Here is a 230,686-nt window from a genome sequence, read left to right as displayed (position 1 = left end):
TATTATTACACGGCAGGGGCGGCAGCGCCGAAGATATTATCGGTATAACCGGCTTGTTAAACGTGGAAGGCTATTCAATCTGGGCGCCGCAGGCCACCAATCATACCTGGTATCCTTTTTCCTTCATGGCCGCGCCTGCTGAAAATGAACCCTGGCTATCGAGCGCAGTTGACTTGGTACACGGCATGATCGGTGATGCCCAACAATTAGGCATCCCGATAAATAATATATTCTTGCTAGGATTTTCGCAAGGTGCTTGCCTGGCCTTGGAATGCGCCGCTAGGAAAGCAAGGCCCTACGGGGGAGTGGTTGCGTTTACTGGCGGATTGATCGGGGATAAATTGTACCTGGACAATTATTCGGGAACCTTCGAGCAAACGCCGGTTTTCCTGGGGTCCGGTGATCCTGATATGCATGTTCCCGTTGAACGGGTTAATGAATCGGAAGCACAATTATCAGCTATGGGCGCCGCGGTAACAAAAAAGATTTATCCGCGCTTGGGGCATACTATTAATCAAGATGAAATAGATACGGTGAATTCCATTATTTTTAAGCCCTAGAATAAATCGAACGACAATGCAATCAAAATTATTTCCTGCCAACGAAAGGGGCACCAAAGATACGGGTTGGCTAAAAAGCAATTTCTTTTTCAGCTTTAGCGATTTCTATAACCCCGATAAAAGTGCTTTCGGTACGCTCGTTGCTTTCAATGATGATATCTTGCAAGCCGGGAAAGGCTTCGGTACGCATCCCCATATCAATATGGAAATTATTTCTATTATGCTTCAAGGGAAGATGAACCATAAAGATTCCATGGGATATAGTACCACGGTAGAAGAAGGCGGTGTACAAATCATGAGCGCCGGAAGTGGGTTGAGACATGAAGAATATAACATCGGTGAAGAAGAAGTGAAGTTTTTGCAGATATGGATCCAACCGAAACAGCAAAATATTATCCCGCGCTATCAACAAAGGAGCTTCCCGAAAGCTTCCAGGAAGAACAAGCTACAAACGATCGTTTCATCCGAAGAAGGATTAGGGCATTGTTGGATCAATCAAAATGCTACGCTCAGCCTCGGCTATTTCGATGAAGGATATTCTATCGATTACCAGTTGAACCCGGTAAATAAATGCGTGTTCATTTTCGTGATTGAAGGAAGCATTGTTGTCAACGGAATGACTGTTGATACACGCGATGGACTTGGGTTGTGGGACTTGTCAGGAATCAGCATACAAATGTTGCAAACCACGCAATTCCTGATTATTGAAACACCGGTAAATCAGAAATAGGACAGGAGACTGTTATGACGAATACGCTTGATTCGAATCTTCCTGCCTGGAAGCCCGGATCCGGCGTATTGGTTTCATCGGATACCAGGATGGCTGTTCTTGAAATCCAATGAATGGTTACGGCACGTAATCTCGAAACCGTGCAGTTCCAAGGCAAAGGGCTTTTAATAAAGAGGCGTAAATTTGAACTGTAACGCTTTTTTATGCTCCATCTCCTTATGACGCCTAAATACAGATTTCGTAACAAAATGCCCCAAGGATAAACCTATCAACACATCCGAACTCCAATGGCGGTTATGGTATATCCTAGATAATCCCGTTAAACCTGCTAAGCCGTAAGCAACCCAGGGTACCCATTTATGATCCTTACCATACAATTCCGCCATGGCGGTGGCAAAAGTCATCACGGTTAAACTATGCCCGGAAGGGAATGAAGTAAACCTTTCGTCCTTACTGAAAGGTCTAACAAAGTTGTAAGGACGCTCAAAATAATAAGGTCGACCACGCCTGATGATGCTTTTAATTCCTGCATAGATAGCTGTTGATAATACCAGGGATTTGGCAGCCATCAACCCGCCGTGTTCCAACTTCCTGTTATGGGTTAATACCCCCGTAAGGTACATCCCGCCAATAAGGTAGGGGGAATAAGCATTCCCGAAAGGTTCAACCGCATGCGCGAAACTATTAACAGCTTTATATTGATGTTTTTGGAAAAATTCTTTTATAGGGTAATCTGATACTGCCAAAACGGAAGCTGTTCCCATAACGGCGCCAAATGTAATCCAGTCTTTCTTCTCCCAATGTATTGGTCTCGATACTGTATACTTGGCGTCTTCCCATATGCTCTTAAAGTAAGTGCCGTTAATGCGGTATAAAATTAAGGTATCTGATGCCTTAATTTGGGTCGAAAGCCCGGGTAACGGGGCCGTAGTATCTGTTGGACGGTTATTCAATGATGTACTATCCAAGGTTTGCGCCGTCGAACAAAGAGACCCCAGTACGAAAATGCAAGCTATAAAACAAGTTGACCAATTATACATGTTCCTAAACGCTATACCTCCTAGCAATAAAAATGGCGAAATTAAGGATTTATTGTTATCCGCTCTTCCGTAATTGTTAATTTGTTTATAGTCAATAATTTAATCAATATATTTGAATCATCAAGCAATAAATATTGATATACTTTTTTACAGGACCTGCTACTTGTAACGTTTTGAGTAATTTTGTTTTGATATGTTAACTACACCCACCATCACTTTATCGGCATTGGCCGCTAAAATCAAAGGACTGATTTCCGATCAATTCGGGGGGCAATCCTATTGGGTCGTAGCAGATATTACGAATCATTCCTTTTATCAACAAAAGCAACATCATTATTTTGACCTGGTTGAAAAGGCTACCGGCAATAACGCCATTCTCGCGAAGATCCCCACCGTAGCTTGGGGAGACGGGGCTGCTAATATCAGGCATTTTGAAAGGATCACGGGACAGGCATTTAAGAATGATATACAGGTGCTGGTGCGTGTTTCCATAAGCTACCATGCCGTGTATGGTTTGCAGTTGACGTTGTTGGAGATCGATAATAATTTCACGATCGGGCAACTAGCACAGCAAAAACAAGCCGTGCTAAACCAATTGTTACATTCCCTGCCAGATCATGTATGGATGGAAGATGGCGATTATATTTCGGCCAATCATCTACTGCCTATCAAACCCGTTATACAGAAAATTGCTGTTATTACTTCAAATAACGCCGCCGGGTACCAAGATTTTAAACATACCTTGGAACAGAATCCTTTTGGTTACCGCTTTTATACAGATTATTACTTTACCGTGGTGCAAGGCGAAGCCAAGGCTGATATGATCGTGCAAAAGTTTATCGATATATTTCAATCCGGTATAGAATATGACGCTGTAGTAATCGTACGGGGCGGTGGGGCTCAAACCGATTTTTTAATTTTCGATACCTTCGCGATGGGTAGGGTAGTGGCCCGTTTCCCGGTTCCCGTAATTACAGGGATCGGGCATCATAAGGATAAATCCATTACCGACATGCTGGCACATACTGATACGAAGACGCCGACGAAAGCAGCCGAATGGATTATTGCGCACAACCGTTCGTTCGAATTGGAACTACAGGAGAGCTACCAGGCCACCTTGTTGCAAACCCAACAATGGATGCATGACTTGAACCGCGATTTGAGTGAAGATCAAACTTATATTGCTTATGAAGTGAGGCGCCTTATGGATATCCATGCATCGAGTTTACAAGAAACACAACAGGACATTTTTCAATCATCCTTATCTTTAATACAGCATCATAAAGAAAGTTTATTCCAAAAGATGCACCGTGTAAATGCGGCTTGTACTACCAGGCTATCAGGAGAGCTAAACGGCCTGAAGGAAATATTGATAAATATCCGCCATGACAGCAAATCGTTTTTACAAGATCAAAAGAACCTCGTGCAGCATATACAAACTGTTTGTAATTTACTCAGCCCGGAAAATGTATTAAAAAGAGGCTATGCCCTGGTATATCATGATGGAAAAATTATAACGGAAGTCTCCGGCTTGAAGCCCGGTATGCAGGTAAGTATACAGCTTCAAGATGGTACCTCCGTTGCACGGGTTACAGATCAAAATTAATCTACGATGGAAGCAATATTGACATACGAAGCTGCCTATAATGAATTGAAAGAGATTGAAGCAGCCATCACGAATGAAACTATATCTGTTGACGAGCTGGCCAGCAAAGTGAAAAGGGCCGCATTCCTGGTGAAATTCTGCCAAGATAAGTTAAGGGCTACTGAACAGGAAGTGAATGCCATCATCCGGCGCGATCTAAATTCCCCGTCAACAGGCGATGAAGGCGAGGATATCTAAATTGTGCAATTGGATTTCTTTTATATTTTTATCATTGTTGTCCGGCTAAAATTGCTTTAAATTATTTGAATTCCTTACCTGCTCAAGGATATAGGCGAAGGATGATCTATTCCAAATCCGGCCCCCTGCCAAGAGACCGTGGAACTTCGCACTGTTGATAGCAAACCGCAGCTTGGCTATACAGTAGTACAAAAGCTGGATCGAGCGATCAAATTGGCGGCCGTGATAGCCAATTTGTGCCCTTTTTTGGTATTTTTTTGGGCAAGCAAAAAAGTACAAGGAATGAGCAGGTGGACATTGAATTGAACTTTTGAGGGTGCTTTTATTTTTTTTATCGAAAATTTAGTCGGACAATAATGTATTTTTATAATAATTTAATAAACCTATACCGACTATATGAAAAAGTACATCTGTGTTGTAGCCGCAGCATTCCTATTGATGTTGCCCATCCGCATGTTTGCCGGGGATTATGATAAAGCCTGGCAGGCTCTTCTGAAAAATGAAAAGAAAGAAGCGATAGCATTATTTCACAAAGCCTTCAAGTCAAAAGATCATGCCGATAATGCATTGGCCATGCTGGTATGCCTGGAATCTTACGAGGGCATAGATTACCTTGAAAAATACGGGAAAAGCCCGATCCGGGAAATGCAAAACCCAGCTCCCTATACTTACGGCTTATGGTTTTATGAAGCATTCTTCGGTCAACATGGCAAAAAGAAGGGCATTCAATTGGAGGCCTTACAAAGTTTACAAAACGATGATCGTTTTAATGGTTCGATGAAAGCTGCCGGTAATTACTTCCTCGGATTCCATTACGCGGTGAGCTATCAAATTGAGCAGAATAAGAAGTCCTTCAAGAATATGGGGGCTGTTGAAGATTGGGAGTTCGTAGGGCCTTTCGATAATGTAAGTGGTAGCGGATTTTATAAGGAATATCCCCCCATTTCAACCCCGGTATCGAAAGAAGGATTTATATCAAGTAATAATAACTTGGTGAATTGGTTCGTGCCTACGATAAATACGGGACAAGGTTGGGTAATGGTTGCTCCATTTGTGACTCCAACTACTGCTGTTGGATACGCACAAACGTTTATCCAGTCGGAAATGGAACAGGATGTATTGATTAACCTAGGAGGCAACTGTGCCTTCAAATTATGGTTGAATGATAAGTTGCTGTTCGCTGATCCTGAAGCTAGGGTTACGGAATTGGACGCTTACATGATGAAAGCGCATCTAAAGAAAGGATATAACAGGGTTTTAGTCCAATTTGGTTTTACTAGCACGGTAAGTTCACCCAATTTTATAGTACGGCTTACGGATACCGATTTCAAGGCTATACCCGGGCTAGAAGTTACGCCGGCTTACCATGAATACCAGGTGGATAAAAGTACGGCAAAGGTTGAATTACTACCCGGTTTCGCAGAAAAGTACTTCTTGGAAAAAATAAAAAATGATCCGGATGATCCCGCGAATGCATTACTCTTGAGTAAGGTATATTTAAGGAATCATTTTTACGATAAAGCAAAGGAAGTTGTAGCTCCCATCTATACGGAATATCCAAAGTCTGCTTTTATCGTTAACGAATATGCCAAATGTTTGAATGCCGAATATGAAAGCACTCAAATTAACGAGTTGGTAGAACAGGTGAAGTTATTAGATCCGGAAAATTTTTATGTACTCTCGAATGAATTAGATCGCTTGCAAAAAGAACAACGGTACGATGAAGCCATGGCTATCGTCAATAAACTTGAAGCTATCACCGGGCCTACCATGATTACCGAGTTAAGAAAGGCCGGGATTATGGCTTATCAAGGAAAAATCGATAGTGTTATCACGATAGCCAAAGAGGTGTATAAAAAGGAGAAGGACAGGTTCGAAATTGTTAACATGATGGCAATATTATACCAAAAGTTGCTATCCGATCCCGTAAATTACAGGAAAGTGATGGAGGAGTTTTTACAGGATAATTTTAATTTGACAATAGTTGATGCGCTGGCCAAAGATTATTTTGATAAGAATGAAGAAGACAAGGGTATTGCTACCTTGAATAAATATATTACCGTCGCCCCCTACGCTCCGGCTTCTTATAACGATCTGATCCGCCATTTCTTTAATACGCAGCAATACGATTCAGCGATCCATTACCTGCAAATTACGCAAGGAATCAGCCCGTATAGCAGTGTCATATCATCTGATATTGCTAATTGTTATGTACAGAAAAACGACAAGAAAAAGGCATTGGATTATTTCAAAAAAGCCTTGACCTATAACCCGATCGATTACGAATGCCGTTCCCGGATACGCGAACTGGAAAATAAACCGAACATCCTGAATTATTTCCCTACCGCGGATCCATACAAAAAGATAGAAGAGGATAACAAAAAAGTGTTCGACTCTTCATACGCCTCTTATTTTATTTATAAAGGGAAAGATGTTGTCTTATACAATGAAGGCGGCTGCGAGGAGGTGATCCAGGTAATCGTTAGGATCAATAATAAGAACGGTGTGGATAATTGGAAAGAACTTTCTATTCCCTATAATACGTATTACCAGGATGTTCAAATATTGAAATCGGAAGTGGTGAAACCCAGCGGATCGAGGGTGCCGGCAGAAAGTTCGGGGAATGAAATCGTGTTTACGAAAATAGAACCGGGGGATGCCATATATTATACTTATAAAATTAAACATTACGGCTCCGGCAGGATCGGTAAGGAGTTTTGGGATAAATACTATTTCAACTCGTTCATCCCTGTTAAAGAAGTACATTATAATATGTTGGTAGCGAACGGTAAGAAGCTACAATTTAACTTCTTCAATGAACCTAATTTGAAACCGAAGCGTAAAAAAATTGAAGATTTTGAATACTATAGTTGGGATATGTATAACCTGGAGCCTGTGAAGGATGAATATTACATGCCCGATTTAGCGGATGTAGGAAAAGTATTACATGTTTCTACCGTAGGTAGTTGGGGAGATATAGCCGAATGGTATAGCGATATTACCAAGATGCAAAGCCGCGATGATTATGAATTGAGCGCTGCATACGATAAGATTTTCCCCAAGGGTGTCAAGGGCTTAAAAGAGCTGGATATCGCGCGTAAAATATACAATTATATTGAAGAAAACATCGCGTACAGCTCCGTTTCTTTCAGGCAAAGCGCTTATGTGCCCCAGCGCGCTAGTACTACCTTGCAAACAAAATTGGGCGATTGTAAGGATGTTTCCACCTTGTTCCTGGCTTTAGCTCGCAAGGCGGGTTTAGATGCCAACCTGGTTTTAATCAATACAAGGGATAATGGTCTCAACACGATCCAGTTGCCCAGCATGGACTTTAACCATTGTATTATCCGTTATAAAGCTGGTGGTACGGAACATTACCTTGAGTTGACAGATAATTACCTGCCATTTAATGCTAAGAACAGTTCTATGTCGCAGGCGCAAATTCTCAATATACCTTATACTTACAAACCGGGGGGAACGATCGAACACTTGGATACAGAAAAGAAGGAAAAGTTGGCGCTGGTTCGTATGATTGATATTAAAGTGGAGGACAATGATATAATCGTGAATACCGAATCCAAAGCGAATGGCACTTTCGCTTCCGGTAGGAGGGCGAGGTATTACCATCATACCGATGACGAGGTCAAGAATGAATTACAAAGCTTGCTCTCCGGTGCATTTAAGAATCAATACAGTATACAAGATTATTCATTCAAGAACCTGGATAACCTTGCCGATACGGTATCAATGAAATTGCAGTTTAAGGTGAAGAATGAAATCATTAACGTGGGCGATTTCAGCATGATCAAGCCGAATTTTATCGATGTCCCGGTTTCCATCAATATTTTTAAAGATGAAGAAAGGCAGTATCCATTTGAGTATTGCTGGTACGAAAGTTCCGATATCTATAAAACAGTGGTAAATATTGAATTACCCGAAGGGAAAACATTTCAGCAGGTACCCAGCGGTTTTAGCGGTCAATTTAAAAACATGACTTACAAGTTGGTATACCAAAAGCTGTCTGATAATAAGTTAAGAATTGAACGGGAGTTTTATACCGATTGTTCGCAACAATTACCTGCCTCCTCGGTTAAAGAGATGGAAGATTTCTTTAACCAAATTATTACCGCGGAGAAGAAGTATATTTCATTCCAATAGTCGAAATGGACGCATTACCCCGGGTTCACTGCTTTCAAATGATGTACAGGTAGATATCTATAGAATAGCTAAGAATGGGACGAAGGGAAATTATAACACTTTTGATTTGCTGGCTGGTAGGTGAGCTAAAAAAAGGTTCAGCACCTGGGGGCTTATCCCGGTGCTGAACCTTTATATTGGAGAATGTATTAGGTGTTATTCATTGCCGCCCGTATGAAATGCAATTTTGTCGATTACGACATCCAAACCTTTCAATGCAGAATGATCGCTGCTCACTTTCTGACCACCGGAAACTTTATTATACAATTTTGTATCCCCGCTATTGTTTGCTTTTAATAATATTTTGATGCCTTTATGATCGAGGTTACCACCTTCCCAGCTATACACGATACCGCCGTCTTGCCAATCGAAGCCGTTGAACTTGAAATCGCGGCCATTCATTTTCACCAGCTTTGAAAGCGGATCGCCTACGCGGATACTGAAAGGCGTTTTCCACTTGGAACGTACTTGTGAGAAGATCACCGTTTTACTGGAATCATTGTCGAACAACATTTCAAGTTCATTGTTCGTATCCGGGAAAACGACATAAGCTTGGCCAATGAAGTTGCCGGATAAATCGTAAGCATCCCTTAATACGATGTTTTCTTTCCCGTATTTCGCAACGAGATCCCTGGCAGAATTTAATTTAAAAACATTGCCGAGGTTCCAATCCGTTTTATCGTCCAAGTCATAAGTTTCTGCTTGCATTACCGGCTTGGTGTCGATGCTATCCTTATTTTTAGCTACGGGTGTCGTGGTGGCAGGTACATCTACCGGAACGGCTGCTGTACGCGGCGCTTCCGGTTCTTTGGCGGCATTGGTATTGGTTAGCACTCCCGATTTAAGCAATTCTTCCTTTTCATCGAGCAATGCCTTGGAATCATCCTTGTATTTCTTTTCCACGTAGGTGGCCAGGGTGTAAACACTGTTGTTTGGCAATTGCATGGCGCGTAAATTGGCGATCAAAGTTTGGCGGTTACAGTCGCTATACTGGTAAAGGTATTTGAGGGCTGCATCCATAGCGGTGGCATCACTTTTCAAATCCGTCATGGTTTTATCCATATCTAACCCGCCGGCGCCGCTCCGCGCCATCTGTTCGTTGATGAATATCATGATAGCATCATTCTTAACCGGGTAATAGTAAGCAATCCGTTCGGAAAATGCGTCGGCAACCTTGGTATCAAGTTTTTGGGCTAAGGAATAGAGCGGTAACAAGGCGAAAATGATAAATAAAATCCTTTTCATGTATGAAAATATTTATATTAATTTTAATTCATTATTGTAGGGCTGATCTGCACGGTACAGGGCCTCCTGGAATGTGGTAACAAAGAAAGTGCCATGATAGTTTCAGTTGCTTGAATATACATTGTGAGATGTATTTCGTAACTTAGTTAAACGATTCAATCAATTGTAATGTTGTATAAGATTGAAAATTAACCGAAACCGTTAATAGATATACTGAACAAATGGCCTCTCCAAAGAGCTATCAAGAGTTTTTGAGCATGGTACAGCATCATGAGACTAGTAACTTAACCCAGTTTTTAGATGCCCCGACCGTTCCCCTCTTGAAGTCCTTGAGAATGCCCAAGCATCATTTTCCCGGCACATACATCCTGGATTATACGAAAAGCAAATATATCGCGGCCAGCCAGGGCATGGAATCGGTAAGCGGTTACCGCTCCCAAAGCTTCCTGGAAGGCGGGCTTGATTTTACAACCCAGATTTGGCACAATGAAGATGCTAAAATTTTCAGCGATAAAGTGCATTCTACTAATCTGAAATTCCTGCAAGAAATCCCCACCCAGCAGCATGGAAATTACCTTTTTACTTGTAATTACCGCATCAGGACCAGGTTCGGTGGTTTCAGGAATATTTTGCAGCAATCGGTTTTTTTGCAGTCTGCGGAAACAGGGGAACCTTTAGCAACCATGGGATGTATCACCGATATCAGCTCCCTGCGGATGGATGGCAGGGTAACGCATACCGTTGAGCCCATTACGGAAAATGGCCTGGGGGAGCCGGTAATTTCCAATGTCTATTATGCCCGTCCCGAAGATGGGCTGCTCTCTACCCGGGAAGTGGAAATTGTGAAATGTATCTGCGAAGGACTGAGTAGCGCGGAGATTGCCAAAAAATTGTTTATCAGTGTTTATACGGTCAATAACCATCGCCAACATATCATGCAAAAAACAAATAGTAGGAATGTAGCCGATGTAATAAAATACGCTATCCGCCAAGGATGGCTATAAAAGGTTAATGAACCGCTTAGCTTCTCAAACTGGCCTGTCAAAATATTCTTGAACCAGGCAACAATACCCCTGGATACTTGGTGTAACATCTATAAAATAGTGACTTTTAGCTATTCAATGAGCTATTGAATATGGCTATTTTTACGGTAATCACAACAGGATCATGACAGTATTTGATGCCTTACAATTTATCTACCCATCTGAAGAGGGCTGGTAGTTGATTAAACCTATATAAATGAAGTATTTTACGAAAACTTTCTTTGGCATGGGGTATATTATTGTTTCGTTGGCCTGTAATCAAACATCAACTCGTTCTCCTGTTCGTACTGTTGACACGACGCTTGGGTTAAAGGCGCAGCTCCCTGCCTATTTTAATGTTGAAGTGTTTAAGAATGAAAATGGTACTTATGGATATGACATTATGGAACATAATAAAATCTTGATTCACCAGGTTAGCATGCCGGGAAAATCGGATTCTACCGGCTTCGCCACCTCGGAAGAAGCCCGTTCCGTAGCCAGTGTAATCGTCATGAAACTCCGGCAAGATAAACAAGCCGGAAGTAATAAGAAGGATAGTACAATGTTGAATTATTGAGCCCTATTTGATATATTCCTAAAAGATTGGTCCCGCCATAAACGGGACCATCTTCTTTTTAAAACCATATAAGGGTACCTAGAAATTGAAACTTACACTACCCAAAATTTGTCGTAGCATTTGTGGATTTGCCGTAGAATAACCTGTCCAATATTTACGGCTGCCCAAATTGTTTCCCTTCAAAGTAAACCTGGCTTTTCTGAATTGGTAATATATGCCCGCATCGATCAATGTATACTCCGGTAGGATGAAAGTGCCGCCATTTACGCAATGCAGAAAAATTAACGGTGTCAATGTGCATCGCAACTTGTTTACAAATTGAGTGCCCACGTACAACTATTCCCTGCTTATATCTGTTTTCTATCAACGGATAATTTGTACCGGGTTAATAAACCATTAAAATTTCGGACTGTTCTAGCTTATTAATCGTAAAAAAGGATAGGTTTCGTAACTTAATTTAGATTCTTGATTCATATATTAACATTATTGTCCGACTAAAAATACTTTAAAGGTACTTGAATTCCTTACCTTGTCAAGGATACAAGCGAAGGATGATACATTCAAAATCCGGGGTACCTCCCGCTAAGAGAACCATGGAACTTCGCACCGTTGATAGAGAAGGGAAGCTTGGCCATACAGTAGTAGAAAGGCCAGATCGAGCGATCAAATTGGTGGCCGTAATGGCCAATTTGTGCCCTTTTTTGGTACCTTTTTTGGGCAAGCAAAAAAGTACAAGAAACGAGCAGATGAACATTGAATCGAACTATTGAGGGATCAAATTGCTCTCCGGTTAAAATTTAGTCGGACAATAATGATATATTAATAAATAAATTAATAAAATATGCTGAAGACAAAAGGATATGCCGTGCACAAATCCACCGATCCCTTAGCGCCTTGGAATTTTGAAAGAAGGGAAGTGGGACCGCATGATGTTTTGATCGAGATTCAATATTGCGGGGTTTGTCACTCCGATATTCACCAGGTCAGGGGAGAGTGGGGGAACTCCAAATACCCGATGGTGCCCGGTCATGAAATCGTTGGACGGATCGCTAAAGTTGGGGATCTTGTTACCAAGTTCAAGGTGGGCGAACTGGCCGGCATCGGTTGTATGGTTGATTCATGCCGCGAGTGCGACCAATGTCAAAGTGGTCATGAACAGTTCTGTGAGAAAGGTCAGACCGTTTTAACTTATAATGATTATGAAAAGGATGGTAAAACCTTGACTTTCGGCGGTTACTCCAACCAGATCGTTTGCGATGAAGCTTTCGTAGTAAGGGTGCCTACCAATTTACCTTTGGAAGGAGTAGCCCCGTTGTTATGCGCGGGTATTACCACTTATTCCCCGATTAAGAAATGGGGTATCAAGGAAGGGGATCGCGTGGCGGTATTAGGTTTGGGAGGATTGGGACATATGGCGGTGAAATTTGCCGTAAGCCTTGGCGCCGAAGTAACCATGCTGAGTACTTCCCCTTCAAAGGAAGCGGATGCCAAACGCTTGGGGGCTCATCATTTTGTGGTTACCAAGGACAAGGAACAGGTCAAAGCGCAAAAGAGAAAGTTCGACTTTATCATCGATACGGTTTCTGCGCCGCATGATTATAATATGTATTTGGCTATGTTAGATACGAACGGGGTAATGATTTGTGTCGGTATTCCGCCGGAACCGGTTCAGTTTAACGGGTTCGCATTGTTAGGACAAAATCGTACTATCACTGGCTCTTCGATCGGTGGCATCCCCGAAACGCAGGAGATGCTGGATTATTGCGGGGAACATAACATCATCTCGGATGTAGAGGTAATTAATATTAATTATGTAAACGAGGCTTATGACCGGGTGATGAAAAGTGATGTGAAGTACCGGTTCGTAATTGATATGGGATCCCTCTAGGTTTAAAGATTTTTTGGGATCCAGGGATTTCAAGGATGGTGTTTGATATTTTTTTGCTTGGATGGTAGGCTGGCATGCTGGATGAAATACACAATTTATTTAACTTACCGACCTACCAGCCTAGTGCCAGCATGCCTATGCCGCAGATGGTGATGCTGGCGCCGCCTAATATGTGTATATATTTTTCGAACTTACTTTTCTCTAATAAATGGAAGCCGTAGTAACCCAATATGACCATCGCTAGCATGACGAGTATCGTGAAGAATAAAAATACCGTTACCAAGATGAATATGCTGGATGTGGAATGTTGGGCTGCGGGAAACATTAATAATGGAATTAATGGCTCGCAGGGGCCTAAGACGAATATGATAAAGAGTATCCACGGGGTTACTTTTACTTTGTCTTTGGCTAATACGGCAGTGTTATTTTCATGCTTGTGCCGGTATACATAAATGTCGCCGTCTTCATATACATCGAAGTGTTTGTGTGGCCGGTTGCGGATGGCTTGCACGATCCCGTAAACTAAGTATAAACATCCGAATATAAATAATGCCCAGGCGGCTAAGCCTCCCCTTACTTCTTCAATACCCGTGAGTTTTGTGAGCTGCCACCCCAAGTATATCCCGGCGAAACCCAATACCACTGAACTTCCTACGTGGCCGATGCCGCAAATAATTGTCCAGCCGATCGTTTTGCTTAAGCTCCAGTTGCGTGCTTTTGATATAGCAATAAATGGTACATAATGATCCGGTCCCGTGAGCGTATGTAAGCAACTGATCGTAATGGCTGTTATCAATAATGCCCCTAGTTCTGCATTCATATGGCCGTGGTTTTAAGCTTGGTAATGGATGATAGTTCTTGTAAAACTCGGAATAAACTTTCTGCCGAATGACCCAGTATCCGCGCAACCATACCGTTTTTTGAACTTTCAGATATGCCGAACTCAAGTTTGCCCTGTTGCAAATACTTATAGCAAGCTTCAATGGGTAGCTGCGGTGAAGCGGATGTGTCAAAATACAGGAATGTTCCCTGGTGTGTATAATTTTCGTATTGACCCGTAGCAGACATCGGGATTTTTCCCGGGATCAATATTTGATTGTCTTTAAAAATTAATTGCTGATGTAAATATACTTGTGTACAATTTTGTAAACGTTCAAACTGGAACGTTTCACCATTTAACTGTCGACCGGGTGTGATAACTTCCCCGAAGATGAAACGGTTACCGGCGCTGAGGAAAATGTTATTATAACCTTTGAAGTTTGCAGCATGGTGCGGCACCAATGGATGTGGTAAATATTCAAATTGAGCATTACTGGACAGGTTGATTTCCATGTGCTGGAAAGTTCCGTCCGGCGCGGGGAACAAGCGTTGGTAAGATTGCGTAGACAAGCGGCAGTCCGTGTGGCTTCCCGCGTTAATCTGAATATTCCAGCGGTCTTTGTTTAACATGCCGGGTGAGGCGCTCATCAACATCAGTTCAAGTCGGCTGCTACCGGGTAAATGCGGTAATGCAATGATTTTAAAGGGCGGTGTGAAATACCGGTCCTCCAGGATGCTCTTGCCACCCTTCTGCGCGATCGTTATTTTTAATTCACTCCTCATCTCTTCAACTCCGGTTCGGCCACTTCTTCCAACAATGCATATTTCCGGATCCAGCCGATCACCTTATCCAAGCCTTCCAAGGAGAATAAGTTCGTGAAGACGAATGGTTGACCTTTTCGCATCATGCTGGCATCATCTTGCATGACTTTAAGATCAGCTCTCACGTACGGCGCCAAATCAATCTTATTAATCACTAGTAAATCCGAGCGGGTTATTCCCGGGCCGCCTTTGCGTGGAATCTTATCTCCTTCAGCCACATCGATTACGAAGATGGTAACATCTGCCAAATCCGGGCTGAAGGTCGCAGAAAGATTATCGCCGCCGCTTTCGATAAAAATAATTTCAACATCGGGAAAGCGCCCTACCATCTCTTCCACGGCCTCCAGGTTCATACTGGCATCTTCCCGGATAGCCGTATGCGGGCAGCCACCGGTTTCAACCCCTATAATTCTTTCTTGGGGAAGCAGGCTGTTCTTGGTTAAGAATGCGGCATCTTCCTTGGTATAAATATCATTTGTAATAACCGCGATACTATATTTATCAGCCATCGTGCGGGTTAATCTTTCAATTAAGGCAGTTTTGCCACTTCCAACCGGTCCCGCAACCCCGATTTTTATATATTTTCTTTCTTCTGACATATACATATTTGTATTTAAGGCGATCAAGACATATACAGCCTGGAATATAATCGTTCATGCTGCATGCAGCGAACATCGAAACTAACGTTACAAAGTCCTACCATGGCTCGATCGAGCAGCATCGTTTCTTGTACTTTCTCCCCGATTACCGGTAACATCTTATGCAAGATTTCTTGACCATCCTGCTGCCCCAGCGGTACCAACTTCACACAATTAGTGATCGTTGTAACCGTAACATTATAATAAAAGGCATGCAAAGCTGCCGCAACCGGTATATCAAGACAAGCAGCCAATGCTCCGTATGTAATAGGGTAATGTCCCGTAGCCCATTTTTCCTTGATCGCAAATTCATAAGCATCTATCAAGGGGAATTGATATAATGGTTTAAAGATTTTAATCAGTCTTGCAGCCAATTTGTTACTAGCCAAACGGATTTCTTTGGGCGCTTTAAGTGCTTCGCATTCTTCATCAAGTAAAAGTAACAGGCTTTCATCCTTTGCTTTAGCAGCTTGGTAAGATAGGTAAACAAATGCAGCATCATTATATAACAAATTCCAACAGATATAATCATTAACAAATTGTTCTGCACTTGTGGCATCTTTTACGATTCCGCGCTGCACATATGTTTCAAGTCCATTCGAATGTGAGAATCCGCCGATGGGTAGCATCGGATCCGCCAGGTGCAACAATTTACCTATATAATTATTTTCCTGCTGCAAGTTGTAAGATTTTAGTGAATAATGAATGATCCCCATGCCCATGCGGGGAAACAGTCGTATTCAATGGATGTAATAATTTATGTTGTACTTGTGTAGGTTGATAACCACTTGCTTGCAACCATCTGAAAATGGGCGCTTCGTAAGGAATATACAGTTGCTCATCTTCCATGAATAAGGGTAAATGCTTATTACCGATCTCGTAACAAACAGCTGCCATCTCCTGGATATTTCCCGGTTTTACCAAGATCGCTTCGCAAGGAATAATATCGATACTGATGATTAATTGCTCATCTTTCCAAATGATGTCATCTTGCGACAGCCGTACTTTTTCTTGCAACAGTTTCAAGGCAATTTCCCGGCCGCTTTTGCTACGTTTCCGTTGGATGCGTTTGGCAGTTTCGTACCATTCCAAGGCTAGTATATCCCGTTCTTCCTTATCAACGGAAATATCTTTCAAATTACCTACAATCTCTTTAACCAACATGAACCGACCTATTTAAAATAAAAAATACCGCTGCGCCATCGGCAGCACGGCTAATGGCTCGCAAGTGATCTTTTCCCCGTCTACGCGAACTTCGTAAGTTTCAGGGTTAACCGTGATGTCGGGCGTTTTATCATTATGAACCAGGTCCTTTTTCCTCACGGTCCTGCAATTTTTAACAGGTAATAATGTTTTTTGCAAACCGTATTTTTCAGCAATATTATTTTGAATACCTGCTTGCGAAACGAATGTAAAACAATTGCGTAGCAAAGATTTTCCATGGGCGCCAAACATATGGCGGTAAATAACAGGTTGGGGTGTCGGTATCGAGGCGTTCGGGTCACCCATCCTGGATGCCGTAATGACGCCCGCCTTGATGATCATCTCTGGTTTAACGCCGAAGAAAGCAGGCTTCCACAGTACGATATCGGCAATTTTCCCAACTTCCAATGATCCTACGTACTCCGAAATGCCTTGTGCCAATGCTGCATTGATCGTATATTTTGCAATGTATCTCTTGACCCGGAAATTATCATTTTCGTGCCCTTCATCTTCCTTTAAAGCCCCCCTTTGCACTTTCATTTTATGCGCGGTTTGCCAAGTACGGGTAATCACTTCTCCCACGCGCCCCATCGCCTGCGAATCCGAACTCATGATGCTGAACACGCCCATATCGTGCAGGATATCTTCTGCCGCGATCGTTTCCGGGCGTATTCTTGAATCGGCAAAAGCAACATCTTCGGGAACTTTATTATCGAGATGATGGCATACCATCAACATATCCAGGTGTTCATCGATCGTATTTACGGTGAATGGCCGGGTAGGGTTGGTACTCGAAGGAAGTACATTGGGATACGAAGCGATGCGGATAATATCCGGTGCATGGCCACCGCCTGCTCCTTCCGTATGAAAAGTATGGATGACCCTTCCGTTGATGGCTTGAATCGTATCTTCTACGAAACCCGCTTCATTCAGTGTATCCGTATGTATCGCGATTTGAATATCCATCTGGTCGGCAACGCTGAGCGCCGCATCGATAGTTGCAGGAGTGGAACCCCAGTCTTCATGCAATTTTAATCCTAATGCGCCGGCTTCGACTTGCTCTATTAAAGGGGCCGTGCTGGCACAGTTCCCTTTACCGAAAAAGCCTAGGTTCACGGGATACGCTTCCGCGGCTTGCAGCATCCTTTCAATATTCCAAGCGCCCGGTGTTACCGTCGTGGCATTGGTGCCATCGGCGGGTCCCGTACCACCACCGATCATCGTGGTAATGCCACTAAACAAGGCATGGTCGATTTGTTGCGGGCAGATGAAGTGAATATGTGTATCGATGCCGCCTGCCGTAGCAATGAGGTGGCTGCCGTTATGCACCTCCGTAGCTGCGCCGATTACCAATTGCGGGTGTACGCCATCCATCGTGTCAGGGTTCCCGGCTTGCCCGATCGCTACGATCTTCCCATCTTTTACACCGATATCAGCTTTTACGATTCCCCAGTGATCGATAATCATTACGTTGGTGATCACCAGGTCGGGCACACCTTCAGAACGTAATGCCGAAGCGGATTGAGCCATCCCGTCGCGAACGGATTTTCCCCCGCCGAATTTGCTTTCATCGCCATGGACATTTAAATCCTGTTCGATTTCAATAATCAGCTCCGTATCGGCCAAGCGCACTTTATCACCAACGGTTGGCCCGTACATGCTAACATATTTTTCTTTCGATATGGAAAGACTCATGATGATTTAAATTTAAAGTTGAGTTGATGTGCTTTCGCGATACTTTTTTCCCTGGTGGCATTATCCTTGGTGGATCCATTCACAAGATTGTTAAATCCTCGAACGACCTGCTTGCCGCCGAATGGAACGAGCTCTATGCTTTTCTCTTCACCGGGCTCAAAACGAACGGCATTCCCTGCCGGGATATTGAGCCGCATACCGAACGCTTTATCGCGTTCGAAAGCCATCATCTTGTTGACCTCGAAGAAATGAAAATGAGCGCCCACCTGGATGGGGCGATCGCCGGTATTCAGAACGGTTATGCGGATAGGCTCGCGACCTTTATTCGCGGTGATCTCTCCTGGCTTAATAAAGTATTCGCCTGGTATCATAAATAATTATTTTATTGAATCGGGTGATGTACGGTAACGAGTTTGGTCCCGTCAGGGAATGTGGCCTCGATCTGGATTTCATGGATCATTTGTGCAACGCCTTCCATTACATCCCCGGCCCTGAGGATAGTAGTGCCGTATTGCATTAATTCCGCGACCGATTTCCCGTCGCGGGCAGCTTCCTGTAGGTGGCTGCTGATGTAGGCCACAGCCTCCGGGTAATTTAATTTTAAACCGCGGGCTTTGCGTTTTGCCGCCAGTTCTCCCGCCAAGTACAACAGCAATTTTTCCGATTCTCTTGCAGTGAGATGCATAGTTGAGATTTTGATGATAAATGGCTTGGCGTATGATGTAGGATAGCCGTAATTTAAGAAAATCTGCCTTGATTCCGTTCAACTATTCCGAAATTTACCTGCCGATGCTTTCTTTTTGCAGAAAACGGCAATCATCGTATATTCAAATAACGATGATTATTGATGGGTGTTTAAAATTAATGAAGCGATGAAATATAAGAACCTGGGATCAACCGATGTAAGTGTTAGCGAAATCGCATTTGGCTGCATGAGTTTAGGCGCGATAGATTCCGAAAATGAAAAACTTATCCATGCTGCTATTGAAGCGGGGATCAATTTTTTTGATACGGCTGATTTATATGCCAAGGGTTACAATGAAATTACCCTGGGAAGGGCTTTGCGCGGGCAGCGCAACCAAGTAGTGCTGGCTACGAAAGTAGGAAACCGGTGGAAACCTGATGGTTCCGGTTGGTATTGGGATGCCAGCAAGGAACATATATTGAAAGCCGTTAATGAGAGTTTGAAACGCTTACATACCGATTATATAGATCTGTACCAATTGCACGGTGGAACGATGGAAGATAATATAGATGAAGTCATTGAAGCCTTCGAATTGTTACAACAACAAGGTAAAATTCTCCATTACGGGATTTCATCCATCCGTCCGAAAGTAATTAAGACTTATGTAGAAAAGTCGAATATTGCCAGCGTGATGATGCAATACGGATTGCTTGATCGCAGGCCTGAAGAAAGCTGCTTGCCTTTATTGCTCGAAAAAGGGATCGGTGTATTAGCGAGGGGGAGTTTGGCCAAGGGGTTGTTAGTCAATAAAGAACCTGCAACCTTTTTATCGCATAGCCTGGAAACTGTGAAGCAGGTTGCAGATGTTGTAAGGTCGATGTCGACCAAGGAAGATCACCGTTCCGCCGCGCAAACGGCGATACAGTTCGTAACGCAGAACCCTGCTACAACCAGTGCCGTTGTGGGTATCCGTACCATGGAACAGTTGAAAGATGTTGTGAATGCTTGTAGTGTTGCCCCTCTTACGATGGCTGAATACGATGAGTTGAAGAAGGTCGCACCCCTGATCCGGTACCAGGATTAATTTGGATTTGCGGATTTATGCGGATCTGGATTACCTGGAATCATTATTCAATTCCTTTCTCCAGGCGAAATATCCATACGAGGATAGTATTAAGAATAGGGCATATTCAAGCATTACGAGGAGTATGCCTTGTTGTGCGTAGAGGTAAATACAAAATACATCTATTATTATCCATAAAATCCAGTTCTCAATTATCCTTTTTGCTAACAAGGTATTGGCCACGATACTGGCAATGGCTATAAAGGCGTCAACATACGGATATGCGACAGCTTGAAGGTATGCTGGATGGTTTGTTGTTATCCAGCGGGTTGCCCATCCCAGGCATGCCGTTAGTATAGGGATTGATACAAGTAAGTAAATGCATTGTTTCTTTGTAAGTTTTCGAACCGGTACGCCTTCCCTTTGTTGGTGGTTCCAAGTAAACCAGCCATAAATACTTAGGAAGAAAAAATACACTTGCAGCAGCATGTTGGAATAAAGCTGCACCTGGTAAAATATCGCGAAGAAGCAAATAACATTAACAATAGTAGCTACCCAGGTGAGTTTATTTTCCTTGGCTGCCAGCCATACCGAAAAAATACCGGCAACAGTACCCGCCAATTCAACAAAGCTGAGTTGGTAACCGAATGGTTCCCATGCGATATCGTGTATGTCGAAAAAGTTCATGGTAAAAGGCCTGCATATTTGAGCTTTCAAATAGCAGGCCTTACAAAAATAGAGGATTCAACAATCAATCTTTCTTCTGATTTGGGACTATTTATAATAAGTATACTTTTTATTCTCAACTAAAATTAGTTTGCCTGGCTCTATGGTAACTTTTTTAACAGGATTTTTATGTTGATCATATTCTATAGTTAACTCCTGTAGTATTGTTCCTTCGGCATCTTTTAACACGATATGACTTTCTAGCCCCGCCGTATTGTAACTTGCAGATACCGACCGGAGGAATTTCCAGTTTCCATCAAATATGGAATCGGTAACCAGGCTGTCTTTGCTATTATAATAAAAAGCCTCCACTACCTTTAACTTTTTTTCATTGTCATAATACGCGTGGGTGCTTTCCTTTCCTGTTTTAGTGTAGTTAAAAGTTTCGATTGCATCCAGGGTATTGTAAGTATAAAAACTTTTTTGAGTTACTTGATTCTTATCATTATAAACATAATGTGTCGTTTTATTATCGGCATCGGTTTCTTGAATGATTTGACCCTTACTATCGTATTTTTTACTGAGAATTCTTTCCTTTCCAGGGTATGTGTATTGTACGGTTGTTAGGTTCCCTTTGGCATCGTAAACATATTCTTTCGTTTCCGTAAGCTTGCCATCTTTATAGTAATTTTCTTTAGAGATTTCTTTATTGTCTAAATACTCGACGATCATCGTTGTATTGGATTGGGGCAGGGTGACAATTATTTTCTTGTTAATCGGATCATAATTGTATTCCATGATGTCCTTACTATTGAATTGATTGTTTTTATACTCATAGCTAACTGATCCTGTAAAGTACCCGTTAACATTAAAACGGATATCCATTTTAAAAATGTCTTTGAGTTTATTGAGATCCGTTTCTTCAAGATCATCTGTATAATATTTGAATATTTCAAGAGATGATACCTTGCCTTTCAGCTTTGCAATTTCGATGTCACTTTCTTTCTTCTGCGCGGCCAGCTTGAATGGGGAAACGATGTAGATAGCCAAGATGCATATTGCCTTAGTATAGGTTATTCTCATATTGTAGGTGATTGTAAAGAACAAAGATTCTCATTTTAGTGTTGTTTAACAATACTGATATTTTGGTATTTTTTATGCAGTAGAAATGAATATCAACACTAATTCAATATATTTATATATCTGCTTCAAGAATAATGTTAAAATAGAATGCCATGAAAGCTGTTGCCGTAAAAGCCTTTAAGTCCACCCCGGAATTGATGGAACTCCCCAAGCCCCAAGTTTCCCCCGGTCATATCCTCGTTAAGATGGCCGCAGCCGGTATGAATCCTTACGATTGGAAACTGACGGATGGTATTATGGAGGGACATATGCCGCATGTTTTCCCTCTAATTATGGGGGTTGATGGCGCCGGGATCGTGGAGGAAGTAGGCGAGGGAGTCACGCGTTTCCAAGCGGGTGATAAAGTTTACGGCCAGTTTATTCATAAGCCCATCGGGGAAGGCTCTTATGCGGAATATATCAGCGTTCCCGAGAAGGTGGGTATTACCATCGCCCCCAAATCTATTCCCCTGACAACGGCAGCCGCAATCCCTACCGCGGGTATGACGGCCATGCAATTGCTGGAAAAGCTGGGGTTAAAACCTGGCCAAAAACTATTGATTGTTGGAGCAACGGGGGGCGTAGGTTCCTTTACCACCGAAATTGCGGCAGCCCTTGGTCTTTATACGGTTGTTACTGCCAGCCCGGCTAATTATCAAAGAATGCTGGATCTCGGCGCCAAGGAAATCATAGATCATACGAAGGCCCCTGTAATTCCCCAAGCGCAGGTAAAACATCCGGAAGGGGTAGACGGATTAATTGACCTCGTGAGCAATGCGGAGGAGTTTGATAAAATGTGCGGTTTAGTAAAACCCGGTGGCACCGCCCTCACAACTTTATTCGTGGCTAATGCCGAAGCCATCCGGTCTAAAGGGCTCAAAGGCGGTAATTTTGAAACCAAGGGTAGTCCCGAAGCCTTGGACGAATTATCTAATATGATAGATCAACAGAAAATCATCGTGCCCGTGGGAAATATCATTTCCCTAAAAGAAGCTCCCGAAGCAGTGGCCCTCAGTAAAAACGGGAAGGCCCGTGGTAAAACGGTCATTGAAATAGGATTGTAAAGATTATTGTCAACCCTTGCTAAATGCTTCTTTTTTATTAAATGACAAGTGCCTGGTTTTTATTTTTTACCGGGTAGAAATCTTGTATAAGTGCCATGGTGGCTGTTTTTACGTGGCGGTAATACTAGGGCCAAGCGTTCCTTAAAATCAAGACTTTAGGCTAAAACCTTGACCTTCCACTAAAAAGCCTAATTTTGTCGGATCATAGTCTAGCGATTAAACTTTATGGCAAACAGCTTATACGATTTTGGAATGATTGGGTTAGGCGTAATGGGCCGTAACCTTTTACTCAATGTCGCGGATCACGGTTTCTCGGTAATCGGGTTCGATAAAGACAGTGAAAAAACTCAAGCCACCGAGCAAGCCGCCACCCCCGGTACAACCGTGAAGGGTGTGAACGAGCTTTCAGAAATGGTGAAAAGCTTGAAAAGCCCCAGGAAACTGATGATGTTGGTGCCTGCCGGTAAGCCGGTGGATGATGTCATCGAATCTCTCATCCCTTTATTAGAACCGGGTGATGTAATCATGGATGGTGGGAACACCCATTATACCGATACGCTCCGCAGGGCTAATGCATTAAAGGAACAGGGCATTCATTTTATAGGTGTTGGTATCTCCGGTGGAGAGCATGGCGCCCGCACGGGTCCGAGCATTATGCCCGGTGGCGATAAGGAAGCCTATGCACATTTAAAGCCCATCTTGGAATCTATCGCGGCAAAAGTTGGCGATAGCCCATGCGTAGCCTACCTTGGAAAAGGTGGCGCCGGTCATTTCGTTAAGATGGTGCATAACGGCATCGAGTACGGAATCATGGAGCTGATCAGCGAAGCCTATGCGTTGATGAAATATGGGGCCAAACTGGATAACGATCAACTACACGATATTTTTGCCCGTTGGAACAAGGAACAACCTTCTTTCCTGCTGGAAATCACCAAGGATATTTTCTTACAACCTGACGATAAAACTGGTAATCGCCTGCTCGATATGATCGATGATAGGGCCGGGGCCAAAGGAACAGGTAAATGGACCTCGCAAGATGCTTTAGATTTACCGGTCCCCGTTACCGTTATCGATGCTGCCGTAGCTGCCAGGAACATTTCTTCCTTGCAGGAAGAGCGCCTGGATGCCTCGAAAATCTACCCGGTGGTGCCTACCAATATTCCGGGAGATATAGACACTTTCGTTTCCGAAGTTTGGGATGCGCTGCAATTCGCTACTATCATGAGTTATGCTCAAGGTTTGGCAATGTTGCAAACCGCTTCCAAAGAGCTGGCAATGGATATCGATATGCCGGAAGTAGTCCGCGTATGGCGTGGTGGATGTATTATCCGCTCCACCTTGTTGGAAGACTTCTTCAAGGCATTTACCGCCAACCCTGCTTTAGTAAATATCTTATTGGATGAAGGGATGGCAAGTATCGTTAAAACCAAGGTAGATGGCACCCGCTCCGTGATTGCTTATGCCGCATTAAACGGTATCGCTTCACCGGGATTCTTGGCTGCCTTATCTTATTTTGATGCTTTCAGAAGCGCCCGGATGAGTACTAACATGGTACAAGCTCAAAGGGATTATTTCGGTGCGCATACTTATAAAAGGATCGACATGCCGGGTACTTTCCATACCGAATGGCAATCACACTAAATCATTTTTATCTTACATATTAACTGATCATGTTACACCATAAACGTCCACCGGCCTCCATCGTATTTATTTTCGGAGGAAGTGGCGACCTGAACTTGAGGAAATTGACTCCTGCCTTGTACAACTTGTTCCTGGATGAATGGATGCCTGAACAATTCGAAATTGTAGGAATCGGTAGAACTGACTATAGCCATGAAGATTACCGCGCGCGTTTAGTAGACGGTATCGGTAAATTTTCTCGTAAAAATGCAAAAGGCGGCAATCACCTTACCGAGTTTTTCCAACATGTTAGCTATTTACAACTAGATGCGGAAAAAGACGGGAGTTATGAAAGCATCTCCCAAATAGTGAAAGAGAAAGAAGCCGCATGGGGAACACATCCTAACGTGATCTTCTATTTGGCAGTAGCGCCCCAATTAGTGCCGGAGATCGTTCCGAAACTTGGTGCGCTCAACCTCTGCGCAGACAAAAAATGCACCCGCATCGTGGTGGAAAAGCCTTTCGGGCACGATCTAGAATCTGCTAAGGAACTGAATACATTGCTGGGCAGTATATTCGCAGAAGACCAGATTTACCGGATCGATCATTATCTCGGTAAAGAAACCGTGCAGAATATCCTGGCATTACGTTTTGCAAATGCTTTGTTTGAGCCGGTTTGGAACAGGAGCTTTATTGAACATGTACAGATAACGGCAGCGGAAAGCGTGGGTTTAGAAGGCCGTGGCGGCTATTATGAGCATTCCGGGGCCCTCAGGGATATGGTGCAAAACCACATCCTGCAATTGCTGTGCATGATCGGCATGGAAGCGCCCGTCTCATTCGATGCCAACGAAATCCGTAATAAGAAAGTAGATGTATTGAATGCTATCCGCCGCATAGAGAAGGATGAAGTACACGATTATTCAGTACGCGGACAGTATGGCGGTGGATGGATGAAAGGCAGGCAAGTAGTAGGTTACCGTGAAGAAAAAGGAGTAGATCCGAAGTCTGAAGTAGAAACATATGCCGCTGTTAAATTTTATATCGATAACTGGCGCTGGCAAGGCGTTCCATTCTATATCCGTACCGGTAAGTATATGAATGAGAAAGCAACACACATCACCTTGCAGTTCCGCCAGGCGCCGCATTACGCCTTCCCGGCAGAATCTGCTGAAACTTGGCGCCCTAACCGCTTAACGATCAGCATTCAACCGGAGATGGATATCCGTATCCGCTTCCAGGCAAAACGCCCGGGCCAAAATATGACCCTGGACCCGGTGAATATGATCTTTAATTACGATGAAGCATATTCCGAACATACGCCTGAAGCATACGAAACCTTATTGCTTGACGTGATGGAAGGGGATGCCACCCTATTCATGAGAGCAGACCAGGTAGAGGCGGCATGGAAAGTAATTATGCCGATCTTGGAAACATGGCAAGCACGTGCCCCGCAAGATTTTCCAAATTATGCCCCGGGCTCCTGGGGGCCGGAAGATGCAGACGCATTGATTGCCAAGGATGGTCATGCCTGGATTAATATTGCCAATCCAAAGGCTTAATAAAATTGATTTTTACCTGTAAATACATTTCATGGAATTACATGTAGCGAAAGATGCACAACAACTTTCTGAAAATCTCGCGGCTTGGTTATGCAATTACATCCAATCTGTATTGCAAACCAAGGAACGTTTTACATTCGTGCTTTCCGGTGGCAATACGCCGAAAGCTTTATATACGTTGTTGGCTAAAGCGCCTTACCGCGATATGATCGAATGGCAGAAGTTGCATTTTTTCTGGGGTGATGAAAGGGCTGTTCCATTTGAGGATGCCCGCAATAATGCGAAAATGGCTTTCGATGTATTGCTGAATCATGTTCCCGTTTTAGCTGGGAATATCCATCCCATGCTAACCGATCGTGATCCGAAAGTAGCAGCCAAGGAATATGAAGCAACCTTGCATCAATATTTCAAGGGAGAAGAAACAACCTTCGATCTTGTTCTACTGGGCATGGGGGATGATGGTCATACCTTATCGTTATTCCCGGGTACGCCTATCATCCATGAAAAGAAGAAATGGGCCGATGCATTTTTCCTGGAAGCGCAAGATATGTACCGCATCACCTTGACTGCACCTGTAGTGAATCAATCTGCCTGCATCGTATTCTTAGCCACGGGAGATAACAAGGCCATGACTTTGCATGAAGTTATTGAAGGTGCGTATAATGTCGATAAATTTCCTTCGCAAATAATTAAACCGGTAAACGGGGAATTGCATTGGTTTGTTGATGAAGCAGCCGCGGCAGCCTTGGATCGGTAAGTTTGTTGGATTTTAATATTGAAGCCTTGAAAGTTTTTGATTTTCAAGGCTTCAAATATTATAGGGATACTGTTGAACAGTTTTTGAATCATTATTGTCCGACTAAATTTTAACCGGGGAGCAATTTGATCCCTCAATAGTTCGATTCAATGTTCATCTGCTCGTTTCTTGTTCTTTTTTGCTTGCCCAAAAAAGCTATCAAAAAAGGGCACAAATTGGCCATTACGGCCACCAATTTGATCGCTCGATCCAGCTTTTGTACTACCGTATGGCCCAGCTACCGTTCGATATTAAAAATGCGAAGTTTAACGGTTTTCTCGGCGGGGCTTACCCGGGATTTTGAATAGGTCATCCTTCGCTTATATCCTTGACCAGGTAAGGAATTCAAGTACCTTTAAAGCATTTTTAGTCGGACAACAATGTTTTTGTATTATAAGTAAAGCTGCCCCGGGGGAAATTGATATGCTGAGTATATCTACTAGGACTCCCTCGATATAAGAATATTTGTTACAACCTGGTAAATAAATAGCAATATAAACGGCAACCAGAATGCAAAAATATCTATACTATTAAATTGCGCTGTTGCAATGATGCCGTATACGGCGGCCATGGCAGTTAAAGCCGTGATACCTTTTAATATATTTTTACCTTTTTTACTTTCCGGAACATTCATAGAACCCATCGGGATCATCATCATCGCGGCGTATACGCAAGCGGTGAGTAAGAAATCCTGGTCGGTAAATGCATAAGTAATCCCGCAAACAACCGAAGTGGCTAATAATAATCCAACGTATGCCGCTGTATTTAAGTCGTTTTTCGTGAGTAGGAATTTGCCGTAGGGATTCATACGCAAGAACAAATTGCTTATCGGCGTAATTAACCAAGTCGAGGCGATGATCACGAATAAAATGACTTGCAACCAAATGGATAATTCGCCTAACAATCTCGATGCAAGGTAAACACCGCCAATAATGAACCATTGTCTTCGCCCACCCTGCCGGCTCATGAAGAAGGAGTATTTTAAGTATAACCGGTATAACCAATATTTGGCTTTCATCGCCTGCGCCATACCCATCTTTGCCCATTGCGAATTAGGGTCCTTCCTCAAGGCTTCCCTAAAATGCTCTAAGGCCTTGTTATGATTCCCTGCTTCGAGCGTTTTCCATCCGATGTTGGCATGGGTGTAAGCATTCTCGGGATTATGCTCCAAGGCTTCGTATAAACCTTCGAAGGCAGCTTCTTTTTGATCGAGGTTAAACAGTGCGTGTGAACGCAAATTAAGACAGGTTTCATCCTCCGGGTTAAAAGAGAGTCCTTCTTCAGCTTTTGTTAGCGCCTCTTGGAATTTTTTTTGAAATAAGAGTAATTGGCTCCACGTAGCATAGTAAGTAGGAACAGTAGGATCGATGGCAATCGCATCGCTGATATGTAGTTCAGCATCCTTATATTTTTTTTGATCCATCATGTAGCGAGCTTTCAGGTAATGCAACCTGGAATCTCCCGGATCTATTGCTAATGCTGCTTCTATGATATTATGGGCATCTTGGTAGCGTTCGCTTTCTAAATAACAAACTGCCAACATGTAAAGCGCTTCCACATCATTGCTATATTCACCTAAATAGTCATGCAACGTATTGATGGCTTCTTGGAACCGGTTCTGTTCTAGTAATATCCACGCCCTTTTTAGTAACTCGGCCATGCTTATTTTTTAATATTTAGATATTTCAATACTTCGTTGTATATGCCGGATTCGTTGGAATACATGGCATAATTACGGGCTGTATTGAACCATTCCCGGGTAGTTGCCTTATGGTTTTTGCTAGCCTTTAACAAGTCTTTCTGGGTAATGGGTTGCGGCTTACCGGTTTGCAAGGCTTCTAATAATTTATCTTCCGTTGCAATATCGATGATCGCCTTAAGGTCGGCTCCTGAATACCCATTCGTATTTTTCGCGATAGATGTATAATCAATATCATCGACAGGTTTGCCCTTGAGGTGGATTTTCAGTATTTCTTCCCGGCCTTGTTGTGCCGGTGGTTCAACGAAGATGATCCTGTCAAATCTACCCGGCCTGCGGAAAGCGGGATCTAAATGCCAAGGGGCATTGGTTGCACCGATGATCAGGATATCATCGTTATTGGCGGTAATGCCGTCCATCTCCGATAAGAATTGATTGATTAGATGGCTACCGTTATTTTTCATGGTATTCCTGTTTGCGCCGAGTGCATCTACCTCGTCAAAAAATAAAACGCAGGGTTTGTTTTGCCGGGCTAGTTCAAACAATGCATGTAGATTTTTTTCGCTGTTACCTACCCACATATCGAGGATATCGTGTATCCCGACACTGATAAATTCAGCATTGATTTGTCCTGCCGTAGCTTTAGCCAAGTACGTTTTACCACAGCCCGGGGGGCCGTATAACAAGATACCCCCGCCGGCTTTTTTGCCATAAGCTTTATATAGATCCGGGAACTGGAGCGGTTTAATAATTTTCAGTTCAATTTCTTGTTTTTCCCTTTCCATACCGCCAACATCGGAGAAATTCATGTTGGGTTTCTCAATCATAAAGGCGCTTTGAGAATCTTCCATATCTTCCTCATCGTCACCTGTAAAACTTGGTTGTTGCGCGGTGAGCCTGAACTTACTATCTAGTTCTTCATCGCGGAACTGTGGGTTGAGATCGAGTAGTAGTTGATAAATATCTTTTGCTTCCCTTAATGCATTTTCTTTTACCAAGATGCGGCAATGCAGGAGCAATGCATCGAAATGCTGGGGATTCTGTTGTTCTAACTGTTCCAGTACAACGATGGCCACTGTATATTTTTGCTGTTGAAAGAATGTTCTCGCTAAGCCTAATTGTGCGGCTTCATGTTGCGGATCTAATTCTAAAGCCTTGCGGAATTGTTCTTCCGCTTGTGTATAATCGAATGACTGTAATAATACTTGAGCTAAATGTACACGCAATGGAACATTATTGGGCGAGAATGCTACCGCCTCTTGCAACTGTTTAATCACTTCTGTAGACATGCCTGTTAGATTTTACCTTCCATTTTCGCTGTAATAATAAGGAATTAGAGGCTAAAATCTTTGTAAATAATGTTAAAGTAACAGGACAGAAATATACATTTCATCCCCTGGTCTATTTGACTGGGATAAGTTCCACTGTTCTTAAAAAAGGAAGCGGTTGAGCCCTAAGGACTCAACCGCTTATATAAGGTACCCTGAAATAGCAATATCTGCTGGTATTCAACCTGTTATTTTTCATCTTCATCATCTTCATCCAGGTTGAAGTGATCTTCCGGTGGAGGATTCTTTCTTCCCATTTCTTCAAGTTCTGCAAGTTTTGTTTTACCATATGCAAGTCTTGTTATTAACACGTATAATACAGGTACGGTAAAGATGGCTAGTACCGTGGCGGCTAACATACCACCTACTACCGTGAAACCAATATTTACCCTGGAAGCTGCACCTGCTCCATGTGCAAACATTAACGGCATTACACCGAGAATAAAGGCGAAGGAGGTCATCAGGATCGGGCGGAAACGAAGTTTCACTGCCTGTATCGTTGCTTCTACCAAAGGTATCCCTTCATCTACCCGCACTTTCGCAAATTCTACGATCAAGATCGCGTTCTTAGCGGCCAAACCGATCAACGTGATCAACCCGATTTGCGAATACACACTATTGGCCTGCTTACTTAAATATAAGAATAAAATCGCACCAAATAAAGCGATCGGTACTGCTAATAATACAGAAAATGGTACTGACCAACTTTCGTACAATGCCGTCAACAATAAGAATACGAATAAAATTGAAAGCATGAAGATGATGGTACTCGTATTCCCGGCTTCGATTTCTTGCTTTGAAATATTTGCCCAGTCATAACCGAAGTTAGAGGGCAACACTTGCGCGGCTACTTCTTCCAAGGCGCGGATCGCATCACCACTACTATAACCTTGTTGGTTAGTTCCATCGATCTCGATAGAACGGTAAAGGTTAAAGTGATTTAATACCGGTGCACCGCTGCCGGTTTTGTAAGTAACCAAAGCGCTCAACGGTACCATCTCGCCCTTGACATTCTTCACGTAGTACGTTTTCAACTTGTCTATATTGCTCCTGAAGCTTGTGTCGGCCTGCAATACTACCCGGAAACTCCTGCTGAAACGTGTAAAGTCATTTACATATAACCCTCCCAAGTAAGTTTGTAAAGTGCTGAATACGCTACTTACTGGTACTCCCATCTGCTTACACTTGTCGCGGTCTACGGTTACATTGATCTCCGGAGTTGTCGCGGAGAAGAAAGAGTATGCTTGCGCTATTTCCGGCCTTTGGTTGGCTTTCATCAAAAATTCATTCAACACGCGGTTAAATTCAGCGATATCGTCACCCGATTTTTGTTCGAGTATGAATGAAAATCCCGAAGATGTACCCAAACCGCGTAAGGTCGGGGCCGGGATCACGATGATGGTCGCTTCCGGAAACATCATGTATAATTGTCCCTGTATGCGCTGCACTACTTTACCGATATCATCTCCATATTCATACCTGGTATCCCAGGGCTTCAGCTGCGTAAAGTAGGTCGCGGAGTTGGGCTTGATCGCGTTGGCGATAAAGTTGATCCCCGTTACTCCCATAAAGTGCTGGATTGAAGTGTCCCGCGACAATACCTGGTTGACCCTGCTAGTCAATTCCCTGGTACGCATGGATGATGCGGCATCGGGCAATTCTATCGCGATGAACATCGAGCCCATATCTTCTTGGGGAATAAAAGTAGTTGGCGTGGTTTTAAAGAGATAAAAAGTTACGGTGAAGATGACAGCCAACATGATTAATACTACCCAAGAATGCTTGATAGCGCGGTTTACTTGGCTGCCGTAACGGTTCGTTACTTTCGCGAACCATTTATTGAACTTATAAAAGAATTTATTTAAACCCCTTGATTTCTTAGACAGGTGCGCCGGCCTCAACATCATGGCGCAAAGCGCCGGAGTGAGGGTCAATGCCAAGAAGGCAGATAATAATACCGAGAAGGCAATCGTAAGGGCGAACTGTTGGTATAGCTGCCCGCTAACACCGGGAATGAAAGCTACCGGCACGAATACAGAAGCCAGGATTAATGCGATCGCGATTACGGGCGCTTGTACTTCGCTCATCGCTTTGTAGGTCGCATCTAATGGCGACATCTTATCAAAATCGATATGGTGCTGTACGGCTTCCACCACAACGATGGCATCATCCACCACGATACCGATCGCCAACACGAAACCGAATAAAGTCAGGGTATTGATCGAGAATCCTAGTAGTTGGAAGAATATAAACGTACCGATGATTGAAACCGGGATGACCAGGATCGGCACCAGGGTCGTTCTCCAGTTCTGTAGGAAGATGAACACCACCAATACCACCAGTATCAAGGCTTCAATAAAGGTTTGGATAACTTCTTCGATAGATATTTTTACGAATGAAGTTGTTTCGAAGGGAATCATCCACTCCATATCCGGCGGGAATGATTTCGCTAACTCCTCCATTTTGGCCATCACGGCATCATTTACATCGAGGGCGTTTGCTCCCGGTTCCAGGTAAATGGCCATACCACTACCATTTTGGCCATCGGCCTTGATTTCTATCGCGTAGGAGAAAGTACCTAATTCTGTCCTGGCAACATCCTTCAATCGAACCAGTGAACCGGTTTTCGCATTTGTAGCTACGATAATGTTTTCGAACTCTTCAGCAGTAACCAGGCGGCCCTTAACTTTCACGTTATATTCGAATGCTTGATCCTGTTTGGCAGGGGGAGCCCCTATAATACCGGCGGGTACCTGTACGTTTTGTTCGGATATAGCGGCAGCCACATCGGCGGTAGTAATGCCAAGGGCGGCCATTTTATCGGGATTTAACCAGATCCTCATACTGTAATCCTGAGAGAAAGCATTCACATCACCTACACCTGCAACACGCGCTAATTCGGGCTTTATGAAGATGTTTACATAGTTATCCAGGAAAGCCCTTTCATGGGAACCGTTCGGGGATTTCACCGCGATTACCATCAACATATCATTGGAGCGTTTCTTGGTAGTTACGCCTGTTCTACGCACGTCATCCGGTACACTTGGTAGTGCGAAGTTCACGCGGTTTTGTACATCGAGGGTGGCAATATCAGCATCTGTACCGAGGTTAAAAGTTACCGTGATGCTCATTGATCCATCGTTGGCACTTACAGACTGTATATACATGGCCCCGGGGGTGCCATTGATCTGGTTCTCGATAGGTGTAGTAACCGTTTCTTCCACGGTGTTGGAGTTGGCGCCGATATAATTCGAGCGGACCTCAACTACTGGTGGAGCAATATCCGGTAATTGCGCAATCGGCAAATTCAGCATACAGATGCCCCCGACAATCACCAAGAGGATTGCAATTACGATAGTTGTATTTTTTCTTTCTATAAATGTTTTCGAGATCATGACGTACTAAGTTGCTGTTGATGTCTTCAAATTATCGTAGTTGCACCTGCACGGTATCACCGGGGCGTATTTTCTGAATACCTTCGGTGATGACTTTATCCCCGGCCTTCAGGCCAGAATTTACAATTTGCATGGTATCTATTATTGCTCCCATGCTAACGGGGTTTATTTTAACCACGTTATTTTCATCTACTGTAAACACATCTATTTCTCCCAGGGTCTGCTTGATGGCCTTACTCGGGATGGCAATCTGCGAGTCCTGTGTTTGATAAGTCATTTGAAGTACGGCTGTCATACCGGATTTCAACATATTTTTATTATTAGTGAAGGAAATCCTTACGCGGATGGTACCCGTGGTGGCATCTACCGCGTTATTCACCAACAGCAGTTTCCCTTTTTCCGGGTAAATGCTGCCATCACTAAACTTGAGCGTATATTGGTATTTGTTAGAACCGAGTGCATCCGCGAAATCCTTGTAACGTTGTTGCGGGATATCGATATCGGCATAGATCGGCTCTTCGTTCACGATGGTGTTAATCACGGTTTGCCCGGCATTGACGATATCGCCTACACGGATGAGCGCGATCCCTATTTTACCGTTCATCGGTGAACGGATGTTGGAATGGCTCAGGTCGGTATTTGTTTTATCGAGTACGGCTTGGGCGGCAGCTACGTTAGCTTTGGCCGTTTTAAGGGCGGTTTCCGCTTGATCAACCGTTTGGCGGGATGTTGCATCTTTTTCGAGCAAGGCTTTATACCTATCGTAATCCAATTGCGTTTGCGCCAGTTGTGCCTGGGCTTGTGCGAGGCTTGCTTTGGATTGATCTACCCCTGCGGCGTAGCGGCTTTGATCTATTTCATATAATAATTGTCCTTTAGAAACATTACTACCATCAGCTACCCTGATAGCCTTTAGATACCCGGTAACATCAGAGGTTAGGTTGATGACGTGGTTAGCTATTAGGCTGGCGGGAAATTCTTCCGTTACGGTATAGGTAGCAGGCTTTACAACCGTTGCAACGACGGTAGGCTTCGGCATAGCTCTACCACCGGCACCGGCAGGTTTCTTGCTGCCACAACTACTAGCAAATAAGGCGAAAATCCCGGCTCCGATCCAGAGCGGTAAGGATTGGGCACCATGTATTTTCCTGTTAGTGAATAGTTGCATATCTTCTGTTTGTATAATCCTTGATTAATTTTTTTATGATTGATGTTAAGGGTTCGAGGTGATTTTACCCATGGCTTTGTCCAACTGCACTTTGCTTAATAATGCGTTGAGTAAAGCATTCAGGTAATCACCTTGCGACACCTTCAATTCACTTTCCGCGGAAATCACATCCAGGCTGGTGGCTACCCCCTGTTCAAATTTCAATTCCACCCTTTCATAGATGCCCTGGTTCAACTCCATGTTCCGTTTTTGCATCATGTAAGATTGCATATTGTTCCGGTAGTCGGTAAACGATTGCCTAACTTCCAATTGAATCTGCTGGGTCAATTGCGCGAGATCGTTTTGAGATTGTGCCACCGTAAGTCTGGCCTGGTTAATCGTGTGAATCCTTTCCGTTCCGGTAAAAATGGGAAAAGTTAAATTCACACCGATGGCTGATGCCCCGAATCCTTCCTTGTATAATTCATTGAAATGGGAACCGAAATAATTATACCCGTAATTCACATAGGCATTTAAAGAAGGTAGGAATCCTAATTTTTTGCTTTTAAGATCCAGTTGGTTCAGGGCAATTTGAGTTTCCTGGATGCTGTATTCAACCCGGTCGGTATAATGGTAACTCACGGTATCCACTATCTCGAGTGTATTCGCGAAATCATCTACCTTCTCCGTGAGCTCCAGGGAATCCGTTTCCGGCATGCTCATCTGGAATTTTAACACGTAGTAGCTGTAATCCAGTAGCCTTTGTGCATTCATCACCTGTGTTTCGATCGTGTTATAGGAAACCTGTATCCTGTCAACATCTATTCTTTCTGCAACCCCCACATCATACCTAGCCTTGGTATCATTTAATGTTTTTTCGAGTTGCAACTTATTGGTTGTGAGTATGTTAATGGTCTCTTCAGCCACGAGAACGTTATAATATGCCTGCGTAACGGCTATCTTGGTATCGATCTCGTTCCTGCGCAGATCCTTCGTGGATAATTCCTGGTATACTTTCGATGCTTTTAAGCCCAGGAAATAATCGCTGTTGAACAAGGTTTGATTCAACTGCCCGAACACGGAGGAGGTGAACTTGTTGCCGAATTGCACGGGGATCTTATTATTGGGATCGCCCGTTAAATCCGGGATCAGGGATGTCGCCAGTTTCAAATTGTCTACGAAGCTTCCCGTAATATCAACATGTGGCAAGAGTTTACCCCTTTGTTCGCCAACAACTTCCCTGGATTTTTGTTGCTCCATCCTTGCATTTAATAGCGCGTATTGATGTTCCTGTGCGTAGGAAATACAGTCTTGCAAGCTAAATGAATGGATTGCCGGGGGGAGAGTCGTGTTTTGAGCATGGGTCGGAATGGCATAAAAAAGCAAAACCAGTCCTAGTATACGTTTATGTATCATTTGGTTCCAATTCGTCATAAATGATGGTTACTTATAGAACTTATGCTGTAAAGGTTTTCAAATCACCAGCCAGGATAACTTTTTTAACAGTTTCGGGCTATAAAAGGTTGAAATGAGGAATATGAAATAGAACTTAAAGATAAGAAAATGAAAATTGTTTGTGGAAAATATGTGTTAAATCATCTTAATAACAAATCTTACTAATATGGAACCTAACAAAATGCTACAGGCAGATTTCCTAGATCTGCTATTTGCCGGGCGCAACCAAGATTATGGTGCCTATGCACTCCGCCGGCAATACAACTCCCGCATGAGGAATGCTATTTTCGGAACAGCCACCCTGGCTTTGCTCTTGGTTGGTGGCTATTGGGCCGGCACCAACTCGAAGGCTGCCACGCCACCGGCCGACAAGCCCCTAGCTAAAACTACCGTGTTAGCTGATCTGGATATTCCGCCGGCAGCAACACCTCCACCACCACCACCTCCGCCTGCAAAGAGCACGCCGCCACCCGTCGCTCAAACCGTGAAATACGTGGACCCGATCGTGGTGGATGATGCATTGGCCAAGGATGAGGAGATGCCGCCGATAGAAAAGATCAAGGAATCTGTAGTAGGGCTAGAGAATTTGGATGGCGAACAAGAGATGGGCAATGCTTTAGCCAGTATGCTGGATGGCGATAATTCTTCCGGTGTGGTAGAAGCGCCGCCACCACCGAAGGATAATAAAACCTATACTTTCGTTGAAATAATGCCGAGCTTCCCCGGAGGCAATGAGAGCTTGATGAAATTTCTTAAAAAGAACATGCGTTATCCTGTTATGGCGGCGGAGAATGGTATCGAAGGAACGGTATTCGTTTCATTCGTGGTAGATACAGACGGTAGTATTACCGGTGTGGAAACTACCGGGGTGAAAAAGGGTGGAGGACTGGAAGAAGAAGCGATCCGTGTTGTAAATAAGATGCCTAAATGGAAGCCCGGGATGCAAAATCAGCAAAAAGTGAAAGTAAGGTTCTCTATGCCAATCAGGTTTAGCTTAGCGCGATAATTGAAGATTATCGTATCTTATTAAACCATGTAACAGGATAAATGTTACGTGGTTTTTTTATTGAAATAGGAATAAAATTTTGACAATGGATTTTCTTCTTCCTTATTATGGAAGTATTCTTTTCAATATTTTCTTTACATCGTGTAGTAGTTTTTATTTTGGCTAACATTATGTGAATGAGTTCATTATAATATTTCCAGTTAAAAATATAAATATATAAAGTCTATAGATTTTGTAGACTAATAATTTTTCACTTACTTTGGATTCTCGAATTGATGCTACTCGGAAGCGTTAATAGTTACCGGGCCGTGGGATTTTTTGAATAGAGAGTATTGAATTGGAACGGCTTTCCTCAAGAAGTTTTGATGGTACCCGGTAGGGGGATATATGCTTGATCATAATTAGCTATTATATTTTTTTTAATTATTAATATATAAATCCTATAGAAATAGTATAATAAAATGAAACATCATCATCTCTACAAATATTTTCGAATATCCACCGTTTTAATCTTTCTAATATCCGGGTTGCTGATTCGGTCTACAGCGCAGGATAATACGCTTGCCTGGAAAAATACGGATGGCGCCATCACGGCAGGGAAAACGGCACCGCTCAAGGGTCAAGTTGTAAAAATTACAGGTGTTCGTTTTGCTTACCCTTTAGTACAGCATTGGATTGATGTGTACAATCAAACGTATCCTGCCGAACAGGTGATTATTGAATCGAGGTCTTCGAATGATCCGGCAAGCTATGATATATTGATTGAAGCTTACGAGCTTTCGCAGGTAATTCAGCAGGACCGTGAATTTTTATACTTAGGTCGTTACGCGGTTCTACCTATCGCGAATCAACGATCAGCTTTCGCTGGAAAATATGGAGTAGAAGGCTTAAATGCCGGGCAAATCAAGCAAATATTCTTCCATGATAATTTCGTGGATCGAAGGGACGAAAATAAAATCAAAGTTACTTATTCTGTTTATACCCGTTTACAGAAGGCCGGGGTACCGATTACCTTTGCCACTTATTTCGGGTACCAGCAAAAAGATATTCAAGGAAAAACTATTGCGGGTTCCGATGAACATTTAGTTAAAGCCTTGCTGAGAGATTCTAACGGTATTTCATATGCACCGCTACCACTGGCGTTTCGCCCGGAAACAGGAACCGTGGAAAAAGGGATAATCATTATTCCCGTTGACCTGGATGGAAATGGAAAGTTAAACAGGTCGGAATATTTCTATACCAACTTATCCTCCGTATTGCAGCGGCTTGAATCCTTGTCGGCAGCACAAATTCATAATATTCCGTTGGCTTATTTACATTTTTCAATCAACAAAGCTACTGCCTCTAAAAGTGCCGTCCGGTTTCTTAAATGGGTCAGTGAATACGGTGAAACCGATTTACATCGATACGGGTTCTTAAAAATTGAACCCGGCAAAAAACTGAACGAAGAATTTGAAAAATTTCTTGAATCATCTTTATAAATCATCTCTAAATACTACCATTTCATCAACCAAAATCTTTCTAAACTATCGATCATGAAACCGCTTTATCGTTTTAGAATTCCTATTACCCAACTACTATTTATATTACTTGGCCTAATGCTGAGCGCCGCCGAGTCCGGTGCGCAGCAAGTTGTCCGGGGACTGGTAAATGACGGGAACGGGAATCCGCTTCCCGGCGCTACCGTTATTATTAAAGGCAGTCAGAATGCTGTACAAACCAATGCTACAGGGCATTTTGAAATTCAAGCGCCTGCAACGGTGCCTTTTTCTTTGATCATCAGCTTAATCGGCTATCAAAACCAGGAAGTCGTATTCTATGAATTAAGCGACGAGATATTCGAAATTACCTTGTTGGATGATAGCCTGCTCGGTGAAATCATCGTGACCGCGCGCAGGAGGAAGGAAACGGCGCAAGATGTCCCGATTCCTATTGCTGTTGTTGGCGGGGCTAGGGCTGCCGAGGCAGGAGCCTTTAATGTGAATCGATTGAAGGAATTAGTTCCTTCGGTACAACTATATTCTTCTAATCCCAGGAACACGGCATTGAACATTCGCGGTCTCGGTACTACTTTCGGCTTAACGAATGATGGTATTGATCCCGGTGTAGGATTTTATGTAGACGGTGTATATTATGCCCGGCCCGCGGCTACTACCCTCGATTTTATAGATGTGGAAAGGATCGAAGTTTTGCGTGGACCGCAGGGTACCTTATTCGGAAAGAATACTACCGCCGGTGCTTTCAATATCACTACTAAGAAGGCTAGTTTTACATCGGGTGGTGTATTCGAATTGAGTTATGGAAATTATGGTTATATACAAGCCAAAACGTCTGTGACAGGACCTTTGAGCAAGAAATTAGCAGGGCGACTGTCTTTTGTAGGAACGCAAAGAGACGGAACAATTTATAACAAGAAGCGGGATGAATATATAAATGATCTGAATAACATTGGCGTAAAGGGACAATTGTTGTACGCCCCAAGCGATAAAACTGAAATTACCCTTTCCGGTGATTTATCGCGGCAGCGACCTAATGGTTATGCGCAAATAGTTGCAGGGGTTGTAAATACTCAACGACCGGAGTACCGCCAATTTGATCAGATTATCTCGGATTTAAATTATCATTTACCTACAACGGATCCATTTGATCGGGTTATAGATCATGATACCCCTTGGCGCTCCGACCAGGATTTTGGCGGCGCTTCGTTAACTATCAATACGGATATCGGTAATGGGACTTTGACATCAACATCAGCTTTCCGTTATTGGAATTGGAATCCTTCTAATGACCGTGACTTTACCGGTTTGCAAGCATTAGCTCTTTCACAAGCGCCGTCCAAACACAGTCAATGGTCGCAGGAGGTCCGTTACGCGGGAGCTTTCTCATCCAAGTTAAGTGGCGTAATAGGCGTTTTCGCAATCGCGCAAAACCTGCAAACCGATCCATATCACACGGAAGAATCTGGTAAAGATCAATGGCGCTTTTCCCAATCGACCGGTAGCGAGTTATGGGCAACCCCCGGGTTGCTGGATGGTTACGGTATCAAGACTATTTCGGAATTGAACACTTTTAGTGGCGCGGTGTTCGGGCAGTTAGATTGGTCCATTACGGGTAGGCTCCACTTGTTACCGGGTATAAGGTTTAATTATGATAAGAAGAAAGTAGATTTCAACCGTGAGACTTACGGAGGTGCGCAAACCGATGACCCGGAATTGATCGCGTTAAAAAAAGCCGTTTACAGTGATCAACAATTTAACGCTAATACCGATAATACCAATGTGTCCGGTCAGATTACTTTATCCTATAAAACACCGGCGGGCTTGAATGCTTATGCAACCTTTGCTACCAATTATAAGCCCGTTGGTCTGAACCTGGGCGGCTTGCCTACATCAAACGGTCAACCGATGCTGGAACTAGCCAAAATAGCACCTGAATATGTGCAACATTACGAACTAGGTGTTAAAACAACACCGAAACCGGGCGCAATATTAAATTTTACAATCTACAGGACAGATTTGAAAGATTATCAAACCCTGGTATTAAATTCCCAGTTAGGTGTGAATCGCGGTTACTTGGCAAATGCCGAAAAAGTGCGCGTAACAGGAGTTGAGCTGGATGGAAGCATAAAGGCAGGGCAGTACCTGTCTTTCCGTGGCGCGGTTACCTATACAGATGGGAAATATGTACGCTTCAAGGAAGCGCCCGTTCCTTTAGAAGAAACAGGTGGTGCGGCGTTCAAGGATGCTTCGGGAACGAAATTACCCGGTATTTCGAAATGGGCAGGCTCATTAAGTTCCGAAATTACTTCTAATGCGAGAAATATCTTTAAGAATGAAGGCAGGTTTTTCTTTACCGTAGATGCCTATTACAGGTCTTCCTTCTCCTCGAGCCCCGTGGAATCCCGGTATTTAAATGTTGATGGCTATTCAATATTGAATGCGAGAGCAGGATTTAGAGCGCAAAAGGGCTTGTCATTATTTATTTGGTCGAGAAATTTATTGGATCAGGATTATTTCGAACAATTACTGCCGGCGAGCGGTTCGGCAGGGCATTATGCCGGGGTTTTAGGCGATCCCGGGACTTTCGGTATCACTTTGAAATATTCATACTAAACAGTCGAAGGTAAATCCGGATAAAACTTGCGACTTACCGATACAATGACATGAATTGATTTGTAAAATGCCTGGTAGGCATTTCCATAAAAAGAAAATTTTCGATTCTTTAGGTAAGTCGCATTTTATTTTCTGGCAATACTCGTTTACCGTTAATCCTAATCCAGGATAAAAAATACCAGCCACTATTTTACGATTAGGATCCTTTAATTTTTCCTATGGAATTAAGTTCCGTTCTCCCAAATATACAGCCTTCTTAAATCACATCCGGAACTTGCGCATTTTGCTCCCCGGGATTGCGCAATTTGTACCCTCATTAACGTCTGAAATACGCTTATATACCGGGTTTCCTTCATCAAATTACGTTGCATTTTTTTAAAGATGTTGACTATATTTATGCCTATTCCTTTTCAAAACTAAGCTTATGAATCACAAAAAATGGATCGGCAGTGTTTTTATAGCAATGCTCACCCTCACGGTTACTGTATTGAACGTATTGGCAAATGGGAAACCGGTGAAAAAAGTTGTTATCGGTTACGTGGGTGGCTATAATGGTATTTTTGATGTATCAATGATTGATGCTAATAAATTAACGCATATTAATTATGCTTTTGTGGATATAAAAAATGGCGAAGCATGGTTGCATAATGAAGCTACGGATACTGTCAATTTTAGAATGCTCAATTCCTTGAAAAAAATAAATCCCAGCTTGAAGATTTTAATTTCTATCGGCGGTTGGGCTTGGAGCGAAAATTTCTCGGACGCCGTACTTACAGAAGCGGCACGGAAAAAGTTTGCAGCTAGCGCCGTGGATATCATGGAAAAATATAACCTCGATGGTGTGGATATCGATTGGGAATACCCCGCGATACCCGGTGAGGAAGGGAATGTTTACCGCCCCGAAGATACCCGGAACTTTACATTGATGTTTAAAGCGCTAAGGGAAGCTTTAGATGAAGCCGGCAAAAAAGACGGGCAACATTACCTGTTAACCGCCGCGGTGGGAGCCAGCACCCGGAACGTGGAAACAACCGAGATGGATCAAGTTGCCACATACATGGATTATATCAACCTGATGACTTATGATTATAAAACCGGGGGCTCTAAAATAGCAGGTCACCATGCCAACTTGTATGGTTCTACAGATAATCCAGATGAATCATCTGCCGACCGTTCCGTTAAGGCTTACATTGCAGCAGGGGTACCGCCTTCCAAGATAGTATTGGGCTTAGCTTTTTACGGTAGGGCTTGGAAGATGCCTTCCGGTAAAAACCTGGGTTTGAATGAAACTCCCGAAAGCGCTGCCTGGGGAGGTGGTTATACCAAGATTAAAGACACGTTGATGAAAACTGGCGGCTATAAATATTATTGGGATAAGAAAGCTCAAGCGCCGTATCTGTTTAATGAAAACGACAAGATTTTTATTACGATGGATGATGAGAAATCGGTGAAGATCAAATGTAAATATGTTAAAAAGAATGGCTTGGCAGGCGTTATGTTCTGGGAATATAGCAGCGATCCAAAGGGGTATTTATTGACGACTGTTCATAACAATTTATAAACTATTTTTACGAATCCAGCAGCTACAAATCACATTTATGATGGATCGCTACCGTTATGGAACAGCTCAGAAAACTAAATTAACTATGATGCGAAAACTTTTGATCGCCCTGCTACTCTGCGGAACAAGTCCTGCCATGGCCCAACATGCCCCGTTTGATGCGGGGAATTTGAAAGTTACCTGGGGGATTGTAACCAATGGTTATCAAAACCGGAATGCTACCTTATCAAATTTTACGATTGTTAACAAGGGTAAGACGCCCTTCCCGGCTAATGGTTGGGAACTTTATTACAACTTTGTAAGGATGGTGCATCCGGATACTTTACATGGATTGGCATTGCAACATGTTAACGGCGACTTGTTTAAAATTACACCAACAAGTGATTTTAAAGCCATAGCGCCGGGAGATTCCTTGGTTGTTAGCCTCGTTTCAGATGCCTGGACCATCCATAATACCGATGCACCGGCAGGCTTGTTCCTTGTTTGGAATAATGAAGAAAAAGGCTATACAATTAATAATTATACTGTATTACCCGCAACGCAAGCCCGGCAGCTGTTGCGTTTTGCAAATGATAAAGCGCCGACAATTACACCGGAGATCGTGTTTAATCAAAATGTGGGTATGAAGTTGTTGGATCAACAGCAGCTCACAAATGTTTTCCCGACCCCGGTAAGTTACACAAGGGGCGAAGATGTCTTCAATTTCTTGCCGACCAGCACCATTTCCGCCGATCCGCAATTCCAAAAGGAAGCCGCATTATTCGCAGCGCAGATGTCGGAAGTATTTGGTAGACCTATCAATGTTGCAAAGCAAGGGGGAACGATCCAGTTGGAAAAAGCGTCCATAGATGGTGATGGTTATGAATTGCAGGTTGGTATTCAAGGTGTCAAGATACGTGCAAATAATGGCAATGGGGTATTTTATGGATTGCAATCGCTTAAAACGATGATGCCGGGTCTTGCATGGAAAGGTAAACAAAAAAGTGTGCCGGTACAAGGTGCAACAGTAAAGGATGCCCCGAGGTTCGGTTACCGTTCTTTCATGGTCGATATTTCCAGGAATTTCCATCCTGTCGACGATCTTAAGAAAATCATCGACGTGATGGCCTTATATAAACTAAACGTATTGCATTTCCATTTCAGTGATGATGAAGGCTGGCGACTGGAAATGCCTTCCCTCCCGGAATTAACGGCGGTGGGCGCTAAACGTGGATTCGGCGCTAAAAACGCTTCGTTGATACCGGCCTACGGCTCCGGTCCCGATTTGCAAAGCGAAACAGGCTCCGGTTTTTATTCCCGTGCACAATTCATTGATCTGCTTAAATATGCTGCGGACAGGCATATAAAAGTGATCCCCGAAGTAGAATCGCCAGGGCATGCGAGGGCCGCTGTAAAATCTATGGATGCCAGGTATGATTATTTTATGCAACAAGGAAACGAAGCAAAGGCTAAAGAATACTTGTTGAAAAATCCGGCGGATGCTTCGCAATACAGGTCTGTCCAAATGTTTAATGATAACGTGATGGACGCAGGGTTGCCATCAACCTATAAGTTCGTTGGAAGGGTTGTAGATGATTTAATCGCCATGTACCGCGAAGCGGGCGTTCCGTTGGATATCATCCATATGGGCGGTGACGAATTGCCGCATGGTGCCTGGTCGAACTCCCCATCTGTAAAGGATTTGATGCAACGTGAAGGATTGGAATCCGTGGATGAAGTTTGGTATTATTACTATGATGAAGTGTACAAGATCTTGCAGAAAAGAGGTATTCAATTATACGGTTGGGAAGAAGTTGGCATGAGAAAAACCAAACTGGATGGCAGGTCACATAATATTCCGAATCCCGACTTTGCAAATAAGAACGTGCAGGTAGACGTTTGGAATAATGTTTTGGGCGGGGGTGCAGAAGATCTGGCTTACCGCTTGGCAAATGCTGGTTATAAAGTGGTGTTATCTCCCGTAAGTAATAATTATTTCGATATGGCTTACCAGAAGAGTTGGGATGAACCCGGCTTTTATTGGGGGGGATATATTGATGTGGATAAACCTTTCTACTTTATCCCGTTAGATTATTATAAAAATTCCAAGGTGGATGCATCGGGTGCGCCGCTGGACAAGCGCATCTTCATTGGTAAAGACCGCTTAACGGACTTCGGTAAATCCAATATCGTGGGCTTACAAGGTGTTTTGTTCAGCGAAACGACGAAATCCCGCGAAGATATAGAGTACAAGATCTTACCCCGCTTGTTAGGTTTAGCCGAAAGGGCTTGGGCGCCGGATCCGGCATGGGCAATTGAAAAAGATAGCGATAAAGCGGAAAAAATGTACCAAGCTGCTTGGAATGAATTTGCAAATGTTCTCGGCCAAAGGGAATTACCACGTTTGAATTTTTATAGCGGTGGTTACCTGTACCGCATTCCTACAGCCGGGGGAACGGTTAAAGACGGCATGGTTTACGCCAATGTTCAACTGCCGGGATTCACTATCCGTTATACTACAGATGGCAAAGAACCAAGTTTGAAAAGTCCCGCTTATATGCAACCATTTGAAGCGAAGGGAACCGTGAAGCTCAGGGTATTCGATGCATCGGGCCGCGCAAGCAGGAGTGTAACGGTATTTGAACAGCCGGGAGGAGCACAACTGAAGAAGATGAAGAAACAATAATAGGTAAGATTTCATATTCCATAACAGGCAGCAGCAAGGATTCGGCGTAGGATGTAGCCAAACGGATCTTTGCTGCTGTTTTTGTATCAACCAAATTGACTTATGCTAAGTATTAAAGCGCAAAGAGTACGATCAATCGATGTTCTCAGGGGATTAACCATATTCACGATGGTTTTTGTAAATGAGTTAGCCGGGGTGGCAGATATCCCCCGTTGGGCGAAACACTTGCCGGCTTCCGCGGATGGTATGACCTTCGTTGATGCGGTATTCCCGGCATTCCTATTTATTGTCGGGATGTCCATTCCTTTTGCTATCCAGAGAAGGCTAGAAAAGGGGGATTCCTGGTGGCAATTGGAACAGCATATCCTTTTCAGGACATTGGGCTTATTGGTGCTGGGCGTTTTCATGGTGAATGCAGAAGGCGGGTATAACCAGTCACTGATGCTTATACCGATTTCGGTTTGGTCATTATTGTTTTACCTGGCGGCAATTTTAATTTGGAAGGTTTATAATACGGAAAATAAAGCATGGATCTATACCTGTAAGTCCCTCGGGTTTATTATCCTGTTGATTTTATTCTTCTTATACAGGGGTGGTGAAGATGGAAAAAAAGGTATGGAAGTGCATTGGTGGGGGATTTTAGGGCTAATAGGTTGGGCATATTTTACTGCCACCTGTATATATCAGCTCGTGAAAGGTAGCCTGGTAGGACTTTGTATAGGAGTAGTGGGCTGCGTGGCTTATTACGTGATCCTGCACTTGCCGGCCGTAGCATCTTCGGGCATTGCCGGTTATTTACCAGGCACGGGGCATGCTACCCATGCAAGCCTCGTTCTTAGCGGTATTATTTTGTCAACTATATATTTCGGTGGTACAAAAGGCCACACATTGGCACAGAAAACCGGTTACGCCATCTTGTTTGCTGTTGTTTTGGCTATAGCTGCCACTATTTTACGGCGTTGGTACCCAATCTCTAAAATAGGCGCTACGCCGCCATGGGCTTTATATTGTAGTGCAATAGTTACCAGCCTGTATATCATTTTGTACTACCTTGTTGATATCAAGGGCAAAGTGGCTTGGACCAATTTTCTGCAACCTGCTGCCAGTAACCCATTATTAACTTATATAATACCTTCAATATTAGGTTGGTTTTTTAGTTGGGTAGGAATAAACATTGTACCTGCATTTATGCAAAGCGGTTGGCCGGGTGCAATTTGGAGCTTGGTATTTTCGTTAATAATCCTGGGGATCGCTTACCTGTTAACGAAAATGAAGTTACGGTTGCAATTATAATATCTTTTTCACCCGGATTGCTACTTAGTAATTTGAATTTCGTTAACTTATGGGAGGAAATAATGCCTTTTTAATATGGTATGATTTTCCCCTACTAAATGTAAGCCGGGAGAAAAATTGAGCCGTAATTTTAAAATATCCTACATCATACTGTTAGGCTGCTGTTTATCACTTGTACTTGTGTTATGCCAGGTATCGGTTGCCGATGCACAGCAATCTAGCCGGGATTCCGTGCCCCCCATCATCGGTAAGATCGATACGATTCCATTATTACCTTTGCACCGCCCCAAGGATTCAATCTTGACAAAGAAAGGCGGTTGGTTCCGGCGTTTCAATACTTACGTGGATTCCATGATGAGCAGCAAGTTCCGTGATTCCGTGCTAAAGCGCATTTCTAAAGCCGATAAGCCCAGCCCCAAGGAAGATAGCAGCTTCTATAAAAGCGAATTAACCTTCAAGGAACACCGCGGGAAAGTGATCAGGAAAATTATTTACAGGCAGTTAAAAGTTTTTGGACCGGGTAGCATCAATGATACTACGTTTACTACTAATAATAAATTGATCAAGTTCGCCAACGGTCTTCATTATAACTCTAAAATCTGGCTGATCAGGCAAAATCTATTCTTCAGGGAAACCGATACCGTGAATGCTTATGAAATGGCAGAGAACGAAAGGTATTTGCGTAGCCGTCCCTTTATACAGGATGCGCGTATTTATGTTGTAAACTCAAATGAAACCAACGATACCGCGGATATCCTGGTTATTACCAAGGATGTATTCGAATACGGGGGGGATCTTTCCCGCGTGAAACCCGATGCTTTCGGTGCAAGGGTATTTAACAATAATCTCTTCGGCGCTGGGCAAGCGGTTACCTTGGGCTTCCTATGGGAAAATGATTACAGCCCTAAATGGAATACGGAAGTACGGTATACGAAGTATAACATCGGCGGGGCATTTATTGATGCCAATATTGGTTATAGCACGTTAAACAATACGGTAGCACTGGATTCGGGTGTTTACGAAGGTTCGTATTATATAAATTTTAACCGGCCGTTATTCCGCACCACGGCCCGCTGGGCAGGTGGCTTGATGATGTCGCAAAATTTTTCTATCAATATCAGGGATCGACCAGATTCTTTATACCGCGATTATAGGTATAATTATTTCGACCTTTGGGCTGGGTACAATATTTCCCGCCGGAGATCGGATGATGGTATCATGCAGAGCAAACCTAACATGGCCATTTTATTCCGGTATAACAATATTCATTTTGATCGTAGGCCCGAACAGGAACAATTTCATGCTGACCCGATTTATAATAACAGGCATTATTACTTGGGACAGTTTTACATCTTCAAGCAAGACTTCTTCAAGGCGCACCATTTTTTCGGTTTCGGTAGAACCGAGGATATTCCCTTTGGGTTTAATACCAGTATTACTACCGGTTGGGAACAGTGGGTAGGCAGGGAACGATTTTATACGGGAATAGAAGTTCATAAAGATTGGTTGACCCATTTGGAGGGGATCATTTCTTTGCAGGCCGGCGTTGGTACCTTTTGGCAGGGAGGAACTTCGGAAGATGCGGTGATACACACGCAATTGAATTATTACAGTAAATTGATGAGGCTTGGACAGAAAGGATATTTCAGGCAATTCGGTTATTTTGATTACCTCTGCAATCCCAATAATTATTTCTACCGCCCCTTGAATATCAACCGTAATAATGGGCTTATGGGCTACCGGAAAACGATGTTAAACGGCTATCAACGTTTGAATCTCGGTTCTGAAAGCGTGTATTACAGTCCCTTGAAATTTTACGGGTTCAAGTTTAGTTTTTTTGCTTCGTTACAGGGTAGCTTATTAAGTTACCAGAGTAACAACATCTTTAAAAATCCATTTTATACAGGATTGGGTGGCGGATTTAGGGTAAGGAATGAAAACTTATCTTTTAATACCGTCCAGGTGGGTGCCTATGTTTACCCGGATGCGCCGCCTGGTATGAAAGGGGTGTGGTTCCAGGTTACCACCTTATCGGATATCCGGTTTGATATTTTCGCTTTAAAGATACCTTCATTTATTTCTTTTAAATAACCGGGGCTTAGCATGGTATTTTAATAGTCATGCTTGGAAGCGACAAGTAGTTTACTATTGCTTGTTTCAATTGTTTACTGTGGAAGTGCCCGCTAAAGCACTTCATTATTTTACCGGCTGAAGCTTTCGAACACACCCGGCTTCCGAGCTCAACCTGTATTTAATAGGGAACAAGATCAATAAAATATTTATAACATGGTTAATAGCTTGTTGCGAACCAGTAGGCAGGCGCCAATCATGCCGGCTTTTTCTCCCAGTTTAGACAATTTTAGCTGCGTGTCGTTATTTACCAGGCTTAGGGAATATTTGTTGATGGCGCTTTTTATCGGTAACCTGATATAATCGCCGGTAGTGGAAAGGCTGCCACCTAATATTACGAGTTCAGGATTATACAAGTTGATCAGCATAGCGATGCCCCTACCAAGTTGTTCCCCGATTTCGGCCATTAGTTCAATAGCGAGTACGTCATCGTGATTGGTGGCATATATAATATCATCCAATTGAACATCTTCAGCGTTTGGACGGTTGGAAGTGATAACGGTGGAAGAACCTTCCGCCAGTTTTGCACGGAATTTTCTAAGTAAAGCTTGGCCTGAAGCTTCGGTTTCCAGGCAACCCTTTTTACCGCAATGGCAAAGTATTTCATTATTGAAAAATGGGACATGGCCGAATTCACCTGCAAAACCTGATTTCCCATAATACAATTGACCATTGATGAGTATACCAAGGCCGATTCCATGATCCAAGTTGATAAATAAAACGTTTTTCTCGTCTTTGACAACGCCGCTGCTAAATTCACCGTAAGCCATGGCGCGGCTATCGTTTTCCAAGTAAGTACGTATTCCTATCTGTTGCTCCATCACCCTGCTAAGCGGTTCTTCATGAAAATGAAATAAACCGTAACTATGGCCGGTAACATAGTTGATCCTACCCGCGAGGTTGATACCGCAACCCAGGATTTTATCCTTGACTACCGGGAGATTATCTATGAATGATAAAATAATATTGCATAGCTCTTCCAGGGAAGCCGGCGTGTTTTGCAAATTGTAAGGAACCCTTTCCTTTACTTCCACCATGTTTTTCTTGAAATCAAGTAAGCCCATGTTAACATGGGTTCTTTTTACCTCGATGCCAACGAAAAAGCCGGCATCAGGCGCCAGTCCATAAAGGTTAGGTCTCCTGCCACCGGTAGAATCTATTTTACCGTAATCCTGCACCATGCCGTCTTCTATCAGGTCGTTTAATAAGTGCGTGACTTTCGGGGCGCTGGAGTTCAATTCACGGCTTAGGTCGGCAATAGTGGCATTCCCTGTATTGGCGAAATAGGCGATGATCTTTTTCTTTAAGTTCAGATTCTTGTAGGCGACCCCACCCATATTATCGAGGTCGAGTTCTTCGAAAAAAGTGTTTTTGGCACTCATAGAGTAGCTTTAATAGAAAATATTTATCACAAAGAAAATATAAAATCGCAAACTTTTTAATGAATTTGATTAGATGGAATGAGTTTTTGATAAAAAGTTGTCATTTCATGATAAAAATCATCAAAATGCCTGCCCTATAGCCGGAATTTTAAATTTTAAAGTGTATTTAGTACATTAAATAAATGAAGAATAGTATTGCTTTTGTCCCGTATGTTTGAAAAATCGATATAGCTGAAATTTACACGAAGTATTTAAAAAATATTCAAAACTTGGTGGCAGCTTATCCAGTTTTGAAGTAATTGGCAATGATCATTATTTAAATCTTTAGAATGTGTAAAAAGTACATGAAGTCTTTTATTTCCTGGTTAAATACTATTAGTTTAGTAGCAGATTATATTTTCACGTTATCAAAACTGTTCTTTAAATGATGAAATCCTTCTTCGTTTGCCTGTTCGCCTGCCTGTTTTTTATACCTGCATTTGCGCAGCAGCCCGCAAGGTTTTCTTATGCTATCAAGGGGAATGATACTTTATGGATGGATCATTATGCGCCCAGTGCAACACCTAACCGCGTGTCTGTTCTATTCATCCACGGCGGTGCATTTACTAACGGGAGTCCCGATCAACAGAAACCGATGGCCGAAGGACTAGCTAACATGGGGTATAATGTTTTCGTGATTTCTTACCGCCTTTATATGAAAGGCCGGGGATTCGGTTGCGAAATTCCGACGCAGGAAAAGTTAAAGGCAATCCGTTTGGCAGTGGAAGATGCTGCGGACGCGACAAAATATTTGTTGAACAATGCTACTAAATTGAATGTTGATCCGCGGAAGTTGATTTTATCCGGTAGCAGCGCCGGGGCGGAAACTGCTTTGCAGTTAATGTATAACCCTTTTGAAACGGGTAACCCGGCTGAATACGAGTTCATGAACAAATTTCAATTTGCCGGCGCGATGATATTTGCCGGGGCAGTGGTGGATATTAACCTCGTCACGAAAAAAACTTGGATCCCAACATTATTCATGCACGGAACTGAAGATCCGCTTGTTCCTTACGCGACGGCAGCACATCATTATTGCCAGGCGGATAAACCCGGGTGGTTGATTTTATTTGGTCCTAAAACCTTGTACGATTGGGCCGTTGCACACGATGCACCTTGCGTTTTCTATTCGTATGAAGGTGAAAAACATAATGTGAGCGGGTACATGTTTAAAGAGTTTGATAAAATGGATGCTTTTATGAAAGCCGCTGTTAATGGTACTTTCGAAGGTCAACAATTGGTAGATATTCCTAAACAACAATAAATGATGAAACAAACTTTTCCACGTTGTGCACTGCTATTATTATTAGTGTTCCTTACTTTCGGTGCCAGTTTTACAATGGCAAATGTTAGGCTCCCCGCTGTTCTCGGGAGTCATATGGTGTTGCAGAGAAACGCTGATGTAAAATTATGGGGCTGGGCTTTGCCCAATGAAAAAATAAAAATCACCACTTCCTGGAATAACAGGGTCGATTCTGTAGTTGCGGATGGCAATGCATCCTGGTCCATAAAAATTCCAACCCCGGGAGCTGGCGGACCGTATAAAATTACGATCCACGGATATAATACCCTGGTACTGGATGATATAATGATCGGTGAAGTATGGCTTTGCTCAGGTCAATCTAACATGGAAAGAAACGGCAACCAGTTATGGGATAGTATTGTGAAAGCTAGTAACGGCCAACCGTTGAGGAATGAACAGGTGCGTATGTTCCAAATCCCGCGTACTACAGCTAATGACCCGCAAGAAAATTGTACCGGGGAATGGACTGTTTGCGACACGGCTAGCATTAAGAATTTTAGCGCCGTAGGATATTTCTACGGTTTAGAACTACAAAAAAACCTGGGTGTGCCTATTGGCTTAATTAATGCCAGCTGGGGCGGTACTCCCGCCGAAGTATGGACACCTAAAAATGTTATAGATGACGATCCTCTCCTGGCCGGGGAAGCTAAGGTGAATAAAGTGAGCAAATGGTGGCCACATGAACCTGCGAAAGCATTTAATGGTATGATCGCGCCCTTGAAAAATTTCAATATCGCGGGGGCGATTTGGTACCAAGGGGAAAGCAATACGGGGCATCCCAAGACTTACGATCGTTTATTCACCAAGATGATCCAGGCCTGGAGGAACTGGTGGCAGGTAGAGTTTCCTTTTTACTTTGTTCAAATTGCGCCGTATGTGTACGATAAAAGCCAGAATGCAGCTTTCTTAAGGGAGGCGCAAGATAAAAGCCAATCGCTGGAGGCAACGGGTATGATAGTCATCAGTGATTTGGTTGATACGGTTGCGGATATTCACCCGAGGAATAAACAGGACGTGGGCATCCGCCTGGCAAAAATGTCATTGGTGGAAACTTACGGGAAAGTGATGCCGGCATACAGGTCCCCGTCTTTCAAAAGCATGGAGATAGCAAAAAATAAAGTCATCATTAACTTCAATTATCTACCGACCGGACTAAAAATCCATGGTAAATCAATTGCCAATGCTTACATAGCCGGTGAAGATCAAATTTATTATCCGGCGGATGCTAAACTGAAAGGGTCGCAGTTGATTCTTAGCAGCAAGAAGGTGCCCGAACCGGTTGCAGCCAGGTATGGTTTTGCCAATGCAGCTATTGGCAACTTATTTAGCACGGAAGGTTTCCCTGTAGCTCCTTTTAGGACGGATAATTGGGATAATGTTTTTAGCCCTGCACAAAATATTAATTAGCAATATTTTCAAGTAGGGATGATTCTTGTCAGTCCCTACTTGTACACTTAATATTGTCGCGAATCTTCAGTAATTTAGTGCCAAGAATCGACAAATTGATCGCTCAAGGGAATGAGGCCAAAAGATTACCAAACCACCACCCCGGCGACAATCAAATTTAGGGTGCTATTAAATGGATGAATTAAAGCTTAGTTCAGATACTTATTTATGGGAACAAGTGACGCTTGGTAATGAAGCCGCTTTTGCCATGCTGTTCGAACGTTATTGGGAGGTTTCCCTCAGGGAGGCTTTGCTTAAAACGGGAAGTGAACAGGATGCGATGGATTGTGTACAGGAATTGTTTATCAAGTTGTGGAATAACAGGGCTCAAATAAGTATTCAATCATCCTTTAAAGGTTACCTGCTCACGGCATTGAAACACCGTGTTATCAGCTATTACCGTTCGAAGGATGCGAGGGAGCATCTAGCTTCTTCAGTTGCAAATTTGCCGGGTGGAGAGGATTCGGTGAATCACAGCCACCACGTGTTACAGGCAAAAGAAGTAGCCGTATTAATTGAATCCGAAGTATCTAGGATGCCTTCCAAGATGCAGCAAGTTTACCGCTTTAGCCGCGAAGGGGGATTATCATCTGCACAGATCGCCCAACAAATGGGAATCTCTGAACAAACTGTAAAAAATCAACTGACGACTGCTCTCAAGCGTTTGAAAATCAAGGTAGTGCAATACCAGGGGAGTATATTACCAGTGCTTTACTTGTCGCCGGTGTTGTATTTTCAAATGATTCAGCACGCCATATAGTACCAGGGCTTCTCCTGGAGCGTCTTATATTATGAAAACCGAAGAATGTGGTAAAACCTAACAACAGCATTTTACAAAAATACCTCGAAAATACCTGCTCTGAATCAGAAAGGCAACTAGTGGATGCATGGTACGCACAACTTTCTCATAATGACAGTACCCGCCATTTCGATTCTGATAAGGAATACAGGCAAGCCTTGCATACCTTGCTGTGGCAGGAGGTTCAGCAAGCCAGTTTGGAAACACCTGCAAGGAAAATTTTCTTGAATAATAAATATTGGGCCGCGGCTGCCATTTTAGTGTTTGTAACGGTTGGATATTTTGTTTTTTATAGGCAAGCCCCCAAGGTGTCTCCCGGGCTCGCCCAATCCTTGGATACTATAAATGCACCCCTCGCGCAAGTAACCAGCGTACAATTACCGGATGGTTCGATAGCCTGGCTTAAACCCGGCTCAAGGTTGGTAATACCCACCCGTTTTACCGCGTCAACAAGAAAAATCGAGTTACTCCATGGTGAAATATTCCTGGAAGTATCCGCCGATCCCTCTAAGCCCTTCCTGTTAACTGCCGGGAAAAATAAAGTCGAAGTACTTGGAACCAGTTTTAATACTAAGTACGGGTATGCAGGGCAGGAAGATGCGGTTGCCGTTGTTTCCGGCAAGGTCCGGGTACGGTTCGGGCAACGCTCGCCTGTTGACCTGGGAACAGGGAAAACAGCAGTCCTAAGTAAGTCTGGAAATATTGAATTAAAAAATATACAAGATTTTCCCGCTGTTGCAGCCTGGCATTCAGGAGAAATGGTTTATCAGCAAGAAACTTTTGCAAATATTGTTACTAACTTGCAGGCGTTTTACGGTGTGAAAATTCATTTTCGTCGGCCTGCAACCAGTCAAAATCGCGTAACAGGAAAGTTCCGGTACGAACAATCAGTAGACGATATTCTTCATGAAATCTGTTTGGTTCATGGAAATACCTATACCAAAGATTCCGAAGGGCAGTATTGGATAGAATGATCTGATGATTGGAAGTAGGCATAGGCTTGGATTTGAAAAACAAGAATAACTTATGCCCAACTGCCTGGTCATTAGTAGGATAGGATTGATTTATATACTGACCTTCTTGATAGGTTTTCCAATAACTGTTTCGTCGCAAACGAAGCCCGGCCTGCTATTGGATATTAGTTTCAATGGCGAATCATTGGATATGGCCATCCGGAAGATCGAAAAATTGTACCCGGTTGTTCTCGTTTACGATGCACAACAACTTTCAGCATACCATGCTCCCACCGGCTCTTGGCACCAGAAATCCCCGCAATTTATTATCAAGCAATTATTGAAAAATACCCCGTTCAAGCTGATGGACAGCGGTGGGAGGATCATTATATTCAAGAAGAAATTATCCGGGTTAACCGTGTTTAATGGTTGGGTGTCCGGTAAGGACGGCATGCCCTTACCGGGTATAACCGTTCAAATATTAGGCACAAACCTGGGAACTGTTACAGATAAGAATGGCCGTTTCTCACTCCATGTTAAAAATGGGGTTTATAATGTGACCTTCACTTCTATCGCTTATGATCCATTGACGATCCCCGGTATTCCATTAAATAACGATACTGTTGTTGACCATCATTTCGTAATGCAGGAGCGGGAAGAATCTTTACAACAATTCGTAGTCACGGCTCTCGGTATCTCAAGACCCAGGTCAACATTAGGTTATGCACTTACGGAAATAAAATCGCCGGGTTTAAATAATGTTGAGGCTCCTAATATTTTACAAGCTCTTTCGGGAAAGATACCGGGTTTACAAGTTAGGGGACTGAGCCCGGATCCCGGGGCCTCGGTATACGTAGTGTTACGGGGGGAGTCTTCGTTTAATGGAAACTCGCAACCTTTGTTCGTCGTGGACGGGATACCCATTACCGCGAATTCCAGCGTAGCGGGTAAGGTTGACTATGGGAACCGCTTATCAGATTTAAGTATTGAAGATATTGCCAGTATTAGCGTGCTAAGGGGCGCTGGGGCCGCAGCACTCTATGGTTCCCGCGCCGGCAACGGTGTAGTGGTTATTACTACTAAGACCGGGAATCCGGGTGGTAGCTCCTGGAAAGTTACGGCAAGCAGCAGCCTGATGATTGACAAGGCTTGGCAGTTTCCGCATTTTCAAAATTTATACGGCGCAGGCACCGATGTTTTGGCAGAGGATACTTGGGGCGAAGCTTCTTGGGGTCCCGGGTTAAATGATGGATCTTACAAGGTGCAATGGAATAGCCCCAAGGATGATGAAGGCAATTTTATTCCATTGCCTTGGACGGCATACCCCGGCAGGGTTCGTGATTATTTCCAATTAGGACAAACTTTTCAGCAGCATATTGCTGTCAACAAATCATTTGAAAAAGGCGCCGCTCGATTTTCCGTTCTCGATACCAGGAACCGCGGGATTATTCCCAATACGGGCTATAACAAGGATGTTCTAATGTTTTCTTTGCAGTATAAGTTCGATCCTAAAATTCAGTTTAACACTAACTTATCTTATACTTATAGCAGTAGCGATAACCGCTTTAGCGGCGACAGGGGGAGCGTAATCAACCAGTTATACACGATGCCTGCGAATGTGAATACCAATGAATTGAGAAACTATTGGAAACCTGGCAAGGAAGGTGTCGAACAGCAAAGCTATTTACATGATATGTATTCCGGGCAAGCGCAAGTCGATAATCCTTTTTTGATAGCTTATGAACAAACGAATGCTTATTTCCGGCACCGGTTAAATGGCCTGGTACAAATAAAATGGACGATTAATGATTATTTGAACCTTGCCTTGAGAAGCGGCATAGACCAGTTCTACGAGTACCGGGAACGTAAGAAGCCTTTTAGTAGCGTGAATTTTATAAATGGTTTTTATGAAGAAGCTAAGTTGTTTTCCAGGGAAATTAATTCCGATCTACTGCTACAATTCCATAAACAATTTTATACTGTTTGGAATATCAGTGCAGACTTCGGAATGAACCGGATGGATCAAAAGAATTACGATTATACAATAGCTGCGCAGCAACTGAAAGTGCCATCTATCTATTCGCTTTCAAACGGTGTAGATGGAAGTTTTACTTACCAGTCGGACTTTGCCCGCAAGCGGGTGAATAGTACTTACGCCACTATGCAAGCATCATATAAAGATATTTTATTTGTCAATGCTTCCGGTAGAATGGATTGGTCAAGTACTTTGCCGAGGTATCATAATGCCTATTTTTACCCGGCCATTGCGAGTTCCTTATTGTTGACAAGGTTATTGAACCTAGGTGAAAATAATTGGGTAAACCGGGCGAAGTTCCGGGCAAACTGGGCTAAAGTTGGTAAAGATACCGATCCATATAATTTGTATAACACATTTCAATACATAGCAAATTGGGATGGCATTTCAAGAGCAGATATTGCCACCATGTTGAAGAATAAGTTATTGAAACCTGAAATTACGACGGCCACGGAGGTGGGATTGGAATTGGGAATGTTTAAAGAGCGGTTAGGGCTGGATATTACGGTTTACCAATCCACCAATAAAAATCAAATCATAGCTGTTCCGCTGGCAATTTCTTCCGGTTATAGTGAAAGGTTGATGAACGCTGGAAACATCCGCAACCGCGGTATCGAGTTACAACTTTCTTGGCATGGTAATAAAAAACCGCTTCATGTTCAATATGAAGGGTATATCAACTTTTCCAAGAATTGGGATAAGATCGTTGCATTAGATCCTGGAATTCCTAATGGTGAAATTTACTTAAGCGGTGGTGAAGGAGCCAGCGTGTTAGCAAAGGTTGGCGGCCGGATGGGGGATATGTACGGGGGAACTTATAAGAAAGTACCGGGCGGCCCGTATAAAGGGGCGCCCTGGTTAACGGCTAGCGGGCAATACCAGCTTGAAGGCGGTGCTTATGAAAAATTTGGTAATTATAATCCCGATTTCATGTTGAGCTGGAATCATGGTGTTAAATATAAAAATTGGTTCGCGGGAGCCTTGTTAGATTGGCGGCAAGGCGGTACGTTTTATTCATATACGGCTAAGAATTTGCAGAGCGATGGCAGGGTGGATGTGACTTTACCGGGTAGGGATGCATCGCAAGGGGGACTTCCGTGGGTAGATGGAAATGGTAAAGAGCGGCATGATGGCATGATATTGTATGGCTATAACCTGCAAGATGACGGGACTTTTGCTCCCAATGATGTCATTTTATCGCCCGAGGCTTATTATGGTAATTACTATTGGGATTTCCCTGCTAGGAATGCTTATAACGCAACATATATCAAGTTGCGTGAACTTTCGCTCGGGTATAATTTTTTACACCCGGCCAAGTGGATACAAAACGTTCGCCTGGTTTTCATGGCAAGGAACTTATTTGCCTGGAATGCCGCGGGAACAGGCTTTGATCCGGAAACTTCTAACAAGATTGAAAATAGCCGGTACCAGCTCGGGATTAATACTTGGACGCTCCCGGGTATTAAAACTTTCGGATTTAAAATAGATTGCAGTTTTTAGTTTGGAATGATGTTTAAGTTGAATAAATATGCCATTTACTTGATCATCCTGCTTTTTATGGCAGGGTGCAGGGAGGGATTTAATCAAATAAATACAGATCCAAGGCAACCGGTAGATATCAAGCCGGGGGAGTTATTATCAACCGTGATCACTAAAACTGCATATGAATGGCAAAATTTTGCTTTCATGGATCATGGAGGTGTGGCCGGACGTTATATTACCATGGTTCGGAACGAGTCGATGGATAAATTTAACTGGGGCCCCATGGGCTGGAATGAATGGTACCGCAGGTTATCGATCAACAGGCAATTGATTTTGAAGGCAGGGGAGCACAGGGAACCGCAATACCGTGTACTGGGCAAAATTTTGGCTGTTATTAATTATGCTTACTTGACGGATTTGTGGGGGGATATTCCTTATTCCGAGGCACTCCTTGCAGATGAAGGGTATCCTAATCCCAAGTATGATTTGCAGGAGTTTATTTATAAGGACCTCATCAAAACATTAGATAGTTGTAACAATTGGTTGTCAACTCCATTACCGGCTATAGATGCACAGTACGATGTATTGTTTCACGGGGATGTAATTGCCTGGCGACGTTTGGCCAATTCATTACGGCTGAGATTGCTCCTACGGTGCAGCCAAGCTTACCCGGAAGCCGCCGGGATCATGAAAGAAATGGTATCGGATGAAGATCGGTACCCGCTAATATTAGACCGTGCTGCTGATGCTACGGTGGATTACCTGGGCTTAACGGCTGAGAATAGTTGGCCGGGCAGCGATATCGCCAATTCTAATGATGAATTTGATAAAAGGAAACCCTCCAAGGATTTAGTTGATAGTTTACGGGATTGGGAAGATCCGAGGTTGCCTATTTTGATTTCGCCGGTGAATAAAACTAAGAACGCTACCATAGATACAAATTTGTACGTAGGTGTTCCGAATGCCATCCAGGATCCCTTTCAATATAATGGCGGTAATGATCATATCTCGCATTTTGCAGCAGCTTTTAACCAAGCTAAGAGCGATTTATGCAAAGCCGTTATATTCACCAATAGTGAGACCTGGTTCATATTAGCGGAGATTTCCCTACGTGGTTGGGTTGATTTCAGGGGAATGACTACCGAAGCTTTATATAAAAAAGCGGTTACGGCTTCCATGGAGTATTGGGGCACCGCACCCGGGGAGAAATACTTCAAAAAGAAACCCGTTAAATTTGATGGAACAATCCGCCAATTGATAACCCAGAAATGGGTATCCTTGCTTTTTAACGGTGATGAAGGTTGGATGGAACATCGCAGGACCGGTTATCCTGCATTTAAACTAGGTCCACTGGCTATGCAGCCAAGCATCCCGTTAAGATTTATGTATCCCGAAGACGAAATATTATTTAATTCTGCCGCTTATAATCAGGCCAAAATCAATATGGGGGGCGATGGGCCTAATACGAAAATGTGGTTAATCCGCTAATCTTAAAAAAAATCTCAAGGAATATAGTACTAAGTTTAACTGCAAGCGTCTATATTATATGTGTACAGCTAATTGTACGCTAGTAATGTTTTTTAAGATATATGTGCTATTGAAAACCCTTTTTTGGGCACATTTCACACTATTTAGAAGTGTGCGCATTCATTTGGTATTGTTAACCCTGTAAGTGTCTCGAAGATTAATAGCGGCGGAATTTCTTTCCGCCGTTCTTGTTCACGGAACCCGCTGATTTCAAGGGGGGGTAGTTGAACGTTATTCGTTTTTTTGTAACTGTAATTGTCTTTTTAAGTATTTGAAGAAAGCCCCTTTTCAAGTGATTGGATAGGGGCTTTTAATGTTTTAAAATCTTTGTTGCCCGGCTAAATTTTAACCGGGGAGCAATTTGATCCCTCGATAGTTCGATTCAATGTTCATCTGCTCGTTTCTTGTACTTTTTTGCTTGCCCAAAAAAGGTTCCAAAAAGGGCACAAATTGGCCATCACGGCCGCCAATTTGATCGCTCGATCCAACTTTTGTACTACTGTATGGCCAAGCTTCCCTTGGCCATCAACGGTGCGAAGTTCCACGGTTCTCTTGGCAGGGGGTGAATGTATCATCCTTCGCTTATGTCTTTGACCAGGTAAGGAATCTAAGTAAATTTAATGCAATTTTAGTCGGACAATAATGTTTTAATATAATAATTTTCTTAGCTTTTCCGGTTCCACGATGCGGATGCGGGTACCTTTCATCTCTATCAATTTTTCATGTTTGAAGTCGCTTAGGGTACGTATCAGGGATTCAGTGGCGGTTCCCACGTAGCGGGCAATATCATCCCTAGATAGTTCTATGAGAGCATCGGAACCTTGTTCTTTATGTAACTTGTCATGGATATCGAGTAGGCCGCTGGCGACCCTTTTCCGCAGGGAGTCATAAGCTAATTGTAACAGCCGGTCTTCCTTTTCCTTTACCTCGGTGGCGATGCGTTTTATAAAAGTCCGGGCAACGGTTACATCGTTCAATAGTTGTTCTAAGAACACGTCTTTGGGAATCAGTGTTAATTCTGTATTCTCCAATGCTTCGGCATTTTCCTCGTAGGGTTTATTTTCTATCAGAGAAACATACCCGAAATAATCTCCTTCGCCATATAAATTCGTGATATATTCCTTGCCGTCATCGTTTAATTTATAAGCTTTTACTTTGCCGGATTTGACATAATATAAATATTGCGGGTGTTTACCTTCCCGGTAAACGGGTTGCTTTTTGCCAAGTACGGTACTGCTGTAATTATCAGGGTCGAGGTTTAATAAACCGGAAGATTGCCAGTCTTGTAACAGGTTATTGACAGTTTGTTGCTGCGATTGGGCTAGTTTTTGTTCCAGCATCGACTGTTTTTTGAGCCTTGTTTCTACGGCTGCCAGTAATTCAACATCTTCAAATGGTTTGGTAATAAAGTCATCAGCTCCCATTTCCATCCCTTTGCGAAGGTCCCCGCGCTCGGTTTTTGCGGTTAGGAATATAAAAGGAATGTGTTCCGTTTCAGGGATTTTCCGCAATAGGTGCAAAACGCCGTAACCATCTAGTTCCGGCATCATGATATCACAAACGATAAGATCCGGCTTGCTGCCCCTTGCCAGTTCTACAGCTTTTTTACCGTTTTCTGCTTCGATGGTATCATAACCGGCCAAGGACAATATTTCAGCAATATTTTCCCTGATATCTGTATGATCGTCTACTACTAATATGGTGGCCATGCTTTACAAAGTATGATTTGGAAATGAAATGATTATACTGGTGCCTTTGCCGAGTTCGCTTTCAACTTGTATATTCCCCGACAACATATCCACGTAACGTTTAACGATATGTAAACCTAAGCCTGTACCCTGGATATTGGTTACATTTTTTGCACGGAAAAAGCTACTGAATAGGTAATGCTGATCTTCCTTGGGTATTCCCATACCTTGATCTGCGACCTCCATACGAATGTTTTCCCCCGTTTTGTTTGCTACCCAAGAAATGGGGCTGTTTTCAGGAGAAAACTTGATCGCATTGGTTAACAAGTTTACGAAAATATGTTTAAGTAATCGTTTGTCGGTTAAGATTACTAAGGCCGCGTCCACGGAAATATCTATATGTTGACCTTTTTTAAGCAGTCCTTGTACTTCTTCCCTCGTTTCCTGCATTAAGCTCGCCAGCGGGATATCTTCGGGGTGTATATTGACTTTCCCTTCTTCTATCCTGCCCAGGGAGAGGAAATCTTCCAGCAATTCATTTAGATGTTTTACGGCGTCCCGTATTTTCTGCACATGTTTTTCTCTTTTTTGCTGATCTTCGGTTTGTTCATATTTTTTGATCAAGGCAGCGGAAGATAAAATGGCGCTCAAAGGGGTACGGAACTCATGTGAGGCCATCGATACGAACCTGGATTTGATCTCGTTGAGTTCTTTTTCTTTATGAAGTGCTTCTTCGAGCTCCTGTTGCGAAATTTCGAGTTGTTGCAAGGCATCTTGCAGGTTACGGGTTCGTTCATCAACTTTTTGCTCCAGGTCCTGGTTAAGACGCTGCATGGAGCGGGTTAGTTCTTCTAATTGTTGCTTTTGCGCCAGTAGCCGATCTTCAGATTCCTTTCGCATGGTAATATCTACAACGAAGGCCAACACAAACTTGTCGTAGCCTTGTTTAAAATGGCTAAGGCTAACTTCTACAGGGAACTCCGTTCCATCTTTCCGTAAAGCAAATAAGGCCATACCGCTCCCCATTTTCCTATCTGCCGGTTGTTTATTGAAATTTTTCCTATGACCGACATGTTTCTCCCTGAACCGACTAGGAATAAGCGTTTCAATCGGTTTTCTCAACATTTCTTCCGATGTATATCCAAATAGGTTCTCCGCTTCGGGATTGGCCAATATGATTAGCCCGTCTTCGTTTGTTAAGATAATTCCTTCAGTGGCATGTTGTATGAGTGCGGTTAGCTGGTTTTCTTCCGCTTCCAGCGTGCGGTATAAGCGTTTTACGAAGATCACCAGCAAGGTCGTTCCGATTACCAGTATCAGCGAGAAAAAGTGCTCGATGAATACCTCGGCGGGATTAGGGTTCTTGTGCGGCAGGAAGGCAACTGTCACCACCACTACCGTGCAAATTACGCCCATCCAGCTAGTGATGGTTTCATCTTTTATAAATAAAGTCAACAAGATAACGGTGATCAAGCCGCCATCAAAGAAATTATAATCCGGCCGCCAAATCAACAAAAATACCGTGACTAATAAGATAATAAAGGAGGCAAATAATATTTGCCGGTGACCAAAACGGAACATGGAACTGATTTAAAACGCTGGTATGTTATACAATCGTAAAATTATTCATGCGGCCATAGCCTTATCTATCCTGCAATTTACGGAATGTTGACCAGAGCGTACTGATTTCAATCAGTTTTTCAACTGAGTAGAATCAAGCTTAAAGGGAAGTGACCTCATGATTTTGGGGGAAGGCTACCGCTAGATTTGTGCCATCATCACAAAACAACCAATTATGAACTCCCAACAAGATAACGGGGAAAAATTCGTCCCAAAAGGGGCCATCGCCTTTTTCGTATTGTTGATTGCCCTATGCCTGGGCATCTGGTACGGCATCTATTTAATCATGTTACAACGCGCTTAAACTATTGATCATGTTAGACAAATTTGAAGGTAAAGCAATCGGCATGACGGCTATCGTGATCATGCTATTCCTTTTTTCACTCTTATATGTTACAGGGAAACAGAAGACGGATGTCGTGGAATGTGTGCCTTATGATAAAGCCTATACCACGCCCCGCATCAACCAAATAGACGATAAAACTTACCAAGTTTTCGCCGTGGCCAAGATGTGGAATTTTGAACCGAGCCAAATTTATATCCCGGTTGGAAGCGAGGTTGACTTTTACCTCACCTCGACCGATGTAGTGCATGGTTTCAACATCGCGGAAAAAAATGTAAACATGATGGCTGTTTATGGAGGTATCAACAAAACGACTGTCAAGTTTACGGAGCCGGGTGTGTATAAAATTACCTGCCATGAATATTGCGGAATCGGTCACCAGAATATGCAGGCCGAAGTTATCGTCAATTATCCCGACCAACAATAAACTCTAATCGTATGAAAGTAAGTCGTTCCCTTAAAAATGTTATACTGATCGAACTTTTTGTTCCCATTACCTTATTAATACTAGGGATTTACCATGGTTTAATGCAAACTGTTTACAGGGCCGGGGTTATCCACCAATCATCCGCTGTGAAGCTGGATTATTACCAAGGTCTTACCTTGCACGGCGTTATCAATGCCATCGTGCTGACCACCTTTTTTGCCGTGGCTTTCGGTCATGCAACAATAGCCTATTACTTAAAAAAAGAACCCAATAAAAGGGCTTCGTGGATCAGCTTGATCCTGATGGTGACAGGAACCCTATTGGCAGCATATGCGATGTTAGCAGGTAAAGCATCCGTTTTATATACTTTCTATCCCCCTTTAAAAGCGCACCCATTATTTTACATCGGTACAGCCATGCTGATCGTGGGATCTTGGGTGCCTTTATTTGATTGGATGGTGGTATACCTGGGATGGAAGAAAGAACACCGGGGTGAAAAAATACCTTTGGCAGTGCTGGGAACATTGGTGAATTTTATTATATGGTTCGTTTGTACCCTAGCGGTAGCTTACGAAGTGTTGGTACTGTTATTGCCCTGGGCCATGGGCTATAAAGCAACTGTAGATGTTACCTTGGCGAGAACCCTCTTTTGGTTTTTCGGGCATGCCTTGGTGTACTTCTGGTTATTGCCCGCGTACATCATGTTTTACACGATGCTGCCAAAATGGGCAGGTGGAAAATTGTATTCCGATAATGCCGGGAGAATTGCTTTCTTCTTATTCTTACTCTTATCTGTTCCGGTGGGAGTGCATCACCAATTCAGCGATCCCAATATCAGCCAAAGTTCTAAATGGGTATCAACCCTTTTAACTTTCGGTGTGGCGGTTCCAAGTTTCATCACGGCTTTCACGTTAGCCGCATCGTTAGAATATGCCGGTTGGAAACGGGGCGCCAAGGGATTGTTGGGTTGGGTTAACAAGTTGCCCTACCTCGATCAGAATAATTATATGTTCGGTTACCTTATCGCCGGGTTGATCTTGTTCATCTTCGGTGGTTTAACGGGTATCGTAAATGCATCTTATGCATTGAACAACGTGGTACATAATACAGCCTGGCTGCCCGGGCACTTTCATATGACCGTTGCGGGGCCGGTGTTCTTAGCCATGATCGGCATGAGTTTATTTATGCTGAACGGCTTAACAGGTAAGAAAATATTTTTACCCAAGTTAAATGTGATCGTTCCCTATTTGTGGCTCATCGGCGTACTGATTTTTTCAAGCGGTTTGATGTACGGCGGCCTGATGGGAGAACCGCGCAGGACTAACCTGGGCATGACCTACTTGAATCCCGGGCACGAATTGTACCACCCGCAATGGGTTCCTTCAACGATGTTGGCATTAGCCGGTGGAATTATCATGTTCGCGGCCGGCATGTGTTACTTCATCGTCTTCTTCGGGACTTGTTTCAGTAAGAAAGCTACCGAATCAAGTTTAGTATTTCCTGATACGAGCTCTTACCACGACGAAAAATACATTCCATTGTTTAACAGCTTCAAACCATGGTTGGTGATGATGGTCATCATTATCATGATCGCTTACATCCCTACATTATTGGATGTATTGAGATTTGGAGGACCGGGAGCGCCGCCACATTTGCCAAGCAGCCCCACACCAGGTATTTGATGAAGGATATGTAAAAATTTCAGAACGAGGTTAAAATGATTTTCAGATGAAGAAACTATTGCTACAGCAAAAAACAATATGGGTATTAATCATAGTATTAGTACCTGTATTGGCCTGGTTGGCTGTTACAGCATACGAAAATCGCTACGTAGCATTGCCGGTATACAGCACTTTTCCCGCTTGGGAAATACAAGGAGATACTGCCCTGTTACACAACTATGTGCTTTATGACCAGGATGAACACGCTACCAGCTTAAATGATAGCAGGGATAAAATTGTCATCGTTAATTATTTCTTTACACGTTGCCCGGTCGTTTGTCCCAAGATGATGAAGCAGGTTAAACGTGTAAGAGATGCTTTCGTGGACGATGACCTGGTACAATTCCGTTCTTTCTCCGTTGATCCAAATTATGATACTGCAATAGTATTGCGCAGGTTTGCTGAAAGGTACGGGGTAGATGGACGGCAATGGAAATTGGTGACGGGTGATAAGCCGCGCTTATACCGGTTGGCAAGAAACGGTTTCAAAATTACGGCTACCGATGGTGATGGTGGCCCCTCGGATTTTATTCATAGTGAGCAGCTAATTGTCTTGGATCCGCGGGGACAAATCCGGGGATACTATACCGGGACAGATCCTCAAGCGGTTAATCAACTCATTCACGATATTAAAAAATTGGAACATGAACTATAAAAAGCTATTCCTGCTGATTTTCGTATGCAGTTTAGCATTACGGTCATTCGCAGCAGATCCCGTTGAAGAAGGACGGCAAATTTTTAATGCACGTTGCGCATCTTGTCATAATGTAAATAAGAAACTGGTTGGGCCGGCATTGGCCGGGGTTACCGACCGGCGTACCGTAGAATGGATTGAAAATTTCATCCATGGATCTCAAAAAATGATCCAGGCCGGCGACAAGGACGCATTGAAACTGTATAATGAATTTAACCAGGTGGCAATGCCCGACCATCCTGATATTACGAAGGAGCAGGTTGCCGCCATACTCGATTTTGTTAAGAAGGAAACAGAAGTGATAGTAGCGAAAGCGCCATTCGCGAGACCTGGGCAACTAACGCCTGCTTACGTACCCGTGGAGGCTTCTAACTGGGAATTTTTCCTGGGTTACGGGGGTGTTGTTTTATTACTGATCCTCGTGTTGTTACTGGCAGTGCAAGTAAAATCTACCGAGCGGGAAAACGGCGGAAAATTCTTCTAAGAAGATAAAAGCGTTTTACACAATTGCATCAATACTTCCATTGTACCCCATCTGTGACCATTTATTTTAACGCGGGTTTTTACTCGCGTTTTTTTATTCTGTCTTCTTCGTGATATGAATCTTAAATGTAGACGGTTCTCCTTTAGGACGGCTGTCTTCCGGCATGGCAGCAGTGTTACCATCCCTAAGGGCGGTATAATGTGGCGACATGATTTCTACGCCTGCTTCATTAAAGGTATCTTGGATGGATTGATGCAATAACGAGTAAGTCAAAGCCATTTTCGAAGCGTCATCCGTATAGGCATTTAATTGGTAAGAAGGATAATAATCTTCCAAGGACGTTTGTAATACGAACGGTTTCGGATCCGGTATGATGCCCTGGGTTTTCAACGCGGCATTTATCAACAAATCGTGAACTTGCCGCCAAGGTACATCATACCCGATAGTGACCGTGGTATGTAAAATTAAGCCCTTGCTTTCATGGCATGCCACTGTATAGTTGATGGTTTGCCCGCTTAGGATAATCGCATTTGGAATGGTGATTTCTTCGTTCTTGATCGTTCTCAAACGGGTAACTAATAATGTTTTTTCGATAACATCACCCATTACTTCACCGACCTTGATACGGTCACCTATTCTGAAAGGCCGCATATATGTTATAACAACCCCGGCAATCATGTTACTTATTGCAGAGGAAGAGCCCAGGGAGATCAGGATACCGAGAAATACGGAAACCCCTTGAAATACCTTGCTTTGTGAACCGGGTAAATAAGGAAATATTGCTACAAACATCAAGGTGTAAAGCAATACTTTTACAATCTTGAAAGTAGGTTGCGCCCAATCTGCATAAAAACCGTTAATTTTTAAGATGCCGCGCTCTACTTCCGTTGCCAGGAACTTTACAGCCCTTACAACGTACCTTGTAAACAAGTATATAACGAAGATCGTAAGTAAGTTAGGAATGTAATTTACGATGGCATGTAATATTTTCTTTATCGGCGCCACGACGTAATTGATTAGCTTTTCGGCTAATGGCTGCGTCCAGGGAAAAATGTTAAATAGTATCGGTAACGCAAAATAGATTGCGATCAATATAATCACCAGGCGCAGTAATTTTAAGGCCTGGCGGACTAATGCCCCTACCTTCCCAGGAGAAAGGATCGTGTAATTTCCGAGGGAAAAAGCCGGGTATTTCTGTTTTAATAAAAAGCGGTATAAAAACTTTCTAAAAAATCTGTTGATTAACCATATTAATAAGACGAGCCCGAGGATTACCGCCATGGCTTCTGCTATGAAAAGCAAGACGTTGCGGATATCCTTGAATTGTGCGTATTGATCCAGCTTACCTTTAATAGCATTGAAATAATTCTTTGCTAAAGATTCCCGGTCAAGATCATTTATCTGTGCATCTTCATCCGTAATTGTCATGATGGTGAGATCCTTATACCGGATACTGCTAAAGGCGCTGTCTTGTTGTAAATTGAGGTCATTTGCTTTGAAATTATTGATACCGTAAACCTTCTCTATACGGTTGCTGATTAGTTCCGCTCTTTCAGTAACGCTGATGTTGTTCGGGGCATAATTGATATAAAACAGCGTGTCATTCTCGAATAATACCGGGGCCCTTGATATTTGTTTCAAGCTGTCCTGCCCGAACCCGGCGATGCCGGTAAAAAGCAGCAGGAGGGATAAAATGTATCGACGTGTAATCATTTTCATAACTTCCTAATACTTACGGGGTATCAACAGGATACCTACCTGTTTAAGTAAATATAACAAGTTCTGCTATGCTAAGTTCATATACGGAGGTACCCATTGCGTAGATTTCCTGTTCGGGGCTATGAAATATTTGTAAACCAACGGTTAATGTGCTGGTGGTTCCCTTAGTAGCGGGGGTGTTTACCGGGTAGAACTTGTTAATCGATTGTAAATACAAAGCGGGATAAAAAACATTATCCCGCTAAAAAATATTGCTGACCCTGGATTAACGTTCAAATTCAGAGATAATTTTATAATGTTTTAATGATTGGGTCGGGAATGTAACGATCCTTGCATAAGGAACTTTTTTAGCCATGATCTCGTTATCCTCATCTATCACGTAAAAATTTTCCGGCAAGTAAAGGGAGCATTCATTTCCTTTTAGTGAATAAATATCTCCTTTTTGCAGTTGGCCATTTGCCCAGTTAAAGTCTAGCTGGAAGGCGCCGCGAGCCCTGAGGCCTTTAACACTTCCTGCCTGCCAGCTTGCCTGTGTTGGTAAAGCCGGTAATATACGTATAGTTTGATTTTTACCCTGGCTTTGAAGGAGCATTTCCGTGATGCCGGCCGTGCCTCCCAAGTTGCCATCAATTTGGAATGGGGGGTGGGCGCAGAATAGGTTGGCATAAGTGCCACCGCCAGAATATTGAATATGGTTGCCCGGAATAGCCACCGGATGCAAAAGTTGATGTAATAATTTCAAGGCATGATCTCCATCTCCTAACCTTGCCCAAAAGTTAATTTTCCACGCTTTCGACCAACCGGTACCACCATCGCCCCTTTGGCGTAATGTTTCTTTTACAGCCTTAGCTAGTTCCGGGGTATCCCAGGTAGTGATCTCATCATAGGGATGTAAACCGTAAAGATGTGATACATGCCTATGTTGGGGTTCCCCATCGGCCCAATCATCTAACCATTCATTTAAATCACCTGCTGCACCGATTTGATTGGGCGCTAATCGCGGGATGATATTTTTTAAACGCTCCGAAAATTTGCTGTCCACATTCAATATTGCCGCTGCTTGGATGGTATTGTTAAACAATTCCCGGCATATCTGCATGTCCATGGTAGGGCCCATGCAAGTTTGGCCTTTGAAGCCATTGGGCATAACATAAGTGTTTTCCGGCGAATTTGAAGGTGCGGTAACGAGCCAATGGTGTTTCGGTTCTTCGATGAGTATTGAAGAGAAAAACAGGGCTGCTTCTTTCAATACCGGGTAATATTTTTTTAAGAAATCAGTATCCCTTGTAAAATTATAATGTTCCCAGATATGCTCGGTCAACCAAGCGCCCCCGGTTAGGGTAGAGCCCCAACCGGCGCCTTCACCTGGAGCAGTGAAACCCCATGGATTGGCAATAACGTGCGCTACCCATCCCGGGGCATCGTAATAAGCTTTGGCAGTTTTCTTGCCCGGTTCCACGAGGGAGCGGGTAAATTCATGGAGTGGCAAAGTCAAATCGCCTAACCCGTTCGCTTCTGCTAGCCAATAATTCATCTGGATATTAATATTCAAATGGTAATCACCATTCCAAGGGGTTTGATATTCTTCGGCCCAAATTCCTTGCAAATTGGCTGGCAATGATCCGGGTAAAGAGCTTGAAATGAGCAGGTACCTGCCGAAGTTGTAATATAAAACGGGTAATTGCGGATCGTCGTTATTGTCGGCATACCTCACCAGTCTTTCAGGGGTAGATAATGCCCCGGTTCCGGGTTCGGAAGCATTCAATTTAAAGGAAGCTTTATCATAATAATATTTAAAACGGGAAAGGTGTTCAACAAATAGCTTGTCGAATGTTTCTTTGGATGCCTTTTTCACATCCCGCATCACTTGTGGCAGCGGCTTGGGCCCAGGTTTCGCCACGTTTTTAATATTGTAATCGGTTGCTGCCCCTATAATTAATAATACTTCATCTGCATTGGAAATCTCCAGCTTATCAGACACAACTTTAATTTGTCCGGACTTCAAGCTCGCTTTCAATACGCTGGCAAACTTCATCCCGGCTTTATCCCCGTTGGGAAGCTGGCCATCCAAGGTAACCTGGTTGCCGCTTGCACTAACCTTGGCATGTTCTTTCCTGTGCAGGCCCACCGTAAAATTGAGCGCCCCCTTTTCCGAGGCCTTTAATTTGATTGCAATCACTTTGGCAGGGATAGACGAAAAAATATCTTGTTGAAATTTAATGCCATCGCGTTCCCATGAAGTAATGACAATAGAGCTGTCGAGGTATAAATATCTTTTATAGTTAGTATATGCGTTAGTAGTGTCTTTCCAATCGATAAAACAATCGGCTAAAACTTGGTAACAGCCGTAAGGAACATTTGCCCCGTTACCAAATCCTGAACCTTGTCCCTTGGCAACGAAGTTTTTTTGCAATAAATCCTGTGCAGATTTGTTATCTCCTGCAATTAAATATTCCTGAATTTTGGCTAACGATTGATATGCATTTTCCCTATCAGGATCTTGAACCCCGCCCGACCATAATGTTTTTTCATTTAATACGATCCTATCATGGTTCGGGCCTCCAAATACCAAAGCTCCCAAGGATCCATTTCCTAATGGTAGCGCCTCGTAAAAATGTTGAGCCGGCTCTTTAAAAAATAATGTATTTGAAGGATCGATTTTTTGTTGTCCCCAAACAACGGGCGTACCAAAAACCGAGGTCGACAGGATCCAACAACTTAAAACTCTAATAGCATTTTTTATTTTCATAATAGGAAATTACCGATTGTAAATCAACCTGTTCTAAGATTTCAATATCTCCTACATACTATGAAAAATAATTTGAGATTCAAAATTTATGCCTGCCGGTTGTGTGTTGTGGGTTGTGGGATTTGGGATTTGGGATGTAGGATTTGGGATGTTGGATGTGGGTCGCGACCCACATCCGGCAGGGGGGAATTGAGGGTAAGGATTTAAACCAAAGCAATAGCTCAAAAAAAATCCGTGAAATCCCTAAATCCCCAAAAATCCGTGAACCTAGTTGATAATCTTTCCCTTCATCATATCCTGGATCACCACCTTGCTAAAATCTGATGCTAACCGAGAAGCGGAACCCGGATCAAAGGATTTTGTCTGTGCGGAATACAGTAATTTCTTATCAGACAAGTCATAAAAATTGGCTTCCAATACATAGTTGGTTGTCGTGGTATAATAGTAAGGATCATATACCCTGGAATACATCATATTATAAGACCACCAAAAGTTATTATAATAGCCCCAAAATGGCGAGTAATAATAATATCCGGGGGAATAATGCTTCTCCTTCGATTTATCGAGTAAAGGTATTACGAATGCACCATCGAAGCCATCTTCCCGCAATCGGGCAACGGCTTTTTCTTCATCCACTTTACGATCTTCAATCCTGGGGCCATATTGTTGGAAGGCCGTTACGGCATTGAATCCTTGCGCTTTTAATGCTTTTGCCATGGCAGTTTCCACGCTCACCCTGATATCTCGATCTTTATTCCCGGTTAGTGCCACGACTAATATTTTATCGTAATGTTTCAAGGTAACATCTTGGGCTTTCCAAGAAGAGGTAATCTCCGTGGTATTACAAGCAGAGATAGATAAGATGCATAATATGAAATATGCATAGATATACTTTTTCATAAAAAGATGATTGTAGGTTTTATGTTTATAACAATTGCAAGTTCGAATAGTTGCAAGGACGCTCTTGTTAAAATTGTATGGAGGGGAATCAGAAAATATTGATTTGCAAGTTATTACTATATTAATGGTTGTATGCTTTATATCAGTATCGATACGGGAACAATATTGCCGGGTATTCAAATCTTGCTGCCGGCATACGGAATATCAATTATTTTACTTAAATTAAGTAGTTGGTAGGTAGTAAGAAAATTTATGCGATCAAAATTCATGGGTTACTGTTGACTGCTGATCTATTGCAGTAGCATGTTGTAACTTTCAAAAATATCGACAATATGTCTAACATGGAATAACCCTAAAAATTTGGAATGATATCAAACTATTGTTTTTGGATGACCTTTTTACACCGAATATCAATGAATACGGGGTATGCCAGCTATTGATGAATTTGAAATTATTGGGACGACGCTACATTTTTAGTTGTATTAATTAATTACTTATACTGGCAGCTTTTATCTTAACTATGAAGCCATGCGTAACAATTAATACATCTATTATAGCAATGGGATGCATTGTCAATAATAATAAAATAATTTCGGAGTTGTAAACCTTAAAAACACAGTACTATGTTGCTTTTTAAAGGTGATTACTTGTTTGCTTTACAGGTTCGCACAGCTATTGTTCGGGCGGGTAATAAGCAGGGACTGCCGGCCATCATGCCATTGTTTGTAAGTTTACCACCCCCCGCTAAGCTTGTTTGAGTTATTGCCATGCCGCTGTTAATACACATTTGTTTTTTGTTATCCTAACCATTTTAAGGTGTGACCAACAGATTTTGCTTGTAATAATTCCAGTATCCGGTTATAATTTACCACCGGGTATAGCATCAGTAATTATCATTGTATCATCTATTCATTTAAGCCCCTTTTCTAATGCCAAAACGTTATTTTGAACGACTTCAAACCATTGACTACCTTATCCGTATTAAGGGTACCGGTAAACCAGGACAGCTAGCCAAACGACTAAGAATATCGGAGCGTACCTTGTACGAATTTCTGAAGATGATGAAGGACCTGGGAGCGCCGATCGAATATGATCGGTATAAGGAAAGTTATTTCTATGCTGAAAAAGGTGGATTCAATATGCGATTTACCAAGAGCCTCGTTGCTATGTTACTATTATTGGTACTCGCAATTTGATAAGGCCGGTTTTTTTTACATTGTTTTTGACCGTTATCGTTATACCGGGGCTATGGACCCAGGTACGCTACTGCTTACTTGTATAAGATATTAAGTGGGCGGCAATCATAACATACAAGACATAACTAGAAACTTTACAACTTATCATGGGCCCATCTAACTAGATATAGCAGGTAACCGGGATATTCCCGGGTATTTGCTTTTATCTTTTTTTACTGGGCTCTTATTTTCAATAAATTTCTCCTAGGATCAGGCAAAATCATACCAATTTATAATTCCCCGCTAATGTATTTTGCATATTCTTTTCATCACCATTATAAATGATCCACATGAAAACAAAACTTTGGCTACTTCTTGTATGTGTTTGTTTGAGCAGTTTTACCCGGTTGAATGCTCAGAAAAAGTTATTTAATGAAAGTGCGGCACAGAAAAAGGAACGGCTGGCCTGGTGGACATACGATCGTTTCGGGATGTTCATCCATTGGGGATTGTATGCCCTACCTGCCCGCCACGAATGGGTGAAAAACCGGGAACGGTTAACTAGCGACCAATACCAGAAATATTTCGAAATATTCAATCCAGATTTATATAATCCTACGGAATGGGCTAGAATGGCCAAAGCAGCGGGGATGAAATATGCAGTTTTAACAACCAAACACCACGAAGGGTTTTGCTTGTTCGATTCAAAATATACGGATTATACGGCGATGAATACACCTATTCATAAAGATCTTGTAAAAGAGTTCGTGGATGCCTTCAAAGCCGAGGGACTAAAAGTCGGATTTTATTATTCCCTGATCGATTGGCATCATCCCGATTTTACCGTAGATAGAAATCACCCGCAACGCACCAACAGCGATGAAGAGTATGAGAAGATGAACAAAGGCAAGGATATGGCTAAATACCGTGAATACCTGAAGAATCAAGTACGGGAGTTGTTGACGAATTACGGCAAGATCGACATTCTCTGGTTAGATTTCTCTTACCCCGGTAAGCATGGTAAGGGTAAAGATGATTGGGGTTCTATAGAATTAGTGAAGATGGTGCGCAAGTTGCAGCCTGGTATCATTATCAATGACAGGTTGGATCTCAAGGAATACGATGACGCATGGGATTTTATCACGCCTGAACAATACAAAGTTCCGGCATGGCCAACCGATGCAAACGGTAATAAGCTGTATTGGGAAACTTGCCAAACTTTTTCCGGCTCATGGGGGTATTACCGCGATGAGAATACTTGGAAGGATACGAAGCAATTGTTGGGATTGTTAATAGAATCGGTTAGTAAAGGTGGTAACTTATTGTTGAACGTGGGGCCGACAGCGAGGGGCATGTTCGATGAAAGGGCGCAATCTGCTTTAGCCGCGATGGGCGATTGGATGAAGTTTAATTCCCCTTCAATTTACGGTTGTACGCAGGCGCCGGATAAATTCAACAAGGTTGATAATGCTTTATTGACATATAATCCCAAGACGAACCGCCTATATGTACACTTGCTGGATTACCCGTTAAACCTGTTGAACCTGCCCGGATATAAAGGGAAAGTGAAATATGCACAGTTTTTACACGATAATTCGGAGATCAAAATGACGGAAGGTTCCGGGCATTGGGATAAGAATAGCAGTTACCAAGAAGGGGATGTAAAATTATTATTACCTGTCCAAAAGCCGAACCAGGTGATACCCGTTATAGAGTTGATCTTGGAAGACGGGAAATAGGTACCCGGTATAAAGATTTATTACTTGTTGATATAAGCCACTTCTGTTTGCAGGGGTGGCTTTTTAACGCCTTTGGCTAAACGAAGAAAAAAATTGGCCAATGTATTAAACAAATATTTGTCCTTCCCTGTTAATGTATCGTACTGAAGCCATAATTGAATAAGAACACCCCCGGGATGCAAGCCATCATTTCGGGATAAAATAACTGTAGACGTGGAATATGAAATGGCCGGGCTCTTCGTGGGCCGGCCTTTTCATGTACTCCCGGATTTTGAAGCCGGGAGTTTTATTTTAACTCCTTTAATAATCTTTGTGCTTTGAAATAATTGCCTGCATTTTCAGGAATCTTGGCCAACCACTCTTTACATTTTTCACGATCTTTCTGTTTGAGGTAACTTAAAGCAATGTAGAATGCCCCTTCATATTTGAAGATGGACTCACCGTTATAGATAATCAACAAGTCCGCCCTGGCAGTCTCATACTGCTTATTTTCCAGGAAAGAAACACCCCTGTGGTAGCGTGCGAAAGCATCTTCCGGATCTTTAGCTAAGAGATTCGATAAAAAGGGGATGGCCTTGGCATATTGCCCGTCATTATAAAAATTTTCAGCAGCTTCGAGATCATTATTGCTTTCGATGCCCCTTTCCGTGGCGCTGATCATATGCGTAGGTGGAAATTCCTTGGTAATATCTTTTTGCCATGGCGACCAGAAAAGTAAACCCGCGATAACGGCAGCAGTAGCAAAAGCCGATATTACGTAGCCTTTGGCGGTTTTAATAGAAGCTTTCTTATGGGAGAAATATAAATCCCTTCGTGCTGCAAGGTGTTTTTGCAGCTGCTCCCGGTTTTCATCCGGTTTCAAGAACTGGCGTAACTCTGCCTGTGCGGCTTGCCACTCTTCCAAGGCCGCTTTTAATTCGGGTTCAGCCGCTATTCTTTCCAGGAACTCCTCTTTTTCTTGCGAGGGCATCGTACCTGAAAGGTATTGATCTATTAATTCAAAATCCTGTTCATTCATGATAATCCCCATTTAGCGTAATTTTCTTTCACGGCAGCGATGAGCTCTGCCATGCAAGTAGATTTCTTTTTCCGCAGGTAACCGTAAGTTACCCCGAGGTCGGAAGCAATTTCTTCCTGGGTTTTCGGGCCCATCGAGAGCGTCAATATTTCCTTGCAACGGGCGCCCAATTTTTGAAACATCGCTTTGAATAGTAAATTTTTTTGGGCATCCAGCCAAGTTTGCTCCGCTTGTTGAAAAGCATCCTCACCGATATTATATTGCTCATCAATATCGATTGTTACCCCTTTTCTACCCTTTTTTTTCAATTCATTCATCCATTTTCTTTTACAGATAAGCAAAATATATGGTTCAAATGGGCAGGTGAGTTGTAAATGTTTATATTTACCCTGGTTGTAAATATCGATCAGGGCTTCTTGAAATATATCGGCAGCATCATCGATAGTGCCATTATTCTGAAGTATATAGCTCTTTACCTTTTGAGAAAATTCATTATAAATTTCCTGTATGATCTCTGTATCGTTCTGCAATAGCCCCTCCACGTATCTCTGGTCAGCATGAATCACTTTTTCCGCCATGATCTATTGTAATTTATTGAGGTTGTTTTACTTAAGCAGGTACCCCCGGTTGGTACCGGGTGACTAACTGCACTTAAAGATAGGGTATTATTTAAAAATTGAGTCCCCCCGGAAAGTTTCAACAGCCCCTTAAACGAATCGTAAACTTTTCTATCTAAGTTCCAATTCTTCCAACTATAGAGGTAACAAATGGAAGTCCCTGTTGATATAAGTATGTACGGTACCCGGTTGTTCATACTGTAAAACTATTTTTTATGCACCTAGTAGGATTCACACTCGTATGTTGTTTGCTGTTTATAGTAACAGTAAACTTTATCAGGATGAAACAAAGTATGAAACCTGGCGATGATGCCGGTGAAAACCTCACAAATGCCTTGCCAAGCCCGCAAAATGGACGGCAAGATGACAAAATTAAAACGATTCAGCGCAAGGAATCAACTATTCCAACGGAAGAATTGGTATGTTGAAGGTTTATATCGGTATAAATATCAAAATGTTATAGCATATTGGGAATTGAAAAAGAATAATGTATCTTTCTTTTATGGTTGGTTCCGGCAAGCACCAACCATTTATTCCCAAAACGATCTAACATTCCTTTCAACCAAAATTCATGATGAAATGATCCGGTTTATTTCATTGATATCCTTATTTCTAGCTTATGTGCTGCCTAGCGGCGCCCAGGGGCTTGGTGTGCCGGCTCATGATACGCTCCCGGCGCAAATTATTTTGCAACAAGAAGGTAACCGCGTGCAATTGAAGCCCGGACTAAGGCCTTTAAGACAAGTTGCCGGTGCGCCGGAAGCTTTTTATACTTATTTCTGGGAATTAGGCGATGGTTCGTTTAGCTTTGATAAAGAGCCTTTACATCAATATAAAGATACCGGTGAATTTGATATCAGGTTGTATGCTACCAATAATTATGATGATGGTAAGCCCCCGAAAAGTAAACCCCGCCGTATCAAAGTTAAAAAAAGGACTTTTCTCGCGGATGCGTCTACAGGTTCCCATTTCTTTAAGTCTGGTGGCTCCATTGAAATGAAGATCAACCGTATGCCCAGGCCCGGGGAAGACTTGGTGGCTATTATCGGTTACAGGAATAAGGCGGAAAATGATTTATCCAACCTGGAAGGAAGCCTGTTGCTGTTTTATAACGAGAAACAATTCAAGCAGAAAAATTTTGAACTCGCCGATGCAAGGGCTTATCACGGCGAGAAAAGCACGTCGGTAGATTCTATTCTCACCGCGATGGAAAATACATCCGCACAGAATTTTTATGCTGTTAACGGCCCTAGCGAGTCGCGGCTGATCGATCCCGGGTATAAAGAGCAATTCATCCAACTTTTAGCTTCGAAACAGGCCATGTACAGCGCCCAGCAAGCCTGGAACATCAAAAATATCGCGGCAGGGGAGGAAAAATTCATGTTCCTCACTTTGAATACTTTACCCGGAATGATCAAGGACACGAATGCGGTTGTTACCGTTAGCGCTGTTTTTGTACCAACAGATCTCAGTTTGCCCCTGGAACAGTTTGACCTTGAAATGCAGATCGTGGCCTCCCACGATCCCAACAAGATGCAATTGAAGCACCGTTGGATGAACTACCGCTTCGTAAGGAAAAACAAGGAATTAACTTATAAAGTAAGATTTCAGAATACGGGCGCCGGCCCAGCCAAGTTGGTGAAAGTAGGGGTAAAGGTGCCCGGAATGTTAAGCGCTGCTTCCTTGGAATTAGTGGATTATTCTCCCCGTTGTGTTCCTTGCGACTCCGCATATCAAAATCAAAGCTGTATAGATACCTTGATCAGGAAAGACAGCGTGTACTTCGTATTCAAAAATATTTACTTACCCGGCATGCAACAAGATGGGGTATCCGATAAAGATTCCACGCAGGGCTTCGTGAAATATAAAGTAAAGTTTAACAAGGAACTAAAAAAGCTGCCTTTCTACAGCCAAGCAGCTATCATTTTTGATAAAAATGAACCCGTGATTACCAACCGCTCGTACGGCAGATTTAAACCCGGCTTGTCTTTAGCGGCCATCGCCGGTTTTGGAAATTTGCGTATGAAGGACAGCGGGCAGGTTAATTCGAATCGACAAATTACCTTGGGCGCCGCTTTATCGCCTTTTGCTCCTTACCGCCTGTATTGGCAAGTAGAAGCGTATTTGAATGTGCACCAAAAACAAACGGATTTTAAGGGTTTTGTTGATGGTGGCAGAGACACGACGATTGGTACGGGTAAATACGTAATTATCAGCCGGGAGATTTACGAAGAACAGAAAATACTTTCGGCGGATATCGTTCCTATACACTTACGGTACAATGTTAATAAATTCCTCGGCCTCGGCGCCGGGGCGATGATGTCATTGACCTTATCCGATAAATTAACCCCGAAAAATGATATACTGGTGGCGGAACCAAACAACCCTGTCAACAGTTTTACCGTCACGAGCCGTGGAACTAGTGTCAATAAAGGCTTGGATTACTGGGGAACCGCTATCTTCGGTGATGTTAACCTGGGGCTCGTCCGGCAAGGTCCCGCATTAGGAATCCGGTACATCCAATACCTCGATGAACGGCAAGGCAGGTGGTTCTTTTATGGAACCTTCCGATTTTAATTATCTTTATCGGAAGATACAATCCCTTAACCAGGGAAGATTCCAATAAAGAGAATTATTTATGCATAAAATTTTATCATCCTACACCTTATTGGTTTTTTTGATTTTAGGATCGATTAACGTTTATGCATATACGAATGAATCCGATTCCATACCGTCATTACTACAAAAAGACCTGGATCATCTTCGCTCTGAAGATGATCTTGAACAGTGGCTGTACATGCGGATGGACTATGCGGCCAATAAGCCGTCTGAACGGATCAAGTATTTAATGGAAACAGCGGAAGCAGCCTGGCGGCAGCCTAAAAATGAATATGAAAGACAAGCTTGGTTAGATTTATTGATGTATCAAGGGTATTACCAACTTCAATTGGGGCGAATCATTCCTTCTATCAAAGCTTACGAAGCTGCTTACAGTTATTATTTTGATGACCCCATTCCCGGGAATGATATCGTTGAGTTTTTGCTTAAACCTTTAGGGAATAATTATACGCGTTTGGGCGACTACCGCCGGGCAGAATTTATTACGAGGAAAAGTCTTACCATGGCTATTGAATCGGGAGAAGATGATAAGATAGCAGCTTCCTGCTGTAACCTGGCCATTGTGGCTTTAACGCAAGAACAGTTAGATACTGCCAAGGTATATGCTAAGATGGGCGTAGCATATGCTGAAAATTATCCCCCTTTAAACGGGTTGTTACATTCCTTGATGGCGAATATTTACGAACATGCCGGGGAGCTGGAAGAAGCGGGAAATTATGCAAGGCTCGCGGTACAAATTATGGAACATGCTAGCGCCGAAGGGGATCATGACCATGCTTACCGTTTAAGCGCCGCCTATGAAGCCCAGGGGAATATCGCGATGGCCAGGCAACAATGGAAGTTGGCAAGAATACTTTATGGAAAAGCTTACCAGGTATTGATCAATGCTTATCCCGAACAAAGGAAAAGGGAACAAGCACGCTTATTAGTAAGTAAAGCGCAGGTGGCTTTGGCATCGGGAGATGTGCAGATGTCATTATCTGATTTTAATAAGGCCCTGCAAGTTTTATTGCCGAGGATGCAGCTTGCCGGGAAGCCCCGTAGTTCGGACTTGTACGGGGATTTTACATTAGTGGATGCGCTGGTAGGTAAGGCAAAGTGTTTGTACGAAATACACGATAAAAGAAATGCGTTAAACTATTATTTGCTGAGCTACAGCGTAGAGCAAAAACTTCACCGCGCCTATGCGAGTCGTGATATGCGTTTACTGCACCAACAGGAAAGTTTGGATTTAGCCGCAGCGGCCATGAAAACGGCGTATGAATTATGGCAAGAAACTGCTGATACGAAGTTTTTATCTAATATGTTGCAGGTCAGCGAATGGACAAAGGCGCAGTCCTTGCGGGAGGAAATAGATGCCGCTATCCGGCAAAGCCAACTAGATCAAAGAGATAGCCTGGTAGCATCCCAACAACAACTATTAAGGGCCATCGCCTACCATGAAAAAGAACTGGCTACCTCCGGGAATGACCTGGATCAACTCCAGCAAACGGTTGAAGGTTTGAATTTTCAACTAGCCCTGGTACAGGCTGAACTGGAGAAAAAGTATCCACATTTCGCGCAGCAGAAATACTTGGACAAAACTTTTTCCGCCGCTGAATTATGTAGTAAGATTCCAAAGCGCGTTACGGCTATAACTTATTTCGCGGATGCCAACTATTTGTACACGATCATGTTGAACCGGCAGGGCATTCAGCAGGTTATACGGCAAGATAGCAGCCAGGGAAAGTTGCAGTATGCCAAGGATTTTATGCAGCGGTATTTCAGATCCGGCATTTCCGCTATGATTTCATATCCCAAGCGGTATTACCAAGACGCCTACCATTTGTATCGATGGTTAATAGAACCCTTACATATCCGGCCCGGGCAAGCGCTCTTGATCGTTCCGGCAGGAAGTATCGGTTATTTGCCATTCGATGCGCTCATTACCAGGGAAGGCTTAGCTGATAATATCACGGAATGGCCCTACCTGCTAAAAGAACATTCTTATTCTATCGCTTATTCATTACAAACATGGGTACAGCAACAAGAACTGCCTTTAGCAGGAGAAAACGAGGTGACGGGCTTTTTTGTTAACGAAGGCCGCGAAGCCAGGGAATTACCGGCCGTAGTAAAAGAAAGGAACTTGTTGGAAGAAGTGGCCGTGGGAACTTACCTGGGGGATACCGCCGCCAACATCAAGCAGTTTAAAAAATTATTGACAAAAGCACAAATCCTGCACATCAGTACGCATGCTTACTTGGAAGGAGAGCCGCCGATGCCGGTATTACAGATGTCCGATGATAAATTTTATTGGTTCGAATTATTCCAGTATAAATTTCAACCGGGCTTGGTGGTACTCAGCGCCTGTAAAACAGGTGATGGTATGTTGGCAGAAGGGGAAGGGATCATTAGTTTGGCAAGGGAATTTGCGGCCGCGGGGGCTGCCGGGGTTGTAGCGGGGTTATGGAATGTAAATGATGAAGCGGGCGCCGCTATGGTCGCGTCATTTTACAAAAACTTATCGCGGGAATCGAAGCCTTACCTGGCCTTGCACCGGGCAAAATTGAGCTGGTTGCAAGAACACCGGGAAGATCCGGGTTTGCAGATGCCCTATTTTTGGTCGGTATTAACCTATGCCGGGCATTACCATGATGTTCCGTTGATGAAACATCTTCCTTGGTACCAACGGTATTGGCATGTTGGTGTAGCATTGATCATCCTGCTTGCAGTGTTAACCTGGTATTTTTACCGCTACCGCCGAAAACATTTATAAGATCTCCTTGTTATGAAAATAGAAGCAGCAATCTATTTCATACTTAAAAAACATTGTTGTCGGACTAAAAATGCTTTAAATGTACTTTAATTCCTTACCTGTTCAAGGATATAAGCGAAGGATGATACATTCACCCCCGCCAAGAAAACCGTGGAACTTCGCACCGTTGATAGCGAAGGGTAGTTTGGGCATACAGTAGTAGAAAGGCCAGATCGAGCGATCAAATTGGTGGCCGTAATGGCCAATTTGTGCCCTTTTTGGGTACTCGTATGTTTGAAAAGTACAAGAAACGAGCAGATGAACATTGAATCGAACTATTGAGGGATCAAATTGCTCCCCGGTTAAAATTTAGTAGGACAACAATGCTTAAAAATTGTGAATCATGACCTGGGAATCACGAACAACGCCCATCAAGGAACTGATGCAGAAGTTAGATGCATTATCCGGGAAGTTGGATCAAATCATCGATAATTTAGACAAACCTTATGCAGCCGCCATTATGCACACATCTGTCGATCATGATGCATGGGTAGATTGCTGGAAAAAATATTTTAATAACCAAGAAAACCTATCGCCTTCTAATATCTTACGCGAGTAGTTTCTTTGAAGTAAATAGGGTGGGATATTTCATAACGTGATACCAGGTACCTTACTGGCTGTCTTGATCCGTGGTATCGGTATTAAAGCAAGCCGGGTGTATTTCTTTCACCAATTTCGTGAGGATTTCCCTCAATCTTTCAGCATCTGTTTTACCGATAATTTGGGCATAATAATTTTCAATTTCACGAACACATTTGCTGGCCGCGATCAGTAACTCTTTTCCCTTACCGGTTAAGAAAATGACGGTAGCGCGGTTATCCGTTTCATGTTTCTGGGTATAAATATAGCCGCCGGCTTCCAAGTTCTTAGCCACTTTACTCATAGCCTGCTTGGTAATCTTGGCTTTCTTTGCCAATTCGTTATTGATAATGCCTTCCAGCTTCATATTGGCTAATAATGCCATGTCCCCGATCTTAAAATCGGTATAACCCAATTCCTGCAAACGCTCGTTTAAACGGTTGTCCAGGTCCTTTTTAGTAATACTTAACAGTTTGACTAATAGTCTGCTACGACCTATTGTTAACTGCCTTATTTGCTCATCTAGTGTCTCTTGCATGAGTGGAACCTCCTTTGTTTTAATAAATCAATCGAACATTGGGGCTGTAAACCAAATAAAATCCCAACATTTTTACAAAATTAAAATATTATTAAAAAATAGTCAACTTATTTGTCTTTATAGTAAACCTAGTTTACCTTTGCCCTCGAAATTAAACATAAACATGGAAACGACACATCAAAATCCTCGCAAGGGGAAACTGGTAGTACGGATCATCTTCGTATTAATTGTAATTGGTGGAGCTGCATTTGGAATCAAGGAATGGATGTATGCTCGTCATCATGAAACCACCGATAATGCCCAGGTTGAAGGGCATGCCGCCCCGGTAATTTCCAGGGTGTCCGGTTATGTGAAAGCATTGAATGTTCAAGATTATGGTACGGTGAAGGCTGGTGATACCCTGTTAGTAATTGACGATACGGAATATAAAATCGCATTACAACAAGCGGAAGCCGATCTTCAGCAAGCCCATGCTGACTTGCTTTCTGCCAAAGCGAACCAGGCCAACACGGTCGCTAACCTCAAAGTAGCGCAAACCAATGCGCAGGTAGCTTTAGTAAAGAAAAACAAATCAACCGCCGATCTGAAACGCGACCAGAGCTTGTTTGATGATCAGGCCATTACCAACCGTCAACTAGACGATACCAAGGCTATGAGCTTGACGAATGATAAGCAATACCAAGCCTCTTTGGATCAAGTTGACCTGGCCCGCTCCGGTATCGAAGTGGCTGCTACCAAGGTGAAACAAGCCGAGGCTATCGTGGCCAGCAAGGAAGCTGCCGTGGAGCAAGCGAAACTGAAACTGACTTACACGCATATCACTGGTAATATCAGCGGTAAAATCGGTAGAAAAATGTTGGAAACCGGGCAATATGTCCAGGCGGGACAAAGCCTCTTTACCATCGTAGATAATAACGGTTTCTATATCGTGGCAAACTTCAAAGAAACCCAGTTGGATAATATCTCCATCGGTCAAGAAGCCGAAATAGAGATCGATAGCTATCCCGGTCTGAAACTTACCGGTCATGTAACGGATATTTCCCGCGCAACCGGCGCTAAGTTTTCCCTCCTCCCTCCCGATAATGCTACGGGTAATTTTGTGAAAATCGTGCAACGTGTCCCTGTAAAGATCGCTATCGACAATGTTGATCAATACCTGGATAAATTACGCTCCGGTTTGAGTGTTTTCGTTGCCTTAAAATATTAATTGTATGCAAACTTTGGCCGCTCCAAAGCCGAAAGGATTAAAAAAATGGATCATCGTTATCACGGTTATCTCGGCTACCATGTTGGAGCTGATCGATACCACCATCGTGAACGTGGCCCTTTCTAATATCAGCGGTAACCTCGGGGCCACCATTGAAGATGCTTCCTGGATCGTAACGGCTTACGCGATCGCCAACGTGATCGTAATACCGATGACGGGCTTCCTGGCTTCGTATTTCGGGCGTAAGAATTATTACCTTACTTCTATCATCATCTTTACCTTCGCTTCCTTCATGTGCGGGAACTCCAACACATTGTGGGAACTAGTTATCTGGAGATTTATCCAGGGTGTTGGTGGTGGTGCTTTGCTATCTACTTCCCAATCGATCCTCTTCGATACTTTCGAAATATACGAACGCCCTACCGCGGCAGCTATCTTCGGTATGGGTGTCATTATCGGCCCTACCGTGGGTCCTACCCTGGGTGGTTATATCGTAGAATCCTTCCACTGGTCATTGATCTTCGATATTAACGTACCGGTAGGTGTCATCGCGGCTTTCCTGGTCTATAATTTTATCGATAAGCAGGCGCACGAGTACAACATAGATCGTAAGAAGATTAAAATTGATTATATAGGGATATTCTTGCTGATCCTCTGGGTCGGCTGTTTACAGTATATCCTGGAAAAAGGTCAATCCGAAGATTGGTTTGCAGCAAAGCATATCACGGTATTAGCTATTACCTCGGTCGTTTCTTTCGTGCTCTTTATTTGGTGGGAACTTAAAACTGATAAACCCGCCGTGAACTTGCGGGTACTCAATAACCGGACCCTGGCCATCACCACGGTACTGACATTTATCATGGGGCTCGGTATTTATTGTTCGATGTACGTGTACCCGGTATGGATGCAGCAGATCATGGGATATACTTCCATATTAACGGGAGAATCATTATTACCAGGCGCCTTGGTGGCAGCCGTAATGATGCCGTTAGTAGGTAAGGCCATGAGTAAAGGGGTGCCACCCAAGTATTTGATTACGGCAGGCTTCATGATCTTTTCATTTTTCTGTTTCTGGATGTCAACCGCCAGCCCTGAAGCGGGTGTTGCCTTTTTCTTTGTGCCGCTGTTGCTAAGGGGGGTAGGTGCCGCCATGCTGAGCGTACCATTGACCAACCAGGCCGTTTCCGGGCTTACGCCGATGGAAATGCCGCAAGGTATCGCTATCAATAACATGATGCGTCAATTAGGTGGTGCATTCGGTATCGCGATGATGAATACGTATGTATCCCGTCAATATTCTGCACACCGCGTGCAGATGTTGCAATATGCTAATAGCGACAATCCAATTGCCACTGAAAAGTTATCGCAACTCGCCGGTGGTATGATTTCTAAAGGGGTTGATCCGGGTAAAGCACACGAAACGGCCTTGCACCTGTTAGACGGAATCGTAACCAAGCAGGCTTACGTATTGACTTACCTGGATGCATTCAGGATCGTGGGAATATTTTTCCTATGCGTCTTACCGTTGATGTTCTTCGTGAAAAAACGCAGTATGAGTACCGAAGCCATGAAAGAGGCGGCAGAACATGCGCACTAAGGCTTCCATAACAAAAGAGATTTAATTATATGAAAAAGATATTTTTTATAGGGTTAGCATTAGGCTTGGCTTATTTACAGCCATCTTATGCACAGGATGTACCGGGCTCTTTGCAAGACCTGGTGCAGAAAAGTTTTGAGCATTATGCCCAGATCAAATCCCTGAAAGCACAGCAGATGATCGCGGGCGACAGGACCGCCATCAGCAAGGCAAACAGGCTCCCGGAAATTAACGGTAACGCCACTTATACACACCTTTACCCCGTTCCGAAAATCGATTTGGGTGATGCGGTTTTCCAACCCTTCCCCGCCGAAAATATGAACGTGGGCATTTCCGGTAGGCAGCTATTGCTCGATTTCGGTAAAAGTAAAAGCGACATCCAGCAATCGCAAGCGCAAAAAGATTTATTAACCATGCAAACCGAGGAAGCGAAAGAGATCTTAGCTTACCAGGTTGCCAACGTGTATTTGAATATCGCTTTCTTGAATAAAGAAATCGACGTGCAGGATGCTAATATCAAGTTGTTAGAAGAAACGGAAACCATGGTTTCTAACAAGTTGAAACATGGGGATGCGATCGACTTAGATTTGTTGAACACCAAGGTGAAATTGGAAAATTACAGGAACAGGAAAATCGAGTACGAGAATCAATTACAGAAACAACAGGCTTTATTGACTTATTTGACCGGTGTAACTTACGGGGGAGAAAGCATCTCCAATGATTTCAACTGGCCGGCTAACACCGATCCAAACACCGCGTTAGACGCTTTCGGTGAAAATGCTTCGCTCAAAACTGCATTGGAAAAAGAAAAAGTTGCAGACCTTCAACTGAAGGCGGCTAAAACTCAATTTAGTCCTTCTTTATTCCTCGATGCGGGTACCGGGTTTAAAAACGGTTACCTGCCGGATGTAAGTACGCCCAAGTTTAATTACAGCGCCGGGGTTACCTTAAACATCCCGATCTATAACGGGAAGAAGTTGAAATTGCAGGAAAGTATCGCATCTCACCAATTAGAAATTGCTAAGTATAATACGCAAGATGTAAATGATAAATTAAGGCAGGATGTAAGTCAACAAAATGCGGATATCATCGCGAATCAAAAGAAACTGACTACTTCCGAAACCTTGGTGCAACAAGCTGAGAGGGCATTACAACTAGCCAAAACCCGTTACAAATTAGGGGTAGTTACTTACCTCGATTTGCAGAATGCACAAACTTCGCTTCTGGAAGCGCAATTGTCAAGAATTCAATACCAATACCAGTTATCAATATCTAGTTTGGAGCTGTTACATTTGGCCGGCGATAAGTTTTGGAAAGAATAGGATCATGCTAAGATGAATTTGTATTGTGTTTTAATTTCCCCGGTGCACTGGATGCGCCGGGGAAATTTTTTTCCGGCAGCATTATTTGAGAAATGCTTTTATCGTTTTTTTGAATATTTGCCAGAATGTCCAAAAATCTTGCTGGTTCGAGCTTCCAAGCCAGGGGTGCCCGAAACTTTCATTCAAGTCCAACAAATGGCCGTTTATGCTGCAAGAAGTGCATTCCTCATCGGTTTCGACAAAATTATAAATGTCCTCAATGGTGCGTTGATCCTAGCTCGGAAGCTCGAACCAGCAAGGAGATAAAATTCAATGGTCCAAACACGAAAAACCAGGTTTCAAATGCCTGCATGAACACATTTATTTTTACCAGGTTTCATTACCCTTCCATCATATTGCGAACAATTCCCAATTCCAACCCCCGCAGTTCTGCCAGTCCCCTCAACCTACCGATCGCGCTATATCCGGGGTTTGTATTTTTTTGTAGATCGTCTAGCATCTGGTGACCGTGGTCTGGCCGCATCGGCAAACTGGTGTTACGCGATTGCATAGTTTGGAGCAATGCTTTGATGACCGCGTACATATCCACATCTCCATCAAGATGATCGGCTTCGTAGAAGTTGCCTTGCGCATCTCTTTTCGTACTTCTCAGGTGGATAAAATGGATATGGGATCCCAACCTTTCTATCATTCCCACCAGGTCATTGTCGGCCCTAACGCCGTATGAACCTGTGCAAAAGCAAAGCCCGTTGGATGCTGAAGGCGCCGTTGCCAGCAACTCTTTGGCATCTTGTTCGGTACTTACGATCCTGGGCAGTCCGAAGATCGGGAAAGGCGGATCATCCGGGTGAATGGCTAACTTTACGCCTACTTCTTCCGCTACCGGAACGATCTGCTGCAAGAAATAGAAAAGGTGCAACTTTAGTTTCACGGCATCTATATCTTGGTATTTATCTAAAGCAGATTGGAATAGCTCCAGCGTAAACGTTTCTTCCGAACCCGGCAAGCCTGCAATAATATTGCGCTGCAACAATTTTTTGTCTTCATCGCTCATACTGTCGAAGCGTTCTTTAGCAATCCATATCTCTTCTTCCGTATAATCTTTCTCTGCCCCGGGTCTTTGCAACATGAACACATCAAAGGCCACTAACGCGGCTTTATCAAAACGCAATGCCTTCGAACCATCGGCTAAGGTATAAGCGAGGTCCGTTCTCGTCCAATCCAGCACCGGCATAAAATTGTACGTAACTATCTTGATACCGCAACTAGCGAGGTTACGGATCGACTGTTGGTAATGCTGGATATATGTTTTGAAGTTTCCTTTTTGCGTCTTGATGTCTTCATGTACCGGGATGCTTTCCACTACAGACCATTGCAAACCTGCCGCTTCGATAATGTTCTTACGTTTTTGTATTTCATCCACAGGCCATACCTGGCCATTAGGAATATGATGTAAAGCCGTAACGATACCCTTGGCACCCGCTTGCTTTATATCTCGTAAACTTACCGGATCATTGGGGCCAAACCAGCGCCAAGTTTGTTCCATTTGTATCATAGTCGTGTATTGTGCTGCTCAAAATTAGAATCTATGTGGAGAATTTCAAGTACTTGACCCAGAATTATCTATGAATTTTGAAAGTATGGCAAACAACGGAGAATTGTATATCAACTTTGATCAGTTTGCTACCAGTATGATGACGATATCCATCAGGTTATTACCTGTCGGACCTGTAAAGATTAATTGGCCTGTTTGTTCCAAGATAGGATAAGCATTGTTGTCACTTAAGTAAGCGCCGGGCTTGAGCTGTAATGAAAGGTAGCGGCTTGCACTTTCTTGATCTACGATCGCCCCCGCTGCTTCGGTTGGCCCATCTTTCCCATCGGTACCGGCTGCCAGCAACGTGATCGGGCGATTATTGTCGAGATACATACTGGCCGATAAAGCTAATTCTTGGTTGCGCCCACCTTTCCCGTTTCCGCGGACTTCTACGGTACTTTCACCGCCCGTTACCAAGCAGGCCGGCCTTTTTCCTTGGTAATGGTTGGCAAAATCAGCCAATTTTTTGCCGAAATCTTTGGCAATGCCCCCGATCGGGAAAGGTAATTCACCAATATTCCAACCTCGTTGGGCTGCTGATTTCTGGATGGCGGCTATTACATCTTTATTGGTAGCAATTATTTTATAATAACTATTTTCAAAAATTGCATCCGCCGCCGCCGGCAATGCCGGGATTTGACGGCTGAGCCCGGCTCTTAGATAAGCAATAACGGATGTAGGCAACCCCGTCAATAATTTATACCGTTCCAATACCTGCCAGGCATCTTCGAAAGTACTGTCGGCAGGAAAACTAGGACCTGAACCGATAATAGCCGGATCATCGCCGGGCACATCGCTTATGGCCAGCGTTATACATTGTCGCGGCGATAATAATTTCGTTAACTGCCCGCCCTTCAACTTGGAAAGGTGTTTCCTAACAATATTTATCTCGTTGATCGAAGCGCCGCTATGCAATAATGCTTCGAATGTGGTCGATAATTCTTCCAAAGTAATGCCATCCGGTACATCTGCCATCAAAGAAGATGCGCCGCCGGATAATAAAAATATTACAACGGCACCAGTTGGTACCGTGGAAATGTATGATATCAAGTCCTTGCTGGCAGCTAAACTTTGTACACCCGGCTTAGGATGATCACCTAAAAGCACCCGTACTTTTTTAGGGGTGCGACTAGACTGAAACTGCGTAATAACGCATCCCCCTGCGATCTTGTTTCCCAAGATGTCTTCTACGGCCAAGGCCATGATAGCAGCAGCTTTTCCCGCGCCTATAATATAAAAAGATTGCTGTTCCGGGAATTGATTACCCGCAATATTCCATTGCCCATCCTGCTTGTAGATAGTTTGGGGCATAATTTCTCCCGGCTGTACTGCTTTCAGGCCATCTTCAAACAATTCAAGTATCAGTTTCCGGTAATCGTCCATATAGCAAATCTGGAAGTGTTGATTTGGGCGCGCCCCTGCGGGTCGGGCTATCCGTTGCAAGTCCTCGTCACTCCCTACGGTCGTTCCTGTGGGCTTTCCACTACTATCCCTCGCGCTAAATCAGGTTATTGGATCATTTCCTTCGCTCTAAAAAATATGTAATAACTTGTTAAATAAGTAATCTGATTCCAAATTCCTAGCTGGTTCGCGTTCCTAGCCGGTTCGAGCTTCCAAGTTCCAAGCCGGTTCGAGCTTCCAAGTTCCTAGCTGGTTCGAGCTTCCAAGCTCGGACCACCGTACAATCGAGGAAATATACAATTGTCCCTGAAACGAGAACTTACCCCTTGCAGCATGCACGTCCCATTGTTGGATACCAAATGCCGCTGATCAAGATATTCTATCAATCGAATGTTTTTCCAAGTTCCAAGCCGGTTCGAGCTTCCAAGCTCGGACCACCGTACAATTGAGGAAATATACAATTGTCCCTGAAACGATTACTTACCCCTTGCAGCATGCACATCCCATTGTTGGATACCAAATGCCGCTGATCAAGATATTCTATCAATCGAATGTTTTTCCAGGCTGGAGTCCGAGCTTCAAGTTCCAAGCTGGTTCGAGCTTCCAAGCTCGGACCTCCGTACAATCGAGGAAAAATACAATTGTCCCTGAAACGATTACTTACCCCTTGCAGCATGCACGTCCCATTGTTGGATACCAAATGCCGCTGATCAAGATATTCTATCAATCGAATGTTTTTCCAAGTTCCAAGCTGGTTCGAGCTTCCAAGCTCGGACCTCCGTACAATTGAGGAAAAATACAATTGTCCCTGAAACGAGAACTTACCCCTTGCAGCATGCACATCCCATTGTTGGATACCAAATGCCGCCGAACAAGATATTCTATCAATTGAATGTTTTTCGAGGCTGGAGTCCGAGCTTCCAAGCTCGAACCAGCTGTGGCCAAGAAATTTCAAGATAAAATGGCAGATCCGGAACAGGATTTAAATGCCCTAGCTTCGAAGTCTTAAGACCGTTCCGCCTTTCCCCGTCGCTCCTGCTTTTTATCCATCTTCGATTCGAGCGATTCCTTCTTTTTCAAATCCCAATCATTCCATTTTTTATATTGTTCAGGTGTGAGGACTGCTTTAAACCGTTGGCTCCTTTCTTCATCGAGCGCTTTGAGTTGTTGCATCTGTTCGCGTTTAGAAAGCTGGGAGTTTTTCTTTACAGCATCGGATTTTTTGAAAATATCTTCATTAATATTATTGATGAGTTTACTTTGCTCTTTACTGAGATGTAATTCGCGCACCAGTTTATCACCCATCTTATCGGCCTTACCTTCGGCAGTCCAGCGCGACTTTTTCCCCGCATTCTTCTTTTGGGCCTGGGCATTTTGGGTTTGTATTATTAACAGGCTGGTTACCAAAGCCAATGCGAAAGTGAATAGTTGTTTCATAAGTTCAGTTAAATATCCTGTTTAAATGCCATTCGTAAAAATTATCAGAAATAACTCGAAATAGCATCAATGATTTGCTAAATTTAACAATTAATATCATTTATCACGATCGACGTGAAAAATATAGCCAAAATCTAAGTCGTGTAAAGAGCGCCTATCTTTATGCGATCATCATTTATGTTCAACAAAAAATAAACCGCAATGACAACAGGAATTTCCGCTTTGGAAAAATCCCGCTACAACCCGCTGCGTAAGCGCTCCGCGAGATTTTTATTCAAGCTTGGGTTCATGGGATTATTGATGGCAACATTTTCAGCGAAAGCGCAGGTCACCTATCCAGGAAACGGTGTGGCTGACCCTAGTCAAGCATGTTACGCCTTCACCCATGCCACCATCGTAAAAGATGCAGACTCCAAGCTCAATGATGCCACTTTGATTATCCGCGAGGGCAAAATTGTTGCCGTGGGCAGCAGTGTAAACATCCCCAAGGATGCTGTCGTGATCGATTGTAAAGGGAAATTTATTTATCCTTCGTTTATTGATATCTATAGCGATTATGGTACGCCGGATGCCAGCCGCGGCGCCAGCGGCTACCATGGCAACCCGCAATTCATTTCAAATACGCCGGGAGCTTATGGTTGGAATCAGGCTATCCGCAGCCAAGTGAACGCGGTAAACGAGTTCACAGTGGATGCTAAAAAGGCGGGCAGCCTACGTGCGCAAGGTTTTGGATCTGTTCTTACCCATATTGAAGATGGTATTGCCCGCGGCACCGGTACATTCGTAACCTTAGCTGATGAGCGAGAGAATAAAGTGATCTTGAAAGAAAAAGCCTCCGCGCATTATTCGTTCGATAAAGGTTCATCAACACAAAATTATCCGAGTTCCCTGATGGGAGCCATCGCCCTATTGCGCCAATCTTACCTGGATGCGCAATGGTATAAAACGAAGCCTGCCAAGGAAGGCGTAAATTTAAGCCTCCAAGCTTGGAATGATATCCAGCAATACCCGCAAATTTTTGATGCCGGTGATAAATGGAATGTCCTGAGAGCCGTTAAAATCGGTAACGAATTCGGGGTTCAATACATCATAAAAGCCGGGGGAAACGAATATCAGCGTATCCCCGAAATGCGGGCAACCAAGGCCACATTTATCCTGCCCTTGGATTACCCTGCCGCGATGGACATCGAAGACCCCAACGATGCACGCTTCGTAGCTCTAAGCGATATGAAACATTGGGAACTGGCGCCCACGGAAGCAGGTGCATTCGAAAAGGCCAAGATTCCTTTCTGCTTAACGGCGGCTGATTTAAAAGATGTAAAATCTTTCATGGGCAACCTCAGGAAAGCCATGAAATATGGATTATCAGAAAAAGCTGCGCTGGAAGCATTAACCAAAACGCCTGCGAATGTTCTGAAAGTATACGATCAGGTAGGTAGTCTGGATGCCGGCAAAGTGGCCAACTTCCTGTTGACCTCGGGGCCTATCTTCGATGAAAGTACCGTGATCTTCCAAAACTGGGTACAGGGAAATAAATACGAACTGCATGACCTCGGCTGGAAAGACTTGCGCGGAACCTATACTTTAACAGTTGGCAGCAAAACATACCGCGTAGAGCTAAAAGGTGCTGCTAGTAAGCCTTCATTGGCAGTATTATCTGCCGATACCTTGAGCGGGAAAATTGATCTCAACGGGCAATTGGCCCAATTGGTCGTTCCGGTAACTAAAGACAAGAAGGAACAATTGCGCTTAAGCGGCGTGATCGGTAAAAATAACTGGAGCGGAAACGGTGTCGATGAAGCGGGTAACCCTGTTCTTTGGACGATGACTTTTAGCCAGGCATACACGCCCAAAGAAAAGAAAGAAAAAGAAGAGACTGCCCCTAGCTTGAGTAAGATCAATTATCCTTTTACCGGTTACGGTTGGGAAACGATGCCTACAGAACAGGATATATTGATAAAAAATGCTACCGTATGGACGAGCGAAGCTGATGGCGTATTGGAGAATACCGATGTGCTGGTGAAGAATGGAAAAATCTCCCGGATCGGTAAAAATTTACCCGCCGGAAATGCCCGCGTCATCGATGGTACGGGCAAACATTTAACGGCAGGTATTATCGATGAACACTCCCATATCGCTGTAACCCGCGGTGTAAATGAAGGCACGCAATCCGTTACTTCCGAAGTACGCATCGCGGATGTATTGAATCCTGATGATATTAACATTTACAGGCAATTGAGTGGAGGGGTTACTACATCTCATATTTTACATGGTTCTGCTAACGTGATCGGCGGTCAAACGCAACTGATCAAATTACGCTGGGGCAAAAATGCCGAAGAACTAAAATTTGCAAATTGGGATCCATTTATAAAATTCGCTTTGGGTGAAAACGTGAAGCAGTCCAACTGGGGCGAAAGGAATACTACCCGTTTCCCGCAAACACGTATGGGGGTTGAACAAGTGTTGGTAGATGCCTTTACCCGCGCGCAAGATTACGAGAAATCAGGCGCCAATAAACGCCGCGATCTCGAACTGGAAGCCTTGGTTGAAATATTGAATAAGAAACGGTTTATCACTTGTCACTCGTACGTGCAAAGTGAAATTAATATGCTGATGAAAGTGGCTGACCGCTTCCATTTTACCGTGAATACTTTTACACATATCCTGGAAGGCTACAAGGTCGCTGATAAGATGAAGGCTCATCATGCCGGAGCTTCTACATTTGCCGACTGGTGGGCTTACAAGATGGAAGTGACCGATGCAATTCCTTACAACGCCAATATCATGCAACGTGTAGGTCTCACGGTAGCGATCAACTCCGATGATGCCGAAATGGCTCGCCGCCTCAACCAGGAAGCAGCGAAAAGCGTGAAATACGGCGGTATGGAAGAAATTGCTGCCCTGGAAATGGTGACGATCAACCCGGCTAAATTGTTGCACATCGATGATCGTACCGGTAGTATCAAGGTTGGTAAAGATGCTGACCTAGTATTGTGGAGTGATCATCCATTAAGTATTTATGCGAAAGCTGAGAAAACAATCGTGGATGGTACCGTGTATTTCGACCGTGATTACGATCAACAATTACAAGCGAGAATCGCGAAGGAAAGAAATGCATTAATGCAGAAAATTTTGGCCGAGAAAAAAGGCGGCGGGCCGATGAAGAAAGCGTCTCCCACAATCGATCAGCTTTGGCATTGTGAAGATGACGGAGGTGGGCACCAACGTCAATTGTTCGACCTCGAAGAACAACATGCGCAATCGGTAACGCAATCATCATACTAAATCTAGCTTTAACTATGAAGAAAATATTCAGTGTAATTGCGGGATGTTGTTTTGCAACCGCCATACACGCTCAAGCAACAGTTTACCCGGCCCCGGCACAATCCGGCCCTATCACGATCGTGAATGCTACCGTGCACGTCGGCAACGGCCAGGTACTCAACAATGCTTCCATCTCCTTTGATGGCGGCAAAATTACGGCTGTCGGCAGCAATGTAACGGCTACAGGGAAAATTGTGGACGCCAAGGGGCAACATGTTTACCCGGGTATCATCGTACCCGACAGTGATTTAGGTTTGACGGAATTTGAAGCAGTTCGCGCTACGAACGACTTCAGGGAAGTAGGGGAGTTGAATCCCAGCGTCAGGAGCCTTGTTTCTTATAACGCCGATTCTAAAGTAATCGGGACATTGCGATCCAACGGTATCCTGTTGGCCAACGTGGTACCGGAAGGCGGCCTCATCAGCGGTACATCATCCGTAGTACAATTAGATGCATGGAACTGGGAAGATGCGGCTTACAAAGCTGATAACGGTATTCATTTCAGGATGCCCCGCTTGATGGTTCGGTCAAATCCATTCAGAAGAGCTGGCGGTTCTTCAGATGATGCACTCAAAAGAGCGATGGATCAAATAGCGTCGGTAAAGTCTTTCTTCCGTGATGCGAAGGCTTACCTGGATGCACCCAAACCAGCCGAAACCAACCTGAAATATGAAGCAGTAAAGGGTTTGTTTGATAGGTCACAGAAATTATTTATCCATTGCGAATTGGTGAAAGAGATGCTGATAGCTGTAGATTTTGCAAAGGAATTTAATTTTGACGTGGTAATCGTAGGTGGAACGGACAGCCATTTGATCGCGAAAATTTTAGCGGAGAATAATATCCCCGTTATCCTGGCACAACCGCATAGCTTGCCGGTTATGCAAGATGATGCAGTAGATCAGCCTTACAAAACGGCTTATGAACTGCAACAGGCAGGCGTATTATTCTGTATCAGTAATGAAGGTTTTTGGCAACAACGTAACCTGATGTTTAACGCGGGAACTGCCAGCGCTTACGGTCTTTCCAAGGAACAAGCGCTGAGCGCCATCACACTCAATGCCGCTAAGGTTCTCGGCATCGACAAGACTACCGGTTCGCTGGAAGTTGGTAAAGATGCGAATATTGTGATCAGCACCGGGGATATCTTGGATATGAAATCCAGTATCATTACCGATGCCTTTATTCAAGGCCGTAATGTAAGCCTGGATAATAAGCAAAAACAATTGTACGAAAGGTACAAGTATAAATACGGCTTAAAATAAATACCGTTGTTTTGTCAATATAGAAAAGGATGCTAGTGCTAACTGGCATCCTTTTTTTAATATTTTGATATTATATTGATATGTTAATATTTGTGGTAGTGTATTATAAATTATGGACGTTCGAAACCTAGTTCGTTTTTTGAATGCTTTACCGAAATGTTCAAAATCTTTGCAGGTTCGAGCTTCCAAGCTCGGACCCACCTGCCATTGGGAGTATTTACAGTGTTATCGGAAAGGAAAAAGTTCTCGCACCTCTTACCATAATCGGCCAATTGTTAGATTTCTAATGCTGCCGAACACGATATTCTACCAGTAGGACGTTGTTCCACGGGGGAGTCCGAGCTTGGAAGCTCGAACTAGCGGTGGCAGATTATTGTTAGATATAATTTGAATGCCTGAAGAAGAATCTTTAGCGAAATATCCGAAACCTTAGCTTGTTCGAGATATAATTTGAATACCAGAACTTTACCGGAATATCCAAAATTTTAGCTGGTTCGAGCTTCCAAGCTCGGACCCACCTGCCATTGCGAGTATTTACAGTATAATCGGAAACGAAAAGTGCACACACCTCTTACCATAATCGGCCAATTGTTAGATTTCTAATGCAGCCGAACACGATATTCTACCTGTAGAATCTTGTTCCGCGGGGGAGTCCGAGCTTGGAAGCTCGAACAAGCGAATATTTCCAGGATTTCAACAATTTCATGAGTCCTGCCGGATAAAAAAATAGAAAGGGATGCCTGAACGGAGTTCTAGCATCCCTTTCTTAAGGGCCGTCATCCAAATTAATACCGGGATGACAAATAGTATTATTATTCAGCGTTTACCAACACGTAGCTTTTCTTTCCTTTTTGGAAAAGAATATACTTGCCCGTAAACAATAAATCTTTATTCACAACATATTCAATCCCTTGCACTTTCTCGCAGTTGATGCTCACACCGCCGTTTTGCACGGCTTTCCTTGCCTCGCCTTTGCTGCTGAAAATTTTTGCATTTGCCAAGAAGCTCACGATATCCACGTTCGACTCCAATTCTGCCATCGGTATCGCCGCTTTCGGTACACCGGACATTACTTTCAATAACGCTTCTTCCGAAAAAGCTTTCAACACATCCATGGATGCTTTACCAAACAAGATTTGAGTTGCCGCTAAAGCTAAATCGTATTCTGCTTTACCGTGGATGAAGACGGTAACCTCTTCTGCCAAACGTTTTTGCAATACTTTCTTACCGCGATCTTCATCATGCTCAGCGATAATACCGTTGATGGTAGCTTCATCCAAGAAGGTGAAGGTCTTGATCCACTGTGCCGCATCCTCATCGCTGGCATTTACCCAGAACTGGTAAAATTCGTAGGGGGAGGTTTTGGTTGCGTCTAACCAGATATTGCCTTTTTCGGATTTGCCGAACTTGGTGCCGTCTGCTTTTTTAACCAATGGACAAGTAAAGGCAAATGCTTCACCACCGGATTTACGGCGGATCAGCTCCGTACCTGTTACGATATTGCCCCATTGATCGGAACCGCCCATCTGCAATTTCACATTATTGTTACTGTACAAATGGAAGAAGTCGTAACCCTGGATTAATTGGTATGTAAATTCGGTAAACGACATCCCGTTGTCGCCCTCGATCCTCTTTTTAACAGAGTCCTTGGCCATCATATAATTCACGGTAATATGTTTCCCGGTGTCCCGGATAAAATCCAGGAATGAAATATTTTTAAACCAGTCGTAGTTATTCACCATCTCGGCAGCATTGGGTAATGCAGGATCAAAGTCCAGGAACTTTTCCAATTGCGCCTTGATGCAGTTTTGGTTATGTTGCAGCGTATCGAGATCGAGCATTTTCCTTTCTTCAGCTTTGAAGGAAGGGTCGCCTACCATCCCCGTTGCGCCGCCAACCAATGCATAAGGTTTATGACCTGCCCTTTGCAAATGCTTTAACAGCATGATCGGAACCAGGTTGCCGATATGTAGAGAATCCGCCGTGGGATCAAATCCTACGTAGCCGGATGTCATTTCTTTCAGTAATTGTTCTTCCGTGCCTGGCATCATATCTTGCACCATTCCACGCCAGCGCAATTCTTCAATGAGATTCATCGTTGTTTAAAAATTTTTGCAAATCTACTAAATAAGCCCGTATTTCTATAAAAGACCCGGATTAGCCTTGTACCCTGGGTTTCCAAGGAATTTCAGCAACCTGTAATTGATGTGCCGTATACCTCGCCAACACGAATAAGTAATCACTCAAACGGTTTAAGTATTGCAGCACCTTCGGCTCTACGAACATTTCCTCTTCGTGCATCTGTACGCATAGGCGTTCTGCCCTCCGGCAAACACAACGCGCAATGTGGCAGGTCGATACTGCTACGTGGCCACCGGGTAATATAAAAAATTTCATCGCCGGCAACACGTCGTTCATCCTGTCGATCTCCTGTTCCAATAGGCTGATATCAGAATCATGCAAATCGGGAATACTCATCTTCGTTTCCTTTTCCGGATCGCATGCTAGGGCAGCTCCCACGGTAAATAAGCGATCTTGTATTTCGCGCAGCATGGCTTGACCTGGTGGATCAGCGATATAATCATTGACCAAGCCTATATATGAGTTTAATTCGTCAACTGTTCCGTAAGATTCGATGCGGATATGACTTTTCGGGACTTTCGTTCCGCCGATCAAGGAAGTTTTACCTTTATCTCCCGTCTTGGTATAGATTTTCATTGCCATAAAAAAAGTGATATTGGTGAGGTAAATCAGGAAATACCTTACAAATATCACTTATCTATGATAAAGCGGCAAAATTAAGAATGTACTATATGATGCGCATTGAGCTTGTCTGATTCGATAATGCCATCTCTCAAACGCACAACGCGGCGGGCGTGTTCCGCGATGTCTTCCTCGTGGGTTACTAATACCACCGTGTTGCCGGAATTGTGGATGCTGCCGAAAATTTCCATGATTTCCACGGAAGTTTTGGAATCGAGGTTACCGGTAGGTTCATCTGCTAATATCAAGGAGGGGTCATTTACAAGGGCGCGCGCGATGGCTACCCTTTGACATTGTCCCCCGGAAAGTTCATTGGGCTTGTGTTTATAACGGGAGCCCAAGCCTACTCTTTCAAGCATGAACTTGGCTTTTTCTTCGCGTTCTTTCCTGTTGATGCCCGCGTAAATCAGCGGTACGGCCACGTTTTCAAGCGCCGTCAAGCGGGGCATCAGGTTAAACTGTTGGAATACGAAACCGATTTCTTTATTACGGACGAGTGCCAAAGCATCATCGGGCATCTTGCTCACGTCATGGCCACTAAGGATATATTTGCCGCTGGTGGGCGTGTCGAGGCAACCGAGGATGTTCATCAGGGTGGATTTACCGGATCCTGATGGACCCATCAATGCGACGTATTCATTTTTCAGAATATCGAGGGTGATTCCTTTTAATACAGGCAATTCATTTTTGCCGATAAAGTAACTTTTGCGGATTTCTTCAAGGTGGATAACTGCCTGTTGTGCCATAATTATTTCTTAATGACTTTTGGTACTTGGAAATATTCATTATTGGCCGAAGGCGCGTTGCTGAGAGCCTGTTCACGGCTGATGTTCGGTACTACGACATCCTCGCGCAGCATATTCACTTCTTCGGTTAAATGGAGTAAAGGTTTCACGTTGGAAGTGTCAAGTTCCCCTAATTTTTCTACCATGGTGATCATCTCTTCCAAATCTTTGCGGATGTTGGCCTTTTCCTGCGGGTCAAACTCCAAGCGGGCCAAGTTCGCTAATTGGTCGATAAGCGCATCATTCACTTCCATAAAATCAAGTTAAACGAAATATATAATATTTTTTAAATAATACGGTACTATTTCTCAAAAATAGTGATAAACGGCGACTTACAGGATAGCAATTTCAGAAAATGCTGTTAAGATTTTAGACCGCGGAGAAGCCAACTTTTATTAAATTGCGCCTCATTATGGCAACAGAAAAGGAAATAGTAGTGAGCGGTATCCGCTCTACCGGTTTTTTACACCTGGGGAATTATTTTGGTGCGATCCACAACTATATCAGGATGCAAGAAGAATATAATTGTTATTTCTTCGTAGCAGATTGGCATTCATTGACTACGCATCCCGATCCGAAGGATTTGCGGGGAAATGTTTACCGGGTTTTAGCTGAAAATATCGGCTCCGGGTTAGATCCTGAAAAAGTTACCTTGTACGCGCAAAGTGATATCCCGGAAATAGCCGAATTATACCTCCTTTTGAACATGTTGGCATACAAAGGTGAACTGGAGAAAGTACCTACCTTTAAAGATAAAGTAAGGCAAAACCCGGAAAATGTTAACGCGGGATTGTTAACTTATCCAGTGCTGATGTCGGCGGATATTTTAATCCACAAGGCCGTGAAAGTTCCGGTCGGGAAAGACCAGGAGCAGCACCTGGAGATGAGCCGTAATTTCGCGCAGCGTTTCAATAACCGTTACGGTGAACTGTTTCCCGAACCGCAAGCCTTTACTTACGGGAGTCAACTGGTGAAAATCCCGAGCCTCGACGGCACCGGCAAGATGAGTAAGAGCGAAAACCAGATGGCTACTTTGTACCTGGCAGATGATGATGACCTGATCCGCAAAAAAATCCTGAAAGCAAAATCTGATGCCGGACCAACGGAAATGAACAGCCAGAAACCTGAAATTATCGAAAACCTGTTTGCATTGATGAAACTGGTTTCTGCCCCGGATGTCGTAACAGGGTATGAGAAGGCGTATAACGAATGCACGATCCGTTACGGGGATATGAAAAAGCAACTCGGTGAAGATATGGTAAAATTTATCGCGCCTATCCGCGAGAAAGCGAAAAGTATCCAGGAAGATACCGCTTACCTGCAAAAGATTTTGAAGCAAGGTGCGGAGAAAGCAAGGGAAAGCGCTGCCAAAACTTTGGGCGAGGCTAGGAAGCTAATCGGTATACATTATTATTAGCAGTTTTGTTACCAACAAAAATTTATTAATTTCATACGGCTGGCTTTATGTAAGATGTTTTATAACATCAACATAAAGCTGCCTTTTTTATATATAACGAAACAACCTTCCCCACGGGCATGGCAAAGAATAAGATCAAGCATATCGCGGTAGCCGGGAATATCGGCGCAGGAAAAACCACACTTACTGAAATGTTGGCTAAACACTACAAATGGACAGCCCATTTTGAAGATGTTGAACACAACCCTTACCTCAATGACTTCTACGAGGATATGCCACGCTGGTCTTTTAATTTGCAGATATATTTTTTACACAGCCGTATCAAGCAATTGGTAGAAATTGCCAATGGGAAAGAAACCATTATCCAGGATCGTACCGTGTATGAGGATGCCCATATCTTCGCGCCTAACTTATACGAGATGGGCTTGATGACAAAAAGGGATTTCGATAATTATTTTAACTTCTTTACAACCCTAAAGTCATTGGTAAAACCACCGGATTTGTTGATTTATTTACAAGCATCCGTTCCGACCTTGGTTGCCCAAATCCAAAAACGCGGTAGGGAATACGAAGAAAATATCCGTCTCGATTATCTAAAACGCCTGAACGAGTATTACAACAACTGGATCGAAAAATATACGGAAGGTCCTTTGTTAATTATCGATGTAGATCAAAATAAATTCCCCGACAACGAAGCTGACTTGGGCGAAATCATTTCTAAAGTAGATGCGGAACTGTACGGTCTGTTCTGATGAAGTATATATAAAAGCCCCTTCTTAATTTTTATATCAATTATTCAGAGTGCAGTTATTTTTATTAAAATAATATTATGTAGTTTGAAAAAAGCATCAGACTTTAGCTGCGTATTATTTTATTTATGATGCTCTTCTTTTTCGAAGCTGAACTTCACGGCTGTTGTTAATCTCTTAACCGCGATTGATAACTGGTTTTCCACCGTCTTGATAGAAAGGTTCAAGATGTTAGCTACTTCTTGGTATTTAAGGCCGTATTGCTTTATGAGCAGGTAAATCATTTTGCATTTGGGCGGGAGCTGCTCGATGCTCAGCTCCAATCTACGCACCATTTCGGCTGATATCATCATTTCTTCCGGGTTGCTTTCCAACGCGATCTCAACATGTATATCCTCCAATAAATCTACATGGTGAAAATTCGCTTGTTTCCTCCTGAAATCGATAGCTTTATTCCTGGCAACAACGAACAGGTACACTTCCGGGTTACGGATATGTTGCAGGGAGGCGCGCTTTTGCCAGCAGTGTAAAAACACGTCATTCGTAATCTCTTCGGCCACTTCCCGCGACCTGGTAAGGCTATATGAAAACCTAAGAACGCGTACAAAACAATGATCATACAGGAGCCTAAAAGACTCTTCGTCATTGTTTGTTGCCATATCAACAAATAACTCGTTAATTTTTCGTTGAATCATTCCTAGATATATTCCTTGTCACGAAAGATAATGGTTGCAATTTAAATAACGTAGATTAAGCTAAAGTTAACAAAATAATTGATCTAACATTCTTCAAAATATTTTTTCAAAGTTTTGGGGGTATTTTGAATTTTCTACGACTTACTATTATAACGGAAGTTATTTTTCAATGATTGATCGAAATAAGGTTTACATTCTTATGTCCCGGAAAATTTCCGGGGAAGCTACAGTTGCTGAACTGGAAGAACTGGCCCGTATGCTGGAGGAAGATCCCGAACTCGGCTATGCCTTTAATATTTTGGAAGATGTTGAAAGTGTGCATGATAATGGGAATTTTAGTTTTGATGAGGCGGAAGCGTTGAAACTCCGCGGGATGGGGCAGTTGTCTCAATGGTTAAAAGAACAGCCGCCGCAACCCGGGGTAGCCACGAACAGGTACAGGTGGATATACGCCGCGGCTGCTTGTTTGGCTGTAATAGCAACGGTTGCTGCCTTTGTATTTTGGCCGAATAAGGCCGTGCGTAGTTACGCAAACGAAGTCGTAACGAAGAATGGTTCTAAAACTTCATTGACATTGCCGGATGGTAGCACCGTTATCTTGAATGCTTGTAGCAGATTGTTATATGATGCCGATAAGTTTTTAAAAGGCGATAGGGTAGTAAGCTTGACCGGGGAAGCTTTTTTTGATGTTAAGCATGATCCGGAACACCCCTTTATTGTGCGTTCTGGCCAATTAAATATCAAGGTATTAGGTACTACCTTCAATGTGAAGGCTTACGATGAAGATGCCCGGGTAGAGGCCACTTTGATCAGTGGCAAAATAGCGGTCGACTTTACCGATGCTAAAACCAATAAAAAGCAGGAAGTTATTTTACAACCATTACAAAAATTAGTTATTAACAAGGCTGATATCATCCACGAAAAACGGGCAGAACAAACTGCATTGTCAGCTAACTTCTCCATTGTGCCCTCATCTTACTCCCCTGCATCCGGAGCAGGTGATAGCTTGCCGATAAAAACCGACTGGATGGATGATCGGTTTGAATTCGATCAAATTACACTATCTGAATTAGCACATGATATTGAAAGGTGGTATAATGTTACTATCATATTTAAAAATACCCGGTACTCGGAAGAAACCGTAACCGGCGTGTTCAAAAAACAAAACATACGGGAAATCCTGGATGCATTACAACTTACGGTTGGGTTTCAATATAAATTAGACGAATCGAACAAAACAATTACCATATGGTAAAACAGCTCAGGTTTATTCACATTTAAATCCCCGTAAATCTATGAAGGATAAAAAATCTTAATACAAATTAAACTGGAAAAGAATTAAAAAGGGAAATGCGGCAACATTTCCCTTGGAATGGCTAATTAAACTAAACCGATCCGGTCAGATCAGGTAATGGCCTATTATTTAACCAAACTCAAACAAAATTATGAAAAAATGCTATTGGTGGCCCTCAAATATTCCGAAAAGGAAGGTGAGGAAACTCATGATGCGTATGAAACTAACAGCTATTCTACTTTGTGCCGGATTTTTACAATTGAGCGCACATGGGTATTCGCAAGAAAGAATGAGCGTGGATTACAATAATATCCACATCAGTAAATTGCTGAATGCAATTGGCAAAAAAAGCGATTATACGATCTTATATAAAAATGATGCTATTCCCGATAAAAGGATTAGCATCAAGATGGACAATGCTGCCATCCCGGATATACTGACTACCGCTTTTGATGGTACCAAGCTCACCTACCGGATCATGCCGAATAACCTGATCGTTATTCTCAGGGCTGGGGAACAAGTGAAAACCGTCCAGGTCAGGGGTGTTGTTAAAGATGCTGAGGGGACCCCCCTCATCGGTGTTACCGTGAAAGTTATGGGCACTTCTAAAGGTGTAACCACCAACGAACGCGGTGAATACGAGATGGAAGTCCCTGAAAATGCCGTGCTCGTTTTCAGTTATATCGGTTACGAAACGAAAGAACTTTCGTTGAAAGGCACCCGCAATTTCAACGTGGTGCTGACGGCTAATTCCAGTGGCTTGAATGAAGTGGTCGTGGTCGGTTACGGAACGCAAAAGCGTGCAAACCTCAGTGGGGCGGTTGACAATATTTCGGGTAAGGCATTGGAGAATAGGCCAATTACGAACGTCGGTATGGGTTTACAGGGCTTAATCCCCAACTTGAATATCGGCATCGATAACGGTCGTCCTTCTTCTGCTCCTTCTTTCAACTTGAGGGGCTACACTTCGTTGTCCGGTGGGGAACCTTTTATCCTTGTCGATAACGTACCGTTTTCTACGCAGGAAGTATCCAGGTTAAACCCTGCCGATATCGAGAACGTTACCGTGTTAAAAGATGCGGCTTCTGCTGCTATTTACGGTGCCAGGGCTGCTTTCGGTGTGGTGTTGATAACAACGAAAACGGCCAAGGACGGACATATGTCTGTTTCCGTAAATGCTAATTATGCCGTTCGTACACTGGGTAAAGTTCCCGATGTGGTGACTGATCCCTTGGTGACCATGCAAATGAAACACGATGCTGCCACGCCGTTGTACAATTTATACCCGGATGCCGTTAGGGCTTATGCAGAACAACGTTCAAATGATCCTTCATTACCTGCCGTTATCGTTGATCCAACCAATCCGAATGCTTGGGCGTATTACGGTTCCACAGACTGGCTGCACGAAGTATATAATAATTCTGCGCCTGCCTTTAATGGTAATTTCAGCATTGCCAGGGGCGATGATAAATTGAATTATTACATCTCCGGCGAATATTACCGCCAGGACGGGATGCTGCGTTATAATCCCGATATCCTGAACAGGTACAACTTGAGAACAAAAGCCACCTATACTTTTAATGATCGTTTGAAAGTAGGTACGAATATTACTTACACGAACTTCGAATACGAAGCGCCTTCTACCGCGATGGATTACCTGTTTTTCCATAATTCCAACCGTACGCCTTCTTTGTCAGTTCCTAGAAACCCGGATGGTACCTGGACAAAAGACGGCGCTGCATTATTGGGAACATTACAATCGGGCGGCAGAAATAATACGGCTTCCAATACTTTCCTGGGAAGTTTCAACGGGGAACTGGGCTTGGTTAAAAATGTCTGGAATTTGAAAGCGGACGCTACTTTCCGCAGGGAAAACAGCACCGGCAAATCGTATATATTACCCGTATCATACCGTACCGGACCGGATCAACCTTTACAGTATACGAGCGGCAACCAGGCTAATGCTTATTTTAATTCCGCAGCTTTAAAGTATAATGTTTATAACATTTACACGGATTTCCACAAGCAGTTCGGTAAACATGATTTGAGCGCGGTATTAGGGTTTAACCAGGAAGAATATATCTACGACCAACTTTCCGGCAACCGTACGAACTTGATTAGCCCCAATTACCCTACCGTGCAGTTGGCAACAGGTACTTCAACCGTGGGCGAAGGCTTTACCGATTGGGCTGTAAGAGGTGTTTTCTTCCGGGCATCTTATGCTTATGATGACAAGTATTTATTAGAAGTTAACGGTCGCCGCGATGGATCTTCAAGATTTCCGGAATATAATCGTTGGGGAACTTTCCCTTCTGCCTCCGCAGCCTGGGTATTGTCCCGCGAAAACTTCTTTGAGCCTATTGCAAAAGCGCTGAAGATGGACTTGTTGAAAGTTCGCGGCTCATACGGAGCCTTGGGCGATCAAACATTCAGTCCTTACGGCTATTTTGAAACGATGAACGCTTCGCAAATCGGCGTTATTTTGGATGGAAACAGACCTGTCGGTGTTTATACGCCGGCTCCTGTTACGGCTGATTATACCTGGCAAAAAGTTCGCACGATCAACGGTGGTATTGACTTATCATTCCTGGAAGAAAGACTGGGAATCAGCTTCGACCGTTATACCCGCTTTACGGAAGGGATGTTCGTGAAAGGAAAAACATTACCTGCCGTATACGGCGCAGCTTCACCAAAAACCAACGCCGCCGATTTGAAAACCCGCGGTATGGAGTTAAGCATCATTTGGCGCGATCAATTTAACCTCGGGAAAGATCCGTTTAGTTACAGTGTAAAAGTTGCCTTGGCCGACAGCCGGACTTTTATAACGAAGTACGATAATCCTACGGGAAATTTGAACGATTACTATAAAGACCAGGAACTAGGTGAAATATGGGGATTGGTAACGGAAGGATTCTTTCAAAATGAAGATGAATTGAAAGATCATCCCGATCAAACTAAAGTTGGGTCTGATGATCAGGGGTATAAATGGTACGTGGGGGATTTGAAGTTCAAGGACCTGGATAATGATGATGAAATCAGCTACGGAAAAAATACTTTGGATGATCACGGGGATAGGAAAATTATCGGTAATAATTCCATCCGCTATCCATATAGCATCGACCTGAATGCCAGCTTTAAAAATTTTGACTTGAGGTTATACGGGCAAGGAATCGGTAAAAGGGATTGGTATCCGAATGCGAGCAATCACTATTTCTGGGGAATTTACGCTCAACCTTGGGCCAACGTGCAAGTGCAGAACTTAGATCACTGGACACCGGAAACACCGAACGCTTACTTCCCGAGGGTAAAATCTTATATCGCGGAAGATGCTACGGAACTGGGTGCTCCACAAACACGCTATTTGCAAAATGCGTCCTATTTCAGGCTGAAGAACTTAACAGTTGGATATACCTTACCTAAAACAACAACGGATAAAATGAAACTTGCCAGGTTAAGGGTGTATTTCAGCGCTGAAAACGTGTTTACAGTTGATCACTTGAAAGCGGATCTGGATCCCGAAGGCTTGGGCGGAAGCGTTTATCCTTTCCAAAAAACATATTCCGCGGGCTTGAACTTGAACTTCTAAACCGAACATCATGAAAAAAACTATTTACTATATATTCTTATTGACCGGTGTTGTTTTTCTCGGTTCCTGTGAGAAGGATTTCTTACAGAGAAACCCGGAAACTGAAATTTCTCCCGAAGTATTTTTTAAAACAACCAAGGATTTAGAAACGTATTCTAATACATTTTACGGCGCAGATTACAATTACGAAGATCTGAATAGCGACAATATCTCGTCATACAGCGGAGCTGGTGAATTAGACCTGTTGATGGAGGGAGGCTTAGATGCCAATACGGTCGGTAGCAGCGGTTGGAATGATTGGAGTAATCTCCGGAAGTATAATTTCTTACTCGATAATGTGTACAAAGCAAGCGGCGATCCTGCCGAGATAAACCATTACATCGGCATCGCGCGATATTTCAGGGCCCGGTTCTACTTTAGCAAACTGGCGCGTTACTCCGATGTTCCTTGGTATTCGAACGTATTGAAAAATACGGATACCGCATTGTACGCTCCAAGAAGCCCCAGGGCTATCGTGGCAGATTCCATTTTAGCAGATTTGAATTTCGCCGTGGAAAATATTAAACCGGCGCAAGGCAACAAAACGAGGGTGACCAAATGGACAGCCCTGGCACTGCTGAGCCGCTTTTCCTTATATGAAGGGACCTTCAGGAAATACCATCCCGAGCTAGGTCTGACGGCTTCCGCGAATCAATTCTTGGAGGCCTGCGTCACTGCTTCCGAGACATTGATGGCAAATACCGATTTCCAAATTTATAATACCGGGAATGGCGCTAAAGATTATAGGGATTTGTTTATAAGCACCGCGCTAGCCAATAATCCGGAAATTATTCAATGGTATGACTGTCAAAGGGATCTAGGCATCGGCAATAACTCGCATACGGTGCTCGGATGGACCTGGTCATTAAGTAACAGCCTGGTGGAAACTTACCTGATGAAAGATGGTACTCCTTTTACTTCGCAGCCGGGATATCACCAGGAAAATTTCATACAGGTTTTTGAAAACCGTGATCCTAGGTTAGCCGAAACCGTTGCTTATCCCGGTTATTCCCCTACAAACGATGATAAATATTACATTTCAAAACCAAATTTAGGAGGATACGACCAATTGAAATTCTACCCGCGTGATCCGGAGTTGCGCCAAGGTTGGAATGCCAATTATAACAGTTTACCCATTTATCGATTGGCAGAAGTGTTGTTGAACTTCGCGGAAGCAAAAGCCGAACTAGGTTCATTGAGTCAATCGGATATTGATTTGTCCATTAAAAAACTCCGTGATCGCGTGCAAATGCCGAACCTCGATTTGGCCGCAGCCAATGCAAACCCGGATTCGTATTTAGCAACCAGGTATTCAACGGTCAGCGGATCTAATAAGGGAGTATTGTTGGAAATTAGGAGGGAGCGCCGCGTGGAGCTGGCTTGCGAGGGACTTCGTTTGTTGGATATCAATCGTTGGGCTGCTGAATCTTGCTTGGTAGCAGCGCAACAAGGTATGTATGTTCCCGGTTTAGGCGCAATGGATATGACGGGAGATGGTGTAGAAGATATAGCCATTTTAGCGAATCCAAATGACACGGCCGTGTTGAACGGTTTGCCGGCAGATTTGAAACAAAACCTGGCGCGGTATTATTTGAAAGATGCCAGCGGTAAGGATAATAACTTTTACTTGGATGGCAATACCTCCGGACATATTTCTTTTACCCGTTACCGCGATAACCCTAGGAACTTCGAAGCGCCGAAATATTATTACAGGCCGGTTCCGCTTTCTGAAACAGTTTTAAATCCACAGCTAGAGCAGATCTTTGGTTGGTAATTATTCTATAAATTTTTAAACTGGGGAGTGGTTGACAAAACTACTCCCCTTTCAATTTAATCATGAAGACAATTAGCTTATCAATATTATGCTGCCTATTAATTCTAAATAGTTGGGGACAAGCTTTGACAGGAAGCGTATATGATGCTTCTAGTAATACCGGGATTAAAAATTTCCGGGTTTCGGATGGTAAAAATATTGTGTTAACAGATGCTAAAGGCTTTTTCAGCTTACCGGGACATCCTAAACAACGGTTCGTATTTATAACTCCTGCCGATGGATATCATTGCACGGATAGTTTCTATATCAGGATCGATAGTAATCGTACATCATATAATTTTGCATTACGAAAAGATAAACAGGGAAGGAATCATCGTAAAGGTGCTAAATTCTTACGTTTAACCGATACAGAGACCTATCTATATGGTAATTGGATCAATGAAACCCGTGATTTTGCCAAACTTGCATCGGTTGATTTTATCGTCCATACCGGGGATATATGCTATGAGAAAGGGATGCAATTCCATGCCCGGCAGGTGAATACAAGGACAATGGGTGTACCTGTTTATTATTGTGTCGGCAATCATGACCTGGTAAAAGGTGCGTACGGGGAAGCTTTATATGAATCATTATTCGGGCCTGTTTATTATTCTTTCGAATATGGAAACACCCATTTTATAGTGACGCCGATGCGTTACGGCGACTATAAGCCATCTTACACGGTAGATGATATATATGATTGGTTACAAAATGATCTTAAGTACGTGACAGATGGAAAACACGTTGTTATATTTAATCATGATTTATGGAGTTTTGATTCCTTGTTTACCGTTAAAAATTCTAATGGTGATGTTCTGAACCTTAATGAACACCGGTTGAAAGCCTGGATATATGGTCATTGGCATTATAATTACAGCCACGAACATGGAAAGAATGGAATAGTAAGCGTTTGTTCTGCCCCGGCTGCCGATGGTGGAATTGACAATTCTATTTCAAATTTTGATGTTTTTGATATCGATGAACAAGGAAACCTGGATGTTAAAAGAAGATATAGTTATGTGGATAATAAAATTACAGTAGTCAGTCCCGCTAAGAAGTCCTACAGTAGCCCAAATGGCAATCTCCAAATAAATGCAAATATTTATGAAACCGACGACCTGGTAGATAGAGCTACATTCCGACTGTACGATATGCGGGAGCGGCTGATCGCTGTCATCCCGTTGAAACAATCGGGCGATTGGTCTTGGGTAGGAGAGATCCCTCGGAAGCAATTACAGAATGGGACAGGGACATATCAAGGAACAGTAGAAGCGAATATGTTAAGCGGTAAATGGATCTTCAGCCGGGATACTTTCGAACTAATGCCGCGACCCAAACTGAACATCCAAAATAACTGGGAAACAGCTTTAGAGAACAATAGCCGCCTCCCGGCCATTAAGGACCCAAGGTTTACAGCGTTTAAATTATTGTGGACGCAGAATACTGGCGCTAATATCTGGAAATCATCACCGTTGATTATTAACGGCAAATTGTACCTGTCTACTATCGATGATGAAAACAGGCGTACTTGCAAGATGGTATGTTTAAACGCTTTGGATGGTAGTGTAATATGGGAATTTAAAACTGGAAATTCTATCAAGAATTCCTTGGCATATGCAGGGGGCAAAATTTTAGGCACTGACGTAGACGGGATTAGCTATGCTTTAGATGCTAAATCAGGAAAATTAGTATGGAAGCATGATGGCGGTATGAAAAGTTTACCACCTTATAATGGCGCCGGCTTAGTTTATAATGATGAATATATTACCGGTTCCGGTAACTATTTGCAAGCCTTGAATATTAAAAATGGAGCTCCTGTATGGACTAACAAAGTATGGAATGGCGGTGAAGCCACACCCAGCGCGATGACCTTATTTAAAGATATGGTCATAACATCATCCAACTGGAACCGGTTGTATGCCCATTCCTTAAAAAACGGGAAGCTGCAATGGAGCCGGAAAGATGGCGGGATCCGGTTCAGGAGCGGAACTCCTACAACTTACAAAGATCGTTTATTCGTGCAAGGAATCAACATGTTACATGTGCTGGATCTTGATGGTAAAACGATTGACAGCATACCGGTAAAAGGAGACTTGAAAACGATGACGGCAACGGCAATATCGGGCGACCAGCTATGGATCCCGACCGCTGCCGATGGGTTGATGATGTATCAATTATCTACAAAGGAGAAGAGGTACACTTTTATGCCCGGGGAAGCTATCAGCTATTCGGCGCCGTATTCAAGGCCACCCGCTCCAACGATTGAAAGTACACCGCTAGTTGCAGGGAAGTATTTATTTGTTGCGGCCTGTGACGGTAAATTATACGCACTGGATAAAGACAGTGGAAAAGTTATAGATACCTTGGATCTCGGGGCACCCATATATGCCGATATGACTATTGTAGACGGTATATTATTTGTCGCTGATTTTTCAGGGAATATTTCCGCGATAGGATTGAATGAAAATTTATAATTATTTACCGGGGGATCGAAAAAAAATAAGATGCCCCCGGTTTAAAAATCCCCGGAAATTACTATCTTGAATATCCATTGTTTGAAATAACCAACCAGATGAAAACCATTGTATTAACCCTCGCATTATTACATGCGAACGTATACCTGCAAGGGCAGGTTTATGTTTGGAAAGAATTTTCCAACATACATAATTTCGGCTCGTTCAGCCAGCATTTTCAACAAGCCAGTTCCTTCCAAGACAACCCGGCATGTTTGTCCCGGCAAATGAAGTTGACCTTCGGCGCCTGGTACCATTATGCTTACATGTTAAATGAATTATCGGCATTCAGCAGCTACCTGCTTATCCCGGGAAAAAAATCCGGGTTTGGAATAGCTGCGAGTTTACAAGGTAAAGTGCCCTGGCAGCAATCGAACTACAGCATATCCTACGGCAGATTGTTAAGCGGGGAATTTGAACTGGGCATTCAATTTCATTATTTCCAGTTGAAAACTGCGGGCTACGGTAAGGATCGCTTCGTGATGCCGGAATTAGCTATACTGATGCACCCTACATCATTACTGAGTATAGGCATCAGCGGACAGGTGCCGGTTAAGGATAAGCCGTTAAAATATAGCGGTATGCGTACGCCATTTGTATATACTTTGGGTATCGGGTACGAATTGGAGAAAGTGGCACTGCTGGAATTGATGCTAACAAAGGTTGGCCAGGAGATGGTAAGTTGCCGGTTCCGGTGCAGTTACCAAGCAGCGTTACAAAAAATCCTGTTCACCGGAATTAACACTAGGCCATTCAATTTCTTCTTGGGTTCCAGCATCAGGATATCATCTGTATCCCTTGGTTTGATGGTATACTATCACCCCAATTTAGGACTTTATCCAAACAGTAGCATCGCATGGCAAAAGTTATAATTTTACTGCTCTTACTAGCTACTTGGAATCAACTAATGGCACAGGAAGAAAGGGAAACCGATTTATACGGGGCATGGGAAGACCGTTACCAGGAACAAAGCGAGTTACTGGAGCAAGAAGAAGATGTACAGGACCGCTTATATTGGCTACAGCGAAAGCTTGCTTTGAACCGCTGTTCGGAAGGGGATTTAGCAGCGCTCGAAATATTGGATCCGCTCCAGTTAGAGCAATTCTTTTTATACAAGGAACAGTTGGGAGATCTTACAAGCATTTACGAGCTGCAAGCAATTCCTCACTTTGATTTATTTACGATACAACGGTTGTTGCCATATGTAAAAGTTGGGGATGATTTCGAGGCGTATTATAGTTGGAAGGAATTATTTACAAAGGGAAACGCGAACATCACATTACGCTTGGGTAGGACGTTTCCTAAAGCCAGGGGATTTATCGCGGAAGATAGTATCTCACCGCATTACAGGGGGGATCCATTTAAGAGCATGCTTAGATTTCGTTATCAATTGGGCGGCTATGCGAGTTTGAACCTGCTAGTTGAAAAAGATGCAGGAGAACAATTCATCCGTTCCGGGAAACCGGATTTTAGCAGTTTTCATTTGATGATCGGAAAAAAGGGTGTACTGAAGCAACTAATTATCGGGGATTACCTCGTATGCTTGGGACAAGGCTTGATGCAATGGCAGGGGATGCCAGCCGGTAAAGGTAATGATCTGCTTTCCATAAAAAAATCATCGGCAGTTCTGAAACCGTACACCTCTCCCGGTGAATTCTACTTTTACCGTGGAGCCGCCATGACTTTAGGAAAACGGGGCTATAGCTTAACTACTTTCTTTTCGCGCAGGAAACTTGATGCGATCATGGAGCAGGATAGTAGTGCAGGGTGGCGTTCTAGCATACAAAAAACGGGCTACCATAGAACAATCTTAGAACTCGAACGTGAAAAAAAATTGCGCCAAATAACGGCAGGTGCATCTTTGAGTTATCATAAGAGAAGCTTGTTCGTGCAAGCCAATTATTTATTGGAGCGATCAGCGACACCATTTAAAGCAGGGAACGCTTTATATCAATATTTTAAGGATACATCGGCACGATCGCAGCATTTAGGTATATCCTATCAATGGAACTTTCGGAATTTATTTGCATACGGGGAATATGTATATATGCGGCCAGGTGCATCTGCTTTTATCAATACATGTATGTTGAGTTTCCATGCGAAATTACAAGCGGCGATACTGTTTAGAAGTTATACGCCATCGTACACGGCACCGCATGCGCGGGCATTTGGAGCACAATCTACCGTGAGTAATGAAACGGGCTTTTACATGGGTCTTCAATATCAATTTAATAAACGCGTGAAGATATCAGCATATATGGACCTATATAAATTTCCATGGCTTAAGTACCGGTTGAGCATACCGGGCGCCGTGGGCACGGATCACATGATTGTATTTCTATATCAACCTTCAAAGGCCTTTATGTTGAGGTGTCGGTACAAGGAAAGAAGTTTTATGCAAGATGTAACATCGGCAGCGCATTTGAAAGAAATTTCTAGGTTTAAGCAAGGGCAAGTAAGGATAGAATCTTCATGGGCATGGAGCCCGGCATTTATAATGAAGCAGCGGATGGAGGTAGTTAATTTAATTGCAGCGAATGGAACGAAGCAGGAATCTTGGCTGGGATATGGAGAACTCAGGTATAAGCAGGGTAAACTGCAAGTACAATACCGGTTTACTTGTTATGAAACGACAGAAGGAGGGTCAAACCTTTACTTGACGCAGGGTAGCAGTATTTTTAATAACAGTTTGCAGCAGTTCAACGGGCGGGGTGTGCAGCATTACTTGTCCGGCTCATACAAGATAAATAAGAAAGTGCAAGTATGGTGTGCATTGCAGCAGGGTAAGATGACAGATGGGGAAGGCAGCGGTAGTGGGTGGGACCTTGTTCCGGGGCGGAATCGATGGACAGTTCAATGGCAACTAAAGTGGGTGTTGTAACAATTGTTTACTGTTTGACGGTGTATAGTTGTAGTAGCAAGTATTTGTTGATATTTAAACTTATTATATTGGTATATCAATTATTTTATGATTATAAGAAAAGATGTTTACCTTTATATAGTATATTATGATTTCGAGATTGGCGCCACGTTGTTAAAAGAGCCTCGCATACCATACAAGATTGAAAAGCTGGTCTAATTATATTGCATTTATTGGATGAGTATCATTATACTATAGAATGATGGGGTAATAAATGATTTTATTTATGCCTATGTATTGTATTGATGGAATTCTTGTTTTTGACAGAAAATCCTTATTATCCAATAGCAACTTCCGATAGTTCATATATTAAAATAATGTTTATATAAAATATATTATTAAATTTGTTAATGTATTTATTTTAGATTTTTTTATAAAGAATTAATAGTCAATTTATTATAATTAATTTGGTGATTTAGATTTTGATTGACACTCAACAATCATCAAGGTAAACCGGCATTTGTTGCCGGTTTTTTTATGTTATTTTTTTTAAATTTTAGCCTTCCTATAAGTATTTGATTTATAATATCTTATCAAGATAACTTGAGATAGTAAATATGCTTATCGTGTGATATTTTTAACACGTTTTTAACTTTAATTTTTACGTGACAATAATTTTTCATTAACTTGTGCCTGTCAACCAAAATCTAAATCACAACATGAAAAAGGCATTACTCTTTTTCACCATGCTCATGGTGAGTATTAGCCTGGCCTATGCTCAAGAACGCCAGGTTTCGGGTAAAATCGTAGGTTCAGATGGTATACCCGTATCATTTGGAACCGTGCAAATCAAAGGTACAACCCGTGGTACCACAGCTGATCAACTAGGTGTTTACAACTTAAGAGCGAAAGTAGGAGACATCCTGATCATACGGGCTGTAGGTTATCTGCAAAAAGAAGTCTCCGTCCCTGCTACGGGAGAACTGGACATTACATTAGAATCTTCTACTAAAACACTGGATGAAGTAGTAATCGGAGCTGGAGGTGTTGCCGCCAGGAAGCGGGAAATTGGCTATAACTCCACGATCGTGGGTAGTGAACAGCTAATCCAGGCTAGACCGGTAAACGTTGCATCCAGCTTGGCCGGTAAAGTAGCCGGTCTACAGGTAACAGCTATTAGCGGTGGTGTTAATCCAACTGTTAAGTTGACGCTCCGTGGTAACCGTTCCTTGTTAGGGAACAATAATGCCTTGGTGGTTTTAGACAATGTAATTGTTCCTAGTGATATCTTGGGTAATTTGAACCCCGATGATATCGAGGATATCAACGTATTAAACGGTTCGAATGCGGCCGCGATTTACGGTTCGGATGCGTCCAATGGTGCGGTGATCATCACGACTAAAAAAGGGAAAAATGGACAGAACATCATCAAGTTTGCCCAGACTTTAACTGCTGAAAAGGTTAGTTTCTATCCTAAACTGCAAAACGAGTTCGGTTCAGGTTCTACCGGGAATAACCAAGTATATACACCATATGAAAACCAACAATACGGTCCGCGCTTTGATGGCTCGATGGTGCAAATAGGTCGCCCATTAAGGGATGGCACGATCCAAACTGTAAAATATTCACCTACGGATGATAAGAAAACATTCTGGGAAACAGGCTTAAATAGCCAATCCGATTTGTCTTTATCTTCCGGCGATGAAAAGGGAAGTACATATTTTGCTGTACAATATGTTAAAGTAAATGGTACTACACCGAAAGATGAATACAATAGGTTCGGTTTAAGGGCAAATGGTACAAGGAATGTATTGGAAAATGTAAAAGTTGGCTACAGTGTCTATTATACTCAAAATAGGTATGACATCACTTCAGCCACTTCTTCCATTTACGATCAATTGTTGAATACGCCCGCTCAAATTCCTTTAACTAAATACCAGGATTGGAGAAACGATCCTTTTGCTAACCCGCAAGGTTACTATAATGATTATTACGCAAACCCGTATTTTACAATAGATAATAACCGCTCTAAAACCAGGAACGATTATCTCGTAGGGAATGCTGAATTGAAATGGAATCCATTAAAATGGATGACTGCTGTTTATAGGGTTGGTCTTGCCACTAGGAACTATAGCAGTAAAAGTTATACCGGTAGGTTCATCTTTGAAGATGATTACTATTTGACAGGTTCTAAAGCAAGTATCCCCGGTTCCGTATCTGATGGTACCGGATATACAACGCAGCTCACTTCTGATTTTCAATTACAGTTTAACCATACTGTAAAGGACTTCGATTTTAACCTGATCTTAGGCCACTTCGCTAGAAATAATACTGCCAAGAATGTTGGCGTAGGTTCTAGTGGTAACATTATTAAAGACTTGTATCATATTAGCGCCCGCCTTGGTGAAGTTAGTGGTTCTGAAGGTGATTATACAGAGCGTCAAATTGGTCTTTGGGGTAACTTGAAAGTAGGATATAAAAACTTCCTATTCTTGGAAATGACTGGTCGTAATGACTGGCGTAGCGTATTGCCAACAAATAACTGGTCATTCTTCTATCCTTCTATTAACGCTTCCTTCATTGCAACAGAAGCTATTGATGCTTTAAAAGATAACAAGTTCTTGAACATGCTCAAGATACGAGGAGGATGGTCACAAATCGGTCAAGCTTCTATTGATCCATATGCATTGGCTTCAACCTACAGTCCTTCAAGAGGTTTTCCCTATCCTAGTGGTCCAGGTTATACTACTGATAACAGGATTGTTGATAGGAACCTCAAGCCGGAAATGACCTATGGTTGGGAGGTAGGATTTGATGCAAGCATGTGGGATAACCGAATTGATCTGAGCGCTACGTATTATTCTACGAGAACTAAAGATCAAACGGTTCCAACCGGGGTATCAACAGCAACCGGGTTCTCATCTTTCTTGAGAAATACTGGTGAGGTATCCAATGCAGGGGTTGAAGTTGCCTTGAGTGTTACGGCGATCCGAACAAAAGATGTTACGTTAACAATAGGTGGTAACTATACACATAATGAAAACGAGGTCATCAGTATTTCAAGCGATGTGCCGAGATTGCAAATGACAACTGGTGGTACTGCCCAAGTATATGCTATACCCGGTATGTACTTCCCGGTAATTATGGGTACCGATTATGTAAGGGATGATCAAGGCCGCATTATTGTAGATAGGAATACTGGTTATCCAAGCCGCGCAGATGGCGTAGTACTATTAGGTAATACAAACCCCAAAAACAGGGCTGGTGTTAATTTGGAATTCCGTTATAAAAACTGGAGACTTTGGACACTATTTGAACACAGGGGCGGATACGTTATTTACAATAATGGCGCCTCTACATACGACTTCTCCGGGTCTTCTATCAGGACTACCCAATATGATCGTGAACGTTTCGTAATTCCTAATTCTTCTTATTGGGATGAAGATTCTAAAACTTACGTAGAGAATACGGATGTTATGGTGCGTGATGGCGGTACAGGTTTCTGGGCTGATGGCGATGGTCCATATAATATGGCGATTGCTAGTAACTACGTATATAGCGGGGATTTCTGGAAAATGAGAGAATTAACGATCACATATAACTTGCCTGCAAAATTCTTAGGTAAAACTAGGGTTATTAAAAATGCTAGTATTAGCGCTCAAGGTCGTAACCTGTTCTTGTGGGTTCCTGATTCAAATATCTATACTGATCCTGAGTATAGCTTTACTGATGGCAATGCGGTTGGTATTACTACTTTAGGACAAACACCTCCGTCTCGTTACTTCGGAGCAAACATTACGATAACCTTCTAATTAGCAGCGACATGAAAAAACAAATATTAAGTTTAATAGTTTTGGGTGCTGTTGCAATGTCTTCCTGCAAAAAGTACCTAGATGTAAATAACAACCCGAACCAAGCAACCGAGAGCTCCCCGGAACTCTTGTTGCCGCAAGCTTTAACTTATTCAGCTGCCAATATTCCTTCATTAAGTGACTACGGCGATTGGCAAGTTGGATATATCGCTAATGCCGGTGGTTTTGGTGGCTGGGGTTCAACCCTTACTTACAACTATTCATCCGATAGTTATACTTCCGTTTGGACGAATCAATACGATGTATTGAACGATTATCAAACAATTATCAAGTATGCTGAAAGTGATCCTAAATATGTTTACTACAATGCTGTAGCAAGGATCATGAAAGTTTTCCACTTCCAGGTTTTGGTCGATAATTATAATGATATTCCCTACTCTCAAGCTTTGAAAGGTTTGGATGATATCGCTCCTTCTTATGATAATGCTGAAGCAGTTTACAAAGATTTATACTTGCAACTGGATTCTGCCATTAGCATGATTAAGAATGCTGAAGAACCGATAGTTTCTTTAGAAAATAGTATCGGGTCTGCCGATGTGATGTTCCATACCGGGACTAACATGACAAACTGGTTAAAATTTGCCAATTCCCTGAAGTTGAAGTTGTTGATTCGTGCTTCCAATACTAGCGCTTTAGATGGTGTGAGTATGGATTTTTCCGATGGTTTCTTAACTGAAGATGCCGGTGTAAATCCAGGCTATTCCAAGAATGACGGGAAACAGAATCCAACTTGGCAAACTTACCATAGTACTTATTCCGGTTCTAGGCAAACAACTGGTTTCTCAAGGGTGCCTACGCCTTTCATCCTCTCCTTTTATAATGGTGTGAAAATAAGTGACCAGCGTGGTTACGCTATGTACTATAGTTTCCCAAACACCGGTACAAACCAATTAGGTTATACTGGCGATGATGCTACAGCGGGTCCCGGCGGTACTTCATGGTATACTGGTTCTAGCCGTTCTTATAATGCAGATGAAGCCGATGCCGTTGGTGTATTGAAAAATCGTGCAATGGATCAGCCTGTAATGTTGTTAGCTGAATCAAAATTCTTGGAAGCTGAAGCTTATATGAAAGGTATTCTTCCTGGGGATGCTAAGAAGGCATTTTATGATGGGATGCTGGCTTCCTATACTTACTTGTTCAGTACTTACGATGGACGGTTTGTTGAAGGTGATCCTGCTGTTATCATGGCTGAAGATACTGCTGAGAATAATGCTAATGCTTTAGTTAATTGGGATTTAGCTACTACGAATGATCAGAAATTAGAAGCTATCATCACCCAGAAGTATATCGCGTTAAACTTTATACATGGTCATGAATCTTGGGCTGAATACCGCAGGACTGGTTATCCTAGAAATGCAGTTTCTAATAATCCGGATCCCATTACCTCGTTCATTTCATTAAACTCGTCAGTAACAACTCCTGATAGATTGCCAGGTAGAATCCTGTACCCATCTTCCGAATTCCAAGTAAATTCTGAAAATGTACCTACAGGCCTCACTGTGAATGATTATGTTTTCTGGGATAGGAGAAAATAATTGGTTCCAATAATCAAAATCTGATTAACATGAAGAAAAGTATTTTAAATATAATCCTTACATTATCGGTGGTGATGGGGTTATCCTCATGCTTGAAGGATGATCCAAATTTTGATGCGAGTAAATCACCGAAAGTAGTAGGCTTCAAGAATGTCAATGGCATTGCATCGCCTACTTCGTCGTCCATTCCTTTATTCGAAGTAGCATTCGATATCTTACCGGAAGTGGAATTTGATGTGCCTATCGCTTATTCTGGTACGGGAAACGCTCCCAATGATATTACCATGGATGTTCAAGTTTCCGAAGCTGCGGTAACAGCTTATAATGAAGAACATGAAGAAGCGTTTACCGTTATGCCTAGTTCTGTTTACACTATTGAAAGTAATACCGTTGTAATTAAGAAAGGTGAACGGGTTGGCTACCTGAAAGTTAAATTCAATACAGAACAATTTGACTTAAATGAAGAGTTGGCTCTTGGCCTTACTATCGTTTCTAGTAGCAGCGCAAGTATCAGTCAAAATTATAAATCTGCTATTTACAGGGTGAGCCCCAAAAACACTTGGGATGGCGTTTATGAAGTCACAGGCTCTTATACAGATTTGGCGAATGCTGCATTCTCCGGGATCTACCCATACACTAAAATGTATTTGATTACAACCAGCGCTAACCAAGTATATGCCTATAATGCTGAATACGGATTAAATGGCTTCGTCTTCTATACCGGTACAGGTTTAAGTTATTATGGTAACTGGACCCCCGAGTTTAAAATTGAAGGAGAGAATGTCGTAGATGTAACCAATGCATTTGGCCAAGGAGCTGGGAATAGGGCCGGCCGACTTGAAGCCAGCGGTGTAAATACTTTTAAAGAAGTGGATGGCACACTCGTAATGGAAGTTAAATACGTAATGGTTCAAAGTGGCAGCGATCGTTGTGTCTTTACAGAAACTTGGAAAAAAGTAGGTGTAAGACCATAAGTACGGTTGACAAATTATATGATGAGAAGGTCATTCGCTATGTGAATGACCTTCTCTTTTTTAACAAATATTTTGCATGGTTTGACATCCTGTTCATTCCTTTTTTCTTATTTTAATGAACTATAATTTCTTATTCCCTAGATCCATTGAACCAATGAGAAGAAATTCATTGTATGTAATAACCTTGATTGCTCTGGTGGGGTTATTAATCCCAGGTTGTATGACCGTAAACAAATACGATTATAAAAAATCTCAAAATAGGAATACCCAAGAACTTGATTACGGCTACTTCCTTCCCACCAGCAAGAAAAAGCTTAAAAGGAAAATACAACCCCCGTACCGCTTGCTCAACCAGATGAAAGCATTTAGGGTTGAACTCGATAATTTCCCTTACACTTGGGAACAATTTCTCGTAAGATCCTCCGATAACCGCCAAACTGCCCAACAAATGAACGAACTCGGTTTCCATGATCTATATGTTTCTTACTCGCAGCGGGATTCCATGGTGGTCGATTTCCAATTTGAGCTAAAACGGGGCGATAAGGAAAGCAATCAATTAAGTAAATTCTACCCGGGAAGGATCATCTTTACCTATTCCGACAGCATGTTTTATTCCCATACTCAATTTTGGAGACCATTTCAGAAAAAGGGTAGCTAGCCCTGTCTGCCGTTTTTTAAATTCATTTAATATCATCACTGTCCGGCTAAACTTGTTTTGAATTTACCTGTATTCCTTGCCGATTATGGAATACTAGCTAAGGATGGTATGTTTTAAATGCAGGGTAGCTTCCCCTAAGAAAATAAGAACGCTTCGTACTGTGGATAGCGAAGTGAAGCCTGGTTATACCGTAGTAGAAATGCTCCATCGGGCGGGCCGTCATGGCCAATTTGTGCCCTTTTTTGGGCAAGCAATAAGGTACAAGAAACGGGCAGATGGGCATTGAGTCGAACTTTTAACGGTGATCATTGCTATTCCACGTTGAAAATTTAGTAGGACAATAACCATTTAATAATTTACCCTATCCCCAAAAATATTCCCAAATTCCAGGCTTACTTACAAAAAAAACACCAAATCCGCCTAGTCTTTTCTATTTTTGTGCTTTCTTAATGATTATTTTATATTATGGAAAATCAGAACGAAGAGCAGAACCAGTTAAATATAGAGCTAAGCGAAGAGGTTGCTGATGGTACGTATGCCAATCTTGCCGTTATTACTCACTCCCCTTCGGAATTTGTAGTTGATTTTATCAACGTGATGCCCGGAATGCCTAAGGCTAGGGTAAAATCCCGCGTTATTCTGACTCCTCAACATGCCAAACGCCTGATGAAAGCCTTGTCGGATAATATCAAGAAGTATGAAGCTACCCATGGTGTTATCCAGGATCAAGAGCCCGTTTCGCTGCCCATGAACTTTGGTGGCCCTACTGCTCAAGCTTAAGGATTGATTAGTGTTTAGTTTAATTGTGCGATGGAACAGAATTTCTCTTACGAACAACTGGTACATTTTACCCGGAAAGTATTTTCCCTGATGGGTTGCCCGGACGACCATGCCATTTTAGCTAGTAATGTATTGCTTGCGGCCGATGCCAGGGGGATTGACTCCCACGGGGTGGCCAGGTTGAGCGGATATGTAAGGTTATGGGAGGCTGGACGTATTAACCCGGTTCCAGATATTAAGATCATTCATCAAACCCCTAGTACCGCTACCGTGGATGGGGATAAAGGTCTTGGCCTCGTCGTGGCGCCTTTCGCGATGAAAGTCGCGATCGAAAAAGCCGCGCTGGTCGGCTCCGGCTGGGTGAGTGTAAAAAACTCTAACCATTTCGGTATTGCTGGGCAGCATGCCATGATGGCATTGGAACAGGATATGATCGGGATGGCTATGACAAATGCCAGTCCTTTAGTAGCGCCCACTTTTGCTACCGAGCGAATGTTAGGCACTAACCCGATCGCTGTTGCTATTCCGGCAGATCGCCAGCCGCCTTTCGTGGCCGATTTTGCTACCACTACAGCTGCCAACGGAAAACTCGAGATATTACAAAGAAAAGAACATGAGGCGCCAATTGGTTGGGTGCAGGATAAAGATGGCCATTGTTCTACGGATCCAAATATTTTAAAACAAGGGGGAGCCTTGCTGCCGCTGGGTGGCGATCGCGACCACGGTAGCCATAAGGGGTATTGCCTGGGTGCTATCGTCGATATATTCTCCGCGGTATTATCGGGCGCTAATTATGGCCCTTGGGCGCCGCCTTTCGTAAGCTTTTTACCTTTACCGCCGAACCCGGTTGGTGAAGGCTTGGGACATTTCTTCGGGGCCATGAGGGTAGACGGTTTCCGACCGGCCAATGAATTTAAATCACATATGGATCAATGGATCGAAAGGTTCAGGAATACGGAAGCTGTGGATGGTAAGAAGGTATTGATTCCCGGCGATCCGGAACGCGAGATGGAAGCTATCAGGATGAAAGAGGGGATCCCCCTGTTAGCACCGGTGGTAAAAGATCTAAAAGAATTGGCATCTAAATTTAAAATTGATTTCTAAGTATATATCAACACAAAATGAAAGTCTTAAAATTTGGTGGTACCTCAGTAGGTAAACCGGAACGAATGCATTCGGTGGCTCAATTAATTACAGCCGACCAAGATACTAAAATCGTAGTACTTTCCGCTCTCTCCGGTACTACAAACGCATTAGTGGAGATCGGGCAATCTTTGTCTGATGGTAAGAAGGTACAAGCCAAACAACAGATCGATAAGTTGGAAAGCCATTACCGCGGCTTCGTGGATCAATTGGTGAGTACTCCCGAAGGTAAGCAGCATGCCAATGCCATCGTGGACGAACATTTTGAGTTCCTGAACATCATCCTGAAAATTTCTTTCAACGAAGCTTTGAATAAAGATATTCTTGCACAGGGTGAGTTGTTGTCTACAAAATTGTTCAATGCATATTTGGTGGAAAAAGGCGTAAAAGCTGTCTTGTTACCTGCCCTGGAGTTCATGAGCATCGATGAAAATGATGAACCTGAAATTCCTAAGATCAAAGCTAAATTGGCTGCTTTTGTAGATAAAAATAAAGGGATCAATTTATTCATTACCCAGGGTTATATCTGCCGCAACGCGCGCGGTGAAGTGGATAACCTCAAACGTGGCGGTAGCGATTATTCTGCTTCCCTGATCGGTGCGGCGATCCAGGCTTCCGAAGTGCAGATTTGGACAGACATCGACGGTATGCACAACAACGATCCGCGTATCGTGGATAAAACATTCCCGATCGATCAATTGTCTTTCGACGAAGCGGCGGAGTTGGCTTATTTCGGTGCTAAAATTTTACACCCTGCCTCTATCTGGCCTGCACAGCATTTCAATATCCCGGTTAAGTTGCTGAACACGATGCAACCGGATGCTAAAGGAACGATCATTACGGAAATGCCAAATGGTAACGGCGCCAAGGCGATCGCGGCAAAAGACGGCATTATCGCTATTAAGATCAAATCCAGCCGCATGCTTTTGGCTTATGGTTTCTTGAGGAAAATATTCGAGGTGTTCGAAAAGTATCGCACCCCGATCGATATGATCACCACTTCTGAAGTGGCGGTTTCTTTAACGATCGATCAATCCCAATTCCTCGATCAAATCGTGAAGGAGTTACAACCTTTCGGGACCGTGGAACTCGACCATCACCAGGCGATCGTTTCAATCGTTGGTAACGAAGTAGCCGCCACCCCGGAAATTTTGAGCAGGCTGTTTGATTCATTGAAGGAAATTCCTTTAAGGATGATCTCTTACGGTGGTAGTAGGCATAATATTTCTATATTGGTAGCTGCCCAATATAAAAATCAAACATTGCAATTATTGAATAAAGGGTTGTTTAATTTATAAGCAACTGCTACTTTATAATATGAAAGCAGGAATCCGATTAGGGGTTCCTGCTTTTTTGTAGATATAGGGTAATTGTGAAAGTTAATTCTAGAATCGCATGCCGTACGGAACCGGTATGATAAATCTTTCGAAAAGGCTGGTTCATTACTATCCCAGGATGAGCTTTTTCAGCCGGATCAACTATATGCGCTGGTAGAAGTTAGGAACCGTATCTTCAAAGTAACCCACCTTGTGCATATATTCTACATTCACGCTGAGGACATCAAATTCTTCCATAACGATGCCTGTCATGCTGTAAAAACCGGCTTTTTGTAAAGGATACTTATGCAAACTTTTCGGGAAATGCACGGTATCGAGGAAATTATGTTCCCTGTCCAGGAAGGTGCCGAAGCACATCAGTTCCCCTTTGCTGGTCCGTGAATACTTCGTGCAAACGAGGTAGCCCAATACTTTCACTTGTTGCCCTGTTTTTCCTACTAGCCCGGATACGGGTGTATATGCTTCCTGTTGATGTTTCAAGGCAGCAAAGGGGGATGCTAATGAGAAGCCTATTAAATCTATTTCATCGAATGCATCTTCATGCTCACGCTGTGCCAGCGTAGGTAATTGCCAGTCGGTGGGCGGCGGTTTGAACAGGGGAATATGAATATCATTTCCCTTGTAATGCCTTTGCAGGATAGAACTTTTCCATAATAAAGATTTCTTGTCTTGCCCGGTAAACGAGAAGGCGTTGATGCGTATCAATATTTCCAATTGTTGCGGCGCGGGATCTGTTCGTTCGATGAAATCTTCAAGATGTGCGAATGGCCCGAATTGCCGGCGATTGCGCAATACCTGCTCTATCCATTGTTGTTCTAGCCTTTCTACATGGATAAAACCCATGTACACTTTTTTTCCCTGTATATTAGTAAGGTAATCGCTGCGGTTGATGCAGGGGGGATATACCTCGGCGCCTGTTTTTTGTAATTCACGGAAGTATAATTCACGGTTATAAAATCCCCCGAAATTATTAATCACCGCCACCATAAATTCCATCGGGTAATAAGTCTTGAGATACAAGCTCTGGTAACTTTCTATTGCAAAGCTGGCGGAATGCGCCTTGGAAAATGAATAATTCGCAAAGCTGGCAATCTGCCGCCATATTTCTTCGCTTACATCAGCCGGGCGACCTAATTGCCGGCAGTTCTCGAAAAACATATCCCGTATTTTTACGAACTGATCATTCCCCCGGTATTTTCCGGCCATTGCCCTGCGTAAAATATCTGCATCGGCCAGGTCTAATTGCGCGTAATGATGGGCTACCTTGATCACATCTTCCTGGTACACCATGACCCCGTAAGTTTCGGACAGCAATTCTTTCATGATAGGATGTAAATATTGCGCCTGCCCGGGATGGTGGAAGTTTGTAATATACTGCCGCATCATTCCGGATTGCGCCACGCCGGGCCTGATGATAGAACTGGCTGCTACCAACGTGAGGTAGTCATTACATCTCAACTTTAACAACAATTGTCGCATCGCGGGCGATTCAATATAAAAACAACCGATCGTATTTACTTCCTGTAATTGCTTGTTGATTTCCGGGTCCCGGATAAATTCCTGTACCCGGTGAATATCGATATCAATTCCTTTATTCACTTTCACGAGATCGATGGCATCGCGGATATGCCCCAATCCCCGTTGACTTAAAATATCAAACTTGTATAAACCGATCGCTTCGGCTAGGTGCATGTCGAACTGCGTGGTAATAAATCCTTTCGGTGGCAAATGTGTACTGCAATATTGATGTATCGGCTCTTCGCTGATTAATATACCGCCTGCATGTATACTGAGATGATTCGGAAATTTTTCCAACAGGGAACCGTAAAACCATATTTTACTTTGAATCGAATCATTCCCATCGAGGCTTACCTGCTGTGGTGTGCCTAGTATTTTATCAATTTCCTTCTTCGGTAAGCCGTAAACTTTTCCCAGCTCCCTGATAATGGCATTTACCTGGAAGGTAGTGATCGTGCCGATAAGCGCAGTATGCCTTTCCCCGTATTTCTCAAATATATAACGGGTGATTTCATCCCTATCTTTCCAGGAAAAATCCATATCAAAATCGGGTGGCGAGCTTCTGTAAGGATTGAGGAACCTTTCAAAATATAAATCTAACGCGATAGGATCTACGTTGGTAATGCGCAGGCAATAGGCAACGATGGAATTGGCGCCGCTCCCGCGGCCAACGTAAAAAAATCCCCGTTCATTGGCAAAGCGGATAATATCCCAGGTAATTAAAAAGTAGGCGGTAAAATTCAAATCCGAAACAACCTTGAGTTCTTTTTCTATACGGTACAATGCCTCGCTATTGCCATCCCCGTAGCGTTCTTTCATTCCTTTCATTGTCAGATCCCGTAATAACTTGGCATCTTCGGCGGCGCTAGCGGTAAAATATTTCTTATTGCGCGCTTGTTTAAAATCAAATTGAATATTACAGGCATCCAGCAGCCGTAAAGTATTTTGCACGATGGCCGGGTGATCTTGAAAAGCTTTTACGAGCTGCGCGGGCGGTATAAAAGTTTCCCCTTCTTTTGCTAAGCTTTCGGGCGGGAGCTGCGTGATGAGTAAATTTTGATCTACTGCCCGGAGCAGTTGATGCAACTCCCGGTGAACTTTATCTTGGTACGTTACGGGTTGCAACACGACCAATTTTTCACCGTACGCCGCGGGTTGTAAGCGGAACAGCTTATTGATCTCCGCCACTCGCACACCGATATATTCATGCGCCGCCAGGTCATGTAATGACCTTTGTCCCCATGCATATATAACAAACACGTCTTTAAAATGGGGAGCTTGGGCGGGAAAATCTTTTTCCTGCTGAAGATGTTCACTGAGGAAATTGTTGATTTGCAGCCAACCATCCATATTGCGGGCCAGCAAAATATACTGAAAAGAATTCCCGTTGCGGCATTCGATACCTAATACCGGTTTGATTTTATATTCGCGGCAACACTGTACAAACATCCAGGCATCGGTAGTACAATTGATATTGGTCAGCGCGAGGCTGCTCACACCCAATTGCCAGGCGGTACTGACCAATTTCTTGGTATCTATAGTACCGTATTTCAAACTGAACCAACTCTTACAATTAATATACATCTCGCCACCTCCTCTTTTTCGTTTAACGTCCCGGGTAACGTTTTTTGAATGTACCCACTCCCTTGGGCAGGTAAGGATTTACCGCCTCCGGCCTGTGTTCGTGGTTGACATGCGCAGCCCTCACCAGGTATTGGCTGCCGAATTGATCCTTGATGCTGTCGATTGCCTGGTACAGTGCAATCATCTCCTGCGTATCGTCAAAAAGGTTGATCTGGTAATTGCCTTGCACGAGCTGGCTGAACCGGATGCCGATCAGGCGTATCAGCAATCGCCTGTCGTACAGTTTATGGAACAGTGATTTTACTTTTTCCAGCAGGACATGATCGCAAGCGGTATAAGCGATTGTCATTTGCTTGGTCACCGTTTCGAAATCCGAATAACGGATCTTGACCGTAATACAGCCGGTTAATTTGTTCTGCTGCCGTAATTCGAACCCGATCTTCTCCGTCATCCTGACCAGTTCCCGGTGGATGAATTGCAGGTCGATGGTGTCGGTAGGAAAAGTATGTTCCGTAGAGATCGATTTTTGTTCATGGTACGGTACCACCGGGGATTCATCGATGCCATTGGCCCTATTCCAGAGGGCGATCCCGTTTTTCCCCATCCAGGCTTCTAATAAGCCGATGGGAATTTCGCTGAGCGTTTGCACCGTTTCCACGCCGCGGCGGCGGAGTTGGGCAGAGGTTTCCCTGCCTACCATCGGCAGTTTTTCCACGGGCATCGGGGCGAGGAATATTTTTTCGTTGCCGAAAGCAATTTCCATTTGCCCGTTGGGTTTGGCTTCATTCGTAGCCACTTTCGAAACCATCTTGTTGGACGCTAAACCGAAGGATATCGGTAACCGGGTTTTGCGCATGATTTTTTGCCGTAACTCGGTAGTCCATTTCAGGGAGCCGAAAAATTTATCCATCCCGGTAAGGTCGAGGTAAAACTCATCGATCGAAGCTTTTTCATAAAGTGGCGCCGATTCGGAAATCGCTTCGGTTACCTCCCGGGAGAAGTAGCTGTATTGCTCCATATCCCCACTTCTGACAATGGCATGGGGGCACAAGCGTAAGGCCGTTTTCATCGGCATGGCGGAGTGGATACCAAATTTCCTGGCCTCGTAGCTACAGGCCGAAACAACCCCGCGGTCACTTTGTCCGCCGATTAATAAGGGTTTGCCTTTCAAACTTTTATCATGCAAACATTCCACCGACACAAAGAAACAGTCGAGATCAAAATGAGCAATCGTACGGTGTTGTAACGTGATCATGACGGGTTAAAATTAGAATTCAAAAATACTAAAAATATTAGCAAAACTAAATTAATTAGTATTTTATTTTTTTTGTTAATAGCAGCTTAAAAAAGGAGGGCATTCAAACAAAAATGGCACAAATACTGTAAATAATAGTATAGCAGTGGCCAGTGAGAATTAACGATGAATTGTTTCACTTAAAACTACGTGACATGAATAGACCCAATTATTTTAAGGAAGTCGGTATCATTGCTCTCGTATTTTTGCCGATGATTTATTTGGGGATCGTTTGGACCAGTATTCCTAATATATTCCCTTCTAACTACAACATCTTCACGGGCACACCGGAAAGGATCGGTGAAAGAACGGACTTCCTATTTTTGATGATGTGCTTATTCATCATCAACTTCGGATTATACGCCCTGTTCCGCTACATTCCCCGTAGCCCCGGAACTTTGCAGCAAAGCGACGAGATTACCCGGCATAAGTATTATAATATTAGGTTCAGGATACATTTTTACCTGGGTTTAATGGATGCCATCGTAATTTGGATGGCCCAACGTGGCAATGTCTTGTTCCTCGAAAAATGGGTATTTATCGGCATCGGTATCCTGTTGGCAACCATCGGGTTCTACCTGCGGAATGTACCGCCGAACAATTATATCGGCGTGAGAACGCCCTGGACTTTAAAAAGCACGGTAAATTGGACTTTAACCCACCATATGACTTCGCGTTTGTGGATATTTTCCGGCGTAGGGATTATCATAGGTGGATTGTTCGTGCCGATGTTTACGGGAATGTTTATAGTATGTATTATAATGGGAGCGATAGCTTATTGGCCTTTTACGTACTCTTACCGCTTATATTACAAAGAACAGGGATAAAGTTAACACCGTAAACCTGTTTGTACTCCCCGGCGTATGCATCTGGGATGAATATTAAGGGGATCGTATGCTTTATTAAGTAGAAGCATGCGGAAGATGGTGTTAAAAGGCACAAAAAAATCGCCGGTACTTCAAACTACCGGCGATTTGTATTTTATAAGAAAAAATATCATCCATTAATTAGGAAACCAGCCCCTGCTCAATGCTTCGCGGAAGGGCCAAGGAATCAACAGCAATAAAACAATGAAGGATAAACCGAAGAACACCAAGGCTAATTTATGTTTTTTAGCATCGGTAGTAGCTTTCTTGATTTTAGAACGACCGATATGTAATAAGGCCAAGGAAATCAAGGCCATTACCGTATGTTCTACCGTGAAAAAACGTAAGGTTGGGTTCTTCATAGCAGCACCCATATCCGCAGTTGCAGATTGAATTAATGGGCTGATGAAGAATAGTATCAAACCTACCACCACCTGTAAGTCGAAAAAGATCATGTAAAATAAGCTCGCTTTATTGTCTGCATTAGAATAGGGAGCTTGGCTATTCACGCCTTTAAATGCGCGGATAATTGCCCAAAGCCCGGCTAACAATATCAAATACCGCAAGATAGCATGCACGAATAAGAGTGTTGTCATAGTATCAGATTTTTTACCAGGAACAAAAATAAGCCTTGCGGACAAGAATATTTGGTATTTTAGAAAAATATTTGCTAAATTTGTTAGTATTATTTACTAAATAAATTAGATAGGATGTCTATCGTTTGCCGAAATCTGAAGCACCTGCGTAAACAAAAGGGCTGGACCCAGCAGGAATTTGCCGATAAGTTAAATATTAAGCGTTCGCTTTTGGGTGCTTATGAGGAAGAGCGTGCAGAGCCCCGTACAGAGGTATTAGAGCAAGTGAGCGATATGTTCAGGGTTTCTATCGATGATTTGTTGAGAAGGGATCTCAGCTCTTCGAAGGAAAGTTTCCTGGAAAGGCGCCGCCAACAAAAATTGTATGACAACAACCGCCAAAGCATTGTATTCGTTCCGGTGAAAGCTGCTGCCGGTTACCTGGCAGGTTATAATGATGATGAGTTTATTGAAGAATTGAATACATTCACTTTGCCAATGCTTGGCGCAGGTGATTTCCGCGCGTTCGAGATCGCGGGAGACTCCATGCTACCCACACCTTCCGGAAGTGTGATTGTTTGCCATAAGGTGGATAAATGGGATGACATCCGCAACAATGAAGCCCATATCGTGGTAACCAGCCGCGAAGGAATTGTTTACAAAAGGGTGCTGAAAAGCAACCGCGCCAAAAATAAAGTGACCCTCGTATCTGATAACCCGCAATATGAACCTTACCCGGTTACAATGGAAGATGTGCTGGAAATATGGCAAGCCGATGCCGTCATCCAGAAGTTTGGCAACCAATCCCGCTTAAGTGTCAACCATTTAGCCGATATGGTAAACTCCCTGCAAGAACAAGTCAGTATGTTGAAGAAAAAAATCAAGAACTGATCATTCCTAGGACTTCATCAAATAAACAGGAACTCGCGGTATGGGTGGAGAATTTCAATTCACATGTATTCGAAACCTAATCATTCGTGTCTACCTAGTTTGTAACTTTAGCAACTCCATCTAGAATATTAAGAAAGTCGCTCTATTTCGAACTTCCAAGACAATGTTGTTCGAAACCAGGGGGCGGCTTTTGAATGCTCTGTCGCAATGCCCCAAGACATTTGCTGGTTCGAGCTTCCAAGCTCGGACCCAGGTACAATTGAGGAAATTCACAATTGTACCCGAAAGAAAATGATACTTACTTCTTGCACCAGCTAACCAATAGCGGGATTCCTAATGCGGCCGTACACGATGTTCTGTCAGCAGAATATTGTTCCACATGGAAGTTCGAAGTCCGAGCTTGGAAGCCATAGTTATTCAAAAACCTTCATTCATGTTAAATAAAGGAGTACCGGTATTTCCCGCTAAATTATTCAACGGGTTACGTAAGAAATAGAAAACTGATGCCCGGTAACACGGTAGTACAGAAGCCGGGTCGGGCGGGGCCGTAATGGCCAATTTGGCCCCAAGTCTTTGTAACTTTCTTTGGAAAGCAAAGAAAGTTACAGTGTTAGCGAACTGGTAATAAGTAAACGAGCCAATTAAGGTGCGTAATTAATTTAGCAGAAAAATGGAACATCCATTATGAAAGTTTCCAGGCAATTAAATTGAATACCGGGTTATGAACACCTGTAGCTTGTAAGCTAGAACCAGGAAGGGTTTTGGGGATACAAAACTTCATAGCAATAAAATGTCCAATCAAGCAAATTTCAATGCCGGTAAACAAATAGCACCCGGAAATCCGGCGAATCGAAATTTCGATTTCGCATGCACAGCAGCGAATAGCTTTAGCTAAGAAATTCAAATCAGCAAGAGAAAAACAAAACAACGTAACAACCAGGTTGGTAAGGAATATAATTAGTTAGGATCGGTAACTTATCAATGCCTAAGCATATAACCGCGCATCAATTTAAAAGCCTAAAATAAGGGTGTTTCCAGGCTTTTTATTAAATTGTGCTTTCTTCCCGCGCATAGTGGGAGCATCTAACCGGTATTATTGCCTCCTAATAACAAACCTAACCACATGTACAGTACCCTGCATTTATTACATATGGCTATTGCAGAACGGAAACCTGTAGAGTTTGACTACAGCGTTCCCGGCGCAGCACCCGGTAAAAGAATAGGGCATCCCCATGCCGTGTTTTCTACCAGTCAAGGCCATATTCATGTAGATATTTACAAAATCAGCGGTGCATGTACCGACCCTTCAGATGCTCTGCCCATTTGGAAAGAATACCGGATCGAGTTTATTTCAAATATGGTTTTACTCGAACATGAACCTTTTGAAATTGCGCCCAGCTTCAATATGGAAGCAAATAAATACGAGAAAATCATCGATGCGGTAGGCCTAAAAAAATAGGTCGTTCCCCGGGAGGAACGACCTGAGATTGATCGATTTTATTACTACAAAACAAAAGTAATTTTTAGCAAAAAGCTATGAAATAGAAATATTCAACGCTGTTAACTCTGCTGAATTGTAATGGAAGATCAATCCTGAATTCATTTAAATTAACTATTTTTTACGTAGTATCCACTATTTCCTTTACATATTCATATTTGCTATATCTAATTGGTGTTTTTTACCCCCGCGGCGCAGCGTTAATTTAATCGGCACACGCTTCCAAGTCAATTGATATTTCTTAATCATATCATACGCTTCAAAGATATTCGCTTTTTCACCGTTGATTTTTTCCACGGTATCTCCTACAAGTAAACCGGACTTTTCGGCCGGGGAGCCGGGTTGTAGCTGTTTGACTTTTAATTTTCCATCCTCGAAGCCATACATAATTTGCGCGATCCAAAAATCGGAAGGGTAACCGAATTGTTGATTCGGCACAAAATAAAATTCCTTGGAGCCTGCATTTAAATACACGTTGAATTGCTTGATGATATTGATACCCAAACTGCCATCTCCATGCGACCATTTTTCATCGCCATCGGTATAATGCTGCAAGGTACCCGTTGGGTAATATAATTGCTTGTTGCCGATCATAACAGTATCAATACGGCCGATAGAGGTTTTTGTCGTATGACCGAAACTGATATTCGTACTATAGCTCTCCACCCTGAAACGATCCAACAAATGATGCTCTTTTACAAATGGTCCGAAAAGGATGATGTCGTAACCGGCGCCGGTATCGAATGTTAAATTAGCCATGCTTTGTTGCCCGCGGATGTTTACGGCTGTTTCAATACTTGCTGTGCCCGTGAAATGCATCGGGACAATACTTCCGCCAGCGGGATAGTCAAATTTTCCGAAAGTATAAAGCCGCAACAATTTCGCATCGAAATCTATACAAACAATGTAATCCCGCATAACGTTTCCGCCGAATAATCCATCTAACGTACCATCATATTGAGGAAAAATAGCAATGTTTTGCCGATCGAGACTTACCTTATCATTTAATTGCAAAGTATTATTACTGCTGATGCTTACTTGTGTTGTACCGCCTACAACGCTCGTATTCTGCTGGCGGCTGACTTTTAAACCGATTTCATCAGCTACTGCTTTTTTCAAACCGATACCATCTGCTCCCGTATCAAATAGCATATTCAATACTTTAGGATGATTGTTGATGTGAACTTGCACAACGATTTTTTTGTCGACGAGTTCAAATGGGATATTGCCTATTGGCTTAGATGCTTTGTTTAGATGCAAACCGTATAATTGGTCGAATAATTCGATCCGGTCAATTTTACCTTTTTGATCTAACTGGATGATTGATATGGAAGGATCTTGATCCTTATATTGATATTTCACTTCCAATTGATGCAAATCTTTGTTTTCGCTAACGAGACTTAATGATTCCAATTCATGGTACTTGTTAATAACCTGCTGATACATCCCATCGGCTGATGGACGACTATACGCCCCGACGCTAAAGTGTTCTCCCAGGTAAGGTTTGATGCTGTCAAATTGCTTGGATTGAATGCTTGCTTCCAGTTGATCAACTATTTGCGATGCCGGAATTTGTTGTGCTTTACTAGTTAAATAAGAGCCAAAAAGAAGGCATAAAAATACGGCAAGGTTTTTCCATAAGCAGGAAAAATGCCTGTTACTTGGTTGGTTCATGTTTTTTTAATGGTTGTGACAGCAAAAATAGGATTAATGGTTGAATGACTGTATACCATTTATAAAATTCTCATCCTGCAGCATGGGCTCGCGAGCCCATGCTGCAGGGGGAAGGAACAAAATCATTGCATCCTGATGATTTTATTTTCTGCCACAACAAATACCGGTTCCGATTTTTGTGCCTTGATCGTGTACATACCTGTGAATCGGCTAAAGGCAGGCAAAACCCCGTAATCATCACCAAAATAAAAACATGGTAAGCGCATGGATTGCTTGGCTGCCCCGGAAATGCTTACCCCGGGATGCAAATGGCCGGATAACACGTACTGTTTTTCCTTGGCCCGGTGCATTTCAGGATCATGGGCAAAATGAATGTTTTGAATATCCAGGAAATCATAACAGGAAATATTCAATTGATCATAAATATCGAGGGCTAAAATATCATGATTTCCATTTACAAGTTCGAATTGTAACGATTGGAATTGTTGCCGCCATATTTTAAAATATGCAATATCATTGTTATAATCACTATGAAACATATCTCCAACAACGATAAGGCGATCCGGGCAATAAAAGGTAATCAGTTGTTGCAACCTACGTAGATCTACCTCGACAAGATTCGATGGTACAGCGATCCCGGCTTTCCTAAAATGGGCTGACTTCCCGCAGTGAAGGTCCGCGATGATTAATGCCCTTTCATCTTTCCAATAAATAGCCTTGCCGGCAGATAATTTCCACTGTTGACCTTTATGCTCGAAAGCCGTCTCTTCCATGTAGCAAAACTAGTAGTTTTTCCGGCGCTGAATATATTTTTTATTATGCTATTTAATCCAGTGTCATTTTCTTAATCCTATCTGTTAATTGTTCACTGGTAAGGGTTTCGCGCAGGCTGTCAACTTTTATTGGGAAGCAGAAGGGCGTAAGTTTTTGAGGTTCGGTGATGATGACCTGGCTGGTCTGAATCCGTTCCAGTGTATGTCTTAAACGCACCTCTTCCATCTGCTCGAAAAAAGCTTCATTAAAAGCTTCTTTTAATAATAAGTTTTGTGGATCGTAGTCTTTAAAAACATTAAAAATCAAAGAAGATGATGATTGTAAATGCTTGCCTGCCTTATGCTTACCGGGAAAACCTTGAAATACTAATCCCGAGATTACCGAAATGTCACGGAACTTCCTGCGGGCCATCTCGGTGGCATTTACACTCGATTGTATATCAATGTTTAAATGCTCCGTGCTGAACAATTGTTTCACATTTTCTGCATCTAAAGGAATGGGCTGATCGGATAATAATTCGAAACCGTAATCGTTCATCGCGATGGAAAAGGAGATCGGTTGCAATTTACTCAAGCGGAAAGCTAATAGGGCAGCCATTACTTCGTGGACTAATCTCCCTTCGAATGGATATACAAATAAATGGTAACCATCTTTGGTATATATTTTTTCTATCAATAATTCATTTTCCCCCGGAATAAAGCTCAACTCTTTTTGTAATTGGAATAAAGGTGTTAATGCCCGCATTTCTATGTCCTTGGAACGCTTGGATTGATTAGCTTCGTTGAATTTCTGCCGCAGCATCCGCCCAAGGTTGGCCGACAACGGCATTCTTCCGCCCATCCAGCTCGGCACGATACTTTTGCCTGTCCCGGCTTTACGAACTAATACCGTCATGTCCTTGATCATCACGAATTCCAATCTTTTACCGCCTAATGTAAAAAAGTCACCGGGATTCAACCTTGATATAAACCATTCTTCGATAACGCCGATATACCCGCCGGCGAGGAATTTTACTTTTAACATCGGGCTGCTTACGATCGTTCCTATATGCATCCGGTGCCGCGAGGCAATCGTACGGTTTGTGCACACATACAAACCATCTTCATCGATATGCAATTTTTTATATTCATCGTATTGATATAATGCTTCCCCACCGCTTGTGAGGAAGTTCAACAACCAGCTCCATTCATCACTTGATATCGATTGAAAACAATAAGTATTTTGAATTTCAATAAAGGTTTGATCGGGATCAAAGCCGCCTGAAACACCCAGCGTAACAAGGTACTGCAACAGCACATCCCAAGCAAGCATCGTGGGTTGACGATCTTCTACATACTCCATCTTCATAGCGGTTTTCAGTGCAGCCGCTTCTACCAGCTCCATGGCATGTGTCGGTACGAACCAGATTTTGCTGATCTCGTAAGGACTATGCCCGCTCCGCCCTGCTCTTTGCAGGAATCTCGCCACACCTTTCGGGCTTCCTACTTGTATCACGGTATCTACCGGCCTGAAATCTACGCCGAGGTCTAAGCTGGAGGTACAAACCACCAGTTTTAAAATACCGTTATGTAGCGCTTCTTCCACCCAAGCTCTCAACTCGGCATCGATGGAACCATGATGTAAGGCAATGGTTCCGGCAAATTCTGGGTACTGCCGCAAAATTTCCTGGTACCATATTTCAGATTGACCGCGGGTATTGGTAAACAGGAGTGTCGTTTTACTGTTTTCTATGATGGGAATCACCTGGTGCAACATCTTTAAACCGAGATGTCCCGCCCAGGGGTATGTTTCTATTTCGGGGGGAATAATGCTGTGTAATTCGATATTTTTATTCAAAGATGCCTTGATGATAATGCCGTCTGCTGTACCCGGACCCAAAAGTACTTCCATGGCTTCTTCTAGGTTGCCGATGGTGGCAGATATTCCCCAGGTTCTCAGTTTTGGACATAACATCTTTAGCCTCGACAAAGCCAACTCCACCATAACGCCCCGTTTATTACCAAGCAATTCATGCCATTCGTCACAAACGATGGTTCGTAGTTTTTTGAATAAAGCGGTATGGTTCTTTTGTGATAATAAAATATGTAAACTTTCGGGTGTGATAATCAATATTTCCGGCATCTGGGACAGTTGCTGCCTGCGAACCTGCGTACTGGTATCACCGCTCCTGATACCTACTTGCCAGGCAATACCCAGTTCGGTTAAAGCCGTTTCCATGGCCCTGCCAATATCTTTTGCCAAAGCTCTTAAGGGAGTAATCCAGATCAATTGCAAGCCATTGCCTGTTTTAGTGGCAAATGAATCGGCGTGTTGATCGATCCATTCAATAACATGGCCCAGGAATAATGAAAAGGTTTTACCGAACCCGGTAGGGGCATTCACTAACCCGGATCGACCATGCAATAAATGTTCCCAAGCTTCTTCTTGGAATGCGAATGGTTGCTGCCCTTTTGCCGCGAACCATTCTTCGATCAACTTCCATCCTTTCGAGTACGGCATCCCATAAAATTACATCAAATGCTGCATTTTGATGACAGCATATTACTTTTGCAACATGTCAATAAGTTCGTATTTCAAGTTAAAAGAACATCAAACCACGGTTAAAACCGAATTGCTTGCCGGGTTGACTACATTTTCCACCATGGCTTATATCCTGGTGGTCAACCCGATGATCCTTTCTAAAACCGGGATGGATTTCAATGCTTTAATTACCGCGACTGCATTGGCTGCGGCTATAGGTACTTTCGTAATGGCCATCGCTGCCAAGTTGCCGATTGCCGTAGCGCCGGGCATGGGTTTAAATGCTTTTTTTGCTTATACGGTCGTACTATCCATGGGATATACCTGGCAGTTTGCATTGACGGCTGTCTTCCTGGAAGGTGTCATTTTCATCTTGTTATCCTTGTTTAATATCCGGGAAGCCATTATTAATAGTATACCGGCCAATTTAAAGCATGCGATCTCGGTAGGTATCGGGTTATTGATCGCCTTGATTGGCTTAGCCAATGCCGGTATTATTGAGACGGGAATGAAATATGTTGGCGATGGTAAGTTGGACGGCGTTATATTGAAAATGGGGGATGTTACGGAGGCTGGACCAATGATTGCCCTCATCGGGGTTATAGTGAGCGCCGTGCTAATGTACAGAAAAGTAAATGCGGCCTTATTGATCGGTATCATCGTTGCCACGGTAGTGGGAATCCCGCTGGGTTTAACGCATTTACCCGTTGGAGGTAAATTTCTTAGCCTGCCTCCTTCATTGTCACCGATCGCATTCAAGTTACAGTTCGATCAAATATTCTCCATGAAGATGGTGCTGATATTATTCACCTTGTTATTAATCAACTTATTTGATACTGTAGGTACCTTAATAGGTTTGTGTCATAAGGCGGGTTTGCTCGATGCGCGGGGCAGGATTCCCAGGGCAAAACAAGCTTTGCTTGCGGATGCGGTAGGCACCACGGCAGGCGCTTTATTGGGAACGAGCGTGGTAACGGCCTATGTTGAAAGTGCCAGCGGCATTGCGGCTGGTGGTAGAACAGGGTTGACGTCCTTGACTGTGGCGGGAATGTTCCTAATATCCTTATTTTTCGCTCCCTTATTCGCAATGATTCCAGGCGCGGCAACGGCCCCGGCATTGATCATCGTTGGTATGTTAATGATGTCGGCGGTGACGGAGATCCGGTTCGATGATATCACGGAAGCATTGCCCGCTTTTCTCACGATCGTAATGATGCCGTATTCATACAGCATTGCCGAAGGGATCGTATTTGGAATGCTTTCTTATGTTTTATTGAAGGTCTTAACAGGAAAAGGGAAAGATATCAGTCCTGTCATGTACGTACTTTTTGTATTATTTATACTCAGTTTCCTCGTGAAGTAAACTTACTTGGTAAATAGCAACCGGATGCCGACAATAAATAGAGCCCCTGCCAAGGCAATGATAATGCCTTTGGGTTTTACCCGGTGCGACAAGCCCGCGCCCAATTGCGCGCCAACCACTACGCCAATCCCGATAAACACTGCCGTTTGCCAACCTTCCCAAAAGCTTCCGTCGATCATATGTACAATAGTGCCGGAAAGTGCCATGATGGCCAATATAAAGTGGGATGTTGCAGTGGCTATATGGATAGGGAAGTCTAATAAACTCACCAGGGCAGGAACGTGGATAATACCGCCGCCGATACCCAGCAAGCTGGAAAGAAAACCTACAAAAAAGCTGATGATAATGCCTACCCAGATATTAAAACTAAACTTATGTACTTCACCTGAACTATCTGTTAGGGTTCTATGGACTAATTTGCCGCGGTTAAATTTATTGGCGTAAGCCCCCTGGCTTGGCTTTAGAAAAAGGAAAACGCTGATAACGATTAATAAAACACCGAGGATCATATTAAATAAATGCCTGGAAATCACGGAAGTTAACATCGCACCCAAGATGGAACCGGGTAATGTAGCCAGTGCAAAATAGAAAGCAGATTTATAATCGATCCTCTTCATCCTGCCATATGCAATGGAACCGGAACTGGCATTTAAAAATACGACGGCCAAGGAAATACTTGTCAGTACATCCGGCGGCATATCCGGGAAAACGAGAATTAGTATCGGTACTAATATAAACCCGCCCCCGGCACCGATTAACGTTCCGAAGGTGCCTATTAAAAAACCTAATGCTACTAGTAAAATGCCGTGTTGCATAATGATGTGACCGAAAAACTTTTACCGTTATTGTTGGTGTATAGATTATGAATAATTTCTTGATCCGATGCCTTGGATCCGGGTTGTTGCAATACCAGTTACGACCAAACTAATGAATACGAAAAACATTTATTTAACACTTGTCAAACAAATATATTAACGGTTGGTTTGTATCAATGGTTTCGAAACGAATCTTCCTTGTTTACATATCTGTTGTAATACAATTAGCAAGGATTGGGTGTAAAGGTAGGGTATTTTTAACTTCGGTGTATACAAACTCCCTACTGTACTGGGTTGTAGCTATTTGTCCCCAGGGGGTGTTTTGTAATAAGATTATCGCTAATATTTTTAAATGCCAAAATTAGGTTGCGATGTAATGCGTGTTTTAGGCCAAATATTACACCAAATAGATAGGGATTTTATACTAGTAAAGCGGATAAAAACGAGGGTAGATTTTCTTATTTTTTATAGAAATTTTAATTTCACCTACGGAAAATCCCTGGTTGAATCTCTTAAATTCAATATTATACTATGAAAATTATCATTTGCCTACTTTTTTGTACCGCCTTTTACTTTTCTGCCCATTCGCAGATATTGACCAAGTTTGATACGATCCGGTTGAAAGAAAAAATAGATTATAAATTGGCTGAACCCGCTGTTCTGGAAGCCTCGGAAATGATCCTTTCAAACCCCGCGTACCCTTCTTTACAAACTTGGCAGGCTACTGTTGCATTTATTTTTAGATGGATAAACGGTACGCCGGACTACAAATTGGAACTCAATGAATTTATGGGAAGTATCCTTAAGGATAAAGTTGCACTGCCCATTTATCTTACCAGCTTCGCAAAATCAGCAATTAACTCTAATGGCAGTGCCTCCACCCGGGAGATCGAAGATGCCGCATTGAAACTGATGGTGGATTACTTGAAAGACGATCAGCATAAAGTTAAGCTGGGTAAGAAAATGAAACAGTTTATAAAAGATTACGAGGAAAATCAAGCCAATGGGAAATAGTAATTGGCTCCTGTTAAATAGAAACGTCCCTGCCATTGACAGGGACGTTTTTTATAAAGAGTTTTTCGAAATGTATTTCGAGCGGAATGATAACTACTGCATTTTGAAATCTGCGCTGTCTCCTTTTTGAATGATGTAGATCTGTTGATTCTCAAAATAAGAAGGTTGCGACAAGGAATCCTGCTGCTGCAAGTATATCGGTTGGAAATTAAAATTAGTAAATACCTTGTAAGGAGAATCATTGATATCCTTATTAAAATAAATACCATCCTTACCCATTAACTTGATGAAGTAATAAGTAAACTCAAATCCTTTCAATGCATTATCGCTAGGATTAATCCTGTAGTTTTTCCTGAAATAATCACCCACGTATTTATTAAAAGGCGAATTTTTGTCAACAAAATAAGGGGATGAATAATAAATACTCATGCCATCAAATTCCGGTTCTTTGAATTTCATCACATCCCAGGTCGGCATCCCGAATATTTGAACGGGGTATTTTGACATCTGCGTACTTAATTTGCGGACGATCGTTTTACTGCCTGGCTCATCCAATGCCGTAATAATACAGATGTTTGGGCGATCCGTCAATAAATATTGCGCTATTTCATCATCGGGAGTGTTTTCATTCCAAACTACTTCGCGTATCCTTGATTTAGTAGGCAAGGTGGAGTTGGTATATGACTCCTTGATATCGGAAGCGATCATATTTTCCAGGGTTGAAGCCCTTTTGAAAACGAGAATATTCTTATTGGCAAAAGCTTTTTGAACGTAATTCTGGATAGCGTTACAATGCGTTTTCAAGGTGCTGTTCGCGATCAGGTAGAAGGGGTTTCCCGTGATACCCGCATCGTTGGGATAAGTAGCTGATACGAAGTTGATTTGCTTTTGTTTCGCGAAATCGCTTAGGATTTGTATTTCCGGTGGCGTAACGGAGCCGATAATCAGGTCCATCGCTTCTAATTGCTTGGTCCGTACCAGGGTAGAAGGATCATTGCCACGGGCTTTGCTATCGTAAACGAATACATTTAATTTATATCCTTGCTTTTGCAACGTGTCTAAGGCCAATTGGGCGCCTTCGTAAAACTCCAGTCCGGGCACTACGAAACGGGGCATTTGCCTGCCGGGTAGCTCATCGCCCGTAATGAATAATGAGTCCAGGTAAAGGGGAACGAAAATAGCCACGTTATAACGGTCTCTTTTCACCTCTTGGGCGAAGGCAGGAACGTTGAAAGGCGGTTTTACCTCCGGTTTCGGTGCTTCTTCTTTCTTTTCTTCGACCGGTTTTTCTTTTACGGTGGTAACCGGGGGAGCCGTGGTCGTTTTCTTGGTGGTTTTACACGCGGATAAGATAATACAGATTGCTGTACAATAAAGCCAGGTGCGATGTATAGTTATTCGATTCATAGCGTTGCAACAATTACAAAAATCGTTCCCAAAAAGCCTAGGAACCTGATTTCATGATAGGGGCCAACCCTTTGATGGTCGGCCCCTTTATGTAAATGCTTTGATATAAAATTATTCCCATTCGATCGTAGCCGGTGGCTTCGAGCTAATATCGTATACCACGCGGTTAATACCTTTCACCTTGTTGATGATATCGTTGGAAACCTTTGCTAAAAATTCATATGGCAAATGCGCCCAATCGGCTGTCATACCATCTGTTGAAGTTACGGCACGTAAGGCTACGGTAAATTCGTAGGTTCTTTCATCGCCCATTACACCAACACTTTGCACGGGCAACAGGATCGTCCCTGCTTGCCATACTTGGTTATATAAACCGCTTTCTTTCAAGCCGTCGATATAAATAGCATCTGCTTCTTGCAGCAAGGCTACTTTTTCAGGAGTAATTTCCCCGAGGATACGGATCGCTAAGCCAGGGCCCGGGAAGGGGTGGCGTGCTAAGAAGATATCGCTGATGCCGATTTCTTTACCTACGCGGCGAACCTCGTCTTTAAACAGGAAACGCAAAGGCTCAACCAGCTTCATATTCATCTTTTCAGGTAAGCCGCCCACGTTATGGTGCGATTTGATCGTAGCGGAAGGACCGTTTACGGAAACGGATTCAATGACATCCGGGTAAATCGTTCCCTGTCCTAAGAAGGAGATGTCCTTCAATTCGTTCGCTTCCTGCTGGAAAACCTCGATAAATAATCGGCCGATGATTTTCCGCTTGGTTTCCGGATCGGTGACGCCATTTAATTCGCCGTAGAACATATCCTTGGCGTTAATGCCTTTCACGTTCAGTCCCATATGTTTATAGGAATCCAACACGCTTTCAAACTCGTCTTTCCTCAATAAGCCGTTATCTACGAAAATGCAGTACAAATTGCTGCCGATCGCTTTATGGATCAACTCTGCTGCAACGGTTGAGTCAACACCACCGCTGAGCGCCATCACCACTTTCTTGTCGCCAACTTCCTGTTGGATCCTGGCAATGGTTTCTTGCACGAAAGCTGCCGGGGTCCAATCTTGGGACATTTTACATATATGTACTAAGAAATTTCTAAGAATTTGTTTCCCTTCTAATGAATGTGTTACTTCCGGGTGGAATTGCAATCCGAAGATGGGATATTGGGTTAAGGTTTTGCATTTGAATGCGGCCACGGGGATGCTCCCTGTATGCGCGATGATTTCGAAGGCTTCGGGCAGGCGGGTGATGGTGTCTGCATGGCTCATCCAAACCTGGCTTTTTTCCGAGATGTCGTAAAATAAAGCCTCTTCTTTATCTTGGTGCTCCATGATAGCACGGCCATATTCGCGGTGGTTACTTTTGGCAACTTCCCCACCAAAGTATTGCGCCATATGTTGCGCGCCGTAACAAATGCCGAGTACCGGTACCTGGGAAGCCAATTCCTTGATATCTACTTTGGGCGCCTGCGGATCATTTACGGAGAAAGGGCTGCCCGATAAAATTATTCCCTTGATGCTACTATCCAATACTACTGGACTAAGACAAGGCTGAATCTCACAATATACATTAAGTTCCCGGATGCACCTGGCGATCAGTTGCGTGTATTGGGAACCGAAATCTAGGATCAAAATCTTTTCTGTCATGGTGGTGCAAAGATAATAGAGTTTGTGCATTCCCCATCTACTTGTCAATAATTTCAATAATGGTAATTAGCTTATTTTTGCTTATAGCTTGAAAACTTCTTTTGGCGGGGCATTAAAAAAAATCTTACCGTGCTTGCAACTTTTGTTGTTACCGCGCTTCTTTAATTTGTTAACACCTTCCAATTAGCGGAAGAAATGATTATATTCAACTAAAATAAAAAAAATAAAACCCTGGTTATGAAACAGTTTTTAAGACTCCCCATATTTATAATGTTAATTTGCTTCGTGGCTAGCTGCGATGTTACCGGGCAAAGAATTACCGGCAGCGGGAATGTTGTCAAGGAAAATAGGGATAATGTTCCTTCTTTCAATGAAATCAGCGTTTCCGGTTCCATGGACGTTTATGTGTCCAAAGGGGCGACGCAATCCATCACGATCGAGGGCGATGATAATATTATACCCTATGTAGAACTCGAAGTAAAGGGTAGCGACCTCAATATCGGTATGCGCAGGAATTACAACTATAATTTCCGTAAAAGCCTGAAAATTTATATCACGGTACCCGAAGTGGTGGGCGTTTCCCTGACAGGTAGCGGCGATTTGAAGATGGAAGATGAATTTTCCGTTACCAGGGATGTGAAGGTTTCCTTAACCGGATCGGGTAACTTATATGCCAGGTTTAAAGCGCCTAACGTTGGCGCCCGCTTAACGGGTTCCGGTGACTTGTACATCGCCGGCGAAACCAGGGATTTTAACATTGTCATCACGGGTAGCGGTGATGTAGATGGTGATAATTTGATGTCTGAAGCAACGAAAGTATCAATTTCGGGCAGCGGTGATGCCAGCGTACATGCCAGCGTGGACCTGGATGTAAAAATTTCGGGCAGCGGCGATGTTACGTACAAAGGCAGCCCGAATGTTAACTCCAAGATCAGCGGCTCGGGGAGCGTACGTAAAAATTAATATATTAATTCATTGTAGCGAACTGTAGCTGGGCGATACAGTAGTACAAAAGCTGGATCGAGCAATCAAATTGGTGGCCGTGATGGCCAATTGGTGCCCTTTTTTGGTGCTTTTTGGGGCAAGCAAAAAAGTACAAGAAACGAGTAGATGAACATTGATTCGAACCATTGAAGGATCAAATTGCTCCCCGGTTAAAATTTAGTCGGACAATAATGATATTAATTAATTGTATTTAATTAAATGAATAATAGGAGGATAGTCATTTGGGCTATCCTTCATCATTTTATCATGTAGGCCGTATCATCTATTAAAAATTTCACTAACACTCGGGGAGATTTTGTAAGTTTACGGCTTCAATCGTGAACAGGAGATTCCTATATGAACCACCAACTGAAGATACTGGTTGTCTATTATTCTCAAAGTGGCCAACTGAGAGAAATCATTGATACTATCGTTGCTCCGATCAAGGACGCGCAAGTAGTATTTAAGCAATTGGAGCCGGTGGAACCCTTCCCATTTCCTTGGCGGAAACAGCAGTTTTTTGATGCGATGCCGGAATGTGTTTTGGGGCGTCCGCGGGCAAATAAACCGTTGGATACGGTTGATGAAGCATACGACCTGGTAATTTTAGGTTACCAGCCATGGTTTTTATCACCTTCACAACCGGTAGAAGCCTTTTTACAATCCGCTGATGCAAAAAAAATATTGGCCGGGAAACCCGTTATCACGGTTTCGGGTTGCCGCAATATGTGGCTAAATGCGCAAGAACGTATAAAGGGGTATTTATCAGGCATAGGAGCCCGGTTAGTGGGAAATATTGCATTGGTGGATACCCATCATAATTTGATATCGCTGTTCACTATACAACGTTGGGCGTTCAAAGGTAAGAAAGACGGGCACCCGATTTTACCACCGGCGGGAGTTCAACAACAAGACATCGAAGCCAGCCACCGCTTCGCTGCACCGGTAGCCCAGGCGTTACATGAGGGGAAATGGGATGATTTACAGGATCAACTGGTAGCCCTCGGTTCCGTGAACGTACTACCGAGCTTGGTCGTTTTAGAAAATAGGGGAACGAAACCCTTCCGGTTTTTTGCCAACTTTATCAGTAAAAAAGGCGGCCCGGGCGAGGAAAGTCGCCAAGGGCGCGTTTGGATCTACAGGAACCTTTTACCTATTGCTGTAATTATCTTATCACCCATTTCTGCCGTTTCTGCATATATTACCCTGGTTACGAAAAGAAAACAATTAAACGAAGACGTTGCTTATTATAAAGGCGTAAAACTGAAACAACAGTAATGGCTACCCCAAAAAATGGGCAACATTTAACTTAGAATTGCCAAGATTCAGTTGAGTAGTCTATATTTACAGCCGCTTTAACTCTTAAAACCTGTCATGAAAGAAGTTTATATCACGAGGCTCGCCAAATGTTTACCGAATGAGCCTGTTGGGAATGATGAAATGGAGCTTATTTTAGGCAAGATCGATGGTAGGCCATCCCGTGCCCGTGCCATTGTATTGAATAGCAACAAGATACAAACCCGTTATTATGCCATGGATAAAGATGGAAATGCTACGCATACCAATGCATCCATGACTGCTGAAGCCGTTCAGAATTTATTTGATGATAAATTTCCCATCGGGAAAATGGAACTGCTCGCTTGCGGCACCACTTCCCCGGATCAAATGTTGCCTAACCATGCTGTAATGGTACACGGTTTGTTGAAATGTCAACCCGTGGAAGTAATTGCTGCTACCGGGGCTTGTGCCGCCGGGATGCAAGCTTTCAAATACGCATATATGAGCGTGAAATCCGGCAATACCAGTAATGCCGTAAGCACCGGCTCAGAAAGGTTATCGCCCTGGATGATGGCCGAAAAATTCGAACCTGAAACTGCTATCGTGAGCGAGATACAGGGCAACCCGATCATCGCCTTCGAAAAAGATTTCTTACGCTGGATGCTCTCCGATGGCGCTTGTGCAGCGCTTTTCCAAGATAAACCTAATGAAGAGGGCTTGAGCCTGCGCATCGATTGGGTTGAAATTGCTTCTTTCGCCAACGAATATGAAACCTGCATGTATGCCGGCGGCGTGAAAACCCCGGATGGCGGCGTGAAAGGTTGGGTGGATATGAAGCCTACCGAATGGGCCCAAGACAGCGTTTTCTCCCTGAAACAAGATACCAAGATACTAGGAAAAAATATCGTGCCGATCGGTACCAAGTGGTGGAAGGAACTCATTGATAAACATCAGGTTAAGCTCGATGAGATCGATTATTTCTTACCCCATTTATCGTCTGAGTTTTTCCGCATGAAGATCGATGAAGAAATGTTACGCCTCGGCGTGCATGTTCCGCAGGAAAAATGGTTTACCAACCTTACCAAGGTCGGAAACGTGGGAACCGCTTCCCCGTATTTAATGTTGGAAGAGTTATTAAATACTGGTAAATTGAAGAAAGGGCAAAAGATCGTGATGATGATCCCGGAAAGCGCCCGTTTTTCTTATTCCTTTGCCCAAATTACGGTAGTCTGAGGCTACGGATACCAGGCTAAGGTTGCATTTTGTTGGTAAAATGATGAAAATCAACATTATCGTTCGGTATAACTTAATTTTGAATAACAAAACCATTTGGTATGAAAAAAGACGAGGTACCCCAAGATAATAACCAGTTACATCAACAGTCGTTTAAACAGTTGATGTACGCGGTCGATAATTCGGGGGATTACGTGAAAGTACCAAGCGTAGGTTGGGAACCGGAAAATGTCGCAATGGCGCAAGCTTGGGAACATGTGAATGAGAAAATCGCGTTGACAAAGGCCCGCGTTATTTCCGGAGAATTAAGTCCCGTTGCATATTACATGGAAAAATGCCTGATGGATCTGCCCACTTTGGCTGCGCATATCGGCAAATTTCAATGGCAGGTAAAACGACATTTCAAACCGGCTGTTTTCCAGAAATTAAATGAGAAGCTATTGCAACGTTACGCGGATGTTTTCCAAATATCCAGGGAACAGTTGCTTCATGTAAACGAAATAAAATGATTGAACCGATGACCGCCCCCCTCAAGGGAGAAATTGATCCTGGAGCATTTACCCATACACAGTTTGCCCATTGCGAAAGTGGTGTGGCATCCAACCTGTTGCGCCATTACGGCTTGCAAATCAGCGAACCCATGGCTTTCGGTATCGGCTCAGGACTGTTTTTCGGTCATCTGCCATTTGTAAAAGTGAACGGCATCCCCGGTACTACATACCGTATTTGGCCGGGTGGAATCTTCAATAAATTATGCAAACGCCTCGGCGTGAAGATGGTTTCCCAAAAGTTCAAGCAGCCGGCCAAAGCGATGGCGGCGCTCGATGAACTATTGAAGGAAGGTATCCCCGTAGGTATGCAAACCAGCGTTTATTACCTACCTTATTTGCCACCGGCTTACAGGTTTCACTTCAATGCCCATAACCTCGTCGTGTTCGGAAAGGATGGTGAAGATTACCTGGTGAGCGACCCGGTGATGGAAGAAGTTGCCAAGATAGATTACGACAGTTTGGCGAAAGCCAGGTTTGCAAAAGGCTACCCGGAACCGAGCGGTAAATTGTATTACCCCGTAGAAGTGCCTAAACAGGTGGATCTTTCGAAAGCGATCAAGCAGGGGATCGATCAAACTTGCAACTTCATGTTGCGTGTTCCGGTGCCGATGCTGGGTGTAAAAGGAATTAAATTCCTGGGTAAAAGAGTCAAGAAATACCCGCAACTCGGTGATCGTAGGGCCACTTTATTCCTCGGCAATATCATCCGTATGCAGGAAGAAATCGGTACTGGCGGCGCCGGTTTCCGTTTTATGTATGCCGCGTTCTTACAGGAAGCCGCTAATTACCTGGAACGGGATGAACTGAAACCGATGGCGCAAGAGCTAACGGCTATCGGTGATCAATGGCGGCAATTCGCTTTCGATGCCGGGAGAATCTGCAAGAGCAGGGAATCCCATGCAAATGGTTATGACTTATTATCGGACCGGTTGATGGCGATCGCTTCACAGGAGACCGATTTTTATAAAAAATTGTGGAAAGTAAAATTGTAAGCCGTGGAAAGTATCGTGGTTAAAGACTTGCATAAAACTTACAATGGCGCGGTAGAACCATCCGTGGCGGGACTGGATTTCAGCTTCCCGGAAGGACGGATCGCTGGCTTACTCGGCCCCAACGGCGCAGGAAAAACTACCACGATTTCTATCATCTGCGGTATCGTGAAAGCTAGCGCGGGAACAGTGACGGTTTGCCAGCTCCCCCAAGATGCTATGCACCGGGAAAAAATCAAGCAAATGATCGGTATTGTGCCGCAGCAAATTGCTTTATTCCCCGGGTTGACGGCCTTTGAGAACTTGATTTATTTCGGTAATCTCTACGGCTTAAAAGGGGCATCGCTAAGAAGAAAAGTAAATCATTATTTAGAAATATTCGGACTGGAACATGCCGCCAATAAGGAAGTTTCGAAGTTTTCCGGTGGCATGAAAAGGCGTACGAATATTATCGCCGCTATCTTGCATGATCCCAAATTGCTGATCCTCGATGAACCTACCGCCGGGGTGGACGTGCAATCCCGGAACATGATCCTACAGTTTTTGAAGGAATATAATGCATCGGGAAACAGTATCCTGTATACTTCGCATCTGCTGGAAGAAGCGCAGGCTTTATGTGATGAAGTAGTAATCATGGATCAAGGTAAATTGATCGCCCAAGGCGATCCCCATGAATTGGTGGAGATCCATGGAGAATGCAGGAACCTGGAAGATGTGTTTTTGCATTATACCGGGCATGCAGTGCGGGATTAATAAACCTACAAAAATTAAATTATAGCAAGTTCACCAGGTAAACCGGTGCGCTTTTTTTATACATGCTAAGATTAATATCAACACTCAGGAAAGAATGGTTTCTTTTGCTCAGGGATAAAGCAGGACTGGCATTGCTCTTTATCATGCCCGTTGTGCTCATCTGCGTAATGGCAATTATCCAGGATGCCCCTTTCAAAGATTACCAGGAGCTGAAGTTCGACATATTGAGTGTGGATAATGATCATGGTCGCTTGGCCAGGTATATCAAGGAAGGATTGGAAAGTACCGGGCAATTTAATATCGTGGATTCATTAGACGGTAAAGTCGTGGATCAAGAATTGGCCATGCAATTGGTACAGGAAGGGGAATATTCAATCGCGATCATAATTCCCCGGGGCGCCACGGGAAATATCGTCAGTAATGCCAACACGATTGTCAATAACTTGATGGACCGGATGGGGATGAGCGCCACGCTCCCCGTGAAAGCGCATCCGGATTCCTTGAACGTGGAAATATATTTCGATCCGGCGGCAAAGAAATCATTCAAAAGTGCGATTCATCAATCTTTGGATAATTTCTTAACCCAGGTAGAAACGAACATGCTGTTAGAAAGGATACAGTTGCAGTTGAAGCGCAAGAATGGCGGGGTGGAAGAGGCTTTTCCCGAGATTCACCTGAAAGCGGTGGGATTGGAAGAAAAGAGCCTCGGTGAACACGCGGAATTAGATGTGATTTCTAACTCGGTACAACATAATGTACCTGCCTGGAGCATTTTCGCGATGTTCTTTATCGTGATCCCAATCGCGGGAAATATGATCCGTGAAAGGGAAGATGGCAGCTTGCTCAGGATGAAATTGATACCGGGCTCTTACCTCGCTATATTGGCAGGTAAGATGTTGTTTTTCGTCGGGATTTGCGTGTTACAATTTTACCTGATGATCTTGGTAGGTAAGTTCTTGTTGCCGGAATTCGGCTTACCGAGTTTAGTAATGGGGAAAGATCACCTGGCCGCTTTTTTAACGGCTGTATGCATCGGTTTGGCAGCTACGGCTTACGGCATCTTGGTTGGAACCGTTTTCAAAACGCCGAACCAGGCTTTGAATTTCGGCGCTATCTCTATCGTGATCTTATCCGCAATCGGCGGCATATGGATACCATTGGAAATTATGCCGCAAAATGTACAGGCGTTCGGGCGACTGTCCCCGATGAGCTGGGGCTTACAGGCGATTAATGATATTTACCTTCGGAATGAGCATTGGACGGAAGTGTTACCGCAATTAGGTTTGCTGCTGGGTTTCGGCCTGCTATTGCTGGGAATTGCGGCCTGGGTTGAAAAAAGAAGGATGAATTGATTTTTAAATGAAAGTATAAAAACGTTACTTTGAATATTAATCATACCCGGGAACCGGGCTTGGTTAACCTACAACAATCATATGGAAGCATTAAAACAAAAACTGAAAGAACAAATCATTGAGGCTTTGAATCTACAAGATACTAAGCCGGAAGATATCGATGATAATGCACCTTTATTCGGTGAAGGATTAGGTTTGGATAGTATCGATTCCTTGGAATTGATGGTATTATTGGAAAGAAATTATCATATCAAGGTAGAAGATCCGCGTGAAGGCCGTAAAATCCTTCAAAGCGTGCAAACCATGGCCGAATTTATCGCTTCAAAGCAACCTGCATAAAGGGATCATTGATGGAAGAAAGTGTGTATATAACGGGAATCGGGATGATGACCGCTATTGGAGATTCAGTGGCGGAAAATTTTGATAGCCTTTGCCAATTAAAATCCGGCCTGGGTTTTACGAATTACGTGGAAACTATTCACCGGGATGTATTGCCCGTTGCCGAGGTTAAACATGGTACCGGGGCCTTAGCCAATATGCTGGGAATCGAACATCACACGGGTTTGACACGCACCAGCTTACTAGGGATGATCGCATTGAAGGATGCGCTGTCGAGCGCCGGTATTGATGATACGGCTGGGCTCGGTTTGATCAATGCCTCCACCGTTGGCGGCATGTGCGATACGGAAAAAGTGTATTTCGATATCATTAACCCGGCAAAAACAGGCGATTTCCTCGATTATATCGATACCCTGGATTGCGCTGATTGCACCCAGCAATTAGCAGATTTCTTCCATTTAGACGGTACATTGGCAACGATCAGTACCGCTTGTTCTTCCTCTGCCAACGCTTTAATATTCGGAGCCCGCCTGGTTAAAAGCGGCCAAGTAGATAAAATCATTTGCGGGGGAACAGAAGCCTTAACCCGTTTTACGATCAACGGGTTTAATTCGTTAAAAAATATTGATAAGCAGCCATGCAAGCCTTTCGATCAGCAAAGGAACGGACTGAACCTTGGTGAAGGTGCCGCCTACCTGGTCTTGGAAAGCGCCGCATCCATGGAAAAGCGGGGTGCGAAAGCATTGGCGGTGCTCAGCGGCTATTGCAATACCAATGAAGCCTTTCACCCCACTTCCCCTTCACCGGAAGGGGATGGCGCTTTTACGGCCATGCAGGAAGCCTTGCTCATGGCAGGTAAGAAGTTGGATGAAGTTGGTTATATCAATGTACACGGAACCGCTACTTTGAACAATGATATCTCCGAAGGTCGCGCCTTGGAACGTTTGTTCGGATCGGATGTACCTGCTTTTAGCTCTACAAAACCATTCACCGGGCACACTTTGGCTGCTGCCGGGGCTATCGAAGCCATCTTTTCTATTTTAGCGATCCGCCACCAGGTCTTTTTCCCGAATATGAATTTCTCCGAAAGGATGGAAGAACTAAGCATCAGCCCGGGAACCGAATTACTCCATAATTTTCCCGTGAATAACGTGATTTCCAATTCATTCGGTTTCGGTGGAAATAATGCATCCCTGGTAATTTCAAAAGCTCCTTAATAAAGCATTCCATATTTTTAATAGATCAAAGTATCTTCGCCAGGAAATAGTATCAAAAAACAGGAATAGCAACCGTGAAGGATTCTCTTAACAACAAGTGTTTTATTCAAGCCGGCAGCGCGATCTCTCCCCAGGCTACTTTCGACTCGGATGATTGGTCGCGGCAATTGATCGCTAGCGATACCAACCGGATGGAATGTATAGAACCTGCGTATGCTGCTTTCATTGCACCGAACAGCTTGCGACGTATGAGCCGCTTGTTGAAGATGGGTTTAACAACAGCTATGAAATGTCTGCAAGAAGCCGGTATTACCGTGCCCGGCGCTATTATTACCGGAACAGGGAAAGGCAGCTTGCAGGATACGGAGCGTTTCTTGAAGAATATTGAAGAGTATTCCGAAAGGGCATTAAATCCCACGCCGTTTATTCAGTCTACTTATAACGCGATCAACGGGTTGATCGCTTTACAACAACAATGTACACGTTACAATAATACTTTCGTAAACCGCGGGTTTTCATTCGAAAATGCGATGTTGGACAGCCTCCTATACTTGCGGGAGCACCCGGCTGAAACGGTACTCCTCGGTGCATTTGAGGAGATGACCGCGGAGCATTTTTTTATCAAGGAACGTGCAGGTTATTGGAAACCCGGTGTAAATAATTTGAATTTTCTACAGCAAGGAAATACACCCGGCAGTATCGCGGGAGAAGGTACGGCATATTTTTGCTTGTCAAATCAACAAGATTCGAGCAGCTTGGCACGCTTGCGGGATGTTGAAATGTTATACAAACCGGGAGCGGAAAAGTTACGATCCTCTTTGCAACAATTTCTATCATCTAATGAATTGAAGGTAGAAGATATCTCCTTGTTGCTTTCCGGTGAAAATGGCGATGCGAGATTCCAACAATATTATGATGCGGTGGAAGCTGCGCTGGGGGAAGTTCCCAAGCTGCCTTACAAAGTATTTTGCGGTGAATATGATACTTCCACGGCGTTCGCAACCTGGATGGCCTCAAAATTAATGGGGTCGGGGGAAACACCCCTTACCGTCAGCAACTTATTAACCAAGCCATATACTTCATTACAAAATATATTGATATACAATAATTATATGGGCGATCAGCATAGCTTTATCTTAATACAAAAGGCGTAAAAATGCTTGATATACATAAAGCCAAAATCCCGGTTGGAGAAAGCAACCGGGATTTCGGTTTTATAGGTCCCGTTTTGTTGTTTGTATATCATTATTGTCCGACTAAATTTTACCGGGGAGCAATTTGATCCCTCAATAGTGCGATTCAATGTTCATCTGCTCCGTTTCTTGTACTTTTTTGTTTACCCAAAAAAGGTACAAATTGGTCATCACGGCCACCAATTTGATCGCTCGATCTGGCCTTTTTACTACTGTATGGCCAAGCTACCCTTCGCTATCAACGGAGCGAAGCTCCACGGTTCTCTTGGCGGGGGGTGAATGTATCATCCTTCGCTTATATCCTTGACCAGGTAAGGAATTCAAGTACCTTTAAAGCATTTTTAGCCGGACAACAATGTTTGTATATCCTTAATAAACCATGTAAACAGGGTATCTCATGAAGCCGGGTTCATAGTAAGGAGAATTGCGGAAAACGTAATTCAATTGCGCGTTCCCGTTTTTAGCAAATTCAGGATCAGCCTGTCTTTTAGCCGCCAGGGAATCTTGTAATTCCGGGTGTTGCGACAAATATTCATAGCCGGTATCTTCAAATACATAACTGCTATATCCTTCTTTTTGACCGAGGATACTATCAAAGAAATTCCATGCAAAAAAGGAGTCTCCGGCGGCAGGTTCCAGGGTTTCTAATATAAATCGATTGGCTACTTGATTCATCGGGATATAATAATCTCCTTTCAAGAAACGGATACTGGTTTTGATAGGTTTCACCATGGTGTTGTAGTGAATATAATGCCCTTCATACGGTCGCGTAGGGGTTTTATAATCTTCGATTTTGTAAGCTGTTACCTCGATCGTGGTATCGTGTTGAAATTGCTGCACCTGCACGCGGCTGTTTTTCAACAAGTCGATTACTTTCCACCAACCTTGCGGAATGATATACGCGGTAGGCTTGCGTACAAAATTGCCAGCTGTAAAGTGATTATAGAACTTGATGTTTCTCTCGTAAGGTTTTTCGCGATCATAATATAACCTAGGTAAACCTGAAATCCGGCTGGGCTTATAACCCGCTTGGTAACCTTTAAACAAACGTTCGGAATACCTGCTGGAATCCACTTGCCAGGAAAGGGGGAATTCTTGTTGTGTTTTCACCGACAATTTTGTCTGATCCCTTAATTGCTTGATCTCGGCAGCATTTTTCGATGTAAACGCTATAAAACATTCCATCAGCGCATAAGTGGCAGCTACCCGTTGTGGATAAGGTTTGAGCATATGTGTTTCCGGAACAAAACCGAAAGTATGGAATAAAGTGGTGTAGCCGCTGGAGTACCTCGGGCCATCCATGTATTCAATCCAGCCGCTATCAGGTGTGGAGCCGAAATGGTTTACGTACGGCACCAGGTCATAACCCTTGCTTTTCATTAACTGGTAAAGCCCCGGTTCAAACTGCTCATACATATATCGGCCCATCACGCCGCCTAATTTATCGTGCTGGGTACATAGTAATGTTATGATATGTTGATAATCAGCCCCGTTACTAACATGGTTATCCACGAAAACATCCGGATCCGTCATTTGATAAATTTGCTGGAAGGCGCGGGCATTTTTCGAATCGGCCTTGATGAAGTCACGGTTTAGATCGAGGTTCTGCGCATTTCCGCGGGAGCCGAATTCCGCCGGGCCATTTTGATCTACGCGGTAATAAGGACTCCTGTTTAAACTGCCCCCGATATTATATAAAGGTATAATAGCCAGTACTATATTATCCGGTAAATGTTTTTTACCGCTGGCCAGGTCGCGCACCAGCATCATACTGGCATCGATACCATCCGGTTCTCCCGGGTGTATGCCGTTGTTAACCAATATAATACGTTTATTTTGTTGATGAAATTTAGCATAATCTGCCCCGCCCTGGTTAGAGAAAGTGATAAGGTGCAAAGGATAACCGGCATCCGTTTCCCCCAGGGTTTGTATGTGGATCTTGGGGTAATGTTTCGCTAATTGCTGGTAATATTTGATACACTCGAAATATGTAACGGTTTCTTGGCCCTTGGTACGTTCAAATTTGGTAATAAAATCTTGGGCTGCCAGGGTATTACAACAAAGCAGGCATACGAGTGCAGGTAATAAATATTTCATACCGGGAAAATACGACAGCTAAAATAAAAATTTCGCTATATTTTATGAATACTGAAATCGAGATTTGTCGTTTTTTAACCTTTTCGGGTTATTTACGTAATAGTATTTTGCTGGAAATAGCTTCGATGACCCACTTCTGAAGCCCTATGGGGTACTTGCGAAGTGGGTAGGGGTACTTCTGAAGTGGGGGGATGGACTTCAAAACAGCAATTTCGGGATTATTTTAAGGTATTGACCCACCCGGTAAGTGGTAGGGGGTACTTCGGAAGTGGGGTGCCGTTTTCTGTAAACTTAAAAACAGGCTATTTAGAGCGATATTTTGTGCTTTTTATGGCAAAACTGGCAAAGGAAACCGGTTATATCCACTTATTTTATCCAAAATTGGAGTAAAAAGGACATCGATTGGAGTTCCGAGGTGGTAGGGGGTACTTGTGAAGTGGGTATGGGTACTTCTGAAGTGGGTGGGGGTACTTCTGAGTGAACCTTTGACGATTTTAAAGTGTTTTTAGAACACTAATTTTTTAAATTGTAATAGAAGTGTCAAAAAAAATATGGTGGTCTAAGAGTCCGTAAGAAGAAACTAAAAAAGCCCTTCCTGCTTGCAGGAAGAGCTCCAATATGTTCGAAATCAGAAAAATTAAGCTAAGGTATTTACCTTTTTAGTCAACTTGCTTTTTAAGTTGGCAGCTTTATTTTTGTGAATCACATTACGTTTCGCTAATTTGTCGATCAAGGACAATACACCCGGTAATTCCTTTTCTGCAGTTGCTTTTTCAGAGATCGCTTTTAAATCCCTGATGGCATTACGGGTAGTTTTACCGTAGTAACGGTTACGCTCATTACGCTTTCTGCTCTGACGTACGTCTTTTTTCGTTGCTTTATGGTTTGCCATTGTTAAATTTTCAAGTTTCGGAGGGCAAAGGTATGATTTTACATTTTATGAACAAAATAAAATTTTAGATCAAAGTGTAAAAATCGACCGCCCAAATGATATTCAAATGAATAATGGAATGCAAATATAATACAAAGTTAAAAACATGTAATGAACTAATTTTTTACTAAGGTTTTGTCAAAAAACGAGCGATATTTGCACTCCGTATCATATATAAAAATATGCTGCGCCAGCAACAACAGTATTTGAATCAAAGACTAAGCAAAATTAACGTTGTAAATGAAGGACTTTTCATTCGTCACCAACTCCCATCCCGCGTATATTGAATCATTATACCAGGATTATCGCAAAGATCCTACATCCGTTGACCCAGATTGGGCCAAATTTTTTGTAGGATTCGATTATGCAGTGAGCAATACAAACGGTACTACAGCTACTGCGGGTGACGTAAAGGCCGGGGGAACGAAAGTATTACCAGTCTCTAATGAACAGCTAGTCAAGGAATTAGGAGTCTTCCGCCTGATCCAGGCGTACCGTAAGAAGGCTCACTTGATCGCCAAAACAAACCCGATACGCGAACGTAAAAATCGACATGCCAACCTCGATATTAGCTTTTTCGGGTTTTCCGATGCCGATTTAAATACTGAATTTTATGCGGGCGAAGTGATCGGCCTTGGTAAAACTACGCTTGCCAAGATCGTTGAATACCTCAGGAAAATTTACGCGGGTCCGGTGGGCCTGGAGTTTACCTATATTAATGATCGCAAGAAAATGGAATGGCTGCAAAATGAGATGGAAACTACCATGCAGCAACCGCTTAGCTTAGATCAGAAAAAACGCATCCTCCAAAAGCTGAACCAAGGGGTGATGTTCGAGAAATTTTTACACAAAAAATATATCGGTCAAAAACGCTTCTCGCTCGAAGGTGGTGAAACAACGATCCCTTGCTTGGATAACATCATCAATACAGCGGTAGATCACGGTGTACAAGAGGTCGTAATCGGCATGGCGCACCGCGGTCGCTTGAACGTATTGGCCAATACCCTGGGCAAAACTTACGAACAGATTTTTTCCGAATTTGAAGGAAACAGCACGCCGGATACCACTATGGGCAGCGGCGATGTGAAATACCACCTCGGTTTTCGTTCTACCCTGAAAACTGCGAACGATAAGGATGTGAATGTTCAACTAACGCCGAACCCTTCCCACTTGGAAGTGGTTGACCCGGTCGTTTTAGGGTTTTCCCGTAGCAAGGCGGATGTGATTTACGATAGCGATTACGATAAGATATTACCGATCTTGATCCACGGGGATGCTGCCGTTGCAGGGCAAGGCGTCGTGTACGAAATCGCCCAGATGAGCAAATTGAGAGGATATTACACGGGAGGTACTATCCACTTCGTGATTAATAACCAGATCGGGTTTACAACCGATTTCGATGATGCCCGTTCTTCCGATTATTCTACCAGCGTGGCTGCCATTATCCAAGCCCCTGTATTCCATGTGAACGGGGATGATGTGGAAGCTGCCGTGAAAGTATGTGATATCGCTACCCGCTACCGCCAGGAATTTAATGAAGATATTTATATCGATTTATTATGTTACCGCCGTCATGGTCACAACGAGGGAGATGATCCTAAGTTTACTCAACCTCACCTGTATTCCTTGATCGAGAAACATGAAGATCCCCGCGAGATTTACTCCAAAGTATTGGTCGCACACGGGGAAGTGGATGCCAAGTTGGCCCAGGAGATGGAGGAATCTTTCTGGAAAGATTTGCAAGATCGCCTGGATGAAGTTAAAGAGCATCCATTACCATACGTTTATCAAAAGCCGGAAATCTGGTGGCAGTCTTTACGCAAATCAACCCCGGAAGATTTTATAAAATCGCCGGAAACGGCCATCAGCCCGGAACAACTGGATAGCATCTTCAAAGCTATCATGACTATCCCCGGAGGTTTTAAACCGCTTCGTAAGGTAGAGAAATTGTTGACGGATAAAAAAGAATTGTACGATGGCCAAGGTTTGTTAGATTGGTCATCCGGTGAATTGTTGGCCTACGCCAGCTTGCTCAGCGAAGGAAGTGACGTGCGTATCAGCGGTCAAGATGTTAAGAGGGGAACTTTCTCCCACCGCCACGCGATCATCCGCAATGAAGAAACCAACGAGGAATATAGCCGTTTGAGCAATGTTCCTGGAAAAGGTGGTAAATTGCGTATCTATAATTCGCTGTTGAGTGAATTTGCAGTATTGGGATTTGAATACGGTTATTCTATCGCGAATCCAAATGCACTAACTATATGGGAAGCTCAATTCGGTGATTTCAGTAACGGCGCGCAAACCGTTATTGACCAGTTCGTGACTTCCGCGGAAACGAAATGGCAGAAACAAAGCGGCCTGGTAATGTTGTTGCCGCATGGTTATGAAGGGCAAGGTCCGGAGCACTCCAGCGCCCGTTTGGAGCGGTTCTTGCAGATGTGTGCCGAATACAACATCTTCGTCACAAACTGTACTACTGCCGCAAACTTCTTCCATGCATTGCGCCGTCAATTAGCATTGCCGTTCCGCAAGCCGATGATTAACTTCTCACCGAAAGCGAACTTACGCCACGTGAGAAGCCAAAGCCCGATCAAGGATTTCACCCATGGCGGCTTCCAAGAAGTGCTGGATGATCCGTTTATCGAGGATCCGGCGCGCGTGAAGAAAGTGTTGTTATGCTCCGGCAAGATGTACTTCGATTTGAGTGAAAAGCAAATGAAGGAAGATCGTAAAGATGTGGCGATCATCAGGATGGAACAATTATATCCATTACCGGTGACACAGCTGGAAGCGATTAACCAGAAATATAAAGGCGCTACCTGGTTCTGGGTTCAAGAAGAACCGCTGAATATGGGCGCTGCCAGCTTCTTGCAAATGAATTTGAAACAATTCAACTACGGTGTGATCAGTAGGAACCCGAGCGCGGCCACCGCGACCGGCTACGCGAAGATCCACGCGCAAGAACAAGCTGAAATCATTGAAACCGCTTTCAGTATCTAATTTAAGGAAGTCAAAATTTGAAAATATCAATGGCGGCACCGTTCGTCATCAACCATCAACATCTTTTTTATGGTTATCGAAATTAAAGTTCCTACGGTAGGAGAATCAATTAGCGAGGTTACAATTGCAAAATGGTTAAAGAAAGATGGAGATTTCGTTCAGCAAGATGAAGTGTTGTGCGAGATGGAATCTGAAAAAGCTACGTTTGAACTCAATGCAGAAAAAGCAGGTATCTTATCTATCAAAGCTAAAGAAGGAGACACCCTGGAAATTGGCGCTGTTGCTTGCACCATCGATACAGATGCTGCTGCGCCTGCCGCGGAAGCGGCTCCCGCTGCTGCCGCAACACCGGAACAACAAGCTCCGCCTGTAGAAGCACCCGCCGCTCCCGCATCCAACAAGGGTACCGTGGAGATTAAAGTTCCAACGGTAGGCGAATCCATCAATGAAGTAACCCTGGTAAAATGGTTGAAGAAAACGGGTGATTACGTGGAGCGCGATGAAATGCTTTGCGAACTCGAATCTGAAAAAGCTACGTTTGAACTGAACGCGGAAGAAGCCGGCCTGTTAACTACTGTTGCGAAAGAAGGGGATACCCTGGCCATCGGCGCGGTAGCTTGCACGATCGATACATCTGCTGCCCGTCCTGCCGGTAGTGCAGCCCCGGCAGCGAAGCCTGCTGAACCGGCAACGGCCAATGAAGCTAAAGCAGCACCGGCCACAACTGCTGCCCCGGCTCATCACGATGTGAAAGCATCCCCTGTTGCTGCGGCAGTTATCGCTGATAAAAAAGTGGATCCTAACTCCATCAAGGGCTCCGGTTCCCATGGTAGGATCATGAAAAATGATGTTTTTGCCGCGCTGGAAAATCCGGGCGTTGCAATCGGGCATGAAATGTTTACCCGCAACGATCGCCGCGAGAAAATGTCGAACTTACGTAAGACCGTTTCCCGCAGGTTGGTAGAAGCTAAAAATACCACCGCGATGTTAACCACCTTCAACGAGGTGGATATGACCAACATCATGGCGATCCGCGCTAAATATAAAGAAGTATTCAAGAAATCTCACGGTGTGAACCTCGGGTTTATGAGCTTCTTCACCAAGGCATGTTGCTTCGCCTTGCAAGAGTTCCCGGCCGTTAATGCTTACATCGATGGAGAAGAGTTGGTATACCACGAGTATTGCGATATTTCCATCGCGGTATCTGCTCCGAAAGGTTTGGTAGTACCGGTAATTCGCAATGCGGAAAGCCTGGATATGGCCGGAATTGAAGGAAAAGTAGTTGAGCTGGCCACCAAGGCACGCGATAATAAACTGACGATGGACGAAATGACCGGGGGAACGTTTACCATTACTAATGGTGGGGTGTTCGGTTCCTTGATGAGTACGCCGATCATTAACATCCCTCAATCTGCTATCCTGGGTATGCACAAAATACAGGAACGACCCATGGCGATTGATGGACAGGTAGTGATCCGCCCGATGATGTACGTGGCATTGAGCTACGATCACCGTATTATTGACGGTCGTGAATCGGTTAGCTTCCTGGTAAGGGTGAAAGAGATGTTGGAAAATCCTGAGCAATTATTGTTCGGTAAAGACCCGGTGAAAACATTGCTGAAATTATAATTCAACTTGTTAAGATACGAGCGGCGTTTGGTTCTAAGAATCAAACGCCGTTTTTTTATTAAAGTACCTAGTGATTGATAGATTGATTACCGGTTAGGGTTGCGTAACTGGTTGTTGTACCGTTGTAGTAGCGGGAGCTGCTTGCGATGATTTATTTTCTTCGGCTTGCTTAAATTTTAAATAGTATAAGATCGCGAAGAACAAGAATATCTTTGACAAGACCACGAGCGTGATGAAGGCAATCCTCCACCATTTATGAACGGTGATATTGTCTTGGCTGTTAGGATTTAGATTAATGAAAGTATAATTACTATTATCATTATTGCGGGTATTATTATTCCCTTCGTGCCAGTCGATTCTTTGCACGATTTCATTGCGGGTCTGCGCGGGCGGCATTACTGCTTCCGCGAAGGCTAAGGATTCCACCTTCTTTTCAACCGACTGAATCTCGGTGTTGAGTTCCGGGAAGAGCCTACGCATTTGATCCAACTCCTTTTCTTCATCGGGAGTTGCTAAACCCAGTACGTAACTTTCAATGATACCGCTTGATATGTAATCTTTCAGGTCCACTGTTTAATGTAAAAATTTTCTAAAAGCCACCATAGCTTGCTTAAGTAATAAATTAATCTCTTCCTCATCTTTGGCTAATAGCCTGCCGATGGCCGCCCGGGATAATCCGTTGAAAAAGCTCAAACGAAATACCAGCTGTTCATCAGCCGCTAACGTATCTGCAAATACTTGGAATGAACTATTACTCCTTTTAACAAGCGAGGTGTCATTATGATTACTAGTTATGGGCAGTGATGATTCCACTGCATACTCTCTTGCCTTTTTAAACAGCCACGTAAATAGGTTATGATAACCCGATGTTGAATATGCCGATGCATTTTGGAAGCAATAGGAGAACAATTTTATTATTAGATCATTGGCTTTCACCGGATCTCCTACTATTTGTAACATGATCCCGTACAATGGAGCTGCGTACCTTTCATACAACAGCTTTTTAGCAAGCGGGTTACCAGCTATCAACAATTGCAAAAGCTCGTGCTCGCTAATATGTGCATTTTCCTGGTGCAATGCTATATAAAACCGGATTCATATTAAAAATAGTGAATACTAATCATATAAAAAAATTCATACAGAAAAATGGATGTTTCGTTGTAGGCAAAACATCCTGTACTTTTGCAGCCATGACGAGATGGGAAAATTACCAGGGCTCTGCTGTCAAGATCATCACCCGTTACCAGGGAGATTTGCCCTTGCATCATTACCTTAAGCAATTCTTTAAACAGCATCCGCAGATGGGTAGCCGTGATCGTAAATGGATATCGCGGTTGGTCTATGATTATTTCAGGCTGGGACATTGGGCCTTGGATGCAGCTTTAGAAGAGCGCATTCAAAAAGCTGTATGTATTTGCGAACCGGGGGCAAATGATTTCTTGGCTGCCATCAACCCAGAATTGAATGAGCTTGCAGCATTACCATTGGAACGGAAGCTAGAATCTTTGACGATCAATAATTCAGCATACAGCGCGGAGCAGTTATTCCCTTTTGCACAACAGCTTTCCGCGGAGATTGATATAAAGACCTGGGCGAGCTCCCTTCTAAAGCAGCCACTATTGTTTATCCGTGTTCGACCCGGCAAAAGAACCAAGGTAATCGATATATTGGAGAATCAAGGTGTTGATTTTCAATATCTTGATAATGAAGCAATCGCCTTACCGCAAGGAACTAACCTGGAACAATTGATCCTCGATAAAGATTGGTACGAGATACAGGATCTTTCTTCCCAAACCACGATGCAGTTGTTGACGCCAAAACCGGGAGAATATTGGTGGGATTGTTGCGCAGCCAGCGGTGGAAAGTCGATCTTGTTGAAAGATAAAGAGCCGGGGATCAAATTATTTGCCAGCGATATCCGTCCTTCTATTATACAAAACTTACAAAAACGTTTAACGGCGGCCAAGGTATCAGGCTTTCAAACCGGGGTTATAGATCTGAACCAGGGGGATTTAGCCAGTTTATTACCCCGCAAGCAGTTTGATGGCATCCTTTTGGATGCACCTTGCAGCGGCTCCGGAACTTGGGGGCGAACACCCGAAAACCTCGTCTATTTTGAAGCGGAAAAGATTGATTATTATGCTGATTTACAATGGAAAATTGCGACAAATGTACTTCCTTATATAAAACCCGGCGGTAGTTTTGTTTATATCACCTGTTCCGTATTTGCCAAAGAAAATGAACAGATGGTGACCCGCTTGTTAGATACCGGTTTGCTGGAAAAAGAAAGTGGCGGATTGATCGATGGTAGCGCCAAGAGGGCAGATTCTATGTTTGCAGTACGCTTCAGGAAGAAATAGGAAAAATATATATGGGGATCCGCAGGTTCGAGCTGCGAAGTAACGGATGTGTGTTCGAAACACGAGTTCGTTTTTTGAAAGTTTCCCCCAGTAACCAAAAACATGCAAACATGCTGGTTCGAGCTTCCAAGCTCGGACCCACGCACAATTGAGGACATGCACTATTATACCGGCAACGAAAAATCACGTACTCCATGCACCACGAACTGCTCAATGTTGGATTCCAAGTGCTGCTGGACAAGGTGCAATAATGACCTCGGTCCCAGTATCTGGATAAAAAAAAGCTACCATGAAATGGCAGCTTTAATCTTTTTCATATTTAAACCCGGTTCAAACGGGGGAATACTTTATCCGAAAATATCCGCCTCACTTTTCCTGCGGATAATACCACCTCCGATCAGATCATTGCCATCATAAAAAACAGCAGATTGACCCGGTGCGATACCTTTTACATTTTCGTAAAAACGAACCTTCACTAAGCCGTCTTCTGTGTAAAGGTTGCTTAAAGCGCCTTTATCCTTATAACGGATCTTGGTAATGGCTTCCATACCGTTCGTAATTTCCGGGTATTTCACCATATTAATACCGCCAACGGTCATCTCGTTCTTCTCAAGGTCGGATTCATCTCCTAAAACCACGGTATTAGTTTCCGGGATAATTTCAGTCACATAAATCGGTCGTCCGAGAGCAATCAGGCCTTTTCTTTGTCCAACGGTATAGAAAGGATAACCTTTATGTTGCCCAACTACGGTTCCATCGGTCAATACGAAATTGCCGCCATCCACCTGTTCTTCAAGTCCGTCCACCTTACGTTTCAGGAAGCCGCGGTAATCGTTATCCGGCACGAAGCAGATTTCATAGCTTTCGGCTTTTTTAGCTAGTTCGGGGTAACCGTAATCGAAAGCCATTTGACGGATTTCTGTTTTACGGTAGGTGCCTAAGGGCAATAAGGTCCTTTTAATTACGGCTTGATCCAGGCCCCACAAAACGTAGCTTTGATCCTTGGTTTCGTCAACGCCTTTGCTGATAACACCGCGTCCGTCTTCTTCGCGGATGCTAGCATAGTGACCCGTGGCAATGAATTCGCAATCCAGCGCATCGGCCCTTTTCATGAGCGCGCGCCATTTTATATGGGTATTGCAGAGAACACAAGGGTTAGGCGTACGGCCTGCCAGGTATTCATCCACGAAATTATTGATCACGAAATCTCCAAACTCATCCCTGATGTCCAGGATGAAATGGGAAAAGCCATGATGCACGGCCGCGGCGCGGGCATCGTTGAAAGAATCAAGATTACAGCAGCCGGTTTCTTTTTTACTGGTGCCGGCAGAGGCGTAATCCCATGTTTTCATGGTAATTCCCACTACTTCGTAGCCTTGGTCATGCAGCATCAGGGCGGTCACGGTACTGTCTATACCGCCGCTCATCGCTACTAGCACTTTTCCATGTCTACTCATTATATCTAAAAGTTTAAGGATGCAAAGGTACAGAAAAGCCGTCAATGGCGGACTTCTAAAGTATAGATAGCTTCGATAAGCTGATAGGATTTAACTATTCCCTGGCTTTTATGTAATAACAATAGGAAAATGCAATTCTCCACGTTATATTTACTACCCAAATCGTCAAAATATAATTCATGTTTCCTGTATTATCCAAATCATACGTTTTATCGAAGCCGGAAATGGGTATTGAACCTGCCCTTTTCGAGCTACCCGAGAAGATCTTACAGTTCGGTACGGGGGTGCTTTTGAGGGGATTGGTTGATTACTTGGTTGACAAGGCCAACAAGGAAGGGATTTTCAATGGCCGGATCGTAGTGGTAAAATCTACTAGCGGTGATACACAAGAGTTTGATAATCAAGATTGTTTGTATACAACAAACATTAAGGGTGTCGCGCATAATCAATTAATTAACCGCTCCCTGGTCAACCTTTCTATTGCACGAGTTTTGCAATCGGTTGCAAAATGGAAAGAGATACTGGGAGCCGTGGAACAGCCTGGTTTAGAGATCATTATTTCGAATACTACGGAAGTGGGTATCCAGTATTCCCCGGAGTCGGTATTAGAAGGGGTGCCTTCCAGCTATCCCGGGAAATTGCTCGCGATCCTTTGGCACCGCTACCAATTTTTTAAGGAAGATGCAGCCGAAAGGGGCTTCGTCATCATTCCGACCGAATTAGTGGTTGATAATGGAAAATTATTACGGGAAGCTGTCTTAAAACTGGCTGATTATAACAAGCTGCCGGAAGCATTTACTGATTGGATCAAGAATGCTAATCAATTTTGTAGCTCGTTGGTAGACAGGATTGTTCCGGGGAAACCGAAAGAGCTTCAAGAGCGTTGGACGGAAGCCGGTTATGAAGATCATTTATGGATCAATACAGAGCCCTACTTGTTATGGGCGATCGAAGGTGATGAAAAGGTGCGCCAAAAATTGTCTTTCCACCGTGCGGATGACCGCATGCATATATTACCGGATATTACACCTTTCCGGGAACAGAAGTTGAGAATCCTTAACGGGAGCCATACGGCAGCCGCCCCGACGGGCTTCCTGGTTGGCTTGCAAACTGTTTACGAATGCATGCAGCACGACGTAATGCAATCTTTCTTTAAAACGGTTACACGGAAGGAGATCGCACCCACCTTGGAAGGGATCGTTCCCGATGCGGAAGCATTTGCCAACGAGGTTTTGGAGCGCTTTGCCAACCCTTATATCGTTCATCCACTGATCAACATCACATTACAACAATCAACTAAGTTGGAAGCCAGGAATGCGCTGACAATTTTAAGGTATAATAAGAAGTTCAACCGCCTGCCCCCGATGCTTTGCCTGGGTTTTGCAAGCAGTTTGTATTTCTTAAAACCGGTTGTCCGGGAAGACAAGCGCTTTTTCGGACAGTTCAACGAGCAATTGTATGAAATCAAGGATGACCAAGCAATTACCTTTAATAATGCCTGGGCAGATGTGAACGACCTGAAAGACCTGGGACAGCTTAAGCACTTTGTAGAGCACGTCGGTAAGATGTTATTCAGCGAAGCTTTATTTGCCATTGAAGGATTTAGTGAATTAATAGCCATTCATTTATTAGGTATGTTCGAAATGGGGCCTAATCAATATTTGACACAATATATAAACGAGCAACAGTTAGCATGAGTGAATTTATTAGAGCGGAGTTCTTGTTAGACAATAAAACGGCTGAGAAATTATATTTCGATTATGCAGCAGATATGCCGATCATCGATTATCATAATCACTTACCCCCGGTAGAGATTGCGGCAGACCAGGCTTTTGATAATATTACGGCCATGTGGCTGAAAGGGGATCATTACAAGTGGAGAGCCATGAGGGCCAATGGTATTGGAGAAAGATTTATTACCGGGGATGCTGGCGATTATGAAAAGTTTGAGGCCTGGGCTAAGACGGTGCCTTATACATTAAGGAACCCCTTGTTCCATTGGACCCAGATGGAATTGGCAAATCCTTTCGGTATCAAGGAGTTGTTGAACCCGGCATCAGCCAAAGAAATATACGAAAGCTGTAATAGTCAACTATCCCGTTGGACACCGCGCAATTTACTATCACATTATAAAGTTACGACCCTCTGCACAACGGATGATCCTTGCGATAGCCTGGCATACCATCGCCAGCTTGCTGCGGAAGGTTTTCAAATACAAGTGCTTCCAACCTTCAGGGCCGATAAATTGTTGTCACTACAAGATTTACAGGCATATAATGATTACCTGGCAAAACTATCCGCCAGCAGCGGTATATCGATCGGTAGTTTTGACCAGTTAATGGAGGCATTGTACCAAAGGCATCAATACTTTCATGACAATGGTTGCCGTTTGTCGGATAACGGGATGGATACTTTTTATGCTGCGGATTTTGACAAGGAAAGCTGCGCTTCGATTTTCTCGAAAATCCGTAAGGAAGAGAAATTGTCAGCCGTTGAGATCGATCGTTTCCGGGCGGCCATCATGTACCATATTTGTACTTGGAACCATGAAAAGGCTTGGACGCAGCAATTCCATGTGGGGCCGATCCGTAACAACAACAGCCGCTTACTTCGCTTGGTAGGCGCCGATGCCGGAACGGATTCTATCGGTGATTGGCTGGTAGCGGCACAGATGTCGAAATTTTTTGATCAACTCGATAATACTGATCAATTAGCCCGCACGGTTGTTTATAATTTAAACCCGGCGCACAATGAAGTATATGCCGGGATGGTCGGCAATTTCCAGGATGGTAAAATCCCGGGAAAGATGCAATACGGCGCTGCCTGGTGGTTTTTAGACCAGGAAGATGGAATTGAAAAACAGTTAAATGTTTTAAGTAATTTCGGGTTGTTGAGTAGGTTCGTGGGAATGTTAACCGATTCCCGGAGCTTCTTATCATTCTCCCGTCATGATTATTTCAGGAGAATCCTGTGTAACCTTATCGGCCGCGATGTAGAAAGCGGTCGTTTACCAGCAGATTTACCCTGGATGGGCAGTATGATACAAGACATTTGTTACCATAATGCTAAATCATATTTCAATTTCCCATGCAAACAGTAGACATCATCACCATCGGGGAAATCTTGTTCCGCATTTCTCCCAACTTGCAATCGCACGAAGCGGGTATGTATATCGGTGGCGCAGAAGCTAATGTTGCTGCTGCCTTAGCACGCTGGAACAACCGCGTGGCTTATATATCGAAGATGCCAGATAACGGTCTTTCGAAAGAAGTTGCAGCTTATCTTTCCGGTACCGGTATTACAACGGATCGCATGCTTTGGGGTGGGGATAGGATCGGTACTTATTATTTAGCCCAGGGAGCAGATTTGAAACATTCGGAGGTGGTGTACGATCGAAAGTACTCTTCTTTTAGCATGATAGAACCGGGTACGGTAGATTGGGTTTCTGCACTCGGTAATGCCAAGTGGTTGCATTGGACGGCAATTACGCCAGCATTAAGCGAGCAGGCAGCCATCGTTTGTGAAGAAGTGTTGCAAGCGGCAAAGGCCAAAGGGATGATAATTTCGACAGATTTAAATTACCGCGCTAAGCTTTGGCAATATGGTAAAAAACCGGTAGCAGTTATGCCCCAATTGGTGAATTACTGCGATGTAGTGATGGGGAATATTTGGGCGGCAAACATGATGCTAGGGACGGTTCTCGATGAATCCCTTGTTTCAAAAAATACAACATCGGCCTACCTAGATGCTGCAAGTCAGACTTCGAAGGAAATCATGGAACGCTGCGATCATTGTAAACACGTGGCGCTTACTTTCCGGTTCTCAAGCGGGCCAAGGCATAACTTGTATTATGCAACATATTTCACCGGTGGACAAATATACAAGAGTAAAGAATTTGAATCCGGTGAGATCGTTGATAGGGTTGGGAGCGGGGATAGTTTTATGGCAGGGTTGATACATGCAATTTTCCATAAACATGCGCCGTCGGAAATTGTGAATTTAGCTGCCGCCGCCGCATTCAGCAAGTTCTTTTTAAAAGGGGATTTCAATACCAACGACTTGGAAACAATCCAGGGATATATTCAATAAAAGTCTTTATAAATTCTATTAAATCAGTACTATGGCAACATCCCCTCAACTTGCGATGGCAAGTTTTGATCAATGTGGAATGGTTCCCGTTTTTTACCATGATGACGTGAATGTTTGCAAGACCGTTTTGAAAACATGTTATGAAGCCGGTGTAAGGGTATTTGAATTTACCAACCGGGGTGTCAACGCAACCAAAAATTTCGAAGTATTACAAACCTATAAGAAAGAGCATTTCCCCGGCCTGTTATTGGGTATCGGCACGATCAAACAAGCTAGTGAAGCGAAGACTTATATAGACCTGGATACCGACTTTATCGTTAGCCCGATTGTGGATGGCAACACCGCGGCCACTTGCAAGGAACACGATGTACTTTGGGTGCCGGGTTGTATGACACCTACGGAAGTAGCTCAAGCAGAGCAATTAGGAGCAGGATTCGTGAAACTTTTTCCGGGTAATATCCTCGGCCCAGGTTTCTTGAAATCTATTAAGCCCTTATTTCCCGGTTTGAAATTTATGCCGACTGGCGGGGTGAATGTCAGCCAAGAGAGCTTATCCGCCTGGTTCCTGGCAGGGGTTACCTGCGTGGGAATGGGATCTAATTTGCTCACGAAGGAAGTGATCGAACAAGGAGATCTCGACATGTTAAAATCAAAAATTACGCAAACGTTTGCATATATTGAAAATGTACATTAATTTAAAAGTACAGTTAGATTCATAACCAATTAGAGCCAAAATAATGATGAGTTCCACAACTATCGGTAAATACCGCTGGCGTATTGTTGCGTTGCTGTTTTTTGCCACCACGATTAACTACATAGACAGGCAGGTATTATCCTTCACCATTATTAATGAACAGTTCCAGCTAGATATCCTCGGCCTACCGTTGGGGCATAAAATCACGGCAGCGGACGATGCGCACCTGAAGGCCTTGTTAGGTTATGTTGATGCTGCATTTAAGATCGCTTACGCGATGGGCTTCTTGTTTGTCGGTTGGTTTATCGACAGGGTAGGTACCCGCAAGGGCTTTTCATTTTCGATGTTGTTATGGAGTATTGCCGGGGTTTTGCATGGTTTGGTTTCAAGGGCTGCCGGGTTAATAGGTGCGAGGTTCTTGCTTGGCATAGGTGAATCGGGGAATTTCCCCGCGGCAGTGAAAACGATTGCTGAATGGTTCCCTAGAAAGGAACGATCGTTCGCTACAGGTATCATGAATGCCGGCGCCAATGTCGGGGTGATAGCAACCGCCTTGGCCGTACCGTATATTATTCATCATTTCGGTTGGCGGGCATCGTTCGTAATTACCGGTGGGCTGGGATTGATCTTATTATTATGTTGGAGAACCTGGTATAACCAACCTAGGAAAGTTCAACAATTATCCGCGGAAGAGCTCGCTTATATAGAAAGTGATAAAGACGAAATTCATACGGATGATGGGCAGAAGATTGGTTGGATCAAGCTCTTCGGTTACCGTCAAACCTGGGCTTTCGCTTTGCCAAAGTTTTTCACGGACTGTGTTTGGTATTTCTTCCTAACGTGGTTGCCCATGTTCTTTGCTAAGAGCAATACTTTTGATGAAAATTTGGATTTAAGTACCGTAGGTATTCCTTTTTTAGTAATTTACATTGTATCGGATTTAGGGAGTGTGTTTTTCGGCTGGCTTACATCCACGTTTATGAAAAAAGGTTGGAGCGCGAACAAGGCTCGGAAAACGACATTATTCTTGTGTGGATTGTGCGCTTTACCAATCGTGTTTGCAGCGAAAACCCATAGCCTGCATTTAGCCATAGCATTGATCGCCTTAGGTACTGCCGCCCACCAAGGGTTCTCATCCAATATTTTAGCAATGGTATCTGACATCTTTCCGAAGAAAGCAGCTGCTTCCGTTACGGGAATAGGCGGTATGATGGGAGGTGTTAGCGGTGCATTAGTTTCGTTGTATGTTGGCCAGATCGAAGGATATCTGCCTGTATTTATTTACGCAAGTTCGGCTTATTTTATTGCATTGTTGGCAATACATCTTTGTGTGCCAAGAATGCAAAAGGCCTTGATATAAAGAGATTTAGTTTTGAATAATAAAGAAAGCATAGCGGCCGGGTTACTCATAACCTGGCCCCTTTTTTTTATGACTTTATTTGAATCAAACATCTCCATGCCGGTTCAAATATCGAAGCTAGAAGTGTTCCAAACCCCGGTTCGGTTTTGAATGCTTTTCAAAATGCTCAAAATGCTTGCCGGTTCGTGCTTCCAAGCTCGGACCCAGGCACAATTAAGACCACTTACTCCTTGCACCATACACGGGTAATTGTTGAATGGCTAATGTTGCGGAATACAATGTTCCACCAGTTGAACATTCTACCAACGGGGAGCCCCAAGTTTGGAAACTTGAACCAGGGAGAGTTCCAGGTAAATTCAAGATAAAATTCAAAGGGTGGTATACGAAAAACCGGCTTTCGAACAAAAGGGCCAATCTATACGATCGGCCCTGCATTAATTATATGGTACTGTTCCCGGTTGAAAACAGTTCATGGGGTGTCTAATTACAAACTTACGCCACGCTTCCAAGGTATGAAATCATCTTGGTGCAACAACTCCGCTTTCGTATATTTTTTTCCACTGGCAATGTCAATAACTTCATCCAATATTTCTTCTCCCATTTCCTCGATCGTTTTGCTGCCCTCTATGATACTCCCGGTGTTGATGTCAATAATATCCGACATTTTGAAAGCCAGGACGCTATTGGTGGCCAATTTAATAACCGGTGCGATGGGGTTTCCGGTGGGGGTGCCCAGCCCGGTGGTAAACAGCACGATATTAGCGCCGCTGCCAACTTCTGCCGAAGTAGATTCCACGTCATTGCCTGGTGTACAAAGTAAGTTCAATCCCGGTTTTCTCACGTATTCAGTATAATCTAATACATCAACTACGGGTGAGGTGCCGCCCTTTTTCGCTGCCCCTGCCGATTTGATCGCATCCGTTATCAAGCCGTCTTTTATATTTCCGGGTGAAGGATTCATATAAAAGCCGGAACCTACCGCCATGGCTTGTTTTTCGTAGGCCCGCATGATTTGGATGAATTTATCTGATACTGCCGAATTTTCGCAGCGGTTGATTAACTCTTGCTCTACGCCACAGAGTTCGGGGAACTCCGATAAGATCGTTGTTCCACCCAACGCGACTATTAAATCGGAAGTATGGCCGATAGCCGGGTTGGCCGAAATTCCAGAGAACCCATCGGAACCGCCGCATTCAAGACCAAGAACTATCTTGGATAAAGGCGCCGGTTGGCGTTCCTGTTTATTGGCATCTATTAATGCTAAGAACGTTTCCCTGATCGCTTTAGACAACATGTCGAACTCGGATGGAGCATGTTGTTGCTCGTAGATCAATAGCGGCTTATCGTTCGCCGGGTTTAACTTGTTCAACGCTTGTTGCAATAATGAAACCTGTGCATGTTGGCACCCGAGGCTCAGCACGGTAGCCCCGGCTACGTTAGGATGATGGATGTAGCCTGCCAGCAGGTTGCATAGCGCTTGTGCATCTTGCCTCGTGCCGCCGCAGCCACCTTCGTGTACTAAAAACTTGATTCCATCGATGTTGGGAAATACACTGCTTTTGTGCTGATTGTTTTGAACCGCTTGCGGCCGGTAGGTTTTAATCCCTTCTATATTGCCACCTTTATACAGGTCAACTAGCTCCAGCACCTGGTTGTTATACACTTCTTCAGGGGCAAAGCCCAGGCCTTTTTCAAAGGCAGTTTTAATGACGTTGACGTTCCTGTTTTCACAGAATACCATCGGGATCACCAGCCAATAGTTACGGGTGCCTACCTGGCCGTCCTTCCGGTGGTAGCCCATGAAGTGTTTACCCGACCAACGGGTAATATCGGGAGCTTGCCATTGGAAGGCCGCATCCTGGTCATGGAAGGCATTGGCATCGTGGACTAGGTTCCGGGTGGTAATGATACCACCTTTAGGTATTTCGGCAGTTGCTTTGCCGACTAATACACCATACATGGTGATGCTGCCGCCTTCGGCAATATCCGTGATGGTAAATTTATGTTTTGCAGGTACATTGTTTAATAAGTTGAAACTATCTCCATTGAAATCGATCGTTTGTCCAGCCGGTAAATCTTTTAACGCCACCAGCACATTATCCTTGGGATGAATTTGTATATAAATATTCATATGGCTAAAATAGTGATTAGTTAAGCCTGTGTTAATACTAAAATGATTATCACTAATAAGATTTTGCCTAAAGTTGAAACGCTTTGGTACACTGCATTTCGTAGGACTAAACCATTATTTTGATGGACTTTTTTATGATTCGTAATTCAAAAGTACAACGGCTTTTCGATATGTTTTGAGAATTCTATGCAAACGTTTGCATATTTGACCGGGATGCTGTAATTTCCAGGTATAAACAGTTATAGCTGTCATTTGTTACTCTTTAGAAAAGGATAAAAAATAATATCATGAATACGCATGTAGAAGTAAGGTACGCTTTCAGTCCTGCGGAAGCTAAAGCCTGGGATACGGAAAAGGCCCGCCAAGCGATGCATATACCGCAATTGTTCGCAGCTAATAAAATTTACTTGGTATATTCTCACTTTGACCGTTTTATTGCTGGTGGAATTATGCCGGTTGAGGAAAGCCTTCAATTGGAGCCCGTAGACGCCTTGAAGGCCGAGTATTTCTTGGAAAGGCGGGAGCTAGGTATTATAAATATCGGTGGACCGGGAACGATCCAGGTAGATGGCGAGATATTCCATGTAGATTTTAAGGAAGCCATGTATATTGGTAAAGGTAAGGAGGAGTTGATCTTCAGTAGCAAAGACCCGAAGATGCCCGCCAAGTTTTACGTAAATTCTACCCCGGCCCATACCAGTCACCCCACGAGGCACATCACTAAAAAAGATGCTGAAATTGTGACACTGGGTTCGCAAGAAAGCGCCAATTTGCGGACGATCAATAAATTACTAGTAGCATCCGTAATTCAAACTTGCCAATTACAAATGGGTATGACGGAATTACACCCGGGTAATATCTGGAACACGATGCCTGCGCATACACATGATCGCAGGATGGAAGTATACTGTTATTTCGAAGTGCCGCAAGGGCAAGCTGTAGCGCACTTCTGGGGGCAACCGCAACAAACTCGCCACATCTGGATGCAAAACGAGCAAGCGGTTATTTCTCCTCCTTGGAGCATACACAGCGGCGCCGGAACGAGCAATTATACCTTTATCTGGGGTATGGCGGGTGAAAACCTGGATTACGGCGATATGGATATGGCTGCTATCACGGATTTAAGATAAACACATATCGGTCGCTATAAAAATAGCCTCCTAAAATCTTTAACGATCATCAACATGAAATGTAAATTACTTACTTTGATTTGCCTTTCAATAGGTTTAGTAAATACAAGTTTATTTGCTAAATCAAATATTGATACAACTTTAAATCCTGCCGCTAATTTATCGATTATGAAAAGGGTGGCAGATTGGCAAATCGGCAACTTGGAATATAAAGGTTGGAAACATGGTAAAACCGATTGGACTTACGGCGCTTTATATGCCGGTATGTTTAAATTTTCACGATGGGCCAACGATGCCAAGTATCAAAACTGGTTGGTCCAAATAGGGAAGGATAATGATTGGAACACCGGTCCCCGACGTTTTTTTGCGGATGACTACTGCGTGGGACAGACGTATTCACAATTAAGCCGGGTTTATAAAGATACCAATATGATCAGCCTGTGGAAACGACAGGCCGACAGTATCATCGCCGCGCCACATGATGTTTCACTGGATTGGGTAAACCACGTTCATATGAAGGAATGGGCTTGGTGCGATGCGTTATTTATGGGCCCTCCCGCATTAGCTTACCTGGCTACTGCAACGGGGGAGCGCAAATACCTCGATATCGCTGATAAACTGTGGTGGAAAACTACGGCCTATTTATATGATACCGATGAACATTTATACTTCAGGGATCAGCGGTATTTCGGGAAAAAAGAAGCGAATGGTAAGAAAGTATTCTGGAGCCGCGGCAATGGCTGGGTAATGGGCGGTTTAGTACGTGTACTGGATAATATGCCCACTGATTATCCAGCAAGATCCAAATACATCCGGCTATATAAAGAAATGGCGGTCAAGGTTGCTTCTTTGCAGGCGGAAGATGGTACTTGGAGGGCGGCATTATTAGACCCGGATAATTATCCTTCGAAAGAAACCAGCGGAACCGGGTTCTTTTGTTATGCCTTGGCCTGGGGGATCAACCACGGAATTTTATCAAAGGATGAGTTTTTGCCAGTTGTCACGAAAGCTTGGAACGCCTTGAGAGGCTGTGTGCAAAAGAATGGTAAGCTGGGATTCGTACAGGTTATCGCTGCTGCTCCCGGCCATGCGACGGCTGATGATACCGAGGTTTATGGTATCGGGGCTTTCCTGTTGGCAGGAAGTGAAATGATCCGTTTGGCTGAAAATGAGCTGAAACTGCATGCTTTGCTGCTGGAAAATAACCTGGGTGTTGAACGCAATGACCTTGTGGAGATTGATTATCCCGCTTTCGCTAAAGCCATGGGAACTTCGGGAAATAAACCTTTTAAATTATTGAATGTCTTGACGGGCGAGGAAATACCTTACCAAGTAAGTTATGAAGGAGCAAAAAAAGCGCAACAAATATTACTGTTGGCGCCCTTAGTTCCCGCGGGAAAAATGTTAATCGTAAAAGAAGATGCCGCGGCTACCAAAATTGAACCGAAGGTTTACGGTCGGTATGTGCCTGAAAGGAAGGATGATTTTGCTTGGGAGAATGAAAGGGTTGCGTTCCGCATGTATGGAAAGGCATTGGAAGCTACCAATGAAAATGCTTTCGGTATCGATGTATGGAGTAAACGTACAACGAACCTGGTAATTAACAGGTGGTATAAAACGAATGATTACCATCATGATAACGGTGAAGGTATGGATTATTACAGCGTGGGTTTCAGCTTGGGAGCAGGTGATATGGCCCCGGTTATTGGTGATTCTATTATTTATTCCAAAAATTACCGTAAGTATCAAGTCTTAGACCAGGGTCCTTTGCGTTTCACCTTCCGTTTGGAATACGATGCTTGGACAGTAGGAGACAATTCCGTTAAGGTTTCGAAAACTATTAGCCTGGATGCCGGATCACAATTGAATAAATGCCAAGTTGTATATAGCTATAAAGGAAAACAATCATTACCGGTGGTAATCGGTATCGTGAAGAGGAAAGATCCCGGCACGTTTTTATTGAACGAACGGCAAGGTTCTATGGCTTACTGGGAACCTGCACACGGAAATGATGGTATTACCGGTGTAGCCAGTATTTTACCTTCCGGGAATAAGGGTTTATCTGTTGATCACCAGCATTTGAAAATTGCAACAACTGCTAATAGCGGCGAAACAATCACCTATTTTACGGGCGCAGCTTGGAGCAAGGGTGGATTGTATACAAATAGTAAGGAATGGTTTAAATATGTTGACCAGTTTGCCGCGAAGTTACAGTTCCCAGTTACCGTTGTTTTACCTTCAAAATAAATATATATGAACGTAATAAAATCATTCGATTTACATAATAAAATTGCCCTAGTGACCGGGTGTAAAAGGGGGATCGGAAAAGCGATGGCCTTGTCTTTAGCAGAAGCAGGAGCCGATATCATCGGGGTTTCTGCGAGCCTTGAACTATCGGGTAGTGAAGTTGAGAAAGAAGTAAAGGCATTAGGAAGAAATTTCTATGCTTACCAATGTGATTTTTCTGATAGAAAAGCTTTATATGCTTTTATCAAGGAAGTGAAAGATGAGCATCCTAGGATTGATATCCTGGTAAATAATGCCGGAACGATTAAAAGGGCTCCCGCGGTGGAACATCCCGATGAGTATTGGGATGAAGTGATTGCTATCAATCAAACGGCTCAATTTATCATGGGTCGTGAATTTGGTAAGGAAATGGTGGCGAGGGGAAGCGGGAAGATTATTTTCACGGCATCATTACTATCATTTCAAGGTGGTATCAATGTACCTTCTTATGCAGCTAGCAAAGGTGCGGTGGCTCAAATCACGAAGGCTTTTGCTAACGAATGGGCCGGGAAGGGTGTCAATGTAAATGCCATCACGCCGGGTTATATTGCCACAGATAATACGGCTGCATTGAGAGCGGATAATGATCGGAGCAAATCTATACTCGATAGGATACCTGCCGGAAGGTGGGGAGAACCTGACGATTTCAAGGGGCCGACAGTTTTCCTGGCTTCAGATGCATCCAACTATGTTCACGGTACCATTTTAGTTGTTGATGGCGGATGGATGGGACGATAATTAAGGAATTTCCTTCAAATTGATTAGTTTGCCACCAAGTTCAAAATGCGTATTATATGCGAAACCGCGCCGAAAAAACAATTGTTGATATTGCCGAAGCATTGTCATTGTCTGTATCTACTGTATCGAGGGCATTAAATGATCATCCTAATATCAGTGTACAGACCAAGGACAAAGTGCGTAAAATGGCACGAAAGCTCGGTTACCGGCCCAATACCTTGGCTGCCGGGTTGCGAAGCAATAAAAGTAAAACTGTTGGATTAATTGTGCCGCGTATTTCGATGTTTTACCCTGCGGCTATTACAACTATCGTTCAAAACCGCTTACAGGAATATGGATATCATTTAATTATTTGCCAAAGCAACGATTCTTACGAACAGGAAGTTGCTTTGGTAAATACTTTGTATTCAGCCAGGGTGGAAGCTTTGGCTGTTTCTACAACCCTGTACACCACTGATTTCTCACATTTCGACTTATTTAAAAAGAACAATATCCCTGTTGTATTTTTTGACCGCGTTCCCGGCAATTACGAAGGCAAAATTGTTTGTGGTGATGATGAGGATGGGGGCTATCAAGGCGCCAAGCATCTATTGGAAAAAGGTTGTAAAGATATCGTCTACATATCTGGACCATTGACATGCAGCTTATATACAAGGCGCTTAGAAGGATTTAAAAAAGCCTTACAAGAATATAAACAATCATATAAAAAGAGCCGTGTATTCTTCCAAGAACTCACAAAAGAAAACGCCTTACAAACCTGCAAAAAAGTATTCTCTAAAAAGCAATGGCCGGACGCCATTTTTGCCACCAATGATACTACGGCCATCACCGTTTTAGAATACTGTCGAAATCATGGGATAAATGTACCCGGCCAAGTCAAAATAGTAGGTTATTCAAACGACCCGAGAACAGAAATCGTGACCCCGAGCATCACATCCATCGATCAGGATCCAACGACCACTGCCGAACGGGTGGTAGCAGCATTACTAGAACTCATCCAACAAAAAAGCGCCACCGCCACCAAACAAACCCGCGAAATTATCCCCATCCACCTAATAGAAAGAGCATCTTCCAAATAATTATCAAAAAACAATAGCAACAAAAAACAATAGCAACAAAAAAAACAACAAAAAAAACAACAAAAAAAACAACAAAATCAAATCATAAAATCAAAAGCAAACAAAAAACCGTGTAATCCTTACATCCGTGATCAAAATATTGTAAATCTTAACCCGAATCATATAACATCCTGGGCCCTAGCCCGTCTTAACTTTGTATTCTAAGTTCAACATCATGACTAAGAATATGAATCAGCAACTAATAAAAGATACTTTCCCGGTAATCGGCATGACCTGCGCCGCCTGTGCTGGGAGTGTAGAAAGCATGCTATCTGCACAAGCAGGCGTCGCGAAAGCCGCGGTGAACTTTGCAAATAGTACTGCCACGGTGGAATACGATCCTCAAACAGCACAACTGGCCTCATTCCAGCAGGCAGTTAGATCTATCGGTTACGATTTAATCATTGAAAAAGAAGCAGATACGGAAGATAAAGTGGCTGCATTACAAGCTGCGAAACTGACCTTGTTACAACGGAAAACGACCTGGGCGATAATCTTTGCCGTGCCATTAGTTATCATCGGCATGTTTTTTATGGAAATGCCGTATGCCAACTACATCATGTGGGCATTAGCTACGCCGATCGTGTTAATATTCGGTAACCAATTCTTCGTGAATGCATGGAAGCAGCTAAAGCACGGACGGGCAAACATGGATACCCTGGTAGCGTTAAGCACGGGCATTGCCTATATTTTCAGCGTATTCAATACTTTGAATCCTGAATTTTGGCATAGCCGCGGATTACATGCGCATGTTTATTTTGAAGCATCAGGCGTTGTGATCGCCTTTATCTTGCTTGGTAAACTCTTGGAAGAACGGGCAAAAGCCTCTACCTCCTCCGCTATTAAAAAATTGATGGGATTGCAGCCTAAAACGGTAACGCGCATCAATAAAAACGGGCAGGAAGAAGAAATCGAGATAGGACAAGTGCTGATCGGTGATGTACTAATCGTAAAGCCGGGTGCGCAGATTCCCGTTGATGGCACCGTTGCAAAAGGAAGTTCTTATGTTGATGAAAGCATGATTTCCGGGGAGCCGATTCCTGTATTTAAGGAGATAGGCGGAAAAGTGCTGGCAGGTACCTTGAATCAAAAGGGTAGTATGCAGGTAAAAGCGGAAAAAGTAGGGGCAGAAACGGTATTGGCACATATTATTAAGATGGTGCAAACAGCACAAGGATCCAAGGCGCCGGTGCAGCAGTTGGTTGATAAAGTGGCGGCCGTATTTGTTCCGGTTGTGTTGGCGATAGCATTAGCCACATTTGTAGCTTGGTTGATTCTTGGAGGTGATAATGGGTTGACACAAGGTTTGCTGGCAATGGTTACCGTGTTGGTAATTGCTTGTCCTTGCGCATTAGGACTAGCTACTCCTACGGCTATAATGGTCGGTGTCGGAAAAGGAGCAGAGAATGGTATCCTGATAAAAGATGCGGAGAGCCTTGAAAAAGCGAAAAAGATAAATGTATTGGTACTGGACAAAACCGGCACTATCACCGAAGGAAAGCCTGCCGTGGTTGGTTTGAAATGGCTTGATGAAAAAACAGCCCCGATCTTATTAGCCATTGAAAAACAATCCGAACACCCGCTGGCATTAGCAATCGCTCAATATCTTCAAAAAACGGATCTTAGCCCGGTAGTTGTCCTTGACAATTTTGAAAGTATAACCGGGAAGGGCGCCGCGGCCACTTATAAACAGCGTAATTACATAGTGGGTAATGAAGGCTTGCTATCCGAACATAATATTACCATCGACCCGATATTAAGACAACAGGCAGAAAACTGGTTGCAAAAGGCATATACGGTCACCTGGTTTGCCGATGACCGGAAAGCTTTAGCTGCTATTGCTATTGCTGATAAGATAAAAGGCTCCTCTAAACAAGCTGTCGCTGAACTACAATCACTCGGAATAGATGTTTACATGATTACCGGCGATAATGCCCAAACGGCAAAAGCCGTGGCTGAAGAAGTTGGTATTCAACATTTTATTGCTAGCGCTTTGCCTTCTGATAAAGCTAAGTTTATAGAACAACAACAGGCTGCCGGAAAAACCGTTGCCATGGTTGGAGACGGTATCAACGACAGTCATGCCCTTGCACAAGCGGATGTAAGTATCGCCATGGGGAAAGGTACAGATATAGCGATGGATGTGGCTATGATGACCTTGATTTCATCTGATCTGAAACAAATTCCTAAAGCGATCTTATTGTCGAAGAAAACGGTTCAGCTTATTCATCAAAACTTATTCTGGGCATTTATTTATAACCTGATCGGTATCCCGATTGCTGCCGGGCTGTTATATCCTTTTAACGGGTTTTTACTCAACCCGATGATTGCCGGGGCTGCTATGGCCTTGAGTTCTGTGTCGGTTGTAAGTAATAGCTTACGATTGAAATATACTTCCTTGACAAAGAAAAATTCATTTACTAATATCAAATCAAACGAAATGAAAACGATTCAATTAAAAACAAATATTAACTGTAGCGGTTGTGTTAGCGCTGTAAAACCTTTCCTTGATAAAGCTGTAGGCGAAGGAAATTGGAAGGTGGATACTGAAAATCCGGATAAGGTGTTGACAGTTCAGAAGGAAAACGTGGAAGAAGGAGATGTGATTGATGCGGTGAAGAAAGCAGGATTCGAGTTGCACTAATCTCGATCACGGATTTAGAGATTACATTGATTTTTGGACCTTTCCGGTGCTTTTCCGGTGATTTTATTTGATTGTTGAGCATTGTTGTCTTGCTGAAGTTTGGCAGACAACAATGCTTTTTTTGTTACGGTTATGTTGAAATTTTTTTACTATGATTGTCGGGCGATTTCTATGGCTTTATCAAGTACTTCGTCTTTTTTAGCTTTGATGCCGTTTATTGTAGGCTTTATTTCTATGTCGGGCACTATCCCTACCCTTTGGGTGGGCGTGCCGTCGGGATAGAATACACCTACTCCTGTCATATATAATTTAAAGTTGCCGGGGAGTGTGATGGTGCTGACATTGCCGTCTGCTCCGGCAGTTTGACTGCCAACCACAGTAACGTTAGGGGCTGTTTTTAATGCCATCAATGTAAATTCGGCGTGACTTTGAGCCATTTCATCAGTTAACAATATTACTTTTCCCTTGTAGTAATTTTTATTATTACGGCCAACTGATATTGCCGGGACTGGTTTAAAGGTGCCGGGATAGTCATTGTTAGGTCGGGTGAATTTGACAAACTTTTTTGATTCGGAGTTAAGATGATTGGCTACTTTATATACTGTATTTTTTGGATAGTTTCTTACATCTATAATCAATGCTTTCGTATGCTCCAATTTTTTCATGATATCATTTACTTGCTTAATTTCCAGTTCTCCAAGGTTAATATATCCTATATTCCCGTCTAATAGTTTGTATAATTCTTTTTTCACGGGTTGGGGCTTCATCTCTGCATAGGTTTGATATAAAGGCAGCATTTTTTCCAGTTGTTGACCGTTTCTTTCAATGGTTACTTTTACTTGGTCCGTGGTGTCATTGAGTAAAACATAGGTTAATGTTTTTAGCTGAGCCGGTCGATTGGAGCCCCCGATATATTTACACCGATCTTTAATTACGTCTTCAATATTTTGTCCACGTATCTTTATAATGGCATCTCCAACTTGGTAATCAAATTTTTTGCCGATGGAGTCGTTGTATAAACTGGTTACTACAGCTTTTTCGTCAATAACTTTATATTTAAATGGCGGAACTTTGTTGCCATAATAATGTTTTACTTCGTAAGGACTCAAGAATAGGGAATGGCTATCATGTAAATTAGCCACTAATTCAGAAATGGCCAGGTGATAGTTTAAAGTATCTTGCGCATCAACAAATTTAGGTATCATGGTAGTAAGTAACGATGCCCAATTGTCTGTAATGACGTTTTTATAAGGGTAATAATAATTTATGATATTCCAAAATCTAGATAAGGTCAACAAACGCATTGGCGCTGAAGGATAAATCGAGTCATTATAAGCTTTCTCATTACTAGGTTTTAAATTACCAGTAAATGGATATAAGTTAGCATAATACCTTTTCCCTAGATAGCGATTTGATAAGATGAATTGAAGCTTAGATTGCAGCTCAACCGTAAATTGTTGATCATCTTTCATCCAGGATTCATCAAGGTTATAAGTAATATCATCATTACCGGGAGGTGAACATTTTTTACATACCGGCACTTCACCCAATTCGTCTAACCAGGATAAATAAAATTCGTTTAGGGCTTCTTTAGATTGTAAATCATTAATCCCGTAGTATTTTTTTATGAAAATATTATCCCAATCTTTTGAGCCATCCGCCACCGCGGGGTGATAGTATTTGAGGAATCCCCAAAATTTGCAAAAGGTTGCGAGTTTTTCAGAATTGTTAAGCGGGGTTTGGGCCTTGGTAACTATAGAAATTATAAAGAAAAAACTGCACAGTGTAAAGGAATATTTGTTTAATAAGGGTTTCATTCCAAAGAAGTTATGAGTTTTGGCTAAAGGTTTTATCTTAATATACTAATGTAAAGATTTTGTATTGATTTTTATAAGGTATAATAAAAATGTATTACATCCTCGCCATTCGTAGGACGTGTTTTCTTATAAAATTCAACAGCGTGGATATCCTCTAAATCTGCCTGGACGAATACTTCCTCATATCCATGTTCCCGGCAATAATTATTGAAGAACTTTATTAATTGCTGCCCATTGCCCAGTCTTTGGAAAGCAGGTAAAACTGCTAGGTCATAAATATATGCCAAGGGTTTTTCGCTATAATATAAATCTAGCCTAAAAGCAGTTAAGCCGCCTATTATCCTACCATCTTCTTCGGCGATGAAGGCCATAAAATTTGGCTTATCCAGTATACTAAGCAGGTAGGTCGTTGAAGGCATCTTGAAATCTTTCATTTCGAATGTTTCCCCGAATACTTTGATTAGGGTTTGAAATGAATGTATATCATCCGGGGCAATTCTTTTAATATGTAACATAGCGTTAGTTGAACTTTAGTTAGCATATAAAATCTCCCTGCTAATCTCTGAAATCAAGAAGTAGCGGGGAGATTTTGTTTTAAGAATTATTTTTATAGCACATCCTTTATATGCCGGGTGTTTGTTTTTACCGTATCAAATACTTCACTAAACCGGCCATTTAAAATCATTTTCGACATGGAAAGAGCAAATCCTTTAACTTGGTCGAAAGCCACCTTGGGCGGCATCGCCAACGCATTTGGATCTGTAAATACATTTATTAGCGCCGCTCCTTTATGCTCAAATGCAGCTTTCAATGTTGAAGCCGCTTCCTTGGGATCTTCTATGGTAAAGCTCTGGATGCCCATCGCGGTCGCAACGAGTGTAAAGTCAGGGTTGACCATATTAGTTTGCCAATCCATTAACCCGGCCACCTCCATCTCTAGCTTAACCATACCTAGGGAGCGGTTATTGAATACGATTAGTTTAACCGGTAATTTATATTGTGCGATTGTCATTAAATCGCCTAGTAACATGGAGATACCACCATCACCGCAAAAGGCAACGGTTTGTCTACCCGGTTGTGATAATGCCGTACCGATAGACATGGGCATCGCATTGGCCATAGAACCATGGTTGAACGAGCCCAGCATTTCCCTTCCGGCGGCAGGCGAAATAAATCGGGCAGCCCACACATTGCACATCCCGGTATCTACGCAAAATATAGCGTTAGGATCGGCTATTTTATCCACTAGCTGAGCGATGTATTCAGGATAAATACTGCCTTTTTCTCCCTGTTCTCCCGTGGCCATGCCATGTTTAACTTCGTGGAATTCATCCAGGTGTTTATCAAGGTGGTCCCGGTTGCTTTTTTGTTGCAACAGTGGAATCAATGCAACCAGGGTGTCATTGATATTGCCGCATAAGCCCATGCTTAGGTTGGCCCGTCTTCCAAGGAGTTCAGGCTTGATGTCTATTTGGATGATTTTTCCTTTGACTTCTAGGAATGGCGCATAGGGGAAATCTGTCCCTAACATGAGTAGCACCTCTGCATCGTGCATACTGGAATAACCCGAGGTTAAGCCAAGTAAGCCTGTCATGCCTACAGCATGATCCTTATCACCTTCCAGGTACATCTTACCGCGGTAAGAATAGGACACCGGCGCTTGCAATTTTGAAGCCAGTGCATGTACATTTTCCCGGGCATCTTTACATCCGGCGCCACCGTAAATAGTAATCTTATCATGTTTGTTAAGAATATCGGCAAGCGCTTGTAATTCGTTCGGTGAAGGGGTGATTTTGGGCTTCGGGAAATATGTTTGTATGGAAGAAGGAACCTCGCTTGCCGGCATTTCTGCAACATCGCCCGGTAAACCAACCACCGCAACACCTTTGGAATGGATGGCGGTTTGCAGCGCATGTTGCATCATGCGTGCAAATTGATGCGGCGTATTTGCTATTTGATTATAGTAACTGCAATCGTCAAATAATTTTATCGTATTAGTTTCCTGGAAATAATTCGTACCAATCTCCGTGGTATTACAGGTAGAAGCTATCGCAATGACAGGCGCACCGCTGCGATGGGCATCATATAAACCATTTATCAAATGAACATGCCCGGGGCCGCTACTGCCCATGCAACAACCGATCCCGTTTAATTGTGCATCGGCACTCGCTGCATAGGCGCCGGCTTCTTCGTGCCTGACATGAATCCATTGTATACTCCCATCTTTACGGATGGCATCGTTCACCGGGTTTAAACTATCTCCTGTAACGGCGTATACCCTTTTAACGCCTGCCTGTACCAGCATGGATACTAATTGATCTGCTACTGTAGTTGCCATAATTATATTAATTGTTGTGTTAGTATAACAATGAAGCAGTTGTTTGGTTGGTGAAGACAAATTCCGCTAAGAATATTTAACATTCTTAAAATGAACTCTAGTTAAATTTCATTGTTGTCCGGCTAAAAATGCTTTAAAGGTACTTGAATACCTTACCTGTTCAAGGATATAAGCGAAGGATGATACATTCACCCCCCCCCCGCCAAGAGAACCGTGGAACTTCGCACCGTTGATAGCGAAGGGTAGCTTGGCCATACAGTAGTAGAAAGGCCAGACCGAGGGATCAAATTGCTCCCCGGCTAAAATTTAGTCGGACAACAATGATTAAATTTAATAAAAAATCCCCGGCAATTATTTTACCGGGGATCTTCGCGAAAAGTTCTAATTATATTATTATCGAACTAATGTTAACGTACCCTTTTTCGAAATGATCTGTTTGTTTTCATCTACGTAGCGGATCATCACGGTGTATGTTCCCACTTCCTGCGGTTTCCCGGCATTGTTGCCATCCCAACCTTTAGACATATCTTGACTCATGAATAGCAGGTTGCCCCAGCGATTGTAGATCCTCATTTCGAAGATTGAAGGACTGCCGATTCCCTTTACACGGAATACATCGTTCACGCCGTCACCGTTAGGTGAAAAAGCATTCGGGAAAGCATATGTAATGCAGTTCGGGTCGGATTGAAGCGTAATGGATGCCGTGTTGGCACAACCATTCGCATCGGTACCGGTTACCGCGTATACTGCACCATCTATAACGGTGACCGTAGGTGTTGCCGTGGTGCCGCCCGTCATATTGGTTTTCGGTGTCCAATCGTATGTTAAAGCCCCCGAAGCGGACAGTGTTATATCAGAATTTGCGCAAATACCGGCGGTTATCGGTGCAATTTGTACATTCGGAACATCGTACACCGTAACGGTTTTCAACCTGGCGCTACTGCATTGTGTTGCTGATGGATCAATCAAACCTACATTATAGGTACCTGGAACGTCCCAACGAACTTGACGTGTATTGCCGCTTCCGGATACAATTTGACCGCCATCTACTTCCCATGAAGCATTTGCAGGCATTGCGCCGTTAAGTGTAAGGGTTAATGTACTATTCAAGCAAATATCGTTGACGCTAAAATCCGGTAAATCATTTACCAGCACCATATAGGGAACCGCTACACGGTTACTTTCACAGCCGTTGGCATCGATAGAAGTAACATAAGCCTGGTCGTTGATCAGACCCGGGGCATCTGTTTGCGCAATGAGCGGGTTGGTAACACCCGCACCGCCTGAAACAGTGGTATACCATGCTAAGGCAGTTCCGGTGGCCGGGGTTGCTGCGAGTGGACCGCCCGGTTGTCCTTCACAAAATACTGGAGGCGTTGGAACTGTAGGCTCCGCCGGCGCTGCTGTAATCGTGATAGGTACCTCCGTCCTGGCCGATTCGCAGTATTGACCATTCGTAGCCGCTATCCACCAGCTATAATTCCCGGCAGCAGTTGTATTTGTTTGAGGGCGCGTGGTGCCGGTACCGCCGGAAGACATGTCGTACCAAATGAAATCCCCGGTAGGGTTTTCTATAAGTACAGGAGCTGAATTTTGACAATAAACCTGTGTTGTAACGGGTTGTGGAGCCGCGGGAGCATTATCCACATTTACTTCGATAGAAGCAGGGGCACTGTTACAAGTTTTATAGTTCGTTACGGCATTACCGATTTGCAAAGTTTGATAAACATACCAAGTTTCCTGTTTTACCTGGTCTGTAACCACGGTTGGCGCCACACTTGTTGGTGTTCCCGGAGTGCCTCCCGTAGTCTGATACCACATCAGGTTTGATCCGATCGCAAAATCAGATAAAGGCGGGGCGGTATTGCCAACGCAGAAAGTAACAGGTGAATTTACAACTGGCGGTTGCAAATCGGGTCCCACGATGAAATCAACATTTACAAGGTTACTGCCGCAACCGAAGCCATTCCGCTGTTCAACATAATAACGGGTCGTTTGACCGGGTACGGAAACATCGATAGTTGGTTGGGTCGTAGTTCCGGTTCCCGTGGGATCATTATACCAATATAGAGTATTACCGGGCTGTGCCACCACGTTTCTCAAGGTAGGGCTACTTTCCTGGTAACAAAAATATTCTTCATAGCTAGATGACGGCCAGCTAGGGCTAGGATGCACAAGAACCTGTACTTCAACCCTGGGACTTTCGCAACTTCCCGGGTCGGTAGCTGTTACAAAATAGGAAGTCGTTCCTGTACTTAAAGTACCCGGGATTGGCGGTGAAGGGTATTCAGTGCCGCCTGAAGCAGCATCATACCACCTTAAATTATTCCCTGTTGCACTAGATAACTGGTCTATTTGCCCGCTGATACCGCCATTGCCCGGCGTGCTGTATTGACAAAGCTCTACATTGTTAGCAGTAGGAGCAGCAGTTTGAGCTTGAACAATGATAGTGAGCGTTTCCCTCGGCGTTTCATTCGTGGTAACAGGGTCATATGCTGAAACATAGTAAACGCTCGTTCCAGCGACTGTTGGATCCGGGCTCAATGGAGTTGAAGTACTCCCGGTACCGCCGTTGGGCGTGGTGTACCACAATATCGTAGCATAACCCGGTGGGGTAGTTACGAAATTGTCCATCGTGGGTATACTGCTATTAAGACAATATGTATAAGTATCATTCGTAAGTACCGGGGGAGGAGCCATTGTGCTGGCAAATTTCCCGGTTTCAATCGTTGTAGGAACTATGGCCGCCTTTTTACCTTTCCCGGAAATTGTTGACTCCTTGTGCCTATCGGCTAAGGTAACAATGTCCCGGCTGTTTTCATTGGCACCGGTAGCATTTAGGTCGACATAGAATGTGGTTGCGTTGGCAATGTTTAGGCTTCCCAAAAGTATGGCACTTAACCCCCAACGCTTAATTACAATATGCATAAGGACAAATTATAACTGGGTATATTACTCAATTTAACTTTAAAATTACAAATAATACGATAATTCATATATTTAAATATTAGAAAATATAATTTTATGACATAGATTTTTATACCCCGGCATTTCGTATATTGATACAGAATTGGTTATGAAAGTGGTCAAAAGGATTTTTTTTATCCACTTTTTATTGGTTAGTAATGAAAGCGATAGGTTAATTGCCCAAATTATATAAAACATTCCCATAATTTTATAATAATTTCCAGCTAATTGACCCCTACTTTTGTGGTAGTCACCGTTTTATATGAAATCGATATTTCTTATCATATTAAGCACTTTTTATTTAAGCAGCACCTCCGGGGCAGTGATTAATTTTCATTACTGCATGGGGAAGCTCGCAAAAGTGTCATGGTTTGAAGAGTCGAATATTTGTTCAAAATGCGGTGCTAAGAAATCTACGAAAAAATCTTGCTGTTCCGATGACAGCATTATGGTGAAAACAGTGGATCACACGGCGGGAGATACTATTCATTTACCTGTTGAATTCATTTCGGACTTACCTCCAAAATTATGGGCGCCCATCCAAGATATTTATATCCCTGTATTAGTTCAAAATAGGCTTCCATGGGTGCACGGTCCCCCGGGTAGAACTTGTCTTACCCCCGTATATTTATTGAACTGCAATTTCCTGATCTGATACCCCGAACTTGTTTATAGGTTTACTATGGCTGCAACCCTGCAACCCTAGCAGAACCTATTTTTATTTCTGCACGATAGACTCAACTATTCACTTATAAATCTGTAATTACTATGAAAAGGTTGTTTTTCCCTACCTGCGTATTGGCAGGACTGGCGCTTGTTGCTTGTAACAATAATCCGAAAAACGCTTCCAAACAAGGGGAAGATTCTACCCAAATGATGCATGCAAACCATGAAATGCACGGAGCTCAAGAAGGTCATGACGGGCACCAGGGACACGACATGGATAATATGGAACAAGGCAATACTGCTTTAGCACGTTTTGAAAATGTACCTAAGGAAGTAGGCCAACATATCGCGCAAGTGCAGCAACATTACTTAGCCTTAAAGGACGCCCTCGTGAAAGACGATGCCAAAACAGCGGCCGGGAGCGCAAAGCAAATGGTAGCTTTGATAGATGGCTTTGACCTTTCACATGTGCCCGTAGCGCAATTAGATGCCTACCGCATGCCCATAGATCGCATCCAGAAGCAAGGCAGTGCTATTTCTATGACCGATGATATCGAATCACAACGATTAGCATTTTCACAATTAACCGAGGGCGTTTACAATCTCAGCCAACAATTCGGTGCACCCGGTGGTGCGCTTTATTATGATCATTGTCCCATGGCATTTAATAACAAGGGCGCTAATTGGTTAAGCAACCGCAAGGAAATCGAAAACCCCTATTTCGGGGATAAAATGTTGTCCTGTGGAAGTACCAAGGCCACGATACAATAATTTAAATCTACTGTAAAGTGATTCAAAAAATTATTTCTCTCTCCCTGAAGAACAGGCTAATAGTGCTTCTTTTAGCGCTTGGCCTGTTTTCCTGGGGAATCTACGCGGTGAAAAATAATCCTGTTGATGCGATTCCCGATCTCTCCGAAAACCAGGTCATCGTGTTTACCGAATGGATGGGCCGGAGCCCGCAGGTTATAGAAGACCAAGTCACTTTCCCGCTAGTCAGCAACTTGCAAGGCATACCGAAAGTGAAAAATGTTAGGGCTAGTTCCATGTTCGGGATGAGTTTCCTGTATATCATCTTCGATGATGATGTAGATATTTATTGGGCAAGAACGAGGGTGTTGGAAAGACTTAATTACGCGCAACGCTTATTACCCGAAAACGTCGTGCCGACCCTTGGTCCCGATGGTACCGGTGTCGGTCATATTTTCTGGTACACGCTCGAAGCTAAGAATATGAATTTGGGAGAGCAAAGGGCCTTGCAGGATTGGTATATCAAACTGGCTTTGCAAACGGTTCCCGGCGTGGCGGAAGTGGCATCGTTCGGCGGGTTCGAGAAACAATACCAACTTGTTGTTGATCCGGCCAAACTACAATTTTATAACCTTTCCCTCATGGATGTGATGAACAAGGTTAAAGCCAATAACAATGATGTTGGTGGAAGGAAATTCGAAATGAGCGATATGGCTTATATCATCCGTGGTTTAGGCTACGTAAAAAGTAAGCAGGACCTCGAAAATATTGCTTTGAAAAGTATCAATGGAACGCCGGTGCTGGTAAAAGACATAGCTACCGTGCAAATGGGAGGGGATCTCAGGCTCGGAATCTTCGATGAAAATGGAGAAGGAGAAGTTGTAGGAGGTATCGTGATTATGCGCTACGGGGAAAATGCAAATGCCGTAATCGATGCTATAAAAGAAAAGATGAAGGAAGTGGAAAAAGGCTTGCCGGAAGGTGTGACGTTTAAAGTAGCTTATGATCGAAGTGAATTGACATTAGCGGCAATCAAGAATATAAAATGGAAATTGATCGAGGAGATGATCGTCGTTTGTTTTATCGTGTTCATATTTCTGTTTGATTGGCGGAGCGCAATGAGCATCATTATTCAAATACCTATCACGATTGCCATAAGTTTCTTATTGCTAAATGCTTTCGGTATCTCTTCTAATATCATGTCATTAACCGGTATCGCGTTGGCCATCGGCGTTATCGTGGACAACGGCATCATCATGTCTGAAAATGCATACCGCCATTTGTCGCTGAGACAGGAAGAAGGAAAAAACGCTAAATGATCTGAACGATGAATCTATTTTCAAGAAATAAAACAAAAGGACTGGCCCGGATACCGGAAACTGAACGCTTGGCTATCATCGAAAAATCTTGCCAACAAGTTTCCAGGGGAGTTTTCTTCGCGACAATCATTATCATCGCCTCCTTCCTGCCCGTTTTTATGCTGACAGGACAAGAGGGTAAATTATTCCACCCACTTGCATATACCAAAACATTCATCATGTTAGTGGATGCTTTATTGGTAGTGACATTGGCGCCCGTGTTGATTTCATTTTTTATGAAGGGTCGTTTCCGTCCCGAACATCAACAGCCGGTAAACCGCTTCCTGGAAAGCATTTATGAACCCTTGATACGCAAGTGCATCCACTGGAGGAAAACCACGATCGGTATTAACTTGCTGGCATTAGCCATAAGTATTCCGCTGGTGCTGAGCTTGGGCCGCGAATTTATGCCGCCATTAGATGAAGGCTCTATACTCTTCATGCCCGTTACTTTACCGGATGTTTCCAATACGGAGATCAAGCGTATTTTACAGGTGCAGGATAGGATCATCAAAACGGTTCCGGAAGTAAAGAATGTGCTGGGTAAAGCTGGTCGTGCAAATACTGCCACCGATAATTCACCCATGAGCATGATCGAGACGATCATCTTGTTGAAGCCGAGGTCGGAATGGCGCGAAGGATTTAATAAAGAAGATATCATCAACGAGTTGAATGCAAAGTTGCAGATACCGGGCGTCACCAACGGGTTTACACAACCTATCATCAACCGTATCAATATGCTCTCTACCGGGATTAGAACCGATGTTGGTATCAAGGTGTACGGCCAGGATTTGAATGAAATCAATCAACTGGCGCAGGAAGTAAAAAATGCGCTAACCGGTATCGAGGGGGTTAACGATTTATACGTTGAACCAATTACCGGTGGTAAATATCTCGATATACAAATAAACAGGGAAGCCATCGCCCGTTACAACCTTTCGATTGACGATGTGAATGCGTTGATCGAAACAGCTTTAGGTGGAATGAGACTTACGACCACCATTGAAGGAAGGCAAAGGTTCAGCGTGAATGCAAGGTTTGGACAAGACGCCAGGAACAGCCTCTCCAACATCCGGCAATTGCAAGTACAAACAAAAGATTATGGCCCCGTACCCCTTTCTGATCTCGCAACTATTGATTGGACGGATGGCCCGGCAATGATTAACTCTGAAAATGCGCTATTGCGTGGAACGGTGCTCTTTAACGTGCGCGACAGGGATCTAGCCAGCACGGTACAAGAGGCCAAAGACCAATTGGAGAAAGTGATGAAGAAATTGCCAAAAGGATATTTCCTGGAGTGGAGCGGTCAATATGAAAACTTGATACATAGCGAAAGAACACTAATGTTAATACTCCCCATTGTCGTGCTGATAATATTTGCCTGTATGTATTTCGCATTTCATAGCGTTAGGGAAGCGCTGCTTAGTTTGATTACAGTGCCATTCGCATTGATCGGTGGGGCTTACATGATTTATTTGTGGGATGTACACCTAAGCGTTGCTGTTGCAGTGGGATTTATCGCGTTGTTTGGATTGGCTGTTGAAACGGGAATCGTCATGGTAATTTATTTGAATGACGCTATGCAGCAATTAGTGGCTAAGAAAGGAAATTCAAGGGATAGCATCTCTTTCAATGATCTTAAAGAAGCTGTCATAGCTGGTGCAGCGAAGCGTTTGCGACCTAAGCTCATGACAGTTTCGGTATCCTTGTTCGCATTGTTACCTATACTTTGGAGTCACGGTGTTGGAAGCGATGTGATGAAACCCATCGTATTGCCAATGGTAGGTGGGGTATTGACTTCCGCTACGCATATTTTATTAGTTACTCCACTGATTTTCTTAATGACCAAGGAATATGAATTAAGGAAGTATGGAAAAATTGAAGTGTTAGATGCAAAACATTGATCATGAAAAAAATTGTCGCGATATATATTGTTTTATTATCCTGGGCTAGCCGCACGATGGCCCAGGAAGTAATGGGTCTCGATTCGATCTTAAATCGGATTGAAACGAATAACCCGTCACTGAAGGTGTACCTGGCCGAAGCTAATGCCATGGATGCCGCGGTAGATGGTGCATATAGCTGGATGGCGCCTACTGCCGGGGCGGGAGTTTTTATGGCCCCTTATGATATTTCCAAATGGAAGTCCGGCGGAATGGGAAACAATGGGATGGGGGCGGTCATGTTTTCTGTCGAGCAAATGCTTCCCAATACCCGTAAACAAAAAGCCAACGCCGCATTCTTGTCGGCACAATCTAGTGTACAAAGAAGCGCGGCCGGTGTGGAACGCAATGTCCTTTTTGCACAGGCAAAAATGGCATATTATAACTGGTGGGTTGATGAAAAGATGTTACGTGTGCTGGATGAGAATGAACAATTGCTCAACTTTATGATACAGGCTGCCGAGATTAGGTATAAAAATGGCTTGGGGAAGATCAATGCTTACTATAAAGCAAAGGCAGCCCTTGCTAAATTGGGCAATGATCGGCTGAACTTTCTAAATGAAATACGTAAACAACGAATTTTACTAAATGCATTTATGTATAGACCGGCAAATACATCTTTTGATATCGACAGTGTTTTACCCGAGAAAAATATACTGTTATTGAAGCCGGATTCGAATTTGTTGGTCGCAAATCGTAGCGACATTCAAATGGTAGATGATTTAATACATGTAAATGAAGTAGAAGGCAGCAAAGAGAAAACGGAACTGAAGCCGGAATTTGGGATCAAGTATGATCATATGGTGGGCTTTGGTAACCAACCGCAACAATTTTCCTTGATGGGCATGATGAAATTGCCGATGTTGCCCTGGAGTTCCAAAGCAACTAAAGCGAAGCTGGAGAAATTGAAATGGCAACAGGTCGCGTTGGAACAAAAGAGATCATCTATCGTTAATGAAGCATTGGGTAGAGCGTTCGGGTTGAAAAATGACCTGCTTACGAAACGGGAACAATTAAAACTATACCGTGAACAGATTATCCCGTCTTTGGAGAAGAATTATAAGGCAATTTTATTGGCATATCAACAAAACACCTCCGAATTATTCGAATTATTCGATGCCTGGGAAGCTTTAAATATGGCCCAGTTGGAATATTGGAATCAACAGAAAGCCTGGTTCAGCTTATTGGTGGAATATGAGAAAATATTGGAACAAGCATAAATACATGTTATTATGAAATATTACTGGATATTCTTTTTACCGTTATTCTTTGCTTGTAAACCATCGCCGCAACCTGTGCGGCACCAGTCCGATATTACGGGCGAGCTGTTGCAGGATACCGGCTTACGAAAACTCCTGGAGGCTTCAGATCAAGTAGTGGTGAGCAACCTTGCAACTGTTCAATTAAAACATGGGCAGCTTGTCCCGGTTTTAGTTTCGCATGGAGGAGTTGAGTATGATGATCGGTCTGATGCTGCTATCGTGTCGAATGTTGAAGGGCGCATTGAACGCCTCTTCGTGAAATCGGCTTTTGAAACGGTCAAGAAAGGACAAGCCATCGCGGAAATTTATAGTCCAAGCCTGGTTACCGCGCAGGAACAATTGCTCTTGATTTACCAGCAGGATAAGGATAATAAATCCTTATTGAATGCCGCGCGCGAAAAGTTGATTTTACTCGGCATGACAAGCAAACAGGTAAATAATATCTTGGCTAGCGGAAAGCCTAATTACCGGGTAGTAATTTATAGCCAAGCCGCTGGCATCCTGCTTGAACCGGGTTTGGCAATTAATAAAAATATGGTAACTCAACCGCTACAGTTAAAGGAAGGAGCATATGTAAAGAAAGGTCAGACTTTGCTTAGTGTAAGCGATAATGATCAACTCCGTATCGCCGTAAGCATCAACCCCGATCAACAAGGATATATTAAAAATGGTACGACAGCCAGGGTAGTTAACGGGAAACAAGAGTTTAGGGGCCGGGTGAATCTCCTGGAGCCCTTTCCCAGGGATGGAGAACGCTTTTTGATGGCAAGAATCCCGGTACCAAAAGAGAATAACTCTTTTCAAGTAGGCGCCGATGTTGAAGTTTACACTTATCCCGGCAAGGTGGAAGCCAATTGGTTGCCAGCCGAGTCCGTCGTTTCGCTGGGAAATCATTCCGTGGTATTTGTAAAAGAAAATGATGTTTTTGTGCCAAGGAAAGTTAAAACCGGCTTGAAATACGATGGTAAGATCGAAGTATTAATGGGGCTGGATACAACTGACCGGGTTGCTGTAAACGGCCAGTTCTTATTAGATAGCGATAGTTTCGTTCACTTAAATAATTAGGATAATGAGATATTTGATATGCATATTATTACTTGCCGGTCTTTATTCTTGCTCTGGAGGAAATAAGGCTAATGAGGAGGTGAATAGCGATGTTTATTATACCTGTAGCATGGATCCGCAAGTGATTTCCAATAAGCCGGGTACTTGTCCCATTTGCCATATGGAACTGACCCCGGTTAATAAAAAATCGATGGCTGTAAGCAATAGTATAGAGTTAAGTGAGCAGCAAGTGCTGTTGGGAAATATTCACGCGGATACTATCGGTCAATATGCTACCCGTGGAAATTTGCTACTGAATGCTGAGCTAAGTCCCGACCAGGAAGCCTTACAGGTAATGAGCGCTAAAATTCCCGGAAGGTTAGATCGCTTGTATTTTAAAACTAGTGGCGACTTTGTCAAGAAAGGGCAAGCCTTGTTTCAAATCTATAGTGAACCGATGTTTACGGCGCAGCAAGAGTTATTAACATTGGTAGCGCAACAGGCGGCGTTGAAGAATCATTCTATCGATTTTGAACAATTGATCCGCGGGGCCAAGCATAAATTATTGCTGTGGGGAATGACTCATCAACAGCTGGGCGCAATGCTTGAATCGGGTAAAGCAAATCCTATAACAACAATATACGCGGATCGTTCAGGTTATATTAAAGAGGTGAATGCGCAAGAGGGAGCTTATGTTGCGGAGGGCAGCCCGGTACTCTCGTTATTACAATTGGATCCTATTTGGGTGGAAGCCCAGGTATATGCTTCGCAGGTGGCTCAAGTGCGGTTGCCGGCGAAGGCAAGGGTTTCCGTGGAAGGTATAGAGGGTGTTTATAACATTACACTAGATAAAATGAACCCGCAACTACAAACGGGTAGCAGGTTGAACTTGATCCGGGGAAAACTGGACAATCCAGGCCAGGTATTCAAACCTGGTATGCAGGCGATGGTAAATATTCAGCAAGCATTAGATACTTCCTTGACTTTGCCTATTGATGCTATTATCCGGGAAGAGGGCATGGAGATGATCTGGGTTCAAGATTCAATTGGTAAATTCAGCCGTAAGATGATAAAAACCGGGCAAGAAGTGGGGAACCGTGTTACAGTTAAAGGTATCAATCCAGGCGAAGCCGTGGTTACCAGCGGTGTGTACCTATTGAACAGCGAGTATAAATTGAAAAATGGCGCCGGGATGGAACATATGCATTGATCAGGGAAAAAAATGCCGCGATCCTCGTCGTATAGACACGGTTTGCAGTGTCTCCTTTGCGAACGTGAATCGCGGCGAAAAAAATTATTTTACAGCCAAAGCCTTGTCAATTTGAAACACCAGGTTGGCCCTGTGTGCCTTGGTTGCCTCGTTAGGGGAGGCCGCTGAAGCTAGTGAACTGCGAATTTTCTTCAAATTGTAAATTACCGCACCCTTCGCTACGTCATCGTGAGCTTTGGATGCCGGGATACTACATAACATTTCTACATATTCATTTTGCAAATATTGGCGGTATACATTTACCGAAGTACTCATATCGGCCGCGAAAATCGCTTTCGTTAAATCACTTAACATATCTGCCACGCTGTATTCATTACCGTACAAGCTTGTATTGGTAATTCTTTGCATCGTTACGGGATGCAACAAGTGAGCCAACGCACCGGAACCTTGAATGCTACGCGTGGAAGACGTGATTTTCGGATCTTCGGAAGTGGTGAAGAAGTTGAACCCGCGGCGTTGCATTTGTAAGTATGGATATAATACTTCATCAGCTTTAAATGCATCCGGTGCGAAGATGTATTTTGACAATACTTGCATCGCTTTCTTCTGCGTTGCTGCCGGAACTGGGGTGAATGGCTTGGTAGTAGTATTTTGTCCTACAAAACTGCGGTCAATATAAACCCCGCCGATGTAACGGCTCAATACGGAAGTCATGCTGACGCGTTGGTTTTGCAAATACCCGAACCTGGAACGCAGTTCCTGGTATGATTGCCCGGGTTTGCTATATTTAGCTCTTAACCGTCCCATCAGGTTATTCACGATCTGGAACCTTTCAGCAGCATAATCTATCGCGTCGCTGGTTAAGTCATTGATCATCACGCGGGGATCGATGGCTTTACCCGGAGAACGCATATCATCTGCGTCGTTGCCGAAAGCTAGTTTCGGATCGGTGCTGCGGGAAGCGATATTATTTAATATAGCTTCTTCATTTTGCGGTGTGGTTTCCACGTAACCATACTCTATGGCCCATAAATCGTAAGGACCGGGTTTGGTTGTGTAATAATCACCTTGCTGGGCAGGATCCAAGGCTATATTAATGGCAGGGTAATCCATAACAGAACCGATCAGGCCATATTTATGGGTTAATGAAGTATCGTTGATTTCCTTCATCGACCACATTTGGCTCGATTTCATATTGTGATTCAATCCGAGGGTATGCCCCATTTCGTGGAGGATCAGGTAATATAGGAATTGTTTATGTGCAGTTGAAAGCGCTGCTGCCGTAGCGCCGTTCATCTCCATCAAGGTCGCGCCGGCAAGGAATTGCGCTTTCAATTCGTTGGCCATCGTACATTGGTGGCCATCCGGATGAAAGGCATGGTCTATTGCCTCTGAAGTATTGCCTTGGCCGGAGAATATGCCTTCAATGATCGGTGTAGAGCTACCCGTAGCCCATTCCACGGTAATGTCTGCACCTAGGATCTGCCCGGTTTCGGGGTTTACGAAGCTGGGCCCGATAGCGCCGTAGCTTGGTGTTGCACTGGCTACCCAGCGGATTACGTTGTAATCAACATCGGCAGCATCCCAAGTAGCGGTATCGGGTTGGATTTTCATTACCACGGCATTTTTAAAGCCTGCTTTCTCAAATGCTTCGTTCCACTTTTCACCCGCTTCCACGATCGTTTGACGGTATTCTAAAGGCGTTGTATTTTCAACATACCATACGATGGGTTTTACAGGTTCGCTGAGGGCGGCGCCGGGATCTTTTTTCTCTAGGTACCAACGGTGGATACGATCTTTATAAGGAGTAGCGGATTTCGTTGTTTGATCATTTACCTCGGTAGTAAAATAACCGATGCGGGGATCTTCCAACCTTGGCCTGAAATTATTTTGAGGCACCTCGATGAAAGTATGTTGCATCCTCACCCTTACGAAACGGGCATCGGTAATATCTTTCCCTCCTTGGTTAAAAGGCATGGGATTGTCATATGCTAAATCTACCTGTATGGCAGCATTCGTAGCATATGAATTTACCTTGTAATATTTTGATTTCCCACTGTTGAAATTACCTAGATTAAACACGGCAGTAGGCGGTGTACCCGGCGGCATCAAGGGTTTCACCGGATCCATCTTATCGCTGATCATTAAGCCGTCGATGCTTACAAGGTAGCCCTCATCATCTTCAGCGGCAATTTTGTCGTTAAAGAAAACGGATTCCGCGATGTCAACACCTTGAGTTTTGCTTACGGCATTATTTTTATCATAATAAAAGTTGGTATTTACCTGGGAAAATTCCAACTTATCATAATAATGTTTAATCTCGAAGACGAAGTTCGCGCGGTGCATACTTTGGTTTAGGAATAAACTGGTAGGCCCGTTAATTGAAAAACTTTGATAAACAAATGGTTTATCGAGTTGATCTTTCTTGATGTACATCTGTAAACTGCCGGTTACAGTATCCTGGTAGAAGGTGAATATTCCTTCTATTTTGCGGCTACTTTTAGTTTTCTCCCCGATGCTGGCTTTTTTCTTCGGAGGGGTAGCTTTTTTGCTCGTGTCGGCTGCCGCGGCAGTTGCTTCGGATTTTTTCTTCTTTTTTTGCGCCATACCATCGCCGGGGGCGAAAGTCATGGCCGCTAATCCTAGGCATAGTCCAACTAAGGGTAATTTATAGGTCATACGAAAAGCGGTTTAGATATATAAAATAGTATAATTTTTTATGTGATATCAATTAAAGTTGATGGGCGGTCAGGCCTACTGCTTCCATATTTCAGGATTGTTGGTTGCAAACAGAAACTTTCCTTTGGATGACGAACGGGTTCCTAAAAAGTTACAAACTAATCTAGCTATCTTTTACTTTGATATTCAAATAGGTAGAATTGTGTTTCTTCCTTATTTGAAAAATTATTATCGACAACAAATACCAGGCTTTTATTTCCATTGGGGAGATCCGGTCCAAATGTCATTCCTTCTACGTTATCTATTAAATTTACTTGACTGGCTATAGGTCTGAAATCGAACAGTAACAGTTGTTGCGGCGCTTTTATTTCATTAGAATTTACTTTCTTTAAGATACTCCAATAATTCGATACATCGCTGGCATTTTTTAAATTTAGTTCGGAAACCAAAATGGTATTGTCCCTTATCCCGGTTGAATAGGAGCGCTCCAAAACCAGCAATTTCTCGTCGTCTAGGGCTAAAATATCCGAAATGCCGTTAACCCTGAACGCATTTTTAGGATAGGGAATGTCGGCAACCGGGTGCAATTTAAATAGGAATTGCCCGGCAGGTTGACGGTTTGCCAGGTCGTACCGGATAATCCTGCAATAGCTTTCCGTAGGTACGGTATCAGCTTCCGGCCCATCCTGGTATAACGGCCCTTCAACGCTTGCATATAAATATTTTCTACTGGGTGTGATGGCAATACCTTCCAGGACGGCATTTCTCCTGGAACCGGATTCAGCCATGCTCATCTGTAATTGCCCTGGAACCGGGAAACTATCGATAAATTTTCCCTGTAAATCAATGCGGTTAATAGATGGGTTGCTCAGTACGGGCGGCTTAGCAGATAAATTCCTTTCCCCTTCGCTACTCCAGATCATGGTTTGGTTTGCTGCATCGTAGCGCAAAGCTTCCGGATCGGGAGTCAGGGCGGGATTTATTTGCCTGGACGGATAAGTGTTGCCATCGGGCATTTTAAGACTGGTGGCAGCTATAATATTTACACTGTCAATCTTGTAGCCTGATATGTGGATTTGTGCAGTATAAAAACGCGCCGGGGCAAAGTCAGAGCGATCATCGCAAACCAGGTAATAAACGTTCCTCCCGGCATCATAATCAATGCCTGAAAGCCCCCCGATCGGTATATTATCCAACTTTGTATCTTCCGGGAGCACCCATTGATCATGAAATATTAATCTCCCCGTAATGCTTACCTGGCCGTTGTGTGAAACGGTTTTACAAGCCCCTATTCCGAGGGAGCAGATGATCAACAACGGGATGTATAATGATTTCATGGGGAACTGTTAAAATAAATATAGGATATTAAATGGCTGCCGGTCTATTTCTTGTTAGACATTATTTTGCCTTTTACCTGGTTCATAAACGCCTCCTTATACGTATCGCCCACGGGAACTGCTTGTTCAGAATTTTCTAGGTAAACGGTGTTCCCTTCAATCATTTTTATACAATTAGTTGCGATGATAAATGATTTATGGGTGCGGCAGAATTTATTTTGGGGTAGACGCTCTTCGAGATCTTTAACATTTAATAATGCAATAATTTTTTCTCCTTGTAAAGTGTTGATACAAACATAATTTTTCAGTCCCTCGATAAATAAAATATCATCAATATTTATCTTTATTAACTTCCCCTTTTGTTCGGTTTTTACAAAGATGAAATCGTCCTGCACAGGAGCTGAAGCGCCTGTTGCTGCCGGTGATTCTACTAATGATAGCGCCTTTTGAGCAGCTTTAAGAAACCTTGGGAATGGAATGGGTTTAAGCAAATAATCAACAACTTCGTTTTCAAAACCTTCAAAAGCGTATTCGCTGTATGCCGTTGTAAGGATCACTTTGCTTTTACCATTGATGGTTTTGATGAAATCGATACCTGTCATGGTAGGCATTTGTACATCGAGGAATACAAGGTCAACTTTAGTATGATGTAAAAATTGCAAAGCTTCCACGGGGTCGGTAGAAGTATATAATAATTCTAGGAAAGGGACTTTCCCTAAATGATGAACTAATAAATCGATGGCATGCTGTTCATCATCAACTATAATGCAACTAATCATGGTTTAAATCTTATTGTAAGCTCAGTAATATAAAATGTATCGTCTTCTTTCACATGGAATTCATGCGACTTTTCATACATTAACTGTAAGCGTTTCTTTACATTTTGTAAGCCGATTCCTGTGGATAACTCTTTAGTTCCTGCCTTTTTCTTATTGCAAATATAGAAATGCAAATGCTGATAGTCTACATTTATTTTTATCGTTAATGGGTTTTCTTGGTCCAATAAGTCACCATGTTTAAAAGCATTCTCTACTAACGTGATCAATATTAGCGGCATAATCTTGGTATGCGGACGGTCTATATTTTCTTCATACAGGATGCTAAGGCGATTGTTGAAGCGCATCTGGTTGATTTCTATCACGTTTTTCAGGTGCTCTAATTCTTTCTCAAGATCGACCAATCCTTGTTCATCTTCTTCTTTTCCCAGTGCATAGCGCATAATATCGGATAGTAATAGTACGGCCTGGGACACCTCATCGCTTAAAGGCACCGTTTTGCTGTAGATGAAATTCAATGAATTAAATAAGAAATGCGGGTTGATTTGATACTTGATCGCTGATAACTCGGCATCTAGTTTTTGCTGCTCCAGCTCTTTCTGTTTTTTGACCCGGTTGTTCCATTCAATAGCTACGGAAACAATGAAACAGATCAAAAGCGTCAAAATATAACTTAAAATATATGAGATAGTGTAAAACAAAAATTGATGATCCACCAATAATTTCTTCATTAGGCTATGATCCTGCCCGCTAGAACGGGTGTTTAGAACCGTAACATTGTATGAATAGCTGACCCTTTCGTAATCGAATAAGTATGATAGGGCAAACTTGACCAGGAATATTCCAGTGATCCATAAAAAGAAATGCAGCCAATTTTTTTTCTGTAATAGCGGGATCATAACCGCGTAAATGAGGAGATAGAAAGTGATTGTAGATTCGATCACTCCCCTGAGGCTGTTCAGCACAACCGGTATTATACGACCATCCGGTCCCGTAATCGGGGCCGGATTAAATCTTAAGGCCGTTAATATGACGAAAAGGTAATAAAGGAACGTGATAATAAAAATGATCAGTAACTTTTTACCTTCCCGCCTTAAAAATTCTTTAATCTTTGCCAACATTTCTAATGGATAATGGATTAAATTAAGCATTCTTCCGCATATCGCAAACTAGAAACCCGTTGATTTTGTGCGGCTGCTTTCCGTTTCAATACTACTTTTCCGATCTTTCGCCTTCTTGATGTTGCGGTTACCGAACAAATAGTTGAATGTGAGCATTACAAAGCGCGTATCTTGACGCATCCTCACGGTATTGTTTATGTTTTGATAGTTTAAATCAATATTCATCCTCCTGGTATAAAAAACATCGTTTACCGCTAATTTAAGGTTCGCTTTTTTAGATAATGTTTTCTTTACACCTAAGTCCATCGTAGCAAAACCCTTGATTTTAGTTACCCCGTAAATGATCGGTGTTTGAACCGTACCGTTTATCTCCAGGCTAAATTTTTTCGGTAAGGCAATCGTATTCTGCGTGTTGAAGATAGCTGTCCAGCTATTGGAATAAAAGGGGCCACCTTGATCTACACTGGTTACATCGAGATACAAGCCTGTTAGAACATTGGTGGTTCTCCATTTATTGAATAACATCTTGGTATAAATGATGTTGGCATAGGCTACATGGTAACGACCGAGGTTGTCATAGGTCATGACCAATGTTTTGTCGGCTTCATTTTGTTTATATACCATGCTTAAAGGGCTATTGCTATAAACATATCCCAGCTTGGTGATCCAAGTATAATTATAAGTAAATCCCAGGTCGATGTTGTGTGTAATCATCGGTTGAATATTTGGGTTACCTTGGGAATATGTATAAGCATTGTGGTATACTATGAAGGGGTTCACCACCTGGTATCCGAAACGGGTAATGCTTTTACGGTAAGCCATCGTATAAATGTGCTTTGCATCTTTTGTATAGCTAGCATTCAGGCTGGGGAACAATTGGGCATAATCCCTTTTGAATTTAGATGCAGGTTGTGTTTCGGTAGCCAATAGATTGCCTTCCGAGTAGGTATGTTCCATCCTTAACACGGCATCTAAAGTCCATTTTTTAATGGTTTTCTTGGCGCCGAAGTAAGCCGCGGCAACATTTTCTTTATAGATGAAATGGTTGGTTTTGGAAATATCGTTCTCCCATTTCCCGTTAAACCAATTTTCCCAAACCATGTTGTTATCAGATTTTGTATAAGTATTTTTTACACCGGCTTGCCATGTTGCAAATTTGGTGACTTGTTCGTAATCTGCACTCATACTATACAGGTTGATATCCGATGCAGATTTATTGCGGATATTTGTATTCCTTTCAGGCTGCTCGATGTTATCGCCCATATAATACTGGGTGTTAAACAAGTCGTCCCATTTTTTATCGTAATTAAAATAATCGGCGTTGATGGTCAAGTCTTTTTTCTTTTTGGGGTTTGACCATTTATAGTACACGTTAGCAGATGGATTCCGAACATCTTGATCGCCGGTATTGGTTTGCAAGAGAGTCGAGTCAGTGGGCTGGCCCTTGAAGCCTGTCTCCGTATTGTTTTTACCTAGCCGATTCCTATCTTGTATGGATGTCTTTACTAAAAAACCTATAGTAGAATTTTTATTCAGATCATAGTCTACACCTAGTTTTACATTATGATTTTTCTGTTCATCCGTGATAGGGTTATAATCGTGTATAATATAATCATTGGAAAATATCCTGTCGGATGTAGCGCGATCCCTTTTCTTAGTATATAGGAAATCGTAACCGCCGTAAATGTTCATATTTTTACTACGGTTATTTAAGTTGATGCCCGTGTTACCGCGGGGAAATAAACCAGCTCCCCCGGCTGCGACAAATGATCCGTTGGTCCCTAAATTTTGATTTTTCAGTGTTTTAATGTTGATGACGGCGCCGTCTTGAGCATCGTATTTGGCGGAAGGAGATGACATGATCTCAAGTTTATCGATGCTGGTACTCGGGATGCCGTCAAGGTAATTTTTCAGATCATCGCCGCTCAATCGTGAAGGGCGACCATCAATGTACACGGTAACATTTTTACCATTCAGTTGGAGTACATTGTTTTGGTCGGCCACCACTCCGGGGGCCTTGGTTAGTAATTCGAAAGCAGTAGAGCCGGAGGCTGAAGCCGTATTGGCTACATTCATTACCATTTTATCACCATCCATGGTGATCGTGGGGGCAATAGTGCTTACTTCTACACCTTTCAGCTCACTGGCCCTGCTTGCCATATAAATAGGGGGGAGGATAATTGCTTTGTCCTTGATAACAATATTTTTGATCGTAGTATCCTTGTATCCCATGAATACGATCTTCAATTCATAGGTACCGGCGTCTAGTCCTTTAAATTCGAAATGACCTTTTTCATCGGTAGATTCAAAAGTTGGGGTGCCATCCTTGATGGTTAGCATGGCGGCAGCTTGAGGTAATGCTTCTTTGGTTTGCGCGTCAAAAACGTCGCCTTTTAATTGGGCTTGGGAAGTTGAAGCAATGAATACACTTAGAAGGAGTAATAAAAACGGTTTCATAAAGGTTGAATTTGCTGATGTAAAAGTATTCCAGGTGAATAGTCAAGTGAAATCTATTACACAAACAGCATGAAAATCGGTACAAACAACCTTTAAAAACGGGGGAGAATGTCAATAACTCTTTAAATTATCGTCTTAATTCCATATTTCGTTACCGAGGGTAAGGATGATGGGTTTGGAATCCGTGATGAGGATCGTATGTTCATGTTGCGCCACGAAAGTGCCGTCTATGCCTTTTAGTGTCCAACCATCGTTTTGATCGGTGAAGGCTTCCGTTCCTTTTGTCGATATAAATGTTTCGACGGCTACCACGCTGTTAATTTTAAATTTTGCGCGGTTATGGCGATCATGGAAGCAAGGTATTTCATGCGGCGCTTCATGAAGGCCCCTGCCTACGCCATGTCCAACAAGGTTTTTAATCACGGTGAAGCCTGATCTCCTGGCTTCTCTAGAGATTAAGCCCCCGATTTCATTGATTTTGACGCCGCCATGGATTTCGTGGATCGCTTTGTAAAGGATTCTTTTTGAAGCACTTACCAGTGGTTGCAAACCCTGGAGGTCGTCGCCAAGGATAAAAGATCCGCCATTATCTGCCCAAAAACCGTTCAATTCAGCGGACACGTCAATATTTACGAGGTCTCCATTTTGCAAGATGCGTTGTTCAGAAGGAATTCCGTGCGCAATTTCATTATTGACGCTGATACAGGTATAACCCGGAAACTTGTAGGTAAGATAAGGTGCGCTGTTGGCCCCCATCTTTTCCAATATCTGTTTGCCGTAATCATCCAAAGTTTTGGTACTCATACCCGGTTTGGCGTATTCGCGCATCATTTTCAGGGTGTAAGCTACCGCTTTGCTTACAGCGGTCATACCATCCAGTTCAGCTTGAGAAGAAATTGACATATTTCACGGATTAAATGTTCACGGATAAATGTTCACGGATTAAAATGGATTGCCCGAATTACACGGATATTAGGATAAAATAAGGTTTATTTAACATGTTTAACCTATTTTATCCTAATATCAAATCTACAAATTTAAAATAATCCAGGTAAATCATGATCCGTGTAACCTGGGTAATCAATCTATTTAAATCCTTGAACGTAATGTGTTATTTGTTGTTGTAGGGCTGGTGTTGCTGCTACGATCGGAAGGCGGAAGTAATTTTCCACGATGCCATCGGTAGCTAAGAAATACTTGACGCCGGCAGGGTTGTTTTCAGCGAACATCAGGTCGAAACCCTCCAGTAGCTTGTAATGTAGCTTTTGGGCTGTTGCATAATCATTCTCCAATGCCGCTTTTACCATTTGGCTCATTTCTTTCGCGAAATAGTTGGCCGCTACGGAGATCAACCCTTCCATGCCACAGGCAATTTGGGGCATGGCCAGCACATCATCGCCGCTAACTACTACGAAATCAGCAGGTTTGTTCTTGATGATATGCATACATTGCGCCATGTCGCCGGAAGCTTCTTTCATGGCAACGATATTTTCTACTTCGTGCGCCAATCTCAAAGTTGTTTCGGCAGTCATATTGCGACCTGTTCTACCCGGCACATTGTACAGGATGATCGGTTTGGGAGCAGCAGCAGCGATAGCCTTATAATGTTGGAAGATGCCTTCCTGTGTAGGTTTGCTGTAGTATGGAGCCACACTTAAGATAGCCGCAGCATCGTCCAGCGGACATTTTTCCAAGCGCTTTATGACATCCTTCGTGCAGTAATCACCAATACCAACTACGACTGGTACCCGTTTGCTTACCTTTTCGAAGGTAAACTTTATAAGATCCAGCTTCTCATCGGCCGTCAATGTGGGAGTTTCACCTGTGGTACCAAGTGTGACAACATAATCGACTCCCCCTTCAATTACATGATTGATGAGCTTTTCGAGCGCATTCCAATCGATGTCTTCATTCGCTTTAAAGGGCGTCACCAGCGCTACGCCGGTGCCCCTTAACTGTTGCTGTAGCATAAAAAATTCTGTCGAAACAAATTTTGATTGTTGGAAATAGAAAAAAGGTATGAAAATTATTTTTCATCAAAGAAACCCATGTTAGAGAATTTCTCGATCCTGTTGGTAATCCTGGTTTCAGGATCGATGTCCTTGAGTTCCGCGATGGTTGATTTAATCTTGGCTTTGAGAATAGTGGCCATTTCCTCGGGATTGACGTGGGCGCCGCCAAGGGGTTCCTTGATAACACCATCCACGAGCCCGAAGCTACTCATATATTCGGAAGTTAATTTCAGCTCTTCCGCGGCTTTTTCCTTGAAATTCCAGCTGCGCCATAGGATGGTTGAGCAGTTTTCAGGAGAAATTACCGTATACCAACTGTTTTCCAGCATGAAGATACGGTCACCCATACCGATACCGAGAGCGCCACCTGAGGCGCCTTCACCGATTATGATACAGATAACAGGTACTTTCAGCTTCACCATTTCGAAGAGGTTGCGGGCGATGGCCTCACCTTGCCCCCTTTCTTCTGCTTCGAGGCCGGGATAAGCCCCCGGGGTATCGATCAGCGTAACGATTGGTTTATTGAATTTTTCAGCCAATTTCATTAGGCGTAGGGCTTTGCGGTACCCTTCAGGGTTTGCCATCCCAAAGTTGCGGATTTGGCGCATTTTGGTATTAACTCCTTTCTGTTGGCCGATAAGCATGACGGTTTCCCCGGCAATATCTGCCAAACCACCTACCATGGCTTTATCATCCTTCACGTTGCGGTCGCCGTGCAGTTCTACGAAACTATCGCAGATCATATCTACGTAGGCGAGCGTGTAAGGGCGATCGGGGTGACGGCTAAGCTGTACCCTTTGCCAGGAGGTAAGGTTGCTATAGATTTGAGTGCGTGTTTCTGCTATTTTTTGCTCGAACTCGGCTATGGCAGAGGAAACATCGACACCGGCTTTATCTCCACTTTCTTTCAGTTTATTTAACTGATCGTATAACTCCGCAATAGGTTTCTCGAAATCCAGGAATTGCATAAGTACATTTAAAAGGTTAAAGAGAGTGTAAAGATAGTACTTGAAAGTTTTTTTAAAAAAGATTTGCTGAATTGAATTTTTTGTTGCTATCTTTGCAATCCCAAAACGGGAGAACAGCTAAAGAATTTTACTGTTTTGTTTTGAGGATCGGTAGTTCAGTTGGTTAGAATGCCGCCCTGTCACGGCGGAGGTCGCGGGTTCGAGTCCCGTCCGGTCCGCAAGGAAGCGTCTCAAACGAGGCGCTTTTTTTGTTGACCCAAAAGTGAGTTTTATATGAACTGGTACGTTTATGTGATAGTAAGCCTCCAAGATGGAACATTTTACAAGGGCATTACCCATGATTTTCACCACAGGTTAGAAGAACATAATTCCAAGCAATTTCCTGAATCAATAACCATGTCAGCATGCTCCACTGTCACGGTGCCAGCAGTGGAAAGTTGCCGGTGGTGAATTAACTGGAGCGGTACAGGGTCCATCAGTTACATCTACTGCATTAACCATATACATTATAATCTCCGAAGGAAGCAGGTTATTTCCTCCAAGAAATTTAATCCCCATACCATAGATGATGAAATATTATTTATTTTCATGTTGTATTTTATTTTAAAGCTGCTTTTTTCATAAACATAAAAGCATTGCCCCCATGAAACATAAACTTAATTTTGGTACTTCATATCATCAATTCTACATAAGGGATAAAAATTCTTCCCAAGATACAGGCGACAGTAATTTTTGGACAGATGATGCAACCCGTTCACGATTAGCAGTTGGTGAAGGCATTTTAGGAGTAGGACTGGAATGCTACGGGCCTTTTAAAGGAGAGCTTGTTTTATTAGACAAAAAAAGGGATGATGTAGAGTATAGTCAATATGATCATATTGTGGAAGGGGGTCTAAATATAAAATCGGGAATATTGCAAGTATTAGATTGTCCTAATTCAAATGTTGAATTGGAGGTAAAAGTAAGTCCGGGAAGTTATAGAGTGAGAATTTATTCTTTAAATCTTGATAGTGTTGAGGGAGACACTGGGGATGATTATTATATAATCGAAATATGGCCGGGTATAAATACGGAGCGAAAAGTACTAAAACAATACAAGTGAAATTGCAAATACAAAGACTACAGACACTATCTCATAAACTGTGTAAATTCTAAAAGACTATATTATGTCTACGGACATTGAGGGGTACTTTATTGAATAAAACTTTAAACACAATATTTATGAACAATATTTTAGTGATTTCATAGATGAGTCTTCTTTTTTGTTGCAACCAGGATAATAATAGGATTATTAGAAAAAAATGAAGATAAAGATGTTACTGTAACCTGGTACTATTATAGTTAAATTACTTCTTCAAGTCCGGGTTATGTTAGTGTTAAAAAGGATGGGGAAGAACATGAGATTTACAAGGCGGTAGAAACCGTTACAGGTGTACTCTTAAAAGATTATGATATTATATTGAAGCTAGTTCAACCTCCAAACGAATTGTTTATACAAAAACAGTAGATAAGGAAATTCTCGGGTATACCATAAAATTAGATGCAAAAAAAAGTAACTATTTAATTTAAAGAAATGAAAATCGAAGTAAAATATCCGGTTCTCGTATTTCCTTCCTACGAAAAAATGGTATACGTTTTTAGAAAGGAGTCTGGACTGACACATACCACTGTTGCCTTATTGAAAACGATCAAATATGATGGCATGGAAATAGTCACTTCTTCCGGAATGAAACATACCATAAAGGATGCTTATAAAATCAAATACCTAGGTTTTTGGGGATTTAATCCAATGTTGAAAGGCAGGCAAATTTTAATTGATTTTAATTTTTATGAGAATCCTAGCCGGGTTGATCTACCAGAATTAAAAAAACGAGTGATGGAATGTGTAAGAGCAAACAAAGATTTTTGGGAATCGGCCTGGGACATAAAAGAATTAGTGTCGGAAATTGAAAGTGCTGATAGTTTCGAAATGGTAGCAGAGCTTGTTGGCTAAAACCTGCCCTTAATTTAACTTAGAAAATGCTTTGACTGATTAATCTAGTACGATTTACATAGTTATTAATTGTTACTGGTAATTAGGATCACTATAGTAATTCTTCAATAGAATAATTGTACTAGAGAAGTTCATGGAGATTAAAACTGCATTTAAAGTAAAAAGGATCTAAAAATTGTGTTAGGATTGCTGTTAATCGGGGCTGGGCTTCTCCGTCGAGACTGTAAAATAAACTGTGTCAAAGACTAAAAAAACAAGATCTTTAACACAGTTTTTTTTATGGAACAAAAAGGAAAATTTGACTACGAAGAACTCAAACGGAAGACCTTAGAGCAACTCCGCTCTGGTAAGTCCCTGTTTGGCAAAGATGGGGCTTTCGCACCTCTTCTGAAAGATATTCTCGAAGCTGCACTGGAGGGCGAGATGGAGGTTCATTTAGATGATGAGCAACGGGCAAATGGGAACCGGAAGAATGGCAAAAACCGAAAACGGCTTAAAACAGCAGATGGTACTATCGATCTGGAGACACCCCGTGACCGGGCAAGCAGCTTTGAACCACAGATCATCAAAAAGCGGGAGACCATTCTGGCAGAGAGCCTGGAGAGTAAAATCATCGGTATGTATGGGCATGGCATGAGCTTACGGGACATCTCAGCTCATATCAAAGATATGTACGATACAGAGATTTCAGCTGCGACATTATCTTCCATAACCGATAAAGTTATCCCTCTGGTCAAAGAATGGCAGGCCCGTCCTTTGGAGCCACTGTATTGCATTGTCTGGCTGGACGCCATGTTTTATAAAGTCAAAGAAGAAGGCAAAGTAGTTAACCGTTGTGTTTATAATATCCTTGGTATAAATACCGATGGACGCAAAGAGCTATTAGGCATGTATGTCTCGGAGAGCGAGGGAGCTAACTTCTGGCTGAGTGTCCTGGCCAATCTTCAGCAACGGGGGGTATCTGATATACTTATTGCCTGTATCGATAATTTGAAGGGATTTTCCGAGGCTATTGCCACGATATTCCCCTCTACAGCGGTACAAACCTGTGTCGTACATCAAATCCGCAATTCTATCAGGTACATAGCCAGTAAGGACCAGAAGCCATTTATGGCCGATTTAAAACCGGTTTATCAGGCGGTGAGCAAGGAAGAAGCAGAGTCGCAGCTGGATCAACTGGACGAAAAATGGGGAAAGAAATATCCAGTTGTTATAGACTCCTGGCGCCGGAACTGGGATAAGCTCACTACGTATTTCCAATATTCTGAGGCCATCCGCAGGTTGATCTACACCACTAATACTATCGAGGGGTTCCATCGCCAGGTGCGTAAAGTGACCAAAACCAAAGGAGCCTTTACCTCCGATATGGCCTTGCTGAAATTAATTTACCTGGCTGCCCAGAACATCCAGAAGAAATGGACACAGCCCCTTCAAAACTGGAGTCTGACTGTGTCTCAGCTGTCAATTATATTTGGGGATCGACTGAAATTGCGATTATAAATTAAATGTTGACACAGTTTATTTTACACTCCCTCTCCGTCTATCGTAAATAAAAGTCAAGTCCTGTCAATGGATTTTGATTAAAATATTGTTTTTCTTCATGTCTTTCAAACGCAAATTGAAACATTTGATTTGCTCTTTCAAGTTCGTCTTGCTTCGGTTGAGTGAAATAACTTGTCGCCTTAATTCGCCACTGTTGCAAATAACCTAAACTTAATTGTCTTATGTTTTCGTTCTCATCAATAGTCCCAATCATTATGTCTGCAATAGTTGTCCACTTGCCAACTTTACTAAATAGTTTAAGCATTTCTTTTTTTAACTCATATTGTCCGTTTGAATAAATTGTCCTTGCCTTTTCTAATACTTCTTTTGTCGCATTGTTTGATAAATAGTCTATAGCGACATTTCGTATTCCTATGAATTCGCTGTCTAAATTTTGTATTGCAAAATCGTAGGCTTTTTCGTTGTCCAATTGTTTGAGTGCTAAAAATGCTGTCTTCCTAACTTTTATCTTTTTGTCGGTCAAATATGGAACAATATTACCAACAAAGCTTTTCCCATTTGTTTCTGCAAGTCCACTCAATGAACCAATAACGTTGAATTTATTTTTCAAATTGTCATTATATATTGTTGCAAAGTCTGAAACCATATTTCTTAACGAGTGTCTTGCAAATTCTCTTATTGAAGCTGAATTGTCTGAAAGAAATGGGAATACAGTTATTGAAAAACATTCTTTTCCCTTCAAATTGTACAATGTTTGTAATCTAATTCTTGCAGACTTGTCAATTAAAAGATTGTCAATTTCAATCTGTGTTAATTTATCAAAATGTGATAGTGTAAAATTGCGAACTAAAAAATGCTTGTCATTTAGTAATATATTTAGTTCACTAAGTTCGATACTTGCGGAATTTGAAATTTGTTTTGCAATTACAATTCTAGTTCTGTCAGAAAATGAGTAGAAGTTTTCAATGACAAATTGTTTATTCTGTACAACAACAAAGTTCATAATGTCAGAATGAACAGAACTCAAATCAGTTCTTTCTACTTTTTGCAACCATTCAAAAATTGTAAGGTTGTCAACTAATGCATTGATAAACTCTGGCTTTTTGAAATTCTCAATGCTTTTTAAAGCAGTTTGCCTAACAGCTTGAACCCAATCCGCTAATCTGTAAACGAGGAATGGAATTGCCTTTTCATTGTTTGTATCAGCAAGTTTTTTAACAGCCTTTTCTCTAACATAACCACTACTGTTAAGTGAAGCAATTGAGTAGAGTGTCAAGCATTCTTGGCGAGAGAAATTTCGGCTGTAAAAATCTATGTCTGATTTGGAAATCTCGCAATACTTTAAAGTTTCGTAAAAACTTTTCTTTGTTTCAATTTTCTTGAACAATTCAATTATGACGTTACAAGTCGTCTGGCGAATTTCGTTGTTGTCGTCTTTGAGAAATAGAATTAGTCTTTGAATAGAACTTGGATAACCAAATTCTAAAATTTTTTTCAGGGCAATCAGCCGTTCTTCAACCTTGTAGTTTTTGAAAAGCCATCCTTGTTTTTTCTGTCCTAAAATTTGTATGTAATTCCAAAGTTCCATTTTGTTAGTTTTGTTTTGCGGGGTGTGTCGGTCAGCCTTGGCCATAACTCCTAAATATACGTAATTGCCCTAATTTTCTAAATATTCAATATTCACCTAGTGAAGTTTAATTCTCAATAGATTGTAAAAATAATGCGCAAGGCGCATTTGGTATAAATTTTCCGTTCCCGGTAATACCCTATTTATTTTGCGATGTACGTCACCATTTTACCTAGCGATCATTTTATAAAAACCGCTATATAAATTCAGTTCTGTTACGATCAGGATCTGAATAAGAAAATGCCCAACCCATCTACCCGATATTCTTCTACTTTAACCGCCTGGCAGAAGCGTTCACCCGAGGAGCCACCAAGGCTCAAGCCGGGCCGTTTTTAAAATTCAGTAGCACATGTGAGAATGATTGTTACAATAAGCTATACTGCCATTGTGTCAATGCAATACGGTTCAAACTCAATCCCCTCTTCCCCGCAAGGAAGCGTCTCAAATGAGGCGCTTTTTTTGTTGACCCAAAAGTGAGTTTTATAGGAACTGGTACGTTTATGTGATAGTAAGGGATCCAAGATGGAACATTTTACAAGGGCATCACCCAAGACTTTCACCGCAGGTTAGAAGAACATAATTCCAAGCAATTTCCTGAATCAATAACCATGTCAGCATGCTCCACTGTCACGGTGCCAGCAGTGGAAAAGTTGCCGGTAGTGAATTAACGGGAGCGTTACTGGGGCCATCGGTTACATCATTCCTCGCGACGAACAACGGCGGTACTTCCGGCAAGCCCAAGGCGTACCTGAACTGGATGCTGCTGGACGAGCAATTCAAGCTCGTGTCTAGCGGTAGCGGTGCAGAGCAGGTCGGGGTATAAAATACTTTAACCACGCATGTAAAACCTGGGATGATGGTTCCAAAGAATGGTTATCTTTATGTATATGTGAGTAACGTTACTCCTAATATCGACGTGTTCTTTGATAATTTGCAGGTGACGCATGAGAAGGGGGCTTTGGTGGAGGAGACGCATTATTATCCATTTGGGTTGACGATGAGCGGGATTAGTACGAAAGCAGTAGGACCCATTGAAAATTGGTATAAGTTTAATGGAATTGAGCTGAACAGTGATTTTGATCTTTACTCTTATGAGGCTCGCTACAGAAATCTTAATCCGCAGACGGGGCGTTTTTGGCAAATTGATCCGCAGACGGAGGTATTGGAGAGTTATTCTCCTTATGAGAGTATGGGGAATAATCCTGTTGTCAATAATGATCCCTTAGGTGATTTTAGGACTAGGTTTGGAGCCTGGCTACACAAGGTTTTCCACGGTGGAGGTATTGTTGGTAGAAATGACTATGGGGAGTGGTATGTGGCTAAATCGGCGATGGATAATCATGATGGGTTATTCACAATTACGCTTACTTATGGCAAAGGACGGCATGCTTATAGTAGAGCTGGTGAAGACATGGAAGATGAAGCAGAGCAACAGCAATTGATAGATATGTGGACGAAAGCTGGTATTTGGGATCCTAATTTGCCGGCTGAGGATGCAGGTAAGAATGCACTCAATTTAGGATTGACTACTACGCTGCCTAGTGTGTATATAAAACCTGCGACTTATGCCGTTAACGCCACTAAAACAGCAAATGCAGCAAAGGCTGCTAATACGATGGCCAATAAGACGCTTCAAGAATTGCAAGCTATTGTTAAACAGCATTCACCTTTATTTAGGAAATTATTTGGAACTAATAAAGAAGGGGCTCAGGCTGTTTTGAATAATATTAAAAATGTAAAAGTTCCCGAAGGGCTTACCAAAGAGGCGATGCAGGCTTATCGTGAGTTAATAAATAAAGTTCCTGATCCAGCAGGGACACAGGAAATAAGAGCGAAGATCCTGGATTATCTTCTTAAATAGTTTATGGTATGCTAATTATTCACTTTCTTCGAAATATATTCAAGTTGTATTATGTTGCTGATGTTGAAAACTCCGAGCAACTGAATATCAAGGGTGTTTTATTTAGAAAAGAATCGAATTCAAAAGATAATGAGGGTTTTCTTGGTTTTTTTGATTGGCTTAGATTAGATGAGAATACAATAGTAGGTATCAGGCTTTGTTATTTTGAGCATCAGGCGTATAATGTTCTTTTGACATCGTACCCTTATATACGACTGACTTTTGATGGTAAGTGCATGGAATTGCTTTTTGAAGGGGATGTTTATAATCCAGATATTAGTGGTGATCAGGATTTTGCCAATAATTATGTGTTCAAATCTGAAAGCGAAGATTACTTATTTACATTTGGATTAGATCACTTGACTAGAGATGAACTCAATGGTTTGAAGAAGCAATGCGAGGTGTTGGATGCGATTGATGTAATAAGGTCTTAATGGATATGGTGCAGAGCAGGTCGGGGTATATAATACTTTCACCACGCATGTAAAACCTGGGATGATAGTTCCAAAGAATGGTTATCTTTATGTATATGTGAGTAACGTTACTCCTAATATCGACGTGTTCTTTGATAATTTGCAGGTGACGCATGAGAAGGGGGCTTTGGTGGAGGAGACGCATTATTATCCGTTTGGGTTGGTGGTGGCGGGAATCTCTTCCAAGGCTGCTGGTAGTTTAGAAAATAAAAAGAAGTATAATGGAATAGAATACGAAAGTTCTTTTGACTTAAATATTGGAGAGACATTTTTTAGAACACATGACCCACAGTTAGGCAGATGGAGGCAGATAGACCCCAAGCCAGATTATTCTGAAAGGCCATATTCAGCAATGAGTAATAACCCTCTGTTGCGTAGCGACCCGTTAGGTGACAAAGATTCGACAGCCAATAAACCTAAACCGAAAGTTGTTCCAGTACCAGTACCTGAAAAATTATTTCCTAATATTTATAAGAATTTGCTGAAGTCTTTGGCTAATGGTAAGCCTATGACTATTACTTATGATGCTAATAGGCAAAATGCAAGGCAGCGTCGTAGAGAAGCTTTAAAAAATACTCCCCCGAAAGCTGGATACGACCGAGATGAATATCAATATGCTTCAACAAAGGAAGGGGGAAAAGGAGCAGATGTAAATTATGTTCCAACAAGCGAGAATCGAAAACAAGGTGGTTTGATAGGTGCATTGGTTGTTCTCAATGGTATGCAAACAGGAGACCAGTTTCAAATGGTGCCTATACCCAACGCTCCTGATGCAGAACCGGAAACCGCTCCAAGTCCTTCACCATCTCCTGTTCCCGTTGCTGCTCCGTCAAATCAAAGTTTACGAGACAGAATTGGTCAGGCAGTTGGATTGACAGGTACGGCACTTACGATTTATATTATTATTTCGGAAGGAAGTAGATTGTTTCCTCCCAGAAACTTATTGCCTATTCCTTAATTTTAAATTTTTATTTAAAATAGAATTATAATAATGGATGAGATAAAAAAGGTATTGCAAGAATTAGAGTTTTTTTTGCGTGAATCAAATTCCCCTATACTTGCTCACTTTCAAGAGGGTATATCAGCTTCTGAAATTAGCGATTCATTTAGCACTATGAAATTTCCTGTGCGAGATGATATAATGAAAATGTATGAATGGAAGAATGGAGTTAATGATTTATTTAAGAAAAAGACAGGAGAGATAGAATTATTTACGAGTGGCATTATGATGCCACTGGAACTTGCTGTCAGTATATATGCATTGGAGGCAAGAGTTCAAAAGTCTTTTAAGAAAGATTTTTTTCCATTGTTTACAAGCGGTGGGGGTGATTATATTTTGATGCATCTTGATGAAAAGAAAAAAACTTATGGGCAACTTTTTCTTTATTCGCCATCTATACTTTTGAGCAGTAAACCTGTATCAATTTATGATTCTTTAAATACTCTGTTCCAGACAACTTTAGAAGTTTATAAAAAGAGAGGTTATTACTTTAATGAAGTGGATAAAACATTGGAGGTTGTTTATGAGATTGAAAAGGAGGTCGCAATAGAGATGAATCCCAAGTCGGAATTTTGGAGGGGCTGACCCAAAAGGTCAGGAAAACAAAAGGCAAGAATTGAAAAAAAGAATCAAAGAATTGAAAGTAGAAATGCAGCCACTTTGAGTGATGTTTCTGAAAAGCTTAATGAAACATATAATGGAAGTGATGGAAAAGGAACTCAAAATTCAAATGGAGAAAGACTTAAGTTTAAATTCAATATTAAAGGTATAGAAACCTCTAATACTGATGGAGGATCATTGACTGATATTAGAAAGATTGCAACTGATAACGGAATAGTTACAAGTGAAAAGGACGCTTCAGGAAATTCTGTAATTGCTCTTGCTGCCGCAGTCACTACAAGATCTACTGAATGAAAACAAGGGCTGAGTAATGGCATTTTCACTACGGTGGCTTCTAATGCTCCTAGGATTGCTTTAGCAAATGAAATTGGTCACACATTTCAATTGCCAGATAACTATCCTCAATCTACCGGAGGATTAATGGATTATCCCCCTGGAGGTCTTGTTAGTTCGGAAGTTGATGAAATATGGAATAAAGCTCATGAAAAATAAAACATTTATATTAATCACCTTTTTACTATTGCTTTTTAGTCAATCTATAAAAGCTCAATCAAATACTGATAGTACTAATAAATATGTGATTTTCACTTTTGAAATAAAACACAAAGGCTCAAAAATTAATGAGTATTATTATTGGATGGCCCGACAGGATTCGATTCCGAAAAAAAAAGCATTCGAGGTTTTCCCTTTATATACAGAAGAGTATTCAAGGGACCTCTTGAATAAATGTAAAACAGGTAGCTCTATCGATATCTTTGCTGCCACGACTGCTACAAATTTCAATTTTGACGATAATTATAAATTGGAAGTGAAGAATCTGATTTTCTTAATTAATATAAAAAAAGAGAAAATCCAAAGCTTTAAAAAGAGGTGGGTACAAAATGACGATGAAGTAAATGTAAATGTTTATGCAACGCCGATTATTGGCAAATTCTGTGATTGTTTGGAGATTCACGGGAGTATGCCATACGATTTTAAAGGCCTGGTTTATTTACCTGTAGCGGCCTTTAGTTATGACAATACCTTTTGGAATAGCAAAGACGCTAATATAGTTAGATATGTTGATTATAGTTATGTTGAATACTCGAGCCATTACCCTTCAAATATGCATGGCAATACTAACATTCGGGTAAAAAGTAATATTCAAACTTTTAGGTAATCTTGCTTTCTCACTTTGGCAAGATTGGTAGGAAAGATTTGGTGCGTTGGCTATGCTTGTGCCATGCTGTCCATAGGCTGTAACATGAAAATAAAAGGGACTATTTCAATAAGTGTGTAAATTCCAAAAAGGGAGCTATCACGTTATTTTCATACCTCGAACCATTGTTTAAATTTCCTTGCCGTCGGTTTACTCACGTAGACGGGTTCCCGGTATTCCGGCCGCAAGGTTAAGCCCAGTTTCCCTTGTTTCAACGGTTGATAGGCTTTGATCGCGTCGTGGTTAGCGATCATGTAACGGGTAACCCTGGAAAAATACCGCTTGTCTAACCGGGGCTCGATAGCATCCAGGCTTTGGTTTAATATGTAATCATCACTGGTAATGAGACGGATGAACACGTTGTTACCATCCCGGTAGAAATAGGATATTCTCGATGACAACGTAGTAATGACGGGTGATAAGTACAATATCCGGGTGAGCAGTTGGTGGAACAGTGCCAGTAGCCCCGGTACGGACGTGAGCCCGCTCAACGATATTTTAAGCGCCCTGGTATCGGGTGTACCCGGTGCCAGCGGTGGGAAAGTTGCCGGTAGTGAATTAACAGGAGCGTTACTGGGTCCATCGGTTACATCATTCCTCGCGACGAACAACGGCGGTACTTCCGGCAAACCCAAGGCGTACCTGAACTGGATGCTGTTGGACGAGCAATTCAAGCTCGTGTCTAGCGGTAGCGGTGCAGAGCAGGTCGGGGCCTCGAATACTTTAACCACGCATGTAAAACCTGGAATGGTGGTTCCAAAGAATGGTTATCTTTATGTATATGTGAGTAACGTTACTCCTAATATCGACGTGTTCTTTGATAATTTGCAGGTGACGCATGAGAAGGGGGCTTTGGTGGAGGAGACGCATTATTATCCTTACGGTGGCAAGTTAGCCGGCATCACAAGCAAAGCAGCAGGCAGCTTAGCCAATAAGTACCAGTTCAACGGAAAAGAACAACAAGAGAAAGAATTTAGTGATGGTAGCGGATTAGAAACTTATGATTACGGGGCAAGGCAATATGACCCACAAATAGGTCGTTGGGGAGTGATAGACCCCAAGACTGATATGTATAGTTCTTATAGCCCTTATAATTACTGCTTAAATAATCCTATCAAATATATTGACCCCAAAGGTGAAGATGTCTACTTGATAATTTGGTATTCCGCAGGTGGAGAAATCGGGCATGCTGGTATAGCTGTAGATAATTACAAAACAGTAGAAAAAAGAGACAAGAAAGGTAATGTGATATATGATAAGAAGGGGAATGCAAAAACAGAACGAGTAAAGGATGGTACAGTTACTTTTTATGATTTTTGGCCTGGTAGTGCAGGTAAAAAGAATTTTGATAAAAACCAGGATGGAATTGTAAATAAGGTTGAAAATGTAAGCTTAAGTGATATGCAGAATAAAGACTTAGGCACGGGGGAGAAAAGGGCAGCAGAAGGTGTGATACAGTTTACTGCAGATGAAAAGGCAACAAACCAGGTAAAAGATTATGCGGAGCAGCAGTATCAAGACCAACTTAAGAATAATGTTCAATATAACGGTGCAACAAATAACTGTTCCAACTTTGCATTGGATTGTATGAACCAATTATATAGTTTCAAACCTGGCTTCGGAGTTGAAAACATAAATACAGACGGTAACAAATGGTTACTTATTCCTGCTGTTAATAAAAACTCTGTCACACCAAATTTTTTATACCGGAGTGCCGCATCAATGGTTGCAAATCCAGCTGTTGGTAAGGTTTTGAAATCAGATTCCAAAAAAGTAGGTAATGATTTTGTAGATGCAGTAACCAACGGGCATGCAACAGATAAGACACCTGGTTATTAACTGAAAAATAAAAGAAAATGCTAAGCAAGTTTTTTATTGGGATTATCTTAATCAATATATCATTCAGTAATTGTAGTTCTTCAGGAGTTAAAAAGAACATGTCCGATACAGAGCTTCAGGAAGTTTGTCAATCATTTGCAAAAGCAATTTGCACGAAAGATACGGTTGCTTTTTATGAGTTAGTAGATAAGGCAGTTTTAACTAACTCAATGAATGAATGGATGATTGATGGCAAAAGGCTTACACAAGATGATTTGTTTTTCCCATTTTTCTTTGTGTATAGCCCTTTAAAAATTAAGTATCAAGACCTAATGGACAAGCGTAACAGAGAGAATTTTTTTAAAGACTTTAAGGCAGAGAATATAAAACCAATAGCTGGTACAACTGCAAGCGTTCATCTTGAATGGACTGAAAATATACCCGATGCAAAGCCTGCGGAAATTGAAGTAACGTTGCAAAAAAATAGAGGGTGGAAAATTATAGGAGCGAAATGGAAAACTTTATAAAGAAGTTCTATTGTATTAAAGCCGCAGCTAGTTAGACTGCGGCTTTTCTGTTTTAAGAAGCGTAAGCTTGCTGCGTATTAAAATCTCTAACACTATCTCATAAAATGTGTAAATTCCAAAAAGGGAGCTATCACGTTATTTTCATACCTCGAACCATTGTTTAAATTTCCTTGCCGTCGGTTTACTCACGTAGACGGGTTCCCGGTATTCCGGCCGCAAGGTTAAGCCCAGTTTCCCTTGTTTCAACGGGTGATAGGCATTGATCGCGTCGTGGTTAGCGATCATGTAACGGGGAACCCTGGAAAAATACCGCTTGTCTAACCGGGGCTCGATAGCATCCAGGCTTTGGTTTAATATGTAATCTTCACTGGTAATGAGGCGGATGAACACGTTGTTACCATCCCGGTAGAAATAGGCAATATTCTCGATGACAACGTAGTAATGACGGGTGATAAGTACAATATCCGGGTGAGCAGTTGGTGGAACAGTGCCAGTAGCCCCGGTACGGACGTGAGCCCGCTCAACGATATTTTAAGCGTCCTGGTATCGGGTGTACCCGGTGCCAGCGGTGGGAAAGTTGCCGGTAGTGAATTAACGGGAGCGTTACTGGGTCCATCGGTTACATCATTCCTCGCGACGAGCAACGGCGGTGCTTCCGGCAAGCCCAAGGCGTACCTGACTGGATGCTGTTGGATGAACAATTTAAACTAGTGTCAAACGGTAGCGGTGCAGAGCGGGTCGGGGTATAAAATACTTTCACCACGCATGTAAAAACTGGGATGGCGGTTTCAAAGAATGATTATCTTTAGGTATATGTGAATAACGTTACTCCTAATATCGACGTGTTCTTCGATAATTTGCAGGTGACGCATGAGACAGATTATCCCCAAAACAGATTGAAGTATTATAGCAATGAGTTAGAAAACATGGAGTTCAATGATCTGAGTGGGTTAGAGTGGTATGATTATGGGGCAAGAATGTATGATCAACAAGTTGCTCGTTGGCATGCGATTGACCCGTTATCAGATAAAATGCGCCAACATTTCCCGTTTAGCTATGCTTTCAATAATCTGTTAAGATTTTTAGATCCCGATGGTAATGAGGTCATTTCGACAAACTCGGGAATTACTTTAACAGGTATTGACACCCAAAATGCATTCAAATTTCTATAACAGCGAGAACGAAGAAGTCAATTACAAGTATAGAAAGACGGCAATAAACGAGTAATATTAATTGGTGGTGCAGACCTTATCTTACAGGTTTATCAATGACAACGAAAAAATTATTAGACGGTATTGATATGAATGCCATTATTGAAAAAGTTGCTTACCGTCAAAACTATTTATTTGGAGCCCAAATAATGGTAGAAATATTATAAATGTTGATTACACAGGAATGGCTGCTCACCTTGATATTGATGAGCTTACAGTAAATATTGTTACATAAATTATAAATTCTACCCTAAATGAAGATTAAAATGTTAAATAAGATTATATCAAAGTACATTTTCGTTGTAAGTATACTCATGTCAATATATGTTATCCTATTTTTCATATCCTTTAATTGGGATATTGACGTATATGGTTTTTTCGAGAGAAGTTTCAATATACCATATAATTATATTAGCAAAATAGTATTTTACATATTCATGTTCTGTTATTTGAATGTGCCTTTAATTGTAGTTGTAGGTATATACGCATTGTTTTGGGAGAAAAAGTATAAATTATCGTTATGGTGTATTTTAATTTCTAGTATGTATTTATTATATGTATTGAGTATCGGGAATGAGATTTAATTTCTATCCCTGATATTGATTAATCATCTACCTTGGATGCAAAAGTATATAGCCAGAAGGAAGCAGTAAAGATATATGTAAAAGAAGTAAACTACGTTGGAGAAACGCATAGATATACTACTAAAGATGGTCAGTGGGTCGAATTGCAAAGGGGGGCGGAAAAATTAACAACGGTCGAAGTGTTAATTGTTGATGGTAATATTATTGGCGATTGCGCTTATATTTTTACGTCAAAATTATGGGCTACCAAGTAGTGATTGTGTGCCAATAAGACCTGTTATTGTTACTAATAGTGGCGCCCAGGACAAGATATTAACACCGGGTGACATCGCCCTATTAGAGAGATATGGCTTTGACGAACACGAGCTTAAAGGAGGTAAACGAACGCGGCAAATTGATTTATATAAGTAGCCTAATGGAAAGGTTGTCATTAAGCATAAAGGAGGCGCTGGGGTAGGTGAACTAGTTGGAGTTAATTTAAATGATCTTAAAGCCAATGAATAACGTCTGAGAATAGAAAAACAGAAACGAAAGTATCCTTAAAGATACATGATTTTGATTGTTCTATAGATGAAATAACAACACTAGTGGGCATAGTTCCCACTAAAGTTTTGCAGAAAGGGGATTTATTGCCTAACCGGAATATTGAGATGCATAGAAAATTCAGTTCTTGGATTTTAGAATCAGGAATGGATATTAGTGCTTCTGTTGAAGAACATATTGATGCGTTAATCAATACTATTTCTCCTCGGATAAAAGTCTTAAAGGATTTAATTATTACTTATAATGGTGAATTAGCAATCGTTATTTATGCATATTCTGAATGCAATATCGGAGCATATATAGATAAAGAAAAACTAGGGATATTACTAGATTTAGGAGTGGCTTTAGATATTGATATATATTTTTTAAATGATGCTGAAGCTACAGCTAATGCAGCTAATGATATATTGGAATAGTTCTAAAACGAGATAAAAAATGACACTATTCATAAACTGTGTAAATTCCAAAAAGGGAGCTGTAGCGTTATTTTCATACCTCGAACCATTGTTTAAATCTCCTGGCCGTCGGTTTACTCAGGTAGACGGGTTCCCGGTATTCCGGCCGCAAGGTTAAGCCCAGTTTCCCGTGTTTCAACGGGTGATAGGCTATGATCGCGTCGTGGTTAGCGATCACGTAATGGGGAACCCTGGAAAAATACCGCTTGTCTAACCGGGGCTCGATAGCATTCAGGCTTTGGTTTAATATGTAATCTTCACTGGTAATGAGGCGGATGAACACGTTGTTACCATCCCGGTAGAAATAGGCAATATTCTCAATGACAACGTAGTAATGACGGGTGATAAGTACAATATCCGGGTGAGCAGTTGGTGGAACAGTGCCAGTAGCCCCGGTACGGACGTGAGCCCGCTCAACGATATTTTAAGCGTCCTGGTATCGGGTGTACCCGGTGCCAGCGGTGGGAAAGTTGCCGGTAGTGAATTAACGGGAGCGTTACTGGGCCCATCGGTTACATCATTCCTCGCGACGAACAACGGCGGTACTTCCGGCAAGCCCAAGGCGTACCTGAACTGGATGCTGCTGGACGAGCAATTCAAGCTCGTGTCTAGCGGTAGCGGTGCAGAGCAGGTCGGGGCCTCGAATACTTTCACCACGCATGTAAAACCTGGGATGATAGTTCCAAAGAATGGTTATCTTTATGTATATGTGAGTAACGTTACTCCTAATATCGACGTGTTCTTTGATAATTTGCAGGTGACGCATGAGAAGGGGGCTTTGGTGGAGGAGACGCATTATTATCCTTTTGGGTTGACAATGGCGGGGATAAGTTCGAAGGCTTTAAATGGAGCACCCGAAAACAGATACAAATACAACGGAAAAGAACTTCAGTCAAAAGGATTTACAGACGGCTCTGGTTTGGAACTCTATGATTTTGGAGCAAGACAACATGACCCTCAAATAGGAAGATGGACAACGATAGACCCTTTTGCACAAAAACGTTATTGGGCGACACCATACAACTACGTTCAGAACAATCCATTGAATAGAATTGACCCGAATGGTTTGACAGATTATACTTTGGATAAGAAAACAGGAGACATAAAACAAGTGGGTGAAAAGAACGATGACCCTGATAGGATTCTTAAAACAAACCGGAAAGGAGAAGTTAAGTATAAAAGGAATGGTGAAGCTAAGGTGTCAATAGGTGGGATAGAAAAAGGAATTTTAAAAGATGGGATAAATTTTCAGAAAAATGATAACGTTATTGCCGTTGGCGGAAAAGGGCAACCATCGGCTGATGGAGTTAAATCTTTTACATTACAGCTTTCAGAGCATATTGGAAAAGAAATCAAAGGCTATTCGTATTCGTCTGATGGTTCCAAAAATGTTACTGATATGGTATTAGGTAAATATGCAAATAACGAATTTGATAAATCATATGGTACACCTACCGAATTAGTAAAAAAATACGGAGATAATTTTTCTAATAATAATATTTTACAGGAATTTCATACTCATCCCGAAGGCAAGTTAGGAGCAACTCAATCCGACCCAGCACTTTCACAAGACGTTAGAAGCCTTCAGGGGCAAAAGCCATTAATCCCCAACGCAAGTTTTATTATACTGTATAGAATTGCAGGACAGGTACAGCCAGCAGAATACGATTATACTAATGAATATATCCCCCCAAAAAAATAATAATTACATGAAGAAATTAGTAATCATTTTTATTGTACTCTGTGTTTCAAACTGTAGTCTTTATTCTCAGAATAAAACTATTAAAGGAAAGGTAATTACTGATGATTTGGAAATTGTGCCATTAGCATCAATTATGATTAATGATACAGTTGAAATTGGCAGAACAGATTTAAATGGTTTTTTCCAAATAGACATCCCTGCTTCAGAGAAAAAAATATTATTTAGGTCTGTTGGACTTGAACCAGCGATTATAGAGCTTGTAGATACATGTAATGAAGTAGAGGTTGTAATGATGTTAAGCGGTACTTATGATTTTAAAACTCTTAAAAAGGTAGATAGACTTCGAAAGAAAAAATTTAAGAAGCTGCCAGCATTACATAAAGAAGCATTTGTGAAAGGTATATTTAAAACTGATAAGGCTTGTTATACACAAGAGTTTATACCTCATTATAAGAAAAAACAAAAGTGATATTAAAAGTAAAAGCCCCTTCGGGGGCTTTTGTATTTTAATGCTGCAGAATAGATTGAATTTTACCTTTAGCGATGTAAGCATCCAGCAAAGAGAGAACAGTTTTTTTATCTTCCTTATTAAGTTCCTGCACTTGTTTAAAGCGGCTGATAATCTCTTTATCCAGTCCGGCATCGGCGGTAACATCATCCACAGAACCGTGCATTAAAAAATCTACCGTAGTATCTAAAACCTTAGCCAGCTTCGCCATTGCGGCAGCGTTAGGTTTAGTCTCCCCACGTTCATACCTGGATACCTGTGTAAAGTGTATCTGCACTTTTCATCCATCAACAAGGGGTACCTCACCGGTTCCAGCAATGACGACCGGTACTTCGCGATGCAGCTCGGTTACGACAGGAACGGTGCGTATTCGACCTTTTCACCGCAGTACAACGGTAACATCGGGGGAACGCTGTGGAAAAGCGCCGGTGATGCCACGCTGCGCAAGTACGATTTTACCTACGACGCGTTTAACCGCCTGACCGGGGCTGATTTCAACCAGTACGTTTCCGGTAGCGGCACGGGCGCCGTGTTCAACAAGAGTGCCGGGATCGATTTCTCGGTCTCGGGGTTGTCCTACGATGCGGACGGGAATATCATGGGTGTTACCCGTAAGGGAGCCGTCATAGGTTCAAGCAAGACGATCGATGCGCTACAATACCGCTACTATACCAATACGAACAAGCTGTACAACGTGATTGATTCGCAGAACGACCCGGCCACCAAGCTAGGTGACTTCCGCAGCAGCCCGGCCTATATGGCGGCACTAGGCGGCAACAAGACATCCTCGGCGCAGGATTATAATTACGATGGTAACGGTAACCTGGTCTATGATAAGAACAAGGATATTTCATCTATTACTTACAATATCCTCAATCTTCCTAACATGGTGACTGTCACCGGGAAGGGGACCGTGCAATTTCTGTACGATGCGGCGGGTAACAAGTTGAAGAAGACCGTGACCGAGGGTAGTACCGTTACCACGACCCTATACCTAGGCGGTAGCGTGTTCGAGAACGACCAGTTACAGTTCATTGCGCACGAGGAAGGACGTATCCGCCTACGGCCCGCAATCCGGTTGCGGCCTATAGGTTTCGAATACGATTACTTCCTCAAGGATCACCTCGGCAACGTCCGCACCGTAATCACGGAAGAGAAAGATACGTCGTTCTACCCGCCCGCAAGCATGGAAACGGCGCAGGCAACGGTGGAGAATCAGTACTACGACCGGGTCGATGCCACCCGCAGCGCGAAACCCAGTGGCTACCCCAACGACACGTACACGGACCCGAACAATTACGTGGCAAAGGTGAACGGCAGCGGCAACAAGATCGGGCCGGGTATCATCCTGAAGGTAATGGCGGGTGATAAGTACAATATCCGGGTGAGCAGTTGGTGGAACAGTGCCAGCAGCCCCGGTACGGACGTGAGCCCGCTCAACGATATTTTAAGCGCCCTGGTATCGGGTGTACCCGGTGCCAGCGGTGGAAAAGTTGCAGGTAGTGAATTAACGGGAGCGTTACTGGGGCCATCGGTTACATCATTCCTCGCGACGAACAACGGCGGTACTTCCGGCAAGCCCAAGGCGTACCTGAACTGGATGCTGCTGGACGAGCAATTCAAGCTCGTGTCTAGTGGTAGCGGTGCAGAGCAGGTCGGGGCCTCGAATACTTTCACCACGCATGTAAAACCTGGAATGGTGGTTCCAAAGAATGGTTATCTTTACGTATATGTGAGTAACGTTACTCCTAATATCGACGTGTTCTTTGATAATTTGCAGGTGACGCATGAGAAGGGGGCTTTGGTGGAGGAGACGCATTATTATCCTTTTGGGTTGACCATGCAGGGGATCAGCGAAAAGGCGATTTACAATCCGCAAAACCGCATCCAGTTTAATGGGAAGGAGTTGCAGAATAAGGAGTTTGCGGGGAATGGTGGTAGTGGATTGGAATGGTATGACTATGGAGCTAGGATGTATGATCCACAGATCGGAAGATGGCATGCTCTTGATCCATTAAGCGAGGAGTATATACAGCATTCACCTTACAACTTTGCTACTAATAACCCTGTTTACTATTACGATGAAGATGGCCGCTTTTTGGGAACGCTTATCGGGGCTGGTGTTGGAGCACTCGTTGGCGGTGTTCGCGCGGCTATAAGAGGCGAGAATATCCTGAAAGGTGTTGGAAAAGGAGCGATATCCGGAGCGATTGCAGGCGCAGTTGTAGATCTGACAGTTGCTACCGCGGGAACAGGCACGGTAGCGCTGGTTGCGGCAGGTGCCTTGTCCGGTGCGGCGGGGAACGCAGTGGATCAAGGATTGAATATACTGGACGGTACGCAGGACAAGTTTAGTTGGGGACAGTTGGGTATATCGGCCGGCATTGGTGGCGGATTAGGCTATGCTGGTGCCAAGCTGGCACCGTGGCTTTCAAAGGTATTTAGTAAAACTAGCGGAGGGAAAACACCGGTAGTTGAAATCGAGCAGCCGACTATAACGCAGTTTGGTGAGCGGGTTGTCTCGCCGTCTAATGGAGGAAATGCTAGTCCTGCTGCGAATTTAGGAGGAAGGGGTGCACCTAAGCCATCACCTAAGTTTAAGCTGCCTACTAACCCACCGCAGTCACCTCCTGCACAAGTTCCTCCGGGATATAATCTAAGGGTGATGCCACCTACTCAACAATATCCTAATGGTTATTGGGTGCTGGAAAAGGCAATGCCTCAAGGAGGCTTCCAGAAAGTCAATCCTGCTACGATGAAACCCGGGCCTAATCCCGATACTCACGTTCCGCTACCAGAAGGTTATTGGTAATTTTTTAAAACAGTGTTATGTACTTTATACCTAAAGAGTTTGATTTTTCCCAGCTTAAAGGAGATTATATACAGCAGATATGTTTTAGCATAAATAACATTGTTCTTTTTCTTGAAAGAAAAGGATCTATAAAAATGGAAGGGCGATTTACATTGTCAGATGAACATGGAAACCTCTGCATATATGAGACCTATCCTGTTAATAAAGATTTTGGGTTATTAAAATTGCTTGAACAAAGAATAGAAGAACTAAACACAAATGAGACACGGAGTGACCTTATTATTAGTTTTGAAAATGGCTTTGTGCTAAAGTTACTAGGTGAAGAGGGGTATGAATCATATACATTGAATATAGGAGAAGATAGAATAATAATTTAACTCTTTCGATTTTATTCAGCAAAGAGCCCGCGCGATCCGCGCGGGCTCTTTGCTATTGGAGTACATTTTTAATTTTCCTATTAGCGATAAAAGAATCAAGGAACTCGAACACGAGTTCTTTGTCTTTTTGAGAAAGTTTATTGATATCCTGTATCCTGCCGAGCGTAGCGGCATCCAGTTCCATATCCGTGATGCCGACAAGCCAGTCGAGCGATACGCCCAACACCTTCGCCATCTTTGTTGCCGCATCAATGGACGGCTTCATCTCATCACGCTCATATCTTCCGATAGCAGGCCCTTTGGTGCCGAGATGAGAGGCCATCTCTTCCTGGCTGATACCTTTCTTTTTGCGGGCTTCCAATAAACGTTTACCAAAACTCATACGTACTGATTAAAACGGCCCAACCGGGCATAAGCCGAAATTATGGAACATAATTGTTGTTAACAAAACGGAGTAATTTTGTTGATTAGAAAGCATCCGTTATTTTTGGAACGGATAAATTCTAATCAAATGTTTTTTCCACATGGCACTCAAGGTTAACAAACTGCGCCTGGTAAAGGTAGGTGCAAAAGCGCATCCGCGCGACAGGGGCGATAAATATTTACCGTGGCTGAACCTGAGCGGGGTTTGGTTGAAACGGGCGGGTTTTGCTATCGGCGACCAGCTGGAGATCACTGTGAGCGATGGTTACCTGGAGATCAAAAACCTCACGACCGATGGAGATCAAAGAGCTTAAGCAGCGGCTGCGGTTATCGGAAGTGATCGCCTATTATGGCCTGCTGCCAGACAAGCACGGGCGTTTGTTATGCCCGTTCCACGATGATAAAACTCCTTCCCTGCAACTGTACCCCAAGACGGGTACGTTTTGCTGCTTTTCCACGAACTGCAACGCGGGTACGGGTGACGTGATCCGGTTCATTGAGCTGATGGATACATGCAGCATGCACGAAGCGATCATGAAAGCCAAATCCCTGATCGGCGGAACGCCTTTATTACCGGCCGTTCCAGCGGCTCCCGTCAACCCCTCCACCGATCCCATAGAACGGGAAGCGGTGCTGGCAAAAGTGTTCGGCTCTTTTAAGAAAGCCTTGCCGGCCTCACGCAAAGCAGTTGATTACCTGCAAGGGCGCG

Annotated in this window: 184 protein-coding genes, 1 tRNA gene and 1 pseudogene (2 of these 186 only partly in view); 117 read left to right on the top strand and 69 right to left on the bottom strand. The window is 43.0% G+C overall.

Annotated features, from left to right (window positions below; genetic code table 11):
- A protein-coding gene (locus COR50_RS01175; protein WP_098192272.1) for an alpha/beta hydrolase crosses the window boundary here: on the top strand, positions 1 to 560 show its 3' portion. 61 nt of this gene lie to the left of the window's left edge; 560 of the gene's 621 nt are visible here — the last part of the coding sequence; its start codon lies off the left edge, out of view; it ends in the stop codon at positions 558 to 560.
- Between the two features lie 16 nt (positions 561 to 576).
- Positions 577 to 1,290: a pirin family protein gene (locus tag COR50_RS01170; RefSeq protein WP_098192271.1), complete on the top strand. Its 714-nt coding sequence runs from the start codon at positions 577 to 579 to the stop codon at positions 1,288 to 1,290.
- Positions 1,291 to 1,454: 164 nt separating this feature from the next.
- Here the strand turns inward: COR50_RS01170 and COR50_RS01165 are convergent, their stop codons facing one another.
- The gene (locus COR50_RS01165) at positions 1,455 to 2,258 is read right to left on the bottom strand and encodes a phosphatase PAP2 family protein (RefSeq protein ID WP_232516243.1); all 804 of its coding nucleotides are present in this window, start codon (positions 2,256 to 2,258) and stop codon (positions 1,455 to 1,457) included.
- A gap of 265 nt (positions 2,259 to 2,523) precedes the next feature.
- On the opposite strand from COR50_RS01165, the gene xseA reads away from it, so the two are divergent.
- The 3 genes from xseA to COR50_RS01145 all read left to right on the top strand — a co-directional run bounded on the left by xseA (position 2,524) and on the right by COR50_RS01145 (position 8,331).
- On the top strand, positions 2,524 to 3,936 hold the full coding sequence (xseA, locus tag COR50_RS01160; protein ID WP_098192270.1) for an exodeoxyribonuclease VII large subunit: 1,413 nt from the start codon (positions 2,524 to 2,526) through the stop codon (positions 3,934 to 3,936).
- A 6-nt stretch (positions 3,937 to 3,942) separates the two neighbouring features.
- Positions 3,943 to 4,173, top strand: a complete 231-nt coding sequence (xseB, locus tag COR50_RS01155) for an exodeoxyribonuclease VII small subunit (protein ID WP_098192269.1) — start codon at positions 3,943 to 3,945, stop codon at positions 4,171 to 4,173.
- A 396-nt stretch (positions 4,174 to 4,569) separates the two neighbouring features.
- A complete protein-coding gene (locus tag COR50_RS01145; RefSeq protein ID WP_098192267.1) occupies positions 4,570 to 8,331 on the top strand; it encodes a DUF3857 domain-containing protein in 3,762 nt (1,253 codons plus the stop codon).
- A 195-nt stretch (positions 8,332 to 8,526) separates the two neighbouring features.
- Here COR50_RS01145 and COR50_RS01140 read toward each other — a convergent pair whose 3' ends face one another.
- Positions 8,527 to 9,615, bottom strand: a complete 1,089-nt coding sequence (locus tag COR50_RS01140; protein ID WP_098192266.1) for a hypothetical protein — start codon at positions 9,613 to 9,615, stop codon at positions 8,527 to 8,529.
- 221 nt (positions 9,616 to 9,836) lie between these two features.
- Here COR50_RS01140 and COR50_RS01135 point away from each other — a divergent pair, with 221 nt between their 5' ends.
- From COR50_RS01135 to COR50_RS01120, 3 genes are all read left to right on the top strand, one after another.
- A complete protein-coding gene (locus tag COR50_RS01135) occupies positions 9,837 to 10,619 on the top strand; it encodes a response regulator transcription factor (protein WP_098192265.1) in 783 nt (260 codons plus the stop codon).
- 235 nt (positions 10,620 to 10,854) lie between these two features.
- A complete protein-coding gene (locus COR50_RS01130; RefSeq protein WP_098192264.1) occupies positions 10,855 to 11,214 on the top strand; it encodes a DUF4907 domain-containing protein in 360 nt (119 codons plus the stop codon).
- 841 nt (positions 11,215 to 12,055) lie between these two features.
- The gene (locus COR50_RS01120) at positions 12,056 to 13,102 is read left to right on the top strand and encodes an NAD(P)-dependent alcohol dehydrogenase (RefSeq protein ID WP_098192262.1); all 1,047 of its coding nucleotides are present in this window, start codon (positions 12,056 to 12,058) and stop codon (positions 13,100 to 13,102) included.
- 112 nt (positions 13,103 to 13,214) lie between these two features.
- Here COR50_RS01120 and COR50_RS01115 read toward each other — a convergent pair whose 3' ends face one another.
- The 8 genes from COR50_RS01115 to ureA are packed head-to-tail and all read right to left on the bottom strand — an operon-like array spanning position 13,215 to position 18,964.
- Complete coding sequence (locus COR50_RS01115) at positions 13,215 to 13,922, bottom strand: sulfite exporter TauE/SafE family protein (protein WP_098192261.1); 708 nt, start codon at positions 13,920 to 13,922, stop codon at positions 13,215 to 13,217.
- Positions 13,919 to 14,704 carry an urease accessory protein UreD gene (locus tag COR50_RS01110; protein ID WP_098192260.1) on the bottom strand — a complete coding sequence of 262 codons (786 nt, stop codon included), beginning with the start codon at positions 14,702 to 14,704 and terminating at the stop codon, positions 13,919 to 13,921. Before COR50_RS01110 ends, COR50_RS01115 begins: the two co-directional genes overlap by 4 nt.
- Positions 14,701 to 15,342: an urease accessory protein UreG gene (gene ureG, locus COR50_RS01105; RefSeq protein ID WP_098192259.1), complete on the bottom strand. Its 642-nt coding sequence runs from the start codon at positions 15,340 to 15,342 to the stop codon at positions 14,701 to 14,703. The genes COR50_RS01110 and ureG overlap by 4 nt, the downstream gene beginning before the upstream one ends.
- A gap of 23 nt (positions 15,343 to 15,365) precedes the next feature.
- Complete coding sequence (locus COR50_RS01100; RefSeq protein WP_232516242.1) at positions 15,366 to 16,061, bottom strand: urease accessory protein UreF; 696 nt, start codon at positions 16,059 to 16,061, stop codon at positions 15,366 to 15,368.
- The gene (gene ureE / locus COR50_RS01095; RefSeq protein ID WP_098192257.1) at positions 16,045 to 16,545 is read right to left on the bottom strand and encodes an urease accessory protein UreE; all 501 of its coding nucleotides are present in this window, start codon (positions 16,543 to 16,545) and stop codon (positions 16,045 to 16,047) included. Before ureE ends, COR50_RS01100 begins: the two co-directional genes overlap by 17 nt.
- A 12-nt stretch (positions 16,546 to 16,557) precedes the next feature.
- Positions 16,558 to 18,279 (bottom strand): urease subunit alpha, encoded by a 1,722-nt coding sequence (ureC, locus tag COR50_RS01090; protein ID WP_098192256.1) that lies wholly within the window; start codon positions 18,277 to 18,279, stop codon positions 16,558 to 16,560.
- The gene (ureB, locus tag COR50_RS01085; RefSeq protein WP_098192255.1) at positions 18,276 to 18,650 is read right to left on the bottom strand and encodes an urease subunit beta; all 375 of its coding nucleotides are present in this window, start codon (positions 18,648 to 18,650) and stop codon (positions 18,276 to 18,278) included. Before ureB ends, ureC begins: the two co-directional genes overlap by 4 nt.
- Before the next feature lie 11 nt (positions 18,651 to 18,661).
- Positions 18,662 to 18,964 (bottom strand): urease subunit gamma, encoded by a 303-nt coding sequence (gene ureA, locus COR50_RS01080; RefSeq protein ID WP_098192254.1) that lies wholly within the window; start codon positions 18,962 to 18,964, stop codon positions 18,662 to 18,664.
- A gap of 187 nt (positions 18,965 to 19,151) precedes the next feature.
- On the opposite strand from ureA, the gene COR50_RS01075 reads away from it, so the two are divergent.
- Positions 19,152 to 20,048 carry an aldo/keto reductase gene (locus COR50_RS01075; protein WP_098192253.1) on the top strand — a complete coding sequence of 299 codons (897 nt, stop codon included), beginning with the start codon at positions 19,152 to 19,154 and terminating at the stop codon, positions 20,046 to 20,048.
- A gap of 30 nt (positions 20,049 to 20,078) precedes the next feature.
- Here COR50_RS01075 and pnuC read toward each other — a convergent pair whose 3' ends face one another.
- A complete protein-coding gene (pnuC, locus tag COR50_RS01070) occupies positions 20,079 to 20,714 on the bottom strand; it encodes a nicotinamide riboside transporter PnuC (protein ID WP_098192252.1) in 636 nt (211 codons plus the stop codon).
- 87 nt (positions 20,715 to 20,801) lie between these two features.
- Positions 20,802 to 21,776: an RHS repeat domain-containing protein gene (locus tag COR50_RS01065; protein ID WP_098192251.1), complete on the bottom strand. Its 975-nt coding sequence runs from the start codon at positions 21,774 to 21,776 to the stop codon at positions 20,802 to 20,804.
- A 152-nt stretch (positions 21,777 to 21,928) separates the two neighbouring features.
- On the opposite strand from COR50_RS01065, the gene COR50_RS01060 reads away from it, so the two are divergent.
- From COR50_RS01060 to pgl, 4 genes are all read left to right on the top strand, one after another.
- Entirely contained in the window at positions 21,929 to 22,879 is a 951-nt protein-coding gene (locus COR50_RS01060) for an NADP-dependent oxidoreductase (protein ID WP_098192250.1), read from the top strand.
- Between the two features lie 225 nt (positions 22,880 to 23,104).
- Complete coding sequence (gndA, locus tag COR50_RS01055; protein WP_098192249.1) at positions 23,105 to 24,520, top strand: NADP-dependent phosphogluconate dehydrogenase; 1,416 nt, start codon at positions 23,105 to 23,107, stop codon at positions 24,518 to 24,520.
- A 29-nt stretch (positions 24,521 to 24,549) separates the two neighbouring features.
- The gene (gene zwf / locus COR50_RS01050) at positions 24,550 to 26,061 is read left to right on the top strand and encodes a glucose-6-phosphate dehydrogenase (protein ID WP_098192248.1); all 1,512 of its coding nucleotides are present in this window, start codon (positions 24,550 to 24,552) and stop codon (positions 26,059 to 26,061) included.
- A 31-nt stretch (positions 26,062 to 26,092) separates the two neighbouring features.
- A complete protein-coding gene (gene pgl, locus COR50_RS01045) occupies positions 26,093 to 26,818 on the top strand; it encodes a 6-phosphogluconolactonase (protein WP_098192247.1) in 726 nt (241 codons plus the stop codon).
- Between the two features lie 478 nt (positions 26,819 to 27,296).
- On the opposite strand, the gene COR50_RS01040 is transcribed toward pgl, so the two are convergent.
- From COR50_RS01040 to COR50_RS01020, 5 genes are all read right to left on the bottom strand, one after another.
- The gene (locus tag COR50_RS01040; RefSeq protein ID WP_098192246.1) at positions 27,297 to 28,517 is read right to left on the bottom strand and encodes a tetratricopeptide repeat protein; all 1,221 of its coding nucleotides are present in this window, start codon (positions 28,515 to 28,517) and stop codon (positions 27,297 to 27,299) included.
- Positions 28,518 to 28,519: 2 nt separating this feature from the next.
- On the bottom strand, positions 28,520 to 29,845 hold the full coding sequence (locus COR50_RS01035) for an ATP-binding protein (RefSeq protein ID WP_098192245.1): 1,326 nt from the start codon (positions 29,843 to 29,845) through the stop codon (positions 28,520 to 28,522).
- 227 nt (positions 29,846 to 30,072) lie between these two features.
- Positions 30,073 to 33,279: an efflux RND transporter permease subunit gene (locus tag COR50_RS01030; RefSeq protein ID WP_098192244.1), complete on the bottom strand. Its 3,207-nt coding sequence runs from the start codon at positions 33,277 to 33,279 to the stop codon at positions 30,073 to 30,075.
- 31 nt (positions 33,280 to 33,310) lie between these two features.
- Positions 33,311 to 34,447, bottom strand: a complete 1,137-nt coding sequence (locus tag COR50_RS01025) for an efflux RND transporter periplasmic adaptor subunit (RefSeq protein WP_098192243.1) — start codon at positions 34,445 to 34,447, stop codon at positions 33,311 to 33,313.
- Positions 34,448 to 34,492: 45 nt separating this feature from the next.
- Positions 34,493 to 35,860 (bottom strand): TolC family protein, encoded by a 1,368-nt coding sequence (locus COR50_RS01020; RefSeq protein WP_098192242.1) that lies wholly within the window; start codon positions 35,858 to 35,860, stop codon positions 34,493 to 34,495.
- Between the two features lie 187 nt (positions 35,861 to 36,047).
- Here COR50_RS01020 and COR50_RS01015 point away from each other — a divergent pair, with 187 nt between their 5' ends.
- The 7 genes from COR50_RS01015 to COR50_RS00985 all read left to right on the top strand — a co-directional run bounded on the left by COR50_RS01015 (position 36,048) and on the right by COR50_RS00985 (position 48,609).
- Complete coding sequence (locus COR50_RS01015; RefSeq protein WP_098192241.1) at positions 36,048 to 36,887, top strand: energy transducer TonB; 840 nt, start codon at positions 36,048 to 36,050, stop codon at positions 36,885 to 36,887.
- A 461-nt stretch (positions 36,888 to 37,348) separates the two neighbouring features.
- Positions 37,349 to 38,368, top strand: coding sequence for a hypothetical protein (locus COR50_RS01010; protein WP_157760578.1), 1,020 nt, complete (start codon positions 37,349 to 37,351; stop codon positions 38,366 to 38,368).
- A 54-nt stretch (positions 38,369 to 38,422) separates the two neighbouring features.
- On the top strand, positions 38,423 to 40,999 hold the full coding sequence (locus tag COR50_RS01005; RefSeq protein ID WP_098192239.1) for a TonB-dependent receptor: 2,577 nt from the start codon (positions 38,423 to 38,425) through the stop codon (positions 40,997 to 40,999).
- A 424-nt stretch (positions 41,000 to 41,423) separates the two neighbouring features.
- Positions 41,424 to 42,560: a glycoside hydrolase family 18 protein gene (locus COR50_RS01000; RefSeq protein WP_098192238.1), complete on the top strand. Its 1,137-nt coding sequence runs from the start codon at positions 41,424 to 41,426 to the stop codon at positions 42,558 to 42,560.
- Between the two features lie 85 nt (positions 42,561 to 42,645).
- Positions 42,646 to 45,225 carry a family 20 glycosylhydrolase gene (locus COR50_RS00995; protein WP_098196051.1) on the top strand — a complete coding sequence of 860 codons (2,580 nt, stop codon included), beginning with the start codon at positions 42,646 to 42,648 and terminating at the stop codon, positions 45,223 to 45,225.
- A gap of 102 nt (positions 45,226 to 45,327) precedes the next feature.
- The gene (locus COR50_RS00990) at positions 45,328 to 46,518 is read left to right on the top strand and encodes a DUF5009 domain-containing protein (RefSeq protein WP_098192237.1); all 1,191 of its coding nucleotides are present in this window, start codon (positions 45,328 to 45,330) and stop codon (positions 46,516 to 46,518) included.
- Positions 46,519 to 46,698: 180 nt separating this feature from the next.
- Positions 46,699 to 48,609, top strand: a complete 1,911-nt coding sequence (locus COR50_RS00985; protein WP_157760577.1) for a BamA/TamA family outer membrane protein — start codon at positions 46,699 to 46,701, stop codon at positions 48,607 to 48,609.
- Between the two features lie 188 nt (positions 48,610 to 48,797).
- On the opposite strand, the gene COR50_RS00980 is transcribed toward COR50_RS00985, so the two are convergent.
- Positions 48,798 to 50,030, bottom strand: a complete 1,233-nt coding sequence (locus COR50_RS00980) for an ROK family transcriptional regulator (protein WP_098192235.1) — start codon at positions 50,028 to 50,030, stop codon at positions 48,798 to 48,800.
- Between the two features lie 424 nt (positions 50,031 to 50,454).
- Between COR50_RS00980 and COR50_RS00975 the strand changes: the two genes are divergently transcribed.
- The 6 genes from COR50_RS00975 to COR50_RS00950 all read left to right on the top strand — a co-directional run bounded on the left by COR50_RS00975 (position 50,455) and on the right by COR50_RS00950 (position 59,575).
- Complete coding sequence (locus COR50_RS00975; protein ID WP_098192234.1) at positions 50,455 to 51,333, top strand: alpha/beta hydrolase; 879 nt, start codon at positions 50,455 to 50,457, stop codon at positions 51,331 to 51,333.
- Positions 51,334 to 52,779 carry a sialate O-acetylesterase gene (locus COR50_RS00970; RefSeq protein ID WP_232516241.1) on the top strand — a complete coding sequence of 482 codons (1,446 nt, stop codon included), beginning with the start codon at positions 51,334 to 51,336 and terminating at the stop codon, positions 52,777 to 52,779.
- Positions 52,780 to 52,951: 172 nt separating this feature from the next.
- A complete protein-coding gene (locus COR50_RS00965) occupies positions 52,952 to 53,578 on the top strand; it encodes an RNA polymerase sigma factor (protein WP_098192233.1) in 627 nt (208 codons plus the stop codon).
- 47 nt (positions 53,579 to 53,625) lie between these two features.
- Positions 53,626 to 54,591, top strand: coding sequence for a FecR family protein (locus COR50_RS00960; protein ID WP_098192232.1), 966 nt, complete (start codon positions 53,626 to 53,628; stop codon positions 54,589 to 54,591).
- A 52-nt stretch (positions 54,592 to 54,643) separates the two neighbouring features.
- Positions 54,644 to 58,105, top strand: a complete 3,462-nt coding sequence (locus COR50_RS00955; RefSeq protein ID WP_098192231.1) for a SusC/RagA family TonB-linked outer membrane protein — start codon at positions 54,644 to 54,646, stop codon at positions 58,103 to 58,105.
- Between the two features lie 57 nt (positions 58,106 to 58,162).
- Entirely contained in the window at positions 58,163 to 59,575 is a 1,413-nt protein-coding gene (locus tag COR50_RS00950) for a SusD/RagB family nutrient-binding outer membrane lipoprotein (RefSeq protein WP_157760576.1), read from the top strand.
- A gap of 686 nt (positions 59,576 to 60,261) precedes the next feature.
- On the opposite strand, the gene COR50_RS00940 is transcribed toward COR50_RS00950, so the two are convergent.
- Positions 60,262 to 61,323 (bottom strand): response regulator, encoded by a 1,062-nt coding sequence (locus COR50_RS00940; protein WP_098192228.1) that lies wholly within the window; start codon positions 61,321 to 61,323, stop codon positions 60,262 to 60,264.
- Between the two features lie 3 nt (positions 61,324 to 61,326).
- The gene (locus tag COR50_RS00935; RefSeq protein ID WP_232516240.1) at positions 61,327 to 62,883 is read right to left on the bottom strand and encodes a sensor histidine kinase; all 1,557 of its coding nucleotides are present in this window, start codon (positions 62,881 to 62,883) and stop codon (positions 61,327 to 61,329) included.
- Positions 62,884 to 63,097: 214 nt separating this feature from the next.
- On the opposite strand from COR50_RS00935, the gene COR50_RS22210 reads away from it, so the two are divergent.
- From COR50_RS22210 to COR50_RS00915, 5 genes are read left to right on the top strand one after another with little or no spacing between them, the layout of a single operon-like run.
- Positions 63,098 to 63,226, top strand: coding sequence for a cytochrome c oxidase subunit 2A (locus COR50_RS22210; RefSeq protein WP_157760575.1), 129 nt, complete (start codon positions 63,098 to 63,100; stop codon positions 63,224 to 63,226).
- Between the two features lie 10 nt (positions 63,227 to 63,236).
- On the top strand, positions 63,237 to 63,692 hold the full coding sequence (locus COR50_RS00930; RefSeq protein WP_098192227.1) for a cupredoxin domain-containing protein: 456 nt from the start codon (positions 63,237 to 63,239) through the stop codon (positions 63,690 to 63,692).
- Between the two features lie 11 nt (positions 63,693 to 63,703).
- A complete protein-coding gene (locus COR50_RS00925) occupies positions 63,704 to 65,374 on the top strand; it encodes a cbb3-type cytochrome c oxidase subunit I (protein WP_098192226.1) in 1,671 nt (556 codons plus the stop codon).
- Positions 65,375 to 65,420: 46 nt separating this feature from the next.
- Positions 65,421 to 66,068: an SCO family protein gene (locus COR50_RS00920; protein WP_098192225.1), complete on the top strand. Its 648-nt coding sequence runs from the start codon at positions 65,421 to 65,423 to the stop codon at positions 66,066 to 66,068.
- Positions 66,058 to 66,591 (top strand): cytochrome c, encoded by a 534-nt coding sequence (locus tag COR50_RS00915; RefSeq protein WP_098192224.1) that lies wholly within the window; start codon positions 66,058 to 66,060, stop codon positions 66,589 to 66,591. Before COR50_RS00920 ends, COR50_RS00915 begins: the two co-directional genes overlap by 11 nt.
- Before the next feature lie 93 nt (positions 66,592 to 66,684).
- Here the strand turns inward: COR50_RS00915 and COR50_RS00910 are convergent, their stop codons facing one another.
- The 3 genes from COR50_RS00910 to COR50_RS00900 all read right to left on the bottom strand — a co-directional run bounded on the left by COR50_RS00910 (position 66,685) and on the right by COR50_RS00900 (position 71,959).
- Positions 66,685 to 68,310 (bottom strand): mechanosensitive ion channel family protein, encoded by a 1,626-nt coding sequence (locus COR50_RS00910; protein ID WP_098192223.1) that lies wholly within the window; start codon positions 68,308 to 68,310, stop codon positions 66,685 to 66,687.
- Positions 68,311 to 68,575: 265 nt separating this feature from the next.
- Entirely contained in the window at positions 68,576 to 71,059 is a 2,484-nt protein-coding gene (locus tag COR50_RS00905) for a glycoside hydrolase family 95 protein (RefSeq protein WP_098192222.1), read from the bottom strand.
- 267 nt (positions 71,060 to 71,326) lie between these two features.
- Entirely contained in the window at positions 71,327 to 71,959 is a 633-nt protein-coding gene (locus COR50_RS00900; RefSeq protein WP_098192221.1) for a hypothetical protein, read from the bottom strand.
- 929 nt (positions 71,960 to 72,888) lie between these two features.
- Here COR50_RS00900 and COR50_RS00895 point away from each other — a divergent pair.
- Both COR50_RS00895 and COR50_RS00890 read left to right on the top strand, forming a co-directional pair.
- Positions 72,889 to 73,155, top strand: coding sequence for an HTH domain-containing protein (locus tag COR50_RS00895; protein WP_098192220.1), 267 nt, complete (start codon positions 72,889 to 72,891; stop codon positions 73,153 to 73,155).
- A gap of 329 nt (positions 73,156 to 73,484) precedes the next feature.
- Positions 73,485 to 74,873, top strand: a complete 1,389-nt coding sequence (locus tag COR50_RS00890) for an alpha-L-fucosidase (protein ID WP_098192219.1) — start codon at positions 73,485 to 73,487, stop codon at positions 74,871 to 74,873.
- Between the two features lie 286 nt (positions 74,874 to 75,159).
- On the opposite strand, the gene COR50_RS00885 is transcribed toward COR50_RS00890, so the two are convergent.
- Both COR50_RS00885 and COR50_RS00880 read right to left on the bottom strand, forming a co-directional pair.
- Positions 75,160 to 75,891 (bottom strand): tetratricopeptide repeat protein, encoded by a 732-nt coding sequence (locus COR50_RS00885; RefSeq protein ID WP_157760574.1) that lies wholly within the window; start codon positions 75,889 to 75,891, stop codon positions 75,160 to 75,162.
- Complete coding sequence (locus COR50_RS00880; protein WP_098192217.1) at positions 75,888 to 76,469, bottom strand: RNA polymerase sigma factor; 582 nt, start codon at positions 76,467 to 76,469, stop codon at positions 75,888 to 75,890. Before COR50_RS00880 ends, COR50_RS00885 begins: the two co-directional genes overlap by 4 nt.
- A gap of 254 nt (positions 76,470 to 76,723) precedes the next feature.
- On the opposite strand from COR50_RS00880, the gene COR50_RS22205 reads away from it, so the two are divergent.
- From COR50_RS22205 to COR50_RS00865, 4 genes are all read left to right on the top strand, one after another.
- Positions 76,724 to 76,936: a hypothetical protein gene (locus tag COR50_RS22205; protein WP_157760573.1), complete on the top strand. Its 213-nt coding sequence runs from the start codon at positions 76,724 to 76,726 to the stop codon at positions 76,934 to 76,936.
- Between the two features lie 151 nt (positions 76,937 to 77,087).
- A complete protein-coding gene (locus tag COR50_RS00875; RefSeq protein ID WP_157760572.1) occupies positions 77,088 to 79,085 on the top strand; it encodes a DUF7849 domain-containing protein in 1,998 nt (665 codons plus the stop codon).
- 61 nt (positions 79,086 to 79,146) lie between these two features.
- Positions 79,147 to 81,882, top strand: coding sequence for a CHAT domain-containing protein (locus COR50_RS00870; RefSeq protein WP_098192215.1), 2,736 nt, complete (start codon positions 79,147 to 79,149; stop codon positions 81,880 to 81,882).
- Positions 81,883 to 82,264: 382 nt separating this feature from the next.
- A complete protein-coding gene (locus tag COR50_RS00865; protein ID WP_098192214.1) occupies positions 82,265 to 82,480 on the top strand; it encodes a hypothetical protein in 216 nt (71 codons plus the stop codon).
- Between the two features lie 51 nt (positions 82,481 to 82,531).
- Here the strand turns inward: COR50_RS00865 and COR50_RS00860 are convergent, their stop codons facing one another.
- The gene (locus tag COR50_RS00860; protein WP_098192213.1) at positions 82,532 to 83,038 is read right to left on the bottom strand and encodes a MarR family winged helix-turn-helix transcriptional regulator; all 507 of its coding nucleotides are present in this window, start codon (positions 83,036 to 83,038) and stop codon (positions 82,532 to 82,534) included.
- A 163-nt stretch (positions 83,039 to 83,201) separates the two neighbouring features.
- Here COR50_RS00860 and COR50_RS00855 point away from each other — a divergent pair, with 163 nt between their 5' ends.
- Genes COR50_RS00855 through COR50_RS00845 form a run of 3 tightly spaced genes read left to right on the top strand, consistent with a single transcriptional unit; the run spans position 83,202 to position 87,164 of the window.
- The gene (locus tag COR50_RS00855) at positions 83,202 to 84,245 is read left to right on the top strand and encodes an HlyD family secretion protein (RefSeq protein ID WP_098192212.1); all 1,044 of its coding nucleotides are present in this window, start codon (positions 83,202 to 83,204) and stop codon (positions 84,243 to 84,245) included.
- Between the two features lie 4 nt (positions 84,246 to 84,249).
- Positions 84,250 to 85,842: a DHA2 family efflux MFS transporter permease subunit gene (locus COR50_RS00850; RefSeq protein ID WP_098192211.1), complete on the top strand. Its 1,593-nt coding sequence runs from the start codon at positions 84,250 to 84,252 to the stop codon at positions 85,840 to 85,842.
- 29 nt (positions 85,843 to 85,871) lie between these two features.
- On the top strand, positions 85,872 to 87,164 hold the full coding sequence (locus COR50_RS00845; RefSeq protein WP_098192210.1) for a TolC family protein: 1,293 nt from the start codon (positions 85,872 to 85,874) through the stop codon (positions 87,162 to 87,164).
- A 379-nt stretch (positions 87,165 to 87,543) separates the two neighbouring features.
- Here COR50_RS00845 and uxuA read toward each other — a convergent pair whose 3' ends face one another.
- The 3 genes from uxuA to COR50_RS00825 all read right to left on the bottom strand — a co-directional run bounded on the left by uxuA (position 87,544) and on the right by COR50_RS00825 (position 91,599).
- On the bottom strand, positions 87,544 to 88,719 hold the full coding sequence (gene uxuA / locus COR50_RS00835; RefSeq protein ID WP_098192208.1) for a mannonate dehydratase: 1,176 nt from the start codon (positions 88,717 to 88,719) through the stop codon (positions 87,544 to 87,546).
- A 120-nt stretch (positions 88,720 to 88,839) separates the two neighbouring features.
- Positions 88,840 to 90,144, bottom strand: coding sequence for a glycerate kinase type-2 family protein (locus COR50_RS00830; RefSeq protein ID WP_098192207.1), 1,305 nt, complete (start codon positions 90,142 to 90,144; stop codon positions 88,840 to 88,842).
- Between the two features lie 1,023 nt (positions 90,145 to 91,167).
- A complete protein-coding gene (locus COR50_RS00825) occupies positions 91,168 to 91,599 on the bottom strand; it encodes a hypothetical protein (RefSeq protein WP_098192206.1) in 432 nt (143 codons plus the stop codon).
- Positions 91,600 to 91,800: 201 nt separating this feature from the next.
- Between COR50_RS00825 and COR50_RS00820 the strand changes: the two genes are divergently transcribed.
- Positions 91,801 to 94,884 carry an amidohydrolase family protein gene (locus tag COR50_RS00820; RefSeq protein WP_232516239.1) on the top strand — a complete coding sequence of 1,028 codons (3,084 nt, stop codon included), beginning with the start codon at positions 91,801 to 91,803 and terminating at the stop codon, positions 94,882 to 94,884.
- A gap of 14 nt (positions 94,885 to 94,898) precedes the next feature.
- On the top strand, positions 94,899 to 96,185 hold the full coding sequence (locus COR50_RS00815; RefSeq protein ID WP_098192205.1) for an amidohydrolase family protein: 1,287 nt from the start codon (positions 94,899 to 94,901) through the stop codon (positions 96,183 to 96,185).
- A gap of 812 nt (positions 96,186 to 96,997) precedes the next feature.
- Here the strand turns inward: COR50_RS00815 and tyrS are convergent.
- From tyrS to gatC, 4 genes are all read right to left on the bottom strand, one after another.
- Positions 96,998 to 98,281: a tyrosine--tRNA ligase gene (tyrS, locus tag COR50_RS00810; protein WP_098192204.1), complete on the bottom strand. Its 1,284-nt coding sequence runs from the start codon at positions 98,279 to 98,281 to the stop codon at positions 96,998 to 97,000.
- A 61-nt stretch (positions 98,282 to 98,342) separates the two neighbouring features.
- Entirely contained in the window at positions 98,343 to 98,909 is a 567-nt protein-coding gene (locus COR50_RS00805) for a cob(I)yrinic acid a,c-diamide adenosyltransferase (RefSeq protein WP_198405749.1), read from the bottom strand.
- Between the two features lie 74 nt (positions 98,910 to 98,983).
- Positions 98,984 to 99,694, bottom strand: coding sequence for an ABC transporter ATP-binding protein (locus COR50_RS00800; protein WP_098192203.1), 711 nt, complete (start codon positions 99,692 to 99,694; stop codon positions 98,984 to 98,986).
- A 2-nt stretch (positions 99,695 to 99,696) separates the two neighbouring features.
- Entirely contained in the window at positions 99,697 to 99,987 is a 291-nt protein-coding gene (gene gatC / locus COR50_RS00795) for an Asp-tRNA(Asn)/Glu-tRNA(Gln) amidotransferase subunit GatC (protein ID WP_098192202.1), read from the bottom strand.
- A 158-nt stretch (positions 99,988 to 100,145) separates the two neighbouring features.
- Here gatC and trpS point away from each other — a divergent pair, with 158 nt between their 5' ends.
- Both trpS and COR50_RS00785 read left to right on the top strand, forming a co-directional pair.
- A complete protein-coding gene (gene trpS, locus COR50_RS00790) occupies positions 100,146 to 101,150 on the top strand; it encodes a tryptophan--tRNA ligase (protein WP_098192201.1) in 1,005 nt (334 codons plus the stop codon).
- Positions 101,151 to 101,269: 119 nt separating this feature from the next.
- Positions 101,270 to 101,902, top strand: coding sequence for a deoxynucleoside kinase (locus COR50_RS00785; protein ID WP_098192200.1), 633 nt, complete (start codon positions 101,270 to 101,272; stop codon positions 101,900 to 101,902).
- A gap of 119 nt (positions 101,903 to 102,021) precedes the next feature.
- On the opposite strand, the gene COR50_RS00780 is transcribed toward COR50_RS00785, so the two are convergent.
- Entirely contained in the window at positions 102,022 to 102,594 is a 573-nt protein-coding gene (locus COR50_RS00780; protein WP_098192199.1) for an RNA polymerase sigma factor, read from the bottom strand.
- A 199-nt stretch (positions 102,595 to 102,793) separates the two neighbouring features.
- Here COR50_RS00780 and COR50_RS00775 point away from each other — a divergent pair, with 199 nt between their 5' ends.
- The 13 genes from COR50_RS00775 to COR50_RS00705 all read left to right on the top strand — a co-directional run bounded on the left by COR50_RS00775 (position 102,794) and on the right by COR50_RS00705 (position 124,962).
- The gene (locus COR50_RS00775) at positions 102,794 to 103,849 is read left to right on the top strand and encodes a FecR family protein (RefSeq protein WP_198405748.1); all 1,056 of its coding nucleotides are present in this window, start codon (positions 102,794 to 102,796) and stop codon (positions 103,847 to 103,849) included.
- Between the two features lie 190 nt (positions 103,850 to 104,039).
- Entirely contained in the window at positions 104,040 to 107,474 is a 3,435-nt protein-coding gene (locus COR50_RS00765) for a SusC/RagA family TonB-linked outer membrane protein (protein ID WP_198405747.1), read from the top strand.
- Positions 107,475 to 107,484: 10 nt separating this feature from the next.
- On the top strand, positions 107,485 to 109,287 hold the full coding sequence (locus COR50_RS00760) for a RagB/SusD family nutrient uptake outer membrane protein (RefSeq protein ID WP_098192196.1): 1,803 nt from the start codon (positions 107,485 to 107,487) through the stop codon (positions 109,285 to 109,287).
- 62 nt (positions 109,288 to 109,349) lie between these two features.
- Complete coding sequence (locus COR50_RS00755) at positions 109,350 to 111,800, top strand: outer membrane protein assembly factor BamB family protein (protein WP_098192195.1); 2,451 nt, start codon at positions 109,350 to 109,352, stop codon at positions 111,798 to 111,800.
- Positions 111,801 to 111,898: 98 nt separating this feature from the next.
- Positions 111,899 to 112,711: a hypothetical protein gene (locus tag COR50_RS00750; protein WP_098192194.1), complete on the top strand. Its 813-nt coding sequence runs from the start codon at positions 111,899 to 111,901 to the stop codon at positions 112,709 to 112,711.
- Positions 112,696 to 114,720: a hypothetical protein gene (locus COR50_RS00745; RefSeq protein WP_098192193.1), complete on the top strand. Its 2,025-nt coding sequence runs from the start codon at positions 112,696 to 112,698 to the stop codon at positions 114,718 to 114,720. The genes COR50_RS00750 and COR50_RS00745 overlap by 16 nt, the downstream gene beginning before the upstream one ends.
- Positions 114,721 to 115,418: 698 nt before the next feature.
- Positions 115,419 to 118,511, top strand: a complete 3,093-nt coding sequence (locus COR50_RS00740) for a SusC/RagA family TonB-linked outer membrane protein (protein ID WP_098192192.1) — start codon at positions 115,419 to 115,421, stop codon at positions 118,509 to 118,511.
- Between the two features lie 11 nt (positions 118,512 to 118,522).
- On the top strand, positions 118,523 to 120,109 hold the full coding sequence (locus tag COR50_RS00735) for a SusD/RagB family nutrient-binding outer membrane lipoprotein (RefSeq protein ID WP_098192191.1): 1,587 nt from the start codon (positions 118,523 to 118,525) through the stop codon (positions 120,107 to 120,109).
- Positions 120,110 to 120,138: 29 nt separating this feature from the next.
- Entirely contained in the window at positions 120,139 to 121,083 is a 945-nt protein-coding gene (locus COR50_RS00730; protein WP_098192190.1) for a DUF1735 domain-containing protein, read from the top strand.
- Positions 121,084 to 121,303: 220 nt separating this feature from the next.
- A complete protein-coding gene (locus tag COR50_RS00725; RefSeq protein ID WP_098192189.1) occupies positions 121,304 to 121,741 on the top strand; it encodes a hypothetical protein in 438 nt (145 codons plus the stop codon).
- A 465-nt stretch (positions 121,742 to 122,206) separates the two neighbouring features.
- Positions 122,207 to 122,521, top strand: a complete 315-nt coding sequence (locus COR50_RS00715; RefSeq protein ID WP_098192187.1) for a DUF3467 domain-containing protein — start codon at positions 122,207 to 122,209, stop codon at positions 122,519 to 122,521.
- 30 nt (positions 122,522 to 122,551) lie between these two features.
- On the top strand, positions 122,552 to 123,625 hold the full coding sequence (locus COR50_RS00710) for an Ldh family oxidoreductase (RefSeq protein WP_098192186.1): 1,074 nt from the start codon (positions 122,552 to 122,554) through the stop codon (positions 123,623 to 123,625).
- 17 nt (positions 123,626 to 123,642) lie between these two features.
- Complete coding sequence (locus COR50_RS00705; RefSeq protein WP_098192185.1) at positions 123,643 to 124,962, top strand: aspartate kinase; 1,320 nt, start codon at positions 123,643 to 123,645, stop codon at positions 124,960 to 124,962.
- A gap of 180 nt (positions 124,963 to 125,142) precedes the next feature.
- Here the strand turns inward: COR50_RS00705 and COR50_RS00700 are convergent, their stop codons facing one another.
- Positions 125,143 to 128,103 (bottom strand): DNA polymerase III subunit alpha, encoded by a 2,961-nt coding sequence (locus tag COR50_RS00700; protein WP_098192184.1) that lies wholly within the window; start codon positions 128,101 to 128,103, stop codon positions 125,143 to 125,145.
- 22 nt (positions 128,104 to 128,125) lie between these two features.
- Complete coding sequence (gene dinB, locus COR50_RS00695; protein WP_098192183.1) at positions 128,126 to 129,358, bottom strand: DNA polymerase IV; 1,233 nt, start codon at positions 129,356 to 129,358, stop codon at positions 128,126 to 128,128.
- A 194-nt stretch (positions 129,359 to 129,552) separates the two neighbouring features.
- Between dinB and COR50_RS00690 the strand changes: the two genes are divergently transcribed.
- Positions 129,553 to 130,224, top strand: coding sequence for an SdpI family protein (locus COR50_RS00690; protein WP_098192182.1), 672 nt, complete (start codon positions 129,553 to 129,555; stop codon positions 130,222 to 130,224).
- Between the two features lie 176 nt (positions 130,225 to 130,400).
- On the opposite strand, the gene COR50_RS00685 is transcribed toward COR50_RS00690, so the two are convergent.
- Complete coding sequence (locus COR50_RS00685) at positions 130,401 to 130,859, bottom strand: hypothetical protein (protein WP_098192181.1); 459 nt, start codon at positions 130,857 to 130,859, stop codon at positions 130,401 to 130,403.
- Between the two features lie 114 nt (positions 130,860 to 130,973).
- Here COR50_RS00685 and COR50_RS00680 point away from each other — a divergent pair, with 114 nt between their 5' ends.
- Both COR50_RS00680 and COR50_RS00675 read left to right on the top strand, forming a co-directional pair.
- A complete protein-coding gene (locus COR50_RS00680; protein ID WP_098192180.1) occupies positions 130,974 to 131,729 on the top strand; it encodes an XRE family transcriptional regulator in 756 nt (251 codons plus the stop codon).
- A gap of 1,123 nt (positions 131,730 to 132,852) precedes the next feature.
- On the top strand, positions 132,853 to 133,188 hold the full coding sequence (locus COR50_RS00675) for a WYL domain-containing protein (protein WP_098192179.1): 336 nt from the start codon (positions 132,853 to 132,855) through the stop codon (positions 133,186 to 133,188).
- Positions 133,189 to 133,371: 183 nt separating this feature from the next.
- Here the strand turns inward: COR50_RS00675 and COR50_RS00670 are convergent, their stop codons facing one another.
- The 3 genes from COR50_RS00670 to COR50_RS00660 all read right to left on the bottom strand — a co-directional run bounded on the left by COR50_RS00670 (position 133,372) and on the right by COR50_RS00660 (position 138,174).
- Complete coding sequence (locus COR50_RS00670) at positions 133,372 to 134,901, bottom strand: aspartyl protease family protein (protein ID WP_098192178.1); 1,530 nt, start codon at positions 134,899 to 134,901, stop codon at positions 133,372 to 133,374.
- Positions 134,902 to 135,023: 122 nt separating this feature from the next.
- On the bottom strand, positions 135,024 to 135,674 hold the full coding sequence (gene pdeM, locus COR50_RS00665) for a ligase-associated DNA damage response endonuclease PdeM (protein WP_098192177.1): 651 nt from the start codon (positions 135,672 to 135,674) through the stop codon (positions 135,024 to 135,026).
- Positions 135,675 to 135,726: 52 nt separating this feature from the next.
- Positions 135,727 to 138,174 (bottom strand): ligase-associated DNA damage response DEXH box helicase, encoded by a 2,448-nt coding sequence (locus COR50_RS00660; protein ID WP_098192176.1) that lies wholly within the window; start codon positions 138,172 to 138,174, stop codon positions 135,727 to 135,729.
- Positions 138,175 to 138,229: 55 nt separating this feature from the next.
- Here COR50_RS00660 and COR50_RS00655 point away from each other — a divergent pair, with 55 nt between their 5' ends.
- Positions 138,230 to 139,558, top strand: a complete 1,329-nt coding sequence (locus COR50_RS00655; protein ID WP_098196045.1) for an NCS2 family permease — start codon at positions 138,230 to 138,232, stop codon at positions 139,556 to 139,558.
- Between the two features lie 2 nt (positions 139,559 to 139,560).
- Here COR50_RS00655 and COR50_RS00650 read toward each other — a convergent pair whose 3' ends face one another.
- On the bottom strand, positions 139,561 to 140,373 hold the full coding sequence (locus COR50_RS00650) for a sulfite exporter TauE/SafE family protein (RefSeq protein WP_098192175.1): 813 nt from the start codon (positions 140,371 to 140,373) through the stop codon (positions 139,561 to 139,563).
- 531 nt (positions 140,374 to 140,904) lie between these two features.
- On the opposite strand from COR50_RS00650, the gene COR50_RS00645 reads away from it, so the two are divergent.
- Positions 140,905 to 141,387 carry a hypothetical protein gene (locus COR50_RS00645; protein ID WP_098192174.1) on the top strand — a complete coding sequence of 161 codons (483 nt, stop codon included), beginning with the start codon at positions 140,905 to 140,907 and terminating at the stop codon, positions 141,385 to 141,387.
- Positions 141,388 to 141,480: 93 nt separating this feature from the next.
- On the opposite strand, the gene COR50_RS00640 is transcribed toward COR50_RS00645, so the two are convergent.
- Both COR50_RS00640 and guaA read right to left on the bottom strand, forming a co-directional pair.
- Entirely contained in the window at positions 141,481 to 142,794 is a 1,314-nt protein-coding gene (locus COR50_RS00640; RefSeq protein WP_098192173.1) for an ABC transporter substrate-binding protein, read from the bottom strand.
- A gap of 111 nt (positions 142,795 to 142,905) precedes the next feature.
- Entirely contained in the window at positions 142,906 to 144,444 is a 1,539-nt protein-coding gene (gene guaA, locus COR50_RS00635; protein WP_098192172.1) for a glutamine-hydrolyzing GMP synthase, read from the bottom strand.
- 237 nt (positions 144,445 to 144,681) lie between these two features.
- Between guaA and COR50_RS00630 the strand changes: the two genes are divergently transcribed.
- The 10 genes from COR50_RS00630 to COR50_RS00585 all read left to right on the top strand — a co-directional run bounded on the left by COR50_RS00630 (position 144,682) and on the right by COR50_RS00585 (position 154,294).
- Complete coding sequence (locus COR50_RS00630) at positions 144,682 to 145,407, top strand: head GIN domain-containing protein (protein WP_098192171.1); 726 nt, start codon at positions 144,682 to 144,684, stop codon at positions 145,405 to 145,407.
- Positions 145,408 to 145,785: 378 nt separating this feature from the next.
- Positions 145,786 to 146,706 (top strand): NADPH-dependent FMN reductase family protein, encoded by a 921-nt coding sequence (locus tag COR50_RS00625; protein WP_098192170.1) that lies wholly within the window; start codon positions 145,786 to 145,788, stop codon positions 146,704 to 146,706.
- 96 nt (positions 146,707 to 146,802) lie between these two features.
- The gene (locus COR50_RS00620) at positions 146,803 to 147,939 is read left to right on the top strand and encodes a beta-ketoacyl-ACP synthase III (RefSeq protein WP_098192169.1); all 1,137 of its coding nucleotides are present in this window, start codon (positions 146,803 to 146,805) and stop codon (positions 147,937 to 147,939) included.
- Between the two features lie 101 nt (positions 147,940 to 148,040).
- A complete protein-coding gene (locus COR50_RS00615; RefSeq protein ID WP_098192168.1) occupies positions 148,041 to 148,448 on the top strand; it encodes a hypothetical protein in 408 nt (135 codons plus the stop codon).
- A gap of 8 nt (positions 148,449 to 148,456) precedes the next feature.
- Positions 148,457 to 149,482: a BtrH N-terminal domain-containing protein gene (locus COR50_RS00610; protein WP_098196044.1), complete on the top strand. Its 1,026-nt coding sequence runs from the start codon at positions 148,457 to 148,459 to the stop codon at positions 149,480 to 149,482.
- Positions 149,483 to 149,485: 3 nt separating this feature from the next.
- On the top strand, positions 149,486 to 150,232 hold the full coding sequence (locus COR50_RS00605; RefSeq protein ID WP_232516238.1) for an ABC transporter ATP-binding protein: 747 nt from the start codon (positions 149,486 to 149,488) through the stop codon (positions 150,230 to 150,232).
- 62 nt (positions 150,233 to 150,294) lie between these two features.
- Positions 150,295 to 151,584 (top strand): ABC transporter permease, encoded by a 1,290-nt coding sequence (locus COR50_RS00600; protein ID WP_098192167.1) that lies wholly within the window; start codon positions 150,295 to 150,297, stop codon positions 151,582 to 151,584.
- 33 nt (positions 151,585 to 151,617) lie between these two features.
- Positions 151,618 to 151,923 carry a phosphopantetheine-binding protein gene (locus COR50_RS00595; protein ID WP_317044442.1) on the top strand — a complete coding sequence of 102 codons (306 nt, stop codon included), beginning with the start codon at positions 151,618 to 151,620 and terminating at the stop codon, positions 151,921 to 151,923.
- 11 nt (positions 151,924 to 151,934) lie between these two features.
- Positions 151,935 to 153,140: a beta-ketoacyl-[acyl-carrier-protein] synthase family protein gene (locus tag COR50_RS00590; RefSeq protein ID WP_098192165.1), complete on the top strand. Its 1,206-nt coding sequence runs from the start codon at positions 151,935 to 151,937 to the stop codon at positions 153,138 to 153,140.
- A 74-nt stretch (positions 153,141 to 153,214) separates the two neighbouring features.
- The gene (locus tag COR50_RS00585; protein ID WP_098192164.1) at positions 153,215 to 154,294 is read left to right on the top strand and encodes a beta-ketoacyl synthase chain length factor; all 1,080 of its coding nucleotides are present in this window, start codon (positions 153,215 to 153,217) and stop codon (positions 154,292 to 154,294) included.
- Between the two features lie 408 nt (positions 154,295 to 154,702).
- Here the strand turns inward: COR50_RS00585 and COR50_RS00580 are convergent, their stop codons facing one another.
- Both COR50_RS00580 and rpsT read right to left on the bottom strand, forming a co-directional pair.
- Positions 154,703 to 156,430, bottom strand: coding sequence for a M14 family metallopeptidase (locus COR50_RS00580; RefSeq protein WP_098192163.1), 1,728 nt, complete (start codon positions 156,428 to 156,430; stop codon positions 154,703 to 154,705).
- A 637-nt stretch (positions 156,431 to 157,067) separates the two neighbouring features.
- Positions 157,068 to 157,322, bottom strand: coding sequence for a 30S ribosomal protein S20 (gene rpsT / locus COR50_RS00575; RefSeq protein ID WP_098192162.1), 255 nt, complete (start codon positions 157,320 to 157,322; stop codon positions 157,068 to 157,070).
- A gap of 279 nt (positions 157,323 to 157,601) precedes the next feature.
- On the opposite strand from rpsT, the gene COR50_RS00570 reads away from it, so the two are divergent.
- Positions 157,602 to 160,361, top strand: a complete 2,760-nt coding sequence (locus COR50_RS00570) for a 2-oxoglutarate dehydrogenase E1 component (RefSeq protein ID WP_098192161.1) — start codon at positions 157,602 to 157,604, stop codon at positions 160,359 to 160,361.
- A gap of 69 nt (positions 160,362 to 160,430) precedes the next feature.
- The gene (gene odhB / locus COR50_RS00565) at positions 160,431 to 161,990 is read left to right on the top strand and encodes a 2-oxoglutarate dehydrogenase complex dihydrolipoyllysine-residue succinyltransferase (RefSeq protein ID WP_098192160.1); all 1,560 of its coding nucleotides are present in this window, start codon (positions 160,431 to 160,433) and stop codon (positions 161,988 to 161,990) included.
- 93 nt (positions 161,991 to 162,083) lie between these two features.
- Here the strand turns inward: odhB and COR50_RS00560 are convergent, their stop codons facing one another.
- Together COR50_RS00560 and COR50_RS00555 are read right to left on the bottom strand one after the other, a co-directional pair.
- Positions 162,084 to 162,560: a hypothetical protein gene (locus tag COR50_RS00560; protein ID WP_098192159.1), complete on the bottom strand. Its 477-nt coding sequence runs from the start codon at positions 162,558 to 162,560 to the stop codon at positions 162,084 to 162,086.
- 3 nt (positions 162,561 to 162,563) lie between these two features.
- Positions 162,564 to 163,067, bottom strand: coding sequence for an RNA polymerase sigma factor (locus tag COR50_RS00555; protein ID WP_098192158.1), 504 nt, complete (start codon positions 163,065 to 163,067; stop codon positions 162,564 to 162,566).
- Positions 163,068 to 163,180: 113 nt separating this feature from the next.
- Here COR50_RS00555 and COR50_RS00550 point away from each other — a divergent pair, with 113 nt between their 5' ends.
- Positions 163,181 to 164,350, top strand: a complete 1,170-nt coding sequence (locus tag COR50_RS00550) for an RsmB/NOP family class I SAM-dependent RNA methyltransferase (RefSeq protein ID WP_157760571.1) — start codon at positions 163,181 to 163,183, stop codon at positions 164,348 to 164,350.
- Positions 164,351 to 164,697: 347 nt separating this feature from the next.
- Here COR50_RS00550 and mnmA read toward each other — a convergent pair whose 3' ends face one another.
- Positions 164,698 to 165,807 (bottom strand): tRNA 2-thiouridine(34) synthase MnmA, encoded by a 1,110-nt coding sequence (mnmA, locus tag COR50_RS00545; protein ID WP_098192156.1) that lies wholly within the window; start codon positions 165,805 to 165,807, stop codon positions 164,698 to 164,700.
- A gap of 179 nt (positions 165,808 to 165,986) precedes the next feature.
- On the opposite strand from mnmA, the gene COR50_RS00540 reads away from it, so the two are divergent.
- Genes COR50_RS00540 through COR50_RS00520 form a run of 5 tightly spaced genes read left to right on the top strand, consistent with a single transcriptional unit; the run spans position 165,987 to position 171,950 of the window.
- Positions 165,987 to 167,504, top strand: coding sequence for a tagaturonate reductase (locus COR50_RS00540; RefSeq protein WP_098192155.1), 1,518 nt, complete (start codon positions 165,987 to 165,989; stop codon positions 167,502 to 167,504).
- Complete coding sequence (uxaC, locus tag COR50_RS00535; RefSeq protein ID WP_098192154.1) at positions 167,501 to 168,907, top strand: glucuronate isomerase; 1,407 nt, start codon at positions 167,501 to 167,503, stop codon at positions 168,905 to 168,907. The genes COR50_RS00540 and uxaC overlap by 4 nt, the downstream gene beginning before the upstream one ends.
- Positions 168,895 to 169,896, top strand: coding sequence for a sugar kinase (locus COR50_RS00530; RefSeq protein WP_098192153.1), 1,002 nt, complete (start codon positions 168,895 to 168,897; stop codon positions 169,894 to 169,896). Before uxaC ends, COR50_RS00530 begins: the two co-directional genes overlap by 13 nt.
- 31 nt (positions 169,897 to 169,927) lie before the next feature.
- Positions 169,928 to 170,590: a beta/alpha barrel domain-containing protein gene (locus COR50_RS00525; RefSeq protein ID WP_198405746.1), complete on the top strand. Its 663-nt coding sequence runs from the start codon at positions 169,928 to 169,930 to the stop codon at positions 170,588 to 170,590.
- Positions 170,591 to 170,633: 43 nt separating this feature from the next.
- Positions 170,634 to 171,950, top strand: coding sequence for an MFS transporter (locus tag COR50_RS00520; RefSeq protein ID WP_198405745.1), 1,317 nt, complete (start codon positions 170,634 to 170,636; stop codon positions 171,948 to 171,950).
- A gap of 484 nt (positions 171,951 to 172,434) precedes the next feature.
- On the opposite strand, the gene COR50_RS00510 is transcribed toward COR50_RS00520, so the two are convergent.
- Positions 172,435 to 174,081: a UxaA family hydrolase gene (locus tag COR50_RS00510; protein ID WP_098192151.1), complete on the bottom strand. Its 1,647-nt coding sequence runs from the start codon at positions 174,079 to 174,081 to the stop codon at positions 172,435 to 172,437.
- Positions 174,082 to 174,368: 287 nt separating this feature from the next.
- Here COR50_RS00510 and kduI point away from each other — a divergent pair, with 287 nt between their 5' ends.
- The 5 genes from kduI (at position 174,369) to COR50_RS00485 (ending at position 181,997) form a co-directional block, all read left to right on the top strand.
- Entirely contained in the window at positions 174,369 to 175,211 is an 843-nt protein-coding gene (gene kduI, locus COR50_RS00505; protein ID WP_098192150.1) for a 5-dehydro-4-deoxy-D-glucuronate isomerase, read from the top strand.
- Positions 175,212 to 175,379: 168 nt separating this feature from the next.
- Positions 175,380 to 177,458, top strand: a complete 2,079-nt coding sequence (locus COR50_RS00500; protein WP_232516237.1) for a glycoside hydrolase family 88 protein — start codon at positions 175,380 to 175,382, stop codon at positions 177,456 to 177,458.
- Between the two features lie 6 nt (positions 177,459 to 177,464).
- Complete coding sequence (gene kduD / locus COR50_RS00495; protein ID WP_098192148.1) at positions 177,465 to 178,235, top strand: 2-dehydro-3-deoxy-D-gluconate 5-dehydrogenase KduD; 771 nt, start codon at positions 177,465 to 177,467, stop codon at positions 178,233 to 178,235.
- Positions 178,236 to 178,291: 56 nt separating this feature from the next.
- Positions 178,292 to 179,314: a LacI family DNA-binding transcriptional regulator gene (locus COR50_RS00490; RefSeq protein ID WP_098192147.1), complete on the top strand. Its 1,023-nt coding sequence runs from the start codon at positions 178,292 to 178,294 to the stop codon at positions 179,312 to 179,314.
- Positions 179,315 to 179,528: 214 nt separating this feature from the next.
- Positions 179,529 to 181,997 (top strand): heavy metal translocating P-type ATPase, encoded by a 2,469-nt coding sequence (locus COR50_RS00485; RefSeq protein WP_098192146.1) that lies wholly within the window; start codon positions 179,529 to 179,531, stop codon positions 181,995 to 181,997.
- Between the two features lie 149 nt (positions 181,998 to 182,146).
- Here COR50_RS00485 and COR50_RS00480 read toward each other — a convergent pair whose 3' ends face one another.
- The 4 genes from COR50_RS00480 to COR50_RS00465 form a co-directional block, all read right to left on the bottom strand.
- Complete coding sequence (locus tag COR50_RS00480) at positions 182,147 to 183,814, bottom strand: S41 family peptidase (protein ID WP_098192145.1); 1,668 nt, start codon at positions 183,812 to 183,814, stop codon at positions 182,147 to 182,149.
- Positions 183,815 to 183,885: 71 nt separating this feature from the next.
- Positions 183,886 to 184,329 (bottom strand): GNAT family N-acetyltransferase, encoded by a 444-nt coding sequence (locus tag COR50_RS00475; protein ID WP_098192144.1) that lies wholly within the window; start codon positions 184,327 to 184,329, stop codon positions 183,886 to 183,888.
- 92 nt (positions 184,330 to 184,421) lie between these two features.
- Positions 184,422 to 186,152 (bottom strand): thiamine pyrophosphate-dependent enzyme, encoded by a 1,731-nt coding sequence (locus COR50_RS00470; RefSeq protein WP_098192143.1) that lies wholly within the window; start codon positions 186,150 to 186,152, stop codon positions 184,422 to 184,424.
- Between the two features lie 393 nt (positions 186,153 to 186,545).
- A complete protein-coding gene (locus COR50_RS00465) occupies positions 186,546 to 189,080 on the bottom strand; it encodes a gliding motility-associated C-terminal domain-containing protein (protein WP_098192142.1) in 2,535 nt (844 codons plus the stop codon).
- A 301-nt stretch (positions 189,081 to 189,381) separates the two neighbouring features.
- On the opposite strand from COR50_RS00465, the gene COR50_RS00460 reads away from it, so the two are divergent.
- The 7 genes from COR50_RS00460 (at position 189,382) to COR50_RS00430 (ending at position 197,352) form a co-directional block, all read left to right on the top strand.
- Positions 189,382 to 189,774, top strand: a complete 393-nt coding sequence (locus tag COR50_RS00460; protein ID WP_157760570.1) for an HYC_CC_PP family protein — start codon at positions 189,382 to 189,384, stop codon at positions 189,772 to 189,774.
- Between the two features lie 113 nt (positions 189,775 to 189,887).
- Positions 189,888 to 190,556 carry a DUF3347 domain-containing protein gene (locus COR50_RS00455; protein WP_098192140.1) on the top strand — a complete coding sequence of 223 codons (669 nt, stop codon included), beginning with the start codon at positions 189,888 to 189,890 and terminating at the stop codon, positions 190,554 to 190,556.
- A 17-nt stretch (positions 190,557 to 190,573) separates the two neighbouring features.
- Entirely contained in the window at positions 190,574 to 191,854 is a 1,281-nt protein-coding gene (locus COR50_RS00450) for an efflux RND transporter permease subunit (RefSeq protein WP_098192139.1), read from the top strand.
- Positions 191,855 to 191,862: 8 nt separating this feature from the next.
- The gene (locus COR50_RS00445; protein ID WP_098192138.1) at positions 191,863 to 193,797 is read left to right on the top strand and encodes an efflux RND transporter permease subunit; all 1,935 of its coding nucleotides are present in this window, start codon (positions 191,863 to 191,865) and stop codon (positions 193,795 to 193,797) included.
- Between the two features lie 2 nt (positions 193,798 to 193,799).
- Positions 193,800 to 195,056 carry a TolC family protein gene (locus COR50_RS00440; RefSeq protein ID WP_098192137.1) on the top strand — a complete coding sequence of 419 codons (1,257 nt, stop codon included), beginning with the start codon at positions 193,800 to 193,802 and terminating at the stop codon, positions 195,054 to 195,056.
- A gap of 12 nt (positions 195,057 to 195,068) precedes the next feature.
- Complete coding sequence (locus COR50_RS00435; RefSeq protein ID WP_098192136.1) at positions 195,069 to 196,163, top strand: efflux RND transporter periplasmic adaptor subunit; 1,095 nt, start codon at positions 195,069 to 195,071, stop codon at positions 196,161 to 196,163.
- A gap of 4 nt (positions 196,164 to 196,167) precedes the next feature.
- The gene (locus COR50_RS00430; protein ID WP_098192135.1) at positions 196,168 to 197,352 is read left to right on the top strand and encodes an efflux RND transporter periplasmic adaptor subunit; all 1,185 of its coding nucleotides are present in this window, start codon (positions 196,168 to 196,170) and stop codon (positions 197,350 to 197,352) included.
- Between the two features lie 84 nt (positions 197,353 to 197,436).
- On the opposite strand, the gene COR50_RS00425 is transcribed toward COR50_RS00430, so the two are convergent.
- From COR50_RS00425 to COR50_RS00390, 8 genes are all read right to left on the bottom strand, one after another.
- On the bottom strand, positions 197,437 to 200,031 hold the full coding sequence (locus COR50_RS00425; RefSeq protein ID WP_232516236.1) for a zinc-dependent metalloprotease: 2,595 nt from the start codon (positions 200,029 to 200,031) through the stop codon (positions 197,437 to 197,439).
- A 167-nt stretch (positions 200,032 to 200,198) separates the two neighbouring features.
- Positions 200,199 to 201,368, bottom strand: a complete 1,170-nt coding sequence (locus COR50_RS00420) for an esterase-like activity of phytase family protein (RefSeq protein WP_098192134.1) — start codon at positions 201,366 to 201,368, stop codon at positions 200,199 to 200,201.
- Positions 201,369 to 201,412: 44 nt separating this feature from the next.
- On the bottom strand, positions 201,413 to 202,147 hold the full coding sequence (locus COR50_RS00415; RefSeq protein ID WP_098192133.1) for a LytR/AlgR family response regulator transcription factor: 735 nt from the start codon (positions 202,145 to 202,147) through the stop codon (positions 201,413 to 201,415).
- Complete coding sequence (locus tag COR50_RS00410) at positions 202,144 to 203,265, bottom strand: sensor histidine kinase (protein ID WP_198405744.1); 1,122 nt, start codon at positions 203,263 to 203,265, stop codon at positions 202,144 to 202,146. Before COR50_RS00410 ends, COR50_RS00415 begins: the two co-directional genes overlap by 4 nt.
- A gap of 48 nt (positions 203,266 to 203,313) precedes the next feature.
- Entirely contained in the window at positions 203,314 to 205,722 is a 2,409-nt protein-coding gene (locus tag COR50_RS00405) for an outer membrane beta-barrel family protein (RefSeq protein ID WP_098192131.1), read from the bottom strand.
- A gap of 135 nt (positions 205,723 to 205,857) precedes the next feature.
- A complete protein-coding gene (gene map, locus COR50_RS00400) occupies positions 205,858 to 206,625 on the bottom strand; it encodes a type I methionyl aminopeptidase (RefSeq protein WP_098192130.1) in 768 nt (255 codons plus the stop codon).
- Positions 206,626 to 206,807: 182 nt separating this feature from the next.
- Positions 206,808 to 207,692: a 4-hydroxy-tetrahydrodipicolinate synthase gene (gene dapA / locus COR50_RS00395; protein WP_098192129.1), complete on the bottom strand. Its 885-nt coding sequence runs from the start codon at positions 207,690 to 207,692 to the stop codon at positions 206,808 to 206,810.
- A gap of 56 nt (positions 207,693 to 207,748) precedes the next feature.
- Positions 207,749 to 208,702: an acetyl-CoA carboxylase carboxyltransferase subunit alpha gene (locus tag COR50_RS00390; protein ID WP_098192128.1), complete on the bottom strand. Its 954-nt coding sequence runs from the start codon at positions 208,700 to 208,702 to the stop codon at positions 207,749 to 207,751.
- A 144-nt stretch (positions 208,703 to 208,846) separates the two neighbouring features.
- Between COR50_RS00390 and COR50_RS00385 the strand changes: the two genes are divergently transcribed.
- The 5 genes from COR50_RS00385 to COR50_RS00365 all read left to right on the top strand — a co-directional run bounded on the left by COR50_RS00385 (position 208,847) and on the right by COR50_RS00365 (position 212,195).
- Positions 208,847 to 208,920: transfer RNA gene (locus COR50_RS00385), tRNA-Asp, on the top strand.
- 55 nt (positions 208,921 to 208,975) lie between these two features.
- Positions 208,976 to 209,152 carry a GIY-YIG nuclease family protein gene (locus COR50_RS22705; RefSeq protein WP_098192127.1) on the top strand — a complete coding sequence of 59 codons (177 nt, stop codon included), beginning with the start codon at positions 208,976 to 208,978 and terminating at the stop codon, positions 209,150 to 209,152.
- A 193-nt stretch (positions 209,153 to 209,345) separates the two neighbouring features.
- On the top strand, positions 209,346 to 209,804 hold the full coding sequence (locus COR50_RS00375) for a hypothetical protein (RefSeq protein ID WP_098192126.1): 459 nt from the start codon (positions 209,346 to 209,348) through the stop codon (positions 209,802 to 209,804).
- Positions 209,805 to 210,275: 471 nt separating this feature from the next.
- Positions 210,276 to 210,695 carry a hypothetical protein gene (locus COR50_RS00370; protein WP_098192125.1) on the top strand — a complete coding sequence of 140 codons (420 nt, stop codon included), beginning with the start codon at positions 210,276 to 210,278 and terminating at the stop codon, positions 210,693 to 210,695.
- Between the two features lie 279 nt (positions 210,696 to 210,974).
- Positions 210,975 to 212,195, top strand: a complete 1,221-nt coding sequence (locus tag COR50_RS00365) for an IS256 family transposase (RefSeq protein WP_098192124.1) — start codon at positions 210,975 to 210,977, stop codon at positions 212,193 to 212,195.
- A 40-nt stretch (positions 212,196 to 212,235) separates the two neighbouring features.
- Here COR50_RS00365 and COR50_RS00360 read toward each other — a convergent pair whose 3' ends face one another.
- Positions 212,236 to 213,831, bottom strand: coding sequence for a HEAT repeat domain-containing protein (locus COR50_RS00360; RefSeq protein WP_098192123.1), 1,596 nt, complete (start codon positions 213,829 to 213,831; stop codon positions 212,236 to 212,238).
- A gap of 610 nt (positions 213,832 to 214,441) precedes the next feature.
- Between COR50_RS00360 and COR50_RS00355 the strand changes: the two genes are divergently transcribed.
- From COR50_RS00355 to COR50_RS00325, 7 genes are all read left to right on the top strand, one after another.
- A complete protein-coding gene (locus COR50_RS00355; RefSeq protein WP_098192122.1) occupies positions 214,442 to 214,648 on the top strand; it encodes a hypothetical protein in 207 nt (68 codons plus the stop codon).
- Between the two features lie 30 nt (positions 214,649 to 214,678).
- Positions 214,679 to 215,686, top strand: coding sequence for an RHS repeat domain-containing protein (locus COR50_RS00350; protein ID WP_098192121.1), 1,008 nt, complete (start codon positions 214,679 to 214,681; stop codon positions 215,684 to 215,686).
- Between the two features lie 8 nt (positions 215,687 to 215,694).
- Positions 215,695 to 216,159, top strand: coding sequence for a hypothetical protein (locus tag COR50_RS00345; protein ID WP_098192120.1), 465 nt, complete (start codon positions 215,695 to 215,697; stop codon positions 216,157 to 216,159).
- Between the two features lie 61 nt (positions 216,160 to 216,220).
- Positions 216,221 to 217,156: a NucA/NucB deoxyribonuclease domain-containing protein gene (locus COR50_RS00340; protein ID WP_098192119.1), complete on the top strand. Its 936-nt coding sequence runs from the start codon at positions 216,221 to 216,223 to the stop codon at positions 217,154 to 217,156.
- Between the two features lie 33 nt (positions 217,157 to 217,189).
- Entirely contained in the window at positions 217,190 to 217,783 is a 594-nt protein-coding gene (locus tag COR50_RS00335; protein ID WP_098192118.1) for a hypothetical protein, read from the top strand.
- Between the two features lie 75 nt (positions 217,784 to 217,858).
- A complete protein-coding gene (locus tag COR50_RS00330; protein WP_098192117.1) occupies positions 217,859 to 218,113 on the top strand; it encodes a hypothetical protein in 255 nt (84 codons plus the stop codon).
- A gap of 187 nt (positions 218,114 to 218,300) precedes the next feature.
- Positions 218,301 to 218,978 carry a hypothetical protein gene (locus COR50_RS00325; protein WP_098192116.1) on the top strand — a complete coding sequence of 226 codons (678 nt, stop codon included), beginning with the start codon at positions 218,301 to 218,303 and terminating at the stop codon, positions 218,976 to 218,978.
- A 149-nt stretch (positions 218,979 to 219,127) separates the two neighbouring features.
- On the opposite strand, the gene COR50_RS22200 is transcribed toward COR50_RS00325, so the two are convergent.
- Positions 219,128 to 219,418: a LytTR family DNA-binding domain-containing protein gene (locus COR50_RS22200; protein WP_157760569.1), complete on the bottom strand. Its 291-nt coding sequence runs from the start codon at positions 219,416 to 219,418 to the stop codon at positions 219,128 to 219,130.
- Between the two features lie 7 nt (positions 219,419 to 219,425).
- Between COR50_RS22200 and COR50_RS00315 the strand changes: the two genes are divergently transcribed.
- On the top strand, positions 219,426 to 220,856 hold the full coding sequence (locus COR50_RS00315; RefSeq protein ID WP_098192115.1) for an RHS repeat-associated core domain-containing protein: 1,431 nt from the start codon (positions 219,426 to 219,428) through the stop codon (positions 220,854 to 220,856).
- 17 nt (positions 220,857 to 220,873) lie between these two features.
- Positions 220,874 to 221,362 (top strand): hypothetical protein, encoded by a 489-nt coding sequence (locus tag COR50_RS00310; protein WP_098192114.1) that lies wholly within the window; start codon positions 220,874 to 220,876, stop codon positions 221,360 to 221,362.
- A gap of 141 nt (positions 221,363 to 221,503) precedes the next feature.
- On the opposite strand, the gene COR50_RS22540 is transcribed toward COR50_RS00310, so the two are convergent.
- The gene (locus COR50_RS22540) at positions 221,504 to 221,791 is read right to left on the bottom strand and encodes a LytTR family DNA-binding domain-containing protein (RefSeq protein WP_262496308.1); all 288 of its coding nucleotides are present in this window, start codon (positions 221,789 to 221,791) and stop codon (positions 221,504 to 221,506) included.
- 12 nt (positions 221,792 to 221,803) lie between these two features.
- Between COR50_RS22540 and COR50_RS00300 the strand changes: the two genes are divergently transcribed.
- From COR50_RS00300 to COR50_RS00280, 5 genes are all read left to right on the top strand, one after another.
- Complete coding sequence (locus COR50_RS00300; protein ID WP_098192112.1) at positions 221,804 to 222,073, top strand: hypothetical protein; 270 nt, start codon at positions 221,804 to 221,806, stop codon at positions 222,071 to 222,073.
- Between the two features lie 104 nt (positions 222,074 to 222,177).
- Entirely contained in the window at positions 222,178 to 222,534 is a 357-nt protein-coding gene (locus COR50_RS00295; RefSeq protein ID WP_198405743.1) for an RHS repeat-associated core domain-containing protein, read from the top strand.
- 655 nt (positions 222,535 to 223,189) lie between these two features.
- Entirely contained in the window at positions 223,190 to 223,411 is a 222-nt protein-coding gene (locus COR50_RS22395) for a hypothetical protein (RefSeq protein WP_198405742.1), read from the top strand.
- Positions 223,350 to 223,568, top strand: a complete 219-nt coding sequence (locus tag COR50_RS22700; protein WP_394336703.1) for a polymorphic toxin type 33 domain-containing protein — start codon at positions 223,350 to 223,352, stop codon at positions 223,566 to 223,568. Before COR50_RS22395 ends, COR50_RS22700 begins: the two co-directional genes overlap by 62 nt.
- 89 nt (positions 223,569 to 223,657) lie before the next feature.
- The gene (locus COR50_RS00280; RefSeq protein ID WP_098192110.1) at positions 223,658 to 224,116 is read left to right on the top strand and encodes a DUF4279 domain-containing protein; all 459 of its coding nucleotides are present in this window, start codon (positions 223,658 to 223,660) and stop codon (positions 224,114 to 224,116) included.
- A gap of 73 nt (positions 224,117 to 224,189) precedes the next feature.
- Here the strand turns inward: COR50_RS00280 and COR50_RS22535 are convergent, their stop codons facing one another.
- Both COR50_RS22535 and COR50_RS22530 read right to left on the bottom strand, forming a co-directional pair.
- Positions 224,190 to 224,438, bottom strand: a complete 249-nt coding sequence (locus tag COR50_RS22535) for a LytTR family transcriptional regulator DNA-binding domain-containing protein (protein WP_232516234.1) — start codon at positions 224,436 to 224,438, stop codon at positions 224,190 to 224,192.
- A complete protein-coding gene (locus COR50_RS22530; RefSeq protein WP_232516233.1) occupies positions 224,399 to 224,809 on the bottom strand; it encodes a hypothetical protein in 411 nt (136 codons plus the stop codon). Before COR50_RS22530 ends, COR50_RS22535 begins: the two co-directional genes overlap by 40 nt.
- A gap of 19 nt (positions 224,810 to 224,828) precedes the next feature.
- Here COR50_RS22530 and COR50_RS00270 point away from each other — a divergent pair, with 19 nt between their 5' ends.
- Both COR50_RS00270 and COR50_RS00265 read left to right on the top strand, forming a co-directional pair.
- Positions 224,829 to 225,857, top strand: coding sequence for an RHS repeat domain-containing protein (locus tag COR50_RS00270; protein ID WP_157760567.1), 1,029 nt, complete (start codon positions 224,829 to 224,831; stop codon positions 225,855 to 225,857).
- Between the two features lie 7 nt (positions 225,858 to 225,864).
- A complete protein-coding gene (locus COR50_RS00265; protein ID WP_157760566.1) occupies positions 225,865 to 226,326 on the top strand; it encodes a carboxypeptidase-like regulatory domain-containing protein in 462 nt (153 codons plus the stop codon).
- Positions 226,327 to 226,363: 37 nt separating this feature from the next.
- Here the strand turns inward: COR50_RS00265 and COR50_RS00260 are convergent, their stop codons facing one another.
- Together COR50_RS00260 and COR50_RS22695 are read right to left on the bottom strand one after the other, a co-directional pair.
- Positions 226,364 to 226,576 (bottom strand): hypothetical protein, encoded by a 213-nt coding sequence (locus tag COR50_RS00260; RefSeq protein WP_232516232.1) that lies wholly within the window; start codon positions 226,574 to 226,576, stop codon positions 226,364 to 226,366.
- Between the two features lie 6 nt (positions 226,577 to 226,582).
- Positions 226,583 to 226,642 (bottom strand): annotated as a pseudogene (locus COR50_RS22695) (hypothetical protein); the annotation flags it as partial.
- On the opposite strand from COR50_RS22695, the gene COR50_RS00255 reads away from it, so the two are divergent.
- On the top strand, positions 226,631 to 229,177 hold the full coding sequence (locus COR50_RS00255; protein ID WP_198405740.1) for an RHS repeat-associated core domain-containing protein: 2,547 nt from the start codon (positions 226,631 to 226,633) through the stop codon (positions 229,175 to 229,177). The pseudogene COR50_RS22695 and the gene COR50_RS00255 sit on opposite strands and share 12 nt — an antisense overlap.
- A 17-nt stretch (positions 229,178 to 229,194) precedes the next feature.
- Entirely contained in the window at positions 229,195 to 229,554 is a 360-nt protein-coding gene (locus COR50_RS00250; protein ID WP_098192105.1) for a hypothetical protein, read from the top strand.
- A 52-nt stretch (positions 229,555 to 229,606) separates the two neighbouring features.
- Here the strand turns inward: COR50_RS00250 and COR50_RS00245 are convergent, their stop codons facing one another.
- Complete coding sequence (locus COR50_RS00245; protein ID WP_098192104.1) at positions 229,607 to 229,936, bottom strand: helix-turn-helix domain-containing protein; 330 nt, start codon at positions 229,934 to 229,936, stop codon at positions 229,607 to 229,609.
- A 142-nt stretch (positions 229,937 to 230,078) separates the two neighbouring features.
- Between COR50_RS00245 and COR50_RS00240 the strand changes: the two genes are divergently transcribed.
- Both COR50_RS00240 and COR50_RS00235 read left to right on the top strand, forming a co-directional pair.
- Positions 230,079 to 230,291: a SymE family type I addiction module toxin gene (locus tag COR50_RS00240; protein WP_098192103.1), complete on the top strand. Its 213-nt coding sequence runs from the start codon at positions 230,079 to 230,081 to the stop codon at positions 230,289 to 230,291.
- On the top strand, positions 230,272 to 230,686 hold the 5' portion of the coding sequence (locus COR50_RS00235; RefSeq protein WP_157760565.1) for a CHC2 zinc finger domain-containing protein. It continues 197 nt past the right edge of the window; 415 of the gene's 612 nt are visible here — the first part of the coding sequence; it begins with the start codon at positions 230,272 to 230,274; its stop codon lies off the right edge, out of view. Before COR50_RS00240 ends, COR50_RS00235 begins: the two co-directional genes overlap by 20 nt.

Origin of the sequence: Chitinophaga caeni, assembly GCF_002557795.1 — a bacterium.
GTDB lineage: Bacteria > Bacteroidota > Bacteroidia > Chitinophagales > Chitinophagaceae > Chitinophaga > Chitinophaga caeni.
This window is presented reverse-complemented; position numbering and strand designations above follow the sequence as displayed.

Coding starts and splice junctions, on each gene's coding strand:
- COR50_RS01170 (WP_098192271.1), top strand. CDS start 577: ATGCAATCAAAATTATTTCCTGCCAACGAAAGGGGCACCAAAGATACG.
- xseA (WP_098192270.1), top strand. CDS start 2,524: ATGTTAACTACACCCACCATCACTTTATCGGCATTGGCCGCTAAAATC.
- xseB (WP_098192269.1), top strand. CDS start 3,943: ATGGAAGCAATATTGACATACGAAGCTGCCTATAATGAATTGAAAGAG.
- COR50_RS01145 (WP_098192267.1), top strand. CDS start 4,570: ATGAAAAAGTACATCTGTGTTGTAGCCGCAGCATTCCTATTGATGTTG.
- COR50_RS01140 (WP_098192266.1), bottom strand. CDS start 9,615: ATGAAAAGGATTTTATTTATCATTTTCGCCTTGTTACCGCTCTATTCC.
- COR50_RS01135 (WP_098192265.1), top strand. CDS start 9,837: ATGGCCTCTCCAAAGAGCTATCAAGAGTTTTTGAGCATGGTACAGCAT.
- COR50_RS01130 (WP_098192264.1), top strand. CDS start 10,855: ATGAAGTATTTTACGAAAACTTTCTTTGGCATGGGGTATATTATTGTT.
- COR50_RS01120 (WP_098192262.1), top strand. CDS start 12,056: ATGCTGAAGACAAAAGGATATGCCGTGCACAAATCCACCGATCCCTTA.
- COR50_RS01115 (WP_098192261.1), bottom strand. CDS start 13,922: ATGAATGCAGAACTAGGGGCATTATTGATAACAGCCATTACGATCAGT.
- COR50_RS01110 (WP_098192260.1), bottom strand. CDS start 14,704: ATGAGGAGTGAATTAAAAATAACGATCGCGCAGAAGGGTGGCAAGAGC.
- ureG (WP_098192259.1), bottom strand. CDS start 15,342: ATGTCAGAAGAAAGAAAATATATAAAAATCGGGGTTGCGGGACCGGTT.
- ureE (WP_098192257.1), bottom strand. CDS start 16,545: ATGTTGGTTAAAGAGATTGTAGGTAATTTGAAAGATATTTCCGTTGAT.
- ureC (WP_098192256.1), bottom strand. CDS start 18,279: ATGAGTCTTTCCATATCGAAAGAAAAATATGTTAGCATGTACGGGCCA.
- ureB (WP_098192255.1), bottom strand. CDS start 18,650: ATGATACCAGGCGAATACTTTATTAAGCCAGGAGAGATCACCGCGAAT.
- ureA (WP_098192254.1), bottom strand. CDS start 18,964: ATGCATCTCACTGCAAGAGAATCGGAAAAATTGCTGTTGTACTTGGCG.
- COR50_RS01075 (WP_098192253.1), top strand. CDS start 19,152: ATGAAATATAAGAACCTGGGATCAACCGATGTAAGTGTTAGCGAAATC.
- pnuC (WP_098192252.1), bottom strand. CDS start 20,714: ATGAACTTTTTCGACATACACGATATCGCATGGGAACCATTCGGTTAC.
- COR50_RS01065 (WP_098192251.1), bottom strand. CDS start 21,776: ATGAGAATAACCTATACTAAGGCAATATGCATCTTGGCTATCTACATC.
- COR50_RS01060 (WP_098192250.1), top strand. CDS start 21,929: ATGAAAGCTGTTGCCGTAAAAGCCTTTAAGTCCACCCCGGAATTGATG.
- gndA (WP_098192249.1), top strand. CDS start 23,105: ATGGCAAACAGCTTATACGATTTTGGAATGATTGGGTTAGGCGTAATG.
- zwf (WP_098192248.1), top strand. CDS start 24,550: ATGTTACACCATAAACGTCCACCGGCCTCCATCGTATTTATTTTCGGA.
- pgl (WP_098192247.1), top strand. CDS start 26,093: ATGGAATTACATGTAGCGAAAGATGCACAACAACTTTCTGAAAATCTC.
- COR50_RS01040 (WP_098192246.1), bottom strand. CDS start 28,517: ATGGCCGAGTTACTAAAAAGGGCGTGGATATTACTAGAACAGAACCGG.
- COR50_RS01035 (WP_098192245.1), bottom strand. CDS start 29,845: ATGTCTACAGAAGTGATTAAACAGTTGCAAGAGGCGGTAGCATTCTCG.
- COR50_RS01030 (WP_098192244.1), bottom strand. CDS start 33,279: ATGATCTCGAAAACATTTATAGAAAGAAAAAATACAACTATCGTAATT.
- COR50_RS01025 (WP_098192243.1), bottom strand. CDS start 34,447: ATGCAACTATTCACTAACAGGAAAATACATGGTGCCCAATCCTTACCG.
- COR50_RS01020 (WP_098192242.1), bottom strand. CDS start 35,860: ATGACGAATTGGAACCAAATGATACATAAACGTATACTAGGACTGGTT.
- COR50_RS01015 (WP_098192241.1), top strand. CDS start 36,048: ATGGAACCTAACAAAATGCTACAGGCAGATTTCCTAGATCTGCTATTT.
- COR50_RS01010 (WP_157760578.1), top strand. CDS start 37,349: ATGAAACATCATCATCTCTACAAATATTTTCGAATATCCACCGTTTTA.
- COR50_RS01005 (WP_098192239.1), top strand. CDS start 38,423: ATGAAACCGCTTTATCGTTTTAGAATTCCTATTACCCAACTACTATTT.
- COR50_RS01000 (WP_098192238.1), top strand. CDS start 41,424: ATGAATCACAAAAAATGGATCGGCAGTGTTTTTATAGCAATGCTCACC.
- COR50_RS00995 (WP_098196051.1), top strand. CDS start 42,646: ATGATGCGAAAACTTTTGATCGCCCTGCTACTCTGCGGAACAAGTCCT.
- COR50_RS00990 (WP_098192237.1), top strand. CDS start 45,328: ATGCTAAGTATTAAAGCGCAAAGAGTACGATCAATCGATGTTCTCAGG.
- COR50_RS00980 (WP_098192235.1), bottom strand. CDS start 50,030: ATGAGTGCCAAAAACACTTTTTTCGAAGAACTCGACCTCGATAATATG.
- COR50_RS00975 (WP_098192234.1), top strand. CDS start 50,455: ATGATGAAATCCTTCTTCGTTTGCCTGTTCGCCTGCCTGTTTTTTATA.
- COR50_RS00970 (WP_232516241.1), top strand. CDS start 51,334: ATGATGAAACAAACTTTTCCACGTTGTGCACTGCTATTATTATTAGTG.
- COR50_RS00965 (WP_098192233.1), top strand. CDS start 52,952: ATGGATGAATTAAAGCTTAGTTCAGATACTTATTTATGGGAACAAGTG.
- COR50_RS00955 (WP_098192231.1), top strand. CDS start 54,644: ATGCCCAACTGCCTGGTCATTAGTAGGATAGGATTGATTTATATACTG.
- COR50_RS00950 (WP_157760576.1), top strand. CDS start 58,163: ATGGCAGGGTGCAGGGAGGGATTTAATCAAATAAATACAGATCCAAGG.
- COR50_RS00940 (WP_098192228.1), bottom strand. CDS start 61,323: ATGGCCACCATATTAGTAGTAGACGATCATACAGATATCAGGGAAAAT.
- COR50_RS00935 (WP_232516240.1), bottom strand. CDS start 62,883: ATGTTCCGTTTTGGTCACCGGCAAATATTATTTGCCTCCTTTATTATC.
- COR50_RS22210 (WP_157760575.1), top strand. CDS start 63,098: ATGAACTCCCAACAAGATAACGGGGAAAAATTCGTCCCAAAAGGGGCC.
- COR50_RS00930 (WP_098192227.1), top strand. CDS start 63,237: ATGTTAGACAAATTTGAAGGTAAAGCAATCGGCATGACGGCTATCGTG.
- COR50_RS00925 (WP_098192226.1), top strand. CDS start 63,704: ATGAAAGTAAGTCGTTCCCTTAAAAATGTTATACTGATCGAACTTTTT.
- COR50_RS00920 (WP_098192225.1), top strand. CDS start 65,421: ATGAAGAAACTATTGCTACAGCAAAAAACAATATGGGTATTAATCATA.
- COR50_RS00915 (WP_098192224.1), top strand. CDS start 66,058: ATGAACTATAAAAAGCTATTCCTGCTGATTTTCGTATGCAGTTTAGCA.
- COR50_RS00910 (WP_098192223.1), bottom strand. CDS start 68,310: ATGAAAATGATTACACGTCGATACATTTTATCCCTCCTGCTGCTTTTT.
- COR50_RS00905 (WP_098192222.1), bottom strand. CDS start 71,059: ATGAAAATAAAAAATGCTATTAGAGTTTTAAGTTGTTGGATCCTGTCG.
- COR50_RS00900 (WP_098192221.1), bottom strand. CDS start 71,959: ATGAAAAAGTATATCTATGCATATTTCATATTATGCATCTTATCTATC.
- COR50_RS00895 (WP_098192220.1), top strand. CDS start 72,889: ATGCCAAAACGTTATTTTGAACGACTTCAAACCATTGACTACCTTATC.
- COR50_RS00890 (WP_098192219.1), top strand. CDS start 73,485: ATGAAAACAAAACTTTGGCTACTTCTTGTATGTGTTTGTTTGAGCAGT.
- COR50_RS00885 (WP_157760574.1), bottom strand. CDS start 75,891: ATGAATGAACAGGATTTTGAATTAATAGATCAATACCTTTCAGGTACG.
- COR50_RS00880 (WP_098192217.1), bottom strand. CDS start 76,469: ATGGCGGAAAAAGTGATTCATGCTGACCAGAGATACGTGGAGGGGCTA.
- COR50_RS22205 (WP_157760573.1), top strand. CDS start 76,724: ATGCACCTAGTAGGATTCACACTCGTATGTTGTTTGCTGTTTATAGTA.
- COR50_RS00875 (WP_157760572.1), top strand. CDS start 77,088: ATGATCCGGTTTATTTCATTGATATCCTTATTTCTAGCTTATGTGCTG.
- COR50_RS00870 (WP_098192215.1), top strand. CDS start 79,147: ATGCATAAAATTTTATCATCCTACACCTTATTGGTTTTTTTGATTTTA.
- COR50_RS00865 (WP_098192214.1), top strand. CDS start 82,265: ATGACCTGGGAATCACGAACAACGCCCATCAAGGAACTGATGCAGAAG.
- COR50_RS00860 (WP_098192213.1), bottom strand. CDS start 83,038: ATGCAAGAGACACTAGATGAGCAAATAAGGCAGTTAACAATAGGTCGT.
- COR50_RS00855 (WP_098192212.1), top strand. CDS start 83,202: ATGGAAACGACACATCAAAATCCTCGCAAGGGGAAACTGGTAGTACGG.
- COR50_RS00850 (WP_098192211.1), top strand. CDS start 84,250: ATGCAAACTTTGGCCGCTCCAAAGCCGAAAGGATTAAAAAAATGGATC.
- COR50_RS00845 (WP_098192210.1), top strand. CDS start 85,872: ATGAAAAAGATATTTTTTATAGGGTTAGCATTAGGCTTGGCTTATTTA.
- uxuA (WP_098192208.1), bottom strand. CDS start 88,719: ATGATACAAATGGAACAAACTTGGCGCTGGTTTGGCCCCAATGATCCG.
- COR50_RS00830 (WP_098192207.1), bottom strand. CDS start 90,144: ATGGACGATTACCGGAAACTGATACTTGAATTGTTTGAAGATGGCCTG.
- COR50_RS00825 (WP_098192206.1), bottom strand. CDS start 91,599: ATGAAACAACTATTCACTTTCGCATTGGCTTTGGTAACCAGCCTGTTA.
- COR50_RS00820 (WP_232516239.1), top strand. CDS start 91,801: ATGACAACAGGAATTTCCGCTTTGGAAAAATCCCGCTACAACCCGCTG.
- COR50_RS00815 (WP_098192205.1), top strand. CDS start 94,899: ATGAAGAAAATATTCAGTGTAATTGCGGGATGTTGTTTTGCAACCGCC.
- tyrS (WP_098192204.1), bottom strand. CDS start 98,281: ATGAATCTCATTGAAGAATTGCGCTGGCGTGGAATGGTGCAAGATATG.
- COR50_RS00805 (WP_198405749.1), bottom strand. CDS start 98,909: ATGGCAATGAAAATCTATACCAAGACGGGAGATAAAGGTAAAACTTCC.
- COR50_RS00800 (WP_098192203.1), bottom strand. CDS start 99,694: ATGGCACAACAGGCAGTTATCCACCTTGAAGAAATCCGCAAAAGTTAC.
- gatC (WP_098192202.1), bottom strand. CDS start 99,987: ATGGAAGTGAATGATGCGCTTATCGACCAATTAGCGAACTTGGCCCGC.
- trpS (WP_098192201.1), top strand. CDS start 100,146: ATGGCAACAGAAAAGGAAATAGTAGTGAGCGGTATCCGCTCTACCGGT.
- COR50_RS00785 (WP_098192200.1), top strand. CDS start 101,270: ATGGCAAAGAATAAGATCAAGCATATCGCGGTAGCCGGGAATATCGGC.
- COR50_RS00780 (WP_098192199.1), bottom strand. CDS start 102,594: ATGATTCAACGAAAAATTAACGAGTTATTTGTTGATATGGCAACAAAC.
- COR50_RS00775 (WP_198405748.1), top strand. CDS start 102,794: ATGTCCCGGAAAATTTCCGGGGAAGCTACAGTTGCTGAACTGGAAGAA.
- COR50_RS00765 (WP_198405747.1), top strand. CDS start 104,040: ATGAAAAAATGCTATTGGTGGCCCTCAAATATTCCGAAAAGGAAGGTG.
- COR50_RS00760 (WP_098192196.1), top strand. CDS start 107,485: ATGAAAAAAACTATTTACTATATATTCTTATTGACCGGTGTTGTTTTT.
- COR50_RS00755 (WP_098192195.1), top strand. CDS start 109,350: ATGAAGACAATTAGCTTATCAATATTATGCTGCCTATTAATTCTAAAT.
- COR50_RS00750 (WP_098192194.1), top strand. CDS start 111,899: ATGAAAACCATTGTATTAACCCTCGCATTATTACATGCGAACGTATAC.
- COR50_RS00745 (WP_098192193.1), top strand. CDS start 112,696: ATGGCAAAAGTTATAATTTTACTGCTCTTACTAGCTACTTGGAATCAA.
- COR50_RS00740 (WP_098192192.1), top strand. CDS start 115,419: ATGAAAAAGGCATTACTCTTTTTCACCATGCTCATGGTGAGTATTAGC.
- COR50_RS00735 (WP_098192191.1), top strand. CDS start 118,523: ATGAAAAAACAAATATTAAGTTTAATAGTTTTGGGTGCTGTTGCAATG.
- COR50_RS00730 (WP_098192190.1), top strand. CDS start 120,139: ATGAAGAAAAGTATTTTAAATATAATCCTTACATTATCGGTGGTGATG.
- COR50_RS00725 (WP_098192189.1), top strand. CDS start 121,304: ATGACCGTAAACAAATACGATTATAAAAAATCTCAAAATAGGAATACC.
- COR50_RS00715 (WP_098192187.1), top strand. CDS start 122,207: ATGGAAAATCAGAACGAAGAGCAGAACCAGTTAAATATAGAGCTAAGC.
- COR50_RS00710 (WP_098192186.1), top strand. CDS start 122,552: ATGGAACAGAATTTCTCTTACGAACAACTGGTACATTTTACCCGGAAA.
- COR50_RS00705 (WP_098192185.1), top strand. CDS start 123,643: ATGAAAGTCTTAAAATTTGGTGGTACCTCAGTAGGTAAACCGGAACGA.
- COR50_RS00700 (WP_098192184.1), bottom strand. CDS start 128,103: ATGTATATTAATTGTAAGAGTTGGTTCAGTTTGAAATACGGTACTATA.
- dinB (WP_098192183.1), bottom strand. CDS start 129,358: ATGATCACGTTACAACACCGTACGATTGCTCATTTTGATCTCGACTGT.
- COR50_RS00690 (WP_098192182.1), top strand. CDS start 129,553: ATGAATAGACCCAATTATTTTAAGGAAGTCGGTATCATTGCTCTCGTA.
- COR50_RS00685 (WP_098192181.1), bottom strand. CDS start 130,859: ATGACAACACTCTTATTCGTGCATGCTATCTTGCGGTATTTGATATTG.
- COR50_RS00680 (WP_098192180.1), top strand. CDS start 130,974: ATGTCTATCGTTTGCCGAAATCTGAAGCACCTGCGTAAACAAAAGGGC.
- COR50_RS00675 (WP_098192179.1), top strand. CDS start 132,853: ATGTACAGTACCCTGCATTTATTACATATGGCTATTGCAGAACGGAAA.
- COR50_RS00670 (WP_098192178.1), bottom strand. CDS start 134,901: ATGAACCAACCAAGTAACAGGCATTTTTCCTGCTTATGGAAAAACCTT.
- pdeM (WP_098192177.1), bottom strand. CDS start 135,674: ATGGAAGAGACGGCTTTCGAGCATAAAGGTCAACAGTGGAAATTATCT.
- COR50_RS00660 (WP_098192176.1), bottom strand. CDS start 138,174: ATGCCGTACTCGAAAGGATGGAAGTTGATCGAAGAATGGTTCGCGGCA.
- COR50_RS00655 (WP_098196045.1), top strand. CDS start 138,230: ATGTCAATAAGTTCGTATTTCAAGTTAAAAGAACATCAAACCACGGTT.
- COR50_RS00650 (WP_098192175.1), bottom strand. CDS start 140,373: ATGCAACACGGCATTTTACTAGTAGCATTAGGTTTTTTAATAGGCACC.
- COR50_RS00645 (WP_098192174.1), top strand. CDS start 140,905: ATGAAAATTATCATTTGCCTACTTTTTTGTACCGCCTTTTACTTTTCT.
- COR50_RS00640 (WP_098192173.1), bottom strand. CDS start 142,794: ATGAATCGAATAACTATACATCGCACCTGGCTTTATTGTACAGCAATC.
- guaA (WP_098192172.1), bottom strand. CDS start 144,444: ATGACAGAAAAGATTTTGATCCTAGATTTCGGTTCCCAATACACGCAA.
- COR50_RS00630 (WP_098192171.1), top strand. CDS start 144,682: ATGAAACAGTTTTTAAGACTCCCCATATTTATAATGTTAATTTGCTTC.
- COR50_RS00625 (WP_098192170.1), top strand. CDS start 145,786: ATGAACCACCAACTGAAGATACTGGTTGTCTATTATTCTCAAAGTGGC.
- COR50_RS00620 (WP_098192169.1), top strand. CDS start 146,803: ATGAAAGAAGTTTATATCACGAGGCTCGCCAAATGTTTACCGAATGAG.
- COR50_RS00615 (WP_098192168.1), top strand. CDS start 148,041: ATGAAAAAAGACGAGGTACCCCAAGATAATAACCAGTTACATCAACAG.
- COR50_RS00610 (WP_098196044.1), top strand. CDS start 148,457: ATGACCGCCCCCCTCAAGGGAGAAATTGATCCTGGAGCATTTACCCAT.
- COR50_RS00600 (WP_098192167.1), top strand. CDS start 150,295: ATGCTAAGATTAATATCAACACTCAGGAAAGAATGGTTTCTTTTGCTC.
- COR50_RS00590 (WP_098192165.1), top strand. CDS start 151,935: ATGGAAGAAAGTGTGTATATAACGGGAATCGGGATGATGACCGCTATT.
- COR50_RS00580 (WP_098192163.1), bottom strand. CDS start 156,430: ATGAAATATTTATTACCTGCACTCGTATGCCTGCTTTGTTGTAATACC.
- rpsT (WP_098192162.1), bottom strand. CDS start 157,322: ATGGCAAACCATAAAGCAACGAAAAAAGACGTACGTCAGAGCAGAAAG.
- COR50_RS00570 (WP_098192161.1), top strand. CDS start 157,602: ATGAAGGACTTTTCATTCGTCACCAACTCCCATCCCGCGTATATTGAA.
- odhB (WP_098192160.1), top strand. CDS start 160,431: ATGGTTATCGAAATTAAAGTTCCTACGGTAGGAGAATCAATTAGCGAG.
- COR50_RS00550 (WP_157760571.1), top strand. CDS start 163,181: ATGACGAGATGGGAAAATTACCAGGGCTCTGCTGTCAAGATCATCACC.
- mnmA (WP_098192156.1), bottom strand. CDS start 165,807: ATGAGTAGACATGGAAAAGTGCTAGTAGCGATGAGCGGCGGTATAGAC.
- COR50_RS00540 (WP_098192155.1), top strand. CDS start 165,987: ATGTTTCCTGTATTATCCAAATCATACGTTTTATCGAAGCCGGAAATG.
- uxaC (WP_098192154.1), top strand. CDS start 167,501: ATGAGTGAATTTATTAGAGCGGAGTTCTTGTTAGACAATAAAACGGCT.
- COR50_RS00530 (WP_098192153.1), top strand. CDS start 168,895: ATGCAAACAGTAGACATCATCACCATCGGGGAAATCTTGTTCCGCATT.
- COR50_RS00525 (WP_198405746.1), top strand. CDS start 169,928: ATGGCAACATCCCCTCAACTTGCGATGGCAAGTTTTGATCAATGTGGA.
- COR50_RS00520 (WP_198405745.1), top strand. CDS start 170,634: ATGATGAGTTCCACAACTATCGGTAAATACCGCTGGCGTATTGTTGCG.
- COR50_RS00510 (WP_098192151.1), bottom strand. CDS start 174,081: ATGAATATTTATATACAAATTCATCCCAAGGATAATGTGCTGGTGGCG.
- kduI (WP_098192150.1), top strand. CDS start 174,369: ATGAATACGCATGTAGAAGTAAGGTACGCTTTCAGTCCTGCGGAAGCT.
- COR50_RS00500 (WP_232516237.1), top strand. CDS start 175,380: ATGAAAAGGGTGGCAGATTGGCAAATCGGCAACTTGGAATATAAAGGT.
- kduD (WP_098192148.1), top strand. CDS start 177,465: ATGAACGTAATAAAATCATTCGATTTACATAATAAAATTGCCCTAGTG.
- COR50_RS00490 (WP_098192147.1), top strand. CDS start 178,292: ATGCGAAACCGCGCCGAAAAAACAATTGTTGATATTGCCGAAGCATTG.
- COR50_RS00485 (WP_098192146.1), top strand. CDS start 179,529: ATGACTAAGAATATGAATCAGCAACTAATAAAAGATACTTTCCCGGTA.
- COR50_RS00480 (WP_098192145.1), bottom strand. CDS start 183,814: ATGAAACCCTTATTAAACAAATATTCCTTTACACTGTGCAGTTTTTTC.
- COR50_RS00475 (WP_098192144.1), bottom strand. CDS start 184,329: ATGTTACATATTAAAAGAATTGCCCCGGATGATATACATTCATTTCAA.
- COR50_RS00470 (WP_098192143.1), bottom strand. CDS start 186,152: ATGGCAACTACAGTAGCAGATCAATTAGTATCCATGCTGGTACAGGCA.
- COR50_RS00465 (WP_098192142.1), bottom strand. CDS start 189,080: ATGCATATTGTAATTAAGCGTTGGGGGTTAAGTGCCATACTTTTGGGA.
- COR50_RS00460 (WP_157760570.1), top strand. CDS start 189,382: ATGAAATCGATATTTCTTATCATATTAAGCACTTTTTATTTAAGCAGC.
- COR50_RS00455 (WP_098192140.1), top strand. CDS start 189,888: ATGAAAAGGTTGTTTTTCCCTACCTGCGTATTGGCAGGACTGGCGCTT.
- COR50_RS00445 (WP_098192138.1), top strand. CDS start 191,863: ATGAATCTATTTTCAAGAAATAAAACAAAAGGACTGGCCCGGATACCG.
- COR50_RS00440 (WP_098192137.1), top strand. CDS start 193,800: ATGAAAAAAATTGTCGCGATATATATTGTTTTATTATCCTGGGCTAGC.
- COR50_RS00435 (WP_098192136.1), top strand. CDS start 195,069: ATGAAATATTACTGGATATTCTTTTTACCGTTATTCTTTGCTTGTAAA.
- COR50_RS00430 (WP_098192135.1), top strand. CDS start 196,168: ATGAGATATTTGATATGCATATTATTACTTGCCGGTCTTTATTCTTGC.
- COR50_RS00425 (WP_232516236.1), bottom strand. CDS start 200,031: ATGACCTATAAATTACCCTTAGTTGGACTATGCCTAGGATTAGCGGCC.
- COR50_RS00420 (WP_098192134.1), bottom strand. CDS start 201,368: ATGAAATCATTATACATCCCGTTGTTGATCATCTGCTCCCTCGGAATA.
- COR50_RS00415 (WP_098192133.1), bottom strand. CDS start 202,147: ATGATTAGTTGCATTATAGTTGATGATGAACAGCATGCCATCGATTTA.
- COR50_RS00410 (WP_198405744.1), bottom strand. CDS start 203,265: ATGTTGGCAAAGATTAAAGAATTTTTAAGGCGGGAAGGTAAAAAGTTA.
- COR50_RS00405 (WP_098192131.1), bottom strand. CDS start 205,722: ATGAAACCGTTTTTATTACTCCTTCTAAGTGTATTCATTGCTTCAACT.
- map (WP_098192130.1), bottom strand. CDS start 206,625: ATGTCAATTTCTTCTCAAGCTGAACTGGATGGTATGACCGCTGTAAGC.
- dapA (WP_098192129.1), bottom strand. CDS start 207,692: ATGCTACAGCAACAGTTAAGGGGCACCGGCGTAGCGCTGGTGACGCCC.
- COR50_RS00390 (WP_098192128.1), bottom strand. CDS start 208,702: ATGCAATTCCTGGATTTCGAGAAACCTATTGCGGAGTTATACGATCAG.
- COR50_RS22705 (WP_098192127.1), top strand. CDS start 208,976: ATGAACTGGTACGTTTATGTGATAGTAAGCCTCCAAGATGGAACATTT.
- COR50_RS00375 (WP_098192126.1), top strand. CDS start 209,346: ATGAAACATAAACTTAATTTTGGTACTTCATATCATCAATTCTACATA.
- COR50_RS00370 (WP_098192125.1), top strand. CDS start 210,276: ATGAAAATCGAAGTAAAATATCCGGTTCTCGTATTTCCTTCCTACGAA.
- COR50_RS00365 (WP_098192124.1), top strand. CDS start 210,975: ATGGAACAAAAAGGAAAATTTGACTACGAAGAACTCAAACGGAAGACC.
- COR50_RS00360 (WP_098192123.1), bottom strand. CDS start 213,831: ATGGCCAAGGCTGACCGACACACCCCGCAAAACAAAACTAACAAAATG.
- COR50_RS00355 (WP_098192122.1), top strand. CDS start 214,442: ATGCTCCACTGTCACGGTGCCAGCAGTGGAAAAGTTGCCGGTAGTGAA.
- COR50_RS00350 (WP_098192121.1), top strand. CDS start 214,679: ATGATGGTTCCAAAGAATGGTTATCTTTATGTATATGTGAGTAACGTT.
- COR50_RS00345 (WP_098192120.1), top strand. CDS start 215,695: ATGCTAATTATTCACTTTCTTCGAAATATATTCAAGTTGTATTATGTT.
- COR50_RS00340 (WP_098192119.1), top strand. CDS start 216,221: ATGATAGTTCCAAAGAATGGTTATCTTTATGTATATGTGAGTAACGTT.
- COR50_RS00335 (WP_098192118.1), top strand. CDS start 217,190: ATGGATGAGATAAAAAAGGTATTGCAAGAATTAGAGTTTTTTTTGCGT.
- COR50_RS00325 (WP_098192116.1), top strand. CDS start 218,301: ATGAAAAATAAAACATTTATATTAATCACCTTTTTACTATTGCTTTTT.
- COR50_RS00315 (WP_098192115.1), top strand. CDS start 219,426: ATGACGGGTGATAAGTACAATATCCGGGTGAGCAGTTGGTGGAACAGT.
- COR50_RS00310 (WP_098192114.1), top strand. CDS start 220,874: ATGCTAAGCAAGTTTTTTATTGGGATTATCTTAATCAATATATCATTC.
- COR50_RS00300 (WP_098192112.1), top strand. CDS start 221,804: ATGACGGGTGATAAGTACAATATCCGGGTGAGCAGTTGGTGGAACAGT.
- COR50_RS22700 (WP_394336703.1), top strand. CDS start 223,350: ATGGTAATATTATTGGCGATTGCGCTTATATTTTTACGTCAAAATTAT.
- COR50_RS00270 (WP_157760567.1), top strand. CDS start 224,829: ATGATAGTTCCAAAGAATGGTTATCTTTATGTATATGTGAGTAACGTT.
- COR50_RS00265 (WP_157760566.1), top strand. CDS start 225,865: ATGAAGAAATTAGTAATCATTTTTATTGTACTCTGTGTTTCAAACTGT.
- COR50_RS00260 (WP_232516232.1), bottom strand. CDS start 226,576: ATGGCGAAGCTGGCTAAGGTTTTAGATACTACGGTAGATTTTTTAATG.
- COR50_RS00250 (WP_098192105.1), top strand. CDS start 229,195: ATGTACTTTATACCTAAAGAGTTTGATTTTTCCCAGCTTAAAGGAGAT.
- COR50_RS00245 (WP_098192104.1), bottom strand. CDS start 229,936: ATGAGTTTTGGTAAACGTTTATTGGAAGCCCGCAAAAAGAAAGGTATC.
- COR50_RS00240 (WP_098192103.1), top strand. CDS start 230,079: ATGGCACTCAAGGTTAACAAACTGCGCCTGGTAAAGGTAGGTGCAAAA.